This window comes from Nitrincola alkalilacustris (assembly GCF_008973755.1).
Lineage (GTDB): Bacteria > Pseudomonadota > Gammaproteobacteria > Pseudomonadales > Balneatricaceae > Nitrincola > Nitrincola alkalilacustris.
On sequence record NZ_WBOM01000005.1, the window covers coordinates 171,579 to 364,485 of the forward strand.

The 192,907-nt window shown below is 53.4% G+C and carries 170 protein-coding genes, 5 tRNA genes and 1 pseudogene (1 of these 176 running past the window's edge); 85 read left to right on the top strand and 91 right to left on the bottom strand.

The annotated features are described in order from the left end of the window. From F7R27_RS10990 to F7R27_RS11000, 3 genes are all read right to left on the bottom strand, one after another. Positions 1-2,557: the 5' portion of a monovalent cation/H+ antiporter subunit A gene (locus tag F7R27_RS10990; RefSeq protein ID WP_151704307.1), read on the bottom strand. It extends 242 nt beyond the left edge of the window; the window shows 2,557 of its 2,799 coding nt (coding positions 1-2,557); it begins with the start codon at positions 2,555-2,557; its stop codon lies beyond the left edge, outside the window. 157 nt (positions 2,558-2,714) lie between these two features. Next, positions 2,715-3,254, bottom strand: a complete 540-nt coding sequence (locus F7R27_RS10995; protein WP_151704308.1) for a DUF2058 family protein — start codon at positions 3,252-3,254, stop codon at positions 2,715-2,717. Positions 3,255-3,496: 242 nt separating this feature from the next. Further along, the gene (locus tag F7R27_RS11000; protein WP_151704309.1) at positions 3,497-4,057 is read right to left on the bottom strand and encodes a fasciclin domain-containing protein; all 561 of its coding nucleotides are present in this window, start codon (positions 4,055-4,057) and stop codon (positions 3,497-3,499) included. A 200-nt stretch (positions 4,058-4,257) separates the two neighbouring features. Here F7R27_RS11000 and F7R27_RS11005 point away from each other — a divergent pair, with 200 nt between their 5' ends. Next, entirely contained in the window at positions 4,258-6,129 is a 1,872-nt protein-coding gene (locus F7R27_RS11005) for a sensor domain-containing diguanylate cyclase (RefSeq protein ID WP_151704310.1), read from the top strand. Between the two features lie 19 nt (positions 6,130-6,148). Here F7R27_RS11005 and F7R27_RS11010 read toward each other — a convergent pair whose 3' ends face one another. Then, entirely contained in the window at positions 6,149-8,416 is a 2,268-nt protein-coding gene (locus F7R27_RS11010; protein WP_151704311.1) for a hypothetical protein, read from the bottom strand. Positions 8,417-8,432: 16 nt separating this feature from the next. Further along, positions 8,433-8,681, bottom strand: coding sequence for a thiamine-binding protein (locus tag F7R27_RS11015; protein ID WP_151704312.1), 249 nt, complete (start codon positions 8,679-8,681; stop codon positions 8,433-8,435). A 162-nt stretch (positions 8,682-8,843) separates the two neighbouring features. Here F7R27_RS11015 and F7R27_RS11020 point away from each other — a divergent pair, with 162 nt between their 5' ends. Beyond that, entirely contained in the window at positions 8,844-9,473 is a 630-nt protein-coding gene (locus tag F7R27_RS11020; protein ID WP_151704313.1) for a histidine phosphatase family protein, read from the top strand. Positions 9,474-9,488: 15 nt separating this feature from the next. Next, on the top strand, positions 9,489-11,666 hold the full coding sequence (locus F7R27_RS11025; RefSeq protein WP_151704314.1) for a putative bifunctional diguanylate cyclase/phosphodiesterase: 2,178 nt from the start codon (positions 9,489-9,491) through the stop codon (positions 11,664-11,666). A 12-nt stretch (positions 11,667-11,678) separates the two neighbouring features. Here F7R27_RS11025 and F7R27_RS11030 read toward each other — a convergent pair whose 3' ends face one another. The 3 genes from F7R27_RS11030 to F7R27_RS11040 form a co-directional block, all read right to left on the bottom strand. After that, entirely contained in the window at positions 11,679-12,359 is a 681-nt protein-coding gene (locus F7R27_RS11030; RefSeq protein ID WP_206060480.1) for a GntR family transcriptional regulator, read from the bottom strand. A gap of 131 nt (positions 12,360-12,490) precedes the next feature. Next, positions 12,491-14,023 carry an aldehyde dehydrogenase (NADP(+)) gene (locus F7R27_RS11035; RefSeq protein WP_151704315.1) on the bottom strand — a complete coding sequence of 511 codons (1,533 nt, stop codon included), beginning with the start codon at positions 14,021-14,023 and terminating at the stop codon, positions 12,491-12,493. Between the two features lie 57 nt (positions 14,024-14,080). Then, the gene (locus F7R27_RS11040; protein WP_151704316.1) at positions 14,081-15,082 is read right to left on the bottom strand and encodes a 4-hydroxyproline epimerase; all 1,002 of its coding nucleotides are present in this window, start codon (positions 15,080-15,082) and stop codon (positions 14,081-14,083) included. Positions 15,083-15,264: 182 nt separating this feature from the next. On the opposite strand from F7R27_RS11040, the gene F7R27_RS11045 reads away from it, so the two are divergent. Together F7R27_RS11045 and F7R27_RS11050 are read left to right on the top strand one after the other, a co-directional pair. Beyond that, positions 15,265-16,524: an NAD(P)/FAD-dependent oxidoreductase gene (locus tag F7R27_RS11045; protein ID WP_151704317.1), complete on the top strand. Its 1,260-nt coding sequence runs from the start codon at positions 15,265-15,267 to the stop codon at positions 16,522-16,524. Positions 16,525-16,697: 173 nt separating this feature from the next. Next, positions 16,698-17,771: a polyamine ABC transporter substrate-binding protein gene (locus tag F7R27_RS11050; RefSeq protein ID WP_151704318.1), complete on the top strand. Its 1,074-nt coding sequence runs from the start codon at positions 16,698-16,700 to the stop codon at positions 17,769-17,771. A gap of 138 nt (positions 17,772-17,909) precedes the next feature. Here the strand turns inward: F7R27_RS11050 and dgt are convergent, their stop codons facing one another. Further along, entirely contained in the window at positions 17,910-19,388 is a 1,479-nt protein-coding gene (gene dgt, locus F7R27_RS11055) for a dGTPase (RefSeq protein ID WP_151704319.1), read from the bottom strand. A gap of 200 nt (positions 19,389-19,588) precedes the next feature. Here dgt and F7R27_RS11060 point away from each other — a divergent pair, with 200 nt between their 5' ends. The 4 genes from F7R27_RS11060 to F7R27_RS11075 all read left to right on the top strand — a co-directional run bounded on the left by F7R27_RS11060 (position 19,589) and on the right by F7R27_RS11075 (position 24,289). Further along, the gene (locus F7R27_RS11060; RefSeq protein WP_240776347.1) at positions 19,589-20,899 is read left to right on the top strand and encodes an ABC1 kinase family protein; all 1,311 of its coding nucleotides are present in this window, start codon (positions 19,589-19,591) and stop codon (positions 20,897-20,899) included. A 404-nt stretch (positions 20,900-21,303) separates the two neighbouring features. Further along, the gene (gene leuA, locus F7R27_RS11065; RefSeq protein WP_151704320.1) at positions 21,304-23,061 is read left to right on the top strand and encodes a 2-isopropylmalate synthase; all 1,758 of its coding nucleotides are present in this window, start codon (positions 21,304-21,306) and stop codon (positions 23,059-23,061) included. 143 nt (positions 23,062-23,204) lie between these two features. After that, a complete protein-coding gene (locus F7R27_RS11070) occupies positions 23,205-23,603 on the top strand; it encodes an MbcA/ParS/Xre antitoxin family protein (RefSeq protein WP_151704321.1) in 399 nt (132 codons plus the stop codon). After that, positions 23,597-24,289, top strand: coding sequence for an RES family NAD+ phosphorylase (locus F7R27_RS11075; protein WP_151704322.1), 693 nt, complete (start codon positions 23,597-23,599; stop codon positions 24,287-24,289). The genes F7R27_RS11070 and F7R27_RS11075 overlap by 7 nt, the downstream gene beginning before the upstream one ends. 2 nt (positions 24,290-24,291) lie before the next feature. Here F7R27_RS11075 and F7R27_RS11080 read toward each other — a convergent pair whose 3' ends face one another. Continuing rightward, positions 24,292-25,332 carry a zinc-dependent alcohol dehydrogenase family protein gene (locus F7R27_RS11080; protein ID WP_151704323.1) on the bottom strand — a complete coding sequence of 347 codons (1,041 nt, stop codon included), beginning with the start codon at positions 25,330-25,332 and terminating at the stop codon, positions 24,292-24,294. A 164-nt stretch (positions 25,333-25,496) separates the two neighbouring features. On the opposite strand from F7R27_RS11080, the gene F7R27_RS11085 reads away from it, so the two are divergent. Next, on the top strand, positions 25,497-25,958 hold the full coding sequence (locus F7R27_RS11085; protein ID WP_151704324.1) for an Lrp/AsnC family transcriptional regulator: 462 nt from the start codon (positions 25,497-25,499) through the stop codon (positions 25,956-25,958). A gap of 73 nt (positions 25,959-26,031) precedes the next feature. Here the strand turns inward: F7R27_RS11085 and F7R27_RS11090 are convergent, their stop codons facing one another. The 7 genes from F7R27_RS11090 to F7R27_RS11120 form a co-directional block, all read right to left on the bottom strand. Continuing rightward, positions 26,032-27,045, bottom strand: coding sequence for an ABC transporter ATP-binding protein (locus F7R27_RS11090; RefSeq protein ID WP_151704325.1), 1,014 nt, complete (start codon positions 27,043-27,045; stop codon positions 26,032-26,034). Beyond that, positions 27,042-28,085: an ABC transporter ATP-binding protein gene (locus F7R27_RS11095; protein ID WP_151704326.1), complete on the bottom strand. Its 1,044-nt coding sequence runs from the start codon at positions 28,083-28,085 to the stop codon at positions 27,042-27,044. The genes F7R27_RS11090 and F7R27_RS11095 overlap by 4 nt, the downstream gene beginning before the upstream one ends. Then, positions 28,085-29,029 (bottom strand): ABC transporter permease, encoded by a 945-nt coding sequence (locus tag F7R27_RS11100; protein ID WP_151704327.1) that lies wholly within the window; start codon positions 29,027-29,029, stop codon positions 28,085-28,087. Before F7R27_RS11100 ends, F7R27_RS11095 begins: the two co-directional genes overlap by 1 nt. Positions 29,030-29,035: 6 nt before the next feature. Continuing rightward, positions 29,036-30,019, bottom strand: a complete 984-nt coding sequence (locus tag F7R27_RS11105; protein ID WP_151704328.1) for an ABC transporter permease — start codon at positions 30,017-30,019, stop codon at positions 29,036-29,038. An 85-nt stretch (positions 30,020-30,104) separates the two neighbouring features. Next, the gene (locus F7R27_RS11110) at positions 30,105-31,691 is read right to left on the bottom strand and encodes an ABC transporter substrate-binding protein (protein WP_151704329.1); all 1,587 of its coding nucleotides are present in this window, start codon (positions 31,689-31,691) and stop codon (positions 30,105-30,107) included. 374 nt (positions 31,692-32,065) lie between these two features. Then, positions 32,066-33,613: a glycerol-3-phosphate dehydrogenase gene (gene glpD / locus F7R27_RS11115; RefSeq protein ID WP_151704330.1), complete on the bottom strand. Its 1,548-nt coding sequence runs from the start codon at positions 33,611-33,613 to the stop codon at positions 32,066-32,068. Positions 33,614-33,828: 215 nt separating this feature from the next. Then, positions 33,829-34,587 carry a DeoR/GlpR family transcriptional regulator gene (locus F7R27_RS11120; RefSeq protein WP_151704331.1) on the bottom strand — a complete coding sequence of 253 codons (759 nt, stop codon included), beginning with the start codon at positions 34,585-34,587 and terminating at the stop codon, positions 33,829-33,831. A 211-nt stretch (positions 34,588-34,798) separates the two neighbouring features. On the opposite strand from F7R27_RS11120, the gene glpK reads away from it, so the two are divergent. Further along, positions 34,799-36,286, top strand: coding sequence for a glycerol kinase GlpK (gene glpK / locus F7R27_RS11125; RefSeq protein ID WP_151704332.1), 1,488 nt, complete (start codon positions 34,799-34,801; stop codon positions 36,284-36,286). Between the two features lie 414 nt (positions 36,287-36,700). Here glpK and F7R27_RS11130 read toward each other — a convergent pair whose 3' ends face one another. From F7R27_RS11130 to F7R27_RS11175, 10 genes are all read right to left on the bottom strand, one after another. Then, positions 36,701-36,922, bottom strand: a complete 222-nt coding sequence (locus F7R27_RS11130) for a hypothetical protein (protein ID WP_151704333.1) — start codon at positions 36,920-36,922, stop codon at positions 36,701-36,703. Between the two features lie 42 nt (positions 36,923-36,964). Next, positions 36,965-37,615, bottom strand: coding sequence for a biosynthetic peptidoglycan transglycosylase (locus F7R27_RS11135; protein WP_168927484.1), 651 nt, complete (start codon positions 37,613-37,615; stop codon positions 36,965-36,967). After that, positions 37,612-38,118, bottom strand: a complete 507-nt coding sequence (locus F7R27_RS11140) for a hypothetical protein (RefSeq protein WP_151704335.1) — start codon at positions 38,116-38,118, stop codon at positions 37,612-37,614. The genes F7R27_RS11135 and F7R27_RS11140 overlap by 4 nt, the downstream gene beginning before the upstream one ends. A gap of 500 nt (positions 38,119-38,618) precedes the next feature. Next, entirely contained in the window at positions 38,619-40,139 is a 1,521-nt protein-coding gene (locus F7R27_RS11145; protein WP_151704336.1) for a methyl-accepting chemotaxis protein, read from the bottom strand. Between the two features lie 219 nt (positions 40,140-40,358). Beyond that, the gene (locus F7R27_RS11150) at positions 40,359-42,095 is read right to left on the bottom strand and encodes an ABC transporter substrate-binding protein (protein ID WP_151704337.1); all 1,737 of its coding nucleotides are present in this window, start codon (positions 42,093-42,095) and stop codon (positions 40,359-40,361) included. Between the two features lie 65 nt (positions 42,096-42,160). After that, positions 42,161-42,433: a DUF2160 domain-containing protein gene (locus tag F7R27_RS11155; protein ID WP_151704338.1), complete on the bottom strand. Its 273-nt coding sequence runs from the start codon at positions 42,431-42,433 to the stop codon at positions 42,161-42,163. Positions 42,434-42,446: 13 nt separating this feature from the next. Next, a complete protein-coding gene (locus F7R27_RS11160; RefSeq protein ID WP_151704339.1) occupies positions 42,447-43,241 on the bottom strand; it encodes a carbohydrate ABC transporter permease in 795 nt (264 codons plus the stop codon). A gap of 10 nt (positions 43,242-43,251) precedes the next feature. Continuing rightward, complete coding sequence (locus tag F7R27_RS11165) at positions 43,252-44,118, bottom strand: carbohydrate ABC transporter permease (RefSeq protein WP_240776349.1); 867 nt, start codon at positions 44,116-44,118, stop codon at positions 43,252-43,254. Then, the gene (locus F7R27_RS11170) at positions 44,111-45,211 is read right to left on the bottom strand and encodes an ABC transporter ATP-binding protein (protein ID WP_151704341.1); all 1,101 of its coding nucleotides are present in this window, start codon (positions 45,209-45,211) and stop codon (positions 44,111-44,113) included. Before F7R27_RS11170 ends, F7R27_RS11165 begins: the two co-directional genes overlap by 8 nt. A gap of 1 nt (position 45,212) precedes the next feature. Next, on the bottom strand, positions 45,213-46,301 hold the full coding sequence (locus tag F7R27_RS11175) for an ABC transporter ATP-binding protein (RefSeq protein ID WP_151704342.1): 1,089 nt from the start codon (positions 46,299-46,301) through the stop codon (positions 45,213-45,215). A 360-nt stretch (positions 46,302-46,661) separates the two neighbouring features. Here F7R27_RS11175 and F7R27_RS11180 point away from each other — a divergent pair, with 360 nt between their 5' ends. The 3 genes from F7R27_RS11180 (at position 46,662) to gpmI (ending at position 51,190) form a co-directional block, all read left to right on the top strand. After that, positions 46,662-48,740: a sigma-54-dependent Fis family transcriptional regulator gene (locus F7R27_RS11180; RefSeq protein ID WP_151704343.1), complete on the top strand. Its 2,079-nt coding sequence runs from the start codon at positions 46,662-46,664 to the stop codon at positions 48,738-48,740. Between the two features lie 100 nt (positions 48,741-48,840). Then, complete coding sequence (tpiA, locus tag F7R27_RS11185) at positions 48,841-49,614, top strand: triose-phosphate isomerase (protein ID WP_151704344.1); 774 nt, start codon at positions 48,841-48,843, stop codon at positions 49,612-49,614. A gap of 25 nt (positions 49,615-49,639) precedes the next feature. Next, positions 49,640-51,190, top strand: a complete 1,551-nt coding sequence (gpmI, locus tag F7R27_RS11190; RefSeq protein WP_151704345.1) for a 2,3-bisphosphoglycerate-independent phosphoglycerate mutase — start codon at positions 49,640-49,642, stop codon at positions 51,188-51,190. 46 nt (positions 51,191-51,236) lie between these two features. Here the strand turns inward: gpmI and F7R27_RS11195 are convergent, their stop codons facing one another. After that, positions 51,237-53,240 carry a methyl-accepting chemotaxis protein gene (locus F7R27_RS11195; RefSeq protein WP_151704346.1) on the bottom strand — a complete coding sequence of 668 codons (2,004 nt, stop codon included), beginning with the start codon at positions 53,238-53,240 and terminating at the stop codon, positions 51,237-51,239. Between the two features lie 257 nt (positions 53,241-53,497). Between F7R27_RS11195 and acnA the strand changes: the two genes are divergently transcribed. The 4 genes from acnA to F7R27_RS11215 all read left to right on the top strand — a co-directional run bounded on the left by acnA (position 53,498) and on the right by F7R27_RS11215 (position 60,774). After that, positions 53,498-56,215 carry an aconitate hydratase AcnA gene (gene acnA / locus F7R27_RS11200; RefSeq protein WP_151704347.1) on the top strand — a complete coding sequence of 906 codons (2,718 nt, stop codon included), beginning with the start codon at positions 53,498-53,500 and terminating at the stop codon, positions 56,213-56,215. A gap of 96 nt (positions 56,216-56,311) precedes the next feature. After that, the gene (locus F7R27_RS11205; RefSeq protein WP_240776350.1) at positions 56,312-58,921 is read left to right on the top strand and encodes a putative bifunctional diguanylate cyclase/phosphodiesterase; all 2,610 of its coding nucleotides are present in this window, start codon (positions 56,312-56,314) and stop codon (positions 58,919-58,921) included. A 202-nt stretch (positions 58,922-59,123) separates the two neighbouring features. Continuing rightward, positions 59,124-59,441 (top strand): c-type cytochrome, encoded by a 318-nt coding sequence (locus F7R27_RS11210; protein ID WP_151704349.1) that lies wholly within the window; start codon positions 59,124-59,126, stop codon positions 59,439-59,441. 10 nt (positions 59,442-59,451) lie between these two features. Continuing rightward, positions 59,452-60,774 (top strand): NAD(P)/FAD-dependent oxidoreductase, encoded by a 1,323-nt coding sequence (locus tag F7R27_RS11215; protein WP_151704350.1) that lies wholly within the window; start codon positions 59,452-59,454, stop codon positions 60,772-60,774. Between the two features lie 192 nt (positions 60,775-60,966). Here F7R27_RS11215 and rlmF read toward each other — a convergent pair whose 3' ends face one another. Continuing rightward, on the bottom strand, positions 60,967-61,899 hold the full coding sequence (gene rlmF, locus F7R27_RS11220) for a 23S rRNA (adenine(1618)-N(6))-methyltransferase RlmF (RefSeq protein WP_151704351.1): 933 nt from the start codon (positions 61,897-61,899) through the stop codon (positions 60,967-60,969). Between the two features lie 61 nt (positions 61,900-61,960). Between rlmF and F7R27_RS11225 the strand changes: the two genes are divergently transcribed. The 6 genes from F7R27_RS11225 to F7R27_RS11250 all read left to right on the top strand — a co-directional run bounded on the left by F7R27_RS11225 (position 61,961) and on the right by F7R27_RS11250 (position 65,385). After that, positions 61,961-62,305 carry a P-loop nucleotide/nucleoside kinase family protein gene (locus F7R27_RS11225; RefSeq protein WP_151704352.1) on the top strand — a complete coding sequence of 115 codons (345 nt, stop codon included), beginning with the start codon at positions 61,961-61,963 and terminating at the stop codon, positions 62,303-62,305. Between the two features lie 39 nt (positions 62,306-62,344). Continuing rightward, positions 62,345-62,821: an AAC(3)-I family aminoglycoside N-acetyltransferase gene (locus F7R27_RS11230; protein ID WP_151704353.1), complete on the top strand. Its 477-nt coding sequence runs from the start codon at positions 62,345-62,347 to the stop codon at positions 62,819-62,821. Positions 62,822-63,193: 372 nt separating this feature from the next. After that, entirely contained in the window at positions 63,194-63,793 is a 600-nt protein-coding gene (locus F7R27_RS11235) for a class I SAM-dependent methyltransferase (protein WP_151704354.1), read from the top strand. Between the two features lie 40 nt (positions 63,794-63,833). After that, positions 63,834-64,250 carry a DUF1801 domain-containing protein gene (locus F7R27_RS11240; protein WP_151704355.1) on the top strand — a complete coding sequence of 139 codons (417 nt, stop codon included), beginning with the start codon at positions 63,834-63,836 and terminating at the stop codon, positions 64,248-64,250. Between the two features lie 118 nt (positions 64,251-64,368). Continuing rightward, complete coding sequence (locus F7R27_RS11245) at positions 64,369-64,737, top strand: cupin domain-containing protein (protein WP_168927485.1); 369 nt, start codon at positions 64,369-64,371, stop codon at positions 64,735-64,737. A 219-nt stretch (positions 64,738-64,956) separates the two neighbouring features. Further along, positions 64,957-65,385, top strand: coding sequence for a VOC family protein (locus F7R27_RS11250; RefSeq protein ID WP_151704357.1), 429 nt, complete (start codon positions 64,957-64,959; stop codon positions 65,383-65,385). A gap of 47 nt (positions 65,386-65,432) precedes the next feature. Here F7R27_RS11250 and F7R27_RS11255 read toward each other — a convergent pair whose 3' ends face one another. Beyond that, positions 65,433-65,738, bottom strand: a complete 306-nt coding sequence (locus tag F7R27_RS11255) for a hypothetical protein (RefSeq protein ID WP_206060481.1) — start codon at positions 65,736-65,738, stop codon at positions 65,433-65,435. 319 nt (positions 65,739-66,057) lie between these two features. Here F7R27_RS11255 and F7R27_RS18725 point away from each other — a divergent pair, with 319 nt between their 5' ends. Next, positions 66,058-66,405: a VOC family protein gene (locus tag F7R27_RS18725; protein ID WP_206060496.1), complete on the top strand. Its 348-nt coding sequence runs from the start codon at positions 66,058-66,060 to the stop codon at positions 66,403-66,405. A gap of 23 nt (positions 66,406-66,428) precedes the next feature. On the opposite strand, the gene F7R27_RS11265 is transcribed toward F7R27_RS18725, so the two are convergent. Beyond that, positions 66,429-66,914 carry a DUF2938 domain-containing protein gene (locus F7R27_RS11265; protein ID WP_151704358.1) on the bottom strand — a complete coding sequence of 162 codons (486 nt, stop codon included), beginning with the start codon at positions 66,912-66,914 and terminating at the stop codon, positions 66,429-66,431. A gap of 78 nt (positions 66,915-66,992) precedes the next feature. Between F7R27_RS11265 and F7R27_RS11270 the strand changes: the two genes are divergently transcribed. Beyond that, positions 66,993-67,427, top strand: coding sequence for a helix-turn-helix domain-containing protein (locus F7R27_RS11270; RefSeq protein WP_151704359.1), 435 nt, complete (start codon positions 66,993-66,995; stop codon positions 67,425-67,427). Positions 67,428-67,601: 174 nt separating this feature from the next. Here F7R27_RS11270 and F7R27_RS11275 read toward each other — a convergent pair whose 3' ends face one another. Then, entirely contained in the window at positions 67,602-68,738 is a 1,137-nt protein-coding gene (locus F7R27_RS11275) for a DUF5924 family protein (RefSeq protein WP_151704360.1), read from the bottom strand. A 248-nt stretch (positions 68,739-68,986) separates the two neighbouring features. Here F7R27_RS11275 and F7R27_RS11280 point away from each other — a divergent pair, with 248 nt between their 5' ends. Continuing rightward, positions 68,987-69,667 carry a hypothetical protein gene (locus tag F7R27_RS11280; RefSeq protein WP_151704361.1) on the top strand — a complete coding sequence of 227 codons (681 nt, stop codon included), beginning with the start codon at positions 68,987-68,989 and terminating at the stop codon, positions 69,665-69,667. 307 nt (positions 69,668-69,974) lie between these two features. On the opposite strand, the gene F7R27_RS11285 is transcribed toward F7R27_RS11280, so the two are convergent. Next, positions 69,975-70,253, bottom strand: a complete 279-nt coding sequence (locus F7R27_RS11285) for a ubiquitin family protein (RefSeq protein ID WP_151704362.1) — start codon at positions 70,251-70,253, stop codon at positions 69,975-69,977. Positions 70,254-70,257: 4 nt separating this feature from the next. Continuing rightward, complete coding sequence (locus tag F7R27_RS11290; protein ID WP_240776351.1) at positions 70,258-71,115, bottom strand: WD40/YVTN/BNR-like repeat-containing protein; 858 nt, start codon at positions 71,113-71,115, stop codon at positions 70,258-70,260. A gap of 591 nt (positions 71,116-71,706) precedes the next feature. Between F7R27_RS11290 and F7R27_RS11295 the strand changes: the two genes are divergently transcribed. After that, the gene (locus tag F7R27_RS11295; protein WP_151704364.1) at positions 71,707-72,048 is read left to right on the top strand and encodes a hypothetical protein; all 342 of its coding nucleotides are present in this window, start codon (positions 71,707-71,709) and stop codon (positions 72,046-72,048) included. A 139-nt stretch (positions 72,049-72,187) separates the two neighbouring features. Next, the gene (locus tag F7R27_RS11300; protein ID WP_151704365.1) at positions 72,188-72,601 is read left to right on the top strand and encodes a PRC-barrel domain-containing protein; all 414 of its coding nucleotides are present in this window, start codon (positions 72,188-72,190) and stop codon (positions 72,599-72,601) included. Positions 72,602-72,716: 115 nt separating this feature from the next. Here the strand turns inward: F7R27_RS11300 and F7R27_RS11305 are convergent, their stop codons facing one another. From F7R27_RS11305 to F7R27_RS11315, 3 genes are read right to left on the bottom strand one after another with little or no spacing between them, the layout of a single operon-like run. Then, positions 72,717-73,139, bottom strand: a complete 423-nt coding sequence (locus tag F7R27_RS11305; RefSeq protein WP_151704366.1) for a hypothetical protein — start codon at positions 73,137-73,139, stop codon at positions 72,717-72,719. Then, entirely contained in the window at positions 73,129-73,701 is a 573-nt protein-coding gene (locus F7R27_RS11310) for a hypothetical protein (RefSeq protein WP_151704367.1), read from the bottom strand. Before F7R27_RS11310 ends, F7R27_RS11305 begins: the two co-directional genes overlap by 11 nt. Positions 73,702-73,743: 42 nt before the next feature. Beyond that, positions 73,744-74,925, bottom strand: coding sequence for an MFS transporter (locus tag F7R27_RS11315; protein ID WP_151704368.1), 1,182 nt, complete (start codon positions 74,923-74,925; stop codon positions 73,744-73,746). A 152-nt stretch (positions 74,926-75,077) separates the two neighbouring features. Here F7R27_RS11315 and F7R27_RS11320 point away from each other — a divergent pair, with 152 nt between their 5' ends. The 3 genes from F7R27_RS11320 (at position 75,078) to F7R27_RS11330 (ending at position 77,444) form a co-directional block, all read left to right on the top strand. Further along, positions 75,078-76,040, top strand: coding sequence for a LysR family transcriptional regulator (locus tag F7R27_RS11320; RefSeq protein WP_151704369.1), 963 nt, complete (start codon positions 75,078-75,080; stop codon positions 76,038-76,040). 122 nt (positions 76,041-76,162) lie between these two features. Beyond that, entirely contained in the window at positions 76,163-76,813 is a 651-nt protein-coding gene (locus tag F7R27_RS11325; RefSeq protein ID WP_151704370.1) for an SGNH/GDSL hydrolase family protein, read from the top strand. 151 nt (positions 76,814-76,964) lie between these two features. Further along, positions 76,965-77,444, top strand: coding sequence for a MarR family winged helix-turn-helix transcriptional regulator (locus tag F7R27_RS11330; protein WP_151704371.1), 480 nt, complete (start codon positions 76,965-76,967; stop codon positions 77,442-77,444). A 315-nt stretch (positions 77,445-77,759) separates the two neighbouring features. On the opposite strand, the gene F7R27_RS11335 is transcribed toward F7R27_RS11330, so the two are convergent. Then, on the bottom strand, positions 77,760-78,590 hold the full coding sequence (locus tag F7R27_RS11335; RefSeq protein ID WP_151704372.1) for a BON domain-containing protein: 831 nt from the start codon (positions 78,588-78,590) through the stop codon (positions 77,760-77,762). A gap of 336 nt (positions 78,591-78,926) precedes the next feature. Between F7R27_RS11335 and F7R27_RS11340 the strand changes: the two genes are divergently transcribed. The 3 genes from F7R27_RS11340 (at position 78,927) to F7R27_RS11350 (ending at position 81,419) form a co-directional block, all read left to right on the top strand. Then, positions 78,927-79,385, top strand: coding sequence for an ATP-dependent zinc protease family protein (locus tag F7R27_RS11340; RefSeq protein ID WP_151704373.1), 459 nt, complete (start codon positions 78,927-78,929; stop codon positions 79,383-79,385). Further along, positions 79,382-80,287, top strand: coding sequence for a 30S ribosomal protein S6--L-glutamate ligase (gene rimK, locus F7R27_RS11345; protein ID WP_151704374.1), 906 nt, complete (start codon positions 79,382-79,384; stop codon positions 80,285-80,287). Before F7R27_RS11340 ends, rimK begins: the two co-directional genes overlap by 4 nt. Before the next feature lie 76 nt (positions 80,288-80,363). After that, positions 80,364-81,419, top strand: coding sequence for a succinylglutamate desuccinylase/aspartoacylase family protein (locus F7R27_RS11350; protein ID WP_206060482.1), 1,056 nt, complete (start codon positions 80,364-80,366; stop codon positions 81,417-81,419). Positions 81,420-81,484: 65 nt separating this feature from the next. On the opposite strand, the gene F7R27_RS11355 is transcribed toward F7R27_RS11350, so the two are convergent. The 3 genes from F7R27_RS11355 to F7R27_RS11365 form a co-directional block, all read right to left on the bottom strand. Next, positions 81,485-82,255 carry a FadR/GntR family transcriptional regulator gene (locus F7R27_RS11355; protein ID WP_151704376.1) on the bottom strand — a complete coding sequence of 257 codons (771 nt, stop codon included), beginning with the start codon at positions 82,253-82,255 and terminating at the stop codon, positions 81,485-81,487. Positions 82,256-82,356: 101 nt separating this feature from the next. Further along, entirely contained in the window at positions 82,357-84,366 is a 2,010-nt protein-coding gene (locus tag F7R27_RS11360; protein WP_151704377.1) for a TRAP transporter permease, read from the bottom strand. Positions 84,367-84,461: 95 nt separating this feature from the next. After that, a complete protein-coding gene (locus F7R27_RS11365) occupies positions 84,462-84,965 on the bottom strand; it encodes a DUF1850 domain-containing protein (protein WP_151704378.1) in 504 nt (167 codons plus the stop codon). A gap of 320 nt (positions 84,966-85,285) precedes the next feature. On the opposite strand from F7R27_RS11365, the gene F7R27_RS11370 reads away from it, so the two are divergent. The 3 genes from F7R27_RS11370 (at position 85,286) to F7R27_RS11380 (ending at position 88,860) form a co-directional block, all read left to right on the top strand. Then, positions 85,286-86,464 carry an acyl-CoA dehydrogenase gene (locus F7R27_RS11370; RefSeq protein ID WP_151704379.1) on the top strand — a complete coding sequence of 393 codons (1,179 nt, stop codon included), beginning with the start codon at positions 85,286-85,288 and terminating at the stop codon, positions 86,462-86,464. Between the two features lie 20 nt (positions 86,465-86,484). Beyond that, positions 86,485-87,696 (top strand): CaiB/BaiF CoA transferase family protein, encoded by a 1,212-nt coding sequence (locus tag F7R27_RS11375; protein WP_151704380.1) that lies wholly within the window; start codon positions 86,485-86,487, stop codon positions 87,694-87,696. 285 nt (positions 87,697-87,981) lie between these two features. Next, a complete protein-coding gene (locus F7R27_RS11380; RefSeq protein ID WP_151704381.1) occupies positions 87,982-88,860 on the top strand; it encodes a methyltransferase domain-containing protein in 879 nt (292 codons plus the stop codon). Positions 88,861-88,906: 46 nt separating this feature from the next. Here F7R27_RS11380 and F7R27_RS11385 read toward each other — a convergent pair whose 3' ends face one another. Beyond that, positions 88,907-89,200, bottom strand: coding sequence for a BrnA antitoxin family protein (locus F7R27_RS11385; RefSeq protein ID WP_151704382.1), 294 nt, complete (start codon positions 89,198-89,200; stop codon positions 88,907-88,909). Next, entirely contained in the window at positions 89,187-89,453 is a 267-nt protein-coding gene (locus F7R27_RS11390; protein WP_151704383.1) for a BrnT family toxin, read from the bottom strand. The genes F7R27_RS11385 and F7R27_RS11390 overlap by 14 nt, the downstream gene beginning before the upstream one ends. A 115-nt stretch (positions 89,454-89,568) precedes the next feature. On the opposite strand from F7R27_RS11390, the gene F7R27_RS11395 reads away from it, so the two are divergent. The 3 genes from F7R27_RS11395 to F7R27_RS11405 are packed head-to-tail and all read left to right on the top strand — an operon-like array spanning position 89,569 to position 91,498. Continuing rightward, positions 89,569-90,399 (top strand): AraC family transcriptional regulator, encoded by an 831-nt coding sequence (locus tag F7R27_RS11395; RefSeq protein WP_151704384.1) that lies wholly within the window; start codon positions 89,569-89,571, stop codon positions 90,397-90,399. A 51-nt stretch (positions 90,400-90,450) separates the two neighbouring features. Next, the gene (locus tag F7R27_RS11400; protein ID WP_206060483.1) at positions 90,451-91,182 is read left to right on the top strand and encodes an AzlC family ABC transporter permease; all 732 of its coding nucleotides are present in this window, start codon (positions 90,451-90,453) and stop codon (positions 91,180-91,182) included. A gap of 4 nt (positions 91,183-91,186) precedes the next feature. Next, positions 91,187-91,498 (top strand): AzlD domain-containing protein, encoded by a 312-nt coding sequence (locus F7R27_RS11405; protein ID WP_151704385.1) that lies wholly within the window; start codon positions 91,187-91,189, stop codon positions 91,496-91,498. A 125-nt stretch (positions 91,499-91,623) separates the two neighbouring features. Here the strand turns inward: F7R27_RS11405 and F7R27_RS11410 are convergent, their stop codons facing one another. The 7 genes from F7R27_RS11410 to F7R27_RS11440 form a co-directional block, all read right to left on the bottom strand. Further along, positions 91,624-93,030, bottom strand: coding sequence for a sodium-dependent transporter (locus tag F7R27_RS11410; protein WP_151704386.1), 1,407 nt, complete (start codon positions 93,028-93,030; stop codon positions 91,624-91,626). Between the two features lie 351 nt (positions 93,031-93,381). Continuing rightward, positions 93,382-94,656 (bottom strand): 4-aminobutyrate--2-oxoglutarate transaminase, encoded by a 1,275-nt coding sequence (gene gabT / locus F7R27_RS11415; RefSeq protein WP_151704387.1) that lies wholly within the window; start codon positions 94,654-94,656, stop codon positions 93,382-93,384. 44 nt (positions 94,657-94,700) lie between these two features. Continuing rightward, positions 94,701-96,158: an NADP-dependent succinate-semialdehyde dehydrogenase gene (gabD, locus tag F7R27_RS11420; protein WP_151704388.1), complete on the bottom strand. Its 1,458-nt coding sequence runs from the start codon at positions 96,156-96,158 to the stop codon at positions 94,701-94,703. A 91-nt stretch (positions 96,159-96,249) separates the two neighbouring features. Further along, positions 96,250-97,074: an ABC transporter permease gene (locus F7R27_RS11425; protein WP_151704389.1), complete on the bottom strand. Its 825-nt coding sequence runs from the start codon at positions 97,072-97,074 to the stop codon at positions 96,250-96,252. A 4-nt stretch (positions 97,075-97,078) separates the two neighbouring features. Further along, positions 97,079-98,332 (bottom strand): ABC transporter permease, encoded by a 1,254-nt coding sequence (locus F7R27_RS11430; RefSeq protein ID WP_151704390.1) that lies wholly within the window; start codon positions 98,330-98,332, stop codon positions 97,079-97,081. A gap of 99 nt (positions 98,333-98,431) precedes the next feature. Next, positions 98,432-99,487 carry an ABC transporter substrate-binding protein gene (locus F7R27_RS11435; protein WP_151704391.1) on the bottom strand — a complete coding sequence of 352 codons (1,056 nt, stop codon included), beginning with the start codon at positions 99,485-99,487 and terminating at the stop codon, positions 98,432-98,434. A gap of 48 nt (positions 99,488-99,535) precedes the next feature. Next, entirely contained in the window at positions 99,536-100,636 is a 1,101-nt protein-coding gene (locus F7R27_RS11440; RefSeq protein WP_151704392.1) for an ABC transporter ATP-binding protein, read from the bottom strand. A 320-nt stretch (positions 100,637-100,956) separates the two neighbouring features. Between F7R27_RS11440 and F7R27_RS11445 the strand changes: the two genes are divergently transcribed. Beyond that, the gene (locus tag F7R27_RS11445) at positions 100,957-101,526 is read left to right on the top strand and encodes a cupin domain-containing protein (protein ID WP_151704393.1); all 570 of its coding nucleotides are present in this window, start codon (positions 100,957-100,959) and stop codon (positions 101,524-101,526) included. A gap of 13 nt (positions 101,527-101,539) precedes the next feature. Here F7R27_RS11445 and F7R27_RS11450 read toward each other — a convergent pair whose 3' ends face one another. Next, entirely contained in the window at positions 101,540-102,487 is a 948-nt protein-coding gene (locus tag F7R27_RS11450) for a LysR family transcriptional regulator (RefSeq protein ID WP_151704394.1), read from the bottom strand. A gap of 180 nt (positions 102,488-102,667) precedes the next feature. On the opposite strand from F7R27_RS11450, the gene F7R27_RS11455 reads away from it, so the two are divergent. From F7R27_RS11455 to F7R27_RS11480, 6 genes are all read left to right on the top strand, one after another. Further along, positions 102,668-103,270: an FMN-dependent NADH-azoreductase gene (locus F7R27_RS11455; RefSeq protein WP_151704395.1), complete on the top strand. Its 603-nt coding sequence runs from the start codon at positions 102,668-102,670 to the stop codon at positions 103,268-103,270. A 58-nt stretch (positions 103,271-103,328) separates the two neighbouring features. Continuing rightward, entirely contained in the window at positions 103,329-104,294 is a 966-nt protein-coding gene (locus F7R27_RS11460; protein ID WP_151704396.1) for a glutathione S-transferase family protein, read from the top strand. A gap of 1 nt (position 104,295) precedes the next feature. Beyond that, complete coding sequence (locus F7R27_RS11465) at positions 104,296-105,162, top strand: pirin family protein (RefSeq protein ID WP_151704397.1); 867 nt, start codon at positions 104,296-104,298, stop codon at positions 105,160-105,162. A 194-nt stretch (positions 105,163-105,356) separates the two neighbouring features. Beyond that, positions 105,357-107,543, top strand: a complete 2,187-nt coding sequence (locus F7R27_RS11470) for a bifunctional diguanylate cyclase/phosphodiesterase (protein ID WP_168927486.1) — start codon at positions 105,357-105,359, stop codon at positions 107,541-107,543. A 3-nt stretch (positions 107,544-107,546) separates the two neighbouring features. Then, a complete protein-coding gene (locus F7R27_RS11475; RefSeq protein ID WP_151704399.1) occupies positions 107,547-109,196 on the top strand; it encodes a sensor histidine kinase in 1,650 nt (549 codons plus the stop codon). A gap of 79 nt (positions 109,197-109,275) precedes the next feature. Continuing rightward, positions 109,276-110,340, top strand: a complete 1,065-nt coding sequence (locus tag F7R27_RS11480) for a PilT/PilU family type 4a pilus ATPase (protein WP_168927487.1) — start codon at positions 109,276-109,278, stop codon at positions 110,338-110,340. Here the strand turns inward: F7R27_RS11480 and F7R27_RS18605 are convergent. Next, entirely contained in the window at positions 110,326-111,060 is a 735-nt protein-coding gene (locus tag F7R27_RS18605; RefSeq protein ID WP_168927488.1) for a hypothetical protein, read from the bottom strand. The genes F7R27_RS11480 and F7R27_RS18605 overlap by 15 nt on opposite strands. Positions 111,061-111,260: 200 nt before the next feature. Here F7R27_RS18605 and F7R27_RS11485 point away from each other — a divergent pair. From F7R27_RS11485 to F7R27_RS11500, 4 genes are all read left to right on the top strand, one after another. Continuing rightward, positions 111,261-111,336: transfer RNA gene (locus tag F7R27_RS11485), tRNA-Glu, on the top strand. 31 nt (positions 111,337-111,367) lie between these two features. Further along, positions 111,368-111,443 (top strand) — tRNA-Gly (locus tag F7R27_RS11490). 15 nt (positions 111,444-111,458) lie between these two features. Continuing rightward, positions 111,459-111,534, top strand: a tRNA-Glu gene (locus F7R27_RS11495). A gap of 27 nt (positions 111,535-111,561) precedes the next feature. Then, a tRNA-Gly gene (locus F7R27_RS11500) sits at positions 111,562-111,637 on the top strand. Between the two features lie 149 nt (positions 111,638-111,786). Here the strand turns inward: F7R27_RS11500 and F7R27_RS11505 are convergent. Together F7R27_RS11505 and F7R27_RS11510 are read right to left on the bottom strand one after the other, a co-directional pair. Then, entirely contained in the window at positions 111,787-112,734 is a 948-nt protein-coding gene (locus F7R27_RS11505; RefSeq protein ID WP_151704400.1) for a DMT family transporter, read from the bottom strand. 183 nt (positions 112,735-112,917) lie between these two features. After that, positions 112,918-115,395: a penicillin acylase family protein gene (locus F7R27_RS11510; protein ID WP_151704401.1), complete on the bottom strand. Its 2,478-nt coding sequence runs from the start codon at positions 115,393-115,395 to the stop codon at positions 112,918-112,920. 145 nt (positions 115,396-115,540) lie between these two features. Here F7R27_RS11510 and F7R27_RS11515 point away from each other — a divergent pair, with 145 nt between their 5' ends. Beyond that, a complete protein-coding gene (locus F7R27_RS11515) occupies positions 115,541-116,443 on the top strand; it encodes a LysR family transcriptional regulator (protein WP_151704402.1) in 903 nt (300 codons plus the stop codon). Here F7R27_RS11515 and F7R27_RS11520 read toward each other — a convergent pair. Then, the gene (locus tag F7R27_RS11520; RefSeq protein WP_151704403.1) at positions 116,434-117,369 is read right to left on the bottom strand and encodes a LysR family transcriptional regulator; all 936 of its coding nucleotides are present in this window, start codon (positions 117,367-117,369) and stop codon (positions 116,434-116,436) included. The genes F7R27_RS11515 and F7R27_RS11520 overlap by 10 nt on opposite strands. A 232-nt stretch (positions 117,370-117,601) precedes the next feature. Here F7R27_RS11520 and aptA point away from each other — a divergent pair, with 232 nt between their 5' ends. Then, positions 117,602-118,945 (top strand): omega-aminotransferase AptA, encoded by a 1,344-nt coding sequence (gene aptA, locus F7R27_RS11525; RefSeq protein ID WP_151704404.1) that lies wholly within the window; start codon positions 117,602-117,604, stop codon positions 118,943-118,945. 14 nt (positions 118,946-118,959) lie between these two features. Continuing rightward, complete coding sequence (locus F7R27_RS11530) at positions 118,960-120,450, top strand: CoA-acylating methylmalonate-semialdehyde dehydrogenase (protein ID WP_151704405.1); 1,491 nt, start codon at positions 118,960-118,962, stop codon at positions 120,448-120,450. Between the two features lie 251 nt (positions 120,451-120,701). Here F7R27_RS11530 and F7R27_RS11535 read toward each other — a convergent pair whose 3' ends face one another. The 4 genes from F7R27_RS11535 to F7R27_RS11550 all read right to left on the bottom strand — a co-directional run bounded on the left by F7R27_RS11535 (position 120,702) and on the right by F7R27_RS11550 (position 125,636). Then, positions 120,702-121,730, bottom strand: a complete 1,029-nt coding sequence (locus F7R27_RS11535; RefSeq protein WP_151704406.1) for an ACP S-malonyltransferase — start codon at positions 121,728-121,730, stop codon at positions 120,702-120,704. Next, positions 121,727-123,922, bottom strand: a complete 2,196-nt coding sequence (locus tag F7R27_RS11540) for a thiamine pyrophosphate-dependent enzyme (RefSeq protein ID WP_151704480.1) — start codon at positions 123,920-123,922, stop codon at positions 121,727-121,729. The genes F7R27_RS11535 and F7R27_RS11540 overlap by 4 nt, the downstream gene beginning before the upstream one ends. 114 nt (positions 123,923-124,036) lie before the next feature. After that, positions 124,037-125,236, bottom strand: a complete 1,200-nt coding sequence (locus F7R27_RS11545; protein WP_151704407.1) for an NnrS family protein — start codon at positions 125,234-125,236, stop codon at positions 124,037-124,039. A gap of 4 nt (positions 125,237-125,240) precedes the next feature. Beyond that, on the bottom strand, positions 125,241-125,636 hold the full coding sequence (locus tag F7R27_RS11550) for a SirB2 family protein (RefSeq protein ID WP_151704408.1): 396 nt from the start codon (positions 125,634-125,636) through the stop codon (positions 125,241-125,243). Between the two features lie 222 nt (positions 125,637-125,858). On the opposite strand from F7R27_RS11550, the gene F7R27_RS11555 reads away from it, so the two are divergent. The 4 genes from F7R27_RS11555 (at position 125,859) to F7R27_RS11570 (ending at position 129,673) form a co-directional block, all read left to right on the top strand. Further along, a tRNA-Glu gene (locus F7R27_RS11555) sits at positions 125,859-125,934 on the top strand. A 245-nt stretch (positions 125,935-126,179) separates the two neighbouring features. Continuing rightward, positions 126,180-126,584: an SH3 domain-containing protein gene (locus F7R27_RS11560; RefSeq protein WP_151704409.1), complete on the top strand. Its 405-nt coding sequence runs from the start codon at positions 126,180-126,182 to the stop codon at positions 126,582-126,584. An 11-nt stretch (positions 126,585-126,595) separates the two neighbouring features. Next, entirely contained in the window at positions 126,596-127,522 is a 927-nt protein-coding gene (locus F7R27_RS11565) for a M48 family metalloprotease (protein ID WP_151704410.1), read from the top strand. Positions 127,523-127,549: 27 nt separating this feature from the next. After that, positions 127,550-129,673 (top strand): adenylate/guanylate cyclase domain-containing protein, encoded by a 2,124-nt coding sequence (locus F7R27_RS11570; RefSeq protein WP_151704411.1) that lies wholly within the window; start codon positions 127,550-127,552, stop codon positions 129,671-129,673. Positions 129,674-129,781: 108 nt separating this feature from the next. On the opposite strand, the gene F7R27_RS11575 is transcribed toward F7R27_RS11570, so the two are convergent. Next, entirely contained in the window at positions 129,782-130,177 is a 396-nt protein-coding gene (locus tag F7R27_RS11575; protein WP_151704412.1) for a PA2817 family protein, read from the bottom strand. 113 nt (positions 130,178-130,290) lie between these two features. Here F7R27_RS11575 and F7R27_RS11580 point away from each other — a divergent pair, with 113 nt between their 5' ends. The 6 genes from F7R27_RS11580 to corA all read left to right on the top strand — a co-directional run bounded on the left by F7R27_RS11580 (position 130,291) and on the right by corA (position 134,979). Then, positions 130,291-131,223, top strand: a complete 933-nt coding sequence (locus tag F7R27_RS11580) for an ABC transporter ATP-binding protein (RefSeq protein WP_151704413.1) — start codon at positions 130,291-130,293, stop codon at positions 131,221-131,223. Further along, the gene (locus tag F7R27_RS11585; protein ID WP_151704414.1) at positions 131,220-131,993 is read left to right on the top strand and encodes an ABC transporter permease; all 774 of its coding nucleotides are present in this window, start codon (positions 131,220-131,222) and stop codon (positions 131,991-131,993) included. The genes F7R27_RS11580 and F7R27_RS11585 overlap by 4 nt, the downstream gene beginning before the upstream one ends. Next, positions 131,993-132,820 carry an NADPH-dependent 7-cyano-7-deazaguanine reductase QueF gene (gene queF, locus F7R27_RS11590; protein ID WP_151704415.1) on the top strand — a complete coding sequence of 276 codons (828 nt, stop codon included), beginning with the start codon at positions 131,993-131,995 and terminating at the stop codon, positions 132,818-132,820. Before F7R27_RS11585 ends, queF begins: the two co-directional genes overlap by 1 nt. A 60-nt stretch (positions 132,821-132,880) precedes the next feature. Beyond that, positions 132,881-133,441, top strand: coding sequence for an NAD(P)H nitroreductase (locus F7R27_RS11595; protein WP_151704416.1), 561 nt, complete (start codon positions 132,881-132,883; stop codon positions 133,439-133,441). After that, positions 133,438-133,899 (top strand): YiiD C-terminal domain-containing protein, encoded by a 462-nt coding sequence (locus F7R27_RS11600; RefSeq protein WP_240776353.1) that lies wholly within the window; start codon positions 133,438-133,440, stop codon positions 133,897-133,899. Before F7R27_RS11595 ends, F7R27_RS11600 begins: the two co-directional genes overlap by 4 nt. A 126-nt stretch (positions 133,900-134,025) precedes the next feature. Then, on the top strand, positions 134,026-134,979 hold the full coding sequence (gene corA, locus F7R27_RS11605; RefSeq protein WP_151704417.1) for a magnesium/cobalt transporter CorA: 954 nt from the start codon (positions 134,026-134,028) through the stop codon (positions 134,977-134,979). 204 nt (positions 134,980-135,183) lie between these two features. Here the strand turns inward: corA and F7R27_RS11610 are convergent, their stop codons facing one another. Next, positions 135,184-135,762, bottom strand: coding sequence for a peptidylprolyl isomerase (locus tag F7R27_RS11610; protein WP_276612560.1), 579 nt, complete (start codon positions 135,760-135,762; stop codon positions 135,184-135,186). Between the two features lie 180 nt (positions 135,763-135,942). Between F7R27_RS11610 and F7R27_RS11615 the strand changes: the two genes are divergently transcribed. The 3 genes from F7R27_RS11615 to F7R27_RS11625 are packed head-to-tail and all read left to right on the top strand — an operon-like array spanning position 135,943 to position 137,881. After that, complete coding sequence (locus F7R27_RS11615; protein ID WP_151704418.1) at positions 135,943-136,638, top strand: DUF6134 family protein; 696 nt, start codon at positions 135,943-135,945, stop codon at positions 136,636-136,638. A gap of 2 nt (positions 136,639-136,640) precedes the next feature. Beyond that, positions 136,641-137,414, top strand: coding sequence for an SDR family NAD(P)-dependent oxidoreductase (locus F7R27_RS11620; protein WP_151704419.1), 774 nt, complete (start codon positions 136,641-136,643; stop codon positions 137,412-137,414). Beyond that, positions 137,414-137,881, top strand: a complete 468-nt coding sequence (locus tag F7R27_RS11625) for a nuclear transport factor 2 family protein (protein WP_151704420.1) — start codon at positions 137,414-137,416, stop codon at positions 137,879-137,881. Before F7R27_RS11620 ends, F7R27_RS11625 begins: the two co-directional genes overlap by 1 nt. Before the next feature lie 100 nt (positions 137,882-137,981). Here F7R27_RS11625 and F7R27_RS11630 read toward each other — a convergent pair whose 3' ends face one another. The 8 genes from F7R27_RS11630 to F7R27_RS11665 all read right to left on the bottom strand — a co-directional run bounded on the left by F7R27_RS11630 (position 137,982) and on the right by F7R27_RS11665 (position 148,120). Beyond that, a complete protein-coding gene (locus F7R27_RS11630) occupies positions 137,982-141,035 on the bottom strand; it encodes an efflux RND transporter permease subunit (RefSeq protein WP_151704421.1) in 3,054 nt (1,017 codons plus the stop codon). Between the two features lie 14 nt (positions 141,036-141,049). Beyond that, positions 141,050-142,114: an efflux RND transporter periplasmic adaptor subunit gene (locus F7R27_RS11635; RefSeq protein ID WP_151704422.1), complete on the bottom strand. Its 1,065-nt coding sequence runs from the start codon at positions 142,112-142,114 to the stop codon at positions 141,050-141,052. Between the two features lie 11 nt (positions 142,115-142,125). Further along, positions 142,126-142,713, bottom strand: a complete 588-nt coding sequence (locus F7R27_RS11640) for a TetR/AcrR family transcriptional regulator (RefSeq protein WP_151704423.1) — start codon at positions 142,711-142,713, stop codon at positions 142,126-142,128. An 84-nt stretch (positions 142,714-142,797) separates the two neighbouring features. Further along, the gene (locus F7R27_RS11645; protein WP_240776354.1) at positions 142,798-143,301 is read right to left on the bottom strand and encodes a DUF3833 domain-containing protein; all 504 of its coding nucleotides are present in this window, start codon (positions 143,299-143,301) and stop codon (positions 142,798-142,800) included. Beyond that, complete coding sequence (locus F7R27_RS11650) at positions 143,282-144,715, bottom strand: MFS transporter (RefSeq protein ID WP_168927489.1); 1,434 nt, start codon at positions 144,713-144,715, stop codon at positions 143,282-143,284. The genes F7R27_RS11645 and F7R27_RS11650 overlap by 20 nt, the downstream gene beginning before the upstream one ends. Positions 144,716-144,723: 8 nt before the next feature. Further along, positions 144,724-145,962 (bottom strand): SAM-dependent methyltransferase, encoded by a 1,239-nt coding sequence (locus F7R27_RS11655; RefSeq protein WP_151704426.1) that lies wholly within the window; start codon positions 145,960-145,962, stop codon positions 144,724-144,726. Further along, entirely contained in the window at positions 145,959-146,756 is a 798-nt protein-coding gene (locus tag F7R27_RS11660; RefSeq protein WP_240776355.1) for a DUF1365 domain-containing protein, read from the bottom strand. Before F7R27_RS11660 ends, F7R27_RS11655 begins: the two co-directional genes overlap by 4 nt. Beyond that, positions 146,753-148,120, bottom strand: coding sequence for an NAD(P)/FAD-dependent oxidoreductase (locus F7R27_RS11665; RefSeq protein ID WP_151704427.1), 1,368 nt, complete (start codon positions 148,118-148,120; stop codon positions 146,753-146,755). Before F7R27_RS11665 ends, F7R27_RS11660 begins: the two co-directional genes overlap by 4 nt. Before the next feature lie 125 nt (positions 148,121-148,245). Here F7R27_RS11665 and F7R27_RS11670 point away from each other — a divergent pair, with 125 nt between their 5' ends. From F7R27_RS11670 to F7R27_RS11700, 7 genes are all read left to right on the top strand, one after another. Next, positions 148,246-148,851 (top strand): sigma-70 family RNA polymerase sigma factor, encoded by a 606-nt coding sequence (locus F7R27_RS11670; RefSeq protein ID WP_151704428.1) that lies wholly within the window; start codon positions 148,246-148,248, stop codon positions 148,849-148,851. Further along, positions 148,848-149,501, top strand: coding sequence for a ChrR family anti-sigma-E factor (locus F7R27_RS11675; protein ID WP_151704429.1), 654 nt, complete (start codon positions 148,848-148,850; stop codon positions 149,499-149,501). Before F7R27_RS11670 ends, F7R27_RS11675 begins: the two co-directional genes overlap by 4 nt. Positions 149,502-149,551: 50 nt before the next feature. After that, on the top strand, positions 149,552-150,955 hold the full coding sequence (gene phrB / locus F7R27_RS11680; protein ID WP_151704430.1) for a deoxyribodipyrimidine photo-lyase: 1,404 nt from the start codon (positions 149,552-149,554) through the stop codon (positions 150,953-150,955). Positions 150,956-151,005: 50 nt separating this feature from the next. Further along, positions 151,006-152,127 (top strand): succinylglutamate desuccinylase/aspartoacylase family protein, encoded by a 1,122-nt coding sequence (locus F7R27_RS11685; RefSeq protein ID WP_151704431.1) that lies wholly within the window; start codon positions 151,006-151,008, stop codon positions 152,125-152,127. A gap of 87 nt (positions 152,128-152,214) precedes the next feature. After that, the gene (locus F7R27_RS11690; RefSeq protein WP_151704432.1) at positions 152,215-153,540 is read left to right on the top strand and encodes a deoxyguanosinetriphosphate triphosphohydrolase; all 1,326 of its coding nucleotides are present in this window, start codon (positions 152,215-152,217) and stop codon (positions 153,538-153,540) included. Positions 153,541-153,599: 59 nt separating this feature from the next. Continuing rightward, on the top strand, positions 153,600-153,974 hold the full coding sequence (locus tag F7R27_RS11695; protein WP_151704433.1) for a translation initiation factor Sui1: 375 nt from the start codon (positions 153,600-153,602) through the stop codon (positions 153,972-153,974). A 26-nt stretch (positions 153,975-154,000) separates the two neighbouring features. Continuing rightward, positions 154,001-154,705: a retropepsin-like aspartic protease family protein gene (locus F7R27_RS11700; RefSeq protein WP_151704434.1), complete on the top strand. Its 705-nt coding sequence runs from the start codon at positions 154,001-154,003 to the stop codon at positions 154,703-154,705. A gap of 11 nt (positions 154,706-154,716) precedes the next feature. Here F7R27_RS11700 and F7R27_RS11705 read toward each other — a convergent pair whose 3' ends face one another. Further along, on the bottom strand, positions 154,717-155,679 hold the full coding sequence (locus tag F7R27_RS11705; protein WP_151704435.1) for a methylenetetrahydrofolate reductase: 963 nt from the start codon (positions 155,677-155,679) through the stop codon (positions 154,717-154,719). Positions 155,680-155,826: 147 nt separating this feature from the next. Here F7R27_RS11705 and F7R27_RS11710 point away from each other — a divergent pair, with 147 nt between their 5' ends. Together F7R27_RS11710 and F7R27_RS11715 are read left to right on the top strand one after the other, a co-directional pair. Next, positions 155,827-156,387, top strand: a complete 561-nt coding sequence (locus F7R27_RS11710; protein ID WP_206060485.1) for a DUF1285 domain-containing protein — start codon at positions 155,827-155,829, stop codon at positions 156,385-156,387. A 175-nt stretch (positions 156,388-156,562) separates the two neighbouring features. Further along, a complete protein-coding gene (locus tag F7R27_RS11715; RefSeq protein ID WP_151704436.1) occupies positions 156,563-157,729 on the top strand; it encodes a DUF5610 domain-containing protein in 1,167 nt (388 codons plus the stop codon). 14 nt (positions 157,730-157,743) lie between these two features. On the opposite strand, the gene F7R27_RS11720 is transcribed toward F7R27_RS11715, so the two are convergent. The 13 genes from F7R27_RS11720 to F7R27_RS11780 form a co-directional block, all read right to left on the bottom strand. After that, positions 157,744-158,706 (bottom strand): cyclodeaminase, encoded by a 963-nt coding sequence (locus tag F7R27_RS11720; RefSeq protein WP_151704437.1) that lies wholly within the window; start codon positions 158,704-158,706, stop codon positions 157,744-157,746. A gap of 75 nt (positions 158,707-158,781) precedes the next feature. Further along, complete coding sequence (eutB, locus tag F7R27_RS11725; RefSeq protein WP_151704438.1) at positions 158,782-159,765, bottom strand: hydroxyectoine utilization dehydratase EutB; 984 nt, start codon at positions 159,763-159,765, stop codon at positions 158,782-158,784. A gap of 15 nt (positions 159,766-159,780) precedes the next feature. Further along, positions 159,781-161,184, bottom strand: coding sequence for an aspartate aminotransferase family protein (locus tag F7R27_RS11730; RefSeq protein ID WP_151704439.1), 1,404 nt, complete (start codon positions 161,182-161,184; stop codon positions 159,781-159,783). 57 nt (positions 161,185-161,241) lie between these two features. After that, positions 161,242-162,708 (bottom strand): NAD-dependent succinate-semialdehyde dehydrogenase, encoded by a 1,467-nt coding sequence (locus F7R27_RS11735; protein WP_151704440.1) that lies wholly within the window; start codon positions 162,706-162,708, stop codon positions 161,242-161,244. 250 nt (positions 162,709-162,958) lie between these two features. After that, positions 162,959-163,429 (bottom strand): Lrp/AsnC family transcriptional regulator, encoded by a 471-nt coding sequence (locus F7R27_RS11740; RefSeq protein ID WP_151704441.1) that lies wholly within the window; start codon positions 163,427-163,429, stop codon positions 162,959-162,961. 26 nt (positions 163,430-163,455) lie between these two features. Next, positions 163,456-164,487 carry a N(2)-acetyl-L-2,4-diaminobutanoate deacetylase DoeB gene (gene doeB, locus F7R27_RS11745; protein ID WP_206060486.1) on the bottom strand — a complete coding sequence of 344 codons (1,032 nt, stop codon included), beginning with the start codon at positions 164,485-164,487 and terminating at the stop codon, positions 163,456-163,458. An 89-nt stretch (positions 164,488-164,576) separates the two neighbouring features. Then, on the bottom strand, positions 164,577-165,764 hold the full coding sequence (gene doeA / locus F7R27_RS11750; RefSeq protein ID WP_151704442.1) for an ectoine hydrolase DoeA: 1,188 nt from the start codon (positions 165,762-165,764) through the stop codon (positions 164,577-164,579). 311 nt (positions 165,765-166,075) lie between these two features. Beyond that, positions 166,076-166,516, bottom strand: a complete 441-nt coding sequence (locus F7R27_RS11755; protein ID WP_151704443.1) for a universal stress protein — start codon at positions 166,514-166,516, stop codon at positions 166,076-166,078. A 10-nt stretch (positions 166,517-166,526) separates the two neighbouring features. After that, entirely contained in the window at positions 166,527-167,810 is a 1,284-nt protein-coding gene (locus F7R27_RS11760; RefSeq protein WP_151704444.1) for a TRAP transporter large permease, read from the bottom strand. A gap of 61 nt (positions 167,811-167,871) precedes the next feature. Then, complete coding sequence (locus F7R27_RS11765; protein WP_151704445.1) at positions 167,872-168,447, bottom strand: TRAP transporter small permease; 576 nt, start codon at positions 168,445-168,447, stop codon at positions 167,872-167,874. An 87-nt stretch (positions 168,448-168,534) separates the two neighbouring features. Then, complete coding sequence (locus F7R27_RS11770) at positions 168,535-169,560, bottom strand: TRAP transporter substrate-binding protein (protein ID WP_151704446.1); 1,026 nt, start codon at positions 169,558-169,560, stop codon at positions 168,535-168,537. A 374-nt stretch (positions 169,561-169,934) separates the two neighbouring features. Then, the gene (hisC, locus tag F7R27_RS11775; protein ID WP_151704447.1) at positions 169,935-170,996 is read right to left on the bottom strand and encodes a histidinol-phosphate transaminase; all 1,062 of its coding nucleotides are present in this window, start codon (positions 170,994-170,996) and stop codon (positions 169,935-169,937) included. A gap of 162 nt (positions 170,997-171,158) precedes the next feature. Beyond that, positions 171,159-171,674, bottom strand: a complete 516-nt coding sequence (locus F7R27_RS11780) for a MarR family winged helix-turn-helix transcriptional regulator (protein WP_151704448.1) — start codon at positions 171,672-171,674, stop codon at positions 171,159-171,161. A 259-nt stretch (positions 171,675-171,933) separates the two neighbouring features. On the opposite strand from F7R27_RS11780, the pseudogene ectA reads away from it, so the two are divergent. The 4 genes and pseudogenes from ectA to F7R27_RS11795 form a co-directional block, all read left to right on the top strand. Beyond that, a pseudogene (gene ectA / locus F7R27_RS18730) lies at positions 171,934-172,413 on the top strand (diaminobutyrate acetyltransferase); the annotation flags it as partial. Between the two features lie 72 nt (positions 172,414-172,485). Then, complete coding sequence (gene ectB / locus F7R27_RS11785; protein ID WP_206060495.1) at positions 172,486-173,760, top strand: diaminobutyrate--2-oxoglutarate transaminase; 1,275 nt, start codon at positions 172,486-172,488, stop codon at positions 173,758-173,760. A 37-nt stretch (positions 173,761-173,797) separates the two neighbouring features. Beyond that, the gene (locus F7R27_RS11790) at positions 173,798-174,184 is read left to right on the top strand and encodes an ectoine synthase (protein WP_151704450.1); all 387 of its coding nucleotides are present in this window, start codon (positions 173,798-173,800) and stop codon (positions 174,182-174,184) included. Positions 174,185-174,243: 59 nt separating this feature from the next. Further along, positions 174,244-175,674: an aspartate kinase gene (locus F7R27_RS11795; RefSeq protein WP_151704451.1), complete on the top strand. Its 1,431-nt coding sequence runs from the start codon at positions 174,244-174,246 to the stop codon at positions 175,672-175,674. A gap of 132 nt (positions 175,675-175,806) precedes the next feature. Here the strand turns inward: F7R27_RS11795 and F7R27_RS11800 are convergent, their stop codons facing one another. Further along, a complete protein-coding gene (locus F7R27_RS11800) occupies positions 175,807-176,001 on the bottom strand; it encodes a PA3496 family putative envelope integrity protein (RefSeq protein ID WP_151704452.1) in 195 nt (64 codons plus the stop codon). A 388-nt stretch (positions 176,002-176,389) separates the two neighbouring features. Here F7R27_RS11800 and F7R27_RS11805 point away from each other — a divergent pair, with 388 nt between their 5' ends. Continuing rightward, positions 176,390-179,128 (top strand): bifunctional acetate--CoA ligase family protein/GNAT family N-acetyltransferase, encoded by a 2,739-nt coding sequence (locus F7R27_RS11805; RefSeq protein WP_151704453.1) that lies wholly within the window; start codon positions 176,390-176,392, stop codon positions 179,126-179,128. A gap of 27 nt (positions 179,129-179,155) precedes the next feature. Here F7R27_RS11805 and F7R27_RS11810 read toward each other — a convergent pair whose 3' ends face one another. Then, complete coding sequence (locus F7R27_RS11810) at positions 179,156-179,434, bottom strand: ArsR/SmtB family transcription factor (protein WP_151704454.1); 279 nt, start codon at positions 179,432-179,434, stop codon at positions 179,156-179,158. Positions 179,435-179,761: 327 nt separating this feature from the next. On the opposite strand from F7R27_RS11810, the gene F7R27_RS11815 reads away from it, so the two are divergent. Further along, positions 179,762-180,463, top strand: coding sequence for a transglutaminase-like cysteine peptidase (locus F7R27_RS11815; protein WP_240776356.1), 702 nt, complete (start codon positions 179,762-179,764; stop codon positions 180,461-180,463). Between the two features lie 59 nt (positions 180,464-180,522). Continuing rightward, positions 180,523-182,430, top strand: coding sequence for an EAL domain-containing protein (locus F7R27_RS11820; RefSeq protein ID WP_151704455.1), 1,908 nt, complete (start codon positions 180,523-180,525; stop codon positions 182,428-182,430). A 184-nt stretch (positions 182,431-182,614) separates the two neighbouring features. Here F7R27_RS11820 and F7R27_RS11825 read toward each other — a convergent pair whose 3' ends face one another. From F7R27_RS11825 to F7R27_RS11850, 6 genes are all read right to left on the bottom strand, one after another. Next, entirely contained in the window at positions 182,615-182,959 is a 345-nt protein-coding gene (locus F7R27_RS11825) for a tryptophan synthase subunit beta like protein (RefSeq protein WP_151704456.1), read from the bottom strand. Between the two features lie 63 nt (positions 182,960-183,022). Beyond that, positions 183,023-183,616 (bottom strand): response regulator transcription factor, encoded by a 594-nt coding sequence (locus F7R27_RS11830; protein ID WP_151704457.1) that lies wholly within the window; start codon positions 183,614-183,616, stop codon positions 183,023-183,025. 4 nt (positions 183,617-183,620) lie between these two features. Beyond that, positions 183,621-185,060, bottom strand: coding sequence for an HlyD family type I secretion periplasmic adaptor subunit (locus tag F7R27_RS11835; RefSeq protein WP_338088399.1), 1,440 nt, complete (start codon positions 185,058-185,060; stop codon positions 183,621-183,623). Continuing rightward, the gene (locus F7R27_RS11840) at positions 185,060-187,201 is read right to left on the bottom strand and encodes a type I secretion system permease/ATPase (RefSeq protein WP_151704458.1); all 2,142 of its coding nucleotides are present in this window, start codon (positions 187,199-187,201) and stop codon (positions 185,060-185,062) included. The genes F7R27_RS11835 and F7R27_RS11840 overlap by 1 nt, the downstream gene beginning before the upstream one ends. A 118-nt stretch (positions 187,202-187,319) precedes the next feature. After that, a complete protein-coding gene (locus tag F7R27_RS11845) occupies positions 187,320-188,669 on the bottom strand; it encodes a TolC family outer membrane protein (protein ID WP_206060488.1) in 1,350 nt (449 codons plus the stop codon). 158 nt (positions 188,670-188,827) lie between these two features. After that, on the bottom strand, positions 188,828-191,323 hold the full coding sequence (locus F7R27_RS11850; protein WP_151704460.1) for an ATP-binding protein: 2,496 nt from the start codon (positions 191,321-191,323) through the stop codon (positions 188,828-188,830). A 228-nt stretch (positions 191,324-191,551) separates the two neighbouring features. On the opposite strand from F7R27_RS11850, the gene F7R27_RS11855 reads away from it, so the two are divergent. Beyond that, positions 191,552-192,907, top strand: a 1,356-nt coding sequence (locus tag F7R27_RS11855) for a retention module-containing protein (RefSeq protein ID WP_151704461.1), incomplete at its 3' end; no start/stop codon positions are given.

A 192,907-nucleotide genomic window follows, 5' to 3' on the forward strand; every position in this document is an offset into this window, starting at 1 on the left:
GTGGCCGGAAGTGTGTCAGCATCCGCTCCTGAGCCCAGACCAGACCACCGGCCATATACTGCAGTGTCAGTGCTACGGCGGTGATCAGGCCGGCAATGAAACCACCGCCAGGCATATTGTGTCCACGCAGGAAAATATAGGCAGACACTAATAGGGCGATCGGCAGCACCAGATGGGCGACACGGCTGAGAATAACCGGATGAGGTTCAGCCACCCAGTGCTCATCGGCAATCGGCGCCATGCGCTCCTTCAGGTGCAACTGTCTTGTGAATGCAAAGACGGCGAGCGCTGCAATACCCAGCACGGTGATCTCACCCAGGGTGTCAAAACCCCGGAAATCAACCAGAATCACATTCACGACGTTGGTACCCCCGCCACCGGGCAGGCTGTTGGCGAGAAAATAGTCGGAGATGCTGTCGAACGGACGTGTCATCACGGCAAAACTGAACAGTGTCACGCCCAGTCCTGCAATGCCGGCGATGACGATATCCCGGACTTTACGATAGGGCTGCGACTCCTTGGGCGATTGCTGAGGCAGGAAGGAGAGGGCCAGCATCATGATCACCACAGCCATCACCTCCACCGACAGTTGAGTCAGTGCCAGGTCCGGAGCCGAGAAGCGGGCGAACGCCAGGGTGACAAACAGGCCTGTCACGCCGAGCAGTAACAGGGCCGGCAGGCGGTGACGATGAAACACGGCAACGCCCAGGGCTGCCAGAGACAGGATGCACGCACCCATCAGGGTCATTGCGTCGGGACGAGTGATCGCCACGGACCCCTTCCAGCCACTGAAACCTGTCATGGCAAAGGTGCTGAGTATCAGCGCCGTGGCCAGCATGAATACCAGATATCGCTGCAATGAGCCGTTTTCAAGTTGATAGACCCGCTGCTGCGAAAAGTGGATCAGCCGTTGCATAATCCACTCGAAGATCTCTTTTGCATCCACCTCGGGCAAACGGTTGTGGATGGCAAATAGTGGTGTTCTGGCCATGTAGAAGATCAACCCTCCGAGCAGAGCGAGCAGACTCATCTGCAACGGGAGGCGCAGATCAGTCAGCTGCTCGAAATCATAGGTGGGGTGAGACAAGCCGGTGGCGGCATTCACGGCCGGTTGAATCAGCAATGCATAGACATATTGTGGGAAAACCCCCGCCAGTACACATCCGGTGCTGAGTATCAGAATCGGCAGCAGTACCAGTCGGGGTGGTCGGCGGGGTGGGTAGATGGGTAGATCCACCGGGCGGCCGTTGAAGAACACATTGTGGAAAATACGTATCGAATAGGCGACCGAGAACAGTCCGGCCAGGGTCACCCAGACGGGAATCAGCGTGACTGCCCAGTCAGGAGCTGTCACCAGTTGCAGGCTTTCGGCAAACAGCATCTTCTTGCTCAGATAGCCGTTCAGCCAGGGTAGACCCGCCATCGCGGCAGCGGGGATGGCCGATAGCAGCATAAGTCCCGGCAGGTAACGATACAGACCATTTATCTGCCGCATGTCGCGGCTGCCGGTCGATTGATCGACAATCCCGGCCATCATGAACAGGGGGGCCTTGATCACCGCATGGTTGATCAGGTGGAAGAGTGCTGCAGCCATGGCGGTGCTGGTTCCGATACCCATCAGCAGTGTGATCAAACCCAGATGGGACAGGGTGGAGTAGGCCAGCAACCCCTTGATATCGTGCATGAACATGGCAACAAAAGCGCCGATCATCAGTGTCATCATGCCACTCAGCACGACCAGCAGGAACCACAGATCGGTATCGGCCAGTGCCGGATGCAGTCTGGCCATCAGATATAGCCCTGCCTTGACCATCGTTGCAGAGTGCAGATAGGCCGAGACCGGTGTGGGTGCAGACATCGCATGTGGCAGCCACAGATGAAAGGGAAACTGCGCCGACTTGGTAAAGGCACCCAGCAGAATCAGGCTCAGCATCAGTGAATAATGCTGATCTGCCTTGATCTGCTCACCTGCAACCAGTATGTCACTCAGCATGAAGCTGCCGGCGCTTTGCCCCAGCAGGAGAACTCCGGCAAGCAGGGCGATCCCTCCACCACCAGTGATCACCAGTGACATTCGGGCTCCGCGGCGAGCGCTGCGTTTATGCCAGCCGAAACCGATCAGCAGAAAGGAGACCAGACTGGTCATCTCCCAGAAGATCAGCATGAACAGCAGGTTCTCAGACATGACGATGCCCAGCATCGCCCCCATGAACAGGAGTATCAGGCAGTAAAAGCGGCCTGCTGAGGGGTGGCCTTCGAAGTAACAGCGTGCGTACAGAATGATCAGGCAGCCGATACCGGTGATCAGCAGTGCGAACAGCCAGGAAAGACCGTCCAGGCGCAGGGAGAGCGAAAGCCCCAGATGCGGTATCCAGTCGCTGTGCTGAATCAGGGTTTCACCCGCCAGCATCTGTGGAGCCAGAGAGATCAACAGGACCAGGCTCAGCAGTGCAGGCAGGGCTGCCGCTACAGCCTGTCGTGAAACAGTAGTGTGCCGTCCGATTGCCGGTATGATGGCGAAGAGCAACGGAGTCAGAATGATCAGTGCTAAAGGCATCAGCTCAGTCAGGTTCCAACAAGCGGAGCGTCAGCGGGCCTTTGGGTATTCTCCGATACGTTACCCTGCTCCTGTTATTATCTGGCCGCTGAAGAAAAGGTTAACATTTTCAGAATAAATTGCATGGGGTTTTTAGGAGTAAGCCACAAGAGGTAGGCTACCAGTCCAGGTCATCCGGAATCTGGTACTCGGCATACTCCGCCTCTTCAGCGGCGATCTGCTGTTTGCGCTCCTCTTCGTCCGTTACCACGGCAGAGGGATCACGCAGAATTATGCGCTGAGCGATCTCGGCCGGTACCAGCTCGAATTTATTGTTCACGGCAACAACCGCCAGCTGCTTTCTGGCCAGTTGTGCCTGTAGTTCAGTATTGATCCAGATCGATTTGACCAGATTGTCGTAGATGAAGTTATAGCGCTGCTCACTATTGCCGGGCAGGGTGATACGATGCTGCTGAACCAGTTGTTTGATCTCGGCCTGCGCGGCCCGCTGTGCCTGTTCCTGCTTGCGCTGCTCGTTGAGCAGGCGGTCTTTTTCAACCTTTGCCAGTCGCTTGGCTTCGAGGGATGCAGCACTTTCTTCCGGCTGGGCGGTAGTTTTCTGTTTGGCGTGTTTGCGCTTTTCAAGCTCGACCTGCTTAGCCTGCTTCTTGGACGCGATGCCCGCTTTGAGTAGTTGATCCTTGAGTGAACCTGCCATGACCCTACCTTTACGATGATTCCTGATGGGCGGGATTATAGCATAAGACTCAACTCTGAAATGAGCTGTGGAATGTTATGTAGAGCAGTATGGGGGTAGTGTCTGGGGGTGGTGTCTAGGGATAGTGTCTGGGGATAGTGTCGAATAGTGCTGGTGGCCAGATAAAAGACTGACCACCAGCGAAGAATCACGCGAAGGGGAAATTTTGCTACTACTTCAGCTTGATACCAAACTATGCCGAATTATTGCGGCAGCAGCACTGTGTCGATAACGTGAATCACACCATTGGACTGCATCACATCAGCAATTGTGACATTGGCCGCATTGTCATTGGCATCGACAATGGTCAGCGTGTCGCCATTCAGGGTCATGGTCAACGATCCACCCTGAACAGTTGCCATTGTAGCCGAACCGTTATTGGCGGATGCGGCAGCAACCAGATCGGCAGCCGTATAGGTGCCGGCCAGAACGTGATAAGTCAGAATACCGGTCAGGGTATCTTTGTTCTCAGGCATGACCAGCGTTTCAACTGTACCTTCAGGCAGTGCACCAAAAGCGTCATTGGTGGGAGCAAACACGGTAAAAGGACCATCACTGCTGAGTGTGCCGACCAGATCTGCTGCCTGAACAGCCGCGACCAGTGTTGTGTGGTCGTTGGAGTTGACTGCGTTTTCCACGATATTCTTGTTTGCGTACATCTCTGCACCACCAACCATGACACTGTCGGCGGAAAAGGCTGGCGCAGCCGTGGCCATGGCCAGAGAAAAGCAGGCAGCATAAAGACTGTTGCGTATCAGTTTCATTTTAAATCTCCAATCGTTTAATGCCAGGGCCTTTGCAAAGGTAATGACATCTACGCCCTGTTTTCGGGATTGGATTACAATCAGACAGAATTCATTCAATACTCAGTTCGCATGATTCATCACATGAGAAAAGTTTAGCCTTCTATGATTGGGTGCTAGACTTATGCTGAACATTGGCAGACGTGCCCTCTGGAGCCTGAATGAAGAGTTATAGCCGTACTTCCCGGCGCTTGCCTGCAATGCCTCGCTCTGTGGTGCTGGTATGGCTCCTTTTTTCATTTCTTTTTGCGGCTGTGCTCTCATCAACCGCTTACTTTACCTATCAGAAAGAAAAATCCACGGTACAGACTCTGGTAAAGGAGACTGCTCACAGTTATGAGTCTCTGATTCGTTATCTCCTGTCGGATCTGGAAAGGATTTTGGTGCAGTTGCATGAAGACTATCCGCTACAGTCAGAGCCGGATATCGAGAGTCTTGAAGCACTGTTACGCCACCGCGTATCCACCAACCCTTTCATTATGGATCTGCTGCTTATGGATGCTCAGGGTCGGCTGGTGGCCTGGTCTGGAGGGGACACTAAACCGGACGTAACTGAACACAGTTACTTTCAGCATCATTTTCTGCATTCGAACAGCAAACGCTTTGTTTCCCCGCCTGAACTATCCATCGTCCATGATGGGAAGTGGTTTTTCAGCCTGTCGCTGGCTCAGCGTAATGACCGAGGTGAGCTTGCGGGTGTGAGTACGGCGCTGATTGATATCGCAGCGCTGATCCAGTTGTTTGAGGGGGTGGAGGAAAGCCCTACCCTGTCGGTGGCATTGATCCATCAGGAGGGGAAATTGCTGTTGCGCCTGCCCCGATTCAGCGATTATCAGACAGGCGATACACTACCTGCCAGAAAGGGTGTGGAACGACCACTGCTGAATGTCACCGTGCTGGAGATGACCTCTGCACTTGATGGCCTGAAGCGCATGTTTGTTCTGCGACCGTTAATCGAATATGACCTGCTGGTGGTCAGCTCTGCAGATATGCATGCCACGTTGGGGGTCTGGAAACTGTCCAGCAAAAGTCTGCTCCTGATATGGTTGCTGGTGAGCGGTGCTGGTTTTATGGTCGCCATGCTCTATGCCAGGCAGAAAGAACAGTTCACCGATCAGTTGCGGCAATTGACGCAGTCATTACCGGGCTTTGTCTATCAATTGGAGCAATCCGGGCCAGACCAGTTTGTCTATCGCTATGCCAGTGAAGGTGTCAGCGAGATGTTCGGCGTCAGCAAGCAGGCAGTCGAGGCTGATGCGCAGTTGCTGCTGAACATGATTCATCCGGATGATTACCCGAGAGTCCTGGCCGAAAGTGCGGAGTGTACTGCCAGCATGACTCCTTGGCACAGCGAGTTCAGAATGTCTCTGCCAGATGGACGTGTGATCTGGCTGGAGGCAAGGGATCAGCCTCGTCGTCTGGCCAATGGACATCTGATCTGGACCGGTTATGCCAATGATATTACCGAGCGCAAGGAGCTTGAAGAGACCTTGCACCATATGGCACTGCATGATCCTCTGACCGAGCTGCCCAATAGGGCCTTCTTCTTCCGTCTGGCGGAACAGGCACTGGCGATAGCCCAGCGTAACGGTAAGCAACTGGCACTGATGTTTGTGGATCTGGATAACTTCAAGCCGATCAATGATCAGTTCGGTCATGGCGTGGGCGATCGGCTGTTGCAGCAGGTCGCGAAGCGAATGGAACTGTCTCTTCGGGCGTCTGATCTGATCGGACGTATCGGAGGGGATGAGTTTGTCGTTCTGTTGCCGGAGGTGGAGTCACGGGTCGTAGCCTATAGTGTGGCTGAAAAGTTGAGAATGGAGCTTTTCCGCCCTTATGAGATAGATGGTCGCCAGCATCAGATTTCTGTCAGTATCGGGATTGCCGTGTATCCGATGGATGCCGAGCAGTTGCAATCTCTGGTCAAACGAGCTGATCAGGCGATGTACCTGGCAAAGCAGCGTGGGCGCAACTGCAGCCAGCTTGCAACTGATAGCGTGCTGCCACTGAAGGAAGCTGAAAAAACGGGTTGAGCCAGCTTCCGGCCGTTTATCAACCCGGCAGCTCAGGTGTTTTGTGCTGGAACAGTTGGTGCCAGTATCTATTCTCGTCACAGAGGATCTCTGATGCGACGCAGACCATCTCTCTAAGCGTGTGTGTTTCAGCCCAGTCTGAGCTGGCTGAAGGTGTGTGACCTGCCGCAATTTTCTGCTCATGCATGTCGAGGGCTTCCAGCAGCGTTGTCAGTTGTTGCCACACAGAGGTTGCCATGGATGACACACGCGACACCTCATTTTGTGTCAGGATCCCATGAATTGCAGCACCCCATGCAGGGAAAAATGCGGTAAAGATCAGAATACCCGGCAGTGCTATGAAGAAATGGATGGTGACTGCGATAAACGTCAGACTGAACAGGATGAACGCCAGTCGATGAAGGGAGGCGTGATTGTGATGCAAATGGTGATAGCTGCGATAAAAATACTGACGATGCTCTTCCAGCACCTCTCGGACATAGGACAGCACACTGCTGTTATGCTGTGTCAGTGTATAGATCTTTTTCCCCTGCGCGTCGCGCGGTAAACCTTCGGCGATCAGCACGCGCTGCAAAATCCAGCTTTCGGCACTGATCAACTGCATGCATGGAGTCTGGTCTGAGGATTTGGCTGGCTCCCAGACGGGGTCGACAAAGCTCTTGGGCAGCACCAGCAGGGGGTACCCCAGCCTCAGATAGCGCAGTTGTTCGGCCAGAAAACGAAAACCCATCCAGCGTCCGTGATAATCCCGGTAACGAGCCTTCAGCACCCGTCTGACAATAAAGTGCAACAGAATGAACTCCAGAAACACCCAGATATAGGGCAGGCCCTTGTCACTGGCTGGCCAGAGATGAATGGCACCTGCCACCGCACAGAAAACGGCAAAGGCGGCCGCATAGTAGATCATCCAGGTATCATCCCGATAGCGGGTGGCGAACAGCCTTGCCAGCGTATCGCTCCAGTTGAAAACCTCTTCCAGATCCGGCTCCTGAATCGGGTGCTGGTCGCTTATAGTCTTGCCAGGCTTGATAGCCTTATACCCTCTGCTGCAAGGGGCATGGCGCAGTGAATCGATTGCTTGTCTTATATCGAATCTGGCGAGGTTGGAGAAGAAGCCATGGGCTCTGTTGACAAGCTCTTCGCGGCGAGAATAGGTTCTCGCCTCCGTACTCAGGCATTCAACGATCCTGTACGGCTGACTTTTAACCGGCGGGTTGAACATCATCCCAAACCAGAGCCAACTGCCTTTGAGCCACTCGGCCAGCGGAATGGGCCGTTGCCTTGATTTGCTTGACAGTCCGGCCAGTGATACACACCAGATGAGCCATTGGCCGAGATAAAGCAACAGAGGTTTCTGCTTCTCGATACGGCTGATCAGTACTCTTTCCCGGTTGTTCTGTTCAAGACCGGGCCGGAAGGGGAGCAGAATCCCCTCTATCCATTCCTGCAGTTGCTTCCTGGCTTCTTCCGAGCCGGGTTCAGCTTCGCTAAACACCTGTAACAGAGAGTCTGTATCTGCCCCCATGACACGCATCTGCGCGATCCAGGTGTCGCTCAGGCGCTGTGGATCTGCCAGCATCAATACGGGCGTGGAGCGGTTTTTTTCCAGTCTCAGCAGAACCACCGGTTTGCGCCTGAGGAGGGCGTCTTCGATCATTCTGGCGGTTCCACTGAGGATCTGATCACCCTCGGCATCATCCCATACGGCCAGCAGCAGATCGGAAAAGCTCAGGGCAAGATGATCGCGCACCTCAAACTCACTGTCACTCAACTCATCCTTGTGGTGCCAGGCTTGCATGCCTATGGCGACGCCGCGATCAATCGCATGAGTCGGCAAGTCTGATTCATTCACTGTCTGGGGTGCCAGCAGGTGCAGCGAGAACTCGGGTGTTTGTGCAGACGCTCTTGCCAGCTGATCAACACCGCTGGCCAGACCGGTGATGATTCTGTAATCAGGTGCGACTTGAGCATAGATCTGATCAGTGGACTCAAAGCAGGACTCAGCCAGATCGCGAATCAGCCGTAACTGTTGTGTCAGCAATGCCTGCAAGGCTGATTTACGCTGCTCTGTGTCACTCGCAGCCAACCAGTGTCTGTCGAGCCTTGCCTGTCGATGACCGGCGACCAGCGTGCTGAAGACTGGCGCGATCCCAAGGCGTCCATCCTGCTGAAAGATGCTGCTTTTGCTATCTGTAGCTGAGTCTACTGTTTCATGTACACCTTGCTGCACACCGACTGAGCTTTCAGGTGCTACATATGGAGATTTACTCGTACTGGAAAACAGCATCCCACTTCCTTAAACGTTACTTGGGCCGGCGGTCGCCTTCCATGAACTTTGCTACAAACACCGCTTTGCCATAGGTTTCAAACGACCACTTCATGGCATCACTGAGCACCTTCATCACCTCTTCATACTCACCGAATATCTGTGTGCTCATGCGGTTGGCGTGAACCTCCAGAGTGCTCGATGCCAGCTTTTTGATCAGATCCCTGATCGGATCCTTATAGGACTCTTTGAGTGGGTAATAGCTTAACTCTACGGATAGATACATGATCTGACCTCCTGAATCGACAACAGTATTCTATTATGTTTTGTAAGGCCAATGTTTTACAGTACACTCTAATTACTTAACTCTAATATGAAGTCCAGTGGCTTGCCAACAGCCTGGACATGGCAGTCGCAAATGCTTGATAGATTATGCCGGGGATTCATCATGACACGTTACGCGTTGCAGCTGGCAGTGCTCCTGTTGTTATATCTGCCTGAACTGGTGATGGGAGAGGCCTTTACCCCCGTGACAGCGACCAAAGAGCATATCAATCTATTGCATCAGGGTGGTTTTGTCCTGTTCATCCGTCATGGTGCCACTGATACGAGCAGGCCGGATCAGGTACCGATAGATATTGCTGACTGTGACACACAACGACCATTGTCTGATGCCGGGCGTGAGGAGATGGCGGTGATCGCTGAAGCAATGCGTTCGCTGGAGATACCCATATCTGATGTATTCAGCAGCCCGCTGTGTCGTGCAGTGGAAACGTCACAGATACTTTTTGGTGATGATTTCGAGATAAACCCGCTGCTGATGTATGTGGCGGCACTGACCGATGATGAGAAAGCGCCGATATTGCGTGAAACTGATCGGCTTTTGTCTCTGCCCGTTACAGCAGGTCAGAACCGGGTACTGGTTGCTCATGGTCCGAATATGGCAGAGTTGATGGAATATTTTCCACCTGAAGGAACGGTTGTGATTTTCAGCCCTCTGGCAGACCGCAAGTATGAGTATATTGCCAGCATCACACCTCGGGACTGGCCTGGGTTATTGCATCAGTCAGTCGAGTAAGGACAGGGTGAAGGGATGAAGATCGGGCATAGGATATCGCTGTTGATACTATTACCAGCCATGCTGGTGATGCTGGTGGGGTTGGTGCTCAGTGGCTGGTTTCTGCATAGCCTGCAGTCTCGCTATGAGGCGCAAGCACACAGTCAGGCGCAGGACCTGGAAACGCTGCGTATGGCAGCCGATTTTAATCGCCAGGTGGGTTTGATTCATGGCCGCGCCAGTCAGGCCCTGGATCAGGCTCGCTCTGGTGAGCTGGATGAGTTGAGCCTTTATCGTGTTCATGCCTCGATCGTCAATGAGCTGCAGCCGGTAACGAACCTGGTGCAACTGCTCGCTACATCAGAGCTGCTTCTGGATGTGAATCATAACTCTGCCAAAGGGATGGAGGAGCAGTATGCCAGCTATCGCAGCATGGTGATCATGGCAACAGAGATCGCTGCCGTTGATCCGACCACAGCCAGCCGTCATTTTGATATTGCCCAGCAAAATTTCACCGAGTTCACCATCTTTGCCAATCGTATTGCTGGATTACTCACCGAGAGAGCGCTGCTGCGTAATAGCGATGCTTTCAGCTCTTTGAACAGTTTCTTCAAGCAACTGGTAGTCTTTGGGTTGCTCAGCGCGTTTATCGTTCTAGTGTTGGCCTGGGCGGCAGGGCAGTTGTTGTCCAGGCGAATGCGGGTGATTGCTGATGCATTGAAATCACTCGCGCATGAACAGGTGGAAAGAGTTACGCTGCCTGAAATAGAGCAGATGAGAACACAGGGAACGGGTGAGCTGAGAGATATTGCCGGTGCTCTGTTGCTGTTTCGAGAAGCGATAGCAAAGCGCAAACTTGCCGAAGAACAGGCTCATCAACTGGCCTATTATGACTCACTGACCTCTCTGCCCAATCGTCGTCTGCTGGGTGACAGGCTTGAGCATGCCTGCGCAGTGAGCGCCATTAATGGTGATCATGGTGCCGTTCTCTGGCTCGATCTGGATCGTTTCAAGGTGATAAATGACAGCCGTGGACATGCGGCCGGCGATAGCCTGTTACGAGAGGTATCGGCACGTTTGCAGCGCTTGTTGAAGCGGGGGGAGACGGTTGCCCGTATCGGTGGCGATGAGTTTGTGATCGTGCTGGAGTCTATTGAGGGCGGTGTCAGTGATGTGTTGCTCGCTGTGGATGAGCGGGCGAACAGAATCAGAGAGACTCTCTCTCTTCCCTATGAAGTAGGAGGGGGGTCGCACTTTTCGACTCCCAGTATCGGTGTTGCTCTTTTTTGCGGCGATGATGAAACGGTTGAGCGACTGCTGATGCATGCCGAGACTGCGATGTATCAAGCCAAGGATGCCGGGCGCAATGCGATCAGCTTCTATGATCCGGGGATGCAGGCGCAGGTAGAAGCACGGGCAGTGCTGGAAAGTGAGCTCAGAACAGCCCTGGAGCAGCGTCAGCTGGAGCTATTCTATCAGCCACAGGTCAATGCGGTGAGTGAAGTGGTAGGTGTCGAGGCACTGATACGTTGGCGACATCCCGAGCATGGGCTGGTGTCACCGGCTGATTTTATCCCATTGGCTGAAGAAACCGGGTTGATACTGCCGATGGGATTATGGGTCATAGAGACAGCCTGTGATCAACTGGCCGTGTGGCAGGACAAATCTTTTGAATCCACACTTACTATTGCCGTCAATGTCAGTGGCAGTCAGTTCCGTCAGGACAGATTTGTCCAGCAAATGGAGGAGATACTTTTCCGTACCGGTGCCGAACCGAGCAGACTCAAGCTTGAGCTGACAGAGTCTATCGTACTGGAAAATATTGAAAGCACCGTCAGGAAAATGCGTCAGCTCAAAGCGCTGGGTGTGCGCTTTGCGCTGGATGATTTCGGTACCGGCTACTCATCTCTGCAGTACCTGAAGCGTTTGCCTCTGGATCAGCTCAAGATTGATCAGTCATTTGTCAGGGATCTGGTTGAGGACCCCGATGATCGGGTGATTGTGAATGCGATCATTGCGATGGGGCAGGCGCTGGGACTGGAGGTGATTGCTGAGGGTGTCGAGACATCTGAGCAGCAGCTTATTCTTGCAGCCAGTGGATGTGATCTTTACCAGGGCTATCTTTACAGCAGGCCATTGCCCTTGGCTGACCTTCAATCTGTACTCAACAGTTATTCAAAGGGAGTGGCCCATAAGGTTCAGCTGGGCCACTGATAAATCTGGAGCTTACTTACTCTGAGACTGCTGTTTGATCAGCAGATCGCGGATGGCTGTACCCGCTTCCATGATGTGATTTTTCAGTAGTAGGCTGGCTCCAGCCTTATCCCTGGCTTTGCACAGTTTCAGCAACTCGGCATGTTCACGCTCGGCTTTTACTATACCGGTAGTAAACAGCAGCTGCATACGGATGTAACGGTCACATTTGGTGTTCAGGCTGGCGATCATCTCCAGCGCCTGAGGCATTCCCGATGGGCGATAAAGGGATTCGTGATAGGCGTAGTTCAGATCGCTCCATCGTTCAACCCGTGTGCCTGATTCCACGGCCTCCTCGAACTCATGCAGTACCTTCTCGGCGCGTTCACAGTCGCTGTCCTGCATGTGATCAATTGCTTTTTCAAGTACATGACACTCAAGCAGCGCACGCAATTCGAACAGTTCTATGATCTTGTCGGGCGACAGTTCGGTGGCCGTTGCACCCTTATGAGCCTCAAAGTGCACCAATCCCTGAGCTTCAAGCTGCAGCAGTGCTTCACGCACAGGTATGCGGCTGACATTGAACTCCTTGGCCAGCGAGTCCTGGCGCAGGGGGTCGCCTGCCTTGATATCACCAGACAGAATCTTTTCGCGCAGGATATCCACCACCATCTGGGTGCGGGTCTTGTAAACTTGCTGTGTCGGTATGCTCATGATCGGTTGAAGGCAATCACTCAAGGATAGATGGGCGCAGTATATCAGTTATGGATTGAAAGCGGGAAGCGCGCACCCAGAACCAGCTCTGTCGGTACGCACTTCCATGATCGTTTGTGATAGTTTGAGATTCAGGAATGGTCAAGCAGTGAGTCAGGAAGCAGGGCTTGAGGTGCGTTCTGCAGACAGACCGGGCGCAGAAAGCGTTCAATCGCTGTGCCACCAACCGATGTGCTCTGGCTGGCGGTCGATGCCGGATAAGGCCCACCGTGAACCATGGCAGGCGAGATCTCTACCCCGGTCGGCCAGCCATTGAACAGTATGCGGCCAGCCTTGAACTGCAACGTCTGCAGCAAATGGTGAGCAAGATCAAGATCGGCATCCGTGCAGTGCAGGGTACAGGTCAGTTGCCCCTGCAGTTGTGGGGCGATCACTTTCATCTGCTCGAGATCGCGACAGATCACCAGCGTCCCTGCCGGACCGAAGACTTCCTCCTCACGTGTATTCAGTGCCAGCCATTGCTCCGCTTCAATACTGAAGAGCATCGGCTGAACCTGCTGCATCTCAGGAGTCTGGGCGGCTTGGGCCTCCAGCTTCATGGCGGGTGTCTGCTGCAACTGCTGCACCTGTTGTCGATAGCCAGCACTGATGGCGGGAGTCAGCAGTGTGCCTGCCGGTTGCTGGTGAAGCGTTTTGCCGGCTTGATCAATGAACAGATCCAGCGCGGGGCTCTTCACGGCAAAGACCAAACCGGGATTGGTGCAGAACTGACCGGCGCCGAGTGTCAGCGATGCAATGAACTCTTCCGCCAGCTTTTCCGGAGCTGCACCAAGGGCATCCGGCAGCAGAAAAACCGGATTCACAGAGCCGAGCTCACCAAAGAAGGGGATAGGTTCAGGGCGTGATACAGCCAGATCATACAGAGCGCGACCGCCACGCAGCGAGCCGGTGAAGCCGACCGCCTTGATCTGTGGGTGCTTCACCAGTGCCTGTCCCTGTTGATGACCTGAGCCCTGAATCAACGCAAAGAGACCATCGGGCAGGTGGCAGTTTTTCAGCGCGCGCCTGATCGCAGCGGCTGCCAGTTCCGAGGTTCCCGGATGGGCTGGATGTGCCTTGACGATCACCGGGCACCCGGCTGCAAGAGCTGATGCGGTATCACCACCAGCCACCGAAAAGGCGAGAGGAAAATTGGATGCCCCGAAGACAGCAACAGGACCTATCGGCAGATAGTGCAGGCGCAGATCCGGCTTGGGCAGTGGCTCACGCTTCGGGTCGGCCGGATCTATGACACTGCGCTGCCAGCTTCCCTGATCCAGAATAGTGGCAAAGAAGTTCAGCTGTCCGGTTGTGCGCCCCAGTTCACCGTTTAATCTGGCTTCTGGGAGGGCTGTTTCCAGCGCCGCTCGCGCAACAATACGTGATCTGTCATTTTCCAGCTCCCGTGCTATCTGGCGCAGCAGCTCTGCACGTGTTCTGGATGAACTGGTGGCGAACTGAATAAACTGATGCGCGGCCTCTTCAATGGTTTGACTGATCTCAGCATCAGTATGTTCAGGGAAATGGCCCGGCAGTGTCTCGCCGCTGGCCGGATTGATCGCCTGAAAGCCGGCCTCAGCCTGGAACAGGGTATTCCAATCTATGTTGTTGAGTGGATGTGTCATCTTTACTCCTTATTCTGGGCCTTTCAGCTTCTGGTTTACTTGGCTCTTATTTGGCTCTTACTTCACTTCGAAGCCATAGGCGTAAGGATCTTCGCTGTCGACCCAGATGGTGTTGTGACCGGTGACTCTGGCCCAGCCCTGAATGCTGGGCATGATGGCGTCATGCTCGCCGACTTTGCACAGACTCTCCACACGGCCGTGAAACAGACTGCCGATAATGCTCTCGTGCACAAACTCCTGCCCGACCTGCAGCCGATCACGTGCCACCCATTGTGCCATGCGGGCACTGGTGCCTGTGCCGCAGGGGGAGCGATCTATAGCGCGATCACCATAGAACACGGCATTGCGGGCAGTGGCTTCGGGCTGTGTCGGTTCGCCTGTCCAGAGCACATGGGACACACCGGATACCGTGGGATCATCTGGATGCACGCAGCTCACGGCCTCGTTCATCAGGCGACGGATAATCGGGCTGTAGTGCAGTATCTGATCGGCGGAGAAGGACTCAAGTCCCTGATAGTTTTTCTGTGGATCAACGATGGCGTAGTAATTGCCGCCATAGGAGACATCCAGTACCAGCTCACCCAGGTCCGGCACCTGAATCGTGATGTCGCGGTGGGCCAGATAGGCCGCGACATTGAAAATCCGGACACTCTCCACTTTGGGTCCGTTCTGGGTGTATTCGATGCGAATCTGACCCGCCGGTACATCTAGAATCAAGTGCCCTGGGCGTTTCGGTTTGATGATGCCGTTTTCGATCGCAATCGTGACCGTGCCGATAGTGCCATGACCGCACATCGGCAGGCAGCCACTGGTTTCGATAAACAGTACCGAGGCATCTGCATCAGGTGAGCAAGGGGGATATACAATCGATCCAGACATCATGGAATGCCCGCGTGGCTCAAACATCAGTGCCTGGCGTATCCAGTCATGCTGCTTCAGGAAGTCCTGCCGCTTCTCGCTCATGGTGCTGCCATTCAGTGCCGGATATCCACCTGCCACCAGCCGTACAGGGTTGCCGCAGGTATGGGCATCGATGCAAAAAAAAGTACCTTCTCTCATGATGTTCCGCCTTCACTTTTTATCGGAGTCTTAATCGGAATCGAATCACTATATCGCCATTGTATATTTTATACAATATCGGTATTTTGTCGTTTTGATGATGGATTGCGCTACCGATCGGTGCCTGACACTCATCTGGGTGCGAACTATGAAATTTTAGTCAGCAATATTCTGGAGCTTAAATGGAGCCATCAATCGATATCGCTGTGGTAGGTGCAGGTGTGATAGGTGTCGCGTGTGCAACGCGGCTACAACTGGCGGGTTTCAAGGTCCTGCTGCTGGATAGGGATCTACCGGGGCATGGCTGCTCGCAGGGTAATGCCGGGCACTTTGCCACCGAACAGGTGTTGCCGTTGGCCTCTCTGCAACTGCTACCCAAAATACCGCGCATGCTGCTGGACCCCTTGGGCCCTGTGGCGATCAGGCCTGCTTACCTGCCGCGGATCACCCCCTGGTTGCTGCGGTTTCTGTGGCAGGCACGGCCCTCTGCAGTGGCCCGTGGCACACAGGCAATCAGTCAGTTGAACCATGCGTCTCTGGAGGCATGGCATCGTCTGCTGGGGCAGATATCGGGCGAACACCATCTGATCAAGAAGGGGTCATTGCTGGTGTTCGAGACAGAGCAGGCTTTCAAGGCTTACCGCACCACACTGCAACAATTGCAGGATCAGCAGGTCGTTACCGAACACCTGAGCGGCGATCAGGCGAGGGATCTGGAACCTCAGCTGTCGCATCAGGTTCGCCAGGCCGTGTTATTTCCCGAAACCGGACATACACCCGATCCGCTGGCGCTGACTCAGTGCATGGTGCAGGCGTTTGTGCAGGCGGGTGGTCAGGTGCTCAAGGAGGAGGTGACACAGTTAGGGGTGTCGGATCAGGGCTGTGAGGTTGTCACCCAGCAGGGGCGACATCATGTTCCTCGCCTTGTGCTGGCAACCGGTGCCTGGTCCGGGCAGTGGCTTGAGCAGTTGACCGGTATCCGTGTTCCGCTGGATACGGAGCGTGGTTATCATCTGATGTTTCCTCAGCTGCGCAGTGCGTTGTCTATTCCTGTCAGCTCTGCCGAGCGCAAATTCATTATGACCCCGATGAGCGAAGGCTTGCGTTGTGCCGGTACTGTCGAGTTTGGAGGGCTGAAGCTGGACCCGGATATGCGTCGCGCCGATATGCTCAGGCAACATGCTGCCGGACTTTTGCCGCAAGTGGATCTGCAGCCTGGGCAGCGCTGGATGGGGCACCGGCCATCCTTGCCAGACTCGCTTCCGATCATTGATCGCTGCGGCCCGCAGGGCAGGGTGATGCTGGCGTTTGGCCATCAACATCTGGGGCTGACTCAGGCTGCCATCACCGCAGAAATCATTGAATCCTTTGCCTGCATGCGTTCCGCTCCGCTGGAGACCAGCGCTTACTCATTGAATCGATTCGGAAAAATCAGAAGGTAAAATTTTAATCAAAAAGTTATTTGTATATTGTATAAAATATACTATTCTGCCTTCTGTAATGAACAGGTGTTTTTATCAAATGTGTACTGATCGGGTACCTGGCTGTTGTGCAACTGGTGCAAACAGCTCTGTCCCGGCAAACAACAAAAACGATGAACGTGGGAGTTGCAGTCATGAAAGGTTCTAAACGCATCATCTCTACACTGGCCCTGGGCCTTTTCGGATCAGGGCTGGCCAACGCCAGTGAAACCCTGACCATTGTTTCCTGGGGCGGCGCGTTTGCGCACAGTCAGCAGGAGGCTTACTACAAACCCTTTTCCGAGAAGACTGGCGTTGAGATACGCATGGTGGATTTCAGCGGCGGTCTGGCTGAGATCAAAACGCAGGTGGAAACCGGTAATGTGGTGTGGGATCTGGTGTCGCTGGATCGTCCTGATATCGTGCGTGGTTGCGAAGAGGGGTTGTTGGAGCAGTTTGATCCGGCGTTGCTGAATCCCGGGTCGGACGGCACATCGGCGCAGGATGACTTCATCATGGGCGCGATTCATGACTGTGCGGTTTCCTCAATTGTTGTATCCAACGTGTTGGCCTATAACACTACGCAGTTCCCTAATGGAAATGCCCCCAAGTATCTGACCGACCTGTTCGATATTGAGAAATATCCTGGCCGCCGTGCTCTGCAGCGTCAGCCACAGGGTAATCTGGAGTGGGCGCTGCTGGCCGATGGTGTGGACTCGGATCATGTCTACCCGTTGCTGGAGACCAAAGAGGGTCGTGAGCGTGCTTACAGAAAGCTCGAAAGCATCAAGGATCACGTGATCTGGTGGTCTGCCGGTGCTCAGCCACCGCAGTTGCTGGCTGATGGTGAGGTGATCATGACCTCTGCCTTCAATGGCCGTATTCAGGCCGCTCAGCGTCAGGAGGGTCAGCCCTTCGAGATCATCTGGGATCATCAGATCGGTTATATGAACGGCTGGGCTATCCCGAAAGGCAGCCCTAAACTGGAGCGGGCGCTGGAGTTCAAGGTGTTTGCAGCAGAAACCGAACAGTTGGCTAAGCAGGCGGAGTACATCGCCTATGGCCCGACCCGTAAATCCTCTGCGGCTCTGCTGCCTGCCGAGATTCTGCGCGATCTGCCAACCGCACCGGAGAATTTCCAGAACGCATTTCTGTTTGATGATGCCTGGTGGTCGGATTATGCCGATGAGCTGACTGAAGAGTTCACGACCTGGCTGGCAAGAAGCTGATCCACTTCCCTTGGCTGTGTGATTAAAAACCTGCATGCCTTTTAGCCACAACCCATAAACAGGGCTGTGGCTTTTTTTATGCCCAGGGATGGGCAGTATGCTGGCAACGCAGGAGCGGTTGCCTGTGATGCCCAGGTATTATCCGATCACCGATAACGTCCGATACTCATCCAGCGCGTACTGGTCGGTCATGCCACTGACCATATCCTGCAACAGACGGCAGCGGCAGTAACCCTCCCACAAGGTTGCGTTGCCAACGGGCTGATCGCGCATCTGCAGATAAGCCTTGATATGTTTATTCGGCAGGCGCCGGAACAGCAGACTTTCGATCAGCAAACCTTTGCTCTTGCCCTCTCGCAGTTGATCGAACTGCTCCTGTGTCAGCATCAGCAGGGGTTTGTAGTGATCCAGTAGTCCGGTGAGGATGCGATAGCCCTGAAGCTCCAGTGTCTTGACCTCGTCGACTGAAAACACATGCTGTATTGCGACCTTTTTCAGTGTTTCAATAATCGCATGGCAGGGGGATTGATCCTCCAGCAGCGCACGGTTCAGATCCCCCTCGAAGACACTCTCCAGATGCTCGATAAAGGCATCGGCTGCATGTTGCACCAGTGGATGGATCAGGCCGACTCTGAGCCAGACAAAAAACTCATGATCCTTATTGATCGACTCCTGCTCCGAGCGTTGCAGCGCATACTCGATGATCTGGGCAAAGGAGCGGCTGGTCTTGCGAGGATCAGTAAAGTGTTTCTCATCAGCATCCTGTGGTCGCAGTGCAGCAAACTGCTCAATCAATAACTGCTTTAAGCGCTGCGTGCTCAGAATCTTCTTATCTACGGCATCTTCAAGATCTGCCAGGCAGTAGGAGATATCGTCTGCCGCCTCCATCAGATAGCTCAGTGCAAAACGGTGCCCCGGCTGCATTTTCAGTTCCTGCTGCATCTGTGCCACAAACTCGCGTTCCGAGAAGTAGTAACCCGGCTTTTTCATCAGATAACTGAGCGGGTGGCCGGTATCCGGGCGGGGATCGGTGGCGCAGCGTGTGTATTTGAGAATGCAGGCCGATTGCAGATAGGTAAGGTTGAGCTTCTGCAATTGGCTGATCAGACGTATTGCCTGAGCATTGCCCTCAAAACTCTGCAGTTCACGCTTCAGTTGAGCGGTAAAAAATGCCTCCTCCTCTGTCAGAGAGGAGGGGTTTAATATCGGCAACTGATCCAGCTGGTCACGGAACCAGCGCGAGATGGCAGCCTCGCCGAAATGACCGAATGGTGGGTTGCCGATATCGTGCATCAGACAGGCCATCTCCACCAGACTCTCGGTGGCACGCTCCCGTCCGGCCAGGCCGTACTTCGCCGCATCATCACCCAGCTTGTCAAAAATGGTGCGGGTGATGAATCGACCTGTCTGCTGCACCTCCAGCGAATGGGTCAGACGAGAGCGCACAGCGGCATTATGCTCCAGCGGAAACACCTGAGTTTTCTGCTGCAGACGGCGCACGGCAGCCGAGTTGATGATCCTGCCGCGGTCGCTTTCTAGCTGGGCGTCGAGATTATCATCGCTGCCGGCACTGGAGTAAGGGCGCTGTGCCGAAAAGAGGCTTGAAAAATCTACCATGACGGGCGCTGTTCCTTTTATTCAGATGGTCTGAAGCTCATAGTCTTATTTTGTCACGCCCAGTATGTTACAACCTGCAGCAGGATTCGAGCAGTTCGAGGGTGTTGTCGCCGGGGAATGGCTGGTTATTTCGCTGTTATATCACAGCGATTTGAGCTGAAGGCATAGTTCCATCGTACAAGGATGAAAAAGGAGCGAAAGTGAGCGATCAAAAATCAAAATCTATACCCATCAGCCGAACATCAAGACTGGTGCATCTGGGTGGGCTGGCATCCCGTGTCGCTGGCGGCATGATGGCCGAAGGTGTGCGTCAATTGGCTTCGGGTAAACGCCCGGTCGGCCGAGATATGTTGCTGACCCCCGCAAATGTGAATCGTGTTGCCGAAAAACTGTCTCACCTGCGTGGCGCTGCCATGAAAGTCGGACAACTGCTATCGATGGATGCCGGTGATCTGTTGCCACCCGAGCTATCAATACTACTGGCAAGGCTTCGCTCCTCTGCAACGCCGATGCCGATGCTGCAACTGGCAGACGTGTTGGAAAATAATCTCGGCGCACAGTGGCAGTCGCAGTTTCAGCAGTTTGGCTTTACACCTGTGGCAGCCGCATCCATCGGGCAGGTTCATCGCGCTGTGGATCATCAAGGTCGGGTTCTGGCGCTGAAAATTCAGTATCCCGGCATCAGTCAGAGCATCGATTCGGATGTGGATAATGTGGTGACGCTGCTGCGCATATCGCGTCTGTTGCCGGATGGCATGGATATCACCTCGCTGGTCAAGGAGGCCAAGCAGCAGTTGCATGCCGAGGCAGACTATCACCTGGAGGCCGAGCATCTGGCTGAATATGGGCGACTGCTGGCTGGAGAGAAGGGCGTTCGTGTACCTCAATTCGTGCCCGAGCTTTCCACCGGGCAGGTGCTGGCCATGAGCTTTGAAGAGGGCGTGTCGCTGGATGAGGCGGTGGATCTGTCTGCTGAGGCACGCCACACTATCGCCCGGCAGATGCTGGCGCTGCTGTTCCGCGAGCTGTTTGAGTTCGGACGGGTGCAGACTGATCCCAACTTTGCCAACTACTTTTATGATCACTCTACCGCAGAGCTGGTGCTACTCGACTTTGGCGCTACCCGTATTTATACAGCACGTTTAAGTGCCGCTTATAGGACTCTGTTCACGGCTGGAATTGAAGGGGATCGTGATGGCATGTTGTCTGCAGCCAGAGAGATAGGCTACTTCAGCCAGGATGTCACACAGGAGCAGATGCAGACGGTGATGGAACTGTTTGACCTGGCACTGGAGCCTTTGCGGGCTGACAGCTACGACTTTGCCTCCACCGATCTTGCCACCCGGCTGCGAGACAAGGGGATGCAACTCAGCATGAAGCAGGGATACTGGCACTCACCACCGGTCGATGCACTTTTTCTGCATCGCAAGCTGGCCGGGCTGTATCTGCTGTTTGCGCGCCTGCGAGTAACCCTGGATTGCCGAAGCGTATTACGGCCTTGGGTGAGCTGATGTAATAAGAGTGAAAATGTACCAGGCCCCTTTTTCATTAAGCTGAAAATAGGGGTTGTCATGACGTGATGAACTCGTTATGGTTTAGGGCATGAAGACAATCCGCTCGCTTGTACATTCGCTACTACTCCTACGACTACTCTGATGGTCCGTCGGGTCCTGCCTGACATTCGCAAAACCAAACACTCAGTAACAAGAACACTCAGCAGCTTAAACAAACAAAGCTAAAATCATCAGAGAGCAAAAATGTTGTCATTCATCTTCAGTCAGTTCAACGCTCTACTACTCGGCCTACTACGACTGCTCCCCGGGGGCTGAGCCGCGTGTTTTGGCGGTGCTCAGTCACCTCATCTCTTGCCGCCAAACACCTGAAAGACCAAAAATTGAAGAGAGTAGACTGAGCCATGAGCAAATTCACCAGCGCATCCACTAGCACATTCACCAACATTCCCGCCGCCCCATCAAAAAACGCCCGATCCTCGTTTGATCATCGCAAATATGTTGCTTACGACGTGCCAGCTTTACCCGACCGTACCTGGCCGGATCAAGTGATCACGCAAGCGCCCATCTGGTGCAGCGTTGACCTGCGCGACGGCAATCAGGCCCTGGTCGACCCCATGACCGTGCCGCAGAAAGTCACGATGTTTGAGTTGCTGGTGGACATGGGTTTCAAAGAGATCGAGATTGGCTTCCCATCGGCATCGCAAACGGAGTTCGATTTCTGTCGCAAGCTGATCGAAGAGAACCGCATTCCTGACGACGTCACCATTCAGGTGTTGGTTCAGGCGCGTGAGCCCTTAATAGCGCGCACGTACGAAGCGCTGAAAGGGGCGAAAAAGGCCATCGTTCATGTGTACAACTCCACCTCGCGGGTGCAGCGTGAGCAGGTTTTTCAACAGGATATGAAGGAGATTCGTAACCTGGCACGACAGGGCGCTCGCTGGGTTAAAGACTACGCGATGCAATATCCAGAGACCCATTGGCGCTTCCAGTATTCGCCCGAGAGCTTCACCGGTACCGAACTGGAATATGCCATATCAGTATGCAACGCGGTGTTGGATGTATGGCAGCCCACGGTTGATGCCAAGGCCATTATCAATCTGCCTGCCACGGTGGAGATGAGTACACCTAACGTCTTTGCCGATCAGGTTGAGCGCGTGCATCGAGCACTGGCCTGCCGTGATGCCGTCGTGTTGAGCGTGCACACCCATAATGATCGCGGCACAGGCATTGCCGCATCGGAACTGGCGGTGATGGCAGGTGCGGACCGCGTCGAGGGCACCTTGCTGGGCAATGGCGAGCGCACCGGTAATATGGATATCTTCACCATGGCGATGAATCTGTATTCGCGCGGAGTCGATCCCGAACTCTATTTGGCTGATGTTGACCGCATTGAGCAAGTCTATACCGAGTGCAACAACTTGCCAGTGCACCCACGTCATCCTTATATCGGCGAGTTGGTATACACGGCCTTCTCGGGCAGCCATCAGGACGCGATCAAGAAATGTCTGGATGCACGCCAAGCTGATGACCCGTGGGAAGTAGCCTATCTGCCGATTGATCCTGCGGATTTGGGTCGCAACTACGAGGCGGTCATTCGCGTAAACTCGCAGTCTGGCAAAGGCGGTGTGGCGTACTTGCTGGAACAGCAGACAGGTTTCCGTCTGCCTCGCGCATTACAGGTGGCGTTCAGTCAGGTGGTGCAGCAAGAGTCGGAGCGCTCATCGAAAGAGATCCGCACGGACTGGATAGAAGCCGCGTTCAACGCCCAGTATTGCCGCGAGGCACCCTTGGCTATTGAGAGCTATCGCTTGAATGCAGCGCGTGATGGTAAGGATCAACTGGCGGTGGAGGTACGTTTTCATGGTCAGGTGCAAACCTGGGTAGGTAAAGGGCAGGGGCCATTAGCTGCCTGGGTCAATGCTGTTAACAGCCATTGCGGCTTGAACCTGGAAGTGGACGACTACGCGGAACATAGCCTGGGGCGCGACAAAGACGCCAATGCTGTGGCATTTGTGGCGCTGACCATGGGGGACGACACCTTCTGGGGTTGTGCAACGGGAAGTGATATCGTCCGCACAGCGCTGGATGCGGTGGCGGCCGGGTGTAATGCGGCACTGAGCCAGGCGGGTATCGAAGGGTCTTTATCCGAATTAGCGTGATAAGCCTATCCTGAACAGACGGTCGTGCACTGGCCGTCTGCATCTCAAGTCTCTATCGCAAGTCTATCAATAGACAATATATAGTTATTTGTCTATTATTATCCTTGTGGTCTGGCTATAAGTTGCCGACCGGAGGAGAAATCATGGTATCAGCATGGCTGGCAACAGAAACAGGTAAACAAGCCTCGGGCGTGGGTCTGAAAGTGGCGCTGAAAATTCTGCATCACTGGGGAGCCTCACCTGAGCAGGTTCAGTCGATCCTGCGTATATCCAAGGCGAGCTATTACAATTATCTGAAGTCGCCCGAAGCGGCGAGCCTGAACCCAGATCAACTGGAGCGGGTCAGCTATCTGCTGAATATCCACGCTGCCTTGCGTACCCTGTTTGACAACCCCGAGAATGTCTACGGCTTTATGGCGATGCCGAACGACAATCCCTATTTCAATGGCAAATCTCCTCTTGAATTGATCGGAACAGGTCAGTTTGCCGCGCTTTATGAAACCTTCCGTCGCATAGACAGCCTCAGAGGTGCAGCTTGGTAACAGATGCTGCCAGGTTGCCAATACTCGATCCGGCAATCCGATCGGGATATCGTCTGGTTAACTCGAAGTTTCCTCCAATCTCATTGTTTGATGATGTTGCGGATCAGGATGAGTTCGAACTCCTCTTTGAGCTTCAGGCACTGACCAATCCAAGGCAACAAAATGAGGTCGGAAATCTCAACCTGTTGCCAGCCGATCAGATCCCGTTCGGCATTACCGGCTGCTCCTACGCAGTGGCTCCCTTCACCCATGTTAATCCGGATGGCAGTCGCTTCAGTGATGGCCAGTCCGGTGTTTTGTATATTGCGGATCAGATAGAAACCGCCCTGGCCGAGGTGCGCTACCATCAACAGCGCTATTGGGAAAGGGTACAAGGCCTGAAGTTTGATCGGCTGGTATTTCGCACTCTCTCGTGCCGATTTGATGCCAGCCCGCTGCATGATGCAACTGTGCTGGATAGCCAGCATCCCATCTACAACCCGGATGATTATCAGGCGGCCCGGCAACTGGCTGCAGAACTGAGGCGTCAGAAATCTGCAGCGCTGCAATACCACTCGGTCCGCCAACCTGGCTCAATCTGCTGGGCCCTGTTTACCCCACGCTCCGTTTTGAGCATACGCCAAACCACCCACTATGAAATGATCTGGAATGGCAGCATGATCAGTGCGGTGAATCGGTTGGCGTAGCGTTAAAAACGGGTAACCACAGTAACGCCAGGTGGGTTATGTTGGTCCATAGTGGTCAGAGCCGTAATGGACTCTTCCAAACTGATGGTTCGGCCAAGGAGCTTATCCGGGCGGAGCTTTCCAGACTTGATCATGGCGAGCATGGCGTCATAACGGAACGCCTGCATACCGTGACTGCCGATAATTTCCAGTTCATGGGCGATGACCAGATTCATTGGGATCGGTGGTGTGGCTTGTTCGGCTAATAACAAACCTACCTGAATATGTTTGCCCAGCTTTTTCAAACTCTTGATCGAGTTGATGCAGGTTATCGGGTGGCCTAACGCATCGAGCGAGACGTGCGCACCGCCACTCGTAATTTCTTTAATGGCCTGTGCAACATCCGGCACACTGGTGGCATTAATGGTCGCGTAAGCACCCAAGGATTTCGCCAGCGCTAACTTGTCGTCTGTCACATCAACCGCAATAACATTCGCGCCAATGCTGTTGGCAATCATGATGGCAGAAAGCCCGACACCGCCGCAGCCGTGCACGGCAACCCATTGCCCTGCGCTGACCTTGCCTTGATCAACAACAGCCCTGAACGATGTCACAAAGCGACAACCCAGGCTAGCCGCCGTGGTGAAGTCCATGGTTTCAGGTAGCGTTACCAGATTAATATCCGCATGATGGATAGCGACATATTCCGCAAAAGAACCCCAGTGCGTAAATCCGGGCTGGGTCTGATTGCCGCAGACCTGATGATTGCCGCCATGGCACTCCGGGCAAGAACCGCATGCACTGACAAACGGCACCGTCACACGGTCACCCACCTTAAAACGTTGAACATCTTTGCCGACCGCTTCAACGATCCCGGCAAATTCATGACCAGGGACGTGAGGCAGTTCAATATCGGGATCATGCCCCATCCAGCCATGCCAATCGCTTCGACACACACCTGTCGCTTCTACCTTGATCACGACACCATGATTCTCCGGCGTGGGGTCTTCCACATTCATAATCTTTGGTGTCGCAGAAAAATGCTCATAGACAACGGCTTTCATGTTTAACCCCTCAAATGACCTATACCTACACGTATACCTACACGTATACCTTTAGCTGACAGACTACAGAATGCACCAGAAATTACCTTGCTCTTTTTGTTGTAAATCGACGGATATAAGAAATACTATTTCATATACGCAGTAATTTAGAGAGGAGTCTTTCAGTGAAGGCTTTGGATAAGGTGGATGCTGATATTGTTCGACGTATGCAACAGGATGGCCGTTTAACGAATGCGAAGTTGGCGACTGAGTTGTCATTGAGCGAAACGCCGTGCTGGCGCCGACTGAAGCGTCTGGAAGAGGAGGGCATAATTACCGACTATCAGGCCAATCTTGATCGTCGGAAATTGGGCTTTGGTGTGATGGCTTTTGTACAGTTGACCTGCAACCAACACGATGAAGAGACGACACAGCGCTTCGAGCAGGTGATTCAGCATTGTGAAAATGTGTTGTCATGCCATAACACAACCGGCGCTGCAGATTTTCTGCTGCAGGTTGTCGCTAAAGATCTGGACGATTACAGCCGCTTCGTTGATCAGGTACTCAGAAAGCTGCCCGGCGTGTCCGCGATTGCGTCGAATATCTCCTTGCGGGAGCTGAAAGCTTCCACACGGTTGCCAATATAGTTTTGATGGATAATGTGTACTGAAAAATGTACCGGACCCCTTTAAGAAAGGGCCCGGTACGGAAGGCTATCGATCAGGCTGTACGCCCTTCCTCAATAGCGTGGCAGGAAACAGACTGGCCGCCTGATACGGCGATCAGTGCTGGTGCTTCACGTTTGCAGCGCTCGTTTGCCAGTGGGCAACGAGGGTGGAAGGTGCAGCCGGGAGGTGGGGTGATCGGGTTGGGCACTTCGCCCTTCATGATCACCTTCTCCTTGCCCGACATGGTGATGTCGGGGATGGTGGCGAGCAGCATCCGGGTGTAGGGGTGCTTTGGCTCTTCGAACAGCGTTTTGCTGTCGGCAATCTCCACTATACGACCCAGATACATCACGCCGACTCGGTTGGCCATATGGCGCACTACGGCCAGATCGTGGCTGATGAACAGATAGGTCAGGCCCAGGGTGTCCTGCAGATCTTTCATCAGGTTAAGGATCTGTGCCTGCACCGATACGTCCAGCGCCGATGTTGGCTCGTCGCACACCAGAAATTCCGGGTTATTTGCCAGTGCGCGCGCGATGCAGATGCGCTGGCGCTGACCGCCGGAAAATTCATGTGGCCATTTGCTGCCATCAGCAGGGGAGAGGCCTACTTGCGTGAGTAGTTCGGCGACACGCTCCTTGATCTTTTTCTCGTCGCTCATCAGGCCGAATACCTTGATCGGCTCGGCAACGATTCTATCGACTCTCCAGCGCGGATTAAGACTGGCAAACGGATCCTGAAAAATCATCTGGAAGCGTCTGCGCAGCGTTTGAATCTCGGCGTTGGACTTGATGTTGTGGACATCCTTGCCATCAAAGTAGATATGGCCATCTGTCGGGTCATAAAGGCCGACAACCAGTCGGGCAACCGTAGACTTGCCACAACCGGACTCGCCCACCAGGGCAAAGGTTTCACCCTTTTTGATACTGAAAGATACACCGTCGACCGCTTTCAGCCAGCGCTTGGGCTCACGCTCCAGCACTCGGTTGAGAAAGGGTTTGGATACATCGAACTGACACTTGAGGTCTTCGACCGACAACAGTGTTTCTGCTGTGCTTGCTGTCATGCTGTCTGCTCCCTCTTGTCCTGGCTATCCTGGTCGTTGCCTTGATTGTCTTGATTCTTGTCTTGATTGTCGTAAAGCCAGCAGGCGGCGTGGGTTTTACCGGTTGCGATCAGGTTGGGGCGCTCCTCGCGGCAGCGATCAAATACCTGTTTGCAGCGCGGATTAAAGGCGCAGCCCTTGGGAATGGATGTCAGGCGCGGCATGGAACCATCGATCTGTACCAGTCGCTTGATATCGGCACCCAGAACCGGGATGGAACCCATCAGGCCCTTGGTATAGGGGTGTTGAGGATTCTGAACCAACTCCTTGACCGGTCCGATCTCTGCCAGGCGTCCGGCATACATGACGGCAACACGATCGGCAACTTCTGCAATGACGCCCATATCATGTGTAACCAGCATGACGGCTGTCTGATGTTCTTTGCAGAGCTTTTTCAGCAGGGCGATGATCTGCGCCTGAACGGATACATCGAGTGCTGTGGTCGGCTCATCAGCAATGATCAGTTCAGGATCGGCACACAGTGCGAGGGCAATAACCACACGCTGGCGCATACCGCCAGAGAACTGATGCGGATAGTGATCTACACGCTGCTCAGGACCGGGGATGCCAACTTCAGTCAGTAGATCAATTGCACGCTGTCGGGCTTGTTTCTCGCTGATATCCTTATGGGTCAGAATCGTTTCGATGATCTGCTGGCCCACGGTGAACAGCGGGTTGAGGCTGGTCAGCGGGTCCTGAAAGATCATCGCGATCTTGCGGCCACGGATCTTTCGCATCTGGGCATGTGGCAGGTTGTGGATCGGCTCACCCTGCAGCAATATCTGGCCATCGGCAATACGCCCGGGTGGTTCGAGCAGACCTATAATGGCCGCCCCAGTCAGTGATTTACCGGCACCTGACTCCCCGACAACGCCCAGTACTTCGCCCTTGGAAATATCAAAAGAGACATCATCGATGGCAACCAGCACGCCACGACGTGTTGGAAACTCGATGCGCAGATTGCGCACAGAGAGCAGTGGTGTTTGAGTATCGTTTGTCATTAACGCAACCTCGGATTCAGCGCATCACGCAGCCAGTCGCCCAGCAGGTTGACCGACAGGGCCAGCAACAGCAGAGCGATACTCGGGAAGAGGATAATCCACCATTCCCCTGAGAACATGAAGTCCTGACCAACACGGATCAGGGTGCCCAGACTGGGCTGAGTCGGCGGTACGCCTACACCCAGGAATGACAGGGTCGCTTCGAGAATGATTGCCAGTGCCAGGCCAATCGTGGCGATAACCAGCACCGGGCCCATAACGTTGGGCAGGATATGACGCAGCAGAATCATCGGTGCCGGAACCCCGATCAGCCTGGCTGCCTGAACGTACTCTTTGTTCTTTTCTGCCATGGTAGAGCTGCGTACTGTTCGGGCATATTGCACCCAGTCGGACAGGCCGATGGCGATGATCAACACATAGATCGCCATCTTGTCCTGAACCTGAACCGGCACCACCCCCTTGAACACACCAAAGATCAGCAGTGCGATCAGAATGGCAGGGAAGGAGAGCTGTACGTCGGCAACGCGCATCACGGCGCTGTCGACCCAGCCGCCCAGATAGCCGGACAGCAGACCGAGAGTGATGCCGAGAATCGCAGCGAAACCCACAGCCGCAAAACCGACCATCAGTGATACGCGTGAACCATAAAGAATGGCCGAGAAGAGATCGCGGCCCTGCGCATCGGTCCCCAGCCAGAAGCTGTTGCCGGTGAACTCATTCGGCGTCATGGGTGCGGTGAAGCCCTCCATCAGATTCAGCGTACTGGGATCGAAGGGGTTTTGGGGTGAGATCAAGGGCGCACAGAGTGCTGCGGTGATCATCACAAATGCCACGATTGCCGATATGACCGTAATGGGTGATCGGGTGAAGCTGTAGAAAATATCACTGTCCAGAGCGCGTGCCAGCAGTGAAGGTGTTTTGGTAGTACTCTGCATATTTGACATGATCTGTTAGTGTCCTTTTCCGGAACGCTTGACGCGCAAGCGAGGATCAACAGCGAAATACAACAGGTCAACGACCAGGTTGATAACGACGAAGATCAATGAGATCAGCACCAGGTAAGCGGACATGATCGGAATATCAACAAACTGGATCGCTGTGATGAACAGCAGGCCGACACCAGGCCACTGGAAAACAGTCTCGGTGATAATGGCAAACGCAACAATGGAGCCTATCTGCAGGCCGGCGATGGTGATGACCGGGAGCAGAGTGTTCTTCAGTGCATGGCTGAAGTGAATGGCGCGATTACTCAGGCCACGGGCACGGGCAAACTTGATGTAATCGGTGCGCAGTACTTCCAGCATCTCGGCACGGACCAGACGCATGATCAGTGTCAGCTGATACAGCCCCAGAGTGATGGCAGGCATGATCAGTGATTTCAATCCTGAACTGGTCAACAGCCCGGTGCTCCACCAGCCCAGTTGTACCACTTCACCTCGCCCGAAGGCCGGCAGTATCTGCAGGTAAACGGAAAACAGATAGATCAACAGAATACCGATCAGAAAGGTGGGTAGCGAGACCCCTATCAGGGACGAACTCATGATGAAGTGACTGAGCCATCCATCTCGCCTGAGTGCGGTATAAACCCCCAGACCTATCCCGAATACCAGTGCAGCAGTGCCAGAAATGATGGCTAGCTCCAGCGTTGCTGGCAACCGTTCGGCAATGATATCTGCTACCGGGCGTGCCATACGATAGGAGATACCGAACTCTCCACGCGCGGCATTCCCGACAAAACGAAAATACTGTATGAAAATAGGATCATTAAGACCCAACTGCTCACGCAGTTGCTCGCGCTCGATCATGGTGGCTTCCTGCCCGACCATGTTGTTGATCGGGTCACCGATAAATCGGAACAGCCCGAAAGCGACCAGCGCAACGGCAAGCATAACCAGTACTGACTGGAGCAGACGTCGAATAATGAAGGCGATCATGTGTGAAAGAACCTGTTACAGAGAGAGGCATACAACTGCAGCCGCACTAGGCGGCTGCAGTTCAGGTTGGTATTGAGCATGCTACTTACTTTTTGTACTTCAGGTACTTGAAGTAAGGCGTGTTCTCAGACTGTACCGGGAAGTCGATGTTATCCTTCATCGCCCAGTTCAACATCTGATGATGCAGCGGCAGATAGACGACCTGCTCATGAACTTCGTTCCAGATCTCAGACATCATGCCTGAACGTTTCTCCAGATCGGTTTCGCTGGTCAGGCCCTGAATCAATGCATCGATATGAGGGTTGGAGTAGCCGGTTGCGTTCCAGGCACCACCTACGTCAGTCTTGGTTTCGTACAGGTAATGGAACACGTAATGTGAATCCAGTGGTGGTACGCCCCAGCCCAACAGGTAGAAGTCCAGCTCGCCACGTGGCAGTTCAGCAAAGTGGATGCTGCGGGTACGAGCATCCAGGCGAACACGCACGCCGATCTGACCCAGCATGCCGGTCACAGCCTGGCAGATCGCTTCATCGTTGATGTAGCGGTCGTTGGTGCAGTGCAGGGTTACACTGAAGCCATCAGGGTAGCCAGCTTCAGCAAGCAGTGCCTTGGCGCGATTGACATCGACAGCGGGTACTTCGTCCAGCGCGGCGTCATAACCATCCACGAAAGGTGGTGCGATCATGCCGGCAGATACTGACTGACCACGCATGACGACGCGGTTGATCGCATCACGGTTAATGGCGATGTTCATCGCTTCACGCACACGCACATCTGCAAAGGGGTTGGCGCCCTTTACGTCTGAGGTTTTCAGCTCAGGCCATGACTGCTGCATACCCAGGAAAATGGTACGGTTTTCAGGGCCGGAACGGACGGTCAGGCCGGGTGCATTGTTCAGACGCTCCAGATCCTGTACAGGTGGATCCAGCAGGAAGTCGATCTCACCGGACAGCAGTGCCGCGGCACGAGTCGCTGTAGAGGCGATTGGCGTGTAGATGATGCGGCTGATCTCCATCGGATAGTGGCCGATGCCCCAGTATTCATCGTTGCGGACCAGTTCGGTGCGGATATCCGGCTCACGGTGAACAACACGGAAGGGACCGGTACCATTGGCATTACGAACAGCAAAGGTTTCTTCACCGGTGGAGTAGTTCTGAGGTACGGTAACGTTATGCTCTTCTGCCCACTCCTTGTCCATCATGAACAGGTTGGTCAGGTTGTTTGGCAGCAGTGGGTTGGGGCCATCTGTTCTCAGGCGAACCGTGTAGTCATCAACCTTGGTCGCTTCAACAACTGATGTCAGCAGACCTTTCATATCGGCATTTTCATGCTTGGCGCGCATGATGGAAAACACCACGTCGTCAGCATTGAAAGGGTTACCATTATGATATTTCACACCCTGACGCAGCTTGAACTCCCATACAGTGGGGTCATCTGTCACATACCACTCGGTTGCCAGACGTGGCGTCAGCCTCATCTCTTGATCGCGATAGACCAGCGTATCAAAAATTTGATGGTTCATGTTGTGGGTCGGGCCCTCATTCTGTGCATGAGGATCGAGTGTCAGACCATCTCCGGCGCTGGACCAGCGGAAGGTTTCGGCAGAAGCGGTGGAAGCGAGTAGAGCAGATGAGGCTAGAGCAATTGCGGCTGCAAGACGAGTCATTTTCATTCTGAAAACTCCGTGTAAAGTCGTTCATTGGCAAAGGTTGCGAGGAGCGACTGATAGTGGATCTTTATTGTTATTTACTAGTGCTGCATTCTGAACAAATTTTCATGTCTGTGCAAAATTTTTATCAGGCACTAAAATTTTATTAGGTACAACCCTAATTAAAATGACTTCAGGCGGAAAACTCAAGCAATATTTTCCTGAGTTGGGATTACAGTTCGACTCCGCCCTCTGTATGTATCAGGAGTGTAGTTCAGAATTAAACTTTTGTGCTGTGAGTGAGTGGAAATTTGCAGAAAATTACAGGAGAGATCAGCCGCACTGAAACCCTTTCAGCAGGGTTCCAGTGTGGCAGTGTAAGTTGTGGGGAAAGCGCCTTAGCGCAGGCCTGCAACTGAGGCCAGTGATGAGTCATGGTCATCGGCGTGACTTTGCTTGAGCAGCCTGGCCAGATACTGTTCCAGGCGGCTTTTCTCCTCATCAGTCATGCGGATACCGGTTTTGGTGCGGCGCCAGATGATGTCGTCAATGGATTTTGCCCACTCATGCTGCACGAGGTACTCCACTTCCCGTGCAAAGAGCTGCCCGAAACGCTCACCCAGACCTACCAGTGAGCCGGCTCTGTCCAGCCATTGCTCTGCCAGACGGCCATAAGTGAAGGCGATACGGCGTGCCGAGAAGGGGTCCAGCCAAGGGTATCGGGATTGTAACTCCTGAGCGTAGGATTCAGGTGAGCTGATTCTTTCACCCCCTGGTAGGGTGGCAGACGCTGTCCAGTTTCCCTTGGTATCAGGAAAATAAGGGTTCAAGGCGTTCACAGCCGCCTGAGCAAGTTTTCGATAAGTCGTCAGCTTGCCTCCGAAGATAGACAGCAGCGGTGCACGACCGGCGCGATCTTCAACTTCAAAGTGGTAATCACGTGTAACCTTGGCCGCTTCTTTGCCCTCTTCACGTTCACCCTGCATCAGCGGACGAACACCTGAGTAGGTCCAGACGATATCAGAACGGGACAGATCACACTTGAAGTACTGACGAGTGATACCGATCAGGTAGTCGATCTCCTGATCATCTATTTTGGGATGACGCGGATCGGCGGAGTAATCGACATCTGTCGTCCCGATCAGTGAAAATTCATCCAGATAGGGGATAACGAACACGATACGGCCATCACTGTTCTGCAGGATATAGGCTTCCTGTTCATCATGGATGCGCGGCACAATGATATGGCTGCCCTTGACCAGACGTATGGTCTTGTCGATCCGGATATCATCCATCTGGTCCAGCACATTGCGCACCCAGGGGCCAGCAGCATTGACGATGCCGCGAGTCCAGACCGTAAAGGATTGGCCGTTTTCGGGCGTGACTGTGACCTCCCACATATCCTGATCACGACGGGCATGAGTGACGCTGTGGCGGGTCTCGATGCGCGCTCCCAGATTTTCCGCCAGCTTGGCATTCATGACAACCAGCCGGGCATCGTCCACTCGGCAATCACTGTATTCAAACCCTTTGGTGTACTCATTTCGTACAGGACCATCCGGCGCAAAGGTGATCCCTTTGGATGCGGGCAGGCTGACGCGCTTGCTCAGGTGGTCGTACATGAACAGGCCGATGCGGATCATCCAGCCGGGGCGCAGACCCTTGTGGTGCGGCATGCGAAAACGCAGAGGGGTCACAAGATGTGGCGCCATGCGCAGCAGCACTTCACGCTCAGCCAGTGCTTCCTTGACCAGCCTGAACTCGTAGTGCTCAAGATAGCGCAGGCCACCGTGAATCAGTTTTGAGCTCCAGGATGAAGTGGCGCTGGCCAGATCGTTGGCTTCAAACAGGGCAACCGACAGGCCTCGACCTGCCGCATCAGCAGCCACACCGACGCCATTGATGCCACCTCCGATAACGACCAGATCGTAAATAGTGTCCTTCATCTTTGCCTCTGTTACATCTTGCGATGCACTCAATAATTTGAGCGTTTATGTTCGATATTGTGTAAATATAGGCGTGGACAAACTATTTGGCAAGAATAAATGTTCGTTATTTTTCGATTAGTGTGCTGCAGGCGAAAAAAACGGCACCTGAAAGAGTGCCGTCCAGATCCAGGAGTCTGATGGACTCCCGGGGAATGCTGTTCAGATGGTTTTGTTCAGCACAGGTATAACTGCACCTGCGCCTGCTCCATCAATGTGGTCAGCTTGTCTGAGGGCTTCTGGTCGGTGAACAGGGCTGAGCATTGCTCAAGGTTACCGAGCCTGACCATGGCGCTGCGACCGAATTTGGAGTGATCCGCTGCTAGATAGACATAGCGTGAGTTGGCGATGATCGCCTGAGCGATGCGGACCTCCTGATAATCAAAGTCGAGCAGGCTGCCTTCATCATCAATACCACTGATACCGATAATGCCGTAATCCAGCTTGAACTGATGTACAAAGTCGCGTGTGGCTTCACCCACGATACCACCATCACGACTGCGGACCTCACCCCCGGCGATAATCACGGTAAAGTCGGGTTTGGCACTCAGAATCGATGCCACAATCAAGTTATTGGTGACCACCTTCAACCCCTTGCGCTCCAGAAGTGCCTGAGCGATGGTTTCGTTGGTGGTGCCGATATTGATGAACAGCGACGAATGATCCGGTATATGAGCCGCTACCTGCTGTGCGATCCGCTGTTTTTCGGCGTGATACTGGATCTTGCGTGTCTGGTATTCGGTGTTTTCAGTACTGGAAGCAGGGCCAGCACCACCATGATGGCGTTCGATTTCGCCTCGTTTGGCCATCTGGTTCAGATCGCGGCGAATGGTCTGGGGAGTAACGTCCAGTTCGGCGACCAGTTCATCAATCGTCAGGTAGCCTTTCTGCTTGATCAGATCAATTATTTTTGATTGGCGGAGTGTCTGGCTCATGGATTTTAACTTTCGTCAGCTGGTGATCGTTTAGTATGCAATAGTAGCATGTAAAACCGGCCGATTATTAACAATTGTCCTACTAAACAAGGGCCTGGCTTGAAGCATTGTAATAATAAAGCAGCCAGATCTGATTCATGGTTGAAAAATGTTCGAATGCAGGCTATAAATGCACTTATGTGAATAAAAACGAAAAAATAAGAAAATAATTATGTCTGACTATATACTTGCGATCGATCAGGGCACCACTTCCAGCCGTGCCATCCTTTATACCATTGATATGGAAGTAGTGACCTCAGCACAGGAGGAGTTCCAGCAACACTTCCCGAAAAATGGCTGGGTCGAGCATGACCCCGAAGATATCTGGCAAACGGTACTCAGAACCTGCCGCTCTGTATTGGCCCGCTCCAATGTGTCGGCGTCGTCCGTCAAGGCGATCGGTATCACCAATCAGCGTGAAACCACGCTGGTGTGGGATCGTCGCACGGGTGAGCCGGTTTATAACGCTATCGTCTGGCAGGACCGGCGTTCATCTGTCTTCTGTCAGCAGTTGAAGGATGATGGTCTTGAACAGCGCTTTCAGGACAAAACCGGGCTGTTGCTGGACCCTTACTTTTCCGGTACCAAACTCAATTGGATACTCAATAACGTCAAGAATGCGCGTGAACGTGCCGAACGGGGAGAGCTCTGTTTCGGAACCGTCGACAGCTATCTGTTGTGGCGCCTGAGTGGCGGCAAGGTGCATGCTACCGATGCCTCCAACGCATCACGTACCCTGTTGTTCAATATTCACGATCAGTGCTGGGACAGCGAGCTGATGGAGCTGCTGGAGATCCCACTGTCGATGATGCCGGATGTCCGCGACAGCGCTGATGACTATGGTGTTTGCGATGCCAAGTGGCTGGGTGCCGAGATCCCTGTGTGCAGCATGATCGGTGATCAGCAAAGTGCTTTGGTGGGTCAGGCGTGCCTGGAGCCAGGGATGTTGAAGAGCACCTACGGCACGGGCTGCTTTGCGATGGTGAATACGGGTGATCAGGCGATCATCAGCCAGCATCGTTTGCTGACAACCGTTGCCTACCGCATTGGCGGTCAGACCACCTATGCGATAGAGGGCAGTATCTTTATGGCAGGTGCGATCATTCAGTGGCTGCGTGATGGCGTGGGTATTTTGAAAGATGCCGCCGATTCTGAGTCCCTTGCACGTTCAGTCACGCATGAACAGTCCGAAATCATGGTACCGGCTTTTACCGGCCTGGGTGCACCTTACTGGGACCCGGATGCCCGTGCTGCTATTTTCGGCATGACACGTGATACCGGAGCAGCGCAGTTGGTGGCGGCTGCGATCCGCAGTGTTGCCTTTCAGACAGAAGACCTGCTGCAGGCGATGGTGCAGGATGGTATCGAGGTTAAATCGCTGCGTGTGGATGGTGGCATGGTGAAGAATCGCTGGTTCCTGCAGGTGCTGGCTGATCTGACCGGCATCCCGACTGTGACCAGCCATACGGCTGAAACAACTGCGAAGGGTGCGGCGCTGTTAGCAGGGCTGCAGATAGGGCGCTTCCGCGATCTGCAGGAACTGGGCAGTGTCTGGAAGATTGCCGAGAACTACACCCCCTCACTACCAAAAGCCAACCGTGAGACCTACTACAGCCGCTGGCTCGATGCTGTGGCGCGAGTACGGCGGGAAGAGGCATAGTTCCCCTTAACCCAAGCAGAAGTGCCCCCAGAGGGGTAGATGCCTGGGTGACGATACGATTGGGAGTGGTACCTGTGTGGTCGACGTCGAATATCCCCGAGGTACGGGCCGCTCCTGCCGCTTCTGGCTGACACGCGACAAGCTCATCCCTGAGGGCTCGACTGCCGCCCTCCCTGGCGGCAGACGGTCAGCCAGAAGCGTCAGGAACGACCCTCGCTGGCACTGTGCCACACCCCGGGAGGTAGTGCGGTTCTTTCCGGCGCATATCCGAATATCGGATGCATCACCACTGCAGGAGAGATCATCTAGTAGGAGGTCTCGTCGGATTCAACCGCTGACGTTGCGTGAAGCTGCCCGCTCGGCATTGGCCTTCGCCTTCGCCATGCGGTTCCGGGGGGTGACAACAGCCGATTGTTAAATATCTGCAGGCTTGAGCCCATGCTGAGCCAGCACTTCACCTGTTTTCCAAAACTTTTCGTTGCCTGTCCAATTATATGAAAGTTGAACCTGACTTTCAGTTTCCCAAACAATTTCAAGGTCATCCACTCCGTCAATCGACGACAAAGCGTTTAGCGCGTCGGTTCCAATATCTTGATTAGAGAGAAATCCTCTAGTTCCGTCACGCTCTAATGTCATGCTATGTTTTGACATGTTTGGCCTATATATTTAACGCTCGCTTCAGGTGCGCGGCAGAGCCGCGTCTCTCTGTAAGCGCTTGTTAGCTGTACCATCGCGAAGATTACGGAGCGCCTCTTTACGGGTTGCCAACTTAGCATTCCATTCTTTAGTCGGCCTGATAGGCCGAGGGTATTTGAGTTGGGCCACGAACCCAAGCGCTTGATAGAAAGGTACTTTGCTGAGGTCTTTGCCAAATTTATGCTGCAACCCATCAAGCCCGACTGAACCTGAACCATAAAACGCGATTGCCAAATAGGCAGAAGCAATATGACGTTTGGAAATTCGCTGAACCAGCATCAACGCGAGAATTTGCTCGCGTATTTTACGGCGAACCGTTCGTTCGTGACGATTAGTAACAACGCGCACAAATTGCTGCTCGATAGTGCTCGCACCTTGTACTTGACCTAGACGCACGCGAACCCAAACGGCTCTTGATACTGCAAGAAAATCGACTCCAGGATGAAACTTGTTACGATGATCCTCGGCGAGAAATAAAGCATCAACGAAAGCGCCTGGAACTGACTCTCCAAACCGAATTGCTAGTTTGAGACAATTTTCGAGGTCAGAATGAAGGCTCGCAGAACCAAAACGACCTAAAAGTAGCGATATGATGCTCAATGGAGCTGCAAGCACCCAAAGGATAATGCTCAAAACTTGTTCCTTTGCCACTTTACTTCACCGTCTTGATTGGCAATCATCGAACTGAAGCTCCCAGCCATTTCGTCATCCGATTTAACAATAAGATCATAGAAGTTAGTCGACTCCCGACCATGACCTTCTTCGATGACATGGAGCACGACACGGTCTTTCGAAAAGTAGTTCTTTTGCACATATCCTTGAACCACGCCTCTGGTGCGATTCTTCGCTTCATACTCCCTCTCGCCAGTCGATGAATTTTCGTAGATTTTTTCGACAGTGCCTTCAATTCGATTTCCTTCCCGCCAGAGCATGGCTATATATCTCAAGGTCATGCCCTTGTATGGGTTATAGGCTGAGTTCACGGTGTGCATCTCAAAAAACCAACGTCCTGTGACTTGCGGGAGCGGGAAAACTTTCTCCCGAATCCAGAAGAATAGAAAAGCCAGAATCCCACCACCGATAACGGTCGCAAGCAAGCTATACAAGAAGTTTAATAAAAATAGCTCTATGGTCATGTGCTTCCTTCTCTTGGTACAGCTAACTTTGTACTCTGCGCATGCGCATCTTGCCATTTCTGATATACCGATCATGCCTGCGCATCAGACTGATTTATATACACTAGCATAGAAAGACCCCCGATCCAGCAAAAGCGATCCGCGCATGCTCAATATACTGTATAAATCCACGGTATATCCCTTCAGCACACACAGGCCTTCATTTCCAGATCAGCCTCGCTGTTCCAGCACCACTTGGTAACACAAGTTTCGGCGTTCGCGCCGAGAGGAGTGTCGGGTGTCGGGGGTGGCTATCAGGGGGAGTCCGCAACAGGGATGTTGCGGTCTAGGCTCCAGGGACGGATTTACGCCGACCCCGGATAGGCATACCTGGTGCCCGGCACGGGTTTGTGGCACATCCCAGTACATCGCTGGCAACTGCTCCTGCGTTGCCAGCATACTGCACTTCCCTGTACATAAAAAAATGGCGGGCACTGGCCCGCCGAAGGGAGGTCTGTCATTCAGACACGGAAGTTACTGACCAGCCCATGCAGTTGCTGGGCACGCTCAAGCAATCCTCTAGTCAGGCTGTCTACCTCTTGCGTATCGTGCTCGGCAGTGATTGAGATATCCGCGATACGAGTCAGGCGCTGACTGATATCGCTGGCAACGATGGTCTGTTCATTTGCGGCCGTAGATATCTGCATATTCATGCGATTGATACTGGCAACGGCCTCTGCGACTGCATCCAGTGCAACCTCTGCACCATTGGCCTGATCTACAGTTTCGCGTCCCTTGTTGCAGCTCTTCTGCATGGCGCTCACGGCCTGTTGAGTACCAGTTTCCAGGCGTTCTATCATTCTGTGTATCTCTTCGGTGCTGCTTTGTGTTCGGCTCGCGAGCGTGCGCACTTCATCTGCCACAACCGCAAACCCCCGGCCCTGCTCACCGGCACGGGCCGCTTCTATGGCTGCATTCAGGGCCAGCAGATTGGTCTGTTCGGCGATACCACGGATCACATCAAGAACCGTGGAGATCTGCATCACGTCCTTCTCCAACGCATTGATAACGTTGGCACCTTCATCAATTTCAATGGCCAGATGACCAATACCACTGATGGCCGTCTGTACGATAGCGCGCGCACGCTGCCCCTCTGAGTCGGCACTGTTGGCACCCTCAGCCGCTTCTGATGCGCTGCGTGAAACGCTTTCTGCGGTGCTGGCCATCTCCTGCATGGCGACTGCCACCTGATCTGTTTCGTCGCGCTGGGTCTGCACACCCTTATTGGTGCGTGCAGCCGCCTGCTGGGTATCGGTGATGGCGCTGTCCATATCATCAACGGCGACGATCACCTCCTTGACCAGATCCTGTATCTTGGCGACAAAGGTATTGAAGCTTTCGGCCAGTTGGCCTATCTCATTCTGGCGGCGGATATTGATGCGGCGCGTCAGGTCGCCATCACCCTGGGCGATATCACTCAAGGCTTCCGACAGATCATGTATCGGTCTGGTGACCAGTCGGTTGAGCAGGATCACAACGCCGCCCATCACGATCGCAATCAACAGCAGGTTCTGCAGAATCACGCGGATAAGGGAGTTTTGCAGTGCTTGTTCTATCTGGCTTGAATCGGTGTATATCTGAGCGCTTCCCACAACCGTCTCGCCCCAGACGAGGTCGAAAGCGAGGTCGGGTTCCACACTGAGCGTGTTGGACTCAAGACTAGTGATCTCGGCTGTGTCATCACGGCTCATGCCGACGATCAGGTCGCCGACATCATCAAATACGAAGATCGCCTGTACCACCTGGGCTGCCAGTTCTGATTCAACAATCAGCAGTGCCTGGCTGGGTGTAAAGTTCCATATGGCGGGTGGGATGCTCTGCTGCAATCGCTGCGCAACAGCATCTATCTGGCGGTTGAACTGCTCGGTCAAGGCGCTTTCCGTTTCGCGATAGTTGTAAGCAGAGAAGATGGTGAGCAGTATCAGCAGCACTGTACCGGTCACCAGGTTGAAGCGAACACTAATGCGTTGGCGTAACGTCATGAGGCACCTCGAGGATCAGGATTCTTGTTGTTATATACCCTTGGCAAAGGTCAGTTTTCTTCCCTTACAAAGAAAGGGAAAAAAAGTGGCCGACGGCAGGCGGCCACTGCCAAAGGGCTAAAGAGTGTCTAAGCAGGAGAATCGGGTAATCCAACAAGCTAAAACTGTCGCATCACCCGGGTGAGTGTCGGGCCTGAGGAAACCCGACACTGTATTCTCTTAACGTGTACCGGCGGCCATCCAGGCGGCCATCATTTCGTCGTAAGGCATGGTGCGGCCCTGTTCTTTCTCGTTTTCCAGACGAGGCTTAGGGGCACCCGGCTGGCTGAACCAGTACTCAGGATCACGCGGTTCGTTCAGAATCGGCGCATACTGGGAGAAGACATTGGCACGCGCCAGACGCATCATGGTGTTGTCCATTGCATCGGCGAGGTTATCCAGCGCCTGCTGAGGCGAGATCTCTCCGCTGACTGCCGGTGCCAGATTCTGCCACCACAGTGGAGCCAGGCGTGGGTAGTCAGGTACGTTGGTGCCGGTTGGTGTCCACATGCTCTCGTTCGGGCTGCGGTAGAACTCAACCAGACCGCCCAGCTTGGGTGCCAGTTCTGTCATCTCATCGGAGTTGATGTCTGAACGACGGATCGGTGTCAGGCCGGCAATGGTTTTTTCCAGTGATGTGGTTTTAGCCACGGTGAACTGGGCCCAGAGCCAGGCTGCCGTGCGGCGATCTTCAGGAGTGGACTTAAAGAAGGTCCAGGAGCCTACGTCCTGATAACCGACTTTCATGCCATCTTCCCAGTAAGGGCCAACGGGTGATGGCGCCATGCGCCACTTTGGATTACCCTCTTCATCGGTAACAGCCAGACCAGGTCCGGTCATGTCAGCGGTGAAAGCGGTGTACCAGAAGATCTGCTGAGCGATGTTGCCCTGCGCAGGCACCGGACCGGCCTCACCGAAGGTCATACCCTGAGCTTCAGGTGGTGCATAGTCACGCAGCCACTCCACCATCTTGCGCAGCGCATACTCGGAAGCAGGTGCGTTGGTGCCACCGCCACGTGTCACGCTGGCGCCAACCGGGTTGCCGCTTTCATTGACACGAATACCCCAGTCATCAACAGGGTTGCCAAAGGGTACACCCTTGTCACCCATACCGGCCATGGAGAGCCAGGAGTCATGGAAACGCCATCCCAGAGAGGGATCACGACGACCATAGTCCATGTGTCCATAGACGCGGGTGCCGTCGATCTCTTTCACGTGCTCGGTGAAGAATTCAGCGATATCCTCGTAAGCTGACCAGTTGAGGGGTACACCCAGGTCATAGCCGTAGATCTCGCGGAACTGGTTCTGCAGATCTTCACGGTCGAACCAGTCAGCACGGAACCAGTAAAGGTTGGCAAACTGCTGAGCCGGCAGCTGATAGATCTTGCCGTCAGGGCCAGTGGTGTACTGCAGACCGATGAAGTCATCCAGATCCAGTGTCGGCAGCGTGTAGTTGCTCCACTCGTTCTCAATCGCATCGGAGATGGCGATGGTTTTGCCATAACGCAGGTGAGTACCGATCGCATCAGAGTCGTTGATGAAGGCATCGTAGATGTTTCGGTCAGACTGCATCTGCGTCTGCATGGTATCTACAACGTCACCCTCACCGATAATGTTATGGGTGACCTTGATGCCGGTGATTTCAGCAAAAGCCTTGGCCAGCACATTGGCCTCATATTCGTGAGTCGTCAGACCTTCGGCCACGGTACGAATCTCCATACCCCGGAAAGGTTCGGCCGCTTTGATAAACCACTCAAGCTCAGCCAGCTGCTCTTCGCGAGACAGAGTGGAGCGCTGAAAAGTTGAGTCGAGCCAGCGTTCTGCTGCATCACGATACTGATCGGCTTGTACCTGGACGGTTGCCAGCATGATACCGGCTGCCAGTACTGAAAGGCGCATCATCTTATTCTTTTTCATGTCAACCTCTTTCCTATTTATGTTTGCATCCCTGCACATCAGTGCGGTCCATGGTTTCTTTCGGTTTACCCCCAGCGCATCAGTACGACCATCCAGATCGCTGATACGCCGGTGGCTACCAAAACGTGAAACTCTGTAAATCCGACAAATCCCAGGTGGATATAGGCACTTGTCAGTAATCCGATAAACAGGCGATCTCCTCGCGTGGTGCTGAGGGGTAGAAACCCCTTGCGCTCAATCGATGGCGAGAAATGCTGCCAGATCGTCATGCCAGCCAGAATCAGCGCGATTCCGGAAAAAAAGCCTGCTGTGGGTAAGGTCCAAACCATCCAGCTCATTTTCTGTACCTCCTCAGGTGCGGCCCAGGGCAAAGCCCTTGGCAACATGGTTACGGACGAAATAGATCACGAAGATACCCGGTACGATGGTCAGGACACCGGCAGCAGCCAGTACCCCCCAGTCGATACCGGAGGCGCCCACGGTTCGGGTCATGATCGCCTGTATCGGTTGTGCATTGGTGGCCGTCAGGGTGCGGGCCAGCAGCAGCTCGATCCAGGAGAACATGAACAGGAAGAAGGCCGTGACACCAATTCCTGAGCCGATCAGCGGGATGAAGATCTTGGTGAAGAAGCGTGGAAAGCTGTAACCGTCGATATAGGCGGTTTCATCGATCTCCTTGGGTACGCTGCTCATGAAGCCTTCCAGTATCCAGACCGCCAGCGGCACATTGAACAGGCAGTGCGCCAGCGCTACACCCAGATGGGTATCAAACAATCCAACTGAGGAGTAGAGCTGGAAGAAGGGCAGTACGAATACAGCCGGTGGTGCCATCTTGTTGCTCAGCAGCCAGAAGAACATGTGCTTGTCGCCGAGGAACTTGTAGCGACTGAAGGCATAAGCTGCAGGCAGCGCCACACACAGGCTGATCACCATGTTCAATGACACGTAGATCATGGAGTTGATATAGCCTTTGTACCAGCTCGGATCGGTCAGGATCTTGATGTAGTTATCAAACGTGAAGTTCTGTGGCCAGAAAGTCAGCGTGCCGAGAATCTCCTCGTTGGTCTTGAAGGACATGTTCAGCAACCAGTAGATCGGCAGCAGGATGAACAGTATGTAGACGATTAAAGCTATGCGTGATTTCATCGGTTCATCCTCACTTTTCTTTCTGCGAGTTCATGATTGCGGTGTAGAACACCCAGCTGACGGCCAGAATGATCAGGAAGTAGATGAGTGAGAAAGCAGCCGCCGGTCCCAGGTCAAACTGTCCTACCGCCATGGTCGTCAGCCACTGGCTTAGGAAGGTGGTGGAGCTGCCGGGGCCGCCGCCAGTGAGGACAAAAGGTTCGGCATAGATCATGAACGAGTCCATGAAGCGCAGCAGCACACCTATGATCAGCACGTTGGTGAGTTTCGGTAACTGAATATGGCGGAATACAGCCCAGCGCGATGCGCGATCGATTCTGGCAGCCTGGTAGTAGGCCTCGGGTATGGCGCGCAGGCCGCTGTAGCAGAGCAGGGCGATCAGTGGTGTCCAGTGCCAGACATCCATCAGAATAATGGTAGCCCAGGCATCTACCGCATTACGCGAGATGTTGTAGGAGACGCCCATCTCGCGCAGGGTCCAGCCCATCAGGCCGATATCGCCACGGGTGAAAATCTGCCAGATGGTTCCTACAACGTTGAGTGGGATCAGCAGTGGCAGGGATACAAGCACCAGGCAGAGTGAGGCGCTCCAGCCACGTTTCGGCATCAGCAGGGCGATACCGATACCCAGAGGCACCTCAATTAAAAGGATGGTGAAGGAGAAGCCGAACTGCTTGAGTAGTGCGCTCTGCAGGGCCGGATCGTTCAGCATTTTCGTGAACCATTCCGTCCCGACAAAGTAGCGGGTATGGGCGTCAAAGACATCCTGAACCGAGTAGTTGACGACTGTCATCAACGGGATGATGGCCGAGAAGGCGACCAGTGCGAACACTGGTAGTACCAGAAACCAGGCCTTGTTATTTTCTGTTTTAATCACCTTCCACCTCCACGAGGAATTCGTTGACATAGACCTTGACCCATTGCTCCGGAAAGCTGATCCAGGCTTTGCTGGTCGGGATCTTCTGGTCTTCGTGCAAGCGTGCTTTCATCACCGTGTCTTTGAACTGGAACGACATGATGTGATAAGTGCCGAGATCCTCGATATCGATCACATCGACCTCGAAAGCCTCGCTGTTCTTGTTGTCCCAGACATGGACAAACTCAGGGCGGATGCCGAGCTTGATATTATCGGTACCGATATCATCGATCTGTTGCAGCAGCTTTCTGGACGCCGGGAACTCGATATCGTGGTAACGAAAACCACTATCACTGGTGGTGACTTCGAAGAAATTCATCCCGGGGCTGCCGATGAAATAGCCGACAAAGGTGTGACTCGGGTTCTCGAACAGCTCATGCGGTGAGCCGAACTGTACTACCTGGCCTTCGTACATCACCGCGATCTTGTCGGCAAAAGTGGCGGCCTCAAGCTGGTCGTGTGTGACATAGATCATGGTCAGATTGAACTGCTCATGGATCTGCTTGAGTTTGCGTCGCAGCTTCCATTTCAGTTGCGGGTCGATCACCGTCAGCGGTTCGTCGAACAGAATTGCTGAAACATCATCCCGCACCAGACCACGGCCCATGGACACTTTCTGCTTCTCATCTGCCGTCAGATTCTTGGCCTTGCGCTTGAGCAGTGGTGTCAGCTCCAGAATATCGGCCACTTCGTGAACCTTGGACTGGATCTTGTGCTCCGGTACTTTCATGTTTCGCAGCGGAAATGCCAGGTTATCGAACACGGTCATGGTGTCGTAAATCACCGGGAACTGGAAAACCTGGGCGATGTTGCGCTCTTCCGGTGGCAGTGAGTTGACCTTGACGCCATCAAACAGTATTTCACCATCAGAAGGCTCCAGCAGGCCGGAGATAATGTTGAGCAGTGTGGATTTACCGCAGCCGGAAGGGCCGAGCAGGGCATAGGCGCCACCCTGTTCCCAGACATGATCCATGCGGCGAATCGCATAATCGCCGTTGGATTGTGGGTTGCGCTCGTAACTGTGCGCGAGTGCCTTCAGTGTAATCTGAGCCATGTTAAACTCCCGTCAGCCGATGAGGTGCGTGAATGATCTGACCTGCCAGGTCAAATGCATAAAGCTTGTGTGTCGGGAAGTAGACGGTGATCTTCTGATCCACGTCATACTCATGTACACCTGACAGGTGCAGTACCAGGTTCATATACTCATTACGTACATGCAGGAAGGTTTCTGAACCGCTGATTTCGGCCAGATCGACGGTGACCGGCAACTCAAGATCATCATCGGCGTGTGGCACCAGACCAATATGAGATGGACGCACACCGAAGTTATACTGTCCCGGCTCCAGCATGCGAAGATCGGCATTGAGCTGGAAGTGAACGGTTTCATCAAAAGTGACTTCGGTGTCTGTCACCTTGGCCTTGACGATATTCATCGGCGGCTCGGAGAACATTTCGGCTGTTTCGATGGTGCGTGGGCGATGGTAAACCTCGGGTGTTCTGCCATGCTGCAGCAGACGACCTTCGTGCAACACCGCCGTATGACCACCCAATGCCAGTGCTTCATTTGGCTCGGTAGTGGCATAGACACCGATACAGTTGCGCTGGCGAAACAGCTCACGCAGCTCTGCACGCAACTCTTCGCGGAGCTTGTAGTCCAGGTTGACCAGTGGCTCGTCGAACAGAATCAACTCGGCATCCTTGACCAAAGCACGTGCCATCGCTGTACGCTGCTGCTGTCCGCCGGACAGTTCCGTCGGAAAACGCTTCAACAGCGGAGTGATGCGCAGCATGTCGGCTGTTGCATGCACACGCTCATCAATCACCTTCTTTGGCATTTTGGCCAGCCGAAGAGGCGATGCGATATTTTCGTAGACGGTGAGGTTGGGATAGTTGATGAACTGCTGGTAGACCATCGACAGGTTGCGCTGACGCACCGGCACGCCGGTAACATCAACCCCGTTCATCAGAATGCGACCACTGGTCGGTCGCTCAAGTCCAGCCATCAAACGCATGATGGTGGTCTTGCCCGCCAGTGTTCTGCCCAGCAGGACATTGAAGGAGCCGGGTTCCAGCGTCATATTGACGTCGGTAATCCAGGACTGCCCGTCAACGCTTTTGCTGACATTTTCCAGAATCAGAGACATTGTTAACACCCGTTTCTTATTGTTATGCGAAATCTTAAGAAATGATCGAAAACGAACATTGCTTGTGTTGTTGTTTTAGCATCCAATATACGTGCCATAACTGTATTTATAAGGAATAAATATTTTATTTATTTGATTATAAAAGAATTTAAATTATATTGACGAAAGGATGAACAGCAGTATGTGAACACTTCTGTGTGTTCAGTTATGTTCATTTGTGTTGAGTGTTGAACAGCTTTTAACAAGTCTTTGTTTACTTTTTGTTCAAAAAAGAACACACTGAATGCCAGCCCGCTAGACCGGTTTGTTAAATCCGACTGGTACAGATACTGTCTCGGGAAACATAAGAAGAATCGATTGATGACAGAACAGATAGCCCCTGAGGGAAGCCCACCCTCGCATAAAGAGATAATTGAAGCCTCCTGGTATCGCTGTGAGTCCTACGGACTGTCGCATGGCAGTGAGCCGGACTTTGGCGAAGTCAGAAAAGGTGATGTCTCCTCCCTGATCGAGCAGCACAATGATCTGGTCAGTACCACCGAAAACGAAGTGCTGCCCTACTATGAGAACATCCTTTCCAACTCCTCATGCCTGATTGTGCTGGCGGACAACCGCGGCCATGTACTGAATACCTGGGGTTCATCTCGCTCACTGGGGCGTGCCGAGCATGGCCTGTTGCCGGGGCATGTCTGGCGAGAAGAGGGTGTCGGTACCAATGCGATAGGCACGGCGCTGCAATCAGGGCAAGCCATACAGGTCAGCCGGGACGAGCATTTTCTGCGCGCCAACCGTTTCATGGCAGGCTCTGCCTCGCCCATCTATGACACCAGAAAATCACTGATCGGTGTGCTGGATATCTCCACCGATGCCTACTTGCCTCAGGACCATACGCTGGGCCTGGTGAAGCTGATGTCGCTGAGTGTCGAGAACCAGCTTATCTATGCCGCCTTTCAGCGCGATCATTACATCCTGACCTTCAACACCAATACACGCAGCCTTGAAAGCCACTGGTCCGGGCTGGTCGTGCTGGATGAGAGTGGCACTATCGTGTCTGCCAACCGGCGTGCGTCGATCATGCTCTCCTGTGATCTGGCATTGATGAATATTGAAGAGCTATTCGGTTGCCGAATGCAGGATCTGAAACTGCAACCGGCCAGTATTCCGCTGTCACTGCTGGTACGTGATCGATACCGAGTCTGGGTGCGGGTGCAGACGCCTCTGGTGCCGACCGTCAGCCTGCCGGATTTTCGTTCACGCCCCGGCTACAAGGCACCCGAAGCAGAAAGGATGAAGTCGGTCGAAGCATCTGTTCCTCTGGCTTCTGTTGAAAAAAACGCTTCTGACGAAAGAAATGCTTTTGATGAAAGCCATGCTTCGGAAAAAAGGCCTGCAACTGTCGCCAAACCCGCGGTCGCGGCTGTTTCCGAATCTGATATGAAATCCGGCCTGCCCAGGCTGCCTGAAGGCGTGATCCCCTTTGCCGAACTGGAACATGGTGACAGGCAGATGCAGCAGTTGCTGAAGCAGACTCGGAAGATTATCGAGAAGGATATTCCGATTCTGATTCGCGGTGAAACCGGTGCTGGCAAAGAGGTGCTGGTACGCTCGCTGCATTATCACAGCCAGCGCTGCCGTGAGAATTTCATTGCGGTCAACTGTGCGTCGATTCCTGTGGATCTGGTGGAGTCGGAGTTGTTCGGCTATGAAAAAGGTGCTTTCACCGGCGCCCATACCAAGGGTTATATCGGCCTGATTCGCAGGGCCCACAAAGGCACGCTTTTTCTGGATGAGATAGGCGAGATGCCGATGCATGTGCAGTCACGTCTGCTGCGTGTGTTACAGGAGCGAGTGGTTACCCCGCTGGGTTCCACCGAGAGCTTTGCCGTGGATATCCGGCTGGTCTCAGCGACCAACCGTAACCTGAAGCAGGAGATAGAGCGGGGTAACTTCCGGCAGGATCTTTACTATCGTATCGCTGGCCTGAGTGTTGAACTTCCGGCCCTGCGCGACCGTCAGGACAAGCACCCACTGATCGATTACATTTTCGAACAGTTGCAACGGGAGTATCAGTCACCGGGTATGGATGCATCAGTACGGCAGCAGCTCTACGCGCATCACTGGCCGGGGAATATCCGCCAACTGGTCAGTGTACTGAAAGTCGCGCTGGCCATGTCGGATGACGAAGTGTTGCAGCAGGAGCATCTACCGCTGGATTTCATTGAAGAGTTTGAGGGTTTGGGGGATGAGGAGGCCGCTTTTGCTCAGGCGAGTCCTGCTGATATCAAACAGGGATTACCCATCACAGACGCAGGTGCGAGTGCTGATCTGGCGCAGTTGATTCCGCAGCTTTACATCAAGTTTGGTGGCAACGTATCAAAAACAGCCCGGGCAGCCGGTGTCAGCCGTAATACGGTGTACAAGTACCTGCCACCAGAGTAGGTTCGTATGGGTTCATTTATGCTTTCGTTTATATTCGTTATTGATTGAATTTTTTCAATGTGTCATCCTAGTACTTAAAAAAAGTGCCAGGAGACCCCCCATGCGCAAAAAACTCGTTATTGGTAACTGGAAAATGAATGGTCAGCGTTCACTTAATTCTGAACGCGCCTCTCATCTGATTTCACTCACCGCCTCATTGTCCTCTGTCGGCATTGCCGTCTGCCCACCTTTTCCCTACCTGGCTCAATTGTCGGGTCTGTTGTTCGGCAGTCATGTGCATATCGGTGCGCAGAATCTCTGTGCTTTTGCATCCGGTGCCTATACCGGCGAGGTCAGTGCTCATATGCTGGTGGATTCAGGCTGTCGATATGTTCTGGTCGGTCATTCCGAGCGCAGAACACTGTTTGGCGAGACTGATGTCGATGTGACGCGCAAAGTGGAACTTGCACAGCATGCCGGCCTTACCCCTGTGATCTGTGTGGGTGAAACGCTGGCGCAAAGGGAGGCTGGTGAAACAGACTCTGTGATTATCGGTCAGTTGCGTGCCATCACCGATACACTGGGGGTGGAGGCTCTGGACAAGGCGGTTGTCGCTTATGAACCTGTCTGGGCCATCGGCACCGGGCTGAGTGCTTCACCGGAACAAGCTCAGGCTGTGCATGAGCGGATTCGCCAGTGGGTTGCAGCACAGTCACCACAACTGGCCGACACGCTGCAGATTCTCTATGGTGGCAGCGTCAATGCGCAGAATGCACGGTCAATCTTTGCTCAGCCGGATGTTGATGGTGGTTTGATCGGTGGTGCTTCACTGGACCCGGCCATATTTGCTCAGATCTGCCGCTTGGCAGGTGACTCGGAAAAAGTCGCGGTGTAAACATCGCCAACACAGGATTTAAATGATGACTGAACACAAACGCACTCATGTACTGGTGATCCTGGATGGCTGGGGCATCAATGAGGCGGCTGATGATAACGCCATATACGCAGCGCGTACCCCGGTTTGGGATGAGCTGACACGTACCTGTGCCTGGAGCCGCATCCAGACATCCGGTCTGGCGGTTGGGTTGCCAGAAGGGCAGATGGGCAACTCAGAGGTCGGGCATATGAATATCGGTGCCGGCCGACCTGTATATCAGAACTTCACCCGTATCAACAAAGCGATCGAGGATGGCAGTTTTTTCCATAATCCCGAACTTGAAAGAGTCATGGATCAGGCGCGGGATCAGGGCCGGGCAGTGCATCTGATCGGCCTGCTCTCGACCGGTGGCGTTCACAGTCATCTGGAGCATTTCAAGGCGGCCAGTCGCATGGCAGCTGATAAGGGGATTACAAAACTCTGGATACATGCGTTTCTGGATGGACGTGATACACCACCACGCAGTGCGCTGGAACCCTTGCAGGCGTTGGAAAGTACACTGCAGGAGATCGGTTGCGGCAGGATCGTCTCGGTAGTGGGGCGCTACTACGCCATGGATAGAGACAACCGCTGGGATCGGGTGGAAAAAGCCTGGCAACTGCTGGTGAAAGGTCAGTCATCTCATCAGGCAGGCAGTGTGCGTGAGGCGGTCGAAGCGGCGTATGCCGAGGGTGTAGATGATGAGTTCTGCCCTCCCACCAGTATCTGCAGTGATACTCAGTCAGCGATCGGAATAGATCCTGAGGACAGCGTGATCTTCATGAACTTCCGCCCCGATCGGGCCAGAGAACTGATGCGCGCGCTGATTGAGGATGATTTCACGGCGTTTGATAACCAGGGGCACCCATCCGCTGATCGTCTGGTGACACTGACGCAGTATGCGGCAGATATTAACGCCAGCTGTGCTTTTCCACCCGAAACGTTGCATATGGGGCTGGGTGAATACCTGTCCGGTCTTGGCAGGAAGCAGTTGAGGCTGGCCGAAACGGAAAAATACGCGCATGTGACCTTCTTCTTCAATGGCGGCAGGGAAGAGGTATTCGAGGGCGAGTCACGTATTCTTGTGCCGTCACCTCAGGTGGCCACCTACGACCTGCAGCCTGAAATGAGCGCTCCAGAAGTGACACGCCATCTGGTGGAGGCGATCGGCAGTGGTGAGTATGACCTGATTGTCTGCAACTATGCCAATGGTGATATGGTCGGCCATACCGGCAACTTCTCTGCTGCTATCAAAGCGGTCGAAGCTGTGGATCGCTGTGTGGGTGAGGTGGTGGGTGCCGTACTGCGCAATCATGCTATCTGCCTGATCACGGCGGATCATGGTAATGTGGAGCAGATGCGCGATGATATCAATGATCAGCCGAATACCGCACACACCACCTTTCCGGTGCCGTTGTTGCTGGTGGGAGATGATGTTGGTGGTATCGGACTGGATGATGGTGCACTGTGTGATCTGGCACCGACACTGCTGGATCTGATGGCTCTGCCACAACCGGCGCAGATGACAGGCCGATCACTGCTGCATAGGCAGTGATCGGCGCTGGGTCAGTACAGCCTGGAGGGCGTACATGAAAGGAGGGTCAGTTGCCCTCCTGCAACTCGGCCGCCACAATCTGATCTTCGATACTATTAAGCAAATCAATGATCTCGGACGAGATGGTCGCTACCTGATCATAACAGGCTTCAGCAGCATCAAACTCGCGCTGCTGTTTGAAATTGATAGCATCCTTGACACTGCTGTGCAGCCTCTCGTGAGGTTTCTCAATCTCTTTCATCTCCGGGATATGGCCATATTTCTTCAGACCATCACTGTAATACCACTTGCCGAAGGCGCAGTCGTGATGGGATACCGCCTCCTGGAGTGTCAGTGTGCCCTTACCATCCAGATAGGAGCGCAGACGCGACTTCCACGACAGATGAGCTGACTTGGCTGCACTGAGGTCGATACCCTCAACGTTGGTTTCAAACTGGGCCAGTTCGGTCATCAGACTCTGTATGTTATGGCTGATACCGGCGCCGGCGCTGACAGTCTGTTCTGAATAGCGGGTGGTGCGCCGAGCCAGTTCCGAGATGCTGTTGACATGGCGATCCATATCCTGAGCCACCTGGCTCTGCTCTTCAGCCGCTGTTGCTATCTGGGTGTTCATATCGCTGATCACACTCACCGCGCCGACGATTTCATCCAGTGCTTCACGTGCCTTGTTGGCTACGGTGACGGTTTCACGTGCACTGTCCTGGCTTTTGCCGATCGCTTCAACCGCCTGCGCGGATTGGGTCTGCAGGCGATCAATAATCTCCCGAATGCTTTCCGTTGACTGCTGAGTCCTCTGTGCCAGGGTTCTGACTTCATCGGCCACCACAGCAAACCCTCTGCCCTGATCGCCTGCTCTGGCTGCTTCAATGGCGGCGTTCAGTGCCAGCAGATTGGTCTGTTCGGCGATGCCGGTGATGACCTCCAGGATTTTGCTTACCTCCTGGCTGTCCTGTGCCAGGTCACTGATCACATGACCTGACTGATCAACCTGTTCTGCTACCGCTTTGATACGCTCCACGGTTGTGATGATCTGCTTATGCCCGAAACCGGCTGCCTTGTTGGCACCTTCAGCGGCATCCGCTGCCTGTGAAGCGTTCTGAGAAACCTCCTGAATGGTGGCGGCCATCTCTGTAATCGCAGTGGCCACCTGGTCGATTGCTGCTTGCTGTGCCAAAGCACCACGGGTCGTATCATCAGCGGAGGTAACCACCTGATCGACACCTGTACTGACACGGCTGGAGGTCTGCGTCACCTTGTGCAGCAGCTTGCCGATGCGCAGGATAATGCCGTTGTAGGCGATATAGTTCTGGCCTATCTCATTCTTGTCGTTATCCACCTCAATCGGGCGCGAAAAATTACCGCTGCTGAGGATGCGCAGGTGATCACGCAGGTTTTTCACCTGACGCATCATCACTGTCAGGCCGAACACGCGGCCCATCACCACCAGCAACAACACTACGACACAGGCAAACAGCGCCACCATCTGCTGTTGTCGTGTTTCACGGTTGGCTTGCAGCTCCATCATATTCACTGCTGCGTGCATCGCCTCAAGCACAGTGACGGCATTGCTTTCCAGTGCCTGGGCATTGCTGCTGTCCGGCGTTGTCAGATACAGGTTGATACTCTGGCGATATGCCTCCCACGCGCGGCCGACACGCTCCAACTGCTGCCTGGCTTCATCATGCCTCACGGCACTGATGTTGCGGGCAGGGTCACCCTGCAGCAACGCACGATGGTTCTGTTCAAAGGTGTTGATGGTGCGTTCCTGAACTGTCTTGTCCAGGTTGCCACCTGCTACCAGTAGCGTCTCCTTTGCCAACTTCTGGCTCAACATGCGCTGTGCGCCGGCCACGTTGATATTGGTGGCATCCGCACCGGTCGAAACATAGATCGTAAAGGCGGTCAGCAGTGTGACGGCAAACATTGCGATGTAGGAAAAGAGAAACTGCGAATCCAGTGAGCGCAGCCCAACCATGCTGAGCATAGACTCCAGAATTTTGCCGACTCGAAAGCGCAAGCCCTTTTTCTGTACCTGATATTTGAAATCCATACGCCGATCCTCTTTATAACTCTTGAAATAGCTTTTCAAAGCGCTTTACAAAAGACTATCACTGCAGTGCTATTCTGCCAGTGAATGTTCCGATTTCCGTGGTGGAAATATTGATGCGCAATATTCTAGTTGAATTGGTGGGTGTATTTATTGTCTCAAGTCAGGTTCGGGCAGTTTGAATGTCTGGCTGCTATCTTTATTAAGTCTTTAATTGCTTAGAAGTGCTTCAACTACTTAAACCAGACGGGAGGATCGAGATGCCACATCAGACACCAATGGATGACCAGCTTCAGGCAGGGAACAGATCCTATCGCTATTTCAGCCTGGCAAAGGCCGCAGCAGAGTATGGTGATATCAGTCGCCTGCCTTTTTCGCTCAAGGTTCTGCTGGAGAACCTGCTGCGCAACCTTGATGGCACGACTGTCACGCAGCAGGATATTCAGGCACTGGTCGATTGGCAGAAAAGTGGTCGTTCCGATCATGAGATCGCCTTTCGCCCTGCCAGGGTGCTGATGCAAGACTTCACCGGCGTGCCGGCGGTTGTGGATCTGGCGGCGATGCGTGAGGCCGTGGTCGCGCTGGGCGACAACCCGGATAAGATCAACCCACTGTCTCCCGTAGATCTGGTGATTGACCACTCCGTTATGGTGGATCGTTTTGCAACGGCAGATGCCTTCCGCGAGAATGTGGATATTGAGATGCAGCGCAACGCCGAGCGCTATGTCTTCTTGCGCTGGGGGCAGACCGCTTTCAGTAATTTTCGTGTCGTGCCGCCGGGTACAGGTATCTGTCATCAGGTCAACCTTGAATACCTTGGACAGACTGTCTGGGCGCATCAGGAGGATGACGGCTGGCTCGCCTATCCAGACACGTTGGTAGGGACAGACTCACACACCACCATGATCAATGGCCTGGCGGTGCTCGGCTGGGGTGTCGGCGGAATAGAGGCAGAGGCCGCCATGCTCGGGCAGCCGGTATCTATGCTGATTCCGGAAGTGGTGGGTTTCAAACTGAATGGAAAACTGCCGGAAGGGATCACCGCGACCGATCTGGTATTAACGGTGACGCAGATGCTGCGCAGGCATGGCGTGGTCGGTAAGTTTGTCGAGTTTTATGGTGATGGCCTCGCTGACCTGCCGCTGGCGGATCGCGCCACTATTGCCAATATGGCACCGGAATATGGTGCGACCTGCGGCTTCTTCCCGGTGGATGATGTCACGCTGGAATATATGCGTCTGACGGGCCGTGATGATGAGGTTGTGGAGCGGGTAGAAGCCTATTGCAAGGCACAGGGCATGTGGCGAGAACCTGGCCATGAGCCGATCTTCACCGAGACGCTGAGCCTGGATATGTCATCAGTTGAGGCCAGTCTTGCCGGTCCGAAACGACCACAGGATCGTGTGTCGTTGTCTGAAGTGCAGCGCGCCTTTTATGACTTTATGGATCTTCATGGAGCACCGGTCACTGACAAGGAGGATGCGCGCCTGTTGGATGAAGGTGGTGGCCAGGAAGAGGGGCATGACTCTGATGAGGCGGAGCACCTGCCGGATGAGTGGGTGCAGAGATTGCCCCATGGCGTGGTAGTGATTGCCGCCATCACCTCCTGCACCAATACATCCAACCCCAGTGTGCTGATGGCTGCAGGACTGCTGGCGAAAAAAGCGCTGGCCAAGGGACTGCAGCGCAAGCCCTGGGTAAAAAGCTCTCTGGCACCGGGTTCCAAAGTGGTCACGGAGTATCTGGAGGCCGCAGGGCTGAATCAGTATCTGGATCAACTGGGCTTCCAACTGGTCGGCTATGGCTGCACCACCTGTATCGGTAACTCAGGCCCATTGGCCGAGGAGATTGAAAAGGTCATAGATCAGAAGGATCTGGTGGTCGCTTCAGTGTTGTCGGGCAACCGAAACTTCGAAGGGCGTGTCCATCCGCTGGTGAAAACCAACTGGCTGGCTTCACCGCCTCTGGTGGTGGCCTACGCATTGGCCGGTACGGTCAGGATCGATCTGACAAGCGAACCCCTGGGAGTTGATAATCAGGGCCAGCCTGTCTATCTGAAGGATATCTGGCCAGATAACGCCGAGATAGCCCGAGCGGTGGAGGAGGTTAAAACCCAGATGTTCCGTAAGGAGTATGCGGAAGTATTCAACGGGGATGAGCACTGGCAGTCCATCGACGTACCCAAGCAGAAAACCTACGCCTGGCCGGATTCCACCTATATCCGCCAACCGCCTTTCTTCGAAGGGATGCAACGCACCCCTGATGTGATAGGCGATGTCGAGAATGCAGCCGTGCTCGCTATGCTTGGTGATTCGGTCACTACTGACCATATCTCACCCGCCGGCTCAATCAAGACAGACAGTCCGGCCGGACGATATCTGCAGTCTTTGGGCGTGGCGCCACATGACTTCAACTCCTATGGTTCGCGCCGTGGCAATCATGAGGTGATGATGCGTGGCACCTTTGCCAATATTCGCATCCGAAACGAGATGACGCCGGGAGTGGAGGGCGGCGTAACTCGCCACTACCCTGATGCGGAACACATGGATATCTATGATGCCGCGATGGCTTATGCAGCCGAGTCTGTGCCGCTGGTGCTGATCGCCGGCAAGGAGTATGGCACCGGATCATCACGCGATTGGGCAGCCAAGGGGGCGCGTCTGCTGGGTGTTCGGGCCGTGATCGCAGAGTCCTACGAGCGCATACACAGATCAAATCTGGTTGGCATGGGCGTATTGCCACTGCAGTTCGAGTCAGGTCAGTCCCGCAAGACACTACAGCTCAAGGGGGATGAACGGATCAGTATTCAGGGGCTCAATCATCTGCAACCGAAGCAGCAGGTGGAGGTTTTGATACAGCGCGCTGATGGCAGTCATGAAAAGATCAAGACACTCTGCCGTATCGATACCGGTAACGAGCTGTCCTATTTTCAGCATGGCGGTATACTGCATTTTGTGCTGAGAAATCTGATTGATTGATCTGGATCGTCTATAGGACTAATGTCCATTGACAGAGCTTGTGCAGCAACATAGTTTGTACGGCACAAAAAACCTTGCAGAGATTAGGGAATGTCTGTGGTCCGAAATGTAGTTGATTTTTTCCGCACTCTGCGGGGGTTTGTATTTGCCACGATCATGGCGGTAACGCTGGCTGTTTTTCTGGGCGTTACCCTGGCTGCCTCGCTGCTCTATGAAAATATCATCGCCCGTCAGGCTGAGCAGACCTCAAGCACCATCGCCAATCAGACCTTCAACTCGATGTTTCAGGTGATGCGTCAGGGTTGGACGCGCTATGAGCTGGAAGATTTCATGGCATCCACCAAAGCGGCGTTTGTCGACACCCCTTTCGAAATGGAGATCTATCGCGGAGCCCTGGTTGAAGCTATCTACGGCACCATAGATCAACCGCCTGCTGATCAGGAGGTGGCTGCCGCTTTTGCCGGGCAGGGTGAAAGAGTGATTCAGCAGGATGATGTCGTCCGGCGCATCTTTCCGTTGGTAACACGCACCGAATGTCTGGCCTGTCACAGCAATGCGACCCCCGGTGAGGTACTCGGTGTGATCGATCTGCGTCAGGATCTGAAGCCGATCAGTGCCGAAATGCGCCGTAATTATGTGGTGCTGTTTCTGCTCTGTGGCGTCATTGTGTTCCTGATTGCCACGGCACTATCGGCGTTTGCCGTTTCTCGCATCAATCGCGCTATTCATCAGTTCGGCTCCCGGGTTGAAGAAGTCAACTCCGTCAAGGACCTGAAGGAGATGGATGTCAGCGATGTGGATTTCTATTTTGATGAGTTCAACCAATCCTTCGGCCATATCAACGAGCTGGTCGAGCGCCTCAAGGATGTTGCCGTTGATAAGGATATCCTCGAGTTCGAGATCCGGCTGCTCAGCAAGTTCATCATCACCTCGGAAGTGGTCCGGGACTGGCGCGAGTTTATCAAGGATCTGCTGATCGATATCAATACCATCATCAAGGCGCATACACTCGTCACCATCTTTCAGGTGGAAGAGGAGGGGTACGAGCTGGAGGTGTTCTGGTATATCGATGTATCGGAAGAGACACGCGTGGAGTTTGAGCGGATCGTCAAGCTTCAGATGGAGTCCAGCGAGCACTTCCATAAGGGTGTGCCTGTGCTGAATATACTGCACCATGTCGCGCATACCGAATATGACAACAATGGCAACCTGTTGCAGCTGACCTCTGAAGATATCGAGTTGCAGACCAAATCCCTGCTGCTGGAAACCCCCAAGATAGGTGGTGTGGTGGGGATCGGTGTGCAGTCGGAGATGGCGCGTGACCCGATCCGTCATATCGTGATCGACAGTATTCTTACTACACTGCTCAACCTGGTGGGATCGGTCAAGGCGATCTACAAATACACCAAGGATCTGGAGTACTACGCCACACGCGACCCACTTACCAGCCTGCATAATCAGCGCATGTTCCGTGAACTGCTTGGATATGAGGTCGGCCGTGCGTCGCGCCATGACGAAACCTTCGCATTGCTGATGCTGGATCTGGACAACTTCAAGACGGTGAACGACCGCTATGGACATGCCTTCGGGGATCAGTTCCTGCAGGCGTTTGCCAGTGTGCTGGAGCATGCGATCCGCCCAGGAGATTTTCTGTCGCGCTACGGTGGCGATGAGTTCACCATCATCCTGCCCGAGGCGAGCGAAGAGCAGGCCTATACCGTGGCTAATCGAATCGCTGATTCGCTGGGCAAGCTGATGCTGCCAGCCCCGGATGGCAGCCCGGTGCGAGCCACCACCTCCATCGGTATTGCCGTGTATCCTCATCATGCCCAGGACCCGCGTGATCTGTTTCTGGTGGCCGATAACATGATGTACAAGGCCAAGCGCAGCGGTAAGAACTCAATTGCCGTACCGGATGAGCATGAGATGGCAGAAGTGTTCAAGCAGGTGGGCGAGAAAAATCTGATGGTGCTCAATGCACTGGAAGAGAAACGGATCGTGCCTTACTTCCAGCCGATTGCCGACCTGAACACTGGTGAAGTGATCATTCATGAACTGCTGATGCGTATTCAGATAGGTGATCAGATAGTACCCGCCGGTGAGTTCATCGACGTGGCTGAATCTATCGGGGTGGTGCATAAGATGGACTACCTGCTGATTGAAAAAGCCTTCGCACAGATGCATGAGCAAAACTACGAAGGCATGCTGTTTATCAACCTGTCGCCAAAATCGCTGATTATCGGCGAGTTCATCGCTCGTGTGCGACAGTTGGCGATCGAGTACAGCATAGAGCCGCGCCGTATCGTGTTCGAGATCACAGAGCGCGAAACCGTCAGCAACCTTGCATTGCTTGAGCGCTTCGTGCTGGATCTGAAGCTGGAAGGGTTCAACTTTGCCATTGATGACTTCGGCTCGGGCTTCTCATCCTTCCACTACATCAAACAGTTCCCGATCGATGTGATCAAGATCGAAGGGGAGTTCATCCGCAATATGCTGCAGGATGCCAAATACATGGCATTCGTCAAAAGTATCGTGACCCTGGCCCAGAACCTGGGTATGAAAACCATTGCCGAGTTTGTTGAAGATGCAGAAGTGATGGCCGCAGTGCGTGATCTGGGAATCGATTATGCCCAGGGCTACTTCGTCGGCATGCCGGATCCGGCACTGATGGCCCGCTATCCGACAGATCCAGGCAGGGAGGCCTGATCTGTTTTATCCCCCTACTAAACTTCAGGTTATATCGGTTCTGGTTTAAAATTGGGCAATCTTATTCGATTGAACTATATTGTTACCAGTAATCAGTATTTAGCGCTGGTTAGTATTTGAATTTACAATCCTTTCACGTCGATGGCGGGACAAGTCCAGCTATCGTGTTTCCAGGATCAAACGATAATAACAGGTAGGCATCATGAACAGGCTTCGATTTGTTTTTTCCACGGCTCTGCTGGTGATCGCTGTGCAAGCTCATGCCAGTGAGACGTACGACGACGCTCAGATGGCAGTGATGGCCGGTAGCTGCGCCAACTGCCATGGCACCGATGGCAAAATGGCGGGAGCTGTGCCGCCGCTGGCTGGGCGCTCCCAGGCCGCGATGGAAGCGCAACTGCTCTCTTTCAAGCATGACGAGAACACTCAGGCGACGGTGATGAACCGCATTGCCAAAGGTTTCTCCGATGAAGAGCTGTCTGCGCTGGCTGCACACTATGCCGCGATCAACCCGAACTGAGGAGCGTGAGATGAGCACCAAAACAAGCAAGCAAGCTGTATCCCTGTCGCGCCGCCGCGCCCTGCAAACCCTGAGTGCTGCCGCAGCGTTGCCGGTGCTGGGTGGATTTGCGCCCTCCGTTCTGTCCGCCACGCAGTCGATTGGCCGTGTTGTTGTGGTCGGTGGTGGCTTTGGCGGAGCAACTGCAGCCAAATACCTTAAAATCGCCAATCCGGCAATTGATGTCACACTGGTTGAACCGGCACTGCGCTTCTATACCTGCCCCTTCAGCAACCTGTTTCTGGGTGGGCTGCGAACCTTCGACTCCATCAGCCACGGCTATGATGAGCTACGCGATCGCTACGGTGTGGTGGTATTACATGCGATGGCCAGCGAAGTGGACTCCGAACATCATCGCGTGACCCTGAACGATGGCACCGTGTTGGATTATGACCGTTTGATCCTGTCGCCCGGTATCGATATCCGTTGGGATGGGATAGAAGGCTATGATGAAGAGGCTGCTGAGGAAGTCCCACATGCCTGGAAAGCAGGCGCACAGACCGAACTGCTCAAGAGCCAGATCGAATCGATGGATGATGGCGGGGTATTCATGCTCACGGCACCTGCCAACCCCTTCCGTTGCCCACCGGGGCCCTATGAACGGGTCAGTATGGTCGCACACTACCTGAAGCAGCATAAACCCCGCTCCAAAGTGATCATACTGGACGCCAAAGACAGCTTCTCCAAACAGGGCTTGTTCCAGGAAGGGTGGCAGGCCGTATATGGTGACATGATCGAATGGGTCAGCCTTTCGAACGACGGTAAAGTGATCCGTGTGGACGCAGCAAACCGCGAAGTGGAAACCGAGTTCGGTGAGATCCACCGCCCCGACGTACTCAACGTGGTGCCACCACAGAAAGCCGGCTGGATAGCTGTTCGCGCAGGTGTGACGGACGCCTCAGGCTGGGTTCCAGTGAAACCGGACACCTTCGAGTCGCAACTGGTTAAAGATATCTACGTGGTTGGGGATGCCACCATCGCAGGTCCGATGCCTAAATCAGGCTTCTGCGCCAGTGCCCAGGCAAAAGTGGCTGCTGCCGCTATCGCCGCATCCTTCGAAGGCCGCGAATCACCAGATCCCTACTGGATCAACACCTGCTACAGCCTGATCTCTCCCGATTACGGCATCTCTGTCGCCGGCGTTTATCGCGTCCAAGATGGCGAAATCATCAGCGTGCCTGACTCCGGCGGCGTCAGCCCAACTGGCGCACCCGCAAGCGTGCGTGCACGTGAAGCCGAGTATGCAGTCGGCTGGTATCGCGCTATCTGTCAGGATACCTGGGGCAGCGCCTGATCCATCAGGCCGGGGGATTATCTGCTCCCGGCCGTTTATTTAGCCTCTGTATAATGTGCCATCAGATCAAGAAAATCGTGACACAGGGAATGCAACCCTAATGAGTGACAATTGGCGCTGACTATATTCATGTGCTTACCGGCTATCCCAGATTGCAGGTAACGCATAACCATGCGCCACCTCGGGAACGGTTCAGATGAAGGTCCAGGCCAAAACCCTCGTAATCTTATTTCCCTGCTTCATCTCTATTTCCCGACTATCAACTGCACCGAGCTTACGAATTAACTTCATGGCAGGCTTAACATTGTCGGCTTTTGAAACCAGGCTGGTAAACCAGCGGCATTGAGCTGAATACACCTGGCTTTCTTTTATCAGCTTTTTAAGAAACAGCTGTTCGCCTCCCTTACACCAAAGCTCAGCCCCTTGCCCGCCAAAATTCAGAGTCGGGGATTTGGTGCTCTCTCTTTGCACACCGCGACTACGAGCAAGGTTATTGAGTTTAAGCTGGTTACCTTTAAGTGCTTCATCGAGAGAGGCATGGAAGGGTGGGTTGCATACGCTGACGTCAAAGAGCTCCCCAGCCTGGATGATCCCTTCAAAAATGTGGTTTTTATCGTGCTGCGTGCGCAGCGTGAAGCGATCTTTGAGTGTGGGGTTGTTGGCGATAATTGTGGCTACGTTCTCAAGCGACTGAGTGTTAATGTCGCTACCGACACACTGCCAGCCGTAAATCTGGCAGGCCAGTAGCGGGTAGATTCCATTTGCTCCAGTCCCGATATCGAGCAGCTTGATACTGCGCTCTTCAAGCCCAAGCAAATCAGCCATGTAATGGATATAGTCAGCTCTGCCCGGGATTGGAGGGCAAAGCGCGCCCTCTGGAATATCCCAACCGACAATGTTGTAGTATCGGTTTAATAACGCGGCGTTGAGCGTTTTTACTGCCAATGGATCTGCGAAATCGATGGAAAGTTCGCCATGAGCGTTCGGTTTTACATGGGGGGCTAGTGCCGGGTGGCTTTTTACGAGAGCGGGAAAGTCATAGCCTTGGTTGTGTAGATTCCTCGGGTGCAGACCTTTGCGATCAGGCTTGGCTTGGCTTTTGTTACTTCGATGGAGGGCTTTCACAGAAATAGGCCTGAGGCTCGGGGTTCAATGGTAGTGTAATCTGTGATTATAATCTTAATGCATGTGTTGGGCATACTTGTCACGTCTTAAACCAGTGCTCAGAACACACGTTGAGCAAATACTCGTGGCCGGCACTACGGTTGTTCTGGATTTTCCTGGAAACACCAGGAGGCAAAGAGCATGGTTCAAGGATATATACTCACCACTCGGGTTACCCCATGAACTGTACTATGTGGCTGCAGATGACGAGGTTTGTCTAAAACAACTGAAACGGCGCCAAAAGGAACAACCTGAGCGAGCACAGTTTGACACTGAGGAGGTTTTCAGAATGGTCACTAGCCACTTTGAGGCACCCGCAGATTCAGAAGGATTCAACGTAGAAATTGTAGAGCGTGGATTTGCATAATGGTGAGTAGAATGTTGGTGTTCAGGAGGTAACACGTTTATGCCAAATGGTTACAGAGTGCAGGAGATTACCGCAGATGACCTGGAGTTGATGGATGGATTTTTGCACACTTGCGGTGTGGCCTTTAATGAACCCGAAACCTACAGCGGAAAGCGCCCTGACCCTGAGTACATGCGCAGTCTGCTTGGCAGTGACTACTTTATCGCTATAGTGGCTGTGAAGGATGGCATGGTTGTTGGTGGCCTGGCCGCCTACGAATTGAAGAAGTTCGAGCAGGAGCGAAGCGAGATTTATATCTACGATTTGGCCGTTTTGGACGAGCACCGACGTCAAGGAATTGCGACCGCGTTGATCCAGGAGCTCAAGAAGGTAGCGGCTGTACGGCGTGCCTATGTGATTTTTGTTCAGGCTGATACCGGAGAAGAAGACGAAGCAGCCATTGCTTTGTACACCAAGCTGGGTACCAAGGAAAGCGTTCTGCATTTTGATATTTCGGTGGAAGGGGCAGACACATAATCATCAGCTGCAGGCGACGAACCTGCTTCACGAGATTGAAACGAAAGTTTGAAACTGTTGGATTAATTCTGCTGCCTTTTCTGGTGTGAGATGGGTTACTCGCAATTGGAATTTTCGAGTGTCCACCAGATACTGGCAACATATCATGAGTCCAGAATGGAAATAAAAGCGTTCGGGGACTGATACATATACTATGTGGTTGGGCTGTCGAGAGAGTGGACTTGTTGTTCCACAGAATGATCCAGCCAAGGAGGTAGAGAGGAAGTCGATTCTGATCTTTGTCTTATCTGTCTTGTACTTGATTGGTAGCAAAGTGATAAACAAGGCCACTATCGCTCCAGCAGCGTTACTGGTTTTAGGGAATATCAATTTATGGAAGAAAATTCAGAAATTTGGCGTGAGTTCTACGAGAAAGCTTTATCTAGATCTCATTCTCAACACACCGAGTTAGCGGTCAGATTAAACGAGTCCAGTACTCAGGTTGCAGTTGATTGTGGTTGCGGTACAGGCAGTGATATTGAGTACCTGGAGCAAAAAGGTTATCAGGTTCATGGCTTTGATATTAATCCTGATGCTGTAGCTATTTGCCGTGATCGCTTTGGTTCAAAAACGCTAGTTGAAATATGTCACTCCTCATTTGAATATTATGAGTATCCAAAAGCGGGTATTGTACTCGCTAATTCAAGCCTGTTTTTTGCTGACCCATCTAAGTTTCAAAAGATCTGGGGTAGCATAGAATCATGCATTGAAATTGGTGGGGTATTTTCAGGTGACTTTATGGGTGTGGAGGACAGCTGGGCATCAAATTACCGCAGTCCTACGGCTCCATTAACGGAGTCACAAGTGAGGTCATTATTCGCAAGATTTGAGGTTATAAGGTTTACTGAGCGTAACGAACAGGCAAAGACGTCATTGGGTAAAATGAAGCATTGGCACACATTCTCCGTAGTTGCCGTAAAGCGTATGCAATAAGTCCACCGGACCAATTTCCTCTGACACTGGGGCAGGCACCATGAATTCAGATATACAGGAAAAGTTTAATAGCTACCCGATAGCCGCTTGTCGTCAACTTGAGATTGTGCGAAAACTCCTTCTGACGATTGCTGCAGAGAATGAGCTGGGAGAGGTTGACGAATCACTCAAGTGGGGAGAAGCAAGCTATCATGTTAAAGGAGGCAGCCCGGTTCGAATTGACTGGTTGCCAAAAGATCCAGATGCTATCAGGGTATTTTTCCATTGCCAAACGCGCTTGGTGGATACGTTCAAAGAGGTATATCGTAACGAATTTGAGTATGAGGGTAATAGGGCGATAGTGATTCCGCTAAGCGCTGATTTAGAACAAGCGCCACTGTTATTAGCACTGAGTCACTGCATTCGCTTGGCTCTGAAGTATCACAGTCTTAAGCACTTACCTCTGCTGGGAGCATAGTTCCTTGATAGCACGAGGCGGCGTTAATTAAAACGGCCTGAAAAAAACAATGGCATTCGTCCACCGGGTGTTACTTTCGGGCGCCCCGATTTTTGGCATCTGAATGGAGAAATTAGCTATGCAGCATAAATCGATAAATTTCGCAGATAAGCTCAGCCTGTTTGCAGAGCAATGGTCACCTAAAGTGGTGGCAGAGATGAACGACTATCAGTTCAAGCTGGTGAAGCTGGAAGGAGAGTTTGTTTGGCATGATCATCAGGACACTGATGAAACCTTCATTGTCTTGAAGGGCTCCCTTCGTATTGATTTTAGGGATGGCTACGTGAACCTGTCTGAGGGTGAAATGTATGTCGAACCGAAGGGTGTCGAGCACAAGCCTTATGCCGAAAAAGAAGTCGAGGTTATGCTGATAGAGCCCAAGGGTGTGTTGAATACAGGAGACGGTGAAATAAGTGAGCGTACAGCGACTAATGACGTGTGGATTTGAGTGCAAGTCTGGTTTTACGCGATAGTCGCCCAGAATACGAAATCCGAATGAATTGATGACTGTCACATGGGCAGGCAACGATACAAAAGGAAGCTGTCAGGGTTGTTCTTAAGGTAAACCCAAAAAGGAAACAGCTACTATGACGATAACTACCGCTCCGACGAGATAGACGATACTGTTCATTATGTACGAGATATTAAGGCATGAAGGAGTCAAAAAATGAAGCCTCGAATTTCTGTGATCACTCTTTGCGTCGATGATCTTGAAAGAGCCGTTCGTTTCTATCAGGACGGACTGGGACTTCCGACGGATGGGATTATCGGCGAAGAGTTTGAGTATGGTGCCGTGGCATTTTTTGATTTAAGTGCTGGGCTGAAATTAGCACTTTGGCCGAGAAAAAGCCTGGCACATGATACGGGGCTAAAGTTGGCAACTTCCAGTGCAACGGAGTTTTCCATTGGCCACAACGTCATGTCGCAGCTGGAGGTTGACGAGGTGATGGCACAAGCCGAAAGTGCTGGCGCAGTGATAGTAAAGCCTGCACAAGACACTTTTTGGGGTGGGTATGCTGGGTATTTTCAAGACCTTGATGGCCATATATGGGAGGTGGTCTGGAATCCAGCGCTGTTGCCCGAAGAAAGTGCATAAGGTCAAGCAGCACCCTCAATCACCCAGCGGTTGGTCTGGGCAAGTAGCTACATCCAGCTTCTCAGCGGAGGATTCTTTACGGGATGTTGGTGGTAGATTGGAAGCTCCACGGCAGGTCTGGTGCTGACGTTGGATTTCCTGTGGCATCTGAGCATCATATACCCAGCGCTTGCGCTGTGGTCGGCGTCCAATGCCACCTGCGGTGTACACAGATAAAGCGTATCGCCGATTTTGAGGGGTGTGGCCTGATAGGTGGTTTCAGGCGAATCCACCAAGTTAGGTGGTTCGCTGGCCACCTGCATATCGATTGCCAGTGCGAGACTGATAAGCGCTACCAAGCAGAGAAATATCATGAAACCCCTTGCCATCACTGTCTTTCATCCGAACTCAACTACAAGATAGTTGGTGTCAATCGACAATACTATTGCACACGTGATCTTGAATTAGTGTGGCGCCGCCATCCGTGTGGCGCGCGATGTAACTTCCTGTACAGGCTGCTCCTTCTGCTCCTTCGCCTCATCTAAGACCAGAATAGGCTATCGGCATCTTCTGATCTGTTCGTTGGCGCACTGAGTGGTGAAAAGAAAGAAGAAGCTTTGTGAGCGGGTCCCACTACGAAAGGGGGTGTCACCAATTGAGGCGAACATTTGGCAAGTTGGAGTTTGCAAAAAAATGGATGATAAAGGTCGTGATTCTCTTGTTCTGAATAGTGCGTATGGCTATGTTTTCTGTCTTTCCTCTGTGATTGTGGTCTCTATTATTTTTGGAAAACCATACGGTAGAGTACTGCTCTTTACGCTAATCCCTGTGTATTCGATTTACTACGCGATAATGTACTGGCGCGTCTGTCGGAGCTATGAAGACGAGGTGATGGCACAAGCCGAAAGTGCTGGCGCAGTGATAGTAAAGCCTGCACAAGACACTTTTTGGGGCGGGTATGCTGGGTATTTTCAAGACCTTGATGGCCATCTATGGGAAGTAGTCTGGAATCCACAGTTGCTGCCTGATGAAAATGCATAAGATCAAGCAGCAACGCATAAGCATCATTGAAGAAAGTGGACTGCGTAACCAGATACATACAAGCCTAAACCAAAAGCGGCATGTGTAAGAAGGCTCTGCAGCCGAGCAGAGGTCGGATTTTTTGTTCGTGAGGCAGCAATTCCGGCACCCATACCCGGTTGCATTATCAGAAATGGCAACACTATGGTGCCCAAGCCCACCGCAAATGCTGGGCCAATCGTTGGGTTCTGAATCCATGATGCGCCCCAGATGCCGATCAAAAGAGCTGCAAACAAGATGCCTGTCAGGTAGTGGACTGCCCATCCAATTATCTGTTCAGCGCGCATGGGGGCTGAGGCGGCAATTGAATCGTGGTGAAACGTCCCGTGTGCCATATGCGCTATCCAGCGACCGACCAACCTGTAATTCGGAGGAGGTGTGCCGAACAGTGGTACACGCACAAAACCCCACAAGTCCATCACGGCCGTAGCGCCAATCCCGATCAATATTATGGTGAGTAGACTGTTCATGATTTCCCCTTTTACTTGCTTTGATTTGGTGATGGCGATAGCGTACAACTTCAAGTCGACTTTAAGTCAAGGGGGAGTATGGATATTTCTGAAGTGGTTAATCGCTCGGGCGTTGCGGCGTCCACACTTCGCTATTATGAAGAAAAAGGATTGATCCATTCTGTCGGCAGGCAGGGAATACGAAGACAGTTTGGTGCCAGTGTGCTGGAACAGTTGGCACTTATTGCGCTGGGGCGCTCGGCAGGTTTTAAGCTGGATGAAATTGCTCAGATGATGGGCGCAGATGGACGCCCACAGATAGACCGGCAACTCTTGCTGAATAAGGCTGATGAGCTGGATAGTTCCATTCGGAAGCTGATCGCGATGCGTGATGGTCTCCGGCATGCAGCAGTCTGTTCTGCACCGAGTCATATGGAGTGTCCCACTTTCCGACGCTTACTGGGACTGGCAGCATCGGGAGTGATCGATGGGCACAAGACGAAGCCACGAAAGCGACACCGCCTTGGAGCCTAGAGACCAGCCACTCAGACTCCCTAGCTTAACTCCCTAGATTAAGGAAAGGCTATTCGCGATGTTATTCAAATGCCCAGTCTTTACATAAATTAGTGCGCCAGTTTGGGTTTGTGCGCTAACACACATAGGGCGCCGTCGCGGCTATCAGCTGATGGGGGAGAGCGGGGAAGATTGTTACTCTGTCTCCAGTTCGATATCATCTAAAGGCAACTCATCCTTCTGCTCGGGCACGGCTATTTTCTCGGGCACTGCGATTGGTTCGGTAAGGGAGACCGGCTCCGGCGACGATTCGGTGACCGTAAAGCGAGTGAGGCCCACTAGTTGGCCTGAATCGGTAATCACGCGGACCTGCCACTGGCCTACCGGATCGGCAGGGAAGTTGCGTTTGTGTGTCCAGGCTCGGTAACCCTTTTCGCGGCCACCGCTGATATCCAGCGTAATACGGTCCTTTTCATAGCCATCCATAATCCACACATGGTGAATTTTTTCGCGCAGGCCGCGTGGGGCGCGAACTGATGTCCAGGCGTATAATCCCTCCTGATGCAAGCGGCTGGCAGTAATCTGTTCGATACTATTGCCGGGTTCTCGCTTCTCTCGATCCATATGCTGCGAGAGGGTAATCCCCGTCAGACGCAGCGCCGCCGGTGGAATCCACTCTCGCGCCATCCAGGTTACTACCGCCATGGTGATCAACATAAGCACCAACACGGGAATGCGCCACCAATAGCCTTTGGGCAAAAGCCCACGAAGGCTGGGTAAGCTGAACAGTAGCGCGAGGGCGAGCGCCCACCACAGGCTTTGGCCAGTACTCAGGTGGAATATCAGTGGAATGACCACCAAAAGTACTGCAAACAGGGTTAAAGCATGATAGGCGACAAACAGAGAGCGGCGCGGTGCCAGCCATTTGTAGTAGATTGGGTCTATCAATGATACCAGTGCACAGCCTACTAAAAGCAGAGTGAACCCCACCTGCCCATGGTCCCAGGTGGTCACGGCAATAAAAAAGGGCAGGGTAAAGAACAGGCTTTCCTGATGCACTAACTGGGTCACATAACGCATCACCACTGGTGACATCTCAACCCCAAAACGCCTCAAGATCCCGGTGCGCAACCAGTTTTCAAGTAGCAACCACGCCCAACCCGCGAGCATAATAAGGGCAATGACCTGGGCCAGCGACTCCTTTCGTTCCACCAGGAAAAAACTCGCCACGCCCGACAGAAAACCAAAAATGGCAATTAATCCCGGGTGCTTTTTTGCAAAACCGATCAGACGAGTGGCATGGCTCTGCAAGGCGGGGCGAAGGGATATCATGGAGGGTGAGTCCTGCGGTTAAAGCTGGTGTTGGTTGGCCATTAATGGGCCAAGTGGCAGTCACAGTAGCATTAATTAGCTTCGGGTGGGTTGAAAGTCGTTGTCTGATCCCTTCCTCGGATGGCATATTTGCCTGAGGATGGCTTTTTCAGTAGTACTCAAGCCCCTGTATCATCCTACAGCCAAGTTATGAATGAAGGAGCCAGACCATTAAGCTACATATATCAGTTGTAACACTGAGTCTTGCGATGCTTCTCGCTGCAGGTTCGACATTAGCTGAATCGCCAACCCAGTTTGAGGGTTGGGTACCTTCTGGCTGGAAGCTGATCTCAAGCGCTATGGGCGACTTGAATCATGACGGGACAGATGATGCCGTGCTTGTAGTCGAAGAGGTAAATGCAGAAAACCTGCATCAGAATGATGGTTTCGGGGAGCCTGTTCTGAATCTCAATCCCCGCCGACTTATTGTCCTGTTCAATACCCAGAGTGGGTACCGTGAGTTCCTGAGCATCGACAATCTGCTGCCTAGTGAACACGATCAGGAAAATCCGTGCTTGGCTGATCCGCTGCTGAGAGAAGGGGGACTATCAATAATAGGTGGTCGAATTGTGGTTGAGCTGGGAACCTGGCTTAGCTGTGGTAGCTATGGGGCCGCGCGTCAGAAATTCATCTTTCGGTTTGAGGATGATCGATTTCGACTAATCGGTTACGACTATTCAGAGTTCTCGCGCAGCACGGGAGAGATGTCTGAATATAGTGTTAATTATCTGACAGGGAGGAAGAAGGCCATAACCGGCGATAATATGTTTGAGGATGTGACACCCTCAGTGTCATGGAGTCGAATTTCCGGTCCAGATAAGTTCTATCTCGATGATATTTCACTTCATTGCTACTCAGGTGATGAGCCCGGTTGCAATTGGATTAAATAGAGGTGCCGGCCGCATGGGCAGGCACCGATAAAAACGAAACCTGTAAGGGTGAAGTCCTAACGTAAACCAAGAAAGGAAAGAACCACCAAAACGATAACTACCGCACCGACGATATAGACGATACTGTTCATGAATAACTCCTTCTTTTCACATGTGCGAAATTGGGTGGCGCCGCCTTCCGTGTGGCGCGCAATGTAACTCCCTGTTCAGGCAACTCCATCGCCTCATCTAAGTCCAGAGTAGGGCATCGGCTTGGGCAGGTCTGTTCGCTGGCACACGGAGTTGCAAAAAGTGAAAATTATTTGCACTAACCGCCACTAAGAGCCTGAAAGATGAACAGGGTGTCCTCTTCCTGCACTCGGTCACTGAGCGCTTTGCGATCGATGACAATGGTGTCGTTGATGCACAGCTTTACATGGCGGCGCATGGCGCCGCGTTCATCCAGAATGTAGTCGGTGAAGCCGGGTGCCAGCTCATTGATGCCGTGCAGGACTTCGGCTACCGAACCTGATGGCAACGTGATGACCTGATTTTCCAATTGCGGAAAGAATCGGTAGAGGTGTGAAGTCATTTTAACCGTCGGCATAACATCACCCGAAGCGTACGGAGTAGATCGGCGGGAAATTATTACCGAGGCATTGCCAGGTGTCGCCGCGATCTTCAGAAACGTAGGCATTACCGGTAGTGCTGCCAAAACAGAGGCGGTCGCCGGAGACATCAAGTGCATGACGGAACACGATGTCGTGCGCATGTTCCTGCGGCAGGCCCTGACGCAACTTTTGCCAGCTTTCGCCGCCATCGGTGGTACGGGCAACGAAGAGGCCACCGTCCAGGGTCATCCGCGCCATATCCGCCCGTGCAGGTACTACCCAGGCGGTACTTCCATCCTGTTCATCGACAGCGATCGGGAAGCCAAAGTGCACTCCAGCTTCCGGCACACTGACTTTTTTCCACTGCTTGGCGCCATCGTTGCTGTAAAACACGCCACAGTGGTTTTGCTGCCAGAGGTGCTCCGGTTGGCCTGGACATTGGGTGATGTAGTGCGGGTCGTGGCCCCAGTCGGCGGCGGGGTTGGGCAGGTAATCCATCAGCATGCCCTGATTGCGTCCGACCCAGGTTTCACCGCCATCGGTCGATTCAAGCACACCAGCCGAAGACACGGCCACATGAAGGTGATTCGGTTCGCGCGGGTCGACCAGAATGGAATGGATGCCGGGTTCGAATACACCGTAATCGATACTGGCTGGTGTGCCGCCCCAGTGGTTCTCGCTGGTGGCACCACCTGCGAACAGGTCTCCACCGCGGCTTTCGTGGTTCCACAAGGGGCGATTGAGCGTCCAGCTGTCACCACCGTCATCGCTGATAAAGAGGCCACCAGGAATGGTACCTGCGTAGACGCGCCCGGGCTGGTTCGGGCCACCGAAGGCCAGATACCATATTTTATACACCGTCGCGTTGGCATAGTCCGGCTCACCCGTCGGAGCTTCCGCTTCGAAATCAGGCGTAGGCAGGTACTGTAAGATGTGGCGCGCGCCTTCAGGATATTTCAGCGTGCTCAGATCTTCCCAGGTTTCGCCGCCATCACGTGAGCGGGACAGTTTCGGCCCCCAGTGGCCGTGGTCCAAAGATGCCCAAAGGGTACCATCGCGAGGATCACGGGTGGCATAGCAGACAGTAATGCCAGCATGGAGTATCGGGCGCGCTTGCCAGCCAGACGTTGTTCGGTCGAGGATGACGGTGCCCTTGCGGGTGCCCAGTATCAGGGTATCGGACATGGTTTGGCCCTCAATCTGTTCTTGTTTTCTGCGCATGCTCTGCCGAACAGTGCGCGTCCCGGAAGCCGATTCAGCCAGAATCCGGCTGGCTCCTTGACTACTAATCGAATGGGAATCTTCAATTTAGACAGGGTGCCAAAGAAAAACAAATGACTTTTAGGCCATTGGTAAGGCTTGCCATGCGAACGGATGATTATCTATACCGACGCGATCTCGCCCCCCTCAGCGAGGGAAGCAAAGAGCGATGGTGTGTTGAAAAATATTATGGTGGATGGGGCAATCGGCACCGCGGTGGGTACCGGCATCGGTGCGCTAGGCAGTGTCGCGCTGGCGGCGACAAGTGTGACACTGTTCGTCGCCAGCCCTGTAGTCGCTCCGTTGATGCTGCTAGGCTGGGGTGCGAGTATCGGTGGTTTGATTGGAGTTGCTGCTGGAGCTACCGAGGGTGAGGGAAAAAAAGATGGCTGGCTTTCCGATTTGGTTAGTGATGCCATCGCCCAAGGACATGTCGTGCTGGTGGTGGAAACCCTGACCGAGCAGGAAACGACGACTGCGCGAAGAGTTATACAGGAATCGGTTGGTGAATGCTCCGATCATCAAAGGTAAAATTTTCTGTGAAAAAGTACGAGTATGCGGGCCACCGAACAGATGATTAATAAATGCTTCTATAGACTGAGTCTAGTCGTAGGCAATCAAGGATTTGGCCGACGATGAGTAATTCAGTCTGTAATATATGGAGATAATCATGATCAATGAAACTAATGGCACTGGCAGTGTTTTTAATAAGCCCATTAACGGTGCTGGCTCACGTTTGATAAGTTTTGATTCAATTGAAGGCAGCGATATTCATAATCTTCAGGGAGATGATCTCGGAGACATCAAAAACTTAATGCTGGATATCTCTACTGGACATGTTGCGTATGTAGTGCTGTCATTCGGCGGTTTCTTTGGCCTGGGTGAAAAGCTGTTCGCTGTGCCTTGGAACGCTTTAACACTGGATGCTGATCAACAGCGCTTCACGTTGAATGCTGATAAAGAAAAGCTGAAAAATGCACCAGGCTTTGACAAAGATAACTGGCCGGATATGGCTGATATGGACTGGGGTCATCAGATCCATTCTTACTATGGCACGAAGCACTATTCCGAAACGCTTCGCTAGTAGGCTCTTGCCCCTCAGGCACAGGCTCAGTGAATAACTGAGCCTGTTGACAGGCCACGGGTGCGCCGAGTCCAACCCACATTGCGTTCGTTGCTGAAACAGGACTGCACCATCATTACTTTCCTGGTATGTCTGGGTCTTGAAGGTGATCCCTATAGCTGACATAAACCAAAATCAGCGCCAATAATGCCGGTAGTGTCACGCCTGCAAAGTCCTCAATCAGGGATATTGTTCCACATATTCCAACAATTACCTCCCACACATGAATCATGGCGTGGCCTGTCAGCCAGGCAGTAGGCATTAACCAGAGTACCATCCGGTGCTTGATGAACATGACACCAGCAACAAAGGCCATACCTATCAAGATGTAGTTGATACCTATATCGCGCACAAAATGCTGATTGAACGGCCCTCGGCCCGGTACTCCAGGTACCAGCCAGTACCAGGCTTCAGGAGCGAATGTCATAAAAAAGCCATTAACCAAGGCTGCCAACCCCAACAAGGTAGCGGCCACCGTGGTTGCTCTGTTAATAAGCATTTTGCTGCCTCTCGGACAACGCGGATTGTCGGGTTGGTGCCAGGGATGAGTCATTCACTATGACTTTGCTGCAGGCTTTACCATACCCCAAGGTGTACTTCAGTGCGGGATAAACCCGCGCGGAGCTGATGCAAAAGCTAAGGGTGATAAGTCCTTTTTGGCCCCATAAGGCCAAGATCTCTTCGCGCAAATCATCGGCTTCAGGGTTGTGGGCCAACACAAGCTCAGTAAACTGCACGACCAACGCGATATCCGCAGGCAGTTTGCTCAAATCTCCAGTAATAATGGCACGCACAATCTCTGGACTGACTTTAGCTTCCAAAGCCATATTAGCCACCAGCTGAGTGCAGGGCCCGCAATCATCCCAGATAATCGCACGTAATCTGGCTGCGAACAGCGGCCCTGGCGGCAGGTTCCCCGAGTGAGATGACATGGTTTGAAAACCCATGAACTTTAAAAACGCCGCCATATCTGTTTGCAGGATATCCTGCATATAACTCACGTCATAATCGTAACGCTTATTCATCGACAGCAGCATTTTGTTGAATAGATAACGGATCATTTTGTTTCCTCAGGCTAACTGGCCAGATATAAAAACGAGCTTTTACAAACAACCTTGCAGGGATTGCACCTTTCCCTGTGCCTTTACCGGTTTTAACAGGAGCGAGAAACTCAATATGAAAATCATGGCGCAGGTGTAAAGCATCACTGAGAAGTTGCCGCTATCCAGCAGGCTGGACGCCAGCATGGGTCCTGTTGCGAGTCCGACAAAGGATACGACTGCTGCAATAGTTGAGAGCCTTCCGCTGCTATCTATCTCGGCGGTTACTGCAAACAGGTATGACTGGACCGCTGGCCATGAGAAGAACAGCAAAGTCATGCCAATGATATAGAGCGAAGCAAGGTGTGAGAAATTGAGCAGCACTGCAGCCGCTGTCGACATGGCGATACCGGCAGTAATCAGATATATGCGACCAGGGCGTTTACCACTAATCACAGGAACCATCGCTCCCAGCAACCCAGACAGGCCGGTTATTGCGATGTAGGTACTGACACTTTCAGAAGCAAAACCCGCTCCAAGGCCGATGAGCCCTACGTAAGCATAAATGGCACTGGCAGCCGTCAGATAGGAAATGATCGCCAACAACAATAGCAGTGGTTTTCCGAGCAGCTCAGCCAAAGGCTTGGATTGCTGGATAGACTGGCTGCTCAATGGAAGAGAGGGAAGAAAGGGTATCAGCACCACGCTCAGCAATATAAAACCTGCCATCACGTAGAAAACCGCATGTGCGTTCAGCTGCGTTTCGAGCGCTGGCAAGGCGTACATCACGATAGAGCCAATACTGAACTGTATGAAGAGCAAGGTGCCAAACGCACGATCCGGATTATTGAGCCTGGCCAGTGCCGAGAAGCCAATTCCGACGCATAGCCCACCCAGCGCCCCGGCCAGAAAACGCCAACCCAACATGACGCCATAATCTTCAACCCATAAAGTGCCGATATCCACCAGCGCCAGCAGAGACAAACATATCAGCATGACGGATTGCCAATGAAAGCGTCGCACCAGAAAAATAGCCACAATGCTTCCCAGCAGGCTTCCATATCCGTTAAGTGCAACAATCTGTCCGGCTTCGATCTCATTGAAACCAATACCGCCCGCCAGCGCATTCACAACGCCCGGCAAAAAGTTAATATAAGCAAGACCAGCCATGGCGATAAATGCCAGGAAAAAGTATGCAAAGGGATTATCTGCAGGTAATTTTCTTGAAAGAGAGTGCTTCAACATGATTCCTCACTTAGATATCTGTGTTCTATCGTCAGGAATTCTATGGCCGTGAAAAATCCAGAAAAATAGGCTAACTTCCCTATCAGTCGTGAAGGATATTCATGAATTTTGTGTTATAGACAGTCTGCGGAACGACCGACTATACTCAGTCGATGGATAAACTGCGCTCACTGGAAATATTTATAGCCACTTGTGATAGTGGTAACTTTGCGGCTGCGGCAAGAACCTGCAACACAGATCCCTCCACCGTCAGCAAGGCCATTAGCCGACTGGAAGCGCAACTGGGATTGACGCTTTTTCAGCGATCCACCCGACAGCTGCGCATCACCACCGCCGGTCAGCGCTATGCCGACACCGTGCGCAAGCTGCTTCAGGACCTCGACTCCTGCGAAGATGAACTGCGGCATTTAAATGAATCTCCCTGCGGTACCCTGCGTATCAATTCTGCCGTCTGCTACGGCCATCTCTACCTTCGCCCCTTATTGCAGGCTTTCTGCCAGCGCTACCCAGAGATCAAGCTCGAGATAGAGATCAACGACTTCCACGTGGATATTATCGAAAACGATATTGATGTGGCGCTGCGTACCGGCTTTGTCAAAGACAGCCGCCTAGTGGCAAGGCGACTCAGCCCAATGGACTTTCTGACGTGTGTGTCGCCTCACTATTTAGAGACACACGGTACACCACGCAGCGCTGAGGACTTTAAACAGCACAGTTGGATTGGCTTTCGAATCAAGGAAACACAGCAGCTGCAGCCGATCTTTTTGCCGAATGAGAGAGGGGAGTATCTCCCTTATGAGCTGGAACGCAGTCATATCACCGATGATGGCGAGGCAATGGCACATATGTGTACAGACGGCCTGGGCTTTGCTCAACTACCTCACTTTCTTGCGAAAAATGGTTTGAACAGCGGGGCTCTGGTTTCCCTTTATCCCTATTTCAGGCCACCACAAGCTGATAGTGGTGTATTTGCCATTTATCCCAAGCGAGATTACTTACCTGCCAAGGTCAGAGTGTTTATTGAGTTTATGATGTCATCGTTAGAGTCCATGGGTGAAAGCACAAATAAGACCTGGGCTGAAAACTGGGTCCCTGTTGTTGATTTTCCTCGGTGAAGGCATGGATACCTCTAATAGAAGCTGGATACGTTCGTCTTGACGTTTGGCTGAGATTTTTGACCTGCCAAGCGGTAGCAACACTGTCTGAGAGCGATTGAATACGAGCCAATGGAGTTAATATGAAGCATATTTTCGTCTATTCCGATTCGTTGTCATGGGGCATTATTCCCACTACACGCGAGCGTTTGGCGTTCGATAAACGCTGGCCGGGAGTAATGGAAATAGCGCTGAGCCGTTCTGGCGAGGCAGTGCGTGTTATCGAGAACTGCCTCAATGGACGTCGTACTGTCTGGGATGATCCGTTTAAACCTGGCCGCAATGGTCTGGTTGGTCTGGCTCAGCAGATAGAGATATATTCACCTCTGGATCTTGTCATTCTCATGCTTGGCACCAACGATTTTCAATCCATGCACCCGCACAATGCATGGCAATCTTCCCAGGGAATTCTCGCGCTTATCTCAGCCATCCGCTCTGCGCCGATTGAGCCGGGTATGCCTGTGCCAGACATCTTGGTGGTTGCACCCCCTGCCATTCAAGCACCGAAAGGACCCATCGCACCAAAGTTTGAAGGCGGAGAGACAAAGTGTATCGGTTTGGCTGAGGCATACGAAAAGGTATGTGCCGAGGTCGGTTGTCATTTCATTGATGCCGGCAGTGTCATCATGTCGAGCAAAGTCGATGGTGTTCATCTTGATGCAGAGCAGCATCTGGTTCTTGGCAATGAGTTGTGCGGCGTTGCTCAAAAGCTGCTGGCTGGCTGTTCTCTCTGAGGTACGTTGAGTGATGCAACAGTTGTATTGTCGATCCTGATCCGCCGCTTGGGACATCCCTGAAGGAAATAGCTCTGGTTCCACTCCGAAATCATAGGATCTTGCCTTTCAATCAAGTATCTTTCTTTAAGGGTATTTGAAGAGGTGTGTCATGACGGATTCGGTAGATCGGATTTTGCAGCAGTGGAGTAAAGCCAGACCTGACCTGGACTGCTCTGCAATGGGGGTTGTCGGGCGTGTCGGACGGGTAAGTATGCTCTGGGGAAAGCAAATGGATGCTGTGTTCGAACCGCAGGGATTGAGTCGTGTCGAGTTTGATATTCTGGCGACTCTGCGTCGTAGTCAGGTACCACTTACCCCGACAGAGTTGTATCAAACGTTGATGTTGTCATCTGGCGCGATGAGCACGCGAATAGAGGTATTGGTTCAGAGGGGCCTGATAGAGCGGATGGCCAGTGAAGAGGACCGTCGTAGTTGTAAGGTTGCACTGACAGAGCAGGGAGTGGCTGTGCTGGATCAGGCCCTGGAGTCCCATCTGGCCAACATGGATCAGATGCTCAGCTGTCTTGATGGAGATGATAAAACTCAGTTGGCAGGGTTATTGAAGAAGATACTGCTTTCCAGTGAGTAAACAGCGGCTGGGTGCAGGAATGAGAACCAGGCTTGTGAATCGGAGTGGCCTGCGTTGTATCAGGCATGTTCTCTTTGCCGCCTACTGGCTTGCTCCTGCTGTTAAGGAGATTTCCATGTCAACTAAACCAGCCGAAGCAAGCATGAACCATCTGATCAATAACCTTCCGGCATCGGAACAAATACTTTTTTTGCACACAGCAAAGAGGTTGAACTTCTCTTCGGCGAAGTGCTTTCTGATGCCGGTCAGCAGTATGCCGCTGCTTTACCTCTGGGTAAAAGGCTGTACAGCACAAGACTAGTATAAGTAAGCAGTTCAGTTCAGTTCAGTTGCCGTAACGCTCTTTACGCCTTTGATATTCTGGGCGAGTTCAATTGCCAATGCATGTTCAACACCGCTTTGTGTCGACCCACTCAGAGTGACAATACCCTCTTTGGTAGTAACAGAAATATCATTGCTGTGAATGTGGCTGGACATCAGGAAGGTGGACTTCACTTTAGTGGTGATCCACGTATCAGAAATGGCCTGTCCTGTGTCGCTCTCCTTATCACTGCCGGTCACAGTAGCTTTGGTGGCAGGGTCAACGGTCATCTGGTTGTCAACGGATCTGACACCACGAGTACCCAGCGCGAGCTTATCAACCATGGATTTCGATTTTTCGCTATCAGTTGTGCCTGTGATCGTGACCACTCCGTCGAGAGTTTCGACTTCGCTATTCATGCCGTCAGAGAAGCTGCTCCAAAGGAGTTTCGATTTAACTGCGGCTGTGATGGAGGCATCATCGACGACTTGTCCGAAGCTGCGCTCACCGTCGGTTCTTTCTTCTCTGACATAATCAGCCTTGACTTCAATGTCGTTGTCAACGGATGTGATACCTGGCACGCCGATTGCGATCTGCTCAGCGAGATCTTTATTTATCTCTTCATCGACTATTCCAGTCAGAGTTGCCTTGCCGTCGACAACATCTATATTAATCTCATGTGCACGCAGGTAGGGGCTCAGTGCATAGGTGGTTTCGATCTGAGCTTGCTGACGGGCATTACTGATATCCATTGATGTATCTTTGCCAAACGCTGTTGCACTTGCACCAGCCAGCGCCAGTGAAATACTGGATGCCAGCAGCAGTTTGTTCAGATTGTTTTTCATATATTTCTCCATCACTCGTGAGTGTTGAATAAGTTGGCAGGATCATCGAGAGGTTAGATGGTATATCTGGAAGCCTGTGCTGTTCTGTGCGTTATCGCACTTACACTGGTGATCTCATTTGCCCATTTAATCTCCGGCCTCTTGTCAGATTCCGGCGCTTCTGTTCTACTAGCGCACTTTCAACACTCTTTATCTCTTATCTGATTTTCCTGCCCGCAGAACCTCCTGTTCCGGGTGCTAACTAGTCTGATTCAAATGGATATTTCTGCACGATCTACTTTCAGTATCGGCGTGCAGTGCTATTCTGGTGTTGAGTTCTAAAAACGGCAGAGTCATATGACTGAGCAACAAGAAGCATTTATCGTAGGATGGCGAGAGTGGGTGGGTCTTCCCGGTCTTGGTATCGACAGTATCAAATGCAAGGTCGACACAGGTGCCCGTACCTCGGCACTGCACGCCTTTGCAGTCGACAGTTTTACACGTGACGGCGCCGAATGGGTGCGATTCGGACTGCATCCGAAACAGCATGACACTGAAACAGAAGTATGGTGCGAAGCCCCGGTCAAGGATGTGCGTAATGTGACTGATTCGGGCGGGAATGTCACCGAGCGGTATTTTATTGAGACAGATGTGCAGATCGGGAATGAGCGATTTGCCATTGAATTATCTTTGACCTGTCGGGACACCATGATGTTTCGCATGTTGCTGGGACGACAGGCGCTTAAACAGAAACGATTAATTGTGGATTCGGGTGCCTCCTATCTACAGTCAGGCAGGCATGGGAGAAGTAAATGAAGATTGCGATACTGTCCAGAAATGCAAAACTCTACTCAACGCGCCGTCTTATAGAGGCTGCCGAGAGCAGAGGGCATGAAGTTCGGGTCATTGACGCTTTGCGTTGCTACATGAACATCACCTCCCATAATCCGCAGATCCACTACAAGGGCGAGATACTGGATGGCTTTGATGCCGTGATTCCTCGTATTGGCGCCTCGATTACTTTTTATGGCACGGCTGTACTGCGCCAGTTTGAGATGCTGAACGTTTATCCATTGAATGAATCTGTAGCAATCAGCCGCTCGCGGGATAAATTGCGCAGCCTGCAGCTTCTTTCACGTCGTGGTATCGGTTTGCCTGTCACTGGTTTTGCCCACTCACCGGATGATATCGATGACCTGCTCAGCACTGTGGGTGGTGCGCCGGCCGTCATCAAACTACTGGAAGGTACGCAGGGGATCGGTGTGGTATTGGCCGAAACCAATCAGGCGGCAGAAAGCGTTATTCAGGCGTTCATGGGGCTGAAGCACCACATTCTGGTGCAGGAGTTCATCAAGGAAGCGAAAGGTGCCGATATTCGTGCCTTTGTTATCGGCGGCAAGGTTGTAGCGGCGATGAAGCGCCAGGCTAAAGAGGGCGAATTCAGATCCAATCTGCATCGTGGCGGTACTGCTACGCTGTGTCGCATTACACCGGAAGAGCGGGCTACCGCGATACGTGCGGCCAAGGTGATGGGGCTGAATGTCTGTGGTGTTGATCTGTTGCGCTCCAATCATGGTGCCGTGGTGATGGAGGTAAACTCATCGCCGGGTCTTGAAGGCATCGAGAAAGCATCTGGTAAAGATGTAGCTGGCATGGTCATTGATTTCATAGAGCGTAATGCCAAGCCCAATCGGACACAGACCAAAGGTACTGGTTAAGCATCAGATATTGGTTAACCAACCGATATTGGCTAAGCAGCAGGTACCGGTTAAACAATAGGACAGGCGATTGTCAGTGCGGCGAAAAAAGAATCAGCCAATCACCATCGGCGGGGTAGAGGTTCAACCCGGCGAGCGTAAAACGATTGAGTTGCAACTGGGTAAGCTCTACACCCATACACCCACCACCATGCCGGTTCAGGTGATATGTGGCCGTCAGGAGGGGCCTGTGCTGTTTGTCAGTGCGGCGATCCATGGTGATGAGCTCAATGGTGTTGAGGTGATTCGTCGCCTGCTGCAGGTGCCAGCGTTGAGGCGCCTGAAAGGGACGTTGATCGCTGTTCCTATCGTGAATCTATATGGCTTTATCAACCACAGCCGCTATCTGCCAGACAGACGTGACCTGAACAGGTGTTTTCCGGGTTCGCAGAAAGGCTCGCTTGCCGCGCGTATTGCACGCATCTTCATGACCGAGATTGTCAACCAGGCGACTCACGGTATTGATCTGCATACCGGAGCGATCAATCGCAGTAATCTGCCTCAGATACGGGCCGATCTGGATGATGCGGAAACGCTATCCCTGGCAAGGGCCTTCGGTACGCCGGTGATACTGAACTCGGCACTGCGTGATGGTTCACTGAGGGCCGCAGCCAGACAGAAAAATATCCCGATTCTGCTCTATGAAGCCGGGGAAGCACTGCGCTTTGATGAGTTTGCCATTCGTGGTGGCGTTGAAGGGATCATACGGGTGATGCGTGCGCTGGAGATGTTGCCGAAGAGTCGCAGAGCACCCGGCCTCGAGCCGATGATGGCGCGTTCCAGCATGTGGATGCGTGCCCCGCAGAGCGGTATTTTCCGTGCTTTCGTCAACCTTGGTGACAGGGTTGTGCGCGATCAGACATTACTGGGTATTGTCTCTGATCCTTTTGGCGAATCAGAAACCGAGATCTGGTCACCCTGCAGTGGTCTGGTGATCGGACAGATGAACCTGCCACTGGTGAACGAGGGAGACGCGCTTTATCATATTGCGCAATTCTATCGTACCGACCTGGCTGTAGAACGCCTTGAAAGTTATCAGGAAAATCTGGAATCTGCAGATTTCCCCTATGCGGATAACGGCCTGCTGGAGTGATCTGCTGTAGTTATTTACTGTAGTTATTTACTGTAGTTATTTACTGTAGTTATTTACTGCAGTGATCACTCGGACTGAACCAGCAGACGATTGGCCAGCTGAGCTTCCAGCTCTACATTGAAATCCTGAGCGCACTGCATATGCTCTCCCATCAGGCGGTGAACAGCCTGGTGATCTCTGGCCTTGAAGGCCGTCAGTAACTCGCGGTGATAGTGCAGGTTGGATTTGGAAAACTCCTGCTGCTCCGGCAGTTGCACCTTCTTGTAAATCACCAGATCCTTGATCAGATCATTCAGAAATCGACCGAAAAACCCGAGTATCGGATTACCGCAGCGGTCTGCCAGCAGGTTATGAAAATCCAGCTCGGCAATGCGCTGTGTCACGCGCTGTTCAATATCCTGTGCCGGGCTGGCGCAGAGTTCGGTCAGTCTTTCCAGCTCAGCCAGATCTTCAGCCGTCAGTTTATCAACGGCGATGGTGGCTATCTCCGGTTCCACAAGCTTACGCATGCTGTAGATATCCGGCCCGGTCGGGTGCTGAAAATGCAGATAGTTGCGCAGCATCTGCGAGGCCAGAGGGTAGGGGACCTGAGCAAGGATCGCGCCACCATTAGGGCCGGTCTTGACGGTGATCAACCCCTGCACCTCCAGTGATTTCAAGGCTTCGCGAACGGTGCCTTTGGAACACTCGAACAGCTCCATTAAGGCTTTTTCATTAGGAAGTTTATCTCCCGGCTGAACATCCTTAAGCACTACCCAGCGCTTGACCGACTCCACTATCTGGTCGGCACGCTTCATACGTTTCGGGGAGTCTATTCCACTGAAGCCCTTATCCATTCACACACTCTGTAGATAATACGTTTACAAAAGGGCAGCCCAAAACCTGACTGCGGCTTACTGGGTTGCCCCGGCTGGAGCGTTTGCCTCACAAGGCGGTATTATGCCTGTTTTGCGTTCGCTGAGCGCCCCTGAATGAAATTGATTGCCAGCATCAGTAGTATCAGAGCACCGCCAGCCACCTCTGCTGCCATATGTGGTATGAATATTGCGATGGTTGCACCGATCAGTATCACCCTCATCCACCAGTTCATCCAGGTAAACAGATAGCCCTCAAGTGAAGCGGCAAAGGCCAGCAGTGCTGCGATAATGATCGCCCCGTTCCAGAGCAGTACCGGCAATGGGCCACCTGTGATGATCTCGGGGTTGAACACCATGAACAGTGGAATCAGATAGAGCCCCTTGGCAAATTTCCAAGACTGCACACTGGTTTCCATCGTCTTGCTTCCTGCGATGGCGGCGGCCGCAAAAGCGGCCAGTGCCACCGGCGGTGTGACATTCGAATCCTGTGAATACCAGAACACCAGCAGATGCGCGATCAGCAATGGAATGCCGAACTCATTGGTCAATGCCGGGCCAACCAGTACGATCAGCACGATATAGCTCGCGGTAACCGGCAGGCCAAGACCCAGTATCAGGCTGGCAATGATTACCAGCAGCAGGGCGAGCAGGATATTACCGCCCGAGAAGGCGATCATCATGGAGGAGAATTTCAGACCAAGTCCGGTTAGTCCCACCACAGCTACAACAATCCCCGCCACAGCACAGGCGATGCTGACGGCGATGGCGTTGCGTGCACCGAGTTCGAGCCCGAGCAACAGCTTGTGAAAGCCCACCAGTGCCGTTTGCCAGAGCTCATGCATCATGTTACTGCCACGAAGGCCGCGTTTGATAGCATGATAGGCCCCGTTGATGGCGGCGATGACGATGATACCCATCACCGCATAGAAGCCCACACGCATGGGGGAGATCCCAATCACGAGCAGATATACCAGCATGATCAACGGGATAAGGAAAAACCAGCCCTGTGCCATCACCTCGCGCATGACCGGCAGTTCACTCTTGGGTAGCCCCTTCATTCCCTGTTTGATCGCAATGATATGTACAAACAGGTAAACGGTGGCGAAATACAGCAGGGCCGGAAACACGCTGACTTTGATAATCTCGATATAGGGAACGCGCGTATATTCCGCAATCAGGAAGGCACCAGCCCCCATCAGTGGTGGCATGATCTGCCCGCCAGTGCTGGCCGCTGCCTCGATGCCACCGGCCTGTGCCGGCTTGTAGCCAAGTCGTTTCATCAGGGGGATGGTGAAAGCGCCTGTAGTGACGACATTGGCAATCGAACTGCCGGAGATGGAACCCATGGTGGCAGATGCCAGCACAGCCGCTTTGGCTGGGCCACCGCGCTGCCTGCCGGTGGCGGCAAAGGCCAGGTCGATAAAGAACTTACCGGCACCGGTTACTTCAAGAAAAGCGCCGAAGAGTACAAAGATAAAGACGAAAGTGGCCGCTACACCCAGAGGCAAGCCGAAGATCCCCTCTTGCCCCAGATACAGCTGCGCCGCGACACGCTCCAGCGTGTAACCACGGTGATTCAGAATGCCCGGTAGCCACTCACCCAGCCAGGGGAGGGCGCCGCGTGGCCCTGCCAGCGCATAAAGAATGGCGATGATGCCGATAATTGTCAGTCCGAGCCCGACAGCGCGTCGACTCGCCTCCAGCACCACAACGGTTGTCATGCAGGCAACGAAAATATCGGTTGTATTCCAGAAACCGGCGCGCCCGATAATCTCATCCAGATAGAACACCAGGTAGAAGCCTGAGTAGGCTGCAGCCGCAAAGAAAAGGATATCGATCGGCCAGGTTAAGAATCCCCGCCTGCGCCCATGCATGGGAGGAAAGATCAGAAAGGCCAGCATCAGTACCAGCGCAAGATGGGTGCCACGCTGATAGAAAAGTCCAAACTGCTGAATACCGGCGCTGTAGAGTTGAAACAGCGAAAGAGCAAGTGCAACCAGAGTAATGATCCAAAGAACAAACCTGGGGCCTGAGTGGCCAGGATCGATCTTTATTTCTGGCACTTTGATCTTGATCGGTTCATGTGTCATGTACTGTTTCTCCAAGCGCGTTGTGATTCACTCCTGTGCCTGGCGACAGGCGATGATTCATCAGGTTGGTACTGCTTTTCTACTATTGCTTGCTGCTATTGCTTTGATTCCGAACAATCGGGTTGAGCTTGTGATACGACGAGTCGGATATTAACCAGCTCACCAGCAGCCACTGCGCTGAGGTTAAAATCATCATCGACTGTCACGATCCGATGACTCACTTTGTTGGAGCCAATTCTGATCCAGTAATTGTTATCGGTAACCGGTTCGTTGATCTCCTCGATCAAATAGCCGCCACTGGTATCGCTGTGCTGTACACCTCGCCCCGGAAAATGACCCAGCCCGGCGGCAAAGTCGGGTTGGTGGCTGCTGAACAGTAATAACTCCCCCCTGTCTGTTTTATAGCAATCCTGCACCAGAAAGCCAGCAACGGAGTGATGCCAGTGCATGCACCAGCGCTTATCTGGCAGGGGTACATATGCCAGCAGGCTCTGATCGGAGCGCCTTGCCTCCAGATGCTGGGTTGCACAATCCGCTGCTGCGGTGGCCGTGCCATGCAGCAGGGCGGAGAGGGCTATCGGTGCCAGGTATTGCTTCACGGCTTGCGGCTTCGCTCGGTCTGGGTGGTAGTTAGATGCTGAATTACAAGCATTTTTATCAATCTGTCATTTGAGTATATCCCCCTTTCAAGGGATGTCCACCCGCACCTGGCAGACAGACATAATCTATTATTTGATAATCGCAGATTGAGCAGGCCATCACACTTGTGTGTATCTGGCGGATCCATTCGTGTTCTGTTGATTTATGGATAATACTTAATATCTGAACTAATAAAACTTGATTTTTCCTATTTATTATAATAAATATGATAATTAGAGTCTGGCGTACTGACCATTCATATAACCGGAGGCAAAAATTCATGACATCCTTCCAGTGGGACGATCCCCTTTTGATTGAACAGCAGTTGACCGAAGATGAGCGTCAGATCCGTGATGCCGCACGTGCATACTGTCAGGAAAAACTTCAGCCGCGTGTACTGACCGCTGCCCGTGAAGAGCGTTTTGATCGTGAGATCATGAGCGAGATGGGTGAGATGGGTCTGTTGGGCGCCACAGTCGCGGAGGTTTATGGCGGCTCGGGCGTTAACCATGTTTCCTATGGTCTGATCGCTCGTGAAGTGGAGCGTGTTGATTCCGGCTATCGCTCAGCCATGAGTGTGCAGTCCTCGCTGGTGATGTATCCGATTGAGGCCTATGGCACAGAGGAGCAGAAGCACAAGTATCTGCCCAAGCTCGCCAGCGGTGAAATGGTTGGCTGTTTTGGTCTGACCGAACCGGATCACGGTTCTGATCCCGGCTCAATGATCACGCGTGCGCGCAAAACCGATGGCGGTTATCTGCTGACGGGTCAGAAAATGTGGATCACCAATAGCCCGATCGCAGATGTGGCTGTGGTCTGGGCCAAGTCCGATGCGCATGATGGTAAGATCAAGGGCTTTATCGTTGACCGCGGCACACCTGGTTTCAGCACACCCAAGATTGAAGGCAAGTGCTCCCTGCGTGCATCCGTGACCGGTGAGATCGTGCTGGATAACGCCTTTGTGCCGGAAGAAAATCTGCTGCCGGGTGCATCCGGGCTGGGTGGTCCGTTTGGCTGCCTGAATAAAGCACGTTTCGGTATTGCCTGGGGTGCGCTGGGTGCCGCTGAGTTCTGCTGGCACGCTGCACGACAGTACACACTGGATCGCAAACAGTTCGGACGTCCGCTGGCTGCCACGCAGTTGGTGCAGTTGAAGCTGGCGAACATGCAGACCGAAATCACGCTGGGTCTGCAGGCAGCACTTCAGGTGGGTCGTCTGATGGACAGCGGCAACTGGGCACCGGAAATGATATCGCTGATCAAGCGCAACAACTGCGGCAAGTCGCTGGATATCGCTCGTATTGCACGTGATATGCATGGTGGTAACGGTATCTCTGATGAGTACGGTGTGATTCGTCATATGGTGAATCTGGAGTCGGTCAACACCTACGAAGGTACTCACGATATCCATGCGCTGATTCTGGGCCGTACCCAGACTGGCATCCAGGCATTTTTCTGATCCAGAAGGGGAGTTGAATCATGCCCGCACAACCCTTGCAAGGCGTTCGGATTCTCGATCTGTCGCGCATTCTTGCAGGCCCCTGGTGCAGCCAGCAACTGGCTGATCTGGGTGCCGAGGTGATCAAGATCGAGCGTCCCGGCGAAGGGGATGATACCCGTCGCTGGGGGCCGCCCTGGCTGTCTGGGTCACAGGAGGCGGCCTACTATCTGGGCGCCAATCGTGGAAAACAATCGGTGACCATTGATATGGCTCAGCCGGAGGGACAGGCACTGCTGCATGAACTGGTGAAAACCTGTGATGTGGTGCTGGAGAACTTCAAGGTTGGCGGGCTGAAGAAATACCATCTGGATTATGACAGCCTGAAGGCGATCAAGCCGGATCTGATCTACTGCTCCATCACCGGGTTTGGACAGGATGGGCCCTATGCGCATCGTGCCGGTTATGACTTCATGATTCAGGGGATGGGCGGGCTGATGAGCCTGACCGGACAGCCGGACAGTGAACCGGGCGGTGGCCCGGTCAAGGTCGGTGTTGCCTTTGCCGATATCTTCACAGGTATGTATGCGGCGAATGCGATCATGGCGGCACTACTGCAGAAGGCTCGAACCGGTGAGGGCACGCATATCGATCTGGCGCTGCTGGATGTGCAGGTGGGGGTGCTGGCCAATCAGGCACTCAACTATCTGACCTCAGGACAGGTGCCACAACGGCTGGGTAATGCACACCCCAATATTGTGCCCTATCAGGCGTTTGCAACGGCTGATGGTTATATGATTCTGGCGGTGGGTAACGATGGTCAGTTCCGCCGCTTCTGTGAAGTGGCAGGCTGCCGGGAACTGGCTGATGATCCGCGTTTTGTCAGCAATGGCAAACGGGTGGAGAATCGCCAGTTGCTGATCCCGTTGCTGGTGGAGCGGGTGCGCTTGCGCTCGACTGCCGATTGGCTGGCTTCACTTGAAGCGGTCGGAGTGCCCTGTGGGCCGATCAATACGCTGGATCAGGTGTTTGAGGATCCCCAAGTTAAGCATCGCTCGGTCGAGATTAGTCTGCCGCACCCTGAAGCAGGGGAGGTCAAGCTGGTCAGTAATCCGATTCGGTTTGATGGTGAGGCACTGAATGCTCAGTCGGCACCACCGCTGCTTGGGCAGCATACAGATCAGGTGTTGGAGCAGCTGTTGCAGCTCAGCCCGGAGCGCCTTGCGGCGCTGCGTGACAAGGGCGTGATCTGAGTCTGTGTAAACCTGTTCGGGAACTCCTGGATCAGTGATGAGGCTGGAAACTGCTTGTCTGTGCCGGCAGATCCCGAAAACCTTGGGTGAGACGCCGTGAATACGTCACTGTAGGCTTAAATGCCGCATCCTTGCGGCATATACTCACCCAAAATCTTCGGGATAGACGTCTGAATCACCGATTCAGGCGTCAGCCTTCCTGCCCCGATCATCCCTTTCATCCGGTGTTACTGGTATTATGCAGCATTGATCTTTCCCGACATCACTGCTTTTACGGATACTCCTGTGCACCAGACTGCCCGCTACCTCTGTCCCGTTTGTCATGAACTCCTGTCGGTTCCAGTGGAAGCTTGTGACAAGACCTGGCGCTGTATCAATGGGCACAGTTTTGATCAGGCACGACAGGGCTATCTTAATCTGCTGTTGGCGCAGCAACGCAATAGCCGGGCACCGGGTGATACAGCCGAGATGGTGCAGGCGCGATCAGACTTTTTAAATGCCGGATATTATCAGCCTCTGGCATCGACACTCTGTGATCTGCTGCAGCCCAGTGCCGGAGAGCAGAACGTACTGCTGGATCTGGGCTGTGGCGAAGGCTATTACACCCGGCAGATGCACACCCTCGGTTGGGGCGCTGTCTATGGTCTGGATATCTCCAAACCAGCGATACTGGCCGCAGCCAGGCAAAACCGTGAAATTCACTGGTCGGTTGCCAGCATGCGCGCGATACCGCTGGAGGATGCCAGTGTGGATGCTGCGACCTGTGTTTTTGCCTACTATCAGGCCGAGGAGCTGTTGCGCGTGCTCAAGCCGCAGGGGCGTTTTCTGCTGTTGGTCGCAGGGCCTGATCATCTGCTGGAGCTGCGGCAGGCGATCTATCCAGAGGTCAAGGAGCACGATGGCGACAAGGCGTTGAATCTGGCGCTGGAGCACTTCACACTGCTGAGCGATCAGAAGCTGCATCACGAGCTGGAAAATCTGCAGGGCGATGCGCTGTGGCAGTTATTGCAGATGACACCCCATTTCTGGCGGGCACCACCACCGGTTCAGGAGCAGGTGCGCAATCAGGTGTTTGAGAAGATGACGGTGGATATCAGGCTTCTGTTGCTGAACAAGCCGATTGTCGAGAGCAATTTTCCTGAAGACCGTGATCATCATGTGTGATGACCACTCTTGTTGCCATGAGCCTGACCAGAAACGCATCAATTATTTAGAGTCTCTGGATTTCATCCTGCGAGTGCTCTTGCACGTATTCTTTCAGGGCTCTATCCATACGGGTCTGCCAGCCTTTACCTGTTGCCTTAAAGACACTCAGTACGTCGGGTGAAAGTCGCACCGTAATGCGCTCTTTCGTTATTTCTGCTTTCGGACGCCCCATGGGTTTCATACGCTTGAACTCAGAATCACTGACTTCATGGGTATCTGGGTCGGCAGCAATCCCCGCGTTGATTCTGGCATCTTCTTCTGGCGTTGGCACAAGGGTGCCTTCTTTAAGCTTTGGCATAGCGATTCACCTCTCTGCTGTTGGCTTTTCGTAGGCTGATGATGCGTCGTACCTCATCACGATCGGTAAAGACCACATTAAACAGTCTCAAGCCAATGTATGCGAACCCGACCATCCGTTGTTCACCGTAGTCTTTGCGGTCGTCTGGAAAACACCACAGTGTTTCCCATTCCAGTTCGTAGGCTGCCGACAGTGAGACCCCGTGCTTTTCGCGGTTCACAGCGTCCTTTGCTGAGTCGAATTCGATTTCCATATATTTATTGTATGTACATTAAATAAAAGGAGCAACAGTCGACAGCAATTTTCTACAAGACTCTATTATCATTTATGATGGACTCTGTGAGGTATGGGATAAAACAGGATGAAACATGAAAGACAACGCTGACTACTCTACCGCGAGCGTTCTGGGAGGTCTGGAGCTGCTCAGTGCGCAGTATTACCGCCAGAACTTTTCCAGACACACTCATGAAGGGTATACCGTAGCGGTGATCGAGCATGGTGCTCAGCGCTTCTACCGCACTGGTGGCCAACATCTTGCCAATCAGGACAGTATCATTTTGGTCAATGCTGACGATGTTCATACTGGTCAGTCGGCCACCGACTACGGCTGGGCATATCGTGCCATGTATCCGACGCCTGAGCAGTTCCAATCGGTGTGTGCTGACCTGTTTCAGGGGCGCGATGGTGTTCCATACTTTCCTCAGGCTGTGGTTCATGACCCGGAGCTGGCGGTTCAGATGCGCCTGGTATTTGGCTTGCTTAGCAACGGTCAGGATCGGTTACTCAATGAGACCCTCCTGTACTCGGTGATGACAAGGCTGGTACTGCGTCATTCCCGTTCACGACATCAGTTCCGCCAGGGCAGTATACCCAGTCGGGCGCTTAATCTGGTCAGGGAGTATCTGGATGACTATCCGGCCGCAGACGTATCACTGGTAGATCTGGCGCATCTGGCGAACCTCAGCCCCTATTATCTGGTACGCCAGTTCAAGCGTTATTTTGGGCTACCGCCTCATGCTTACCAGGTGCAGGCTCGCCTGCGGCACGCTTGCAAGTTACTGCAGGGCGGTGAAACTCCCGCTGCTGTTGCAGTAGACTGCGGTTTTCATGACCAAAGCCATCTCACCAGTCATTTCAAACGGGCCATGGGGGTCGCGCCGGGTCAGTACGCCCGCCAGCGCAAGATACTACAAGCCTGACCCCCGCCTTGTTGCCACACTCCAAGTTGAATCAACAGGGAGTGGCACACAGTGGCGAAAATATCAGACACCTTGAAAGTAAAACCTTCCGGCACCTGTATCGGCAGTGCGTTGCGGGCAGCGACGCTGGATATCATGCCGTTGGCAGTGGCGGTCTTTCCATGGGGGATACTGTGCGGGTCTCTTGCGTTACAGTCGGGGCTGTCACCAATCCAGGCTCAGTTCATGTCGCTGGTGGTGTTTGCCGGTGCCGCCCAGCTCGCCGCTCTGGGCTTGATCAGTGGCGGCAGTGGTAATCTGGCGGCCATTGTGGGCAGCACTGCCGTGGTCAGCGCTCGCCACCTGCTCTATTCGGCGGTATTTCGTCCTGATGTTCTGGCTCTGTCATTGCGCTGGCGCCTGGCGCTGGCCTTCTTGTTAACGGATGAGATGTTTGCCGTGACCTCTGCTCATAAGCTTCGCACGGGCTGCTTCTCACCTCTCTATGCGCTGACTGCCGGGTTGACCTTCTACATCGTCTGGAACGCTGCTACCTTGACGGGCATCCTGCTGGGTTCTTTATTTACTGGCATCGAGCATCTGGGTTTTGATTTTGCTATTGCAGTGACGTTTATCGCTATGGTCGTGCCTGCTGTCAACACTCGGCCTATGTTGATTGCGGTGTTGATCAGCGGATTACTGGCGGTGATGTTTCAACTGCTGCAAGTGCAGCAAGGTCTGCTGTTAGCCAGTCTTATTGGCATGTCGGTGGGTTATCTTCTCAGTCGTAACAGGGAGGTGTGAGGTTATGATATGGCTGATTCTGATATTGATGGCACTGGTAACCTTCTCCTTCCGTTATGCCTTGTTTTCCGGCTATTTACGCCTGGATATCAGCCCAGGGCAAAAGCGTTTTCTGGCTTTTTCGGCACCTTGCGTACTAACCGCCATGGCAGCGCCTATTGTCATTATGCCGGGTGGTGAACTGAGTTCGACAATCCTGAACCCTTACCTGTTGTGCGGCCTGCTGGCGATAGGGTTGATTCTGGTGACTCGCCATATGCTGCTGACGGTGATAATCAGCCTGGCGGTGTTTGCACTGGCCACGCAGGTACTGTAGAGCTGCAGCAAAATCTTGCACTCATCATCAATGATGGCCAGGACTGAGCTGTTGCCCAGTCCTGGGACGTACCTGTGTTTTATCAGAATGCTGCTCGTGACAGATTTTCACGAACGAAGGGCAGCTTAAAAGTTAACAATACCCAACGCATGCAGGAACACGATGATAATCGCCAGCGGTGTGACATAGCGCATGGTGAAAGACCAGAGCTGATACAGCATACCTGAGCCCATTCCCAGTTCATCCTGCATCACGGTTTTCTTCAATATCCAGCCACTGAAGATCGCCATCAGCAGGCCGCCCAGCGGCATCAACCAGCTTGAGGTCAGGTAATCCAGCATATCGAAGAAGGTCTTGCCGAACAGTGTCCACTCGGCACCGACGTTGAGCGATGTGACTACCCCGAGACCACCCAGCCAGAGCAGACCACCCGCCAGCAGGCACGCCTTGATGCGTGTCATCTGGAACTTCTCGGTCAGCCAGGAGATGGTGGGCTCAAGCAGTGAGATGGCTGAGGTCAGGGCAGCAATCGCCAGCAGCAGGAAGAACAGCGTACCGAAGGCGCTGCCAAATGGCATCTGACCGAAGGCGATCGGCAGGGTGACAAAGATCAGCCCAGGACCTGCTCCCGGCTCCAGGCCGTTGGCAAATACCAGTGGGAAGATGGCAAGGCCAGCTGCAAGCGCAACAACCGTGTCCATGATCGCGATCAGCAGGGTGGTTTTACCGATGGAGACATTATCCGGCAGGTAAGAACCGTAGGTCATGATGGCGCCTGATGCCAGGCTCAGTGTGAAGAACGCATGCCCCAGTGCCACGAGGAAGGCGGTACCGGTCATCTTGCTGAAATCGGCTTTGAACAGGAAACTGACACCTTCAGCAAAGTGGCCGGTGCCCATGGCATAGCCCACCATCACCAGCAGAAGTACCAGCAGTCCCGGCATCAGCAGATTGATTGCCTTCTCCAGACCACCCTGCAGCCCCCGAACAACGATCGCCATGGTCAGGCCCAGTACTACGGTCATCCAGATGGTCAGCCCGACCGGATCAGCCAGCATGCCGCCAAACATGGCGCCGATCGCATCGCCGCCTTCACCGACAAAACTGCCGGTGGCTGCTTTTGGCGCGTAGGCAAAGGCCCAGCCTGCAACCACGGTATAGAACATCAGAATCATGAAGCCGGACAGCAGAGCCATGATACCGATGATTTTCCAGAAAGGATGAGCGCCAGCCTCACGCACCAGCGCGGCAATTCCCTGTGCGGGGTTGTGGCGGCCGCGACGACCGAGGGCGATCTCCGCCATCATGACGGGAATACCGATCGCCAGAATACAGGCCAGATAGACCAGTACGAAGGCACCGCCACCATGTTCGCCTGTGATGTAAGGAAATTTCCAGATGTTGCCAAGCCCGACAGCGGAACCGACCGCAGCCAGAATAAAGGCCATGCGGGTGGACCATTGAACGCGGGCTGGTGAAGACAATGAGGAGCCAGACGCAGCAGATGCTGCTGAAGTATAGCTTTGGGACATGAAGGTTGTACCTTTGTATTTATTCTTGGGTAACACTCGACAGGGTATGTCGGGTATTGGGTTAAAGGCCTGAATCCGCTTCCGGATCACGGAGGAGGATTCAGCGAGGCGAAATCATCCTGGCTTATTGATACTCAGTCAAGAGTTGTGTTGGAAAAAATGTATCACTAATGGAGTTTCAGGACTCAGCTTTAAAACTGAAGCAGAGGATTTCCTGTCGCATGTATTTGGTTGATTGTGGCAGATTCTGTATCAGATTTGGGTGTTCAGAGATGGGAGGGAGTGTGTTGACATATTCAGAGTGCGTAGTGCCGGGCCGTTAAAACGACCCGGCGTTATGCTGCAAACTGATTAACCAGCCAGTTCACTGAAGCAGTCGCGGATGATATCCAGACCCTGCTGAAGTTGCTGATCGGGTACGGTCAGCGGCACCAGAATACGGATTACATTACCGTACAGACCGCATGAAAGCAGAATCAGACCCTTATCACGCGCTTTGGCAACCAGCGCAGCGGTCAGCTCAGGTGCTGGCTTGCCATCCTGCAGCAGCTCCATCGCGATCATCGCGCCCAGACCGCGCACCTCGGCAATTACCGGGAAATCAACCGACAGCTGATTAAGATTACCGGTCAGAATTTCACCGACAGTGTTGGCGCGAGTCAGCAGATCCTCCTCCTTGAATGCCTGGAGTACGCCCAGCGCCGCGGCACAGGCGATCGGGCTGCCGCCATAGGTGCCGCCCAGGCCACCGGGTGCGATGGCATCCATGATATCGGCCTTGCCGACTATTCCAGCCAGCGGGAAGCCACCGGCGATCGACTTGGCGAAGGTAGTGATATCGGCGCTGACACCCATCTGCTCCATCGCAAAGAAAGTGCCGGTACGGCCTGCACCTGTCTGTACTTCGTCAGCGATCAGAACGATGCCATGCTTGTCGCACAGTTCACGCAGGGCAGCCATGAACGGCTTGGGTGCAACATAGAAGCCACCCTCACCCTGAACAGGCTCGAGAATGATCGCAGCAATATCACGTGGCTCGGCATCAAATTTGAAGATGCGTTCGATGGAGGCAATCGCATCTTCGGTGGAAACGCCATGCAGCTCACAGGGGTAGAGGGCTCGGAATACATCACCGGACATGATCCCCATGCCGCTGCTGTAAGGTGCTACTTTACCGGTCAGCGCCAGTGTGGCCAGAGTACGACCATGATAGCCGGCACCGAAGGCGATAACCCCGGTGCGGCCAGTATGAGCACGCGCCACCTTGATCGCATTTTCGACAGCCTCTGCACCAGTGGTGAAAAGGGCGCTTTTCTTGTCATAGTTGCCGGGCGTCAGCGCGTTGACACGCTCACACACCTCAACATAGGGCTCATAACCCAGTACCATGAAGCAGGTATGCGAGAGTTTTTCGAGCTGCTCAGCGACGGCGGCCTTGACCAGTGGATGCAGATGTCCTGTGTTCAGTACGGCGATACCACCGGCAAAATCGATAAACTCACGACCTTCTACATCCGTCAGGGTGGCGTTCTGCGCTGATTCGATAAAGTGAGGGTGAGCAAGCCCGACTCCGCGGGCGACGGCCTGACTTTTACGGTTGATCAGTTCAGCATTGGTTTTACTCATTTCTTTCTCCGGGCTATTCAAGTGCCATTCAAATGCTATGCATGTCAGATGTTGATGCAGAGGTATTTCATTTCCAGATATTCTTCGATTCCATGCTTCGAGCCTTCACGCCCGAGACCAGATGACTTCACGCCACCAAAAGGTGCGACTTCAGTCGAGATCAGGCCGGTGTTGATACCCACCATGCCATATTCCAGGGCTTCGGCTACACGCCATACACGGCTGATATCGCGTGTATAAAAATAGGCGGCCAGACCGAATTCGGTGTCGTTGGCCATGTGGATCACATCCTCAACATCATCGAAGCGGAACAGCGGTGCCAGTGGGCCGAAGGTTTCTTCACGTGCTACCAGCATCTCCGACGTGGCGCCACTGACGACAGTAGGGGAGAAAAATGTGCCGCCCAGCTCATGGCGCTGGCCGCCGGTCAGAACCTTTGCGCCCTTGCTGATCGCATCAGCCAGGTGCTGTTCGACTTTCTGAGCAGCGCGCTCATCGATCAGAGGTCCGGTAGTGACACCCTCTGTCAGACCGTTGCCGACATTGAGTTTTGCCACCGCGGCGGTCAGCTTTTCGGCAAAGGCATCATAAACACCCGCCTGAACATAGATGCGGTTGGCGCAGACGCAGGTCTGACCGGCATTGCGGTATTTGGAGATCATCGCACCGTCGACGGCAGCATCCAGATCCGCATCATCAAACACGATGAAGGGAGCATTACCCCCAAGCTCAAGTGACAGCTTCTTCAGGGTGGGTGCACATTGCTCCATCAGTTTGATGCCAACGCCGGTGGAACCGGTGAAGGAGAGCTTGCGCACGACCGGGCTCTGGCACAGTGTCTGACCGACAGCCAGTGAGCTTTCAACATCAGAGGTCACGACGTTGAATACACCGGCTGGAATACCCGCCTGCTCGGCGAGTTCGGCCAGTGCAAGCGCCGAGAAAGGAGTCTGTGGTGCTGGTTTGAGCACCATGGTGCAGCCGGCAGCCAGTGCCGGTGCAGCCTTGCGTGTGATCATGGCTGATGGGAAGTTCCAGGGTGTGATTGCAGCCGCCACACCGATCGGCTGACGAATCACAACCAGACGCTTGTCGCCCTGATGACCTGGAATGGTTTCACCATAAACTCGCTTGGCCTCTTCGGCAAACCACTCGATAAAGGAGGCCGCATAGGCGATCTCGCCCTTGGCTTCGGCCAGCGGCTTACCCTGTTCCAGCGTCATCAGTCGGCCAAGATCTTCCTGGTTCTGCATCATCAGTTCAAACCAGCGACGCAGTTTCGCACTGCGCTCTTTTGCAGTCAGGGCGCTCCATGCAGGCAATGCAGCTTCTGCAGCCGCTATCGCCTGCTCGGTTTCGGTCTGGCCCATAGTGGGCACGGAGCCGAGCTTTTCTCCGGTGGCTGGATTGAAGATGGCGTAGTCACTTTTGTCTGCGGCATCGATCCACTGGCCGTTAATGTATGCCTGTTGCTTAAACAGGGCCGGGTTGTTCAGGGGCATTATTGACTCCACGTTTTGTTGTTGGGTTAGCGCTGGTCTTATTGGTTGGTAGTAAGTCCAGCCTGTAAATTCAGTTGGACATCGCTTGATCTCACTGCGTACTGCGCAGATTCTCACTGCGTCTTCTCAGTAACTCCATTACCAGCAGGAGCAGAACAGACAGTAAAATCATTATAGTAGCCATCGCGGCGATTGCGGGGCTGATGTTTTCGCGTATACCTGAGAACATCTGCATCGGCAAGGTTCGTTCGGTAGGGCTGGCGATAAACAGCGCCACGACGACCTCATCGAAAGATGTGGCAAAGGCAAACAGTCCTCCTGAGGCAACGCCGGGGATTATCTGCGGTAATACGACAGTAAAGAAAACGCGCAAGGGGCTTGCACCGAGGCTGGCACCTGCTCGCATCTGGTTATAATCAAATCCCTGCAGCGTTGCGTTCACGGTAATCACCACAAACGGGACTCCCAGTACGGCATGTGCCAGCACCAGTCCTGCATAGGAGTTGAGCAGACCGACACTGGCAAAGAAGAAGTACATGCCGACAGCCACTATCACCAGCGGAACCACCATGGGCGAGATCAAAAGTGCCAGGAGTAATCCCTTGCCGGGAAAGTCGGCACGGTTCAAGCCAACAGCCGCCATCGTACCGAAAACCATGGCCAGAATAGTCGCCAGCGGCGCTACGATCATGCTGTTTTTCAGGGCATCCATCCAGGGGCCTGAACTGAAGATGGTCTGGTACCACTGCAGCGAAAAGCCCGGCAGAGGATAGGTCAGAAAGCTGCCACTGCTGAACGAAAGCGGGATGATCACCAGCACCGGCAGCATCAGGAATATCAGCACCAGTGCACAGAAGATGCGGAAGGTCCAGAACCAGATATGCTCAACAGGGGATGAATAGGGTTGTAATGCCATGGTTTCAGCTCCTGACCAGTTGTTTCTGATTGACCAGCTTGTGGTAGATCAGATAAAGCAGCAGGGTGGCAAGCAGGAGCAGCGAGCCCAGCGCAGCAGCCATACCCCAGTTATTTGTGGTGTTGGTGTAGTAGGCGACATAATAACTGACCATCTGATCAGACGGCCCACCAACAAGAGCTGGTGTGATGTAGTAGCCGATCGCCATGATGAAGACCAGAATCGTGCCTGCAGCGATGCCTGATATTGTCTGTGGGACGTATACCTGCCAGAAGGCTGCAAAGGGATGCGCGCCCAGTGATACAGCCGCACGCTGATAGCTGGGAGAGACCCCTTTCATGACACTGTAAAGAGGCAATACCATGAAGGGCAGCAGAATATGTACCATGGCAAAGAAAACACCGATGCGGTTAAACACTAACTGGATAGGTGTGTCGATGATGCCGCTCATGATAAGGCCTGTATTCACGAGCCCTCCGGATTGCAGCATCACGATCCATGCCGCAGTTCTGACCAGTAGTGAGGTCCAGAAGGGCAGCAGGACAAAAATCAGCAGCAGATTACTGGTACCTGTTGGCAGGGTCGCCAGTAGATAGGCCAGCGGAAAACCGAGAAACAGACAGATTAGTGTGACCCCGCCGGCGATCAACAGGGTACGTTTGAATACACTCTGGTAGATGCGCTGGTTCTGTTCAACTGCTTCGATTTTGCCGGCATCATTTCGTTTGAGGTCTACAGAGGCCAGCAGGTACCGATCAGTAGTGGCGGGAGCCGCCCGCTGTATGGCCAGCCAGGTGCTGGTCTCACCCCAGCGCGGACTGATCTCTTGCAACGCCAGTGTCCAGCTGTCGGCCTCGGCAGGCAGATGGCGGATGGTGTTGGTCAGCAGTGTTCTGAACGTGGGATCTTCGTAATTCAGGCGCCTGCCGATACGGCCTAGCCCGCCACCGCTGCGTGAATCTCGAATCTCATGTGCAAAGCTGGCAAAAACAGCTTCATTCGGCAGGTCTGAGCCATCCCATTCCTGAACCATTGCCGCAGTGACTGGCATGACCTGTTGCAGCTCTGTGTTGTCGATACTGCGCCACAGCATGTTTCCGATGGGTATCACGAAGATAATGATCAGAAAAATTGCCAAGGGAGCTATCAGCGCGACCGCCTTTATTTTGCGCAAACGTTCGGCGCGACGCAGCTGCGCCTTGAGCCCGGACGTTTTTCCGGAAGGACTCTGTTCAAGAGTAGCCATCGCTGCTGTCATCATTCCTCCGGGACTGGCAAGCCAGTCATGGATATATTTAGTTAAGCGCCGCCGGTGACCGGTTGAAAGGGGAGCCGGCGGCTATTCAGATCATTTCGTTTATCGGGATGCCCAGGAATTGAACCGCTGCTCAAGCTCTTCGCCGTGATCAACCCAGAACTCGGTATTCATTGCCAGTGCACCGACAAGGTTGTCAGCATGCGTTGGCATCTGAGCGGCCTGCTTGTCGCTCAGCAGAGCGATCGCATCAGGGTTGACCGGGCCATAGGGGATACGACTGGAGTAAACGGATTGAGTCTCTGCCTGACTGGCCAGTCTGATGAAGTCGTAAGCCGTATCGACATGCTTGCTGCCTTCAATAATGGTCCAGTAGTCCAGATCATAGACACTGCCATTCCAGGTGATCTGCAGGTTGCGACCCTCTTCCTGAGCGGCAGCGATACGGCCATTGTAGGCACTGGACATCACCACATCACCAGCCACCAGCCACTGAGGTGGTTGTGCTCCAGCTTCCCACCACTGAATATGTGCCTGAAGCTCATCCAGTTTGGCGAAGGCACGGTCAACACCTTCTGCGGTAGCCAGAACATCATAGACTTCATCAGCGGGAACGCCGTCAGCCATCAGGGCTGCTTCCAGTGTGTATTTGGCACCACGGCGAAGGCCGCGCATGCCAGGAAATTCCTCCACGTTCCAGAAGTCTGCCCAGCTTTCAGGAGCACGGGGAAGGCGATCTGCATCATAAGCCAGTACAGTAGACCACACCATGATGCCGACGCCGCACTCAGTGACTGCTTCGGGGATCACCTGATCCTTGATACCCAGTCTTTCCCAGTCGATCGGGACGAACAGGCCTTCAAAACAGCCTCTGGCAAGCTCTGGAGACTCGACTTCAACGACGTCCCAGCTGATATTGCCGGTTTCGACCATGGCACGAATACGGGCAAATTCGCCGTTGTAATCGCCGGCGGTCACACGTACACCACTCTTTTCAGTAAAGGGTGAGTAGTAAGCCTCCTGCATCGCGTCACCCGATGCGCCACCGAATGAGATGACCGTGAAGGCATGGGCACCGGCCGACAGTGCAAGGCCTGCAGTCAGTAGTGTTGTGTTGATTATTCTTCTGGCTGCTTTGGGTTGTGTGGTCTTTGTCATGTTTATCTCCGATAGTGCGTCATTATTGTTTGTCAGGTGTTGCGGTATTCAGACGGCATTCAGTGCTCTGACATCCTCATCTCGCCAGCCGATGTCGATCTGATCACCAACGGCTAGAGAGGGGCAGAGTTCACTGACCGGTACTTTGACGTAAAACTGATCATTGCCTGCCAGTTCACAGCGCAGACGCAGGTGATCTCCCAGATAGACAAACTCGTGCAGGGTCGTGCGGTAACGGTTGGGCAAGGACTGGCTGGCCCCATTCAGTCGGACGCGTTCGGGCCGGATCGACAGTTGTGTCGGATCTCCGGCATTCAGAGTCAGGCTTTTACTGGCGCGTGTACCAAGCCCTTCACCGAACTGAACCTGGCAGAAATCACCATCGACCGTTTTGACCCTGCCTGTCAGGGTGTTGTTTTCGCCAATGAACTGCGCCACAAAGGCATTAGCCGGATACTCATAAAGTGCCTGGGGCGAATCGATCTGCTGGATCACGCCATCATTGAAGACTGCTACCCGGTCTGACATGGTCAGGGCTTCTGTCTGATCATGGGTCACAAACACCACAGTCAGCCCCAGTTGTTGGTGCAGATGTTTTATTTCAAGCTGCATATGTTCGCGCAGCTGTTTATCGAGTGCACCCAGCGGTTCATCCATCAGAACCAGATTAGGCTCAAATACCAGTGCTCTTGCCAGTGCGACACGTTGCTGCTGACCACCGGATAGCTGTGTAGGGCGGCGTTTGGCAAAATCATCCAGTTTGATGATGCTGAGAATTCGATCGACCTTTTCACGGGCGAGTTGCTTCGGCATCTTTCTGGTTTTGAGTGGGTAAAGCAGGTTTTCCTCGACTGTCATGTGCGGAAACAGTGCATAGTTCTGAAATACCATGCCGATATTGCGCTTATGCGGAGGCAGCGTGTTCAGCCGCTGCTGCCCCAGAAATATGTCGCCACTGGTAGGCACTTCGAATCCTGCCAGCATCATCAGACAAGTCGTTTTGCCCGATCCGGATGGGCCCAGCAGGGTGACAAATTCGCCTTTGTGGATGGTGAGATTCAAATCCTTGACGACCAGATTTTCGCCGTCATAGGTCTTCTGGACACCTGAGAAACGAACCAGAGGTTCCATTTCAGCGCCTGGTTGCATATTCTTCTCCTCCTGCAGCAGCGATTGCCGGCATGTTAATAAAAATTGACAGCAAGGGCGAAAAATAACGTTCCACATTCGAAGAAGGTGGGTATTAGAGTTATTATTCCCGGGTTTTAAGTTGTATCACCCGCTATCACTAAGGTCAGAAGCATGAAACGGGCCAACTTTAGTTTTTTCAGAGAGTTTGCTGCTCTCATGTGTTAAGTTTATTTATCGCACATTTTACAGGGGCATAGCAAGAGGGTTTTGGTGCCACTTTAGTGTGCAATGTTTTAAGGTTCAGTTTGATAATGGTGCATTGAACAGGAAAACAGTACATGAGTGATCTCAGTAGTGGTAAAGACAACTTCGATCTTGGCGTGCGCCTGCGCTATGTTCGGCAGAATGCAGGCTTGTCGCAACGCGAGCTTGCCAAGCGCGCAGGGGTAACCAACGCGGCAATTTCACTGATAGAAAACAATCAGAGTAGTCCGTCGGTTTCCTCCTTGAAAAAGGTACTGGATGGTATCCCGATGTCGTTGACGGATTTCTTTGCACTGGAGACTCCTGAGGAGAATCGGGTATTTTTCAGTGCCAGTGATCTGGTACCGCTTGCCAGTGGTGATGTCAGCTTTCGGCAAGTCGGTGATATGCGTCACCATAACTTGCAGATACTGCATGAACGCTATGCCCCAGGTGCCGATACCGGGCGTACGATGCTGCAGCATGACTCGGAAGAGGGTGGGGTGGTGATCGAAGGGGAGATCGAGCTGACTGTCGGTGATCGCAAATCGATACTCAAGGCGGGTGATGCCTATCTATTCGATAGCCGCCAACCTCATCGCTTTCGTAATGTCGGCAAGGTGGATTGTGTGATCATCAGCGCCTGTACACCACCTTATCTTTAAAGCTCCTGCAACTTTAAAGATAAGGTGGTTCGCGGGATGCCTGTTGGTGCTCATCTTCGGGGCAGGCCATCTCGTTGACATCCGGTCGTTCTGTGATGCGCTTCTGTAACAGTTCGGCAAGCTTGACCACACCGGGCGTGGCGAACTCACCATCAGCGAGAATCAGGTATATTTCAACTTTTCGATCTGCCGGTGTCTGCATGCGCAAGGGCTTTAATAGTCCCTCCTCCAGTTGCCTGCGAATTCTGACCTCTGGATACCAGGCAAAGCCGATACCCTGGCAGGCGCATTCGATAGAGGTTTTCAGGCTTGAAAGGGTCCAGCGTTGCTCCGCTCCCAGCCATCCCGCATCCAGATTGCGGCTGCCCGAGTCTCTAACCACCAGTTGTCGATGCTGGCGCAGATCTTCCAGCGTCAAGGGGGTGTTCATCTGGTGCAGGGGATGATCCGGGTGAGCGACGGGAATGAAACGCACCGTCAGTAACGGAGTGCCAAGAAACCCCGGCGGTACGCGGCTGCCCAAGGCCAGTTGAGCATGCCCTTTGAGTAGCGCCTCATCGGTGCCACTCAAGGTGCTTTCCAGCAGGTTGATCCGTGTGAAGGGCTGAAGGGTGGCAAACTCGACCAGTACACACATCAGCAGGTCGGCAGGAAAGATGGCATCCATGGCGATACGGATCTCGGCTTCTGCACCGGTACCATATTGCCGTGCGAGCTTTTCGACTCGATCGGCATCCTCGAGCAGCTTTCGGGCATGCCGTACCAGTGCCTGCCCTGTATCGGTGAGAGCTGAGCGACGTCCTTCCAGTCTGAATACACGTGCTTCCAGAGATGTTTCCAGTTTCTGTATGGCATAGCTGATGGCTGACTGACTTTTACCCAGAGCCTCTGCGGCTTGAGCGTATCCACCATTGTCAACTACGGCAACCAGTGCCTGCCACTGCTCAAGCGTAATATTCATCGGGCCACCTGTCATTGGGCTGTCTGTATCGGGTTGTCTATCTGGGATTGTCTTCTTCGGACTCTCTAACTCAGAGTATCCATCAGTTTTTCTGATCAAATCCTGCTTATTTTTGCTGTTTTATATCGGAATATCAAATCTGATAATGGTTGCATACTTAATCAGTCAGGAGTTATACGCATGAAAACGCTACTTCACATCAAAAGCAGTCTTTTTGCCGATCATGGTCAGTCCACCCAACTGGCTGATCAATTCATCACCCAGTGGCTTGATAAGAACCCAAGTGGTCAGGTCGTTTCACGTGATCTGGTCAAGGAGCCTTTGCCACATCTGGATGCCGACCTGATCGCGGCACTGATGAGTGAGCCTGCTCAGCGCAATGAGCAGCAGCAGGCGGTGGTGAATCTGTCTGACAGCTTGATTGATGAACTGCAGCAGGCTGATCTGGTGCTGATCGGTGTTCCCATGTACAACTTCGGAGTGCCATCCCAGATGAAAACCTGGCTGGATCTGCTCGCCAGAGCCGGTGTGACCTTCCGCTATACTGAAACAGGCCCTGTCGGCTTGCTGCAGGATAAACCGGTGGTACTGCTGGCTACGCGTGGCGGTATGTACAAGGAAGCGGGTATGGATCATCAGATTCCATTCCTGAAACAGTTTCTGGGCTTTGTTGGACTCAACTCTGTTGAGGTGATCTATGCTGAGGGTCTGAATATGGGTGATGGTGTCAAGGAGCAGGCGTTAACAGCTGCGCGCGAACAGATAGTGCAGCTGGCCTCTTGATTGAGCCGCTCAGAAGAGCGGAAAAACCCAAACAAAACTGCACAACGGGAGATAAGTCATGGGATTGCTGGTGGATGGCAACTGGTACGATAAATGGTATGACACCGAATCAACGGGTGGACGCTTTGTAAGGAGCGAATCCCAGTACCGTGAATGGATCGATGCGCCGGGTAGTGGCGCGAGATTCGAGGCGGAAGCAGATCGTTACCATCTGTATGTTTCGCTGGCTTGTCCCTGGGCGCATCGCACGCTGATTCTGCGTGCGTTGAAAGGGCTTGAGGAGATGGTCAGTGTATCCGTGGTGCATCCCCTGATGCTGGATAACGGCTGGACATTTGATCCCGGATTTGAGGGTGCCACGGGAGATAGCTTGTATGGATCATCCTTCATGCATCAGATCTATACCCGTGACAAGGCCGACTACTCCGGCCGTGTCACCGTGCCTGTGTTGTGGGATAAAAAGCGCGAGTGCATCGTCAATAACGAGTCATCCGATATCATCAGAATGCTGAATACGGCATTTGATGAACTGGGTGCAAAAGCGGGAAATTACTATCCGGAAGCCTTGCGCGAAGCGATCGATGAGGTGAATCAGCGGGTCTATGATCGCGTTAATAATGGGGTCTACCGGGCAGGCTTTGCAACTTCTCAGGAGGCTTATGAGGAGGCTGTCACGGATCTCTTTGCCGAACTGGACTGGCTGGAAGGCCGACTTTCCACCCAGCGCTACCTGGTGGGTGGCGAACTGACGGAGGCGGATATCCGTCTGTTCACGACCCTGATTCGGTTCGATCCGGTCTATGTCAGTCATTTCAAGTGTGATCGTAACCGGATTGCTGACTATCCAGTACTGTCTGAGTATCTGCGCGATATCTATCAGCATCCGGGAGTGGCCGAAACGGTCAATCTTGACCATATTCGGCATCATTATTACTGCAGCCATCCCACGATCAATCCCAGTGGTGTGATCCCGGTCGGACCGCGTGTTGATCTGATGGCCGCACATAAGCGTGAGGAGCTTTGATATGTCGGGTTCTACAGGAGCAGTTGAACGTTCCGTCAGTCGTGTTATTGCCGGTATCAACAGTGAGGATGGCGCAGGAGTGAAGCTCAAGCGCAGCATCGGGCAGCGTCAGAATATGCGTATAGATCCGTTTCTGATGCTGGATATGTTCTCCTCCGATAATCCGGATGATTATATTGCAGGCTTTCCACCGCATCCGCACAGAGGGTTTGAGACGGTGACCTACATGCTGGATGGACTGATGTTGCATCGGGATCATCTGGGGAGTGAGGGGCTGCTGCGTTCCGGTGGTGTGCAATGGATGACGGCCGGTCGTGGTGTGATTCATGAGGAGCGCCCACAGCAGGAAGATGGTCTGATGCGGGGCTTTCAACTCTGGGTCAATCTGCCGGCCGCCGACAAGATGAAGCCTGCAGCCTATCAGAATATCGAGCCTGAAGAGGTGGTGGAGCACACAACGTCAGATGGTGTCAAATTGCGCCTGGTGGCAGGTACCCTGACACTTGAAGGTGTGGAGTTGACCGGGCCGGTGCAGGGTGTGACGACCAATCCACTGTTCGTGGATATTGCCTTGCCGCCGAAGGCCAGGATCACACTGCCATTGGCGGCTGGTCTGTCGGGTTTTGCTTATCTGTTCCTCGGCGCAGCGGGGCTTGGCGATCAGCGTTTAACGCTGAATGCGGCTTCCGAGTTAACCCAGGGTGACCAGGTGACCTTCACCAGTGGAGATGAGCCGGCTAGGTTGCTTTTGGTGGCAGCGAAGCCGATTGGCGAGCCGGTGGTTCAGTACGGGCCTTTCGTCATGAACACGGTCGAAGAGATAGAGCAGGCTCTGAGAGACTATCGTGATGGACGATTAACTGACTGATGGCAGGCTGCCAAGATAGCCAAATATTATCAGATGGTATATACATATTAACTGACGCCTGAAAAAACCACTCCTGTATTAGGAGTGGGTTTAATCCTTGCAACGCAGTGTGTTTAGGGGGATAAGTGGTTGGCTCAGACGATGATGTAGTCATATTCGCAGATGAAGCAGTACTGCCGGAGGAGCAATCCTGGGTGTCACTGCCACGAAATCATTGGAAAGTACTGATCGTTGATGACGACGAGGATGTTCATATTTCCACTGAGTTCTCCCTCAAATCCCTGCTCTTTCTTGAGCGGCCTTTGCTGTTTCTTCACGCCTATTCATCTGCCGAAGCCTTTAAGATTTTATCCGAGAATCCAGATATCGCCGTCATGCTGCTTGATGTGGTCATGGAGTCTGAAGATGCGGGTCTTCAGTTGGTTCACCGGGTTAGAGAGGAGCTGAAACTTGATACCCTGCGGATTATTCTGCGTACCGGTCAGCCGGGCTATGCACCGGAAATTGAGACGATTGAACAGTATGACATCAACGACTACAAGACCAAGGGCGAGTTGACGCGAGCCAGGCTTTACAGCTCACTCATGACGGCAATACGCAGTTTTGAACAACTGCAGAAAATTGACAAGAACCGTATCGGTTTGTCCCGCATCATCAGTGCGACCAACAGCTTGATGCAAAAGCAGGGGTTGAGGGACTTCTCCGAGGGAGTTATCAATCAACTGGCCGCTTTTATAGGGATAGAACCTGATGGGCTGGTCTGTTTCCAGGCCCTTAATGAAGAGCTGAATCCTGGTTCTGTCCGCGTCATCGCAAGTGCTGGGCGATACATACCGTGGATGGATGAGCCGCATTTCAGCGAAGATCATAAGGTCTGGTCACGGGTTCAGGAGTGCTTCATGGAGTCAGCCAATATCGTTCATGATGACTCCACCTGTCTCTATTTCGAGCCGACTCCCAGTCAGCGCTATGTCGTATATGTGGATGCAGTGATCTCGCTGTCTCAGATGGATGAAGAGCTGATCAAGATGTTCGCACATAATATCTCGCTTTGTGCGCAGAATATCGGCCTTGTCGAGCAGCTTCAGACACTGGCTTATCAGGATACTCTGACCGGTCTTTGCAACCGCAATGGATTACTGCGTTTGCTGGAGGAGCTGCCAAAGCCTTGTGCTGACTCGCTACAGCTTATTATGATCGATATCGACCAGTTTTCGGTCGTGAATGACACCTTCGGACACCGCCATGGGGATCTGCTTCTGCAGCGGGTGTCTGAGATGCTATCCACCCTGAAAGGTCTGCAAAGCATGGCGCGCCTCGGGTCTGATCATTTTGCGCTGCTTCTGGAAAAGGTGCCGGGGCAGGATGCTGAGGTACGTCGTCTTTTCATGGAGCCTGTGGAGGTCAATGATACTCAGCATCTGCTGACGGTGTGTACCAGCGAAGTTACGGTCGACCAAAGTGTCAGTGCCAGCGACCTGCTGGGTAATGCGGTTATTGCTCTGAAGCGTGCCAAGCTGGAAGGCCAAAGTCAGCATATGGCATTCAGCAAAGAGATGGGGCAGGAGCTCAGAGCACGCGCGATGCTCTTGTCTGAGCTGAAGCAGGATCTGCAGCAGGAGGGCTTGCATCTGGTCTATCAACCCCAGGTCGAGCTTGAAACGGGCCAGGTGCTGGGGTTTGAGGCACTGCTGCGCTGGAAGACTCGTAAGGGCGATATGATCTCGCCTGATCTGTTTATTCCACTGGCCGAACGGTCAGGTCTGATCCTGACACTGGGTGCCTGGGTGCTTCGTCAGGCCTTGCAGGATCTTAAATCAGTCAGAGCATTGCTGCCGGATCTGCGTGTGGCGGTGAATGTTTCAGCCGTTCAGTTCAATCAGGCGGATTTTGAAAATGTCGTTGCTCAGGCTCTGCAGGATTCGGAACTGGACGGCAATGTACTGGATCTTGAGATTACGGAGTCGGCTGGTATTCTGGGGTCTGATGCCGTTGAGGCGAAGCTTCAGGAGTTGAAAAAGCTGGGTGTCATTATCTCCATTGATGATTTTGGCACCGGATTTTCATCGCTGTCCTATCTGGAGCAGCTCAGTGCTGACCGTCTGAAGATCGACCGGAATTTTGTAGCCAAGCTTTCATCTCCTTCTGGACGACGAATTGCGGAAGCGATAGTGAACCTGGGACGCCAGTTGCGCCTGCAGGTATTGGCTGAGGGGATTGAGGATCTGATGCAGCTTGATGAACTCAAGCGCCTTGGTTGTCATCAGGGGCAGGGGTATCTGATCGCCAGACCCATGCCGATTGAACAGTTGGAGTCCTGGCTGAAACAGGTTGCAGAAAAAAACAGCTGGGATCTTTCTGGCCAGATAATACGGGATTAATCTGTGAGCCATGCCGGATATAAGCGCGCCTGGAGTTTTCGCGGTATCGTGACGGCAGCCTTGGTTTCAACGGCTGTGCTGACGTTTACCCTGGTCGGGGGCGCCCTGTTGATCTATCGTATCCCGGCGATAGAGCAGGAATCCTACAAGTATGCTCAGCTGATGGCATCCGAAACGGCCGAGCTGCTGCGAGATGTGGTGGCAGATATTGCTCAGGATCCACAAACCTATCGCCAGTTCCTGCAGGAGCCGGAGGTGGTGATTCAGTCACGGGTCAGTCGTTACATTTATCTTATCCCGATGCCGATTGCGGTGGCAGATTATCAGGGTAATTTTCTGGTCGGCAACTTTGCAGGTGATCAGTCACTGGTTGCCACGGATGATTTTCAGTCACTTATGACAGCCGCACTGACGCGTAAGCCACTTCCCGAAACCTTGCCCTGGCAGGATATCCGTGTACACCCTTCGGCCTTGCTGATGGATGATATGGGGTGGATCGTGGTGGCGGCTGTTCCTTCTGGAATGCACAACCCGGCCTTTGCTGCAATTGTTTACCTGATGGCAGGCGGTTTTCTGGGCGCCTGTATCATCGGTATGTTGATTGCACCACTCTGGGCCAGACTGTTGCAGCGTCCTGTGGTTGAATTGATCAACTGCTCAACGCTGGTTGCCAATGGCTGCTATCAACAGGACTGGCCATCAGGGCCCGTCGATGAGCTCAACCGCCTGAGTCAGGATCTGCATCTGATGGCGGATAAGATCTATCAGCGTGAACAGGAGCTCAGTGAGCTTAATCAGCGTCTTGAACAGCGGGTGGAGGCCAGAACAGCTGAGCTGGCAGAATCCAATGCTGCGTTGTCAGGAGCGCTTGAAACCCTGGAGCGGGCCCAGGAGGAGTTGATACAGTCGGCCAAACTGGCAGCACTGGGTGAGTTGGTGGCGGGGGTGGCACATGAACTGAATACGCCGATCGGTAACGGTATGATGGCGGCTTCAACCATGGATGCTGCGGTGAGAACTTTCCGTAAGGAAGTAGAGGGAGGGCTCAAGCGCTCTGCACTGGATGGCTTTGTTGATAATATGGAGCAGTCGGCTTCCATCATCACGCGCAACCTGTCCAAGGCCGTGGCATTGGTCACGAATTTCAAGCAGGTGGCAGTCGACAGAACCAGTTCGCAGCGGCGCCAGTTCATGTTGAAAGAGATAGTCGATGAAGTGATGGTGATGATGCACCCAACACTGAAACGCCTGATGCATCGTATAGATGTTAAGATTGATGGTGAGATCCTGATGGATAGCTATCCTGGTCCACTCGAACAGGTTCTGACAAACCTTTTGCAAAACGCCATCATCCATGGCTTTGATGAGGATGAAGCTGGCGATATTATTCTTCACGCCTGTCAATCTGCTCAGAGTGTCATCATTCGTATCTCAGATAGTGGCAAAGGGATACCCCCTGAAATGATCAAACGCATTTTTGATCCTTTTTTTACTACGCGTCTCGGCTCAGGAGGCAGCGGGCTCGGGTTGAATGTGGTACATAATATCGTGACGGGTGTGCTTGGAGGTTCTATCCGTGTTGAAAGTACATTAGGTGAAGGAACAGTAATGGAGCTGTTTTTGCCCGCTGATGCACCTGTGCAGGAGTTGTAGCACTCTGGCACTCCTGGCCACCTAAACACCATACTGGTGTCGAGACATGAGTACGGCTTATTACCGGAGGAGTTAGTGTATGGCCGATATATCACGCTACCTGAAGCTGATGGTAGAAAAGAACGCTTCTGATCTTTTTTTCAGTGGTCGCTCGCCGGTACAGATCAAGATACAGGGCGTCATGCGTCCGATAGGGGATAAGCCGCTTGATCATGAGACCGTTAAGGCGTTGGCCTATGGGATGATGTCAGAGAGCCAGATCGCAGAATATGAGCGTGAACTGGAGATGAACTTTGCGCGTGCTGAGGAGGGGTTTGGTCGTTTTCGTGTCAATGTTTATCGCCAGCGCGGTGAAGTTGCCATGGTGATTCGCTATATCCGCAGCGATATACCGAGCGTGGCTGAGCTCAATCTTCCGGCGGTGCTTGAGGATCTTATTCTTGAACGCAGTGGTTTGATTCTGGTCGTTGGGGCTACCGGATCAGGTAAATCAACAGCCTTGGCATCAATGCTGGAGTATCGCAACAGGAATCGCAGCGGACACATTCTGACGATAGAAGATCCGATTGAGTTTGTGCATGAGAATCATAAGTCACTGTTCAATCAGCGTGAAGTCGGGCTCGACACCCACTCTTACACCAATGCCCTGAAAAATGCGATGCGAGAAGCGCCGGATGTGATCATGATCGGTGAAATCCGTGATCGTGAAACGATGGAGCAGGCGATCCGGTACTCCGAAACGGGTCATCTGTGTGTTTCAACATTGCATGCCAACAATACCAACCAGGCACTGGAGCATATTGTCAATTTCTTTCATGAAACGGAATCACGCAAACTGAACATGGATCTGTCACTGAATATGCGTGCGGTCATATCGCTTCGTCTCATCAAGGGTGTAGATGGCATGTTTATTCCAGCTACTGAAATACTGGTGAACACGCCTTTTGTGACAGAGTTGATATCAAAGGGTCATTTCCATCGGATCAAGGAAGCAATTGAGCAAGGGGGGCATATCGCGATGCATACCTTCGATGAGTGCCTTATCAGGATGTACCAGGAGGGTAAAATCAGCGCCAAGGAGGCTCTGCATCATGCTGACTCCCGTAATAATGTGGCATTGCAGCTGAGGCTAGACGGTTCCTGATGAGCTGTTTTCATCGTCTGATGAGGTAGGCTGTTCCTCTTCTTCCGCCGCGATTTTCCGCTCCATCTGCTCTATCAGGTGGTTGATGGCAAACACCTGACTGTCGACCTGTAAACGTGCATTGAGGCGCTGAAGCTTAAGCAGGATACTTCTGAATTGATGCACGGCAACTTTTGAACCGGCATTTTTCAGGGTTTCCTGCGCGTCCATCAGTTCCAGGTCACAGGTGAGCTGAGTATGGGCGTCCTTCATTCTCTGCATGTGAAAGCGTGTGGTTTCCGGTTGCAGATATCCATTGCGTTCCAGATCGGTCAGCATCTGCGCCATTTCACGTACCAGCGCTTTGGCCTTGGCGGCGCTGTTGCGGTCATTATAAAGCGTAATACCACCGGAGCTGATCAGGCTGTTCTCCGGTGGGTTGCTGCTGACATTGGTCAGCGCTTCAAGTTGTCGTTTGTTCTCGGTGTTGGATTCATACTGTAGTATGCGACGCCAGCATTTTTCCAGATAGGTGATCAGGAGCAGACGCAGATCGGGGTATTGTACGTGGCCTGGCAGGTTCTCCAGCAGATGTTCTGCCCGGCGGATCTGGTCCCTGATCGCAAGAACCCTCAGCCGCCGCTCCTGTCGATTGGTTTCAGCTGTTTGTACAGCAATGGCTACGCCTGCCATAACAGCTATGCCGACCAGTATGAATATTGCGGTTTCTGCCAGTCCCATCGCGACCATTTCATTAATGTTTATTATGCAGACGAGGATACAGATATATAACTTTTTCGCCAGCTTTCAAGTCTTGAGGATGCAGCAATAATTGTAAGCTGGGGGGGAAGTTGGTTTTTTTTAAAAAAAATTGAAGAACAGTCTTGACGCTGAAAGGGCTGCTACGTATTATTTGCGCCTCTTCACGAGGAACACGCGACGTCCCATTCGTCTAGTGGCCTAGGACACCGCCCTTTCACGGCGGTAACAGGGGTTCGAACCCCCTATGGGACGCCAACCTTATGAAGAGAAGTTGATTTGCTGATACGCGGGAATAGCTCAGTTGGTAGAGCACGACCTTGCCAAGGTCGGGGTCGCGAGTTCGAGTCTCGTTTCCCGCTCCAGCAGATTTGCGGTACGTCCCATTCGTCTAGTGGCCTAGGACACCGCCCTTTCACGGCGGTAACAGGGGTTCGAACCCCCTATGGGACGCCATCTCTCTTCGAGAGCTGGCATCAAAAAGCGGGAATAGCTCAGTTGGTAGAGCACGACCTTGCCAAGGTCGGGGTCGCGAGTTCGAGTCTCGTTTCCCGCTCCAGTCTTAGATTGATCCTCCATTTCGAAAACCTCTCATTGTTCATCTCTGTCTGACATCTTGTTATGCTTTCTTGCCTGCGCTTATCCTTGCCCGGAATTCGGCATTGCAGCACTCGGACAGTCGTGCCTGACCTGCCCGGGCATTGAGTATTAAAGAGCTGACTCAGGCGCTTTTCGATTACCTCGGAACAGCTGTCTGATCCAGCCATAGCCACTGACCAGTACGATCCCGGTCAGAACCATCAGTGCACCCAGCAAAAAACCGGGTTCGATCTCCTCATGCAGCAGCCAGGCCCCCAGCACAACACCCAGAAGCGGTGTCAGGAAGGAGAAGACTCCCAGCCGTGAGGCAAGGTAGTGTTTCAGCAGCCAGAACCAGGTCAAATAGCTGGCAAAGCAGACGATCACTGCCTGAAACGCCAGGCTTGACCAGATCGCTGGACTAGGTGTGAAGCGTGTTTCACCCAGCAGGAAAGCCGCTGGCAACAGGAGTACAAAAGCAGCTACAAGTTGGTACAGCAGTGTCTGAGTGGCCGGCATATTGGACAGTCTCGTTGTGCGAATCACAACGGTGGTGGCACCCCAGGCTGCACCTGCAACTACGGCCAGAAAATCACCCCAGAGTATCTGTGACAGATCACCACCGGTGGCCTCGGGATTACGCAGCAGAAAGGCGGTCGCAATGCCCGCGAATGCGAGTGTGATACCCGCCCACTGCAGTGGTGCCAGACGCTCATCCGGCAGCAGCCAGTGCAGGCCGAGTGCTGCGAACACCGGTGCAGTATAAAGAAATACCGCCATATGTGCAGCGGAGGTGAAGCGCAGACCCTCTCCCACCAGCAAAAACTCGAAGGCAAACAGTGCTCCGACGACAAGGCCGGGCTTCCAGTTGCCATCGGCAAAACTGAGCCGTTGACGCCTGATCATCATGAACAGGCCTACCAGCAGGGCTGCGATACCCGATCTCAGGGCAATCTGCAGCACCGGAGAAAAATCATCTGCAGTGGCTTTCAGGGTGATCTGTTGCAGACTCCAGGCCAGGCACAGGATCAGCATCAGCCCGATGGCGAGAGAGTCGAGGGGTTTGCGTGTGTTCAAGTGTGCTCCTGCAGGTGAGGTGGACCCTCTCCGGTTATCTGTCGGCATTAGAGCTGGGTAATATAGACTGGTTTGGTGCATCAAAACAGTGCAGGCTGAGAAGAGGTTGCTTTTAAAAGGCGTATTAAAACAGAAACCCTGCCTGGCAGGGTTTCTGGTAGCACTTCCCCAGGTAGCTGAGGGTTAATTCAGTTCAAGCAGTATACGTGACTTGGCTGCCTGTTCGATATCTGCTCGACTTAGCCAGGTACGTTTCTTGCCCAGATCGCCGAATAGTTCCAACTGATCGTCATAGTGTGGGGAGCGAGTACCATCCGGTGCAATAAAACCGGATTGTCCGGGGCCCGCCACCTCATAACCTCTGACACCATCAGCAGTGAAAACCGTCATATTGTTTTCTGTACCACGATTCATTGCCAGATGGTTACGCATCACTTCATCCTCACCAGCCTGGGGTATCTGGAGAAAGTTCTTGTGTGAATAAACCGTATGAGAAATCGGGTGGTGCCAGTTTGCCATATCACTGCCCTGGCTTTCATTCAGCTGTGTCAGGGCTCGTTCCATAGCCTCACGCATCAGATCACCGGGATCACGCCCTTGCAGCAGGTCAAACTCAAGGGGCTGCCCCTGCTCATGTTTTACCAGCATCTGATGAATCACTTTTCCGGCTACCGAGAGGTTATGACTGGATGAGCCTTGCCCCGGCTGCGGATGGCCTGTGCTGATGAACCAGGGGCTGAAAGCTTCCGGCAGCTGATCCTTCAGCACCAGCTCTATCAACTGATGTTGCCAGTGACGGAAAATGGCTGTGGCTGGGTGGTCATAATACCCATTTCGGTCTTCATCCAGATCCAGATAGTTCCAGCTTGCCAGCAGATCCCTTGCCTGCTGCAGAGACGGTTGCTCGGCGGCATCCAATGCCTGGATCAGGCGAGGTACATAGAATCGAGCATTGGGGTCTTCGAAGGATACCTCCATCATCAAGTCCCAGGCCTCTTCTGCTGTCAGTTGCTCCTGTGCCTCAAGTCGGGAGGATAAGGGTGCAATACGATCAGACTCATGCCATGCGTACCACCACATGTCCGGGTTGGGAACACCCTCGGCCGGGCGCTGATTCCAGTTGGCGATGTAGCCGGATGATGGGTTGAGAATCTGAGGATTGGTCTCAAAGGGCATGAAACCTCGCCAGTCATACTCACCAGTTCCAGCGACCGGGGTGCGCCCATCATGGCCTGATGCTCGCTTCGGATAACGTCCCCCCATGACATAGCCGATATTGCCTTCGGCGTCTGCATAGTACCAGTTCACATTGATGGCGGAGTGCTGTACATGATCCAGCCATTGTTCATGATTACTGGCCTTCGCGACCTTGCTCCAGGCCATCAGTGTGTTGATCTCTTCGCCATCCCAGCCCCGGCTCTTGGCATAAGCGATATGCTCCTCAGGGCGGTAATCGACAATGGCACCATAGTGTGACCGATAGATCACCAGATCGTGGCTATCAGCGTCCTTGACATGAATGGTCTCCAGTTTGCGCTGCATGGGACGGTATTCCCCTTGATGCAGGTACTCGACTGGATTGTCCGGGTTGAGCTGCAGCTGGAAAATATCCACATTATCTGTCGCAGCCCAGGTGCTGCCCCAGGTGATATGCTCATTGTAACCGAACTGAACCATGGGGTAGCCGAAAGGGCTGTTTCCGACGACATTGAATCCTGCGCCATGCAGGCCAACTGAGTAGGTGTAGGCTGGCTGGTAGAAGCCGAACTGAGGCCCGTTGACCAGAATGGCAGAGGCGTCTCGGCTTCTGTCCCCACTCAGCAGGAATACATTGCTGAAGGCATGCTCTTGTACATTTGGCAGCTGCAATGTGCCTCCCAGCGCAGCCAGCAGCTGGGATGAGTCGGTGTTAATGGGGGCTTTATCGATACTCAGGTCGGCAAAGGCATCGCTGCGGAGTCCTGAATCCCATTCACCTTTTGCAATAGTGGTGGGGGCATCGGCATCATAGAAGGCGACCAGAGTGTTGAACAGTGCCAGACCATCTGCCTCGCCATGTTGTTCTGCGAGTTTATCCAGCAACTGTTGATTCTGCAGCTCTGTGTTGTAATCCCCGAAACGATTGATCATCGAGCCGATAAAGACCATCGCCACATCAAAAGAGCTCCATGGCTGAGGTTCAAAACCTTGATCGATAAACTGTTTTGGCATCAGGGTCTCAGGATCGGCTTTGATCGATTGCAGCCAGTGATTGATGCCATCAGCATAGCCTTTCAGAATATCCAGATCTTGCTGAGGCAGGTCTGCCATCTGTAACCGGATGCTCTCTGGTGAGTAATGCTGTCGAATACCTATATCAAACTTCAGATACTCCTTTCCCAACACCTCGGCTACGCGTCCCTGAGTGCTGCGACGTGTCATCTCCAGTTGATACAGTCGATCCTGCGCGATCGCATGACCATAGCCGTAAAAAAGGCCATAAGTAGTATCGGCAAATATGTGTGGGACGCCATAAGTATCACGGATAATCTCGATTGTCTGGCTCTGTTCTGCATATGCAACACTTGTCAGGGCAATCTGGCCGGTCAGGATGATCCCGATGAGGGGAAGCGTAGTGGCAAGGTATGACTTCCTGAGGGCGGAGCGGGGTTTGATCAGCATGATATTCCTCTTTTTCTGATTATTATTTATCCATTAAGGATGTCTCCATGCTATGTAATCTGATATTGATACGTCTAATGAATTATTATTCTCATATTGATGCATTATGGTTATCATTCGATTTTCATGAATACTCTGGGGATGTATGAATCTAAGTCAGTTGAAGCATCTTGTGGCACTCGCTGAACATCGCTCATTCAGGAAGGCAGCTGATGCTTTGTATCTAACTCAGCCTGCTTTGAGTCGTAGCATTCAGAATCTGGAGGCGGAGCTGAATGTCACGCTGATTGATCGGGTTGGCAGACGCAATACACTGACGGCTTATGGTGAAGTTGTGGTCAGCAGAGCCAGACGGATGCTGTTCGAAGAGAAGGAGCTTCGGCGGGGTCTGGAGTTGTTGAATTCAGGCCTCTCTGGCTCACTCAATATCGGTCTGGGACCTGGCCCGTCTTCAGCTATCTCTAACCCTTTGTTACGGTCAATGGCGCAGGACTATCCCCGTATTCAACTGACAATCGTGCGTGGGCGCTTTGATTATCTGATGAAGAGTCTGCGTGAAGAGCTGGTTGATGCCGTTGTGATCGATCAACGGAATCTGAATGATGTGGCAGATCTGGAGATAGAACCCTTGCAGCACCTGCGGGCAGGTTTTATCTGTCGTGCCACACATCCGTTACTGACACTAGATCGCCCGGTTACAATCAGTGATGTCAGCGAGTATCCGGTTGCGTCCACGTTTCTGAGTGAGGAGGTGTCGCGCAATCTGATGGAGCAACTGGGGCCTGAGGCACATCCAAGTAAGCTGATCACTTTGCGCAGTGAAGAGATACCTTCGTTGATTGAGACCGCATGCCAGACTGATGCTATCTTTCTTGGAATTATTGCTGCTGCAAGGCGGGAGATAGATGCTGGGATCTTAAGAGAGCTTTTGGTTACGCCTGTTTATTATCGGGTTGGGCGCTTTGCGTTGGTGACCTTGGCCGGGCGTACCTGGTCACCGGCAATGAAACTGTTTCAGACCTTCTGCAGGGAGCACTTTCACGACTGATGCTCACTCTCACGCAACAGTTCCAGATAACTATCCAGAATCAGATTTGACCGGGCACCTTTGCGGGTGATTGCTGCATACTGGGTGATATATTGCAGCTGATCCGGCAGCAGGGCGCGCATCTGGCCTTCTCGCAGCCAGCGTTCGGCATAGTGAGTGGGCAGGTAGCCGATATAGCGCCCGGTCAGGATCAGAAAGGCGATGCCTTCACGGTCACTGGCTGAAGCACTGGCCTTCAGTGCCTGATACTGGCTGCGTACTTCGGCGGTCTGGGCGTAGGCGGCGACGACGGCGTCGTGCTTTTCTATCTGCTTCAGTGTCAGATCGCTATCTGCCAGCTCAAACAGTGGATGGCCCTTGCAGCAGTAGAGCAGGGATGTCTCATCATAGAGTGGCAGATAGTCCAACCCCGGTAGTGGCTTCAGGACCGGCACCACACCCAGATGCAAGCGTCCATCCAGTACGGCTATCTCTATTTCGCTCGGTGGTGTCATGCGGATATTGATATGGATATCCGGGCCGCGTTCTTTCAGTGCACTGATGGCATGTGTGATGCGCATGCGTGGCATGGTGACCAGATTATCGGTGATACCGATATTCAGCTCGCCCTTGAGATGTGCATGCAGGCTGTTGACCTGGGTGCGGAACGCTTCCATTGCTGTGAGCAGTTGCAGGCAATAGGCATAGACTTCGCGCCCCTCGTCGGTCAGTGAAAAACCGCTGCGACCGCGCTGACACAGGCGCAAAGAGAGACGCTGCTCCAGATCCGCCATGGCGCTGCTGATCGCGGCGCGGCTGATATTCAGATCCACTTCGGCAGCCGTAAAACCGCCACACTCCACCACCGCCTTGAAGATACGTAGCAGGCGGATATCGGCATCGGCTATCTGGCCAGCCAGAGCGGGTGTTTTGCGCTTGATACTCATCCTCTATTCCTCTTTATCAGGGCAATTGCAGGTCCTGCGGACTAAACTTCATGGAGGCAGTAGCTTACTCATCAGTCTGCCATAACAGGTAACTAAAAGGCTAACTGAAGATAAGTAAATTAATATTTTAAAAACCTTTTGATCGGTGCACACTGCAGGAAAGCATGAATAAATAACCCGCAGTACTGTTGCAGTCGCTGCCGCATTTAAAAGGGTGGATCAGGTGAATATGATGTCCGAACTTAAACATAACCAGTCAGCCGGGCTCTCTCGGGATGAGCTGGAAGCTTACTGGATGCCTTACACCGGGAATCGTCAGTTCAAGGACAATCCCCGCATGATCGTTTCCGCTCAGGGGAGTTACCTGACCGATGCTGAAGGGCGCAAGATTTTCGATGGCCTGTCGGGTCTGTGGACTTGCGGTGCCGGACACTGCCGCCCGGAAATCGCCGAAGCGGTGAGCAAGCAGTTGATGCAGTTGGACTATGCACCTGCATTCCAGTTTGGCCACCCCAAGGCGTTTGAACTGGCGAACCGGATCAAGGGGATGATGCCGGAGGGGCTGGATCATGTGTTCTTCACCGGTTCAGGTTCCGAGAGTGCGGACACCTCGTTGAAAATTGCCCGTGCCTACTGGCGCAAAAAAGGCATGCCCTCCAAAACCAAACTGATAGGCCGTGCCAAGGGCTATCATGGCGTTAACTTCGGTGGTATCAGCGTCGGCGGGATTGGTGCCAACCGCGCACTTTTTGGCCAGGCAGTGGAAGCTGATCACCTGCCACATACATTGCTCAAGAGTAACGCCTTTACTCGCGGCATGCCGGAGGCTGGTGCTGAGCTGGCCGATGAGATGCTGGAGCTGATCGCACTGCATGATGCGTCGAACATTGCTGCAGTCATTGTGGAGCCTATGGCTGGCTCTGCAGGTGTTATTCCGCCACCGAAAGGTTACCTGCAGCGTCTGCGTCAGATCTGTGATCAGCACAATATTCTGATGATTTTTGATGAAGTGATTACCGGCTTCGGGCGCATGGGTTCACGTACGGGTGCTGAGGAGTTCGGCGTCACGCCGGATATTCTGAACGTGGCCAAGCAGCTGACCAACGGTGCTGTACCGATGGGCGCTGTGATCGTGAAGAACGAGATCTACCAGACATTCATGGATCAGGGTGGTCCGGATTACATGCTTGAACTGCCTCATGGCTACACCTATTCCGGACATCCTGTGGCCTGTGCTGCAGGTTTGGCTGCGCTGGATATTCTGGAGAACGATCGCCTGATTGAGCGGGTACGCGAGATGAGCCCGGTGTTTGAAGATGCGCTACATAGCTTGAAAGGGACCAAATACATTGCTGATATACGCAACTATGGTCTGGCTGGTGCGCTTCAGATCGAAGCTCTGCCTGGTCAACCGCTTCGTCGTCCCTATGATATCGCTATGAAAATGTGGCAAAAGGGTTTCTATGTGCGCTATGGCGGCGACACCATTCAACTGGGTCTGAACTTTATTGTGGAACGCGAAGAGATTGATCGCCTGATCAATGCACTGGGCGATTCAATCAACGAACTGGATTAATTGAGGCAAGCTACATGACTACTGTTGGGCATCTGATAAACGGCGAGATTCACGACCTGGGCGAGCGCAGCCAGCCGGTCTACAACCCTTCAACCGGAGAGGTGGGAGCGCACGTGGCTCTGGCCTCGAAAGAGACTGTTGAAGCAGCGATTGCCAGTGCTGCGGCGGCGTTCCCGGCCTGGCGCAATACGCCACCGGCAAAGCGTGCCCGGGTGATGTTCCGCTTCAAGGAGTTGCTGGAGCAGAATGCTGATAAGATTGTGGAGCTGATCGGCCGTGAGCATGGCAAGATTTCACATGATGCGATGGGCGAGTTGCAGCGCGGTATCGAGAATGTCGAGTATGCCTGCTATGCACCGGAACTGCTCAAGGGTGAGCACAGCAAAAATGTCGGCCCTTCGATCGACTCCTGGAGCGAGCATCAGCCGCTGGGTGTGGTGGCGGGAATCACCCCGTTCAACTTCCCTGCGATGGTGCCGCTGTGGATGTATCCGATGGCGATTGTCTGCGGCAACTGCTTCGTGCTGAAGCCATCTGAGCGTGATCCGTCATCCACACTGTTTATTGCTCAACTGCTGCAGGATGCGGGTTTGCCGCCGGGCGTATTGAATGTCGTCAACGGTGACAAGGAAGCGGTGGATACACTGCTGACCGATTCACGTATCGAGGCGGTGAGCTTTGTCGGCTCCACACCTATTGCAGAATATATCTATCAGACGGCTGCTGCACACGGTAAGCGTTGCCAGGCACTTGGTGGTGCCAAGAACCACGCTATTGTGATGCCGGATGCCGATATGGATAACGCCGTCGAGGCGCTGACAGGTGCGGCGTTTGGCTCATCCGGTGAGCGTTGCATGGCGATCTCGGTGGCAGTGGCGGTGGGCGATGAGGCTGCCGATCTGCTGGTGAGCAAGCTCAAGGCGCGTATGCAGAGTCTGAAAGTCGGCGCCTTCAGCGACAGCAGCAATGACTTCGGTCCGCTGATCACGGCTGCACACAAAGAGAAGGTGCAGGGCTATATCCGCAGCGCTGAAGAAGAGGGCGCCGTGGTGGTGGTTGATGGTCGTGATCCTGCGGTATCTGGATTTGATCAGGGCTTCTTTGTTGGCGGTACGCTGATCGATCAGGTCAAGCCGGGTATGCGCTGCTACGAAGAGGAGATCTTTGGCCCGGTGCTGGTCGTGGTACGCGTGGATACGATGCAGGAGGCGATGGATCTGATCGATGCGCATGAGTATGGCAACGGCACCTGTCTGTTCACCCGTGATGGTGAGGCGGCGCGCTACTTCAGTGACAATATCAAGGTGGGTATGGTCGGTATCAACGTACCGCTGCCGGTGCCTGTGTCCTACCACAGCTTTGGTGGCTGGAAGCGCTCACTGTTTGGTGATCTGTATGCTTATGGCCCGGATGCGGTGCGTTTCTACACTCGTCGCAAGACTATCACCCAGCGCTGGCCTTCGTCCGGTGTGCGTGAAGGGGCTCAGTTCTCCTTCCCATCCTGAGATGCTCCTTCTGAAACAGCCTTCCCGAGGCAGTCAGCACTGAGGTTGAGGTGCTGCCTCTTCAGGGAGGCTGTTTTAATCTCTTAGCTGGTCCGGTGACTGCATGGCGTATCCCGGTGGCCTTGGGTGAGTGTATGCCGCAGGGATGCGGCATTCAAGCCTGCAGGGATGCATTCACGGCGTCTCACCCAAGGCCTCCGGGATATGTCTGTAAATACAAACGCCTGGCTGGCAAATCCTGGATGTAGATCTTACTCGGACGGCAGTAAACGCTGTCGCTGCTCCTCAATACCCATCGACAGCAGCAGAGGATCGCTTTGCTGACGGGCGATAAAATCCGCTTTGCACTGCAGACCGTAAGCGCCTGTTTGAATCAGCGACTGGGCGATTGAACCTCCCAGCGTGCCGCCCGGTCCCAGCAGGACCAGCTTGTCCGGCGCAAACTCCGTCACTGCAACCTGTATCGCACGGGCAAAGTCATAGGGTTTTACCAGCTGATGCCCCAACGTATAGTCCCACAGCAGCTGTGGGTCTGAGCTCCAGCTTGTCCATATCTTGCCGCGCCCATCGATCATGGGGATTGATGGTGGGTTGAATGCCAGATGAGCCAGCGTACTGCGCGCCTGTTCCAGTACCGGTTGCTGCAATGAGGTATGGAAGGCGGCATGGTTGTGCAGCTTCATCGGGAAGGGGTCGCGTGGTGGTAGCTTGTTGCTCAGTCGCTGAAGTGCATTAGCCGAGCCACCGAACACCAGCATGCCTCCAAGATCAATCGACAGTTCTGCTCCATGTTCCGCCGCCAGAGCCAGCAGTGACGCTCTCAGTTCGGGTTGAGGCACCCACTGTTCGTCGCTACAGGGGTAGATCAACTGACCACCGATGAGGGCGTCCTGCATCAGTTGTCCCATGGTATTGATCAGCTCCAGTGCGATCATGGGTGGCAGGCTGCCGGCAGCGGCGAGGGTGATATACCAGCCTAGTGAGTTGCCGGTCACGGCCACCACCTCGTAGCGATCAAGATCAATACTCAGCGCATCGGCATAGGCGCAGGCATAGATCAGCGCAGAGGCGTGGTCTCCTCGGCTGTGCAGCTTGAGTTGAAAAGGCAGTTCGCTGTCCAGGGCCTGCAATCCTGGCTGGCCGGCTCCTTCTCTGAAGGTATCGAACGCTTCCAGTAACTCGGTTTTGTCGTTGTGATAACGCTTCAGATAGCCCCACTCTGCCTGATTGTAAGTGCCACGACCGGGGCAGATCAGTACCACTCGCTCTTTCTTGCTCATCCCTGTTTCACCCTTGTCTGCTGTTGCCACTGGGTCAGATCGAGTGCGGCTTGTGTGATGCTCTCACGTGAGGGCAGTGTGCAGGTGGCGGCTTTACCCAGCGGAATAAAGCTATCGGTAGCCGTGATACGAGCCAGAGCGTCTGCGGTGACCCCTTGCTCCACCAGTGCCGTGAAAACTTCCTCGCTGAGCGATCCACTGCGGCGGCACTCGTCCACGATCAGTGTATGCCGACAGGGTTTTACCAGTCCCGCGATGGCGGCATGATCCAACTCGGTCAGCCAGCGCAGATCGATGATGCGTACCCGCATGCCCAGTGCTTCAAGATCGGTCGCAGCCTGCGCGCTGAGATAAACGCCGTTGCCATAGGTGACGATCGCCAGATCCGTCCCGTCACCCCGGCAGCAGGGTTGACGATAGGGGATAAGATAGTCGGGGCCGGGGTCGGCAAAGCACCAGCCGTTATCACCCTCCTGTAACAGATCACGGCAATGGTAGCGTGCAATAGGTTCGACAAACACGATGACACGCTGTTCCTCATCCGCCAGTCGGACACACTCCTGAAACAGCCCGACCGCTTCGCGTGCATCGGAGGGGCAGGCGACTACCAGACCGGGAATATCACGCAGTACGGCCAACGCATTATCGTTGTGGAAGTGACCACCAAAACCCTTCTGATAACCCAGCCCCGCGATTCGTACGATCATCGGGTTGGTGTATTGTCCATTGGAGAAAAAGCTCAGCGTTGAGGCCTCGCCACGCAGTTGGTCTTCGGCATTATGCAGATAGGCGAGGAACTGAATCTCGACCACCGGCAGCAGTGCGTTGTGTGCCATCCCGATCGCCAGCCCCAGAATACTCTGCTCATCCAGCAGCGTATCGATGACACGATGGCGGCCATACTGGGCCTGCAGCTTCTGCGTGACACCATAGACGCCACCCTTGCGGCCAATATCCTCTCCCGCCATCACCATCTGTGGGTAACGGGTCATCAGGCGATGCAGACTGATATTAAGCAGGCGTGCCATCGTTTGTGGCTGTTCAGAGGGTTTCGCCAGAGCTGCCTGCACTGCCCGTGAGGCTCGCTTGGGAGGTATGATCGGCGCCATCACTTCGGCAGCCGTCTGCAGACGTGGGTGTTTGATCGCTTCTCGGGCAACCGCCTCCACCTGTTCTCCAATGCCATCATAGAGCGTGAGTATCTGTGCCGTATCAAGGCCGCCATGCTGTTGCAGCAATCGGGCGCTGTGCAGCAGCGGGTCCATTCGTTCCATCGCGCTGATCTGCTCCTTGCTGAGGTAGGACTGCTGGGCATCTGATCCGGCATGCCCCATCAGCCGGACGCAACGCATATGCAAAAAGACCGGCTGGCGGTGTTTGCGTGCAAAACGGGCTGCCTTGAGTGCTGTCGCATGGGTATCCAGCAGATCCAGGCCGTTACAGCTCAGGTAGTGCAAACCAGGCCAGCGCTGAACGATCGACTCGATCCAGCCGGAAGGAGTGGGGGTGGAGATCCCAATGCCATTATCCTCACAGATAAACACCAGCGGCAGTGGAACACCCTGAAAGGCGGTCCAGGCGGCAGTGTTCAGTGCGCCCTGTGCTGTTGAGTGGTTGAACGAGGCATCGCCGAAGCTGCACAGCACGGCGCTGTCATTCGGCCAGTCGCCCTGTTCGGAGAGCTTGCGCCAGATACCCAGACTATGTGCTGCCCCCACGGCCTTGGGCAGGTGGGAGGCGATGGTGCTGGTCTGAGGTGGAATGTTCAGCGCTTTGGAGCCGAGCACTTTGTGGCGGCCACCGGAGATGGGGTCATCACTGGAGGCGGCAAAGCTCAACAACATATCATGGCAGATCGTCTGCCCCGGCAGCTGTTTACTGCGCTGAATCAGAAAGGCGGCATCACGGTAGTGCAAAAAAGAGGGGTCTGTCACGGCAAAGGCTTTAGCAATCGCAGCGTTTCCCTCGTGGCCAGCACTGCCGATGGTATAGAAAGCTTCGCCCATCGCCTGCAAGCGGCGAGCATGCAAGTCCAACTGGCGGCTCAGCGCCTGAGATTCGAACAGCTCAATCAGTTCATACTGGCTCAAGCCAGCTTCTGCCAGTGACAGGGGCGATACCTTATCAGGCAGCTCGCCGCTGATCAGACGCTGGCGGAAATTATCTTCGATACTCGTTCCTGCGGTTGTCATCATTGATTACCTGCACAGAATTTATTTTATTGTTATAAGGGTATTCCATCAGACTAACGTATAACCCTCCGCATACCTAATAGTGCTTTTTAATATGGGGTAGAGGTACAGGCTTTAGCCGGGTTTACCATCTGGCCTGGGGCTGTTGAGTATCTTCCAGTAACAGATGATGAACAGTGCGAAAGCCAGGCACCAGAGCAGGGCCGCCATGGTAAGCCATAGCATATAACTGCCTGGCATCATCAGGCTCAGGGTGCGCGTGAGCGCGGCGGTGATGATCGCGACGAATGCCGCCAGTGCCATGGGAGGCAACAGCAGAGGGCGTCCGGTATGACCGAGTGCCACTCGGCTCATGATGCCGATGATCATGATACCGATGGTGCCGGTACCAAACAGATGTATCCAGCTGCTCAGATTAAGGTTCAACCCAAGAGCTGGAGAGACGGCCACCAGCGCTCTACTCAGTAGTGATAATACCAGTGTCAAATAACCCAGATGCAGTATCCAGAGCAGGGGCTCGCGGTAAACGCGCCAGCCACGCCATAGAAACAGCCTTGATAGATGAGCAGTGGCAGTAATGGTTGCAAGCAGAGCGATAAGCCCATTCGGCGCACCTGCCAGATCGGCGCCAGCCAGAAACAGCAGACTGAGGATAGAGATGATCTCCAGTGCCGGCAGACGACTGACATCTTCATGGCGCAGACCTCGCTGGCGTAACCAGTTGCTGCTGAAAGCGGGTGTGATACGCCCGGCAATCACTGCAATCAGCAGCGTCAGCAGATAGAGGCTGGCTTTTTCACCCGTCTGCACCCATGCATAGTCAGCGGTTATGGCGCCCCAGAGCATCAGGCTGCTGCCTGATCCCAGAAACAGCAACACCAGCGGCATGATCAGGTTACGGCGGTTGCCACTGATCAGTAGTATGCGCGCCGTATGCAGTACCAGTACCAGATAGAACAGCGGGGTCAGCAGCATCAGAATCGGTGGCAGCAGGGCTGAAAACATCAGCGCGATGCGCGCGGCCAGCCACAGCAGAAACAACAGTATCAATGGGGTGCCGCTGATGGCAGGGATGCCTGTCCAGTTGGACATGGCTGTGAGCAGAAAACCGGCGATGATCGCGCTGGTGAAACCGTGAATCATCTCGTGCCCATGCCAGACACTGGCAGGTATCCCCAGAGGAAGACTCAGCTTGCCCATCAGGAGCAGAACCCAGAGTACAACAGCCAGAAGCGTCCAGATGGATCCCGCAATAAAAAATATGCGGAAGGGATATAGAAAAAGCGATGATCCGGGGTGTTTAGTCAGTGTCATACACTTACCACCTTGAAAGCCAGCTCATTGGGTTATGGGTAATGGCGGCGCCTGTGATGTAGGCAAAGGCCAGCAGGGCCAGGATAAAGAAAAATAGTCGACTGCTTCGGGTCGGTGCTCGTTTCAGAGCCAGTGTTCCGAAGATGATATAGAAAATCAGTCCGATCAGCTTGGCGGTCAGCCAGGGGGCTGTAAAAGGATACTGCTGAATAATCAGCATCATGCCGATGGCACTGGCAAGCAGCAGCGTATCGATCAGGTGGGGCAGAGTCCTTGTCACTCGATGCCGAAGCAAGGTGTTACTGCGCATCATCCAGTATCCACGGAGCAGGAAGCCGCTGAGACTCAGTACTACCATGATCAGGTGCAGATGTTTGAGGCTTGAGTAGAGTGTTGCCATGCTGTGCCTGTTAAATAATATGTATTTAAAATGCATCTTATGTGTGCAGTATACGCAGTGCCGATAGTGAAGTGAATATTTGTTGCAACGAAAAGTTGGCTCTCATCGGATGAGTTCAGGCATTATGCTGTTTTTTCTCATTTTTTTGTTGCAATCATGGGCTCGTCTGGTATTATACGCGCCGTTGGTTTGCAGGCATGGCTTGCATTTCGACACTGCAGCGTCCCATTCGTCTAGTGGCCTAGGACACCGCCCTTTCACGGCGGTAACAGGGGTTCGAACCCCCTATGGGACGCCATTTCTGCTTTAGCTCGTTATCTGCTTTTCCTGCGTGTTTTTCGATATATCTTGCCCCGTGCTTGTTGCATCTCCCGTATCACCCTGCCTTCGATTTTTATAACCTTCAGATTTAATCTCTTATTGGTTTTACTGCGTCTCACTTCTATACTGCTTTCAGTTGAAAAACGTTCTGTAACTGCCGTAAACCTCACAGTTTCGTGCTGGATTATTAGTTTGTCCTTGCGCGAACAGGAGATAAGAATAATGAAAACTTTGAGTGTAAACGTTCGCACAAGTCAGCTGCGATCAGACCCTTCCTTTCTTGGTCGTATTCTGGCTAACCTGAATTATGGCAGCAAGGTGCTGTTGCAGGAGGTGCAAGGAGATTGGCTCAGGGTACGCAGTGGTCAGCAGGATGGCTGGATGCACGGCGCTGCACTCAGCGAGAAAGAGATCGTGATCAACCCGGGCGCAGCCGATGTCGAACGTGCAGCAACAGACAGTGAGATAGCGTTGGCTGGAAAGGGGTTTAATGCCAGTGTGGAACGCGCCTACCGTCAACGTAACAGCAACATTAACTTTGATGCTGTCGATCGGATGGAGTCCACCAGTATCAGTCGTGACTCTCTAGGGCGTTTTGTCCGTGAGGGTGATCTGAATTCACTTTAAGGAGGCAGAAGATGGATAGGCGCGATTTTATCAAACGTAGCAGTCACCTTCTTCTGTTTGGTGCAGGTGGTGCGACGCTGGCCGGATGCAAAACTCTGGATGAACTGGCGGTTGTCACCGATAGCCTTGGTGGTGTGATCGGTTCTCAGGCGGGTTCGCAGGCCCAGTCTCTGTTGCGGGTGGCTGGTGCGGCCAGTCGTGCAATGGAGGAGCTGGACGCCGAGCAGGAGTATTACCTGGGGCGTACAGTAGCAGCTAATGTCATGACACAATATAAGGCTTATAACAACAATGAAGCCAATCAATACCTGAATCATATCGGGCGTTATGTTTGTCTGGCATCCGCGCTGCCTGAGACTTTCGGGGGCTATCACTTCCAGATAATCGACTCCGACGAGATCAATGCCTTCGCCGCGCCGGGTGGGTTGGTGATGGTTACGCGGGGCATGCTGCGCTGCTGTCAATCCGAGGACGCCCTGGCCGCTGTCCTGGCGCATGAGGTGGGGCATGTTGAATATCGTCATGGCTTGCAGGCGATCAAGCGCTCCCGTATCACCTCGCTGATGACCACAGTTGGTGTCGAGGCAATCAGGCATGAGGGTGGTGCTGAATTGTCGCAGCTTGTCAGCATTTTTGATGGGGCCATTGACGATATCATGACTACCATGGTCAACAATGGTTACTCACGCTCCTTTGAGCGAGAAGCTGATCGCGCGGCACTGAAGATTCTGCAACGCACCGGGTATGATGATCGTGCTTTGCTTGCCATGCTGGAGGAGATGGGGCGGAGGCTGACACCGGGCGGCACCGACTTTGCCAAAACGCACCCGACACCGGATTCGCGTATTGCTGAAGCAGAACGCTTGCTCAGCACGACCCGTCGCCCGACCACCAGTGCCAGACAGGCGCGGTTCGAGCGCACAATGCGCAACGTATGATCTGAGAGCTGACAGGAGTTGCAGCGTTTGAATCAGGCATTTCTGAAGTCAGTGCCTTTGCGGGCGCTGCTGGTGATGGCCATTGCCTGTCTGATGGCTGCGCTGCTGTGGTTCTCGGGCGTGCTGGAGAGATGGGAGGCCAGAAGCTGGGATATGCGTGTATCCTGGCTGGCAGAGCCTGTTCCCGAGTCAGACCAGATCGCTTTGATCCTGCTGGATCAGCCCAGTCTGGACTGGGCCAGTCAGGAGAGTGGGCTGGGATGGCCCTGGCCACGCGAGCTTTATGCGATCACCTCCGATTTTGTGGCGCGTAGCGGTGCCAGAGCCCTGATTTACGATGTGCTGTTTATCGAGCCCTCTGTGTATGGCGTGTCGGATGATGAGCGACTGGCGCAGGCGCTTAGTGGGCAGCCTTCGCTGATTGCCCTTTTTGCGAGTGAGGGTGGGGCTGGGGCTACGCCTGTATGGCCGGATGAGCTGCCGATCTCCGGCTTTACTCTTTCTGATACAAATATGCTTTCGGATGCCTGGTGGCCACAGGTCGACAGCATGACCTTGCCGCTTGATGAGCTGGCAAGCAGTACTGCCGGTCTGGGAAATGTGCGCAATCAGCCGGATATCGACAGCATCTATCGTCGCATGCGACCTTTCGAACTTTTCCATGACCGTCCCGTGCCTTCTTTGGCACTGGCTGCCTATCTACTTGCCAACCCCGATATGGAGGTGATGGCCACTCCTGACTTGTTGCAGCTGGGGCAAAAGCAGATCCCACTGGATGAGAATGGCCGGGCACTGCTGCGTTTCAGAGGACCATCTGGTACTCACACCGCCTATAGTGCAGCCGCCATACTGCAATCGGAACTGCGTCTGCGGGCCGGTGAGGAACCAGTGATTGCTCCTGAGGAGCTGTCGGGTAAGTATGTATTCTTCGGATTCTCGGCTCCAGGTCTGTTTGACCTGAGGCCGACGCCGGTAGGCGGTGTTTATCCCGGTGTAGAGATCCAGGCAACGTTTCTGGATAACCTGCTCGCTGATGATTTCATGCAAATGGTACCGGACTGGTTGACGGGGCTGTTATCGCTGTTGCTGGCATTTTTCTCAGCACTGATGCTGATCCGTTTCTCTTCGGCGTTGGCGAGTGCGTTGGCTGGTGCTCTGCTGATACTATTGCCTATCCCGCTGGCGGTCGCTGCTTATGAGTTAGGCTACTGGCTACCGGTGCTCTGGCTTGAGGTCTCCACTTTGCTGGCGGTGCTGGTCTGTCTGCTGCTGAACTATGCAGTGGAGGGGCGGCAGAAACGCTTTATTCGCAATGCCTTTCAGCACTATCTAAGCCCGGGTGTGATCGAGCAGTTGGTGAACCAGCCTGACCGATTGCGCTTGGGGGGTGAGCGCAAGATGTTGAGTATTTTCTTTTCTGATCTGGAGGGGTTTACCTCCATTTCGGAAAAGCTGGAACCGGATCAACTGACCGAATTATTGAACGATTACCTGTCAGCCATGACTGAGATTATTCAGGAGGAGGGGGGTACGGTTGATAAATACGAAGGTGATGCGATTATTGCCTTCTGGAATGCGCCGATGGATTTGCCCAATCATGCATTGCACGCTGCCCGCGCAGCGGTCCGATGTCAGCAAAAACTCGATGAGTTGAGGCCGCGCTACAGTGAGTGGACCGGGCATGAGCTGTTTATGCGTATCGGCTTGCATACCGGTCAGGCGGTGGTTGGTAACCTGGGTTCAAAAACCCGATTTGATTACACCATGCTGGGCGATGCGGTTAACCTGGCAGCAAGGCTGGAAGGGGTCAATAAAGTGTTCTGTAGTGGCACATTGCTATCTCATGTCATCCGCGCAGAGGTGGGTGATGCTTTGGCGCTGCGAGAAATAGGCTGTGTAGCAGTTATGGGCAGGCGAGAGCCAGTAACTCTGTTTCAGCCATTACCCGAACACCTTGATGATGAGCATCACACACACTTTGAAACCTCACTGAATCGTTTTTATCAGGGTGAGTTTGAGGAGGCAGCACGCTGTTTTCTGGCACTGGCCCAGCGCGATGCCGTGGCTGCTTCATATCTGCGCTACTGCATACATCTGATCAAACAGCCACCGGATGACTGGCAGGGCGTCTGGGTGCTGGAGAGTAAATAGCCTGGAGGTCAGTTAGCCTGCTGTGGTTAAGTGCCAGATCAGAGTATAATCAGGCCTTGCATTTCCGGCTGCTGCTTGGGGTGGCATACTGGCGGAGCTTATCGACTATCAATGCTGATTAAACAGCCGTGTACGGGCAGCCAGATAGTCAAATGTCTGGCCCGATTCTTCAGCCTGGGCGCGTTGTTCATCCAACTGCTGAAACCGTTCGATCTCCTCATCCGGCATGAAGTGCAGACAATCACCACCAAACAGCCAGAACAGGTCACGAGCGACCAGTGGTACAAGTTGCGGGTAGGCGCGTACCAGACGTGCCATCAGATACTGGCCATCATCATAGGCTACAGGCTCATGAGCCTCGAAGGCGCGTATCAGCTGTGCAAACTGTTCCAGAAACTCGGCATCCACGGGATCGGCTTCGTCACTGTTGAAGGGCTCCTGCTTGATCAGGTTGTTGTAGCCAAGCTTGAGCAGGTTGAGATGATAAGTATGGAAATCGGTCACGGTTGTCCTCGGCAAAGAATGAAGCGAATTGGCTGATTTATGGGGGCTGGCGGTTGAAAATGCAATCCATCGCCCGCAGATTAAGCTATCCAGCTAATTAAGGATTTTATGTTATGACTGTAGCACTGGCCATTGATCAGCTGCGCAAAACCTATGGTAACGGGTTTGAGGCCCTCAAGGGTATCTCCCTGGAGGTTCAGGAAGGCGATTTTTTTGCGCTGCTTGGACCCAATGGTGCGGGTAAATCGACCACGCTGGGTATCGTATCGTCTCTGGTGAACAAAAGCTCGGGCAGGGTCAGTATCTTTGGACATGATCTGGAGACAGATATCGCCAGAGCCAAGATGCAACTCGGCGTTGTGCCCCAGGAGTTCAACTTCAATAATTTCGAGAAGGTGTTGGATATCGTCGTGACTCAGGCCGGGTATTACGGCATTCCTCGGCGTCAGGGGCTGGAGCGCGCCGAGTTTTACCTGAAAAAGCTGGGGCTGTGGGACAAGCGTAATGTCAGCGCCCGTATGTTGTCTGGTGGTATGAAGCGTCGGTTGATGATTGCACGTGCGCTGGTTCATGAGCCGCGCATGTTGATACTGGATGAGCCGACTGCCGGGGTGGATATCGAGCTGCGCCGCTCGATGTGGAGCTTTCTGCGTGAGATCAACAGCAAGGGCACCACGATTATTCTGACGACCCATTATCTGGAAGAGGCCGAGAGTCTGTGCCGCAACATTGCGATCATTGATCGTGGAGAAATCATTCAGAACACCAGCATGCGATCTCTGTTGCAGAAGCTGAATACCGAAACCTTTATTCTGGATCTGCAATCGGATGTGGAGCAACTGCCAGCGCTCAATGGTTATCGGCCAAGGTTGACCGCTCCTCGTACCCTGGAGGTTGAAGTAGATAAAGAGCAGGGGCTGAACAATCTCTTTGCACAGCTGGAGGCTTCCGGTCTTAAGGTGGTCAGTATGCGTAACAAGGCAAATCGATTGGAGGAGTTGTTTGTGTCACTCGTGGATAAGAATCTGAATCAGGAGCCAGCATGAACAATCAACTCCTGTGGACCGCCTTCTGGACCATCCTGGTGAAAGAGGTGCGTCGTTTTACACGGATCTGGGTGCAGACGCTGTTGCCGCCAGCCATCACCATGACTCTTTATTTCATCATCTTCGGCAATCTGATCGGCAGCCGTATCGGTGAGATGGGCGGTTTCGGTTATATGGAATATATCGCGCCGGGGTTGATCATGATGTCGGTGATCACCAACTCTTATGGCAATGTGGTCTCCTCCTTTTTCGGTACCAAGTTTCAACGCCATGTGGAGGAGTTGCTGGTGGCACCTGTGCCCAACTGGGTGATTCTGGCTGGTTTCGTGTTTGGTGGTGTGGCGCGTGGCCTTGCGGTGGGCTTGATAGTTACGCTGTTGTCACTGTTCTTTACCAAACTGCATGTGCACCATCTGCTGATCACGATCAGCACGGTCTTTCTGACCGCGGTGGTCTTTTCGCTGGGAGGCTTTATCAATGCTATATATGCCAACAGTTTTGATGATATATCGATTGTTCCGACCTTTATCCTGACTCCCCTGACCTATCTGGGCGGTGTGTTCTACTCCATCAGTCTGTTGCCGGGTTTCTGGCAAGGGGTGTCGCAGCTGAATCCGATCCTTTATATGGTTAACAGCTTTCGGTACGGTATTCTGGGTGTGAGTGATATCCATATTGGTATCGCATTCACGATGATTCTGATTTTCATTGGGCTGTTGACTGCCTTCAGTCTGCATCTGCTCAATACGGGTAAGGGGATTCGCAGCTGATGAGCGAAGAGGAAATTCTGCATAAATCGCCGTTGGGCAAAGAGACCGCCTATGTCAACCAGTATGATCCTGCGCTGCTCTATCCGATAGCGCGCGACAGCAACTGGCAGGCACGCGGTATCAAACGTAGTGGTTTACCGTTTCGTGGTATGGATATCTGGAACGCCTATGAGGTGTCCTGGTTGAACAGCAAGGGCAAGCCGGTGGTCAGACTGGCTGAGTTCAGAATTCCGGCAACATCGACACATATCATCGAGTCGAAATCCTTCAAGCTTTATCTGAACTCACTCAATCTGAGTCAATTCGGACAGGAGTCTGAAGTGGAGACTGTACTGCGCCGGGACCTGTCTGCCGCAGCCGGTGGCCCAGTCGCTGTCCGGCTGATAAAGCCGGATGCTTCACAGACGATCGATAAGTTTCACGGTGAATGTCTGGATGAGCTGGATATTGAGGTGATGCACTACGAGCCTCAACCGGAGTTGCTGCGCAGTGAAAGCAAGTCGGTGGTTGAGGAATCCCTGTTCAGCCATCTGCTGAAGTCCAACTGCCCGGTGACGGGGCAGCCGGACTGGGCGAGCATTCATATCCGTTACAAGGGCGAGAAGATTGATCGCAAAGGGCTGCTGGCCTATCTGATCTCCTACAGAGAGCATGGCGACTTCCATGAGCAGTGTGTCGAGAACATCTTCATGGATATCTGGCAGCGCTGCCGTCCACAGAAGCTGACCGTCTATGCGCGCTACCTGCGTCGTGGCGGGTTGGATATCAACCCCTATCGCTCCAGTATCGATGGTGAACCCAGTAATCCGCGTCTGTCGCGGCAATAGGCTGTTGTGGCTATAAGCTGTCGTGACAAAACTGTCGTGGCAAAACACGTAGAGGTAAACATGGAAGCAACAGAACTGCTGATCAATCGGGTCTCATCCCCTGTGCTTGAAGGCCCAGCGCCGACAGCCGAACAGTTGGATCTTATCTATCGGGCAGCGTTGCGTGCGCCGGATCATGGCAATCTGAAGCCCTGGCGCTTTATCCAGATTGAGGGCGAAGGGAGAGATCGACTGGCTGATCTGTTTATTGAGGTTGCCAAAACGAAAAATCCCGACATGAGCGATGCCGAGATTGAGAAGCTGCGTGGCAAACCTCTGCGGGCACCGATGATCATTGTTGTGGTGGCGAAGCTGATAGATCATCCTAAAGTGCCGCAGATCGAACAACAGATCGCAGCCGGCTGTGCGGCTCATGGCATTTTGCTGGCTGCTTTTGCACAGGGTGTGGATGCGATCTGGCGTACAGGCTCCATGGCCTTTGACCCGATGGTTTTTCGTGGACTGGGGCTGGAAGAGAATGAGCAGATCACCGGCTTTCTCTATCTGGGCAAGGCGCGTAAGCATCGGGCGCTGCCTGATCTGAATCCAGCCGACTTCGTGCAGCAGTGGGGGCAGTCGTGAATCTGAAGCCCGATGACGCTGAGGCGTTTCTGAGCTGGCTTCGTACTCAGATTCCACTGGTCGGCGCCATGCAGATAGATCAGCTGACGCTGGATGATCAGGGGCTGACACTGAGCGCACCATTGGCCGCCAATATCAATGACAAGGGTACCGGTTTCGCTGGCTCACTGGCTGCATTATCCACGCTCAGTGGTTGGTGTCTGATGACCCTTTATCTGCGCTCACAAGGGCTTGAGTGCGATGTGATGATTGCCGAAAGCCAGATAAAGTATCTGCAGCCGGTCACTGCTGATTTCAAAGCCTGTGTGTCTCTGCCCGATGATGACGTTCTGGCTCCCTTTTTGTTGCGCATGCGTGAAAAAGGGCGAGGTAAGCTCCCCCTTCAGGTCGAAATTCAAGAGCAGGGTAAGATGGCGCTGCAGCTTAACGGTGTCTATTATGCGCGCATCAGATGCTAGGTGGCTGTCCGAGAGTAGGCTACTTACCGGTGATCATTAGCGGATATATTTCTGTTGTTTGAACATATTTGTTACATTCAGTGGCTAGAGTAACCGTATTGTCGATCAGTATTAACGGGAAGCCACATGATTCGAAGTTATGTACTTGAACAGGGGTTGATGAGAGAGCATCCGCTGGATTCTGAGCAGTTGGAGGAGGGCCTCAGAACATCGAGTTGGATAGATCTGCAGGAAGCCTCTGAGGATGAGATAGCTGTTGTTGAACAACTGCATCCGGAAAGCCTGCCCAAGGTGGATGATGTTGAAGAGATAGAGGCGAGTGCCCGGTATTTCATCGAAGGTCAGGATCTGCATGTTCACTCCCTGTTTCTGTATCAGTCGGAAGGTCGACACAAAACCGCAACCGTCGCCTTTACGCTGAAGCCTGATGTGTTGCTGAGTATTCGAGATGTGGATCTGGCCGACTTTCGACTGCTCAGACTGCGTTCACGTCGGGGCTGGGTTGATGCTGAGACGCCGCTGCAGATACTGACCTCCATTTTTCAGCTCAAGGTGGACAACCTGGCGGATCAGCTTGAGGATCTGCTGCGCGATCTGGATGGAATCAGCAGTCATATTCTTGAGAACCGGGATGAAGCACAGTCTGAGTCCATGGATAAGCTGGCTAAACTCGAAGACAGTAATGGGCGTATTCGCCTGTGTCTGATGGATACCCAGCGCTCGGTTTCCTTTTTGATTCGCAACATCCATCAGCATCTCGACTCCAAGGAAAACTGTCGTGAGATATTGCGAGATCTGGATACCCTGATGGCGCACGCCGCATTCATCTTTGAAAAAATAGACTTTCTGATGAATACGTCGCAGGGCTTTATCAATATTCAGCAGGCCAAGATCATCAAGATCTTCTCCATTGCTGCCGTAGTCTTCCTGCCACCGACCATGGTTGCCAGTATCTATGGTATGAATTTTGAGGTGATGCCGGAACTGCAATGGACGGCGGGCTATCCTTTTGCCTTGGGCATGATGCTGTTGGCCGGAGTCGCCCCTTATACCTTCTTCCGCTACAAGGGATGGCTATAACTCGATGACGTGGGCTTTGAGAGATATCTGGATGTAGGTCATGAATCAGTGACTTCAAAGCTTATCCAGGAGGTCTTGGGTGAGTAAATGCCGCAGGGATGCGGCATTTAAGCCTACAGGGATGTATATATGGGGTCTCATCCAAGGCATTCAGGATATGCCTGCACATACATGCAGTTGGCAGTGAAATCACGTATTCAGATGTTACTCAGCAATGATGCGCTCTGCCGATTCAATCACTATGGGCTCAACAGGTACATCCGCCATCCGGTTACGGGTGGTTGTCGAAACTGCACGGATCCTGTCGACCACATCCATTCCGCTTATCACCTCACCAAATACCGCATAACCGGGGCGGTTGCTTGCACCATCCAGGTTGAAGTTATTGACCGTATTGATGAAGAACTGTGCCGTTGCACTGTCCGGTGCCCGGGTACGTGCCATGGCGATGGTGCCGCGACGATTGCTCAGGCCATTGTCTGACTCATTCTTGATGGGTGACTGAGTTGCCTTTTGCGTCATCTCAGCATCAAAACCACCACCCTGAATCATGAAATTTTCAATGACGCGATGGAAAATCAGACCGTTATAAAAACCGGCATCAACATAGGCCAGAAAGTTTTTCACGGTGATGGGAGCCTTCTCGGCATCCAGTTGCAGCTCGATCTCGCCCAGGCTGGTTTTCAACACCACACGGGGTGCATTATCGGCCAGCGCCAGAGAATTCAACGACAACATGAGTGCCAGCATGCACAGCAAGCGCAGAGTTCGGTTCAGTAACATCTTTGGAAGCTTCCTTGATCAGTTCAGAAGGGTTATCAATCTTTGATAAGGACTACTATAGCCAAGGAAAGTTGCAGGATAAACCGATGATGGTGTTAAAGAAGGATTAAATAGTCTCGCTCGGGTTATGAACTGCAAGCGCTTCCTTTTCGTAACAATGGCAACGAAAAGGAGAAGGACATGAATAACAGCATCATGAATCACTGTGTCAAGGCTCTGTTGATATCGGCCTTGCTGAGTGCTGCTGCATTGCAGGTTCAGGCAAGCCAGTTGGCTGAGCGTGCATTCGCACTCTATGGAGATGAGGCGCAGTTTGATGTATATCGGCGCGATACGCCTATCGGCGAGCACTCGCTCAGGTTCAGCCAGGAGGATGGGTTACTGCGTGTCGATATTGAAATGGCGCTGCAGATACGTTATCTCGCTCTTTTCTCCTACAACTATCGCTACCAGGCAACTGAGTGGTGGCAAGATGAGCAGTTGGTTCGGCTGGAGGTCAATGTCGATGATAATGGCACCCAGCAGGTGATCAGTGCCAGGCGCGAGGGTGATCAGCTTATGGTCGATTCAGAAAATGGCAGACTCAGCCTGGAGTCAGGGCTCATCACCACCAACCACTGGAATCGTGCGATCCTTGATCAGACTCGAGTATTGAATACCCTGACCGGACAGGTGAGCGAAATAGAGGTGGAGACATTGGGACAGGATCAGGTGCCGTTTGGCGGTGAACTGGTAGATGCAATGCGCTATCGCTTGGGTGGTGAGTTGATCGATACCGACACCTGGTACGATGCCGAAGGGCGCTGGATGGGAATGGAGTTCTCGGCAACCGACAAGTCTCGTATTCGGTTGATCAGCAGTGGCATGGAGCAGTAGAGATGAATCAACCTGACTGGAAGCTTGTCTGGATTACGGGGGGCGGTACGGGTATTGGACGTTCGATGGCCTTGGCCCTGTCTGAGTCGGGTGCCAGCGTAATCATCTCTGGTCGTACTGAGAGCGCATTGCAGTCGGTGGCGGATGAGTCTCTGGCGCGGCACCATTCGGGCAGGATTATACCGCTGGTGCTGGATGTGACTGATCTTGAAGCTGTTAAGCAAGCCGTTGAGCAGATGGAAATCGAACATGGTGAACTGGATCTCGCTCTTCTGTGTGCCGGTAATCACCATTCGATGCCGGTAGATCGATTCAGTGCCGCCACTTGCCGGGAGCTGATGGAGATAAATTATTTCGGTGTGATGCATGCGCTTGAAGCTCTGCTGCCGCGCATGCTGGCGCGTGACAAGGGCGTATTGGGGGTGGTGGCATCTGTGGCCGGCTATCGCGGCTTGCCGACAGCGGCGGCCTATGGTGGCAGCAAGGCAGCCCTGATCAATGCCTGCGAGGCACTGGCAACCGAACTCAGGGCGACAGGGGTGCATCTGTCGTTGATCAATCCCGGTTTTGTGCGTACGCCACTGACTGACAAAAACCCTTTTCCGATGCCTTTTCTGATGGAGGCAGATGATGCCGCCAAAGCGATTTTCAGAGGACTTCAGCGAAAACAGTTCGAGATCGCCTTTCCCTGGACCTTTGTGTTGCAGCTCAAGATAATGAGACTGCTGCCTTACTCTGTTTATCTACCACTTATCCGCAAGGTGACCGGTTTTTGATGCCAAATGAACTGATATCCAGTCAACAGACCTCAACTCATCAAACCCTTAATGAGCAAACCTGCGCAGAGTATGCGGCTCTGTTTGCGTCATTGACTCCGGCACGTATTGCCGAGTTTGAGCCACTGGTCGCGCCCGATATACATTTTCAAGACCCCTTCAACGACCATCGGGGGTTTGCTCAGATGAGCCGTGTGCTGGAGGATATGTTCCGGCACACCCGACACCCCGGTTTTGAGGTGACGGAGATCTGTGTCGTGGGGGATCGAGCTTATCTGCGCTGGATATTTCGTGCCGGTTTACCCGTGGTGGGTGATCTGCGTGTGGAGGGTGTCAGTCGGCTGGCTTTCGATGAGCAGGGCAGAGTGTGTGAACATATCGACTACTGGGACAGTGCACCGATCTATCTCAGACTGCCTGTGCTGGGAGCACTGCTGCGGCGGGTTCGGGCGAAAATGGGTAGTTGAAAACAGACAGTTGAATAAAAGGTAGTTGAAGCAAAAATAGCCGGTTGCAGAAAGCGCCCGGGAGCCGTGGTGGCTCCCGGGCGCTTTGATGGCCATAATATCAGGCCGCTGCTTTACGCGCTGGCTTGATGCCAAAGAGCAGGGCATAGAATACCGGAACGGCAATCAGGGTCAGCAGCGTTGCAAAGGCCAGGCCTCCCATGATGGTGACCGCCATGCTGGAGAAGAAGGCATCCGTCAGCAATGGCAGCATGCCCAGAATAGTGGTCACAGCAGCCAGAAACACCGGGCGCAGTCGGCTGACGCTGGCATCAATGATCGATTGAACCTTGTCCTTGCCGCCACTGATCTGGCTGTCTATCTCATCCACCAGCACTATCGCATTTTTCATCAGCATGCCCGACAGACTGAGGAAGCCCAGCAAGGCCATGAAGCCAAAGGGCATGCCACTGCCGAGTAGACCAATCACCACCCCGCAGACTGACATGGGCACCACCAGCCAGATGATCAGTGGCTGGCGCAACTTGCCAAACAGCAGGATGGAGATCAGCAGCATCACCAGAAAGCCCAGCGGCAACTGAGCACCGAGTGAGGCCTGAGCTTCACTTGAGGTCTCGAACTCACCACCCCATTGCAACTGATACCCCTGAGGCAGCTCAATCGCTTCAATTGAGCCACGAATAGCTCTGAGCGCAGCATCGGCTGTCAGGTCGCCGATCGGCTCTGCCTGAACGGTCAGTGTGCGTACCCGATCACGACGATGTATCAGGGTCTCTTCACTTTCGGTAACAAAGCGCTCGACTACCTGTGTGATCGGTATGTAAGCCTGCAGCCCGGGGCTCCAGATCTGTCGCTCTTCCAGTCGGCCGGCATCCAGTCGTTCATCGGCTGGCGGGCGTGCGATGATCGGGATCTGTTCGTCACCTTCACGATAGGTACCGGCACGTATGCCCACAGTGGCAAACTGCAGCGTTTCGGCAACATGGTTGCGGCCCAGACCTGCAATGCGTGCCCGCTCCTCATTGAACAGCGGCACAATCACCAGCTCCTGCTTATTCCAGTTCTGGCGAATATCCTGCAGGTTACCATCCGCCTGCATAATGGTGATCGCCTCATCACCCAGTCGTCGCAGGATGGCAGCATCCGGTCCTGAAAAACGTGCTTCTATCTTGGCACCACCACCGGGTCCGAAAACCAGTTTCTGGGTGCGAATATCTGCATCAGGATAAGCGGGAGGGAGTTCGCGTCGCAGCACTTCGGCCAGAGGGTCTATCTGATGACGATCCTCCATCTCAACGATAAACTGACCATAAGCGGTATTTGGCTGCTCCGGATTATAAGTCAGCATGAAGCGGCTGGCACCCTGACCCACCAGTGTTGTGACGGCAATGACACCAGGCTGCTGACGGATCAGTTCATCTATTTCGGCCATATCTCTTGCCGTGGCACGAATATCGGTGCCCTGCGGCAACTGATAGTTGACGTAGAAAATAGGCGTGTTGGAATCAGGAAAGAACGCCTGCTTCACAAAACCGAAAGCATAAAAGCAACTGCCGGTCAGCAGCAAAAGTGCGATGACAGTGAAACCACGTGCGCGCAGCGCCTTGCCCAGAAAACGCTGATACAACCGGTAGGCAGAACCTTCATAAGGGTCGTCTTTCAGGTCCTTGTCGGATACTTTCAGCATGTAGTAGCCGAACAGTGGCGTCACGGTGATCGCCAGTACCCAACTGAGCAACAGCGAAATACCGATCACGGCAAATAGTGAGAAGAGAAACTCACCGGTTGCATCCGGTGACAGTCCGATACCGGAAAACGCCATGATACCGATGACGGTCGCCCCCAGCAGCGGGATCTGAGTGCGTTTGGCCGCGTCACTGGCTGCCGTCTTGGCACTGATACCGCGCTGCATGTTGATCAGCATCCCTTCAGCAATAACAATCGCGTTATCGACCAGCATTCCCATTGCGATGATCAGGGCGCCCAGCGAAATACGCTCCATCTCGATGCTGAACAGGCGCATGAAGAAGATGGTTCCCAGTACCGTCAGCAGCAAAGTGGCACCCACCACAAAACCGACACGCCAGCCCATGAACAGGCAGAGTACGCCGATCACGATCGCGACCGCGAGAGCCAGGTTGATCACGAAACTGTTGATCGACTCATCCACGACGACATGCTGCTCATAAATAGGGCTTATCTCGATGCCCAGTGGAATCTGCTCTTTCAGCTGCTCAAGCTTCTGGCTGACGCGCTGACCCACTTCGACAATGTTGGTGTCGGCCACCGCCGATATGGCAAGAGTAAAGGCGGGTTTGCCATTGAACCGAACCAGGTGAGAGGGTATCTCGGTAGTGCTGCGGTAAATCTCAGCAACATCCAGCAGACTCAGTTGCTCGGTTGAGCCGGGCGTACCGATTCTGACCGCCTCAATACTGGCGACAGAGTCGAAACCGGGGCGGGATACCAGACGGATACGGCGGTCATCAACCGTGATCGCACCCGCATCTGCGACGGCGTTTTCCGACTGCAGTGTCTGGGCCAGCAGATCCGGGTCGATACCCAGACTGGTCATGCGCTCGTTGGTGACATCGATATAGATGCTTTCCGTTTGCTCGCCACGTGTTTCCACCTTAGCAACATCCTGTACGGTAAGCAGTTCACGACGCAAAAAGGTCGACAGGTCGCGGATTTCACGATCAGTGAAGCCTTCTGCTGTGACGGCATAGAAGAGACCGAATACATCGCCGAAGTCATCATTAACCATCGACGTACCCGCGCCCGGTGGCAGGTGCCGCTGAGCATCACCGACCTTGCGGCGCACCTCATCCCAGACCTGAGGCATATGGCGCCCGTCATAGGTGTCTTTTATCTCGATCTCTATCTCGGACATCCCGGGTGAGGACTTGGATTTGACCCGCTTCAGTTGTGGTAACTGTTGCAGGGTGGACTCCAGCAACTCTGTGACCTCTTCTTCAACTTCCTGCGCGGTTGCACCCGGGTAGGGAGTGACAACCAGTGCTTGCTTGAGTGTGAAAGCGGGATCTTCCAGGCGACCGATGGTAAGCATTGCCCAGATACCACCCAGCAGACAGATCATCACGATCATCCAGGTGTTGACCGGCTTTTCGATAGATGTACGTGCAATATCCATGTTCATCTATCCTGTCAGAAGTGGTCGAACGGACGTACTGACATACCGTCAGACAACAGATTAGTACCGGCTGTCACGCTGGTATCACCGGGTTCAAGGCCAGAGAGAACCGGAACATGAGTACCTGACAGTGCGCCCAGTGTGACGGGTTTAGGTGACACGACACCTTTCTCGGCATCATAGAGCCAGACTCTGAAACTCCCGCTGCTGTCGGTGTCGACAGCAGAGACAGGTATGCTGATCAGTTGCAGCGGCTCGTTGCCGTTGCGGGTGATGGCAACTGTCAGTGTCATGCCCGGGAGCACTTCTATCTCTTCAGGTCTGGCCATGCCGAAGACGACCTCATAGGTCTGTGTGGCACGATCCACTTCCGTGGCGTGTTCACGATACTCCAACGGGAAAATCAACTCCGGGTGATCGGGTGAGTGGGCTTCAATCTTGAAACCGTTGCGCATACCGATCAGTGCGATCAGACCTTCCGGAACATTGATGCGTACACGCAGTTCGGTGACATCCTGAACGCGCACGACTGGGGTATTGGCCTGCACATTACTGAAGCGGTCAATCAGACGGCGCGTGATCAAGGCGTCAAAAGGAGCGTTGATGCGTGTGTAGGAGAGGTTGCGGCGGGCGTTGTCCAACGCCACTGATTGCAACCGATAGTCTGTGTCGGCCTGATCGAATGCCGAATCCGACACCATGTTTTTTTCGACCAGTGTCTTGATCCGCTCCAGATTTTTCTGGGCATGATCTTTCTGTACCTCAGCTTCACGAACGGCGAGGGCGAAGTCGGACTGGTCCAGTGCGGCGATCAGTTCACCCTTTCTGACCAGGGTGCCCTGCTGGACAGCCAGTTCCGAGATCTGGCCACCTACCTGAAAGGATAGATCCACAGTACTGACAGCATCGACTCTGCCAACAAAGCGACGGCTGTTGAGCTGGGCATCGACCCCGACTGTTTCCAGACGGACAGGCTTGGGTTGCTGCACAGCAACCACTTCATTGTTTTCTGAACTGCAGGCTGCCAACGTCAGACCGATCAGGCTCAAAAGCAGCAGGCGTACGGGAAGGGTTTTCATCTTCGTTTCTCTCAGGATACGATGTTATCGATAATGACGCTTTTTTCGTGCCGGGTGCTGGCCATGTGCCGCAGCCGTTGCATCAGGCGCTCTGCGTCCTCTGCAGGGAAGGGGGTCATATCAAGCAGGGACATGAACATCAAACCATCTGCTGCAGCCCACAGGAGCAAAGACAGATCTGGGTCATCAGTTTCCTGTAGTATGTCTTTGTAGTGCTGATCGTATCGCTGGCGTAGCGGATCAAGTAACTGAGGGTTCTGAGCACCTGCAGCCAGAATAGCCATGGAAATGTTACGATCGATCACTGCCTCACAGCGAATACACTCAATGATTGCACGGAGTGTCGGATTGGGTTGTCCAGCAAGACTGTCCCGGTACTCATTCATCTGTGGTTCGACATTGTCTATCAGTCTTTGAAGCATTCCCTGTATCAGGGCTTCCTTGCTGGGAAAATTGTACAGCAGGCCGCCTTTGCTGAAGCCGCTCTCTTTCGCAACTGCATCAAGCGTCAGGTTTGCAGCACCCTCTCGTGCCACCACCCGCTGAGCTGCATCAAGAATATCATTACGTGAATCAGCAGAGTTTTTACGTTTCGACATGACTGTACCATCCAGACGGTTAGTTTACCGACCAGATGGTACAGTAAATGGATCGGTCAGACAATATCCACCTGTTATTGATCATCAGTCGAAGAGTGAGAAGGGTGCCTGTGCAAGATCTTCTGCACGGGCAAAAAAGAGTGTGACCTGTCCGATCTCAAAGCCCCATTTGCTCACAGTGGCGCGATTTATCATCACCCCTCCGGGCTGCAGATACATCCAGTCATTAAACTTGACTCGCCAGCTGCCATCGCCGACCTTCAGGTCCATGTGATAGCGCCAGTTCAGTGCATTACCACGCACTTCGCCCGCTGCCACACCGACTATGTCATCCGCACGACCTTCATACAGACCATCACCTGTCGGAGTGATGGTCCAGATACGCTGGTCACGTTCACCATCCGAGTAGAGAAAGCGTTCATCCAGAACCAATTGGGTACCATCCCACTTGCCCTCTATCTCCACCTGAAACTCGCGCCGCAGGTTGCCGAAACGATCCTCGAATATGCCCCAGGCATAGAGCTTGCCGTCAAAGTACTCTTCCAGTACCAGCTTGGGTTCTCGATTTTCAAACTGTTCGAGATTCATGTTGCTGCAGCCTGTCAGTATCAGAATGGTCAATAGGGGTATCAGTGTACGAAGCATCGGTTAAACTCCTGCCAGAGCGCTCCTGTAAGCGGCGCTGGATTGCGGTATGGTGATGGGTCTTCAATGGGAATCCCCATAGAAGTGCAATGGCACCTGCTTTGAATACGCAGGGTAACAGTGCATAGATCAGACCCAGCGCCAGAAGTGGTGCGCTACTGTCGGGTGTAAAACCACTCAACTCCAGCAGTCCCAGCGCCAACAGGGCTGCCAGCGCCAGTGCCAGCTTGGTGGCACCGTTCCAGAGCGCAAACAGCAAACCTGTCTGTTGGCGGCGAAAGCGAAATCTATCCCAATCGGTTATCTCAGCCTGCATCGCATGAGGCAGTGCCAGATCCGCGCCCAGCGCCGCGCCGGTCAGGATGCAGATCAGCATGAACGCAGCTTCATCGCCCGGTCCCAGCCAGGGGGCGGGCAGGAATGCCAGCACCGCTCCCGACATTGCCAGTTGCCAGAGCAGGCGTTTGTCGATTTTTTTAGACAACATCAGCCATAGCGGTAGTGACAGGCAGGCGGCAGCAAAATAGATCAGGATATAAACAGGTCTGTCAGCTTCAGTCCCACCCAGCACCGCAGTGATATAGAAGGGGAACAACACCGCTGGTACGCCATTGGCGATACCATTGCAGAACCATGCCGCTACAAGTCTCAGGGCAAGCCGATTCTGCAGCAGCTCTCTGGGGCTGGATTGCATGTGAGCATGTTTGAGAGGCTTATCTTTGAAATGCAAACCTGCAAGGGGCTGGTGAGTCGGTGTCTGGAGTGGCATCGCAAATCTGAGCAGTGCAGCGATCAAAGGTGCGCCGAGCAGGATGGTCACCAGCGCCATCAGCCAGAGTGTCGCCTGGGTATCGAACCCCATGGCTACAGCAATTACCGGCAGGGAGGCAGAGAGCAGCAGGCCGATCAATGCCAGACCCTCACGGCCAGTGGCGGCCCTTGTACGCTGGTAACTGTCTGTACTGAGATGGCTGAGCCAGGTGATATAGGGTACCTGTATCAGTGTCCAGCCGAGATACAGAAGCAGCGAGCCACAAAAAAGTGTCAGCATCGCGTGTTCGGCAGGTGGGTTGATCAGCAAAAACAGCGACGGGATACAGATCAACCCACCCAGGATCAGGCTGAGACGGTAGGTGCGGGTGTTACCTCGATCCAGCCAGTGTCCGATTAATGGGTCGGTAATCACATCGGTCAGGCGTGCCAGCATCAGCAGCACGCCTGTCCATAGCAGTGGCAGGGCGTAATTCTCCACGTAGTAGGCAGGCAGCAGTACGTAGATCACCACCGTTGGAATGGCCAGCGGAAGTGCCGGCCCGGCATAGGCCAGAAGTGTCGCCGTGGTGATTTTTCTGCTCACCGGCTGACTCACTGAGCTTCAATCTGATAGAAGCCGACATCCACGGTGCCGTGTCTGAACCCTCCTTCACAATAGGCCAGGTAATAAAGCCACATACGCCGAAAGCGTTCATCAAAACCCTGACTGCGGATACGCGGCCACTGCTCAATGAAACTATGGCGCCACAGGGCAAGTGTCTGGGCGTAGTCTGCTCCGAACAGTTGCTCTGCAGTCAGTTTAAGATCGGCATCTGCCACCGCTTTTCGCAGCAGTGATGGGCTGGGCAACATGCCTCCGGGGAAAATGTAGCGCTGGATAAAGTCGGGGTTGCGGCGGTAGTCGGCAAAACGCTGATCATCAATACTGATCACCTGCAGAACCGCTCTGCCACCGGGTTTCAGACACTGTTTGATCTGGCTGAAGTAGGTGCCCCAGTGCTCCTCTCCGACTGCTTCAAACATCTCGATTGACACGATGTGGTCGTACTGTTTGCTGACATCACGGTAATCGGTCAGGCTGAAGCGGCATAGATGGTCCAGGCCGGCACGTTTGACTCTCTCCTGGGCATAGGTGAGTTGTTCCTGAGACAGGGTGATCCCTTCTACGGCAACGCCATACTCTCGTGAGGCGAGTTCGGCAAAACCTCCCCAGCCACAGCCGATCTCGAGTATTGTCTGACCCGGTTGCAACTGCAGCATATCAGCGATGCGGCGGTATTTGTTTGCCTGTGCCTCGGTCAATGACATCTCCGGCGAAGCGAAAAGAGCGGCGGAGTAGGTCATGCTCGGATCAAGCCAGAGCTGATAGAACTCGTTGCCTAGGTCGTAGTGATAGGCGATATTGCGACGACTGCCGCGTTTTGTGTTGGCACGGCTCAGGTGCATGAGACGATTCAGGATGCGAATCCAGAGCTTGCCATCATTCAGGGCGGTCATGCGTGCTTCATTACCCAGTGCCCAGCAGACCAGCGCTGTCATATCGGGTGAGTCCCAGTCGCCATCCATATAGCTCTCGGCCCAACCGACCAGACCTCCTCGCAGGAGTTTGCGTATGGGTCTTAGGTTGTGCAGCCTGACCTCTGCCCGGGGTTCGCCATCACGCGGTACACCGAACTGAAGTGGCTGCTCGCCGGGTAGTGTCAGCAGTAGTGTGCCATATTCCAGTGCCGGCAGATGGCGCAGAACCGCATCCAGACACCAGCGGTTTAACCAGCCCTGCTCTGGCAGCAGGTCACGTGCGGTCATGCTGCGATATTCAGATGGCTTCATCGCACAGTCACTCCTTTGTCGGATACCAGTGAAACTGAGTAGGCAGGTGCGTCGGGTCTTGGTTGTAATCTCATGCCTTTGCGCCACAGTCTGAGCGCCTCCCAGTGGATACCGGCGATCACTTTGAATGTCATTAACGGGTAACGTAAGAAATTCTTCAGCAACGAGGTGTTGCTGATCTCATGTCGGCTGCCGGTGAAGGTGGCATCCAGTACCGGGCCCTCTTCACCGGACTGGCGAATACATACGGCTATTTTTTCGCCAGGTGGCTGCATGCGGAACTGGTAGTCGGTTTCCATCGGCATGAAGGGCGATACGTAAAACACCTTGCGGCAGTTCTGTCGTACGATGCTGGAGGAAGCCTGATCAGAAATCGGAATCAGGTAGCTGTGCCTTTGCCCGAAGGTGTTGCTGACTTCATAGAGGATCGCCTGCAGGTTGTTTTGCTCGTCATAGCAGTAAAAAACACTCAACGGATTGAATACATAGCCGAAGATACGCGGGTAGCAGAGCAGCATGATCAAGCCATTTCCGGTGTTGATACCATGCTGATGCAGAATGTTTCTGATCTGCTCTTTCAGTGGCGTGCCTGACCCATCACCATGATCGCGATCATGAAAGGAGAAAAGGTTAAAGCGATTGTGAGAGAACAGCGTCATGCTGTTGAGCCTGTCCATCTCATCCAGATCGATCAGCCAGGACGCGACTTTATAGATAAAGCGATGTTTATGGGGGCGCATGCGATGATGCATCACTTCGCCTCGGTAAAAGCAGGAGTTCATCACTGTAATCATGCCACCGCTTCCTCGGCCTGAGGTGTGCAGGGGCGTTTCGGTGGATGGACATGGATACGCCCGTTGGGCTCTTCCACCTGCCAGGGACGTTGAATGCCTCCCAGTGCTTCGGCAACGGCGAGGCCTGCTTGCAGGCCGTCTTCATGGAAGCCATAGCCGAAATAGGCACCGCAGAACCAGGTGTTGCGGTTACCCTGAAGTGTCCAGAGCTTTTTCTGTGCGCTGATGGATTCCAGAGAGAAAACCGGATGGTCATACAGAAAGCTGCGATAGATGCTGCCAGCTTCCGGCTCCACGACAGGGTTCAGTGTGACCAGCAGGGGCTTGTCGGTGCTCAGTGGCTGCAGCCTGTTCATCCAGTAGGTGACTGACAGTTCGCTGTCATTCTCGCTATTGCTGTCAGACAGATAGTTCCAACTGGCCCAGGCGGATTTACGACGCGGCATCAGAGCTGTATCGCAATGCAGAATGGCTCGGTTGCGTTGATAGGGAAATTTCGACAGCAGATCAGATTCCAGCGGGTCAGGTTGAGCCAGCATCTCGAGTGATTGATCCGCATGACAGGCCAGCACGACATGGTCGAAGGTTTCGCGACCACCATGCAGATCCTCAAGAATCACCTTGCCATCCAGTCGATGGATTTTATGAACATGGCTGTTCAGTCGAATGCGCCCTTCCAGCGTGTCAGCAATACGAGAGACATATTCACGGCTGCCGCCAATCACCGTGCGCCACTGCGGACGGTTCTCCAGCTGCACCAGGCCATGGTTCTGACAGAAGCGCAGAAAACTCTGTGCCGGATAGTCGAGCATCCTGTCAGCAGGCGTCGACCAAATGGCTGCTCCCATCGGAATCAGATGGTCGCGAACAAAGGCCTCCCCATATCCCCCGCGTGCCAGTAACTCTCTGAGCGTCATGGACTCGTATTCAGCACGGCTCAGCATTCCGGCAGACTCGCGATAAAAGCGCAACAGATCGGCAATCATCTTCCAGAAACGTGGTTTCAAAAGATTACTGCGCTGGGCAAAGAGCCCATTAATGCTGGTGCCACTGTACTCAAGGCGTCCCTGGTCCATGGAAACGGCAAATGACATCTCTGTTTCGCAACTGGAGACATGTAGCTGTTCAAAAAATTTTACCAGATTGGGGTAGTTGACCGGGTTAAAGACAATGAACCCCGTATCCACTGGTATCAGCTTGCCATCAACGCGCACGTCAACGGTGTTGCTGTGCCCACCGAGGCGGTCATCTTTTTCAAACAGTGTCACCTGGTGGTGCTGATTCAATAACCAGGCGCAGGACAGGCCTGAAATACCTGATCCTATGACTGCTACTCTGAGTGGACGAATCGCTTTAACTTTCATGGCTGGCCTCTTGCCAAACTTTGCATAACGTTTCTTAATCTACGATGATGAATGTCATGCCAGATCATGTAAAACCAGACAAATATGACGTGATCCAAAACTTTTTTTCGACGTAGGAGTAGGTGATGCAAGAAGATGAGCCCATAGGAGGCGATGTGAACGCAGTCACCAAGCTAGCGGAGGACAGCAGAAAGCAGATGCGTGATGAATGGTCTGCTCGGCTGATGTCTCTTGGCGAAACGCGCGATAAAGCAGTGTTTGCACAGCTCTTCAGTTATTTCGCCCCACGTGTCAAGGCGTACATCATACGTCTGGGCATGCCGTTGGCGACTGCTGAAGAGGTTACTCAGGAAGCTATGCTGGCGGTCTGGCGCAAGGCGCACATGTTCAACTCGGACAAGGCGGCCGCGAGCACCTGGATCTTCACTCTGGCACGTAATCAGTGTATCGACCGCATGCGGCGCGAAAAAGCGGTCGAGTATGAGCTGCCGGAGGAGGAGCCAGACCCGGATCAGCGCGATAATGCCGAACATGCGATTCTGGCCGAACGCATGCAGATTGCGATCCAGCAGCTTCCTGAAAATCAGGCTCAGGTGCTGCATCTGTCTTATTACGAAGGAAAAAGTCATTCTGAAATTGCCGAACAGCTCGGCATTCCGCTTGGCAGTGTTAAATCAAGGTTGCGTCTGGCTTTCAGTAAGCTCAAGACCTACTGGGGGGATGAAGCGTGAATATAAGCCATCATTTTGATGACGCCACATTGATGGCCTATGCAGCCGGCACCTTGCCGCAGGGGATGGCGCTGGTGGTTGCATGCCATCTGCACTGGTGTCCTGAATGCAGACATCGTGTTAAGCAGGCTGAGGCGGTCGGTGGGGCGCTGCTGGATAATATCAGTCCGGTCGCGGTCAGCGATTCAGCGCTGGACGATATACTGGCCAGTCTGGACGAGGTACCTGCTGCAGCTCAGAAGCAGGTAAAGACGTCTGAACCGAATCAGACAGAGCTGCCTGATCCATTGTCTACCTATCTGAATAAGTCATTGGATGATTTGCCCTGGAAATGGATCGGCTATGGCATGTATCAGGTGGATCTGAATTTCGGTGGCAAGGGCGCGGCTCGATTGTTCAAACTGGCGCCGGGGGTATCAGTACCCCATCACACACATACCGGCAATGAGCTGACGCTGATATTGCGTGGCTCCTACAGTGATGAGATAGGTCGATTCCGACGCGGTGATGTTGCCGACCTGGATAGCGATGTGTTGCATCAGCCGATAGTGGATACCGGTGAAGATTGCATCTGTCTGATTGCAACAGATGCACCTCTGAAGTTTACCGGCATCATGGGACGATTGATTCAGCCTTTTATCGGGCTCTGACCGTTAGCCGGGTTCTTTCAGGTGAACCCGGTTATTCTTTGGTGATGTAAATGATGCTCCTTTGGTTGAGAAATGACCTGCGCCTGGTGGATAACCCGGCGCTTTTTTATGCCTGTGAGTCACGCCGGGGAGTCGTGGCGGTCGTGACGCTGACCCCGGGGCAGTGGCGTGAACATGACGAGTCCCCCCTGCGGATGGCACTCTGGCGAGATCGATTGCTGGAGGTGGCTGGAGCGCTGGGTGAACTGAATATTCCCCTGAAAGTGCTGCGCCTTGATCGCTTTGGCGATGTTGCGCCTGCACTGTGCGATCTGGCCGCGGAGCTCAGGGCGACTGAACTCTACTTCAATTATGAATATCCACTCAATGAGCGCCAGCGCGATCGCGAAGTCTGTCGTATGCTGGAATCCACCGGTGTCAGTTGCCGTGGCTATCACGGTGAGCTGATTATCCCGCCGGGTCAGGTGTTGACCGGGCAGGGCACTCCCTTCAAGGTGTTCACTCCCTTCAGCAGGCGTTGGCGTCAACAGCTCCTGACGCGTGATGCTAAGCCGCTGGGGCTACCGCCCGAACAGCCTGTATCGAGCGTGCCCTCAGATCCGATACCCGATGACTGTTGTTATGGTCCTGGCTATGAGGTTGCCGAGTATTCAAGAGATCTCTGGCCTGCAGGTGAGGCTGCTGTTTCAGCACGGCTACAGAGTTTTATCGCGGAGCAGGTTCAGGATTATCGTGAGCAGCGTGATTTTCCATCAGTTGAGGGCACATCACGCCTGTCACCCTATCTGACCATCGGTGCGCTTTCTCCACGGCAGTGTCTGAACGGGTTGATCGCAGGCTCTGCCAATGACGGCTGGCTCGATAGTACCTGGCTGAATGAGCTGATCTGGCGTGAGTTTTACCGTCATCTGCTGGTGGCGTTTCCCGGCCAGAGTCGGCTGGAGCCCTTCCGGCCAGAAGTAGAGGCGCGCATCAGTTGGCAACATCAGGAGGAGGCGTTTGCTGCCTGGTGCCGTGGTGAGACCGGCTATCCACTGGTGGATGCTGCGATGAAACAGTTACTGCACACAGGCTGGATGCATAATCGGCTGCGCATGCTGGTGGCCTCTTTCCTGACCAAACTGTTGCGTGTGGACTGGCGGCGTGGGGCTGCTTTTTTCATGCAGCATCTGATCGATGGTGATTTCGCCTCCAATCTGGGGGGCTGGCAGTGGTGTTCATCGGTCGGTGCGGATGCCGCCCCCTATTTCAGAATCTTCAATCCTCAGCGCCAGAGTGAGAGATTTGATCCGGATGCCGCCTTCATCAAAACCTGGCTGCCTGAGCTGGCACCGTTGACGGCAGCGCAGTGTCATCTGCCCGGTGCGGGTGTATCTTTGGGACGGCCGGCTGCGATTGTGGATTACCGGCTGGCACGACAATCCGCTCTGGATGATTATGCTGCTCACAATTGATCAGGACTCTGCTAGAGTAGCGAGTAAGTTTTTGTGCAGAGAGTGTCACAATGAAAACAATACGTATTCCTTTACCAGCCCATGCGCCGGGCCATGAGCGCTTTCTGACGGTCCATGAATTCGGCAGTGGTGAAAAGAAAGCCTATCTGCAAGCTGCCCTGCACGCCGATGAGTGGCCGGGCCTGCTCACCCTTCAACATCTGATCACGCGTCTTCAGGCGCTTGAAGCAGTCGGTCGGATCAAGCAACGCGTTCAGATACTTCCCTATGCCAACCCGGTGGGGCTGAGTCAGCGCCATGCCGGTCGTGTGCTGGGTCGCTATGATGGTACGACCGGGCAGAACTTCAATCGTGGCATGGCGATCCAGCCTGAGGCGTTGATTGAGCGTGTTCTACCGGAGTTGGGGCAGGATGCAGCAGCCAATGATCGCAAGGTGCGTGAAGCGCTGTTGCAGCTGGCGAGTGAGAAGAAAGCCGATTACGAGATCGAGATACTGCACAAGACGCTGCTGGGTCAGTCGCTGGATGCCAATCTGATGCTGGATCTGCATTGCGATTATGATTCATTGCCCCATGTGTTTTACGGTACGCATCAGCGTGAGACCGGCACCTTACTGTCGGACTGTCTCGGTTTCCCGATCCGCCTCGAGGAGGATGTGAGAGGGACTGTCGCGTTTGATGGCACCCATACACAACCCTGGGTAAGATTGATGGAAGCGACAGACGCTCCATTTGCCGATCCCTGCTTTGCCGCCACTATCGAACTGCGCGGTCAGCACAGTGTCAGTGATGCGCTGGCCAGTCGTGATGCCGAAGGTATTCTGGCGTTTCTGGAGGCGCAGGGTTATGTCGAAGCCAGTGGTGCTCAGCATCAGGAACAGGCAGGCAGCACTCAGGCGATCAGTGTGGATCAGGTCAAGGTGCTTTACGCCAGTGCTGCAGGGTTGGTGGTGTATCATCGGCAACTGGGTGAAATGCTTCAGCCAGGTGATCATCTGGCGGATATCGTCCTGCTGGATAAGGATCAACCGGAACGTATAGCTGTTCATGCACCGACCAGCGGCATACTGTTCAGCATCGCTGTCAACCATCTCTCCTTCCCCGGATCACATATTGCGATGATTGCGAGTGAGGAAACTCATATCAAGCCGGGCACCCAACTCAGCTTTTAAATTCGGCTATTTACTCAGCTATTAAGGCATCCCCCTGAAGACAGCCATCAAGGTGGCTTGCAGGGGGATGCCGCTAAAGGATTTACCATGCAGATGAAGTGGTCACAGTTGTTGACAACCAAACGATATGGTCATGAATCGCTGACCCCGGAAGAAGTAGGGCGCAGCCACTTTCACAAGGACCATGACCGCATCATCTTCTCCAGTGCCTTTCGCCGTCTTGGGCGTAAAACTCAGGTGCATCCGCTGTCGCTGAACGATCATATCCATACCCGCCTGACCCATTCGATCGAGGTCGGCAGTCTCGGGCGCAGTCTTGGTATCCGTATCGGCGAGGAAATTTCCGATCAGCTACCGCCCTGGGTGACGCCGCATGATCTGGGTACCATCGTGCAGTCAGCCTGTCTGGCACATGATATCGGCAATCCGCCCTTTGGCCATGCCGGCGAGTATGCCATTCGTGACTGGTTCCGCCGTCATGTGAGTGATCCGCGCCTTCAGGGACTGTCAGAGCTGGAGCTGGCTGATCTGAGCACCTTCGAAGGCAATGCGCATGGATTGCGGGTGGTCACCCGGATCGAGAACAACCTGTTCGACGGTGGCTTGCGCCTGACCTACCCGACACTGGGTACGCTGCTCAAATACCCCTGGACAGTGGAAAAGGGCGGCAAGCGCGGCAAATTCAGCTGTTTTCAGACTGAGCTGGATATCCTCGAGACACTGGGTAAGCAGTTGGGGCTGATACGGCTCGGGCCTCATCACTGGTCACGCCATCCACTGACCTGGCTGATGGAGGCTGCCGATGATATCTGTTATGCCATTCTGGATCTGGAAGATGCGATTGAATTGCATATTCTGAGCTTTGAGGAGGTCAAACCGATACTCCTGCAGCTCTGCGGTGATCTCGACTTTGATGCCGAGATCTTCAACTCCCAGGCCTCGGCAAGGCGCAAGATCTCGGCCCTGCGCGGCAAGGCGATGGAGAATATGGTGAACTCTGCACTGGGGGCCTTCATGCGCCACTATGAGCAGATAATGGACGGACAGTATGACGGTGAGCTGCTCAGGGATGGTGACCCGATGGTGCGCGACGGGCTGGCAACAGCCAAGTCGATTGCCCGCGAGCGCGTGTTTCCCGACACCCGCAAGGCCGAGCTGGAGGTAGGGGCCTATACCACGCTGGGCGTGCTGCTGGATGCCTTCTGTGATGCCGTTTATGAACTGCATAGAACGGGTGGCGAGGATATGGGCTATCGCAGCCAGAAGATCATTGGCCTGATGGGTATTCATGCTCCCGGTGCGAACTGGACGCTATATCAGAGCTATATGCGCGCCATCGATTTTATTGCCGGAATGACCGATAATTACGCACAATACCTGGCACGCCAGATCGGTGGTGGGATTCGGGTCTAGATTCGGGTCTAGGCAGTAGCAATAGGGTTTCTATACGGTAGCGATACAGGAGCAACTCAGTGGCATCATTACAGGATCAGCTGCGCGGTCTGGTCTATTCTACAGATAAGGGGCGTTTATGCCCGGATTGTGCAGAGGCGCTGGATGAGTGCATCTGTGATCAGTTGAGTGAGCAGCAGCGTCTGGCGACACTGGATGGCATTGTGCGCATTCGTCGTGAAACATCTGGGCGCAAGGGAAAGGGGGTCACGACGCTGACCGGTATTCCTCTTGCGGAACCCGAGCTGAAAACGCTTGCCAAAAAACTCAAGCAGCGTTGTGGTACCGGAGGCTCGGTTAAGGATGGTGTGGTCGAGATACAGGGTGATCACCGTGAACTGTTGAAGTCGATGCTGGAAGCTGAAGGCTATAAGGTTAAACTGGCAGGTGGTTGAGCCTGCCCCTGAATGAGTGAACTCTCATGAAACCTCTACTGTGGCTGATCTGTGTGGGTCTGCTGATCGCAACACCCGTATCGGCACAGGTTTATCACTATACCGATGACAAAGGGCGGCGCATTTTTGTTGATCGTCTGAGTCAGGTGCCACCTGAATACCGTGATCAGCTCGAAACCCGGGGCAGAGTGCTCAGTGAAGAGGAGAAGCTGCAACAGGAGTTGCTGCGCGCTGATCTGCTCAGTGAGCAGGCGCGGCGTGAGCAACTCAGGCGTGTCGACCAGCTGCTGGCTACCATGGAGGTTCCTGTCACCATCCGTGGCAATATGGTTTACATTCCGGTCAGAGCGGTGCATGGCGGGCGCAGGGTCGACAGTCAGCTGTTGCTGGATACCGGTGCATCAGCGACAGTGTTTCATCGTGCCTCCCTGTCTTCCCTGCCGCTGCGACCTCGACCGGCGGGTTATGCCCAGGTGGCCAGCGGACAGCGTATACCCACCGAATCAGCATCCTTTGATCGCATCGAGATAGGGCCTTTCAAACTTGAAAACCAGAGCGCGCTGATTATCGACTTTCAGGGCAGCGGCTATGATGGTCTGCTCGGAATGGATTTTCTGCGTCAGGTGGAGTATCGCATCGATTTCGACCGCAGCATGATCGTCTGGGAGCCGACACGCTACAAGGAGCTGCAGGATGCACGCCAGATGCTGCTCACCACCTTCGAAGATTGATTCGAGCTGGTTCAGTGCTGTCCCAGCTCGCGTCTGGCCAGTTGCAACTCCATGGTTGCCTTGAGTAGCCGATAGAGCTGGATCGCCGCATCTATCTCCTCTTTGCGATTGGTCAGACTCTCTATATTCAACCCCAGCGGTATGCCCAGTGACAGGCATGCGTTGAGTATCTGCTCCAGATTGTTCTGACAGATGCGGATCGATTCAGCCAGAGGCTTGTCGGCATCCAGTATGCGCCAGCGAGTGGCTTCAGGTACCGAAATGCCCAACCACTGCATGAACTCAAGGGTTTTGGCACTGCCGCAGGGTGTGAAGGTCAGAATAATCCGACGCGGTTCGATATCCAGTTGGCGGCAGGATCGGGCGTAGCTGGTCAGCAGGTCAATGGTGGCTTGCGGATTATAGACAGCCTGGGATACAAAGAACTGACACCCCTGGCGACCCTTCTGCAGCAGCCGCAGATGCTCATTGCCCTTGCTGGCATGGCGCTCGGCAATGGTCACACCACCGAGATGAAACTGCTGTGGCTGCCGACCCAGAATCTCATAGGCGCTGTTCAGTGGCAGGCGCACCTTGCCTTCGGACGATGGGCTGCCGACGAGCACGATACTCTTCTGTCCGTAGGTCTGGTCGGTTTCCTGTAGCCAATCATTGAACTCGGCAGCGTCACGTTGCGCTACACTCTTATAGGTGATGGTCGGTTTGCCGGAGCGCTGGTTCAACAGGGCAGCATATTCCCGTGGATCGCGGGTGGACATGAAGGGGAACGGGCGCGGCTTGTCGATCCGGCTGCTCTCATCCTGAATGTCATAGACAACCAGACCGTCAAACTCGACATGCGCAAGACGTGCCAGCAGTTTGTCGGCGATCTCCTGCATGCCGGCTTCATCGGTGCTTGCCTTGGGTGGCGTGGTTCCGATGAAATAGACTCCCTGATCGGGATTGGCAAATTTGGCAGCAAGTTGATCGTTCATAAGGACGCAGGTTTCCGCTGTGGTTATAACATCTGATGGCAGTTATTCTATCAATGAATATGATTCATTTGTTCATAATCACAGTTGAAATATTTTAGTGTTGTTGTGAGCGACGTTCATACCCGTAATGAAACAGGAGGCTTAAACGTGCAAAAAACCTTTGATCCGGCAGGGCTGGCCAGTCAGATTGGCCAGGCGCAGGGTATTCCCCCGCTGGAAAAGTGGAACCCCACTTTCTGCGGTGATATCGATATGCGTATTGCTCGCGATGGTCGCTGGTACTATCAGGGATCGATCATCGGACGTGAGGCGATGGTCAGACTCTTTTCGCGTGTACTCTGGCGTGAAGGTGATCAGTATTTTCTGAAAACGCCGGTGGAAAAGGTCGGTATCCAGGTTGAAGATGTGCCTTTCAGCGTGATTCTGATGGAGCGGCAGCCGGATGCAGAACAGGGCGAACTGCTGGTGTTTACAACTGCAACAGGGGATCGCATCGAGGCCGGTGCAGAGCATCCGATACGGGTGGTATCAGACCCGGAAACTGGCGAGCCAAGCCCCTATCTGCTGATCCGCTTTGGTATGGAGGGGCGCCTGTCGCGCAACCTGTTTTATGAACTGGTGGAGATGGCGGCAACTGAGCCTGCGCCGGATGGCGATGAGTTAGTGGTTTACAGCGCCGGTCAGCGCTTTGTTCTGGGCAAGCTCTGATAGGGTGCAGGCTCAAGTTTCCATTGACCTGGCCGATAGCCCTCTATATTTGCCGGATCCTGGCAGTACGTCAGCTCGGCTATACTGGATACAACTTATCGCGCAGGGTTCTCGCGCAAGGTGTCCAAACCATAACAAAGCTCGGCCAGTCCTGTCTGTCCGATTGGAGTCTGTCATGATCAGTATCAATTCACCCTTTGCCAAGGGCTCTCAAGGTCTGAGTAACCCCGGCCAGAAAGCACATCAGCCTCCGGGTGTTGCTGCTGGGCTGGCCCATGCGGCGAAGTCCGGTAATGGTCCAGGCACACTCTCTGCGATGCACAGCTTTCTGCTGGAAAAACTGGCTACGAAGATTCCTGGAATGGATGCTGGCGGTTTCAAAAAGCTTGATGCCAACGAGTTTACCCCGGAAAAGGTTGCAGACCGTATCAGCAAGTTTGTCGCAGCTGGGCTTGAGCAGGCGAGAGCCAGAGGTGATTCTGAAGAGAAGGTCCAGGCACTCTATGAGCGTGCGATGAAAGGGGTGGAACAGGGGTTTGCCGAAGCCAAGGAGATTCTTTCGGGTCTGAATCTTCTTAATGGTGGTATCAAGGATCAGGTGGCCGAAACCGAAAAGCTCACCTTTGAAGCGCTCGAAGCACTGTCACCCAATGGCAAGAATGCCGCACTGGTCGGCACCATGGGCATGTCGGTGGCTGAGCGCTATCAGCGAGCGGATAGCTTTGAGCTGACGCTGAATACGCGTGAGGGTGATAAGGTTACCATCAACTTTAATCGAGCGGTGGACTACTCTGCGACCGCTGCTGTGGCAGCAGATGATCAAGGTAACAGTGTCAGCCGTTTTGATATCAGTCGCAGCGAAAGCACCGGTTTCAGCTTCACCATCGAAGGTGATCTGAATGAGGATGAGATAGATGCGATTCAGAATCTGATCCGTGATGTCAGCCAGTTGGCTGATGAGTTTTACAATGGCGATATTCAGAAAGCCTTTGAGCAGGCGAGTAACCTCTCCTTTGATGGTACTCAGTTGGCGTCGATGGATCTGAAGATGATGCGGGTTGAGCAATACAGCGCTGCCAGCCAGTATCAACAGACAGAGCAGCTGGATCAGCCACAGGAAAATCGCGGCGCTCAGCTGCTGGAACAGTTGATGCAGGAGCTTTACCAGCAGTTCAACAATTCGATGTTGTCCTTCCTGGAAGATTCGCGTTCTGCCGGAGCATCCATCATGCAGGCGCTGGCCGAGCAGGATACCCGCTTCAAAGACGCTGATGCCGATCAGAAGTCACGTTATCAGGATAACCTTGAGCGCCTGCTCGGGGCTGTAAACGAGGCTCCATAAGACTGCTCTATCGACTATACGGCAGCACTTAATCTGCCTGCCGTATAGTTGGCAATAGCCGTATCCTGAACACCTGTGCCACTGAGGTCGCAGACTGTGATCTGTTCAGTTGCAGTTCTGAGCAACTGCTGGCGCGCAATCAGTTCGCCGAGCTCATAGACCGCTTTCGGGAAAGTGCCGGTAAAATGATGCAGTTCGCCGATAGTTTCTGACTGGCTGCGCCTGTCCACTACCATGAAATCCGCATTGGCCAGTATGGCTGACTCCAGCTCCTGTTTATGGCTGTTGTCTGACCCCATGGCCGTAACATGAGTGCCGGACTTGAGATCTGCCCAGTGCAGCACCGGCTCGGATGATGGGGTGGTCGTGACCACGATATCCGCCTCGGCACAGGCTGAGCGAGCAGAGTCATGCAGTACCACCTTGAGGCCATGATGCTCGGCCATGCGCTGTTGATAGGCTCGCATCCGTTCGGGGTTGCGCGCGTGGATATGTACCTGATCGATATCCCTTACCAGTTTCAGGGCTGCAACCTGAAACTCTGCCTGCAGCCCTGCGCCCAGCACTGCCACGGAGCGGGCGTCTTCCCGCGCCAGGTATTTTGCTGCCAGCGCACCGGCCAGCGCTGTGCGCAGATCGGTCAGATAGCCTTCATCAAAGAGGACTGAATCGACAACACCGGTGCGGGCTGAAAACAGCACCATCAACCCACTGAGGCTGGGTAAGCCCAGCGCCGGGTTATTGAAAAAGCCGGTGCTGACCTTGATCGCAAAGCGCTCATTGCCCTTGATATGAGCTGTTTTTATATCCACTTCACCAACCATTTCGTCGTTGCGTTCAGTGATATTCATGCTCAACACCGGTGGCATGGATACCTCACCACGCCCAAGTGCAGCAAAACCCTCTTCAACGGCGCGCAGGGCGTCATGATCCAGCCTGGCAGCGCTGCTGATCTGTTGTTTGTTGTATATCTTCATATGCATGTCCTGACTGGGCGCGATGTAATCTCTATATATGCGGGTCTGACGCCGTTGCTTGGTGCTCTGGGTTGATCAGGAGTGAGTGGGTACAGCGAGCTTGCGTGCCTGGTCAAAGGTGTCGAGTGCAACATTCTGCCCACTGATTACCAGCACGATCTGCTTGCCGCGAACATCGATCCGATGCTCCTCAATGGCCGCAATTGCGCCAACCGCAGCGCCTTCAACCAGCATTTTTTCCTCTTCAAGAAAGTTCAGCATGGCACGCGCAATCGCTTCTTCAGATACCCGCCAGCACTGGTCCACTACCTCTTGCACCAGCGCGAAGGTGTGTCGGTTTTCAAGACCTATTCCCCCGCCAAGGCTATCGGCAAGGGTTTCATACTCGGTAACCTGAATCGGATGGCCAGCTTCCAGACTTGCGATCATGGCCGCACCCTTGTCCATGGTTGCACCGATAATGCGGATATCCGGGTTAATACCTTTTGCCGCCAGGCCGATCCCACTGAGCAGCCCTCCACCGGACAGGCCGGCAAAGATCATCTCGACCTGTGGTAGATCTTCCATAATCTCCAGCGCAATGGTGCCCTGGCCAGCGATAATATCCGGGTGATCAAAGGGGGGCAGGTAGGTCATGGACTCTTCAGCAACCAGCCGCAACGCTTCGGTTTCGGCTTCATCCTGTGAGTTCCCGATGATACGTACCTCGGCACCCAGTGCCTTGATGGCGCCTACCTTGTTATCCGGCACCAGGCTGGACATGCAGATCACCGTGCGTATACCGAGCTGTTTTCCGGCGTAGGCGATGGCACGTCCGTGATTGCCCGTGGAGCAGGTGACGACACCCTTTGCAGCCTGCTCGGGTGTCAGCCTGCTGATCGCATAACTGGCACCGCGCAGTTTGAAGGCTCCGATAGGCTGGAGGTTTTCGAGCTTCAGCCAGGCATCGCAACCGAAGCGCCGTGACAGCGCTTCGGAACGGATCAGTGGCGTGCGGGTAACCTGGCCCTGCAACAGGTGCCGAGCCAGGTAGATGTCGCGAAGGGTGACACTGTGCATCCTTGCGACTCCAACTTACTTCGGCTGCCAGCTGCCGCTGGTGACCAGTTGATCCATGACCTTGTTCACGGCACGTTCGGCACGGGCCACAACATCATCCACCTGATCGCGGGTAATGATCAGCGGTGGTGCAAAGCCCAGGATGTCACCATGTGGCATGGCACGGGCAATCAATCCTTCCTGCAGGCAGGCTGCGGAGATCTGAGGGCCGATCTTGAGGTTCGGATCAAAGTGCTCACGCTTGCTGCGATTGCTGGAGAACTCCAGTGCTGCCAGCAGGCCGATGCCGCGTACTTCACCCACCAGCGGATGATCCGCAAAGGTGCCCTGCATGCGCTGTTGCAGGTAGGCACCGGTATCACGTGCATTGGCGGTCAGGTTTTCGCGCTCAATGATATCCAGATTGGCAAGACCCGCCGCCGCACCCATCGGGTGACCGGAGTAGGTGTAGCCATGGCCGATGGCACCGAACTTGTCAGTACCGGTTTCCAGCACCTGCCAGACCTTGTCGCCCACAATCACACCCGACAGTGGCTGGTATGCGGATGTCAGACCCTTGGCTACTGTAATCAGGTCGGGCTTCATCTCATAATACTGTGAGCCGAAATCAACACCGATACGGCCAAAACCACACACCACTTCATCAGCGATCAGCAGAATGTCATACTTGTCCAGCACCTTGCGGATCTCGGCCCAGTAACCGGCGGGTGGTGGAACAATACCGCCGGTACCCAGTACCGGTTCACCAATGAAGGCTGCGACAGTATCCGGGCCTTCGGCCAGAATCATCTTTTCCAGCTCATCGGCGCAGTAGCGTGAGAAATCCTCTTCGCTCATGCTGTCGTCCGGGCGGCGATAGTAGCTGGGCGCCACCGTATGCTTGATGCGATCCAGCGGCAGATCGAAATGCGCATGGAACACCGGCAGGCCCGTCAGCGAACCGGCAGCGATGCTGGAGCCATGGTAGCCGCGATCTCGAGAGATCACTTTTTTCTTCTCTTTACGGCCCAGAATGTTGTTGTAGTACCACACCAGTTTGAGCTGGGTTTCGTTGGCATCCGATCCGGACATACCGTAGTACACCTTGCTCATACCCTGACCGGCGAGCTTGATGATCCGCTCGGAGAGCTTCACCAGGGCTTCGTTGGTGTGGCCAACGTAGGTATGGTAATAAGCCAACTGTTTAGCCTGCTCATAGATGGCGTCTGCCATTTCGTCGCGGCCATAGCCGATATTGACGCAATACAGACCGGCAAAACCATCAAGCAGCTCCACGCCTTCGGAGTCATGAATATAGATGCCTTTGGCACCGGTGATGATGCGCGCAGGGCTTTCTCCATGTGCGTGCTGCTTCAGATGGGTGGATGCATGGAATACATTCTGGCGATCTATCTCGATCAGTTTCTTGGTATCTATCATGATGTTGTCCTCGTCTGCCACCAAACACTGGCGACTGCTGTTCTGAATAAAGTGTGCTTAAAAACCCGCGGCCAGATTGCCCAGGCAGTAGTATTTGATCTGGCTGAACTCATCCAGCCCGTGTCGTGAACCTTCGCGTCCGAGTCCGGACTGCTTGATCCCTCCAAAGGGGATCGGCGGTCCAGTCATCTTCACGGAGTTAACGCTGACCATGCCGAACTCGAGCTGCTGCATCAATCCCCAGATCTGTCGGATATCTTTACCGTAAATGTATGCAGCCAGGCCATATTCGGTATCATTGGCCAGGGTAACGACCTGTTCCAGATCATCATAAGCCATGACGCCGGCTACCGGGCAGAAATTTTCCTCCCGGAACACGCGCATCTGCGGTGTGATATCGGCCAGCAGGGTCGGCATGAAGTAGTGACGACCTGGCGCGTCGAACTGATCACCTGCAATCAGACGTGCGCCCTTGCTCATGGCATCATCAACCAGTGACGCTGCCTTGTCGACCGCCTGCTGATTGATCAGTGGCCCGAGGTCTGTGTCCGGGTCCTGTCCATTACCGGTTTTCAGCTGTGCCATGCGACGGGCAAAAGCTTCGAGAAACGCTTCATAGCTGTCGCGATGAATAAAGATGCGATTGGCCGCCAGGCAGTCCTGGCCGCTGGTCTGAAACTTGGCATCCACGGCTGCCTTGGCTGCCTCGTCCGGATCCATATCCGGCAATGCAATGAAGGGAGCGTTGCCGCCAAGCTCCATCGAACACTTCTTGACCGTGCTGGCGGCCTGCTCCAGCAGCAGGCGACCGACGCGTGTGGAGCCGGTGAAGGAGATCGCCTTGACCGTTTCATGCTTGCACAGGATTGCTGAGATCATCGCCGGATCACCAGTGATCACATTAAATACACCTGCCGGCAAGCCTGCTCTGTCGGCCAGTTCCGCAAGGGCCAGTGCCGAGAAGGGTGTTTCGCTGGCGGGTTTGACCAGTACTGTACAACCTACGGCCAGTGCAGCCGCAGCCTTGCGCGTGATCATCGCGTTGGGGAAGTTCCAGGGCGTGATCAGAGCGGCAACCCCGATGGGTTCTCGCACCGTGCTCAGCTGTGCATTGGGAATATGGCTGGGCATGGTTTCGCCATAAGCGCGACGACCCTCTTCTGCAAACCAGCGAATGAATGAGGCGCCATAGTCGATCTCACCCCGGGCATCCCTGAGTGTCTTACCCTGTTCAAGGGTGATCAGCAGCGCCAGATCTTCACGATTTTGCAGGATCAGATCATACCAGCTCATCAATTTCGCAGCGCGATCATCGGCAGACAGGGCGCGCCAGCTGATGAGAGCCTGATCGGCCTGCTCAATGGCTGTGTTGATCTGCTCAGGCTGCAGGTCCGGAATTCGGCCGATAAATGAATCATCAGCCGGATTGGTAACGGATGTGTCCTGCCCGTTGCTGCTGGCAACCCATTTACCATTGATATAGGCCAACTGACGCAATAAGCGCGGATCCTCTAAGAAATGCATGATGTAGGCCCTCTTTGCCAATATCTGTCGGCCACCTCATCCAACCATGCGTTGATGTCTGTCTGAGGTGGCCTGTCGTGTAGATTGTTCAGGTCAGTGGTTGTGCTTACGAAGCGAGTAAGCGGCGCTGATACCTGATTGATGTGTCTACTCTACAGAAAGAGCCTTGTGAAAGTTTTCTGTTACCTGTGCAGGGGCGTGGTGTTTTTTCTGTTTGCGACAGGCAGGCAGTGGGTTTTTTCTGGTGTTATCAGGAGTCATCCGGTTCCAGTTGTGGTGGGGTATGCTTGATCATTTTGGTGACAATCAGGGTGAAGTAGCGATCTATACCTATATCGGCTTGCAGCCACTCATCGATCAGCCGCTGATACTGGTCTATGTCCATCGCCACCACCTTGAGCAGATAGTCTATCCCGCCACCCGTCGCGTAACACTCAGTTACCAACGGGCACTCCTGCATAGTGGATTCAAAGCGCTTGAAGGCTTCCAGATTGTGCTTTTTGAGGCTGATCTCTACCAGCACGGTTGATTGCTTGAACAGAATTTCGGTATTGATTCGGGCGCTGTAGCCGAGAATGATACCGGAATCTTCAAGCCGCTTGACCCGCTCCCAGCAGGGTGTAACCGACAGATTAATAGCCTCTGCCAGGCCACTTTTCGTAATGCGACCATTTTGCTGCAAGATACGCAGAATTTTAAGGTCGTAGTTATCCAGACGCATGGGGTTTCCTGTTAATCAGATCGAAATCAAGGGATAAGATCAGCAATCACAGCCAGCGTATCACCCATATCGGCAAGCGCCGGATAGCGACGCGCCGCCAGAACACCGCTGCGCTGTGCATGGTATTCGGCTGGCTCAGTGCCCGTACGCTCCAGTGGATGGATACGTGCAATCAGATCGCCCTTGTTAACAGTGTCGCCCAGATTTCGGGTGAGTTCCAGTATGCCTTTATGCGTGCTGATCACATAGCAGCTGGCATCCGGCATATCCAGTTGCATCACGGGTGCATCCGGCAGCTCAGGCTTGCCGGGCAGAATCCCCGCGAACTTCAGGAAATTACTGACCCCGGTATCTGCCAGACGCATCGAATCAGGTGTCGTGGTGCCGCCGCCTCTGAGTTCAGTGGTGACAAACACCTTGCCCTGAGACTCCACGGCAGTATCGTAGAGTGAGTCAGCATCCAGCTCGAACATGATCATGGTGGCCGGGGTGCCGAAACAGCGAGCGCCCTCAATGCAACGAGCTTCCTGCTCCTTGTCGGGCAGGCGGTGAGCGGCAGAGAAGGGGATGAAATCGAGCGTTTTACCACCGGAATGAATATCCAGCGCGTAGTCGCACAGAGGGATCAGGTAGCGCTGGAAATAATCGGCAATACGCTCCGTGATACTGCCCTGAGGATCGCCGGGGAAAGCGCGATTCATATTGCCCTTGTCGATAGGGGAGGTACGCGTACCGCTGCAGACTGCCGGATAGTTCATTGCGGGCACAATAATCACGCGCCCTTGAATCTCCTCGGCTTTCAATGTCTGCGTCAGCTTCAGCAGTGCGGTGATCCCTTCATATTCATCGCCATGATTGCCACCGGTCAGCAGGGCTGTGGGTCCGTCACCGTTTTTCACAACCGTGACAGGTATCATAATGCAGCCCCAGGCGGACTGGTCGCTGGAGTAGGGTAGCTTCAGAAAGCCATGTTGCGTGCCTTCACGATCAAAGTCGACGGTGGGGGTAATGGTTGTATCGCGCAAGGTGGCCTCTCTGGCTGGTGTGCTGTGATTCATTGAGTGTCATCTTCCTTTTCAGGCGGAACCTGAGAACCTGTTTTTGTCGGCCATGCGATATTGATAAACAGGTTCTGAGGTCCGGGATCTCAGGCTTTTACAAACAGCTGGCGTGGATAGCTGCAGAAGGTTTCCGCACCATTTTCGGTGATCAGAATGCTTTCTGTCGTTTCGATACCCCAGTCATCCAGCCACAGGCCGGGCATGAAGTGGAAGGTCATGCCCGGTTTCAGCTCGGTATCGTCACTGCAGCGCAGGCTCATGGTGCGCTCGCCCCAGTCGGGCGGGTAGCTCAGACCTATAGGATAGCCGCAGCGTGCATCGCCACGATCAAAACCGAAGCGCATCAAAGTCTCATTCAGAGCACGCGTGATATCGCCGCAGACATTGCCGGGTTTGGCAGCTGCAAGTCCGGCCTCCAGGCCAAGGTTTATCGCCTCTTCGGCGCGTCTGAACTCAATCGGCGGATCGCCCAGAAAAATAGTGCGTGCCAGAGGGCAGTGGTAGCGCTTGTGGCACCCTGCAATCTCAAAGAAGGTGCCTTCGCCCTTCACAAATGGCTTGTTATCCCAGGTCAGATGCGGTGCCGATGCATCCTTGCCGGATGGCAGCATGGGGACGATAGAGGGATAGTCGCCGTTATGGCCATCATGGCCCATGCAGCCGACTCGATAGATCTCACCGACGAGGATATTCTTCGGCATACCCGGCTCGATCATATCGAAGATGCTGCGATGCATATTCTCGACAATACGGGCCGCCACGTTCATATAGGCGATCTCCTGAGGCGACTTGATGGTGCGACACCAGTTCACCAGACCTGTCGCGTCAATCAAGGTGGCATCCGGCAGACCACGTACCAGTGCTCCATAGGCCTTGGCACTGAAATAGTAGTTATCCATCTCGACGCCGAACACGCCCTTGTTCCAGCCACGTGCCGGCAAGACCTCTTCACACAGATAATCCAGTGAATGAAAGGGCGGGTTCATCACATACTTGTCCGGGTAGGAGGTGATATCCTCTTCCGGCATATAAACCGTTCGGCGCGCCCCGTTGGCATCGATGCCGCGCCCATACCACAGCGGGTTGCCCGTCTGGGCAATGACGACACATTGGGGCGTGTAGAATGACCAGCCGTCATAGCCGGTCAGCCACGCCATATTGGCTGGGTCATGAACGATGAGAGTATCGATCTCCTGCTCTGCCATGGCGGTGCGGACCTTGGCCAGACGCTCGGTGTACTCTTCGAGACTGAATGACAGGTGAATCTCATGCATATAGTCTGATTCTTCTAAAGCCTGCGATCAGCAGGACGGGTTGATGAAAGAAACATCTTTGTGCTGATGGGCCACCAATACCACCTGAAGGAGGGCGATGTCCAGTGCGCACGTTTTTGAAACCAGGCAGCGGCTGGCGAATGTAGCCGCAGACCTGCGGTAACCGACTTGCCCTTTCTGGAAGAAAAGAATAGCCGCCTACCTGTTTTTATATCAAATAAAACTGATATGCACGCCGCTGAACGACAGTCCCTGCATGAGATGCGACATGCATATCGGTTTCAATCAGAACACAGTTTTCAGCCAGGGCTTCAGACTACAAGCGTCGGGCACTTTGCGGTGCTGGCCACGCGTTGTGAAACACTTCCCAGGAAATAACCCTCCACATCGCCATTGGTGCCACGAGATCCCATCACTATCAGATCTACATCTCTGGACTTGGCGAATTTGACAATGGTTTTTGATGGCCGTCCACCCTTGACGAAAGCTCTGACCGGATCTGCCCCGCGCTCGATGGCATAGCGCTTGGCATGTTCGGCCACATTGGTTGCGAACTCCTTCAGTGCCGTGTCGGGAAGATGCAGATCCTCCGGCCGGACCATCGACATCGACGCTTCAAACAGGCTGTGATGCTTATACACACAGAGCAGAAAAATCTCGGCTGATGTCAGTTGCTGCAGTTGAACGGCCTTGTCCAGCGCAGCCAGTGCGCCTTCAGAGCCGTCGACCGGAACCAGAATACGTTTAAACATGATACTCTCCTCAGCGGAACGCCAGATCCCTCAGGAACAGCGAGATTTGCGGGAAGATGATGATCAATGCAGCTGACAACACCAGCATGAAGACAAAGGGTGGAGTGCCTCTGATCACCTCCCAGTAAGGGCGCTTGAAGATCGCAATTGCCGTGAATATGTCGCACCCGAAGGGCGGTGTGGCTGAGCCTATGGCCACCATCAGCGTGATCAGAATTCCGACCAGCACAGGATCCAGCCCGGTTGATGAGATGGCAGGTGCAAAGATCGGAGTCAGAACCAGAATGACCACAATCGGATCGACAAACATGCAGGCGATGAAGAAGGCGACTGCAATGGCGATCAGCACGCCGGTAGGTCCTGCTTCATTGATACCGAAGGTGCCCAGCAGGGCTTGGGGTATCTGAGCAAATGAGATGATCCAGGAGAAGCCATTACCGACCGCCACCAGAATAAATACCACGGCAGTGATCAACCCGGTGGACTTGGCTATCTTGTAGATATCGATCGCCTTCAATGAGCGGAAAACGATAAACTCCAGAATCACAGCATAGAGCACACAGGCTGCGGCCGCTTCGGTGGGGCTGAATACCCCGCCATAGATACCGCCGACTATGATTACCGGGAAGCCCAGTGGCCAGAGCGCTTCCTGAACTGCCTTGAGACGCTCCATCCAGCCGGTTTTCGGCTCGGTTGGCACATCATGGATGATGGCATAGGCGATGCAGTAGATGGAGAACAGGAACAGAATCAGCAGGCCAGGGCCTATCCCAGCAATGAATAGCTCGCCGATCGAGGTGCCGGAGATGACGCCATAGATGATCATGCCGATACTGGGTGGGATCAGAAAGGCGATATCACTGGAGTTGATGATCAGCGCCAGCGTAAAAGAATCCTTGTAACCCGCTTTGAGCATGCGCGGGCGCAACGGAGATCCGACCGCAACAACAGTGGCCTGAGTGGAGCCGGATACCGCGCCGAACAGGGTGCAGGATGCGGCTGTACTTACAGCCAAGCCACCTTTGATATGGCCGATGAAGGCCATCACCATATTCACCAGACGGTTGGCCGACTGGCCTCGGGTCATGATGTCGGCTGCCAGAATAAACATCGGAACAGCAATCAGGGCAGCGGGTCTGATGCCCCCCATCAGTTGTTGAATCAGCGTGTTCATCTGACCGAAGCCATCGAACATCATGTAGAAACCGATCAGTGCTGCTGTCACCAATGGAATCATCATCGGGAATCCCAGCAGCAACAGAAGGATCATGGTGCCCAGCATTATTGTCATCATTGTTATTGTCCCTCACCCTTGGCTTGCTGGATCAAGCTTTTCTAGCATCACGCTTGATGTATCAGACTTCTGTTTCAGTATCGGCGTAGCCATCGACAACATGGGTCGACAGATAAACGTCCTCTGAGGTGATATTCTTGATACCCGTCATGAAGTACTGTATCCCGGTCACGGCAAATCCGATCGGTACCCAGAGGTACATCAGATAGATCGGAATCGACAGGGAGGGCAGTAATCGGCCCGTGCTGTAGGTGCTCTGAATATATCCGATCGAGAAGTAGCAGAGCATGAACATTATACCGGCTGTGAAAAAAGCGATGATTATCATCAGAGCGCGTCTGGCCTTGACCGGCAGGGCATCATACAGTGCAGACATGCGGATATGGCGACCATGCCGGGCTGCGTAACCAATGCCCGCAAACGTGATCATCACGATCAGTATCCGGTTCACCTCTTCAGAAAAAAACAGGCTCTCGCCGAACACGAAACGGCCCACCACATTGGCAACGGTATTCACTGCCATCAGCAGAACGCCGACGGCCAGTATTACGGCTTCGATACGACTGATCATGATGTCGATCTTGCCAAGAATACCTGGTAGTCCGGATACAGCCTGTTCGTTCAAGTCATCCGTCATGTGGCACCCCACTATGGCATGGTGTCTGAATCTCAAACGGGCGCAAAGCACTCCATGCACTTTGGCCCGTGACTCTCAGTGTTAACCTCAGTTGCCTGTCACGGCCTCAAGATCGGCCTTGAACTGGTCAAGCAGTGCCTGACCACGCTCGCCGGTCATCTCGATAAAGCGTGCTTCAACCTGTGGTGCGCGATCGCGGAAGGCCTGGCGTTCCTCTTCTGTCAGGCGTGTTACTGTGACATCAGGCTTGGCGGCCAGAATCTTCTCCAGTGATTGCTCGCTGAGACCGGGTACATACTCGGTGATGTAGTCAAACGCGTGAGCAGTCGCATCATGGACCAGTTGCTTGTCCTCATCAGACAGGCCGTCGAAGAAACGCTTGTTTGCCATCATGGCGGTGGTGAACTGACCATGTCCGGTAAAGATCAGGTTCGGTGAAACTTCATAAAGGCCACCGGATTCGATCCAGAAGATCGGGTTTTCCTGACCCTGGATGATGTTGGTCTGCAAACCGCCGTAGACTTCACCCCAAGGCAGGGGGGTAGGTGTTGCACCGAATGCACGATAGGTTTCGGTCAGCAGAGGGTTGGTCATGGTGCGTATGTTTTTGCCACGGAACTCCTCAGGTGTGCGCACAGGAGTATCCGCGGTGACCACCATCTCGCCTTCCGGGTACATGGTCAGCAGCTCAAGACCCTGCTCGGCATAGAGTTCGGGGAACATCTCATTGATCGCGCTGCTGGTGCGGAAAAATTCTATGATCTGATCATCTTCAACCGGCAGCAGGTAAGGGATGAAGAAGATCTGTGCTTCAGGGATTATGGCACCGGTAAAGCCGGGAGACTGGTTTACGAACTGCAGTATGCCTGCCTGAGTCTGCTCCATGATGTCATCGGATTCGCCAAGTTCGCCAAAGCGGAAAACCTGAACCGTGTTGGAGGAGTTGGCTTCGACATACTCCTTGAACTTCTGTGCGAATACATCCTGTACATCGCCCTCGAACTCCTCATGCGCATAGCGCCAGTTTGCGGCTTCGGTATCAACGCTGTAGCTCACCATACCGGCCATCAGAACACCCGCCAGTGCGGTGCTTAGAAGTGTTTTCTTACTCATGATTCAATCCCTCGTCGCTTTATTATATGAAGATCGAAAAAGGAAAAAGGGGTCAGGTACATTTAAGGCAGGCCTTAAATGTACCTGACCCCTTTTTCTTTTTCTTGCCACTTTTTCTCTGTTGTGATTTGTTTCAGAAACATGCCTGAAACCCAGACCATTGATTAACTATACAGAGACGCGGAGGGACTTTTTTTCTGTAACGCTTGATGTGAGTTGCAGTTTTTTCTGTTTCAGAGGGTGTGAGATGAGGTTTTTTCTGCGTTTGCCGCATGGTGTCAGGGCCTGCAGCGGGTAGGCGGGCTTAAGGTGGTGATGGAGGGGAAAAGGCAGGTGTGCGATCAGCGCAGCTCCTGCCTGTCGGGTTGTTGCGCTTACAGATCCGGGTGGGCTGACAAGGCTTCCAGCAGCTTTTTCATCTCTTGATCGGTGCCGATAGAGATGCGCAGGAACTGATCAATACCTGGTTTTTTGAAGTGTCTGACCAGAATGCCGAGGTTGCGCAGGTAAGCCATCAGTTCAGCTGCATCCTGTTGCGGATGAGTGGCAAACACGAAGTTGGCAGCCGATGGCAGCACTTGAAAGCCCAGTGCCTCCAGTTGAGTGCGCGTTGTTTCGCGCGTGTTGATGATCCTGTTGCAGGTGCTGCGGAAATAGTCACCATCTTCCAGCGCCGCAACAGCCGCTGCCGTAGCCAGCATATCCAGCGGGTAGGAGTTGAAGCTGTTCTTGACTCTTTCAAGGCCTGCTATCAAATCCTCCTGGCCCATCGCATAACCCACGCGCATGCCTGCCAGCGATCCGGATTTGGACAGGGTCTGAATCACCAGCAGGTTCGGGAAGCGGTCAATCAGACTGGCTGCGCTTTCGCCACCGAAATCTATATAAGCCTCATCGACAATCACGACACTCTCAGTATTGCGCTGCAGGAAGGACTCAATCTCTGTCAGTGATAGCAGAATACCGGTTGGCGCATTGGGGTTGGCAAAAATCACTCCCCCATTTTCAGTCGGATAATCGCTCAGATTGATGCTGAAATCTGGGCGCAGGCTGATTTTTTCATGCTCTATATCCAGTAAATTGCAGTAAACATCGTAGAAACTATAGGTAATGTCAGGAAAAAGCAGGGGGCGCGGCTGGCGGAAAAATGCCATGAATGCCAGTGCCAATACTTCATCGGAACCATTACCGGCAAATACCTGACTTTCGTTGATCTGAAAGCGTCTGGCGACAGTCTGTTTCAGCGTCGTGGACTCGGGATCGGGATAAAGGCGCAGGCGATCTACCTGAAATTCGCGCAGCACACGTTCGACCCCAGGCGAGGGCGGGTAGGGGTTTTCATTGGTGTTGAGTTTGATCAGGTTCTGTACTTTAGGCTGTTCGCCCGGTGTATAGGGCACCAGAGAGCGGATCGCAGGACTCCAGAATTTACTCATTGTCAGTATCACCGGCATGAATGGGGGTGTTAATAGAGGATCTGATTATCGGTTTCGCACATCATAACAAAGGCAGGGTGCGCAGGACACAATACAGAAGGTTAAAGATCTGTACTGTGTTGCGTCTGAGCTGGATCGCTGAAAATGAAAAGGTTGCTGGTATCAGGATGATTGATTGTGCAGATATTCCGGTAAGGGGGTGTCATCACCACGATCCAGAGCACCGATATCCAGCATCGGGGCGGCATCAATATGGTGTGCGCCCAGAATATGGGCCACTCTCTCCAGGGATGCGACGACCATTGATTGCTCCCACTCATGCATATCATCAAACTGGCGAATAAACATATCCTGCAGAGTGGTGGGGGCTGATTTCAGCAGCTCCTGTCCCTCATCTGTCGGTACAACATGTACCTTGCGCTTATCCTCCTGGCTGCGTTCACGCCGCACCAGCGCCTTGCGCTCCAGGCGGTCAAGGATGCTGGTCACGGTTGCCTGGGCCAGGTTCATCTCTTTGGCCAGCACGCCAACTGTTACCGGGCCATGCAGCCTCAGGGTCTGCATCAGCATCAGTTGTGGCATGGTCAGGCCAGTCATCCGACTCAGGTGCTTATCATGAAGATCGGTTGCACGAATAATCTGTCTCAAAAGTACCAGGACTTCGTGACTTTTTTGCATAAGGCTCGCCAGACTCTGTTGTGTTTCGCTCAATGGAGGGCGATTTTTAGCCTGATTGTTCAAATAATGCAAATTAATTTTGACCACCTCCAGAAAAATATTTTGTAACGCAATGCTATATATATGTAGCACTTCAGGCAGTATTTATCAATTTTTCCTCTATATTCGGGGTGTCAGTACTATGCGCTAACGGGTTGAAATTGATCCAGTGATATGTTTTATAATTAAAACCATAGTATTACTAAATAAATGAAAGGCTATGGATATCAAAACAATCACATTGCGGAAGCCCCTCCCAACCGACGGGCTGTCTTTGAATGAGCTGGTGGAGAGATGCCCGCCTCTTGATACGAATTCAACCTACTGCAACCTGCTGCAGTGTTACGACTTTGCCAATACCTCGATAGCGGCTGAGGACAGTGATGGAAAACTGGTCGGGTTCATCTCCGGCTATATTCCACCTGCGCGTAACAAGACACTGTTTGTCTGGCAGGTGGCGGTCGACCCTTCATGCCGTGGTCAGAGTCTGGCCAAACGCATGCTGACGGAGTTGATCAACCGAACCAATGCCGATTTTGGTGTGCGTTATATAGAGACGACCATTTCACCCGGCAACACCGCTTCGGAAGCGCTGTTCGCCCGCGTGTTCAAGGAACTCTACGCCCCGGTTCGAGAAGAAGTGCTGTTTTCGAGCAGTGAGCACTTTGAAGACAAGCATGATGATGAGGTGTTGTACCGCGCGGGCCCCTTCATTCTGAAGCAGCCTGGCAGTCGCCCCGTCGTGAAACAGAATTTAAAAAAGGAAACACAGATGAATATTTTCGAACAGGTAGAATCAGAAGTACGCTCTTACTCACGCTCTTTTCCAGTTGTCTTCAACAAGGCTAAGGGTGCATCTCTCTTCACTGAGGATGGTAAGGAGTACATCGACTTCCTGGCCGGTGCAGGTACCCTGAATTACGGGCACAACCACCCAGAGCTGAAAGAAGCACTGATCGACTATATTGCGTCTGACAGCATCACACATGGTCTGGATATGTACTCCAGTGCCAAGGGGCGTTTTCTGGATACCTTCCATAACCTGATCCTGAAGCCGCGTGGGATGGAAAACTTCCGCGTACAGTTCACAGGCCCGACCGGAACCAATGCGGTAGAAGCAGCTCTCAAGCTGGCACGTAAGGTTAAGGGCCGCAGCAATATCATCGCCTTTACCAATGGCTTCCATGGCGTTTCGGGTGCAGCATTGGCTTGTACCGGAAATCAGCATCATCGTGGCGGTATGGGTGCGTCACTTAACGACGTTACGCGCATGCCGTTTGATGGTTACCTGGGCGAAGGTGTCGACACGACTGAGTATCTGGATAATGTGCTGTGTGACCCAAGCGGTGGCGTTGATAAACCTGCTGCGGTTATCGTTGAGACGATTCAGGGTGAGGGTGGTTTGAATGCCGCGTCCAGCAGTTGGCTGCGCAACCTGGAAAAGGTCTGTCGTAAACATGACATGCTGCTGATAGTGGATGATATTCAGTCCGGTTGTGGTCGTTCGGGTCAGTTCTTCAGCTTTGAAGAGTCAGGCATCAAGCCGGATATCGTGACGCTGTCTAAATCAATCAGTGGTTATGGATTGCCGTTTGCAGTAACCCTTTTCCGCAGCGAGCTGGATATCTGGAAACCCGGTGAGCATAACGGCACTTTCCGTGGCAACAACCATGCGTTTGTGACCGCGGCCAAAGCGTTCGAAACCTTCTGGGCTGATGAAACCTTTGCCAAAGAGGTTCAACGCAAGGCGCAGAAGATGCGTGATGGTCTCCAGGCATTGATTCGTCGCCATGGGCAGAAAAGCATGACGCTCAAGGGGCGCGGCCTGATGAGTGGTATTGAGTGCGAATCCGGTGAGTTGGCCGATAAGGTGACCAGTCGTGCATTTGAGCTGGGCCTGATCATCGAAACCAGCGGTTCGCGTGGACAGGTTGTGAAGTGTCTGGTTCCGCTTATAATCAGCGACGAGCATATCGAATTTGGTCTGCGTGTGCTGGATAAGGCGTTTGCAGAAGCACTGTCAGAGCAGGATCGTAAAGCGTCTTGATCAGCCTACTCAACTCATTACATTAAGGAATTCATCAATGATCGTACGTACTCTGAAAGAGTGCCAGCAGTCTGAGCGCCGTGTCGTGACCGAAACCTGGGAAAGCACTCGCATGCTGCTCAAGGATGACAATATGGGGTTTTCATTCCATATCACGACCATCTACAAGGGCACGGAAACACATATCTGGTATCAGAACCACCTCGAATCGGTCTATTGCATCAGCGGCCAGGGTGAGGTTGAAACCATTGCCGATGGCAAGGTCTATCCGATCGAGCCAGGCACGCTGTATATCCTGGATAAGCACGATGAGCATCTGCTCAGAGCAACAACAGAAGATATGGTCATGGCCTGTGTTTTCAATCCGCCGGTTACCGGGCGTGAGGTTCATGATGAAAATGGTGTTTATCCCCTGTGTGACTGAGCAGGGGCACCTCAAAACAACGCGCATTCAGCGTGGGATTAACCTGAACAGGGAGTCCAATGCATACTGTTGAAAAGATTGGCGGCACATCAATGAGCCGCTTTCAGGAACTGATGGATACTATTCTGATCGGCGGCCGTGAAGGCGCCGATCTCTATAACCGAATTTTTGTGGTGTCTGCCTATGGCGGCATCACCAACCAACTGTTGGAGCATAAGAAGTCGGGTAAGCCCGGTGTCTATGCCAGCTTCGCAGATGCCGAGAGCGAGCACGCCTGGCGTACATCGCTGACCAAGGTGAAAGAGAGCATGCTGGCAAAAAATGCCGAACTCTTTGCCGAAGGAACAGATCGCGCCAGAGCAGACAGATTTATCCTTGAGCGCATAGATGACGCTGAAGCCTGCATGGACAGTCTGCAGAAGCTCTGCTCCTATGGCCACTTCAAGCTGGATGAGCACCTGATGAAGGTGCGCGAGATGCTTGCCTCACTGGGCGAAGCTCACAGTGCCTACAACAGCGTGCTGGCACTCAAGCGTGCGGGTGTCAATGCGCGCCTCGTGGATCTCAGCGGTTGGCATCAGGAGCAGCACCTGCCATTTGATGAGATGATCCGTAATCATTTTGACGGTGTGGATCTGACCTCAGAGCTGCCGGTAGTGACTGGCTACACGCATTGTGCCGAAGGGCTGATGCGTACCTTTGATCGCGGTTACAGTGAGATGACCTTCAGCAAGATCGCCACGGTCACCAACGCGGCAGAAGCGGTGATACACAAAGAGTATCACCTGAGCAGTGCCGACCCTGCAGTGGTTGATATGGATAAGATCGTCACGATCGGGCGTACCAACTATGATGTGGCGGATCAGCTCTCCAATCTGGGTATGGAGGCGATCCATCCCAAGGCAGCCAAAGGGTTGCGTCAGCAGGGCATCAAACTGCGTATTAAGAACGCTTTCGAGCCGGATCATGATGGAACAGTGATCTGCCAGGACTATCGCAGTGTCGAGCCCTGTGTGGAGATCATTGCAGGGCGCCGTAATGTCTTCGGTATAGAAATATTCGATCAGGAGATGCTGGGTGACAGCAACTACGATATAGAGCTGTCACGTCTGCTGCATCAGTTGAAACTCTATGTGGTCAATCGTGATTCGGATGCGAACAGTATCACCTACTATGTTGCGGGTTCACGCAAGATGGTCAATCGCGCACTGCGTTTGATCAGTGAGCGCTATCCTTCGGCGGAAGTCAGCTTGCATAAGGTGGCCATAGTATCCGCGATAGGTTCTGATCTGAAGGTGTCCGGAATATTGGCTCGGACCGTAAATGCCCTGGCGGGAGCGGGGATCAGCGTTCAGGCGTTGCATCAGTCGATGCGTCAGGTCGAGATGCAGTGTGTTATCGATCAGGATGATTATGAAGGTGCCGTCAAGGCGCTGCATCATGCCCTGATTGAACAGGAAGGTCATGGTGATGTGATCTGCGCAGCTTGATGCGCAGATCATACATTTGCTCCATACTGAAGGGTATGACCGGGATGGCTCCGGTCATACCTCAGTGTTCGATCTGCAGGCGCAGTGAAGGGTACTGATCGGATCAGCAATCACTGCTCAGGTTAAACCGTATCAGGCGTGCTCGTCGTAGACATCCTGGATCTGGCGCATCAATCTGCGCTCTTCCATCAGGTCTTCAATCTCACGTCGTCTTTTTCCATTGTATTTCAAACGGCTACGGCCTAAATCTTCCTCTTCGGTAAACTGTTCGTTCCAGTCGTCTATCTCATCGACGGCGACTTGATCGACACGAATCTTTGTGCCCATCGGTTCTGCTCTCACAGATTAAGTGTTGATATTGGCGTTACTGGCTCGGGTTCATACCCTCAGACCACTCATCTTCAATATAGCAAAGAAATCAGACTACACTTCTATTGGCTCTGTTCTTTGCACGCCTGAAAATGATCCGGCTGATAAGCGCGAATATAAGCAGCTTTGCTGGCATCCACAAAATTAAAATATTTTATTGGAATATTATTTTTTAACTATAAATGGCTATTAAAGAAGCAGTTAACCTGTTGCGCGACAGGTATTCCGCTTAACTGTCATGATCTTGATGTAAGCTTGCTTTTGCTGCAGGTGCGAAATGGATAGAATGAAATCAGGAAACCCATTGATCAGGATGGTTATACGATCTCATCCCGGGAGCAGTTGAATGTCGACCAGATACCTGAAACGCTTTTTCAAGCCCGCTTCAATCGTCGTGTTTGGTGCATCTGAACGCGGTGACAGCATGGGTGGTGTTGTTCTGCGTAACCTGCTTGAGGCAGGCTATGAGGGCAAGCTGATGGTGGTGAACCCCAAAGGTGCCAAGCAGGTACACGGTGTTACCTGCTATACAGGCGTAGCTGAATTGCCACTGGTACCTGATCTTGCCATTATCTGCTCACCTCCGGAGACAGTGGCTGGGATCATCCGCAAGCTGGGTGCTCACATGGTGCGTGCGGCCATGATCCTGACCGGAGGGCTGTCTATTGTGGATGATCTGTCCAGTCGCACCTTGAAGGATGAAATCAAAGAAGCTGCCCGCTCGTATGGCATCAGGATTCTGGGCCCGGACTGCATGGGTATGCTGGTGCCGGGTTCAAATATGAACGCCAGCTATGCCCACACCAATATCCGCAAGGGTAAGGTGGCGTATATCGGGCAGTCGGGACTTATCGGAACGGCCATCATCGACTGGGCGAATGGACAGGAGATAGGTTTCTCTCACTTTCTCACGCTGGGAGAGGGGGTCGATGTCGACTTGCCTTCCATTATCGACTATCTGGCCTCTGATCCAATGACGCATGCGATTCTGCTGCAGATGGATCGAGTGGTGGGCTCAGCCAGAGACTTCATTTCCGCGTTGCGTGCTGCATCACGCAACAAGCTGGTGCTGGTATTAAAGTCGGGAATCGTGCCGGATGGCCGCATGGTCAAGGTATTGGCAGATGGCATTGCCGATGACGATATCCTTTACGATGCCGCACTGAGGCGAGCCGGGGCGGTGAGGGTTGAAACATCGGATCAATTGTTCAATGCTCTCGAAACGCTGAATCGCATGAAGCCGATGCGCGGAGAGCGTCTGGCAATCGTCTGTAATGGGATGGGGCCGAACGCGCTGGCCAATGATCGGCTGATGAAGAAAAACGGCGTACTGGCAACGCTCAGTGAGGAGACAGTCACAGCATTGAGCGAGCTGCTGCCTGCGCACTGGAATGGTTGTAATCCTGTTGATCTGGATTCGGATGCCACTGCGGAACGGTTTGCTGCTGCCATTCAGATTCTGTGCAAGGATCCGGGTGTGGATGCGGTGCTGTCAATCCATGCGCCGACACATATGGCTCCGGGTCTGGATACGGCAAGGGCGGTGATCGATACCGCCCACAAAACGCCACGAAATATCCTATCCTGCTGGATGGGCAGGGCTTCTGCCATTGCCGCGCGCAACCTGTGCAATGGTGCAGGCATCATGACGTTTCTGACGCCAGAAGAGGCGGTTGATGCCTTCATGCACATGGTTGACTACCGCCGCAACCAGGAGGCAATGCGCCAGACCCCCTCTGCCTATCAGATGCACAATCTGCCCAATCGTCAGCGGGCCAAGGCTTTGCTGGAGCGAGTTGCAGAGGAGTCACGGGATTATCTGACTCACGCCGAGAGTTGTGATCTGCTGGAGCTGTATGATATTCCAACACCCCGTACTCATTACTGTCGCACCATAGAGGAGGTGGTGGAGTCTGCTCGTCAGTTGGGTGGCTCCATCGCAGTGAAGGCTCTGCATCAGGGCAATATTAACCCTTTCTGTTACGACAAAAAAAGTCATCAGCGCTGGCAGGATCTTGCACTGGATCTTTACTCACTGCCGGAGGTGAAACACTCGGTAACCAAGCTTGCTTATCGGGTCAGTGAGCGCTACCCGCCGGAGCAGACGCATGGATTTGTTGTTCAGCAGATGAAGCGAGGATTTCAATCACTGCAGATCAATGTCGGCATAACGCGTGATGCGGTCTTCGGGCCACTGATCGTGTTTGGTGTCGGTGGGTATCAGGTGGATGTACTGGCTGATCGACAAGTGATGTTGCCTCCTTTGAATTCGGCGCTGGCGCGACAACTGGTGATGCGATCAAGGGTCTATCGTATCGTTACCGAAAACAGCTATCAGCCGGAACGGGATGTCGATCATCTGTGTGAGATACTGATGACCCTGGGGCAGATGGCGGTAGAGTTGCCGCAATTGAAAGCACTCGAGATCAACCCTCTGCTGTTGAACAAAAGTGGTCTTCTGGCGGTGGACATGACGGTTTCACTCGGGGACCCGGTAGCTTCAGCTATTTCGCCTTATCCGGAATATCTGACTGAAACGGTCACGTTGAAAAAATCGGGCCAGAAGGCAATCCTCAGAGCTATTCGTGGCGAGGATGAACCTGAGCATCTGGCTTTTTACAATCACCTTTCCCCCCAGTCCATCCGATTACGCTACTTCTACAGTCGCGGCGTGCCGACGCATCACGAGCTGGCCAACTGGACTCAGATAGATTACGACCGTGAGATGGCTTTCATCATTTCACGGCCCAGGCAGGATGGTCAGGGAGATGAAACCCTGGGTGTCGTTCGAGCCGTTACCGATCCAGACAATATTCGCAGCGAGTTTTCTGTAGTCATCAGAGATGATCTGCAGGGTGAAGGGCTGGGGGTGATGCTGATGGAGAAGATCATAGAGTATTGTCGCAGCAAGGGAACCCTGATGATCATGGGCTCAACCCTTCCGGCGAACAAGAGTATGCAGGCGCTGGCGCGAAAACTGGGCTTCAGTGTCAGTTACAATATGGAAGAGGATGTCGTAGATATGAAACTGGCTTTGCATGAGCCTGCCGAAGACTGGCAGATATACCGTCTTCAGCAGTCCTGATCAGGCTGTATATGCTCCAGTGTGAGCTCAGGAGCAAAACATCTCATGCAAAGTGTTGATTATCTTGATCGCCTTGTCACCATTCAGAGAATAGTAAATGGTCTGGGATTCCCTGCGCGTCTTGACCAGACCGTCTCGCCTGAGTACAGCCAGGTGCTGTGACAGTGCCGATTGACTGAGATCAAGTCTTCCATTTAACTCGGTGACAGACATTTCGCGGTCATTGAGATTGCACAGAATGAGCAGGCGGCTGTCATTGCCCAGTGCTTTCATCAGTTTTGCAGCTTTGGCTGCATTTGATTTCATCTGCTCGAGGCTTTCTGGAGAAAGTGAAGGCAGCGGGGAGCTGCTTGGGTGAGTTTCTGTGTGTAAGGCTGCCAATTTGAACTCCTGATTTATCAGGTTATAAGCGGAGTGCTGTTTATTATTATGGTGCATCGAAATGCGTATGCAAAAATAGCACAACTTCCGAATGATATCACTTGTCAATTCTTCTTTTGTACAGTGACAGGGTGAGGGCTGGCTGCTATGTTATTCGATAAGCTAATGTAAGGACTCGGTTTCGTTACCGACTGACATGAATAATGCACTTTTCATGAGACCGCAGATGAACCCGCATCAGGATGCATGTACATGAATGCCAGGCGAAGGGCGTTGACCAGTGGGTTACTGTGCGCCGGGCTGATGCTTGGATTACCGACGATCTTTTCAGTCAGGACAGCCAGTGGCCAATTGAGAGCTGATTTTGAGCGCTTTCATCGCATGATGGAGAGTCAATTCGGTGCTTCAAGAGTAACGGTGTCACGCGCCTGGGAGCAGATGCTGCGCGCTGCGGTAGACAGAACCGAGATGGAGCAGGTGCAGATGGTCAGTCAGTTCTTTCATCAGCATATACGTTATCGGCTTGATATTAATCTTTATGGTATGGAAGACTACTGGGCTTCTCCGCTTGAGACGCTTGGGCATGGCATGGGTGATTGTGAGGATTATGCGATTGCCAAGTATGTCAGTCTGCGCATGCTTGGTATCAGTGACGCCAACCTCAGGATGATCTATGTTCGGGCACGTATCGGCGGCTCCCGCAGCACGATTACCGAGGCACACATGGTGCTGGGTTATTATCCTCAGCCAAATGCTGAGCCTTTGATTCTGGATAGTCTGGTGCGTGATATACAACCCGCAAGGGATCGACCAGACTTGCAACCTGTTTTCAGCTTTAACGCCGCAGGCTTGTGGACACCCGGAGGGACTACCTCGGTGGCAAGTCCAACTGCGCGTTTGTCACGCTGGCGTAACGTACTTGATCGAATAGAAAATGAAGGATTAGTCTGGTGAGTCTAAGCATATGAAACAGGTGACTGAAGTCAGAATATTCAACAGGGAGAAGAACTAGCATGTCCCTTATCAAACAATTATGGATTGCCGTCATCATTCTGATGACGATCGCATTCTTCAGTAGCCTGTCGATCAGTATTTTCTCGGCCAGAGAGTATTTTGAAGAGCAGCTGCATCTCAAGAATATCGATAACGCCAACTCTCTCGGGCTGACATTGTCACAGCTTGAAAAGGATCCGGTTACGATCGAGCTGCTGCTGGCTGCCCAGTTTGATACCGGTCACTACCAGTTCATTGAGCTGGTTGATCCTCAGGGAGAGGTAATACAGCGTAAGCAACAGGAGGGTGCGAGTGAGTATACAGCGCCTGACTGGTTTATCCGCATGGCGCCATTGAATGTCGATACAGGAGTGGCATTGGTTCAAGATGGCTGGAATCAGTACGGTGTGCTGCGGCTGGAAAGCCATACCCGTTTTGCACATGAGGCGCTCTGGTCAACCACCAAAGAGTTACTGCTCTCGTTCTTTGTCGTTGCATTTGGTTGTGGCCTGTTGGGTACCCTGATTCTGAAAGTGATCACACGACCGCTGGATGATGTGGTTTCTCAGGCTGAGGCGATCGGTGGACGACGTTTCATTACCTCTCATGAACCACGTACGCTGGAGTTTGGGCGTGTTGTGCGTGCCATGAATATTCTGTCTGAGCGGATACGGCAGATGCTGGATGTTGAAGCCCGGCGTCTGGAGGAGATGCGCTTCAAGAACCAGCATGATGCAGTGACGGAACTGCCCAATCGTGAATACTTCCTGAACCTGCTGGATGCGCAGCTGACGCGTGATGACGCAGCTGGCCATGGATCTTTGTTTATGGTCAGGCTGAGTCACCTGGCAGAGATCAATAAATCACTGGGCTACAAAAAAACTGATGAGCTGCTTTGTGCTGTCGCGGAGCTTCTCAAACAGATTACGGCAAAGCATCCAGATGCTTTCAGTGGGCGCTTGAATGGTAGTGATTTTGCTTTGCTGATACCCGGCAGCGAAGACCTTGGCAATATCAGCGACGAACTGATTACTGCGTTAAGAGAGCTTGTAAAAGATATTACAGAGGATAAGGTTTATCTGCCTTTGTCAGCCTGCTGCTACACCAAAGCTGAATCGCGAGGTGTAGTGCTGATGAGGGGTGATAACGCCCTGGCTATCGCTGAGCAGCGTGAAGACACCTGTGCTGAAATACTCAAGACATCTGGTGCGGAAGAGCAGTTCCAGAGTGCCGACAAGTGGCGCGAAGCGCTGGAGTATGCCTTGGAAACGCTTGGCGTGCGCATCCATACCTTCTCGGTTAAATCGCCAGGCGGCGAGGTGATACATGATGAAGCGATGATGAGGCTTGAGCTGAATGGTGAGTTGCGCTCTGCCGGTTACTTCATCCCTTGGGCGAAGCGATTGAACCTGATGCCTCGCCTTGATCTGGCGGTCGCCGCTGCTGCAATAGACAGACTGAAGAGTGGGGCATCAGAGCATATCGCAATAAACCTCTCTGTAGAGGCGATTTCAGATGCCGGCTTCAGGCGGCAACTGGTTGAGCAGCTCAAAGAGGTGCCAGAGCTGTGCTACAGGATATGGCTGGAACTCCCGGAAAAATCGGTATTGAACAGCCTGGAAGCCTTCCGGGATTTCTGTATGGTGATCAAACCACTGGGTGTGAAAATCGGTATGGAGCGTGCGGGTGCTGGCTTCTCTGAAATTGGCGAATTGCAGGATCTGGGGCTGGATTATATCAAGGTGGATAGCGCGTTCGTTCGTGATCTTCCGGACAATGTTGGTAACCAGAACTTTGTCCGAGGACTGGCAACGGTTGCGCACTCGATCGGCATGCTGGTGATTGCCGAAGGGGTTCAGACCGAACAGGAGATAGCAGCATTGCGTGATTGTGGTGTGGATGCCATGACAGGGCCGATTATCGGCTGATACGACAAGAGCCCGAAAGCGCTCTTTTTATGTCTATATATGGGCAGATGAAAAGGGGTCATGAAAAGGGGTCAGGTACATTTACGGCGAGCCGTAAATGTACCTGACCCCTTTTCACATACCCTTTTCAGGAGCAGTTGCTAGTTGAACAGTTGCAGATGCTGACTCAGATCATCAGAGTCGATTAAAGCGGGGTAAGCTCATCGTCATTGTCATCCGAAAAAAGCTTCAGACCGTTGACTTTGCTTCGCAACGACTGACGTGTCATCAGCTTTTTCTGAGCGGCTGATGGCAGGTCGGTGAACTGGATGACGCCTTTATCTGTCAGCAGCTCTATCAAGTCCTCCACGACGCGTACGAGTTCGGTGTCGGACTTGATCAGGGCCTGCTGTTCAGGAATTGCCTGAGAGTACTGATTAAGAAAAAGCACCAGCTCTGGTGAATCACTGGCTATCTCTTCCGTGAAGTCTATGGCCTGAACACTGCTGACCGCGATGATGGCACCGGTGCTATCTCGGCGTATGTACATCTGTTTTCACCCCTCGTTTCAGGAAATGAGCCTGGCTTATGACCCTTGTCAAAACGACTGGGTTCAACTGCGTCCTTTCATGATCAGCAACAGATGCATTCTGTCTCTGACACCCAGCTTCTCAAAAATGGATCCCAGATGTGCCTTGACTGTTCGCTCGGTAATATCAAGATCCCGGGCGATCTCTTTATTGCTGCCCCCTTTGACGACAGCGGCGGCAACTTCTTTCTCGCGATCGGTCAGAGATGACAGGTCACATTCGGGCTTTTCCTGTTCGCTGAGGAGGCCGGAGATCACTCTGATCACTTTATTGATCATCTCTGAAGGTAGCCAGAGACCACCACTGTCAACAGTCTGTGCTGCCTGTTGGAGAATGGCAGGGTTGGATAACGCATTCAGATAGGCACGTGCCCCGGCATTAAGAGCAGAACGCAGCTCTGTTGTCTCTTCTGCGCGAGTCAAGGCAATGACTTTGATCCCTTTCTCGGTGAAGAAGCTGATACGCTCCTGCCAGTTTTGGGTGCCCGTCAGTATCCAGACGCGATCCAGAGAGGAGAGTAGATGATCGGCCTCAGCGGCAAGCTGAACTTGGGCATCGGGAAAAGCCTCAGTCCAGCGTGAAATAACAAATCCCTTATCGGTTATAAACAGATTCATATTTTTATCGTTCCGTCAATGCCTGAGAAGTGGCGCGTAAAACAGGTTTCAGCAAAAACTCCAGAACCGTTTTCTTGCCGGTAAGAATATCCACCTGGGTAGTCATCCCGGGAATAATGGGTAACTGACCTTCAAAGCCGGATTCATGCGTACGTAATCTGACGAGGTAGTAGGTATTATCCCGCTCATCAGTAATGGTATCCGCACTGATATGCTCAACCTCAGCCTCAAGCCCTCCATAAATTGCAAAATCATAAGCGGTGAACTTGATGACGGCTGGCTGTTGAGGGCGGATGAAGGCAATATCCTTGGGCGGGATCCGGGCCTCAATGATCAACTGATCATCCAGAGGGATGATCTCAATGATATCACGACCGGGTGACACCACTCCGCCAACCGTGTTGACGAACATCCGTTGTACGGTGCCTCGGACGGGCGAGCGGATTTCGGCCTGCCGAACACGATCGGCAAGTCCTGTTTCCGCTTCAGTCAGCGCATTCAGCCGAGATCTGGACTCAGAGAGCTGATTACGCCAGCGGTTGATAACTCCCAGCTCGACTTCACGAATCTTGTTGCGACCCTCTTCTATGGCTGCGCGGCTTCTGGATATGATCGCATTGGCACGGCTGACCTCACCTTGGGCATTGGATACCTCGCGCTCCAGACGAATGATGTCCACTTCGGAGATGGCCCCTGAAGCGAGCAGTGGTCGGGTAACCGCAAGCTCGCGGTTGCTCAAGTCCAGTGCCCGTGCGAACTGGGCGCGCCGGGCGAGCGCCTCTTCAAGATCCTGCTCACGCTGCTCAAGCTGTCGTTCAACAATGGAGATCTGCTCGTTCAGCTCTTCCAGGCTGGCCTGATAGAGTCGCAACTCGTGTGCCACTATACCGGGGGCTTCCTCGAGCAACTCCTCTGGGAATACTGGCTCTGTTCCACTCGTCAGGGCAGTCAGTCGAATCACCTCTGCATCCAGAGCCAGGTACTGAGCACGGCTCTCGCGCAGTGATGAGATGAAGCGTGTCGGATCGATACGCAGCAGCAGATCGCCCTCTTCGACAATCTGCCCCTCTCTGACGTGGATTGCTTCAACGATACCGCCATCCAATGATTGAACGATCTGCAATTGGCGCGAAGGAATGACACGGCCATCACCGCGAGCGACTTCATCCAGAGGCGCATGTCCAGCCCAGATCAGCAATAATATGACCGTGATGGCAACCCCATAGAGCAAGGCTCTTGCCTTAAGAGGCTCCTGTTGCATTTTCGCCCACTGTGCATCCTGCGCCCAGCTCGTGCCTTCGGGGGAGGAGATCCAGCGGCTGAAGACACGGTCCATCATCGGGCGGCCATAAGAACCCACAGCGCCGGACAGAGACCCAACGGCTTCAAATCCGCGCTGTTCGACAGACTTGTCTGTTTTTTTCAGGTCAGTCATATCAGTCATCAGGATGCACTCCCAACTCGACCTTGACGCAAGGCTTCCATCACGTCGTTCTTCGGCCCATCGGCTACCACTTTACCACCGTCTATGACAAGAATACGGTCAGCGAGAGTCAGTAATGAGCTGCGATGTGTAATGACTACCATGGTTTTACCCTTGGAGTAGCTGCTCAGGTTCTGCTTCAGTTGCTCTTCACTGGAGTGATCCAGTGAGCCTGACGGTTCATCCAGCAGCAGTACAGGCGGGTTGTTGATCAGTGCTCTTGCCACAGCTACTGATTGACGTTGCCCGCCAGACAACAGCTGGCCGCGCTCGCCAACCGGCATGTCAAAACCTGCCGGATGTGAGTTTATAAAAGGCCCCAGGCCGCTGATTTCGGCAGCTTTGATAATCTCGGCATCCTCCGCATGAGGTGCGGCTGTAGTGATGTTATCCCGCAAAGTACCAAAGAAAAGCGAAACATCCTGGGGTACATATCCGATATTACGCCTTAACTCCGCAGGGTCAATCTGACGCAGATCAACACCATCCAATAAAATGGCGCCAGAGGTCGGCTGATAGAGCCCCAGAATCAGCTTTTCCAGTGTTGTCTTGCCTGAGCCGTTGCGGCCAAGTATCGCAACATGCTCTCCCGCCTTGATCTTGAAGGAGACGTTATTCAGTGCCTGCCTCTGATCATCAGGGTATTGGAAGGTCACGTTCTTGAACTCGATATCTCCGTTGATCACCGGGCGGCTGATCCAGCTTTTTCCTGGTGGACGCTCTACCGGTCTGTCCATGATCTCATTCAGCGATGTCATGGCAGTGGCAGAGTGATGGTATTGGGCCAGCAGACCTGCTGCCTGGCTGATCGGCGCCATCGCCCTTGAGGAGAGCAGATAGGCTGCAATCAGGCCGCCTTGGGTCAAATCTCCCTCAATAATCATATAAACACCAATAATGATGATTGAGACAGCAACTGTATGCTGGGTCCAAGTGGCACCATTGGTGATCGATGCTGAAATAAGGCGCATCTGAGCGCTGGTACGAGCCAGAAAGACTGTCGATTTTTCCCAGATATTCTGGATTTTACTTTCGGCGCCAAAGCTCTTGAGGGTTTCCAGGTTGGACAGGCTTTCCACCAGTGTGGCGTTTCGTTGTGATCCTGCTCTCATGGATACTTCTGACAGACTGTGCATCTTGCCTTGTGCTGTCATGGCATACACCAATACAAGAATGGCACCAATAATGATTGGAAACACCAGTGGCAAACCGATCAGTGCGATGACCGTAGCAAAGAGGAGTACAAAGGGCAGGTCGACGAGGGCAACGACGGTAATTGAACCAATAAACTGGCGAACGGACTCAAAACTCTGGACATTGGCGGCAAATGAACCAGCGGATGCCGGTCTGTTTTCCATTTTCATGCCCAGCACCCTTTCCATGATGTTTGCCGATAGCTTGACATCTGCCCGGCTGGCACCGAGATCTACAAACCAGCTGCGCATCAATCGCAGGAAAAGGTCTGCGGTCAGTACAACGAAAATCCCGGCTGCCAGCACCCAGAGCGTATCGGTCGCATGGTTGGGCACTACTCGATCGTAAACATTCATCACGAACAGCGGCATGGCAACAGCAAACATATTGATCATGACAGCAGCCAACAGCACATCACGATAGAGTTTGCGATTCTCGGCTATCACACCCCAGAACCAGTGCCGTTCACGCAGTTTCTTTAATTGGGGGGCACGTGAGTCAAACTTGAATTCAGGTTGAACATAAATGGCATGCCCGGTATAGATGGGCAAAAGATCATCCAGCGGTACATCAACGATGGCGTCACTCAGCTCCGGATAGATCACCTGAGCACTTTTATGACTCCGATCCAGGCTTATCAGAACACAGGCACTGTTGTCTTTCAGAAGCAGTACAGCGGGGAGCAGTGTCGCATTCAGTCTGGTGAGGGGTTGTTCCGCAACACTTGAAATCAATCCTGCCCGCTTGGCTGCCCGATGAAAGGTTGCCGGGGAAAGTTGTCCATTTTCAAGAGGAAGTCCTGCCAGAGCTGATTGTCTGGAAAGAGGGCGGTCATGCATGCGGCAGAGGACGAGCAATGATTCGAGAAGCGGGCCGCCCTGATGTTCGGAATAGTCAAACTTCGACATAGGTATCTCTATAGCAAGAGAGCACGAGCCGGACTTACAGTATCAAAGGCCAGTTTCAACGACCAGCATTATCTACTGCAGGTCCGGCACCTGTTTTACATTAACCGGAAGGCGGTTATCAGCGCAGGCCGGTTCTTGCCAGCGACTCATTCACATCATAAGCAGGGCATGCAGACTCTGCATCAACTACCATTTCATCGGCATTCAGATCACTCAGGGATGGCAAGCCTTCACGAACAATCTCCAGTGCCGGCAGCAGTTGCCCCATGGTAGCCAGGGTCCGGGCTACCGCAATCTCACGATCATAGAGTGCGTTGGAGTAAGCACGGCTGGCCTGGAAGTACTCGTTTTCAGAATCCAGTACGTCAAGCAGCGTACGCTCACCTATGTCAAACTGGTTTTTATAGGCAACACGTACACGGTCAGACGATATCTTGTGCTGATTCAGAATGGGCAGCTGCTCATTCAGTTTGCGCGTGTCGTTATAGGCGATCTGCACTGTCTGACGGACATTCACGCAAGCGGTATCGCGTTGATCCTTGGCCAGGTTGACCTCTTGAAGTGATTTGTTCAGGGCTGCTGAATCGGAGCCGCCACGGTAGAGGTTGTAGCGCAGTTGCAGGCCGATACGAGCATCTTCACGTGTGCCGCTGATGCCATCTGCATTATCAGTCACACCGACGCCTGCCACCAGGTTAAGCTCAGGGCGCATGAATGAACGACGGCTCTCGACACCTGCCTTGGATGCTTCGATATTCCGCAGTGTTGCATGGAAAGTGGGGCTGCCCTCATAAGCAAGCTGGATCGCTTCGCGAATGTCTGCAGGTAACATTGTGCTGCTCAGGTTGGTAGGAGCAAGCGATGCTGGTGGCAGCTCGCCAACAATACGCAGGTAACGCGCGCTGACATCATGCAGGTTGGAAATTTCGGTGATCAGGTTTGCTTCTGCCAGCGACAGACGTCCATTGATCTGCTCCAGATCGGCCCCACGTGCTACACCTGCTCGCGCACTTTCCTGAATCTGATCAAATACGGAAATATGCTGTTCGAGATTCTCTTCTGCCAGGGACAGGAGCTCACGGAAACGCATGACATCCTGATAAGCGATAATCGCTTGCAGCGCAGTACCCTCTACTGTCTCGAGGAGTTCAAAATAGCGAACCAGCTGAGCGCTCTCAAAACGCTTTACTTCGCTTCGGGTTCTGAAACCGTCGAACAGCATCTGTGTCAGAGTGATTTCAGCAGCGCCGGCGTTGTAACTGCGGCTGCCACCTGCATTATCATCACGCCACTCGCGCCCATAGCCCGCAAGAAAATCTACGGTCGGGCGATAACCGCCGCTGACAATACCGATATCATGGCCCGATGCCATGAATGCATGCCAGTTGGCCTGCACTTCAGGGTTGGTATCAATGGCCAGTTTTGCAACTTCTGAAGCCGTTTGGGCGTAAGCAGTGGCTGAAAGCATGCATACACCGGAAATCAGCAGTGAAAGCGTCGTTTTTTTAAGTATTTTGTTCATATCCCTATAGCCCACGCAGAGTTGAAAAAAGAGTGCATTTTGTAATTTGAAGGTAGACTAACATCCTTGCGTAAGCAAAGCGTAATCAACCATCTTCTTTTAAATTAATTCTCTGTTAAAAACAGTATCTCACGACTGGGTTCTGTCAGCTTTGTTGAGATTGTCTGCTTAAATAGCCGTTGGCGACTGTTGGTGGTCAGTTCTATGATCGATTGCTGAAGCAGTGGATGAGAGAACACATAAGTAGACGCGCCCTGCTTATATAGAATCTCTCTGCCTGCCAATATTGATAACGCCTGCTCCAGCTCTTTTTCAGTCCTTCCAGTAATTGATCTTAGTTCTGAAAGGCTGATTTCGCTACCCTTTAAGGCGATCAGAGCAGCTAATTCACGAAGCTCTCCAAGTTCGTCAATTTTCTTGTTGAAACAGGCCAGTATCGTGTCTGGCAGCTTGTCTTCAAACACTGCATTTTTAGTCATCTCGATCATGAAACTCGGGTTGCCCTTACTCAGGGTGGCTGCCTTCATGATTGAGTGCTCCGAATAATGCTGCCTCATGGAGGCGGGGAGTCCTTGCAGCAGCAAAAGAGAAGTATGTTCGTCAAGAGGCGGAAGCCTTAACTGCTCCGCCGGGGGAGGGACTGACATGTGATCACCTGCATGATTGCTGCGCAGCGTCCGGATAATCAATGACGGGGTGTCAGTTCTGATCAGATGGTAGTCAAGGTAGGACAGAGTAGTGCGGTCACACCAGTGCGCGTCCTCCAGCCATATGATAAGTGGGCCGGCTGTGAGCAGTCGTGAAATCAGTCCGGCAATTTCTGAGAAAAGTTCAGATAACCGGTTTTTATTCGGGAGCTTGTACTCAGACAGAGCATTGAGCAGCTCATCGGAACTCCCCGATCTGAGGCCTGGGAGGTTGTTCAGTTTTCTGTTCAAGCCTGATTTGCTGATAAGGGGGGTGTCAGCATTCTCATAGCCAAGCAGGTTTCTCAACAGAATCAGCAGAGGGCGAAGAGGGTCATGGGTGGCATCGGGTGTGCATATCAGTCTGATGCAGGTTGGTTGTGTATCCTGATGGTTCAGCCAGTGCCTGACCAGAGCTGTTTTACCCACGCCCATATCACCGCGTATCAGCAGGCTATTGCTGGTACCTGTTTCAACAACTTTTCTGAAGCACTCACTTAGCTTATTCAGTTCATCGGTCCGCCCGATAAAACCACCAGGTATGATGGCTGAAGCATTACACTGGTAGTCATTCAGTCGATAAACGCTCTGAATACTTCCATCTATCTGGCGTCTGCGTTCACCGAATTTGCTGCATGCTATACGAGATCCCAGCAGTTGCTCCACAAGATGGCTTACCATGATCTCGCCTGGCTGGGCGCAGCTTGTCAGGTGAGACACCTCTTCGCTGATATCACCGATCAGGTCCGGAATCATCTCATCTGTGCCTGACAGCAACCTGCCGGCATGAATACCGATCCGTGCAGATACAAGGGGTAGTTTATGCTTGAGCATTGCCAGAAAACGCAAGGCGCCTCGGGCTGCGCACCAGGCAGCATCATCCTGAGCATTCGGCCATCCAAAATAGAACAGAGTGCCTTTCCCTGCGCCCGAAACAGGAAATGCCTGAAGTTTGTCGGACAGGATGGACTTTGCCAACTGATCAGCATCATAGAGTGACTGGGCGGTTTCTTCTGGGTCCTGGGTCAGGCTGACCCATTGAATACGCAGTACCACCATCAGAGAGATCTTTTGTATGGCAGGAAAAGTCTTTCTGCCGGACGATGGCGAGATGTCCAGCTGTGCCGGCGTGGCAGCAATGGTTTCATGCAGGGCAAGAGTAGGGGGCTGTGGCATGACACCCAGCTCTCTTTCCAGTCTCTGGGTGAAGGTGTCGTATATTTTCAATGCTGCTTCGCGCCTGCCTACCTCTATATAAAGACACATTGCCAAGCGGAGGTGGGATTCATCATCCGGGTCCAGGCGCATCAGTTGTTGGATGTAGGTGATCGCCTGCTCTGTGTTTCCCAGGGAACGAGCACAATCGGTCAGTGTCTGGAGCAGATTGATCTGTCTGATACGAATTTGTGCGCGGCGTTGACTCAGCCACTCCTCAAACTCCTCGCACTGGGGCAATGAGTAAGCTTCCAGAAAATCGCCCATCAGGATACTGTTGGAGATATCAGTGAACTGATCGGTATGTATGCACTGTCTGCTTTGCTGGCACAACTCATGGTTCTGAAGGTTTGGTGACTCCAGTTTGAAAAGATCAAGCCTGCTCGCTGAAGCCGGTGCAAAGGCAATGCTTTGTCGATTGGCAATCAGTGGTGATGTTGTGTCTGTATGCTGAAAGTTGCTGTTAATGGATGCCAGCACCTGCCTGAGGTTGACTCTGGCAGATGCATCGTCCAGTTCTGGCCAGAAAAGCGCAGCCAGCTGTTCGCGGCTGTGTGGGCGACTGCGCTCAGCAGCAAGGTACCCAAACAGGCCCAGAGCCTTTCGGTAACGTGTCTTGAACGGAAAAGACTTATTGCCCACCCGAATGCAGGCAGAGCCGATCAGAGAGATGTTAAAGTTGGTATCTGGCAGATTCACACCTTGAAAACTCCATCAGTGCTGCTGTTTCCATATTAAAGAGTGCCTGATTTCCTGCCGGTTGCTTATCCGAAACAGTCTTTTAGTATCAATAAATCATAGCCCTGTACCACAGTACAGTATCAATACAAAAAATCACAGATAGAATCGTTTACTTGCTTGATATGGCCTCAGGGAATATCGATGCTGTTGAGGTTGTGAAAAAACAATGAAGATAAGGATTCTATCATGAGTATAGCGATAGCAGTTGTCACGTCTGTTCAGGGCAACGTATGGGCGCAAGCCGCAGATGGAAGTCTCAGGGCATTGCAGGCAGGTGATACCCTGCTGGCAGGTGAGACGGTAGTAACGGAAACCGGCGCTGAAGTGCTGCTCGATTTTGGTGGTGGCGACATCGTGACTCTGGCTGCGGGCCAGTCACTGCTGCTCACCGAGAACATGGCCGCAGACACAGCTGCATCGCCTGAAGAAAATGTGATCCAGGATCAGAGCATTGACGACCTGCTGGCCGCACTGGATGGCGAAGGCGACCTGCTGGATGACCTCGAAGCGCCTGCCGCCGGAACCGAAGGTGGCGATGGCGGTGATGGCCATGGCTTCGTTCGGCTGGATCGTATCCAGGAAAATGTCGGTGAGCAGGAGTTCCAATTTGAAGGCACCGAAACCGACGGTTTTGAAGTGCAGTTTGCCAGTGGTGAGCTTCCTGAAGATGAAGAGCCAGTTGTTGAAGAGCCTGTAGCAGAAGAGCCTGTTGAGGAACCAGTCGTCGAAGAGCCAGTGGCAGAAGAGCCTGAGGCGCCCGCACCTGCTCCAGCACCCGCCCCGGCACCTGCTCCTGCCCCAATTCCTGCGCCGGTTCCAGAGCCTGCACCAGAGCCTACTCCAGAGCCAGAACCTCAGCCAGAACCAGAACCGCAGCCAGAGCCAGAGCCAGAGCCAGAGCCAGAGCCAGAGCCAGAGCCAGAGCCAGGTCCTCCACCTGCTCCACCTGTCCCAGGAACCATCACTGTTGAGTTTGATAACCTGACAATTCTTAGTGAGTCAGATGAACTTCAGTCTCCAGGTCAGGGCTCTGTGGCACTAGTCGATATTGTTGGCACAACCACAAATCTGCCGAATGGCACGACAGTCAATCTGCTTATCAGTGACAGTGATGGGAACACTATAAGTCTGCAGACTACTGTCTCAAATAATGGTTACTTTGTTCCACAAGTTGACATAACCAGCTTGGTAGATGGTCTGATCACAGTCACAGCATCTGCTGTAGATCAGACAGGAGTGACCAGAACAGATACCGATGAGATGGAACTGGATGCAGTTGCGAGCGAGATCACTGTTGAGTTTGTGAATCTGGACAACGATACGGCGACCACGGACCTGTCGGGTACGACGCAGGATGTTGCACCGGGTGAGACCGTGACGCTGGTGATCACCGATCAGGACGGCAACACCGTTGAGACCACAGCTACTGTTGAAGAAGACGGCAGTTACCTGGTGGAAGGCGTTGACCTGAGTGAGTTGGTTGATGGCCCGATTGAAGTAGTTGCGACCGCGACTGACCGCAATGGCAATGAGATCAACGAT

Coding starts and splice junctions, on each gene's coding strand:
- F7R27_RS10995 (WP_151704308.1), bottom strand. CDS start 3,254: ATGGCAGGTTCACTCAAGGATCAACTACTCAAAGCGGGCATCGCGTCC.
- F7R27_RS11000 (WP_151704309.1), bottom strand. CDS start 4,057: ATGAAACTGATACGCAACAGTCTTTATGCTGCCTGCTTTTCTCTGGCC.
- F7R27_RS11005 (WP_151704310.1), top strand. CDS start 4,258: ATGAAGAGTTATAGCCGTACTTCCCGGCGCTTGCCTGCAATGCCTCGC.
- F7R27_RS11010 (WP_151704311.1), bottom strand. CDS start 8,416: ATGCTGTTTTCCAGTACGAGTAAATCTCCATATGTAGCACCTGAAAGC.
- F7R27_RS11015 (WP_151704312.1), bottom strand. CDS start 8,681: ATGTATCTATCCGTAGAGTTAAGCTATTACCCACTCAAAGAGTCCTAT.
- F7R27_RS11020 (WP_151704313.1), top strand. CDS start 8,844: ATGACACGTTACGCGTTGCAGCTGGCAGTGCTCCTGTTGTTATATCTG.
- F7R27_RS11025 (WP_151704314.1), top strand. CDS start 9,489: ATGAAGATCGGGCATAGGATATCGCTGTTGATACTATTACCAGCCATG.
- F7R27_RS11030 (WP_206060480.1), bottom strand. CDS start 12,359: ATGAGCATACCGACACAGCAAGTTTACAAGACCCGCACCCAGATGGTG.
- F7R27_RS11035 (WP_151704315.1), bottom strand. CDS start 14,023: ATGACACATCCACTCAACAACATAGATTGGAATACCCTGTTCCAGGCT.
- F7R27_RS11040 (WP_151704316.1), bottom strand. CDS start 15,082: ATGAGAGAAGGTACTTTTTTTTGCATCGATGCCCATACCTGCGGCAAC.
- F7R27_RS11045 (WP_151704317.1), top strand. CDS start 15,265: ATGGAGCCATCAATCGATATCGCTGTGGTAGGTGCAGGTGTGATAGGT.
- F7R27_RS11050 (WP_151704318.1), top strand. CDS start 16,698: ATGAAAGGTTCTAAACGCATCATCTCTACACTGGCCCTGGGCCTTTTC.
- dgt (WP_151704319.1), bottom strand. CDS start 19,388: ATGGTAGATTTTTCAAGCCTCTTTTCGGCACAGCGCCCTTACTCCAGT.
- leuA (WP_151704320.1), top strand. CDS start 21,304: ATGAGCAAATTCACCAGCGCATCCACTAGCACATTCACCAACATTCCC.
- F7R27_RS11070 (WP_151704321.1), top strand. CDS start 23,205: ATGGTATCAGCATGGCTGGCAACAGAAACAGGTAAACAAGCCTCGGGC.
- F7R27_RS11080 (WP_151704323.1), bottom strand. CDS start 25,332: ATGAAAGCCGTTGTCTATGAGCATTTTTCTGCGACACCAAAGATTATG.
- F7R27_RS11090 (WP_151704325.1), bottom strand. CDS start 27,045: ATGACAGCAAGCACAGCAGAAACACTGTTGTCGGTCGAAGACCTCAAG.
- F7R27_RS11095 (WP_151704326.1), bottom strand. CDS start 28,085: ATGACAAACGATACTCAAACACCACTGCTCTCTGTGCGCAATCTGCGC.
- F7R27_RS11100 (WP_151704327.1), bottom strand. CDS start 29,029: ATGTCAAATATGCAGAGTACTACCAAAACACCTTCACTGCTGGCACGC.
- F7R27_RS11105 (WP_151704328.1), bottom strand. CDS start 30,019: ATGATCGCCTTCATTATTCGACGTCTGCTCCAGTCAGTACTGGTTATG.
- F7R27_RS11110 (WP_151704329.1), bottom strand. CDS start 31,691: ATGAAAATGACTCGTCTTGCAGCCGCAATTGCTCTAGCCTCATCTGCT.
- glpD (WP_151704330.1), bottom strand. CDS start 33,613: ATGAAGGACACTATTTACGATCTGGTCGTTATCGGAGGTGGCATCAAT.
- F7R27_RS11120 (WP_151704331.1), bottom strand. CDS start 34,587: ATGAGCCAGACACTCCGCCAATCAAAAATAATTGATCTGATCAAGCAG.
- glpK (WP_151704332.1), top strand. CDS start 34,799: ATGTCTGACTATATACTTGCGATCGATCAGGGCACCACTTCCAGCCGT.
- F7R27_RS11130 (WP_151704333.1), bottom strand. CDS start 36,922: ATGACATTAGAGCGTGACGGAACTAGAGGATTTCTCTCTAATCAAGAT.
- F7R27_RS11140 (WP_151704335.1), bottom strand. CDS start 38,118: ATGACCATAGAGCTATTTTTATTAAACTTCTTGTATAGCTTGCTTGCG.
- F7R27_RS11145 (WP_151704336.1), bottom strand. CDS start 40,139: ATGACGTTACGCCAACGCATTAGTGTTCGCTTCAACCTGGTGACCGGT.
- F7R27_RS11150 (WP_151704337.1), bottom strand. CDS start 42,095: ATGAAAAAGAATAAGATGATGCGCCTTTCAGTACTGGCAGCCGGTATC.
- F7R27_RS11155 (WP_151704338.1), bottom strand. CDS start 42,433: ATGAGCTGGATGGTTTGGACCTTACCCACAGCAGGCTTTTTTTCCGGA.
- F7R27_RS11160 (WP_151704339.1), bottom strand. CDS start 43,241: ATGAAATCACGCATAGCTTTAATCGTCTACATACTGTTCATCCTGCTG.
- F7R27_RS11170 (WP_151704341.1), bottom strand. CDS start 45,211: ATGGCTCAGATTACACTGAAGGCACTCGCGCACAGTTACGAGCGCAAC.
- F7R27_RS11175 (WP_151704342.1), bottom strand. CDS start 46,301: ATGTCTCTGATTCTGGAAAATGTCAGCAAAAGCGTTGACGGGCAGTCC.
- F7R27_RS11180 (WP_151704343.1), top strand. CDS start 46,662: ATGACAGAACAGATAGCCCCTGAGGGAAGCCCACCCTCGCATAAAGAG.
- tpiA (WP_151704344.1), top strand. CDS start 48,841: ATGCGCAAAAAACTCGTTATTGGTAACTGGAAAATGAATGGTCAGCGT.
- gpmI (WP_151704345.1), top strand. CDS start 49,640: ATGACTGAACACAAACGCACTCATGTACTGGTGATCCTGGATGGCTGG.
- F7R27_RS11195 (WP_151704346.1), bottom strand. CDS start 53,240: ATGGATTTCAAATATCAGGTACAGAAAAAGGGCTTGCGCTTTCGAGTC.
- acnA (WP_151704347.1), top strand. CDS start 53,498: ATGCCACATCAGACACCAATGGATGACCAGCTTCAGGCAGGGAACAGA.
- F7R27_RS11210 (WP_151704349.1), top strand. CDS start 59,124: ATGAACAGGCTTCGATTTGTTTTTTCCACGGCTCTGCTGGTGATCGCT.
- F7R27_RS11215 (WP_151704350.1), top strand. CDS start 59,452: ATGAGCACCAAAACAAGCAAGCAAGCTGTATCCCTGTCGCGCCGCCGC.
- F7R27_RS11225 (WP_151704352.1), top strand. CDS start 61,961: ATGTGTTGGGCATACTTGTCACGTCTTAAACCAGTGCTCAGAACACAC.
- F7R27_RS11230 (WP_151704353.1), top strand. CDS start 62,345: ATGCCAAATGGTTACAGAGTGCAGGAGATTACCGCAGATGACCTGGAG.
- F7R27_RS11235 (WP_151704354.1), top strand. CDS start 63,194: ATGGAAGAAAATTCAGAAATTTGGCGTGAGTTCTACGAGAAAGCTTTA.
- F7R27_RS11240 (WP_151704355.1), top strand. CDS start 63,834: ATGAATTCAGATATACAGGAAAAGTTTAATAGCTACCCGATAGCCGCT.
- F7R27_RS11245 (WP_168927485.1), top strand. CDS start 64,369: ATGCAGCATAAATCGATAAATTTCGCAGATAAGCTCAGCCTGTTTGCA.
- F7R27_RS11250 (WP_151704357.1), top strand. CDS start 64,957: ATGAAGCCTCGAATTTCTGTGATCACTCTTTGCGTCGATGATCTTGAA.
- F7R27_RS11255 (WP_206060481.1), bottom strand. CDS start 65,738: ATGATATTTCTCTGCTTGGTAGCGCTTATCAGTCTCGCACTGGCAATC.
- F7R27_RS18725 (WP_206060496.1), top strand. CDS start 66,058: ATGGATGATAAAGGTCGTGATTCTCTTGTTCTGAATAGTGCGTATGGC.
- F7R27_RS11265 (WP_151704358.1), bottom strand. CDS start 66,914: ATGAACAGTCTACTCACCATAATATTGATCGGGATTGGCGCTACGGCC.
- F7R27_RS11270 (WP_151704359.1), top strand. CDS start 66,993: ATGGATATTTCTGAAGTGGTTAATCGCTCGGGCGTTGCGGCGTCCACA.
- F7R27_RS11275 (WP_151704360.1), bottom strand. CDS start 68,738: ATGATATCCCTTCGCCCCGCCTTGCAGAGCCATGCCACTCGTCTGATC.
- F7R27_RS11280 (WP_151704361.1), top strand. CDS start 68,987: ATGCTTCTCGCTGCAGGTTCGACATTAGCTGAATCGCCAACCCAGTTT.
- F7R27_RS11285 (WP_151704362.1), bottom strand. CDS start 70,253: ATGCCGACGGTTAAAATGACTTCACACCTCTACCGATTCTTTCCGCAA.
- F7R27_RS11295 (WP_151704364.1), top strand. CDS start 71,707: ATGGTGGATGGGGCAATCGGCACCGCGGTGGGTACCGGCATCGGTGCG.
- F7R27_RS11300 (WP_151704365.1), top strand. CDS start 72,188: ATGATCAATGAAACTAATGGCACTGGCAGTGTTTTTAATAAGCCCATT.
- F7R27_RS11305 (WP_151704366.1), bottom strand. CDS start 73,139: ATGCTTATTAACAGAGCAACCACGGTGGCCGCTACCTTGTTGGGGTTG.
- F7R27_RS11310 (WP_151704367.1), bottom strand. CDS start 73,701: ATGATCCGTTATCTATTCAACAAAATGCTGCTGTCGATGAATAAGCGT.
- F7R27_RS11315 (WP_151704368.1), bottom strand. CDS start 74,925: ATGTTGAAGCACTCTCTTTCAAGAAAATTACCTGCAGATAATCCCTTT.
- F7R27_RS11320 (WP_151704369.1), top strand. CDS start 75,078: ATGGATAAACTGCGCTCACTGGAAATATTTATAGCCACTTGTGATAGT.
- F7R27_RS11325 (WP_151704370.1), top strand. CDS start 76,163: ATGAAGCATATTTTCGTCTATTCCGATTCGTTGTCATGGGGCATTATT.
- F7R27_RS11330 (WP_151704371.1), top strand. CDS start 76,965: ATGACGGATTCGGTAGATCGGATTTTGCAGCAGTGGAGTAAAGCCAGA.
- F7R27_RS11335 (WP_151704372.1), bottom strand. CDS start 78,590: ATGAAAAACAATCTGAACAAACTGCTGCTGGCATCCAGTATTTCACTG.
- F7R27_RS11340 (WP_151704373.1), top strand. CDS start 78,927: ATGACTGAGCAACAAGAAGCATTTATCGTAGGATGGCGAGAGTGGGTG.
- rimK (WP_151704374.1), top strand. CDS start 79,382: ATGAAGATTGCGATACTGTCCAGAAATGCAAAACTCTACTCAACGCGC.
- F7R27_RS11355 (WP_151704376.1), bottom strand. CDS start 82,255: ATGGATAAGGGCTTCAGTGGAATAGACTCCCCGAAACGTATGAAGCGT.
- F7R27_RS11360 (WP_151704377.1), bottom strand. CDS start 84,366: ATGACACATGAACCGATCAAGATCAAAGTGCCAGAAATAAAGATCGAT.
- F7R27_RS11370 (WP_151704379.1), top strand. CDS start 85,286: ATGACATCCTTCCAGTGGGACGATCCCCTTTTGATTGAACAGCAGTTG.
- F7R27_RS11375 (WP_151704380.1), top strand. CDS start 86,485: ATGCCCGCACAACCCTTGCAAGGCGTTCGGATTCTCGATCTGTCGCGC.
- F7R27_RS11385 (WP_151704382.1), bottom strand. CDS start 89,200: ATGCCAAAGCTTAAAGAAGGCACCCTTGTGCCAACGCCAGAAGAAGAT.
- F7R27_RS11390 (WP_151704383.1), bottom strand. CDS start 89,453: ATGGAAATCGAATTCGACTCAGCAAAGGACGCTGTGAACCGCGAAAAG.
- F7R27_RS11395 (WP_151704384.1), top strand. CDS start 89,569: ATGAAAGACAACGCTGACTACTCTACCGCGAGCGTTCTGGGAGGTCTG.
- F7R27_RS11405 (WP_151704385.1), top strand. CDS start 91,187: ATGATATGGCTGATTCTGATATTGATGGCACTGGTAACCTTCTCCTTC.
- F7R27_RS11410 (WP_151704386.1), bottom strand. CDS start 93,030: ATGTCCCAAAGCTATACTTCAGCAGCATCTGCTGCGTCTGGCTCCTCA.
- gabT (WP_151704387.1), bottom strand. CDS start 94,656: ATGAGTAAAACCAATGCTGAACTGATCAACCGTAAAAGTCAGGCCGTC.
- gabD (WP_151704388.1), bottom strand. CDS start 96,158: ATGCCCCTGAACAACCCGGCCCTGTTTAAGCAACAGGCATACATTAAC.
- F7R27_RS11425 (WP_151704389.1), bottom strand. CDS start 97,074: ATGGCATTACAACCCTATTCATCCCCTGTTGAGCATATCTGGTTCTGG.
- F7R27_RS11430 (WP_151704390.1), bottom strand. CDS start 98,332: ATGACAGCAGCGATGGCTACTCTTGAACAGAGTCCTTCCGGAAAAACG.
- F7R27_RS11435 (WP_151704391.1), bottom strand. CDS start 99,487: ATGACAAAGACCACACAACCCAAAGCAGCCAGAAGAATAATCAACACA.
- F7R27_RS11440 (WP_151704392.1), bottom strand. CDS start 100,636: ATGCAACCAGGCGCTGAAATGGAACCTCTGGTTCGTTTCTCAGGTGTC.
- F7R27_RS11445 (WP_151704393.1), top strand. CDS start 100,957: ATGAGTGATCTCAGTAGTGGTAAAGACAACTTCGATCTTGGCGTGCGC.
- F7R27_RS11450 (WP_151704394.1), bottom strand. CDS start 102,487: ATGAATATTACGCTTGAGCAGTGGCAGGCACTGGTTGCCGTAGTTGAC.
- F7R27_RS11455 (WP_151704395.1), top strand. CDS start 102,668: ATGAAAACGCTACTTCACATCAAAAGCAGTCTTTTTGCCGATCATGGT.
- F7R27_RS11460 (WP_151704396.1), top strand. CDS start 103,329: ATGGGATTGCTGGTGGATGGCAACTGGTACGATAAATGGTATGACACC.
- F7R27_RS11465 (WP_151704397.1), top strand. CDS start 104,296: ATGTCGGGTTCTACAGGAGCAGTTGAACGTTCCGTCAGTCGTGTTATT.
- F7R27_RS11480 (WP_168927487.1), top strand. CDS start 109,276: ATGGCCGATATATCACGCTACCTGAAGCTGATGGTAGAAAAGAACGCT.
- F7R27_RS18605 (WP_168927488.1), bottom strand. CDS start 111,060: ATGGGACTGGCAGAAACCGCAATATTCATACTGGTCGGCATAGCTGTT.
- F7R27_RS11510 (WP_151704401.1), bottom strand. CDS start 115,395: ATGCTGATCAAACCCCGCTCCGCCCTCAGGAAGTCATACCTTGCCACT.
- F7R27_RS11515 (WP_151704402.1), top strand. CDS start 115,541: ATGAATCTAAGTCAGTTGAAGCATCTTGTGGCACTCGCTGAACATCGC.
- F7R27_RS11520 (WP_151704403.1), bottom strand. CDS start 117,369: ATGAGTATCAAGCGCAAAACACCCGCTCTGGCTGGCCAGATAGCCGAT.
- aptA (WP_151704404.1), top strand. CDS start 117,602: ATGTCCGAACTTAAACATAACCAGTCAGCCGGGCTCTCTCGGGATGAG.
- F7R27_RS11530 (WP_151704405.1), top strand. CDS start 118,960: ATGACTACTGTTGGGCATCTGATAAACGGCGAGATTCACGACCTGGGC.
- F7R27_RS11535 (WP_151704406.1), bottom strand. CDS start 121,730: ATGAGCAAGAAAGAGCGAGTGGTACTGATCTGCCCCGGTCGTGGCACT.
- F7R27_RS11540 (WP_151704480.1), bottom strand. CDS start 123,922: ATGACAACCGCAGGAACGAGTATCGAAGATAATTTCCGCCAGCGTCTG.
- F7R27_RS11545 (WP_151704407.1), bottom strand. CDS start 125,236: ATGACACTGACTAAACACCCCGGATCATCGCTTTTTCTATATCCCTTC.
- F7R27_RS11550 (WP_151704408.1), bottom strand. CDS start 125,636: ATGGCAACACTCTACTCAAGCCTCAAACATCTGCACCTGATCATGGTA.
- F7R27_RS11560 (WP_151704409.1), top strand. CDS start 126,180: ATGAAAACTTTGAGTGTAAACGTTCGCACAAGTCAGCTGCGATCAGAC.
- F7R27_RS11565 (WP_151704410.1), top strand. CDS start 126,596: ATGGATAGGCGCGATTTTATCAAACGTAGCAGTCACCTTCTTCTGTTT.
- F7R27_RS11580 (WP_151704413.1), top strand. CDS start 130,291: ATGACTGTAGCACTGGCCATTGATCAGCTGCGCAAAACCTATGGTAAC.
- F7R27_RS11585 (WP_151704414.1), top strand. CDS start 131,220: ATGAACAATCAACTCCTGTGGACCGCCTTCTGGACCATCCTGGTGAAA.
- queF (WP_151704415.1), top strand. CDS start 131,993: ATGAGCGAAGAGGAAATTCTGCATAAATCGCCGTTGGGCAAAGAGACC.
- F7R27_RS11595 (WP_151704416.1), top strand. CDS start 132,881: ATGGAAGCAACAGAACTGCTGATCAATCGGGTCTCATCCCCTGTGCTT.
- corA (WP_151704417.1), top strand. CDS start 134,026: ATGATTCGAAGTTATGTACTTGAACAGGGGTTGATGAGAGAGCATCCG.
- F7R27_RS11610 (WP_276612560.1), bottom strand. CDS start 135,762: ATGTTACTGAACCGAACTCTGCGCTTGCTGTGCATGCTGGCACTCATG.
- F7R27_RS11615 (WP_151704418.1), top strand. CDS start 135,943: ATGAATAACAGCATCATGAATCACTGTGTCAAGGCTCTGTTGATATCG.
- F7R27_RS11620 (WP_151704419.1), top strand. CDS start 136,641: ATGAATCAACCTGACTGGAAGCTTGTCTGGATTACGGGGGGCGGTACG.
- F7R27_RS11625 (WP_151704420.1), top strand. CDS start 137,414: ATGCCAAATGAACTGATATCCAGTCAACAGACCTCAACTCATCAAACC.
- F7R27_RS11630 (WP_151704421.1), bottom strand. CDS start 141,035: ATGGATATTGCACGTACATCTATCGAAAAGCCGGTCAACACCTGGATG.
- F7R27_RS11635 (WP_151704422.1), bottom strand. CDS start 142,114: ATGAAAACCCTTCCCGTACGCCTGCTGCTTTTGAGCCTGATCGGTCTG.
- F7R27_RS11640 (WP_151704423.1), bottom strand. CDS start 142,713: ATGTCGAAACGTAAAAACTCTGCTGATTCACGTAATGATATTCTTGAT.
- F7R27_RS11645 (WP_240776354.1), bottom strand. CDS start 143,301: ATGAATCTCGAACAGTTTGAAAATCGAGAACCCAAGCTGGTACTGGAA.
- F7R27_RS11655 (WP_151704426.1), bottom strand. CDS start 145,962: ATGAAGCCATCTGAATATCGCAGCATGACCGCACGTGACCTGCTGCCA.
- F7R27_RS11660 (WP_240776355.1), bottom strand. CDS start 146,756: ATGATTACAGTGATGAACTCCTGCTTTTACCGAGGCGAAGTGATGCAT.
- F7R27_RS11665 (WP_151704427.1), bottom strand. CDS start 148,120: ATGAAAGTTAAAGCGATTCGTCCACTCAGAGTAGCAGTCATAGGATCA.
- F7R27_RS11670 (WP_151704428.1), top strand. CDS start 148,246: ATGCAAGAAGATGAGCCCATAGGAGGCGATGTGAACGCAGTCACCAAG.
- phrB (WP_151704430.1), top strand. CDS start 149,552: ATGATGCTCCTTTGGTTGAGAAATGACCTGCGCCTGGTGGATAACCCG.
- F7R27_RS11685 (WP_151704431.1), top strand. CDS start 151,006: ATGAAAACAATACGTATTCCTTTACCAGCCCATGCGCCGGGCCATGAG.
- F7R27_RS11690 (WP_151704432.1), top strand. CDS start 152,215: ATGCAGATGAAGTGGTCACAGTTGTTGACAACCAAACGATATGGTCAT.
- F7R27_RS11700 (WP_151704434.1), top strand. CDS start 154,001: ATGAAACCTCTACTGTGGCTGATCTGTGTGGGTCTGCTGATCGCAACA.
- F7R27_RS11705 (WP_151704435.1), bottom strand. CDS start 155,679: ATGAACGATCAACTTGCTGCCAAATTTGCCAATCCCGATCAGGGAGTC.
- F7R27_RS11715 (WP_151704436.1), top strand. CDS start 156,563: ATGATCAGTATCAATTCACCCTTTGCCAAGGGCTCTCAAGGTCTGAGT.
- F7R27_RS11720 (WP_151704437.1), bottom strand. CDS start 158,706: ATGAAGATATACAACAAACAACAGATCAGCAGCGCTGCCAGGCTGGAT.
- eutB (WP_151704438.1), bottom strand. CDS start 159,765: ATGCACAGTGTCACCCTTCGCGACATCTACCTGGCTCGGCACCTGTTG.
- F7R27_RS11730 (WP_151704439.1), bottom strand. CDS start 161,184: ATGATAGATACCAAGAAACTGATCGAGATAGATCGCCAGAATGTATTC.
- F7R27_RS11735 (WP_151704440.1), bottom strand. CDS start 162,708: ATGCATTTCTTAGAGGATCCGCGCTTATTGCGTCAGTTGGCCTATATC.
- F7R27_RS11740 (WP_151704441.1), bottom strand. CDS start 163,429: ATGCGTCTGGATAACTACGACCTTAAAATTCTGCGTATCTTGCAGCAA.
- doeB (WP_206060486.1), bottom strand. CDS start 164,487: ATGAATCACAGCACACCAGCCAGAGAGGCCACCTTGCGCGATACAACC.
- doeA (WP_151704442.1), bottom strand. CDS start 165,764: ATGCATGAGATTCACCTGTCATTCAGTCTCGAAGAGTACACCGAGCGT.
- F7R27_RS11755 (WP_151704443.1), bottom strand. CDS start 166,516: ATGTTTAAACGTATTCTGGTTCCGGTCGACGGCTCTGAAGGCGCACTG.
- F7R27_RS11760 (WP_151704444.1), bottom strand. CDS start 167,810: ATGATGACAATAATGCTGGGCACCATGATCCTTCTGTTGCTGCTGGGA.
- F7R27_RS11765 (WP_151704445.1), bottom strand. CDS start 168,447: ATGACGGATGACTTGAACGAACAGGCTGTATCCGGACTACCAGGTATT.
- F7R27_RS11770 (WP_151704446.1), bottom strand. CDS start 169,560: ATGAGTAAGAAAACACTTCTAAGCACCGCACTGGCGGGTGTTCTGATG.
- hisC (WP_151704447.1), bottom strand. CDS start 170,996: ATGAGTAAATTCTGGAGTCCTGCGATCCGCTCTCTGGTGCCCTATACA.
- F7R27_RS11780 (WP_151704448.1), bottom strand. CDS start 171,674: ATGCAAAAAAGTCACGAAGTCCTGGTACTTTTGAGACAGATTATTCGT.
- ectB (WP_206060495.1), top strand. CDS start 172,486: ATGAATATTTTCGAACAGGTAGAATCAGAAGTACGCTCTTACTCACGC.
- F7R27_RS11790 (WP_151704450.1), top strand. CDS start 173,798: ATGATCGTACGTACTCTGAAAGAGTGCCAGCAGTCTGAGCGCCGTGTC.
- F7R27_RS11795 (WP_151704451.1), top strand. CDS start 174,244: ATGCATACTGTTGAAAAGATTGGCGGCACATCAATGAGCCGCTTTCAG.
- F7R27_RS11800 (WP_151704452.1), bottom strand. CDS start 176,001: ATGGGCACAAAGATTCGTGTCGATCAAGTCGCCGTCGATGAGATAGAC.
- F7R27_RS11805 (WP_151704453.1), top strand. CDS start 176,390: ATGTCGACCAGATACCTGAAACGCTTTTTCAAGCCCGCTTCAATCGTC.
- F7R27_RS11810 (WP_151704454.1), bottom strand. CDS start 179,434: ATGAAATCAAATGCAGCCAAAGCTGCAAAACTGATGAAAGCACTGGGC.
- F7R27_RS11815 (WP_240776356.1), top strand. CDS start 179,762: ATGAATGCCAGGCGAAGGGCGTTGACCAGTGGGTTACTGTGCGCCGGG.
- F7R27_RS11820 (WP_151704455.1), top strand. CDS start 180,523: ATGTCCCTTATCAAACAATTATGGATTGCCGTCATCATTCTGATGACG.
- F7R27_RS11825 (WP_151704456.1), bottom strand. CDS start 182,959: ATGTACATACGCCGAGATAGCACCGGTGCCATCATCGCGGTCAGCAGT.
- F7R27_RS11830 (WP_151704457.1), bottom strand. CDS start 183,616: ATGAATCTGTTTATAACCGATAAGGGATTTGTTATTTCACGCTGGACT.
- F7R27_RS11835 (WP_338088399.1), bottom strand. CDS start 185,060: ATGACTGATATGACTGACCTGAAAAAAACAGACAAGTCTGTCGAACAG.
- F7R27_RS11840 (WP_151704458.1), bottom strand. CDS start 187,201: ATGTCGAAGTTTGACTATTCCGAACATCAGGGCGGCCCGCTTCTCGAA.
- F7R27_RS11845 (WP_206060488.1), bottom strand. CDS start 188,669: ATGCTTTCAGCCACTGCTTACGCCCAAACGGCTTCAGAAGTTGCAAAA.